Source organism: Burkholderia sp. KL41, from assembly GCF_057005415.2.
This window is the reverse complement of record NZ_CM174446.1, coordinates 3,452,838-3,678,476: the sequence shown is the minus strand read 5'-3', so window position 1 is coordinate 3,678,476 and position 225,639 is coordinate 3,452,838. Positions and strand designations below refer to the sequence as shown.

Genomic DNA, 225,639 nt, shown 5'->3' with positions numbered 1-225,639 from the left:
ACTCGGTGGCCGTCGGCACGAACGGCGCCGCGGCGATCGCTGACAGTTCGGTCGTCGTTGGCGATCGAGCGAAAGTATGGGCGGGCGCCGTCAACGGTATTGCGATCGGTTCGAATGCATCCGTCAACTTGGGCGTGACCGATGCAATCGCCCTTGGCGCCAACGCGAAGGCGCTGAAACCGGGCAGCATTGCCATCGGCGCCGGCTCGACGGCGGACCGTGCGAATGCGGTGTCGTTCGGTGCGCTCGGTGCGGAGCGGCAACTCGTCAACGTTGCGAAAGGCACCGTGAATACCGACGCGGTCAACGTCGGCCAGTTGAGGGACGCGATGGCGGCGTTCGGCGGCAACGCGGACATTGCCAAGGACGGTTCAGTCACGGCGCCGACCTACACGATCGGTGGTCAGACCTATCACGACGTCGAAGCGGCACTGAACGCGGCGGCGGAAAGTGGCGGCGCGGCCGATCCGAACGGTGTGGCTTACGACAGTGTCAAGAAGGACAAGGTGACGCTGGCTGGCCAGGATGGCACGACGCTGACGAACCTGAAGGCCGGCGACCTGACGGAGACGAGCAAGGACGCGGTGACGGGCGCTCAGTTGTTCGCGACGAACCAGAGCCTGGACGGCCTGCAACAGTCGCTGAAGGACGGCGGCGTGATCGATTCGAAGACGGGCGAGTCGCTGGCGGTGACGTACGAAAGCACGCTGAAGGACAAGGTGGCGCTGGCCGGCCAGGATGGCACGACGTTGTCGAACGTGAAGGCGGGTACGGCGGACATGGATGCCGTGAACGTTTCGCAACTGAAATCGTCGGGCCTGATCGGCGAGGGTGGCAAGTCGCTGTCGGCCGTGACCTACGACACCCGCGCCGACGGGACCACGGACTTCGCGTCCGTGACGTTCGGCGGCGTGAACGCCAATATCCCTGTCGCACTGCATAACATCGCCGCCGGCAAGGCATCGACGGATGCGGTCAATGTGTCCCAGTTGAAGGGCGTGACCGACGCGATCGGCGGCGGTGCGGGCATCGATACGGACGGCAAGGTCACCGCGCCGGTCTATACGGTCGACGGCACCGAATATGCATCGGTCGGCGATGCCATCAAGGCGCTGGAACAGCGGGAGGGCGGTTCCGGAAACGGTTCGGATCCGAACGCGGTTGCCTATGACGACGACGCCAAGGCAACGGTGACGCTGGCGGGCAAGAAGGGCACGGTGATCGGCAACGTGGCAGGCGGCTCGCTCGCCGTCGACAGCACCGAGGCTGTCAACGGGGGCCAGTTGAATACCGTCACGCAGAGCATCGCGGACAGCCTCGGCGGCGGCGCCAAGTTCGATCCGGTGACCGGCAAGATCGCGGCCCCGAAGTATGAGCTCACCGAACTCGACGGCTCGAAGTCATCGTTCGGCAACGTCGGCGATGCCTTCCAGCATCTCGACGACCTCACGTCGGAGAACGTGAAGCAGATCGAGGGGCTGTACAAGGACGTCGCGAATGCGGTTCAGTACGACGACGAGAAGCACACTTCCGTCACGCTCGGCAGCATCGATGTCAAACCCGTGACGCTGAAGAACGTCGCGGACGGCACCGACGAAACCGATGCGGTCAACGTGCGGCAACTGCGCTCGGCGGGCCTCGTCGATGACAAGGGCGTGATGCAATCGGCGGTCGTGTACGACAAGAACACGGACGGCACGACGAACTACGGTTCGGTGACGCTCGGCGGATTCGGGTCCGTCACGCCTGTTGGTCTGCACAACGTTGCGGCGGGCACGGCGGCGACGGATGCGGTGAACGTCAGCCAGTTGAGCGGTGTGGTCGGTGCGCTTGGTGGCGACGCGAAGATCGATGCGGAAACCGGCAAGGTGATTGCCCCGACGTACCACGTGGGGAACATCGATTTCGATAACGCTGGTGATGCGCTGAGCAACCTCGACGGCCGGGTCAAGCAGATCCAGAACAACATCACCAATCCGGTGGAACTCGCTGGCGCGGTCATGTACGGGAAGAACGGCGACGGCTCCGTGAACTACGGCATGGTGAAGCTGGGTAATGGCTCGGGGCCGGTGGTGTTGACGAACGTCAAGGCCGGCACGACTGAGTACGACGCCGTGAACTACGGCCAGTTCTCGGAACTGAAAGGGCGCGTCAGCGACATCGACGAACGTCTGAACGCGGCGACCACGCCAGGCAACGGCGGTGGTGCGGGCACGAACGGCAATGGCCTGATCGACGGCACGGGCGGCAGCGGCACGAACAGCGCTGAAATCCTCGCCGCGAAGCCGGGCAACGGCAACGGCAACGTCGCCGCAGGCTCCAGTTCGCAGGTCGCGGACGGTCAGCACAACGGCACGGCGGTTGGCGCCGGTTCGAAGGTGATGGCCGACAGCGGCACGGCGGTTGGCCATGGCGCAACGGTCTCGGCCGACGCGACCAACTCGGTCGCGCTGGGCCAGGGGTCGAAGGCGACCGAAGCCAACACGGTGTCGATCGGTTCGGAAGGCGCCGAACGCCGGATCGTCAATGTCGCGGATGGCGTGAAGGCTACGGATGCCGTCAGCAAGGGGCAGTTCGACCGTGCGATGGGCGGGATGCAAGGCCAGATCAACGATCTGTCGCGCAACGCTTACTCCGGTATCGCAGCCGCCACGGCGCTGGCGATGATCCCGAGCGTCGATCCGGGCAAGAACATCTCGTTCGGCATCGGCGGGGCTTCCTACAAGGGGTATCAGGCCGTATCGCTCGGCGGTGAAGCACGTATCACGGAGAACCTGAAGATGCGCGCCGGCGTTGGCATGAGCAGCGGCGGCAATACCTTCGGTGTGGGGGCTTCCTACCAGTGGTAACGCGGGAGGGCGGACCATCGGTCCGCCTTCCGTCCCGGTTCGCGACGGGCCGGCGAGGTCGTTTCTCGCCGGCCCGCAAGCCGATCGAGGCTCGTTCATCCCACCTTCTCAATTTTCCGCTGAAAGCGGGGAGCAGCATCATGCAAAAACTTCATTTCTTCCGCGCCGGCTTGGCCGGCGCGCTCGTCGCATTGCTGAGCGCGTGCGCGACACAATCCGGACCGACCTACAGCATGCGCGCAGTCAACGTGCCGAATCAGTCGCAGCCCCTGTTTCGCGTGACTTGCGACGGCTTGTTGTCGAGCGGCAAAGCCTGCCGTGCGGCGGCCGAAAGGCAGTGTGCCGGCAACGGCGTGACGGTGTTGGAGGCCGTCGACCGCATGCGCGGAAACGCCGCGCTGCAGGATCAGCGCGAACTCACCTTCATGTGCGGCAAGCCGGTGCCGCGGAGAGTCGAGCAGCCCGTTGCGCCGCGCCCGGCGCCCGCACCCGAACCTCGTCCCGAGCCTGTCGCGCAACGTCAGGTGCTGCTGCAAGGCAATGCCAATTTCGAGGTCGATCGCGCCACGCTGACACCGGAGGCGCGCCGCCAGCTCGACCGGTTCGTCGACGCGAACAGAGGAGTGGGGTTTCGTCGCGTGACGATCACCGGTTATACGGATTCGACAGGCTCGCTTTCGCATAACGGGCGCCTGTCGGAAGCGCGCGCGCGAGCAGTCACGACGTATCTGCGCACCAGCGGCTTGCAGGTCGGGCAATTCGTGTCGGAGGGCAAGGGGCCGGCCGATCCGGTGGCATCGAATGCGACGGCCGACGGACGCGCGCAGAACCGGCGCGTAGAGATCCAGGTCGTGCCGCAGTAACCGGGGGCGGTCTTCTTCGTCTTGCAGCCGTGCGGTGAGCGGCGCACTGGCCGCAAGGCGATTTCATACAGGAAAACTAAATTTTTTTGAGGCAGAAGTTATGGCAACGGTAAAGGCAGCGACGCGACCGTCGCGTCCGACGATCGATACGGTAATGGACAACATGCCGCCGTACACCGGCGTCATCGAGAAAGGCGGTCTGACGAACGATCCGCGTCCGACGGTAAGCGGGCGTGGCGATGCCGGATCGATCATTCACGTGCTGGTGGACGGCCGTGAAGTCGGCACGGCGGTGGTGAAGGCGAACGGCACGTGGAGCTTCGCGTTGCCGCAGTCGCTGAGCGACGGCGAATATCGGCTGACGGCTCGCGCGAGCAACGACGCGGGGTGGAGCGTGCCGTCGACGTCGTACGGGATCGTGGTGGACGTGACGCCGCCGTCGCGTCCGACGATCGAAGCGGCGACGGAAGGGACGCAGCCGACGCTGTCGGGGCGTGCGGAAGCGTATTCGACGGTCACGGTGTACGACGGCACGAAGGTGCTGGGGACGGCGACGACGGGCATCGATGGTGCGTGGACGTTCAAGCTGCCGTCCGGGTTGTCGAACGGGACACACTCGCTGACGGTGACGGCGATGGATCCGGCGGGCAACACGAGCGTCGGATCGGCGGGCTTCGACGTGACGATCGGGCCGGTGGCGCCGCCGACGCCGACCACGCAGGCGATCCTGGACGAGATGGGGCGCGACAGCGGGAGCTTCGATTTCGACCGGTTGACGAACAATGGAACGGCGGGGCGCTTGCTGAGCGGCCACGTGACGGCAGCCTTGGCGTCGGGCGAAAAGGTGCAGGTGTCGACGGACGACGGGAAGACGTGGGTGGACGCGGTGATGAAATCGGACGGCAAGTGGGTGGCCGTCGATTCGAACGCACACACAGGTAGCTGGACAGTGAAGACGCGTGTAGCGAACGACGATGGCGCGACGGGGCCGCAGAAGGCCTATGACGTCACGCTGGATGTGGCGGCGCCGGGCACTCCGGGCTCGGCCGTACGGTCGGGCAACGTGATCGACGTGTCGCTGTCCGGCACGGGTATCGTGGCGGGCGACGCGGTGAACGTGATGATCGGAGACCACCGGATTGCCTATACGCTCACGGCGGCGGACGTTGCAGCGGGACGCGTGAAAGTCACGATCCCGGCAGGAATCTCCGCGACGATGGACGAGCATGCGAGCTATGGTGTGGCACTGGTCGACATCAGTGGGAATGTTTCTGATTATCTGGTGACTCGATACGTCGAGGTCGCCGGTTCGGGGGGCGGATCGAGTGCCGGCATCGATTACAAGGTCGTCGATTTCAACGATCAAAAAGTTCGGGATTTCAACGGAAGCGCGCCGATCAACTTTGGCATTTTTACGGCGGAGTTCGCCAAGCCCATGTCAGTCAACGGCCGCGTCGTTGAACAGGGCATTCGTACTGGCAGCGGTGGCGGTTTCGGCCTGGGTACAAAACAGATCGTGCCGGAAACCGGGGCGACGGGGTTGCTGATCAACCTCACGGGCATGCCGAAGTTCCACCTCAACAACGGGGCGCGCGCGCATGCATTGACGGTTGATCTCGGGGCAAGCGTCGGAGCGACCTACGAGCGCATGACGGCCTATTTCTATGACGATGCCGGAAAGTTGGTTCATCGGCAAGACCTCTTGACCAATGGGAAAACGGCGAATGGCGAGATTCACACATATCAGGTCGTCCTGCCGGACGACTTGCTGTTCTCGTCTTTCGGCATCGGGTATTGGGCGAGCAATGGAGCATTGTCGGGCGTCGATGCGATCTGGGTCGACAATATCGGCTTCGCCGGTGGCGATTTTTCGACTATTTCTCCCGCGGTAATGCTCGATTTCAACGATCAAAAAGTTCGGGATTTCAACGGCAGCGCGCCGATCAACTTTGGCATTTTTACGGCGGAGCTCGCCAAGCCCGTGTCAGTCAACGGCCGCGTCGTCGAACAAGGCATTCGTACTGGCGGCGGTGGCGGTTTCGGCCTGGGTACAAAACCGATCGTGCCGGAAACCGGGGAGACGGGGTTGCTGATCAACCTCACCAGCATGCCAAAGTTCCACCTCAACAACGGGGCGCATGCGCATGCATTGACGGTTGATCTCGGGGCAAGTGTCGCATCGAGCTACGAGCGCATGACGGCCTATTTCTATGACGATGCCGGAAAGTTGATTCATCGGCAAGACCTCTTGGTCAATGGGAAAGCGGTGAGTGGCGAGATTCACACACATCAGGTCGTCCTGCCGGACGACTTGCTGTTCTCGTCTTTCGGCATCGGGTATTGGGCGAGCAATGGGGCATTGACGGGTGTCGATGCGATCTGGGTCGACAATATCGGCTTTTCTGGCGGCAGTTTTGCCAAATCGGACTGGGAGAAGATCGTGGAAGTCGTGCCACCGGCCGATATCCAGCACGTCATCGACACGTCCGATGCGGCTTATTACGGATCGTCGCACGGTACCGAGTTTCAGCTCGACCACGTGTCGTATTTCTCCGGCGCTTATACAGGCATCCACGGCGGCGCCGGCATCGATACGCTGAAACTGACCGGTGCGAACGAACTGCTGGACCTGTCGAAGCTGATTCACGTCGGCGGATCGAGCAAGCTTTCGTCGATCGAGATCATCGACATCACGGGTACCGGCGACAACGTGCTGAAGCTGTCGATGCGCGACGTGCTGGAATTGGGTCACGAAAACCTGTTCCGCACCGACGGCCACACGCAGATGATGGTGAAAGGCAATGCGGGCGACCGTGTCGAACTGTTGGGCATGAGCGGTCTCGATGACGGACACTGGGCGAATCAGGGGATGGTGGCCGTCGACGGCATGGCCTACGTCGTCTATGAAAATACGACGTTGAACGTCGAATTGCTGGTGCAATCTGCAGTGTCGACGCAACTCGTCTGATCATCCGCCGAGTCGGCAAGTCCCGCATCGCCGGGCCATCGCGCCGCCACCTTTTCGTGGCGGCGCGCTTGTTTCCGGCTTGCGTCAGGCCCGATCTCTCACGGCCCACTCAATGGGCGAAGCGTTTGTTTTCCGGGCACCGGTTTCACTGATTCGTTCTTGTCCTAATGGTTTCTATTTTGGTTTAGGACTTTTCATATGTTGCGTCGCGTACGTATTCCGTACAGTCGTTATCTTTCGATGACGCAACCGACGCAGCAATGCAGATCGATCGGGAGCGTTGTGCGGTCGAGCGGAGCAACGGATCGTCCCGGGTCTGCGATTCATCCCTGGTGACGCGGAAAGGCGATGCAAGCGGCAATGGGCGAGCAAGCCCCACGCGCGCTTTCCGCATGCCCTTCCAAAACGCTCTCGGCATCGACCCGGAAGCCATCGAGCCCCCTCTGACGACCTGGTCACATGGATACCCAAACCTTCAATAGCGAGAGCCCACCGGGCAGCAAAGCCGTTCTGCCCGAAATGCTCGAGCGCGACAGCCTGATGGACGCCGCGCTGTGGATCTGCGACTACTACGGTCGCGGCCGCACGCGTGAAGCATTGACGGCCGGGCTCGCGATGTCCGCGTCGTTGACGCCCTCGCTCGCGCTCGAATTGCTTGTGCAAGCCGGGTTGTCGGCGAGGCTGGTCGAGCGGAAGCTGCCGCAACTACCGGGCCATCTGATGCCCGTGCTGCTGCTGCGTCGCGACGGCGGCGCATGCGTACTGCTCGGGGAGGGCGTCGAGCGAGACGGTGCGGAAGGGGCGAGCATCGCTTACCGGGTCGTGATGCCCGAAATGGGCCGCGATCCCGTCGAATGCAGCGAAGCCGAGATCAACGACACGTACTCGGGCCATGCGATTCTCGTCAAGCCACGCGCGAAAGCCGATACCCGCGACGGCGAACCGCCGCCCGAGCCGGCCGGGCACTGGCTGCTGCGAACGCTGTGGCACTACCGAGGTTATTACGCGAGCGCCGCGCTCGGCGCGTTCCTGATCAACGTGCTCGGTCTGGCCAGCGTGTTCTTCACGATGAACGTGTACGACCGTGTCGTACCGAATCAGGCGTATGTGACGCTCTGGTCGCTCGCGATCGGAGTCGCGCTCGCGATGTCGATGGAAGCGATTTCGCGGCATGTGCGCGCGCACGTGCTCGACACGGCCGGCAAGAAGGCCGATCTCGTGCTCGGCAGCTTGCTGTTCCGCCAGGCGCTGTCGATCCGGATGGAGCGTCGTCCGGCGTCATCCGGTTCGTTCGCGCACCGGCTGCGCGAATTCGAGTCGGTACGCGATTTCGCGACGTCGGCGACGCTGTCCGCGGTATCGGATCTGCCGTTCGTCCTGCTGTTCGTCGCGGTGATTTTCGCGGTCGCCGGCCCGCTCGGCTGGGTTCCGTTGCTGATGATTCCGCTGCTCGTCGGCATCGGCGTGATCGTTCAGTGGCCGCTCGCGCGGGCGATGCGGGAGAACCTGCGCGAGGCGTCGCTGAAGCAGGGCGTGCTGATCGAGTCGGTGGAAGGGCTCGAGACGTTGAAGGCGGTCGGCGCGGAGGGCGCGATGCGGCATCGGTGGGACACGTTCAGTGCGAAGGCCGCCGCGTCGTCGATGAAATCGCGTCAATGGTCGAGCGTCGCGACGTGCATGGTGACGTGGCTGCAGCAGATGCAGACCGTCGTGATCGTGGTGGCTGGCGTCTATCTGATCGGCGCGGGCTCGCTCACGCAAGGCGCACTGATCGGTGCCGTGATGCTCGCCGGCCGCGTGACCGCGCCGCTCGGCCAGGTCATGGGGCTCGCATTGCGTTTCCAGCAGGCGAAGGCCGCGCTACGTTCGCTCAACGAGCTGATGGTCATGCCGGTCGATCACGATACCGAACGGGAATATCTCGCTCGCCCGCCGCTGACCGGTCACGTGAAGCTCGACGACGTTTCGTTTTCCTATCCGTCTGCGCCGATGCAACAGGGGGTGCCGGTTCTGCAGGCTGTCTCGATCGAGATTGCTCACGGCGAGCGGGTCGCGATATTGGGCCGGGTCGGCAGCGGGAAGTCGACGTTGCTGCGTCTGATCGCGCGTCTCTACCGGCCGACCGGCGGCAAGGTGCTGGCCGACGGGCTCGACGCCGAGCAGATCGCGCCGGCGGACTGGCGCAAGACCTTCGGTTACGTCGGTCAGGACAGTCGCCTGTTCTACGGATCGCTTCGCGACAACGTGACGCTCGGCCGCCCTCATGCGACGACGGACGAACTGCTGAAGGTGCTGAAGCTGACCGGACTCGACGAGCTTGTCGCGCGCCACCCGCTGGGCGTCGGCCTGCCGGTCGGCGAGAACGGCAGCGAGCTGTCGGGCGGCCAGCGGCAACTCGTCGCGCTTGCGCGCAGCCTGATCGCACAGCCGCGCGCATTGTTGCTGGACGAACCGACGAGCGCGATGGATACACAGACGGAAGCGGTGTTCATCGAGCATCTGCGACAAGCGACGGCCGGCCAGACGCTCGTCGTCGTCACGCATCGAACCTCGCTGCTGTCGCTCGTCGATCGGATCGTGATCGTCGATCAGGGCAAGGTCGTGATGGATGGCCCGAAGGCGCGCGTGCTCGCGGCGCTGTCGGGGCAATCCGTGCCGGGCGCGGGTGCGGCCGCGCACGATTCGCCGCGCGCGGCGATGCGTTCCGTCCGAGTCACGGAACGCGCCGAGGCCGCTGCCGACGCGCAGATCGGGGAGGCTGCGCGATGAGCGATCGATCGATATTCCGGCAGCGCCGGCGCGTGCCGCGGTTGTCCGCGCAAGACGCGGCGTTCATGGACGACGTGCGCGAAGCGCTGCTGGTGCGCTCGTCGGCCGGCGCGCAAGCCGTGCTGTACGTGGTGGTCGCCGTGCTGGTCGCGGGGCTCGTGTGGGCGCATTTCGCGCGCGTCGAAGAGGTCACGCGCGGTGAGGCCACCGTCGTGTCGCAGAGCCGCGAGCAGTCGATCCAGAGTCTCGAGGGTGGAATCGTGCGGCAGATCGCGGTGCGCGAGGGCGAACTGGTCGAGAAGGCGCAACTGCTGGCCAGGATCGATCCGACTCGCGCGGAGTCGAGTTATCGCGAATTGCGATCGAAGGCGCTCGGCCTGAAGGCGACGATCGCACGCTTGCGTGCGGAAGCGTACGGCGTGGCGCTGGCGTTTCCGGACGACGTGAAGCGCGAGCCCGCACTCGTCAGGCAGGAGACGGCGGCCTACGAGGCCCGCCGGCGCGTGATGGAGGAAGGCGTCGCCGCGCTGTCGCGCAGCCGGGCGCTGGTGTTGCGCGAGATTGCGATGTCGGAGCCGCTCGCGGCGAAGGGGCTGATTTCCGAGGTCGAGATCCTGCGCATGCGGCGACAAGCGGCCGATCTCGACGCGCAGATCGTCGAGCGCCGGAATCGCTACCGCGCCGAAGCAGGCGCGGAACTCACACGGCTCGAGCCGGAGCTGGCGCAGACGGACGAGTCGCTGGTCGGTCGCGCCGACGTGCTTGCGCGCACCGAAGTCGTTGCGCCGATGCGCGGTGTCGTGAAGAACGTTCGGGTCCACACGTCCGGTGCGGTCGTGCAGCCGGGCGAGCACATCATGGAAATTGCGCCTGTCGACGACACGCTGCTGGTCGAGGCGCGCATCAAGCCATCGGACGTCGCATTCCTGCGCCCCGGGCTGCCGGCGCTCGTTAAGGTGAGCGCATACGACTACGCGATATACGGCGGCCTGCACGGGCGCGTCGTCAGCGTCGGCCCCGACACGGTGAAGGACGAGCAGCGCGCGGCGTCGGGGCGGCCCGACGCGACGTATTACCGGCTGATGGTCGAGACCGATGCGAATGCGCTGGAGGTCGCGGGGCGGCGGCTGCCGATTCTTCCGGGCATGCAGGCGACGGTCGACGTCCGCACGGGCGAAAAGACGGTGCTCGACTATCTTCTGAAACCGATCTTCAAGGCCCGCGAGGCTTTCAGGGAGCGCTGACATGGGCCGTCGTCGACATTCCGCGCGCGACGCCGGGCGCGGGTATCTGCATGCGATGCTGGCAGCGGCGATCGCCGTCACGATGCCGATCGCCGCGTTCGCGGGGCAAGCGAATGAAAGCGGCCCCGGGGCCGACGGCATGTCGGAAGGCGTGCATGCCGCACCGGCTCGCGCGCCGGCGCAAATCGATTTCGCCGGGCGGCAGGCTCGGGAGGCACGTCAGGGTGCGGACGTCGATCCGGTCGCACCGACGCTCGCGACCGAGGCCGACGTGCGGCGCTTTCTGTACGCGGCGGCGGAGGCGGCCGTCGACATCAGCCCGCAAGTGCAACGGCTGTACGCCGAATATCAGGCCGCTCAATCGGACGTCGATCAGGCGAAGGGCGCGCGCTGGCCGCAACTGCAACTGAGTGGCCGGACGCGCTCGGCGCAGTTCGGCGCGAATGCCGGCATCGGCTACGATCCCGGCAATTCGGTCAGCGCGGATCTCACGACGACGCTGTTCGACTGGGGGCGCAACGAGAAGCTGATCGGGAGCCGCCGCGCGCTGGCGAGCGCGAACCAGGAGCGTTACGTCGCGCAAATGGAGGATTCGGCCTATCAGATGTCGACCACGCTCGTTGAGCTGGCCAAGCAACGCAATATCGCGGCGCTGAGCCAGCAATTCGTCGACCGGATGGCTCGGCTCGTGAGCATGCTCGACGAGATCGTCGCGGTCGACCGCGGGCGCGGAAGCGAACTGACGCAGGCGAAGGCACGCCTGTTGCAGGCTCAGGCCGGCCGCGACGCCGCGCTCGCGAAGTGCCGCGACGCGGAGCTGAATCTGCGCAAGCTGGCGGGCGAGCGGCCGGTGCGCGTTCCAGTGATGTCGAGCTGGCCGCTGCGGCCGGGCAACCTCGAGCGCCTGATGTCGGCGCTCGACGAGAATCCGCGTCTCCAGCAGGCGCGTGCGGAAGCGAATGCGGCCGACCTCAACCGGGACGCCGTGCGGGCGTCGTCAAAACCGCGCGTCGATTGGGTCGTCAGCACGAGTACCGGCCGCGATGCGCTTGGCCGCAGGACGCCGTGGCAGACGATGCTCACGCTGAGCTGGAATGCGTTCACGGGCGGCGCCGCGACGGCGGCGAGCGGCGCTGCCGCGTACCGGGCGCAGGCCGGCTGGCATCAGGTCGAGCAATCGCGTCTCGATCTCGAATACCAGGTGCGCAGCGCCGACCAGGACGCTCGGGAGTTCGGCGCGCGCGCCGACCAGTACCGCGATCTGACGGTGGAGTCGGATCGCGTGCGCAGCGCGTTCTTCGATCAGTGGTATCACCTCGGGCGACGCTCGTTGCTCGATGTGCTGATCGCGGAGAGCGACGACTACAACAATCGCGTCAACGAAGTCGCGTATCGCTTCGACGGATACGCAGCGACGCTGCGCGGCTACGCGTCGGCGGGAATGCTCGTTCGCTGGTTGCGCGAGGGGTGAGGCGCCGTCGCTTGTCGGCAGACTGTCGCGCGGCGTGTGCGCAACGGAGAAAGCTATGAAAGCCGAATCAATCGTAAGCCGGTTCGGGCAGGTGCAGTGCTTGCCGGCGTCCTATCTGCCGCCGCCGTACGGTTCCCGGCGCGGCGCAGTCGACGCGTTTGCACGGTCGCCGGGGCGCGCCGCGTACCCGATCGAGCGGCCTGTCGCGTGGCGCGTGGTCGAGCCGGGCAGCGCGAAGCAGCGGGCGATGCGCGCGGCCGATTTCGGCCACGACAATCTGGCATGGAGCCGTCCGTACGTGCGCCGCGGCCGGGGCCGGGCCGCGTGGGCCGCGGTGGGCGGCGCGCTATCCGGCGCGACGCTGGCGCTGTGGCTCGGTGCAATGCCGGTCGGCTCCGGTACGTTTTCGGGTGGTCCGGTCGATACGCAGGTACTGGCGACAGCGCATGCGCCGGAGCGAGCGTCCGTTGCAGGGTCTGGAGATCGTGGCGACGCGCCGCCAATGCGCGAGTTGAGTGTCGCGACTGCTCCGCTCGAACCGGACGAGCTGATCGGGCCGCACGATTTGAACGAGCGTCCCGCCGTAGTGACGCGGAGCACGCCTGACGACGGAGCGCCTCCGGGCGTATCGATCGAGCGTTCACGTATATCGGACGTGCAGGTTGCCGAGCGCGGCACTCGGCGAACGGGAACGGTGCGGATCAAGCACGCCCCGCCAGTGGTGCGCGCAACGCGCGATCCGCAGCCCGCTCTTCCTCCGCCGGCGCCCTCGCGGCATGAGGCATGCGGCGACGATTGGCCTTGCGGCGAGACGCTGCGGTCGATGCGGATCGAACTGGCGAACTGGGAAGCCGAATTGGCGCAGCGCGAGCAGGCAGATCCGCCTGACGTGCAGCCGGCCGCGTCAGGCTGGATGAGCGAACACACGCGGCTCAGTGACCGATGAGCCGCGTGGCGCCGGTCGTTGGCCGCGCGGACTGAAACTTTGCTGGCGACCTCGCCGCAAACAGGTCCGCCGGGGCGCGGCGGCCCGGGGTTTCGTTTCGACGCGGGAGCCGGATGACACCCGGACGATTTCGCGATCGGCCCGTTCCGGTGGCGAGTACGTGCGATCGGGCAGCACGTGCTGGCCGATCGCACGGGAGCATCAGCCGTTTCGCGGAAACCGGGCGCCGGGCGAACGGCCGCGGCGGCGTCATGTCATTGCAGGATCAGCCGCAGATGCGCATCGGCCTGCTCGCCGGGCGGCTTCTGGAACCCGCCCTTCGCGAAGCGGTGCCACCGGCCGATCACATAGCTGACGAGCAGGCTCGCGCGCGCGGCGGGATCGTAGTCGGCCGGCAGTACGAACGGCGTCGAGCCTTCCTGCGGCGCATTCGCCTCAGTGCGCGCGACCCGCAGGCATTGCTTGACGGTCGCCTCGATCCGGTCGAGCAGCTGGTTCACGCGCTCGGTCAGACGCTCGTCCTCGCCGACCAGCGCCTCGCCGGTCAGCACGCGGGTCATGCCCGGGTTCTTCGCGGCGAAATTGAGCATCGTCAGCGCGATCGTGCGCGCCTGTTGCACGCCGTTCGGCTCCTTCGCGACGATCTGGTTGACGAGCCCGAACAGCGCCTGCTCGATGAACTCGATCAGCCCTTCGTACATCTTCGCCTTGCTGGGGAAATGCCGGTACAGCGCGGCTTCCGACACGTCGAGCCGGGCCGCGAGCGAGGCGGTCGTGATTTTTTCGGGTTTCGGCGCCTCGAGCATCGCCGCGAGGGTCTGCAGGATCATCACGCGGCGCTCGCCCGGCTTCGGGCGCGGGCGAGCAGGTGTGGTCTGGCCTTCGGTTACGGCTTGGTCCTGCGGGTAAGTCGGCTGCATTTTTGTCGCCCCGATCGTGTGCCCAGTCGGAGCGATTTTAGCGAACGAATGCGCTGGTCGACATAAAGTGGGCGTCCGGTGCCTGGCAGGTGGCCGGGCAGGTGGCCGGTGATCCACACCGTGCCGATGCCGAGGCGCTTGTAGCGCTTCAGGTGGCCGAGCGTATCCTCGACGAGGATCGCGTCGGACGCACGGGCATGCACGGCGCGCAGCGTACGGCGCAGCATCGTGTGATCGGGCTTCGCGCGCCACGTGCGGCGGTCGCGCATGTGCTCGATCGCGATCACGCGTTCGAACAGCCGCTCGATGCGCAATTCGCGCAGCACCGCGCGCGCATAGTTCTCGGGCGCATTGGTCAGCACGAACTTGCGGCCCGGCAGCGCGGCGATGATGTGCGCGAGGCCGCGCTCGGCGCGCACCATCGCGGGAAGATCGGCGAACGTGTGGACCACGCGCAGGAAGTCGTGCGGATCGATCGGGTGATGGCGCGCGAGGCCGAGGAGCGCGGCGCCGTAGCGCTGCGTGTAGCCGGTGCGCAGGCGGTCGGCTTCGGCGCGCTCGACCTGCAGCGCGTCGATGATGTACTGCGTCATCGCGCGGTTGATCTCCGGAAAGATCGCGTGCGATGCGTGGTGCAGCGTGTTGTCGAGATCGAACAGCCAGACGGGCGAGCCGGCGTGCGGCCGGCTGCGGGAGATGCGCCGGCGTCGCAGCGACGCCGGCAGGTCGGGGCTGGATGGTTTGCGGCGCGCGCTCAATGCGAGCGGATCATCGTGCCGAACGGCTGCTCGGTCAGGATTTCCAGCAGCACCGAATGTTCGATCCGGCCGTCGACGATGTGCACCGACTTCACGCCGCTCTTTGCCGCGTCGAGCGCCGACGAGATCTTCGGCAGCATGCCGCCCGAGATCGTGCCGTCCTCGAACAGCGCGTCGATCTCGCGCGCCGACAGGTCGGTCAGCAGGTTGCCGTCCTTGTCCATCACGCCCGGGATGTTGGTCATCATCAGCAGCTTCTCGGCGTTCAGCACCGTCGCGAGCTTGCCCGCGACGAGGTCGGCATTGATGTTGTACGAGAGGCCGTCCTCGCCGAAGCCGATCGGCGAGATCACCGGGATGAACGCGTCGTCCTGCAGCGCCTTCACGACCGCCGGGTTGATTGCCTCGACTTCGCCGACCTGGCCGATGTCGATGTACTGGCCCGGGTTGTCGCGATCCGGCATCAGCAGCTTGCGTGCGTGGATCAGGCCGCCGTCCTTGCCCGTCAGGCCCACCGCGTGGCCGCCGAAGTGGTTGATCAGCATCACGATGTCCTGCTGCACTTCGCCGCCCAGCACCCATTCGACGACTTCCATCGTCTCTTCGTCGGTGACGCGCATGCCCTGGATGAAGGTGCCGGCCTTGCCGATCTTCTTCAGCGCGTGATCGATCTGCGGACCGCCGCCGTGGACGATCACCGGGTTGATGCCGACCAGTTTCAGCAGGATCACGTCGCGCGCGAAGCCTTGCTTGAGCCGCTCTTCCGTCATCGCGTTGCCGCCGTATTTGATGACCACGGTTTTCCCGTGGTAACGGCGGATATACGGCAGCGCCTCGGCGAGGATTTCTGCTTTCAGCGTGGGGGCGATCTGCGAGAGGTCGATGGGCTCGGACATGGCGGCGGCTCTGGCTGGGAACGGTTGAAACACGGCGAATTGTACAGGAGTGGCGCAGCGCAGCATCGGGTTTTTGGACGGGCCGGAACACGCGCGGCGCGGCTCGGGTACCGCGCGCGGCGGCCCGCCGGCTATGGCGCGGCGCGATGCGGGCGGCCATTCGGGCGGCGGTGCGCAGGTAGCGGCGCCGAGGTGGCTCGCGAGCGTTTACGACGGTCATCGGCCGGATGGCCGGCGTGCAAAATCCGTTCGCCGCGCTATGCTTGTCGCGTAGGGCGGTTTCACGCCCGCTTCCGCGTTTCCGCCATGACCGATCCCGCCGCCGACGCCCGTTCCGCCCCGCGCCGCGCGCGCTGCCCGCACTGCGGGCGCAGCTTCGACTGCGGCGCCCGCTCGCAGCCGTTCGAATGCTGGTGCGCGTCGATGCCGGTCTTGCCCGGCGGTACGCCGCCGGCAACCGGCGCGCGCTGCCTGTGCCCCGAATGCCTGGCCGACGAGATCGCGCAGCGGATGGCCGGTGCGGCCGGCTGACGGCACCGGCCGTGCACGCGGCGCATCCCGTTCACCAGGTTCCGATCCGGCCCCGCTAGAGGCGCTGCCCGCTAAACGGGTAAACTGCCCGGATGCAACGAATCACCACCACCGGGCGCGTCAACCTCAGTCACCTGTTCTGGCTCCGCAATCTCGCGATCATCGGCCAGCTCGTGACGATCGGCGTCGTGCAGACCTATTTCGGCGTGCATCTGCCGTTGCCGGCGATGCTGATGGTCATCGCGCTCGAAATCGTTTTCAACGCGCTGACCTGGGTGCGCGTGCTGCGCGCGCGGCCCGAGACCAATTTCGAGCTGCTCGGCCAGCTGTGGGTCGACCTCGGCGCGCTGTCCGCGCTGCTGTTCCTGTCGGGCGGCACGACCAACCCGTTCGTGTCGCTGTACCTGCCTTCGCTCGCGATCGCGGCGGCCGTGCTGCCGTGGCACCTGATGATCTGGCTCGCGGCGTTCGCGGTCGCGTGCTACGCGGCGCTCGGCTTCGACTCGGTGCCGCTCAACATGGATAATCCGGCCAACCTGTTCGACTACTACCGTACCGGGATGTGGGCGAACTTTATGGTCAGCGTCGGGCTGATTGCGTGGTTCGTCGCGCGCATGTCGAACGCGCTGCGCCAGCGCGACGCGGCGCTCGGCGAAGCGCAGGCGCACCTGCTGCGCGACGAGCGGGCGGTCGCGCTCGGCGTGCAGGCCGCCACCGTCGCGCACGAGATGGGTACGCCGCTGTCGACGATCGCGATGCTTGCCGAGGAACTGCGCGACGCGGCGCGCGCCGATCCGGGGCTGGCCCGCTACGAAGCCGACCTGAAGGTGCTCGAGGAGCAGATGACGCTCTGCACGTCGGCGCTCGCGCGCCTGCGCAGCCGCGCGAGCGCACCCGCAAGCCGCCAGCCGGTGGACGACTGGCTCGACACGTTCGTCGAGCACTGGCGCCTGCGGCATCCGCACGTGCAGTTCGAACTGCTCGGTGCGCGCCCGGCGGGCGTCGCGCTCGACGACACGGTCGCGGCCGGCCAGATCCTGACGATCCTGCTCGACAACGCCGCGCGCGCGAGCCCGCAGCGCGTGACGCTGGCCGCGAAGGTCGCGCACGCCGGCACGGCCGACGAGATCGAATTCGAGGTGTGCGACGACGGGCCCGGCATTCCGGCCGCGCTGCGCGAGTCGCTCGGCGCGATGCCGGTCGACAGCACGCAGGGCGGGCACGGGGTCGGCCTGTATCTCGCGTTCAGCGCGGCCGCGCGGCTCGGCGGCGAGATCGAACTGTCCGATGTCGTGCCGCGTGCGGCGGGCGGCAACGGGCGGGCCGGCGGGGCGGCGAATGGTCACGCCGCGGCCGGCTCGGGACAGCGTGCGGGCCAGCGCGCGTCCGAACGGACAACCGGCACGCCGGACAGCCGCGCGGCCGGCACATCCGCCGCGCGCGGCACGCGGGCCGTGCTGCGCCTGCCGGCGGTGCGCGTCGCAGCGCCGGCCGCCTCAACCAACACGTAGACGGAGAAACCACATGAGCGAGAACAATTTCCTGGTGATCGACGACAACGAGGTGTTCGCGGGCACGCTCGCGCGCGGCCTCGAGCGCCGCGGTTACGCGGTCCAGCAGGCGCACGACAAGGAGGCGGCGCTGCGGCTCGCCGCGGGCGGCAAGTTCCAGTTCATCACCGTCGACCTGCATCTCGGCGAGGATTCGGGCCTGAGCCTGATCGCGCCGCTGTGCGACCTGCAGCCCGATGCGCGGATCCTGGTGCTGACCGGCTACGCGAGCATCGCGACCGCCGTGCAGGCGGTGAAGGAAGGCGCCGACAACTATCTCGCGAAACCCGCGAACGTCGAGTCGATCCTGGCCGCACTGCAGACCAACGCAACCGAAGTGCAGGCCGACGAGGCGCTCGAGAATCCGGTCGTGCTGTCGGTCGACCGGCTCGAGTGGGAGCACATCCAGCGCGTGCTGGCCGAGAACAACAACAACATCTCGGCGACGGCGCGCGCGCTGAACATGCACCGCCGCACGCTGCAGCGCAAGCTCGCGAAGAAGCCGGTGCGGCAGTAAGCGGGCACTGGCGCCCGGCGCGTCAGCCGGGCGAGCCCGGGGTGCGCGGCAGGCTGGCGACGATCTCGCGTTTCAGCAGGAGCGTGAGCAGCGCCGAGTAGAAGACGTTGGCGAGCAGCGGCGCGCATCCGCCGACGACGATGGCGTTGGCCAGCGGCCACGGCGTTGCCGATACGCCACGCGCGACGGACTGGATGCCGAGGCTGATCGCCACGCTGGCGAGCGCGATACCCGCCAGCGTGCCCAGCCACGCGAGTACAAACGCGACGTTGTAGCGCCGCAGCGAATCCCGCCTGATCCGGCGCATGAGCGACAGGATGTCGGCGCGCGTGAGCGCGAGCAAGGCCGGCACGATTCGGCCGGCGACGGAAGGGTAGATGGTCATTCGAAGGCGGTGACGAATGCGTCGGTACTTGGCCGGAGGAGTCCAGATTATAGGGACGCACCAGCGTGCTTGCCATCAGCCGCATTCCAGGGGCAGGCACGGGCGCCGCATCGCCTGACCATGAAAAAACGGGCGACCCCGCAAGGGGCCGCCCGTTTTTCGTCGGACGCCGCGCGTGTTACAGCACGTAGCGCGACAGGTCTTCGTCCTGCGAGACTTCGCCGAGCGCACGGTCGACATACTTCGCGTCGATCGTCACGCGCTCGCCGGCATGGTTGCCGGCCGAGAACGACACTTCCTCGAGCAGTTTCTCGATCACCGTGTACAGCCGGCGCGCACCGATGTTCTCGGTCTTCTCGTTGACCGCATACGCGATCTCCGCGAGACGGCGGATGCCGTCGTCGGCGAATTCGAGCTGCACGTCTTCGGTCGCGAGCAGCGCCTGGTACTGCTTGACGAGGCTGGCGTCGGTGGCGACGAGGATCGCCTCGAAATCGTTCACCGACAGCGAGTCGAGCTCGACGCGGATCGGGAAACGGCCCTGCAGTTCGGGAATCAGGTCGCTCGGTTTCGCGAGGTGGAACGCGCCGCTCGCGATGAACAGGATGTGATCGGTCTTCACCATCCCGTACTTCGTGTTGACCGTCGTGCCTTCGACGAGCGGCAGCAGGTCGCGCTGCACGCCCTGGCGCGACACTTCGCCGCCGCTGCCTTCGTTGTTGCGCGACGTGATCTTGTCGATCTCGTCGAGGAACACGATGCCGTTCTGCTCGACGTTCTGCACGGCCTTCGTCTTCACTTCCTCGTCGTTCAGCATCTTCGCCGCTTCCTCGTCGGTGAGCAGCTTCAGCGCTTCCTTGATCTTCACCTTGCGACGCTGCTTCTTGCCGCTGCCGAGGTTCGAGAACATCGAGCGGATCTGCTCGGTCATCTCTTCCATCCCCGGCGGCGCCATGATGTCCATGCCGGCCGACGGCTGCTCGAGGTCGAGTTCGACTTCCTTGTCGTCGAGCTGGCCTTCGCGCAGGCGCTTGCGGAAGGTCTGTCGCGTCGCGTTGTTGTCGTCGTTCGCGTGGTCGGCATTGCCGCCGAAGCCCACTGCGCGCGGCTGCGGCAGCAGGATGTCGAGGATGCGGTCTTCCGCCTGGTCGGTGGCCTTGCTGCGCACCTTGCGCATCTCGGATTCGCGCGTCTGTTTGACCGAGATCTCGATCAGGTCGCGCACGATGCTGTCGACGTCGCGGCCGACGTAGCCGACCTCGGTGAACTTGGTCGCTTCGATCTTGATGAACGGCGCGTCGGCGAGCTTCGCGAGGCGGCGTGCGATTTCGGTCTTGCCGACGCCCGTCGGCCCGATCATCAGGATGTTCTTCGGCGTGATTTCCTGGCGCAGCGGGTCGGCGACCTGCTGACGGCGCCAGCGGTTGCGCAGCGCGACCGCGACGGCCTTCTTCGCCTTGGCCTGGCCGATGATGTGCTTGTCGAGTTCCGAGACGATCTCGGCAGGGGTCATGGTGCTCATGGTGCGGTCCTTACTCGATCGTTTCGATGATGCGGTTGTGGTTCGTGTAGATGCACATGTCGCCGGCAATCTTCAGCGACTTCTCGACGATCTCGCGCGGCGACAGCTCGGTGTTCTCCGCGAGCGCGCGGGCCGCGGCCTGCGCATATGCACCGCCCGAACCGATCGCGCAGATGCCTTCCTCGGGGTCGAGCACGTCGCCGTTGCCGGTGATCACGAGCGTGGTGGTGGCATCGGCCGTGATCAGCATCGCCTCGAGGCGGCGCAGCATCCGGTCGGTGCGCCAGTCCTTCGCGAGCTCGACGGCCGCGCGGGTCAGGTTGCCCTGGTGCTTCTCGAGCTTCGCCTCGAAGCGGTCGAGCAGCGAGAACGCATCGGCGGTGCCGCCCGCGAATCCGACCAGCACCTGGTTGTTGTAGATCCGCCGCACTTTCCGCGCGCCACCCTTCATGACGATGTTGCCGAGGGTTACCTGGCCGTCGCCGCCGAGCGCGACCTTGTCGCCGCGCCGGACCGAAACGATGGTCGTGCCGTGAAATTGCTCCATCTGCGTTCCTTGAGAAAAACGGGGAAGAGTCGGGCGGCGCGAGGCGCCGCCGCGTAACTCGCAGTGCGCCGGGAAGCGGCCCGGCGCGCGTCCGTTTCATTTTAGGGCGGGCGCGGGGATATCAAGAGGCGGGCGGCAAATCGGAAAACCGGCCAACCGCGAGCCGGTGCCGGAAAAACAAAAAGCGCGCGGCAGGCCGCGCGCTTTCGGGAAGCAGCGTGTTTGAGCGGAACGCCGCTCGATCAGTCGCCGAACAGCTTCTGGCGCAACTCGCGGCGCTCCTGCGCCTCGAGCGACAGCGTGGCGGTCGGACGGGCGAGCAGCCGCGGAATGCCGATCGGCTCGCCGGTTTCCTCGCACCAGCCGTAATCGCCGGAATCGATGCGGGCGAGCGACTGCTGAACCTTCTTGAGGAGCTTGCGTTCGCGATCGCGCGTGCGCAGCTCGAGCGCGTGCTCTTCCTCGATCGTCGCGCGATCGGCGGGATCGGGGACGATCACCGTCTCGCGCAGGTTCTCGGTCGTCTGGCCTGCATTCTTGAGGATGTCCGCCTGCAACTGTTCGAGCCGATTTTTGAAGAAGGCGAGCTGATCCTCATTCATGTAATCCTTGTCGCTCATCTTCAGGATTTCGGCTTCGGTCAAGAGTTTCTTCGTCATCTGCTTGCTTCTTCAATGTGCGGCAAATCGAGAGATATTGCCTGCACTTTGGGATTACCCGCAACCGCGCTTGCAATCATTTGCGATTTGCCGCCGCGGGGCCGAAAGCCTCTGGAAAACCGGTTCTCAAATACCAGGATAGGCCTGGCGCGGAGTTGCGCGCGCTGCGAACCGGTGTGCTGCGCGGCACATCGCATCGGCCGCGGCCGGGAGGCGGATTGGCGATCCGGCGCGGTTGCGATGCCCGGAAAACTGGTTCAGCAAGAACCGGGCCTGTTTGTTGCCGTACTCCAGCGGGCACGTATTGTAACTGAATCGCAAGCGGGCGCCGTATCGGGTCGATCCCCGTCGGCTGCGCCAATATCTAGAAAATATAACGCGCAAATCGCGAAAAAGCGATGACGGCGAAACCCTGCCCGAAACGGGCGCTCCGCGGCCGCCGCAACCGCCCGCGGGGCGGCCGTGCGGCGGCGTGTGCGGCGGTTGCCCGCGCGCGTCAGGCGAGACAGGCGTCGAGGCCGTCGGTGATCAGGTCCTGCGGCAGATCGACGCCGATGAACACCATCTTGTTCGTCTTCTTCTCGATCGGCAGCCACTTCGCGGCGAGGTCGCTGCCCATCATCTGATGCACGCCCTGGAACACGACCTTGCGGTCGACGCCCTTCATGTACAGCACGCCCTTGTAGCGCAGCATCCGTTCGCCATAGATCTGCAGGATGCCGCCGAGGAAGTCTTCCAGCTTGTTCGGGTCGAACGGGCGGTCGTTGCGGTACACGAACGACTTGATCTTGTCGTCGTGGTGCGCGTGGTGGTGATGGTGGTGGCCGTGATCGTGCGCGCATTGACCGTGATCGTGGTCGCAATTGGCGTGATCGTGATCATGGTCGTGATCGTGGTGGTGATGCGCGTGATCGTCCTCGGCGAGGAAGTCGGGGTCGATTTCGAGCTTCGCGTTCAGGTTGAAGCCGCGCAGGTCGAAGATTTCCTTGATGTCGGCTTCGCCAAAGTTCACGACCTTGATCGCGGCCTTCGGGTTCATGTGCATCAGGCGGTGCTTCAGGCCGGCCACGGTCTGGTCGTCGACCAGGTCCGACTTCGTGATGAACAGCCGGTCGGCGAAGCCGACCTGGCGCTGCACGACTTCGTGCTCGTCGAGCTGTGCGTTCGCGTGCTTCGCGTCGACCAGCGTGATGACCGCGTCGAGCAGGAAGTCGTCGGCGATTTCGCTGTCGATGAAGAAGGTTTGCGCGACGGGGCCCGGGTTCGCAAGGCCGGTGGTTTCGATCACGATGCGGTCGAAGTCGAGCTTGCCTTCGCGCTTCTTCGCGGCCAGGTCGCCGAGCGCGCGGGCGAGGTCGCCGCGGATCGTGCAGCAGATGCAGCCGTTGCTCATCTGGATGATCTGCTCGTTCGAATCCTGCACGAGGATTTCGTTGTCGATGTTCTCTTCGCCGAACTCGTTCTCGATCACGGCGATCTTCATGCCGTGCTGTTCGTTCAGGATGCGCTTGAGCAGCGTCGTCTTGCCGCTGCCGAGGAAGCCGGTGAGGATGGTGACGGGAGTGGCCATGTCAATCGCCTGTGGTTCGTGAATCGGGGTCAAAACCAGGATGTGCGTTTCGCCCGCTCGCACTGCCAGCCGGGGCGCACAACCATCCATTGAAACATACCTGTCAAGCCCCCGCCCGTCGTCCGAACGACAGGCGGGAATGCGAATCCGCCGGGCGCGAGGCCGCGGCCGGCGGAAGGTTACGCGCGTAGATCGGGGCGATCAGACGATTTGCAACAGCAGGCCCTTCAGATATTCGCCTTCCGGGAATGCCGCGAGCAGCGGGTGATCGACGCCCGCGCCGAGCCGCTTCAGGATGCGCGCGTCGACCTTCGCGTCGGCCGCCGCGCCCGCGACGATCTTCTGGAACAGGTCCATGTCGATCGCACCCGAGCACGAGTACGTGAACAGCAGGCCGCCCGGGCGCAGCAGCTTGAAGCCGCTCAGGTTGATGTCCTTGTACGCGCGGGCCGCGCGATCGACGCTGTCGCGGGTCGGCGCGAACTTCGGCGGATCGAGCACGATCAGGTCGAAGCGCTCGCCTTCGTCGACGAGGCGGCGCAGCGTCTTGAACGCGTCGGCGTCGAGCCAGGTCGCGCGTTCGGCGTCGAAACCGTTGGCGACGACGTTCTGCTGCGCGAGCGCGAGCGCATCGCCCGACGAGTCGATCGACACGACACGCTTCGCGCCGCCCTTGAGCGCCGCGAGCGAGAAGCCGCCGGTGTAGCAGAAGCAGTTCAGCACGTCGCGGTCGGCCGCGTACTGCGCAACCAGCGCGCGGTTGTCGCGCTGGTCGACGTAGAAGCCCGTCTTGTGGCCGTTCGGCACGTCGACGTGATAACGCACGCCGTTTTCGTTCGAGATCAGCGTCGCGGGCGGCGCGTCTCCTGCCAGCACGCCGGTCGTCTGCTCGAGCCCTTCCTTGTCGCGGATCGATACGTCCGAGCGCTCGTACACGTTCGGGCAGCCGGTCGCGCCGACGAGCGCCTTCACGATCGCGTCCTTCCATGCTTCGACGCCCGCGGCCATGAACTGGCAGACGAGCTGGCCGCGCGGCGCCGCGCCGGCTTCGGCGGTGTCAGCGACGTAGTAGTCGACGATCAGCCCCGGCAGCCCGTCGGCTTCGCCGAACACGAGCCGCACCGCGCCCGTGCCCGACACCATCGTCGTGCGGTGCGCAACGGCGCGCTGCACGCGGCGCTTGAAGAACGCGTGGTCGATCGGCTCGTTCTCGTCGAAGCTCCACACGCGCACGCGGATCTGCGACTGCGGGCTGTACGCGCCGCGCGCGAGAAAGCGGCCGTCGTGCGCGCGCACGATCACGGTCGCGCCGGGCGCGGGCTTGCCGTCGACGCGGTCGATCGCATTGGCGTAGATCCACGGATGGCGGCGCAGCAGCGATTTGTCCTTGGACGGCTTGAGGGTGACGGTTTGCATGATGAGATCGAAATGGGCCGCGCGCGAAGCCGACCGTGGCCGGTCGCCGCGCGCGGCGGGTAACACGGGACGCGCGTCAGTCGCGCTTCTTCGCGCGCGGATGCGCGCTGTCGTAAATCTTCGCGAGATGCTGGAAGTCGAGCGACGTATAGACCTGCGTGGCGGACACGCTCGCGTGGCCGAGCAGTTCCTGCACCGCGCGCAGGTCGCCGCTCGACTGCAGCACGTGCGTCGCGAACGAGTGACGCAGCACGTGCGGATGGACGTTGGCGGGGATGCCCGCGGCGAGCGCCGCGCGCTTCACGCGCTCGCGCACGACGCCCGGCGACATCCGGTTGCCGCGCACCGACACGAACAGCGGATGCGGATCGTGCTTCACGAATTCGCCGCGCACCGCGAGCCATGCGTTCAGCGCATCGATTGCCTTGCGGCCGACCGGCACCTTGCGCTCCTTGTTGCCCTTGCCGCGCACGGTGACTTCGGCTTCGGCGAGATCGAGCCAGCCGGCCGAGCGGTAGCCGTCGGCCTGCGTGTACATGACGTCGAGCCCGATCAGTTCCGCGAGGCGCAGCCCCGACGAATAGAACAGCTCGAGGATCGCGTGATCGCGGATGCCTTCGGTCGTGCCGGCGAGCGGTGCGTCCATCAGGGCCGATGCGTCGTCGACCGACAGCGCCTTCGGCAAGGTCTTCGGGCGTTTCGGCGCGCGCACCGCGGCGACCGGGTTCGCGGGCATGTCGATGCGCTGCGCGAGCCAGCGGTAGAACGCGCGCCACGCGGACAGCCGATGCGAGATCGACCGTGCGGACAGCCCGCCCGAATGTGCGCGCGCGACCGCGCCGCGCATGTCGGCGGCCGTCAGCACTTCGAGCGGCCGGCCGGCTGCAAGCTTCTTCAGTTCGTCGAGTTCGTGCGTGTAGGCGCGCAGCGTGTGCTCCGACAGCTGCCTGACGTGCTTCAGGTTCGACAGGTAGGCGGCGACCGGATCGTCTGTCATCGCGTGCGGCAGGCTCAGTGCGGCAGCAGGCGCGTGAGCGCGGCGCTCGCGAGCGTTGCGATCTGCGCGAGGAAGTCGGTGGCCATCCCGTCGTGGAAGCGGCGCGGGTCGGGCGAACCCAGTACGAGCAGGCCGAACGCGGGCGCATCGGTGCCGGCGAGCGGCGCGCGCAGCGCGAGCAGCGCGACCGATGCGGCCGAGCCGTCGCCGGCCGGCGGCGCGGCTTCCGCGCCTTCCGCCGCATTCGCGGCCGGGACGGCGACCGCGGGCGCGAGCCACTGCGCGGCCTCGAAGCCCGTGTTCGCACCGCAGTACGGCGTCGACAGGCCGTTCGTGAACAGGCGCACTTCCTCGCCGACCTGGCGCGCGAAGTCGGCCTGCGAATAGGTGTCGGCGACGTCCCACACGCGCAGTGCCGTCTGCGGCACGTCGAATACGTCGGCGATGCCGTCGGCGATCGTGCGCGGCAGCGCGTACGGATCGCGTTCCGCGATCACGCGGGCGGTCCAGCGGCTGAACTTCGCGGACAGGCTGTCGTTCTCGTGGCCGTAGCGCACGAGTTCGGCGAGCCGGCGCTCGAGATGCTTGTTCTTGTCGCGCAACATCTCCATCTGCCGCTCCTGCAGCGAGATCGCGGCCTTGCCGTGCGGGTTCGCGAGGCGGATCGTTGCGAGCAGTTCGGCGTGCTGCGCGAAGAATTCGGGATTGGCGAGCAGGTAGTCGGCGACTTCGCGATCGTTCATGTGGCTGGAGCGTTCAGTTATCAAGGACGTTGCAGGGTCAGGCGGGCAGGTCGATCTCGCCTTCGAACACGGTCGTGGCGGGCCCGGCCATCATCAGCGCGGCAGCTTCGTCGCGTGCACCGTCCCAGCTGATCGTCAGCGTGCCGCCGTGCGTGTGCACGGTCACGGGCGAATCGAGCAGGCCGCGCCGGATGCCGGCCGCGACCGCCGCGCACGCGCCGGTGCCGCACGCGAGCGTCTCGCCCGCCGCGCGTTCGTACACGCGCAGCCGCACTTCGCTGCGCGACACGATCTGCATGAAGCCGGCGTTCACGCGCTCCGGGAAGCGCGCGTGGTGCTCGATCAGCGGGCCTTCCTCGAGCACCGGATACGCTTCGGCGTCGTCGACGATCTGCACCGCGTGCGGGTTGCCCATCGACACCGTCGAGATCCAGCGCGTCGCGCCGCCGACGTCGAGCGGCCACAACGTGTCGCGGCCCTCGGTGCGGCCGTCGAGGCCCGCCGCATCGAATGGCACCTGCGCCGGCGCGAACACGGGCGCACCCATGTCGACGACGACTTCGCCGTTGTCCTGCATCGTCAGCGTGATCAGGCCCTTCATCACCTGCACGCGCACGCTGCGCTTGTCGGTCAGGCCGCGGTCGCTGACGAACTTCACGAAGCAGCGCGCGCCGTTGCCGCAGTGTTCGACCTCGCCGCCGTCGCAATTGAAGATCCGGTATTTGAAATCGACGCCGTCGACGGTCGGTTTTTCGACGAGCAGCAACTGATCGGCGCCGATGCCGAAGTGGCGGTTGGCGAGCGCGCGCACCTGCGCTTCGGTGAGCGGCGGCAATGCGCGCGAATAGCCGTCGAGCACGACGAAGTCGTTGCCCGCGCCGTGCATCTTGGTGAACGAGAGTTTCACTGGGTCCGGATTTCCATGGCGAACAAGGCGGTCAGCGCGGCTCGCGCGACGCCGCGCCATGCCGGGCGGCCTCGTTCGTCGTGCTGATCTCAACCGCAAATGATACATGCAGCCGACTGGGGCGTCCTGCGCGGGCGTTCCGGGCGTTTTCGTACTCGTTCAATTGATGAGGCCACCGGGAGATTCGTATTGTTTCGTCATACGCCCTGTCAACCTCCAGCGAGCTCATTTAAGCCATGAACCGCATCTTCAATCCGCCCCATCCGGGCGAGACGCTGCGCGACGACGTGCTGCCGGCGCTTGGCCTGACTGTCACCGAGGCCGCGTCGCAGCTGGGCGTGACGCGTGCCGCACTGTCGCGAATCCTGCACGGCCATGCCGGCATCTCGCCGGAAATGGCGCTGCGCCTCGAAGCGTGGCTCGGCGAGGAAAACGGGGGGCGGGCCGATCTGTGGCTCGCGCAGCAGTCGGCCCACGATCTGTGGCGCGCGCGCGCGAAGGGCGCGCCGAAGGTGGCGAGGGCGCAGGCGCGCACGTGACGGCCCGCCTGCGAACGTCTTCCGGCAGGGTCAGTACAGGCTCGGCTCGCCGGCCGGGCGCGTCTTGAAGCGCTTGTGGACCCAATAGTATTGCTCGGGCATCAGCGGGATCTGTTCCTCGAGGAATTCGTTCATCCGCCGTGCGTCGAGATCGTCGTCGCCCGTCGGGTAGTGATCCCACGGCTTGAATACCTTCAGGCGATAACCCTTGTAGTTCGGCAGCACTTCGCCGATGAACGGCACGACCTGCGCGCGGCCCGTCTTCGCGAGCCGGCCGACCGCCGTCAGCGTGCACGCGGGCACGCCGAAGAACGGGACGAACGTCGAATTGCGCAGCCCGTAATCCATGTCGGCGCCGAGCATTACCGGCTTGCGGTCGCGCAGCCAGCGCAGCACGACGCGCGCACTGTCCGCGCGGCCGACCATCTCGGCGTCGAAACGCCCGCGCGCCTTCTTCGCCTCTTCCTCGAGCACGGCGTTCGAGAACGGCTGGTAGAGCGACCCGCAGCGGCGGTGGAGGGAACGGTTCAGCCAGATCGAGCCGGCTTCGATGCCCACGAAGTGCAGGCCGAGGAACAGCGTCGGCGGCAGGTCCGGATCGTCGAGGTCGACCGCGCTGTCGACCTGGATCAGCTTCGCGAGCTTTTTCTCCGAGCCGAACCACTGCACGCTGCGCTCGACGTAGCTGCGGATCGCATGGCGGAAATGCTGGCCTGCCACTTCCTCGCGGCGTGCGTCGCTCCAATCCGGGAAGCAGAGTTTCAGATTGGTGTGTACGATGCGTTTTCGCCGGCTGGGGATCTTGTAGAGCAGCCAGCCGAGACCATCGCCGAACCGTGCGGTCAGGCCGTACGGCAACAGGGCGAGCAGTTTCAGCAAGCCAATGGCGAGGTGCGTGCCTAGACGACCTAGCATGCGAAACCTCCGTGGGACCGGCTGGCCGGCGCGTTGCGAACAGGTAGGTGAGACAGCGGAAGATGCAGCACGGGCGGGGCTCTGTGACAATTCAGGAAAGCCGCTATAATACGGGCTTCGCCGAGTTAACTGACAACTTGCGGGGCGAAGCCGGTTGGCGTCATACGCGCTGCCCGGTCCTGGTAATCCGCTAAAGCGTCGCCGCTTCAGGCCCAACGAAGCTGGCTACGTGAAACCAACCGTAACCACACAGGAGCCTGAAAAAGTGGCAAACGATTATCTCTTCACGTCCGAATCCGTCTCCGAAGGCCATCCGGACAAGGTCGCGGACCAAATCTCGGACGCGATCCTCGACGCCATCCTCGAGCAAGACAAGTATTCCCGCGTCGCGGCGGAAACGCTGTGCAACACGGGTCTCGTCGTCCTGGCCGGTGAAATCACCACGACGGCCAACATCGACTACATCCAGATCGCGCGCGACACGATCAAGCGCATCGGCTACGACAACACCGACTACGGCATCGACTACAAGGGTTGCGCGGTGCTCGTCGCGTACGACAAGCAGTCGCCGGACATCGCCCAGGGCGTCGATCGTGCACACGACGACAACCTCGATCAGGGTGCGGGCGACCAGGGTCTGATGTTCGGTTACGCGTGCGATGAAACGCCGGAACTGATGCCGCTGCCGATCTACCTGTCGCACCGTCTCGTCGAGCGCCAGGCCAGCCTGCGCCGCGACGGCCGCCTGCAATGGCTGCGCCCGGACGCGAAGTCGCAGGTCACCGTCCGCTACGTCGACGGCAAGCCGCATTCGATCGACACCGTCGTGCTGTCGACGCAGCACGCACCGGACATCGAACTGCCCGCGCTGCGCGAAGCCGTGATCGAGGAAATCATCAAGCCGACGCTGCCGGCCGACCTGATCAAGGGCGACATCAAGTTCCTGGTGAACCCGACCGGCCGGTTCGTGATCGGCGGCCCGCAGGGCGATTGCGGCCTGACCGGCCGCAAGATCATCGTCGACACGTACGGCGGTGCCGCACCGCACGGCGGCGGCGCGTTCTCGGGCAAGGATCCGTCGAAGGTCGACCGTTCGGCTGCGTACGCAGGCCGCTACGTCGCGAAGAACATCGTCGCCGCCGGCCTCGCGTCGCGCGCGCTGATCCAGGTGTCGTACGCGATCGGCGTCGCCGAGCCGACCTCGGTGATGGTCAACACGTTCGGCACGGGCCGCGTGTCGGATGCGGTGATCACGAAGCTCGTGCGCGAGCATTTCGACCTGCGTCCGAAGGGCATCATCAAGATGCTCGACCTGCTGCGCCCGATCTACGAGAAGACGGCCGCTTACGGCCACTTCGGCCGCGAAGAGCCGGAATTCTCGTGGGAAGCGACCGACAAGGCACTCGCACTGGCCGAAGCGGCCGGCGTCGAGCCGACGGCACGCGTCGCGTAAGCGTCGTTCGCCTGAAATGAAAAACCCCGGCTAGCCGGGGTTTTTTTATGGGTTCCGATCGTCGGGGCAATCGGACAAACGAACAAACGGACAATGGCGCGACGGCGATCGTCGCGCGCGGTGCCCGCCGGCGTGCGCTCAGCGCGCGCCGAACCCGAACCAGCCGTTGCTGGCCGCGAGGCGGCGCGGACGGTTGACGCGGCGTTGCGGCCCGAGCGTGCGGCGCAGCGCGAGCGCGCGCAGCGACGACGGTTTCTGCAGCAGGGAGCGCAGGCCGGCACGGCGCGAGAACGCCTGTGCACTCATCATCGAGAAAAATGCGTGGAACCACGCACGGATACCGTCCAGCCGGCTGTGTGCGGGCGTGCGCTCGGCCAGCGCCTGCGTGCGTGCGCGGTGATGGCGCAGCGAGCGGACAGGAGCGGTCGGCACGACGCGCTTCGCAGCGCGGCTGAGACGGGAAGTCAGACGGAATGGCATGTGAACGATGCTTCGCTTGTATGGATGGCGCCCTGGAGAGCGCACTGGTATGAACGGCCTCGGATGACGCAACGGATCTTACTGAAACTCGCTGCGCGCCGCGCCCGCCAGAATTGACAGGCCGCGACAGGCTACAGGGGATTCATGACGGGCAAAAGTCGCGATAAACCCTTGTGCCACAAGGCGTGTGCCGCATACCGCCTGTCGGTGAGGCAGGTGCCGCGACGAACAGTTCCCTTGAGCCGGATCAAATCCGCGATTGGCATGCCCCTGCGCACGACAATGGTGCTGTTCGCGGCATCCGGCGCCGATTTACAATCGTCACATTCACACAATAAACGTCTGGCATCCCATGTCGTCTCCATTGCAGTCGGAATCGATCCGCGCGCAAGTCGCGGAATTGCGCGAGCGCGGCTTTGTCGTCGCGCGTGGCCTCGTCGGCGAAGCGCAGTGCGCGGCGCTCAGGCAGATCGCGGAGCGCCAGTTGCGGGAGGCGGCCGAGCCGATCGAGTTCGAGGCGGATCTGCGCTATCCGGGCGCGCCCGAGTCCAAGCATGCGCCGGGCGGGCATACGGTGCGGCGGCTGCTCGATGCGTATTCACGCGATCCGGCGTTCGCCGAGCGCGCGATCGCACCCGAAATCGGGGCGTGGATGCGCGAGTATTTCGGCGAAGAACCCGTGCTGTCGCGCGCGCATCACAACTGCATGATGACGAAGCATCCCGCGTACGGCAGCCTGACCGGCTGGCATCGCGATTTCCGCTACTGGTCGTTCGAGCGCCCGGACATGGTGTCGGTGTGGCTCGCACTCGGGCCGGAAACGAACGAGAACGGCGCACTGTGGCTCGTGCCGGGGTCGCATACGGCCGAATTCGGGCCTGAAGCGTTCGACGATGCGAAGTTCTTCCGCAGCGACCTGCCGGCGAACCGGAAGATGATCGATGCGGCCACGTGCCCATCGCTGCAGACGGGCGACGTGGTGTTCTTCCACAGCAACACGCTGCATTCGGCCGGGCAGAACCGTTCCGACCAGGTGAAGTTCTCGCTCGTGTACACCTATCACGGCGCGAGCAACCGGCCGCTACCCGGCACGCGCTCGGCGTCGAAACCGGAAGTGCAGTTCTAGGTTCGGACCGGACGGGCGGTGACACCACCGCGGTCACGCGATGCGGTGCATCGCCGGCGGATGAAGCGACGGGCGGCCTGGCCGCCCGTTTCGTTTGGCGCGGCCCGGTCGCACGACGCGGGCCGTGTGTGCATCGCGCGGCTGCGCGATCAGCGTTTGTTGCCCGGCATCGCGAGGCCGATCAGGCCGATGAACGATGCGACGGCGCCGCCCGCGATCAGCAGGATCGTCTTCGTCGCGGGCGAACCGGTGAAGAAGCGCGACACGTTGTCGTTGATCGAATGGAACGACTGGCCGCCGAAATACAGCAGCACGACGCCGCCGACGAGCAGTGCAACCGAGATGACCCGGGACATACCAACCTCGCTGAAACGGTGATTCGAGACGCCGCAGTGTAGGCGACGACCGCGGCCGCGTCCATCGCCGTGCCGCCGTGCGCGATCCGGCTGCTTTCGCTACCATAGTCGTCGTATGACTCCTTCGCCGTCGCCGCGCCGTGTGCGCGGCAAGCGCGACCTTTCCCCGATGTCCTGACGGAACAGACTCATGGCCTACGAAGCAGCTTCCGAACGTTATGCCGACATGCAATACCGCACCTGTGGCAAATCCGGGCTCAAACTGCCCGCGCTGTCGCTCGGCCTGTGGCACAACTTCGGCGACTCGACGCCGATCTCGACGCAGCGCGAAATCCTGCGTACGGCGTTCGACCTCGGCATCAACCACTTCGATCTCGCGAACAACTACGGGCCGCCGTACGGCAGTGCCGAAACCAACTTCGGCCGGCTGCTGAAGGAGGATTTCCGGCCGTATCGCGACGAGTTGCTGATCTCGACGAAGGCCGGCTGGGACATGTGGCCGGGGCCGTACGGCAGCGGCGGCGGGTCGCGCAAGTACGTGCTCGCGAGCCTCGACCAGAGCCTGCAGCGGATGGGGCTCGACTACGTCGACATCTTCTATTCGCACCGCTTCGACGCGCACACGCCGCTCGAGGAAACGGCGGGCGCGCTCGCGTCGGCCGTGCAGCAGGGCAAGGCACTCTATATCGGCATTTCGTCGTATTCGGCGGCGAAGACGCGCGAGATGGCCGAGCTGCTCGCGCAGTACAAGGTGCCGCTGCTGATCCATCAGCCGTCGTACAACCTGCTGAATCGCTGGGTCGAAACCGAGCTGCTCGGCACGCTCGACGAGATCGGCACGGGCAGCATCGCGTTCACGCCGCTCGCGCAGGGGCTGCTCACGTCGAAGTACCTGAACGGCGTGCCGGCCGACGCGCGCGTGAACAAGCCGGGCGGTGGCTCGCTGAAGCAGGATCACCTGAGCACGGACAACCTCGAGCACGTGCGCAAGCTCAACGCGATCGCCGAGCGGCGCGGGCAGAGCCTTGCGCAGATGGCGCTCGCGTGGGTGCTGCGCAACGGCCGCGTGACGTCCGCGCTGATCGGCGCGAGCCGTGCGGAGCAGGTGCGTGAAAACGTCGGTGCGTTGAAGCACCTCGAATTCTCGGCGGAGGAACTCGCGGAGATCGATCGTTACGCGACGGAAGGCGGCATCAATCTGTGGGAAAAGCCGTCCACCGATCAGGCGATCTGACCGGCGGTCGATACGGCATGCGAAACATCGCGTGTCGTATCAATGGCTCGCGTGCGGCCTGTCGCATCGCTGCGGTGCAGCGATGCACGGCACGCACGGGTGGTGCGCCGCTAGATCAGCGCAGGCAGGCCTTCGACGAGCAATACCGCAACGCCGACGCCGAGGATGACGCCCAGTACGCGTAGCAGGTTGTGGCGGAATTCGGTTGCGCACGGCACCGCGCCGAGAAATAGCGCTCCGGCCAGCGCCATCGGAATCAACAGGATGAAGTCGCCGATCGTGAAGTAGGTTGTCATGCGTGTCTCCAGTGTCGGCCGGAGTTAGCGCTTCAGCGCTTACTCCGGCCCCATCCCTGTGGGATTTCGGCCGGAGTCGGCACCTCAGCGCTTACTCCGGCCCCATCCCTGTGGGATTTCGGCCGGAGTCGGCACGTCAGCGTTTGCTCCGGCTCCATGCCGGGTGTTTCTAGTGTTGGTCGCAACCCGATTGCGAGCGGGGCGGTCAATTCGAGTATAGGCAACCGGCAGCGCTTTTCGCTATCCGAACCATTAAAAATCAGCGGAATGCCCGGCGTATCACGCATTTTTCCCGCAAGTCAGACGAACACCTTGCGCGCATCTTTCCCGTGCCTTTCGATTTCTGCGGATTCGTCGCATGTGTCCGGTGCGTGCCGCCGCACCCGCGGGCGCGGCGGCACGCCCGCTCATGCGCGGTCGGGTTGCACGCGGGCGGCCGGCGCGCGGAATACGAGCGCGAGCCCCGCGATGATCGCGCCCATGCCGGCGAGCGCGAGCGGCTCGGGCCGGTTGCCGAGCCACACGGCATCCATCAGCGTGGTGACGACGGGCACGAGATAGAACAGGCTCGTCACGTTGACGAGGTCGCCGCGCTGCATCAACCGGTAGAACAGCAGTTGCGCGATCACCGAAATCACGATGCCGAGCCACAGCAGCGGGATCACGAACGCCCAGCTCATGTCGAACGACACCGGCCGGAACGGCACGATCGCCACGCACAGCGCGAGGCCGATCGCATTCTGCAACGGCAGCACGTCGGCGGGCGCCGCCCGAACGCGCTTTTGCAGCAGCGAGCCGGCGGTCAGCGCGACGAGCGCGGTGAGCGCGCACGCGATGCCCGCGAGCGACAGGCCGCCGTCGCCGACGCCGCGGCACACGACGAGCGCGAGGCCGGCGAGCGACAGCGCGAGCCCCGCGATGCGCACGGGCTGCCAGCGTCGCTCGACGAGCGCGAGCGTGAGGATCGGCTGCACGCCGAGGATCGTGGCGAGCACACCCGGCGCGATCCCGCGTTCGAGCGCGAGCAGGTAGAAGATCGAATAGCCGCCCATCATCAGCAAGCCGGTCAGCGCGGCCATGAGCCGTTCGCCGCGCGGCGGCAGCCAGCGTTTGCGCACGAAAGCCAGCCCGAGCAGCACGAGCGATGCCAGGGTGAAACGTGCGGTGAGAAAGACGAACGCGGATGCGTGACGCAGACCGAGTTCAGCGAAGATCGCGCCGCTGCTCCACAGCAGCACGAAGAGCGACGTCGCGCCATGCGCGGCGAGCGCGCGTTTGAACGAAACCATGTGAATCCACCTGTCGAACGGATCGGAACGTTCCATTCGCGCGCGCAGCAGCGCGCCGTGCGTCACGACGCACGAATGCAAGCCTGCGGGCGAATGGAAGACGAAACGGAAGCCGGCTGGTCAGCCGGCGCGTGCCGCCGGAGGGGGCGGCGCGGCGCCGACGAGCGGCGGTGCGACAGGAGGAGGAAGAACCGACGGATGCGCGCACGCCTGCGGCCGCGAGTCGAACTGCGGCCGGGATTTTGCAAGGGCGGACGTGAGCGGATGCATCGGATCGGAATGCGCTGGAACGCGAATGAGCATCAAAGGTACCGCAAGGCCGGCATCGGACGCAACCACTGTCGGTGGCATCGCATGACGCAGCGCGGCGTGCGGTGAAGCCCGCGGCGATGCGGGCGGTGCGTGCGCAACCGTCGTCGTGCCGGTTGCGTTCGAGGTACGGGGAAGGCGATGACGGCGAGGCGTCGATCGGCTACGGCGGTCGCGCGAAATTTCCCGGTGATGCGGCAGCGGGCCCGCGATGCGCGCGCGGCATGCGTCACGGGCGCGTCGCGGTGCCGACGCGGATTCGGCGGGCAGTCACATTCGACAGGGTATGATGGGGGTAACCGGGCGGGCAAGCGCCTGTCCGGCGCAGTGGTTGATTGGAGACATTCGACGAATTCGCGGCACTTCGCCTGCTTCTTCTTCTTTTCGCGCTTCGATAAACCGTGAACAATGGGATTACGCGCAACGCTCCGACGAGAGCGCGCGGATCGTGCATTTGCCGGCTCGTCACCGAGCCGGGTTTCAAGAGTCAAGAGTGGGGAACCATCATGCATGTCGGGTCGATTGTCTGCACTACCCATATCGCTGTGCCGAAGGGCGCACGCGGCATCGTCCAGCGCATCCTGGGCGACATGGCCATGGTGACCTGGTACGCGGGCGTACCGGGCGAGTCGAAGGAACTCAACACCGAGCCGTTCTTTCTCGAGGACCTGATCGACACCGGCGAATCCGTGCTGCCGGCCGGCGCGGCGCTTCACTGAGCGTACGCCGCACCGGGCGCTCGTCTTTCGGCCCGGCTGGCGGCACAATGCGGGGCATGAAAGACGTCACTTCCGCTCCCGCTTCTCCCGCCGGCCCGCCGTTCGCCGGACTCACGCCCGAGTGCGTGCTCGATGCGCTCGACAGCGTGCTGATGCCGGCCGGCCTGCGCACCGACGGGCGCCTGCTCGCGCTCAACAGCTACGAAAACCGCGTGTATCAGGTGGGCATCGAAGACGGCCCGCCGGTCGTCGCGAAGTTCTACCGTCCGGCCCGCTGGTCGGACGAAGCGATCCTCGAAGAGCACGCGTTCGTCGCCGAGCTCGCCGCGCGCGAGATTCCGGCGGTGCCCGCGCGCGCATTCGACGGCCGCACGCTGCATGCGTTCGACGGTTTCCGCTTCTCGATCTTCGAGCGGCGCGGCGGCCGCGCACCTGACCTCGACCGCAGCGACACGCTCGAATGGCTCGGCCGCTTCATCGGCCGGATCCATGCGGTCGGCGCGACGCAGCCGTATGTCGCGCGTCCCGTGCTCGATATCGGTACGTTCGGCTACGAGCCGCGCGACTACCTGCTCGCGCACGATTTCATTCCGGTCGATGTGCGGCCCGCGTATGAGACCGCCGTGACGCTCGCGCTCGAAGGCGTCGAGGCCGCGTTCGAGCGGGCGGGCGAGATCCGCCTGCTGCGCACGCACGGCGACTGTCATCCGAGCAACGTGCTGTGGACCGATGCCGGCCCGCACTTCGTCGACTTCGACGACAGCCGGATGGCGCCCGCGATCCAGGATCTGTGGCTGCTGTTGCCGGGCGATCGCGAAGGCGCGTCGCGGGCGCTCGCGGACCTGCTGGCCGGCTACGAGGATTTCTGCGAATTCGAGCCGCGCGAGTTGCATCTCGTCGAAGCGCTGCGCACGTTGCGGCTGATCCACTACGCGGCATGGCTCGCGCGGCGCTGGGACGATCCCGCCTTTCCCGCCGCGTTCCCGTGGTTCAACACGCACCGCTACTGGGAAGCACGCGTGCTCGAGTTGCGCGAGCAGATCGGCGCGATGCAGGAAGGGCCGCTCTGGCCCGTATGACGGCACGCGCGGCACCGGCGCCGCGCGGCCTGTCGGGGCGGGCCGCGGCGCGATGCGCGCGGCCCGTTCGATCCCGTCCGTTCAGAACTTCAGCATCAGCTTGATCAGCGCGGCGAAGCGCTTGCCGTACGGCGGCGCGAGCAGGTTGCGCGCGTTCAGGCGCGCCTGCGTGAGTACCGGCTTCATCTTCGAGAACGTCACGAAGCCGTCGTAGCCGTGATAGGCGCCCATGCCGCTCGCACCGACACCGCCGAACGGCAGGCTGCCGCACGCGATGTGCATCAGCGTTTCGTTGATCGACACGCCGCCCGAGATCGTTTCGCGCATCACGCGGTCGATCGTGCCGCCGTCCTCGTCGAACAGGTAGAGCGCGAGCGGACGCGGGCGCGCATTCACGTATGCGATCGCTTCGTCGAGCCGCTCATACGGCACGAGCGGCAGCAGCGGCCCGAAGATTTCCTCCTGCATCAGCTGCGACGCGGCCGGCACCTGCGTGACCGCGCACGGCACGAAGCGGCGCGATGCAGGATCGGATTGCGCGTCGGACAGCGGATGCAGCTGCGCGCCGGCCGCCTGCGCGTCGCTGGCCAGCTGCTGCAGCCGGGCGTAGTGGCGCGGCGACACGATCGTCGTGTAGTCGCCGTTGGCCGACAGGTCGGGGTACATCTTCGCGAACCGTGCCCGCGCGCGCTCGATGAACGCGGCCTCCATCCCGCGCGGCAGCAGCACGTAGTCGGGCGCAATGCAGGTCTGGCCCGCGTTCAGCGTCTTGCCCGCGACGATCGCGTCGACGGCCGCATCGAAGCGCGCGTTCGGCCCGACGATGGCCGGCGACTTGCCGCCGAGTTCGAGCGTGACGGGCGTGAGGTTGTCGGCGGCCGCGCGCATCACGTGGCGGCCGACGTGCGTCGAACCGGTGAACAGCAGATGATCGAACGGCAAGCCGCTGAACGCGGCGCCCACTTCAGCATCGCCGTTCACGACCGCGACGTGGTCGCGCGTGAAGGTCTTCGCAATGAGCTGCTCGAACAGCGCCGACGTGCGCGGCGTCAGTTCGGACATCTTGATGATCGCGCGGTTGCCGGCCGCGAGCGCGCAGATCAGCGGGCCGGCCGCGAGCAGCACCGGGTAGTTCCACGGTACGACGATGCCGACCACGCCGAGAGGCTGCGGAATCACCTTCGCGCGCGCCGGGCGCAGCCACTTGTTCATCGGCTTGCGGATCGGTTTCATCCAGCGCTTGCCGTGCTTGAGCGCGTCGTCGATCTCTTCCTTCGCCATCCAGATTTCCGACAGCAGCACTTCCTGCTTCGCGCGATGACCGAAATCGGCGCTGATTGCTTCGGCGAGTGCGTCCGCGTGGTCGATCAGCATCGTGCGCAGCGCGCGCAAGTGCTGCACGCGCGTTTCCCAAGCCGGGTACGGTGCGCGCAGGTAGGCCGCGCGCTGGTCGCGTAGCAGCGACGTCAGTGCATCGACCGACGGCAGTGCTTGCGGGGCCAGTTCGGGCAGGTCGTTCTTCATGTCGTCTCCTCCAGTTGGGCCTGGCTGGTCGGCCGGCCGTCACGCCGCACGCGCACGCTCGGCGAGCGCGGCGACGCGGATCGGGGTGGTGCGTGTCGCGCGGCGCGGGGCCGGATGCGACGTGTGCTCGAAAACCGGTTCATGCGTGCAGCGGGCGTCGCATCCACGCGACGGTGTGTGCATCCGGAAACCGTGTTGCGGCGCGTGGGCATGCAGTGCGATGCAACCGTTGCCGGGCGCGCGACGCCGCGGCGCGACTGCCCGCCTGCACACCGAAGCGGGGCGGCGCGACGGGGCCGTCAAATCATGCCGCGGCGCATCGTGCCGCCGTGGCGACAAACCGTCCAAACGGTCGGCGACGACAGGTGCCGTTCGATTTCGATCGACTGCGCGCATGACGCGGGGCATCTCCGCGCGGGCAGCCGTTTGAAATGAAATGCGGGCTGCGCGCATCGCATCCGGACAACCCGGTCGGCACGCGGCCTGCAGAACCTGGCGCTGCATCGTCGTCTCTCCCGTTTCGCGACGGATCGGCTTCTCGTGGCCGGCGCGTCGCGCAAAGCGAATCGATACATCTTAAATTTAGTTCACGCAGGCGTTTAGAGGAATCGCTCTTGAATCCGCGCGCCGCGCGCACGGTGGCGATTCCTACAATGCCCGAACACTACAAAGACGCGGTCGCGCGGCGGTGCCGGGCGCCTTCCATGAGACGACGGAGACGTGACATGCAATACGACTACATCATCGTAGGCGGCGGGTCGGGCGGGTCGAGCCTGGCAGGCCGTCTCGCCGATGCCTGCCCCGATGCGACGATCGCGCTGATCGAGGCCGGCTCGCATACGGAGCGCAACCTGCTGGTCAACATGCCGGTCGGCATCGCGGCGCTGGTACCGTTCAAGCTCGGCACGAACTACGGCTACGAGACGGTGCCGCAGCCGGGCCTCGGCGGGCGGCGCGGCTACCAGCCGCGCGGGCGCGGGATGGGCGGGTCGAGCGCGATCAACGCGATGATCTACACGCGCGGCCACCCGGGCGACTACGACGAATGGGCGCAGCTCGGCGCGACGGGCTGGGGCTGGCAGGACGTGCTGCCGTATTTCCGGCGCGCGGAAGGCAACGAACGTGGCGCCGATGCGTGGCACGGCGCGGACGGCCCGCTGTCGGTGTCGGATCTGCGCTTTCGCAATCCGTTCTCCGAACGATTCATCCAGGCCGCGCATGCGGCCGGCTATCCGCTGAACGACGACTTCAACGGCGCGACGCAGGAAGGCGTCGGCTTCTATCAGGTCACGCATCGCGACGGCTCGCGCTGCAGCGTCGCGCGTGCGTATATCTACGGCCGCAACCGGCCGAACCTGCACGTGATCACCGATGCGACGGTGCTGCGCGTCACGTTCGACGGCAAGCGCGCGGCCGGCGTCGCGGTCGCGCGCAACGGGCGCGTCGAGACGCTCGACGCGCGCGCGGAAGTGATCCTGTCGGCCGGCGCGTTCAATTCGCCGCAACTGCTGATGTGCTCGGGAATCGGCCCGGCCGAGCAACTGCGCCGGCACGGGATCGCCGTCGTGCAGGATGCGCCGGACGTCGGCACGAACCTGATCGACCACATCGACTTCATCATCAACACGCGCGTGAATTCGTCGGAGCTGGTCGGCGTGTGCCTGCGCGGGATCGCGAAGATGACGCCCGCGCTCGCGCGCTATTTCTCGAGCCGCACCGGGATGATGACGAGCAACGTCGCGGAGGCCGGCGGCTTCATCAAGAGCGATCCGTCGCTCGAGCGCCCCGACCTGCAGCTGCATTTCTGCACGGCGCTCGTGGACGACCACAACCGCAAGATGCACTGGGGCTTCGGCTATTCGCTGCACGTGTGCGCGCTGCGGCCGTTCAGCCGCGGCACGGTGACGCTCGCGACCGGCGATGCGCGTGACGCACCGCTGATCGATCCGCGCTTCTTCAGCGATTCGCGCGATCTCGACCTGCTCGTGCGGGGCACGCAGGCGATGCGCAGGATCCTGTCGCAGGCGCCGCTCGCGTCGCAGGGCGGGCGCGAGCTGTACACGCGGGCGGACCAGAGCGAAGCGGAGCTGCGCAAGACGATCGTCGAGCATGCCGACACGATCTACCACCCGGTCGGCACCTGCCGGATGGGGTCGGACGCGCACGCGGTCGTCGATCCGCAACTGCGCGTGCGCGGCGTCGAAGGATTGCGCGTGGTGGACGCGTCGGTGATGCCGACGCTGGTCGGCGGGAACACGAATGCGCCGTCGGTGATGATCGGCGAACGCGCGGCGGACTTCATCGTCGCGGCGCGCAAGGGCGGTGTGTCGCGCGGCGAGGCGGCTGCCGCGGTGCACGGCCGCTGAACGGCGCGCGCACGCGGGCAGTCATGCTCAGGCAAACGTATCGACGAGGCCGGCGCGGCTCACGCTCGCGGCGACCGGTGCGGATTGCGCAGCGTCGACCGGTGCATCGACGGCTGACGATCCGCCGCTCCCGCGCCGCGACGACTGCCCGCCGGCGAAGGACGATTGCGGGTTCTGCTGCTGCGAAGCGAAGCCGCCGTCGCTGACGGTCGCGCTGCCCAGGCCGAGCCCGCCCGATTCCATCGCTTCGCGCAGCTTCGGCAGCGCGGCTTCGACCGCGTCGCGCACCTGCGCGTGCTGCGACACGAACAGCGCGTGCGCGTGATTGTCCGCGACACGCAGCACGACCTGCAGCGGCCCGAGATCGGGCGGGTTGAGCGTCAGTTCGGCGCTCTGCTGGTGCGCATTCGACAGGAACACGACCTTCTGGCTCAGCGCGTCCGTCCAGTCCGGGGTGCCGACGTGCGGGGCGAGCACGTGCGCGTTCGCCGCGGCGATCGCCCCCGCGGCCGGCGACAACTGCAGGTTCGCCTGTGTCGCGGCCGCCGCCGTTGCGCCGGCCGCGAGCGTCGCGCTGGCGGCCGGATCCGTCGCGTCGCCGGCTGCCGCGAGCGCGTGCTGCTCGCCCGACTGCGCGTTCGCGTTGGCCTGCAGCGCCTGCGCGGTGGCCTGCGCCGGCGTTTGCTGGGTCGCGAGCGCCCCCTTCGCGTCGGCGAGGGTGCGGTCGAAGGTCGGGACCTTCGGTGTCAGCGGTGCGGCGGCGCCGGTCGATGCGGTCGATGCCGATGCCGACGCGGTCGCGCCGGCCGCGGGCATCGCGATCGCGCCCGAGCCGCCCGTCAGCCTGTCGAGCGCGGTCTGCAGCGCATCGCGGCCCGACGCGGGCGCGGCCGGCTGGGCGGCCGCGGCGGTGTCCGCGGCCGCGTGATCCGCCAGCGTGGCCGTGGCATCGGGCTGGCCGGACACGGCCGCCTTTTGTGCAGCGGCGGCGGCGGCAGCCGGATCGACCGGCGCCGCGTTGTCCATGCGCGCCTGCAGTTGCGCCTGCACGGCCGCGGCGGCCGCGAGCGCGGCGGCGTCGGGGTTGGCGGCGGCGTTCGTGGTCGTATCGTCGGTTGCGTCGTCGTCATCGGTCGCGGACGGCTTCGTGCCGGCGGCCGGCTTCGACGAAGCCTGTTTCGTCGAAGCATCCGGCACGCCGGCATTCGACGAATCGCGACGCGTGACGACGCTTTGCTTCAGCGTCTGCGCGAACGGCACGGCGGCCGTGGCATCGTTGCCGGCGGCGGCGCCGGACGAACCCGAGCCGCGGGCGGCCTGGAGTGCGGTGCCGGCGGTGTCGAGCAGCGCGCCGAGCAGGGGCAGGGGAGGCATGACGTTCTCTCGTTCGAATGCGGTGGTCGGTTACGACGAACGGGCCGCGTCGGCCCGCATGCGCAGGATCTTCGCGGCGTGTTCGTCGGCATCGCGCTGCTCGCGCCGGGCTTCGCGCTTCGCTTCCTGCGCGACGCCGCGCGCCTGCAGGATTTCATACGAGCCGACGGTGCGTTTCTTCTGTTGCCAGTTCGGGCGTGCTTCGTCGATACGGACTTCGGCCGCGGCCAGCACGCTGCGCTGCTGTGCGATCGCGGCGTCGAGCGTGTCGATGAACGCCTGGAAATTGCGCCAGTTGCCGGCCGGCATCCCGTGCTGGGCGGATTGCGAGAAGCGCGCGTGGTATTCGTCGCGGTAGCGCAGCAGCGCGTCGAGCTGCTCGGCGGCCGCGGTGCGGTCGCGCTGCGCGGTGCCGAGCTGCTTCGCGGCCGAGTCGAGGTCGTCCTGCGCGCGGTCGAGCAGCAACTGAAGGGGAAAGCCGTGAGCCATCTGGATCAGCCTCCGTAAGCGTCGAACAGTGCATCGAGCCCGGCGAGGCTCGACGCGAACGGCGCGCATTCGCGAAAGCCCTGCTGGAGGAACGCCTCGATGCGCGGATAGAGCGCGATCGCGCGGTCGAGCTGCGCGTCGCGGCCGGGCGCGTACGCGCCGACCGCGATCAGGTCGCGATTGCGCTGGTAGCGCGACAGCATCTGCTTGAACTGCCGGACGTGGTCGAGATGCGTTTCGTCGATCAGCGCGGTCATCGCGCGGCTGATCGACGCCTCGATGTCGATCGCCGGATAGTGGCCGGCCTCGGCAAGCGCACGCGACAGCACGACGTGGCCGTCGAGGATCGCGCGCGCCGAATCGGCGATCGGGTCCTGCTGGTCGTCGCCTTCGGTCAGCACCGTGTAGAACGCGGTGATCGAGCCGCCGCCCTCCGGCCCGTTGCCGGTGCGCTCGACGAGCGCCGGCAGCTTCGCGAACACCGACGGCGGGTAACCCTTGGTCGCGGGCGGCTCGCCGATCGCGAGCGCGATCTCGCGCTGCGCCATCGCGTAGCGCGTCAGCGAATCCATCAGCAGCAGCACGTGCTTGCCCTGGTCGCGGAAATACTCGGCGAGCGACGTCGCATAGGCCGCGCCCTGCATCCGCAGCAGCGGCGATACGTCGGCCGGCGCCGCGACGACGACCGAGCGTGCGAGCCCGTCCTCGCCGAGGATCTGTTCGATGAACTCCTTCACTTCGCGGCCGCGTTCTCCGATCAGCCCGATCACGATCACTTCCGCGCTCGTGTAGCGCGCCATCGTGCCGAGCAGCACCGACTTGCCGACGCCGGAGCCGGCGAACAGGCCCATCCGCTGGCCGCGGCCGACGGTGAGCAGCGCGTTGATCGCACGCACGCCGACGTCGAGCACGTGGTGGATCGGTTCGCGCTCGAGCGGGTTGATCGACGGCGCCGACAGCGGCGCGTCGACCTTCGACGTGAGCGGGCCGAGGCCGTCGAGCGGGCGGCCCGACGCGTCGACGACGCGCCCGAGCATCTCCCAGCCGACCGGCAAACGCTTCGCGCCCGCGAGCGGATCGGCCACCGGCGCGGTTTCGCGGGGCCAGACGCGCGCACCGGGCAGCACGCCGGCGACGTCGGTGGTCGGCATCAGGAACAGGCGGTCGCCGGCGAAGCCGACGACTTCCGCTTCCGCGTGCGGCAGCGTGCTGCCGGGCGGCAGTTCGATCGTGCATTCGGCGCCGACCGACAGGCGCAGCCCGATCGCCTCGAGCACGAGGCCGGCCGCGCGCGTCAGGCGGCCGCACGGGCGCAGCGGCAGCGCGCGATGGCTGCGCGCGGCGAGGCCGTTCAGGTGCGTGCGCCAGTGCGCGAGATGCGGGTTGTGCGGCGCGCGCGGCGCGTGCCCGGCGGGCGGCGTGGCGCCGGAAGCGTCGGCCGCTGCGGCGGCGCCGTGCGGGTGTGCGTCATGCGTGTCGTGTGCGGCGTCGGGGCCGAACGACGCGAGCGCGAGTTCGCGTTCGAGCGGCGTCAGGCCGTCGTGCGCGAGCGCTTCGGGCGGCCGCGTCACCACGTGCTCACCTTGCCGATCGCGGCGGCGACGCGCTGCCAGCGCGTGGGCAGCGTCGCGTCGACCTCGCCGGTCGCGGCGTGCGCGCGGCAGCCGCCGCGCTCGATCGACGCGTCGGTGCGTACGTTCCAGCCGAGCGTATCGAGATCGTCCTGCAGGTAGGCTTCGACGACGGGCAGGTCGGCTGGATTCACCGCGAGATGCGGTGCGCCGGACAGCGCGGGTTCGGCCGCGAGCACGTCGCGCACGGCCGCGACGAGCGCGGCCGGGTCGTGCTTCACGTGCTGACGCACGACCTGTTGCGCGATGTCGAGCGCGAGCTGCGCGATGTCGGCGGCCAGATCGTGCTCGACGCTCGACACGGCCTCGTGGAACGACGCGGCGAGCGCCGCGAGCTGCGCGGCCTGTTCGCGCGCGTCGGCCTGGCCGGCTTCGAACCCCTGTGCGCGGCCCTGCTCGAAACCGGCCTGGTAGCCGAGCGCCTGGCCTTCGACATGGCCGGCCGCATGGCCTTCGGCGTGCGCGGCGTCGCGCACGCGCTGCAGGTCCTCGGCGAGCGCGGCGGCGGCCGCTGCCGCGTCGTCGGGCGGCGGCGGGGGCGGCGGCGGGTCGAACGACGCCATCTCCCACCGCTGGTAGGCGGTGAGGGTGCCCGCGCGATCGCTCGCCGAATCAGACATACGCGTCTTCCGCCTTGCCGCCGATCGCGATCGCGCCGCTCTCGGCCAGGTTGCGCACGATCTGCAGGATGCGGCGCTGCTGCGTCTCGACTTCGGACACGCGTACCGGGCCGCGCGCGTCGAGATCCTCGGCGAGCAGTTCGGCCGCGCGCTGCGACATGTTCGCGAGGAACTTCTGGCGCAGCGCGGGCGGCGCGCCCTTCAGCGCGATGATCAGCGTTTCCGACTCGACTTCCTTGAGCACCATCTGGATCGCGCGGTCCTCGAGGTCGAGCAGGTTCTCGAACACGAACATCTGGTCGACGATCTTCTGCGCGAGATCCGCGTCGTACTGGCGCACGCTTTCGAGCACGCCTTCCTCATGCACGCTGGTCATGAAGTTCAGGATCTCGGCCGCGGTGCGGATGCCGCCCATCGGGCTGCGCTTCAGGTTGTCGCTGCCGGACAGCAGGCCCGTCAGCACGTCGTCGAGTTCGCGCAGCGCGGCCGGCTGGATGCCGTCGAGCGTCGCGATCCGCAGCATCACGTCGTTACGCAGGCGTTCGGTGAAGCACGACGCGATCTCGGATGCCTGGTCGCGGTCGAGGTGCACGAGGATCGTCGCGATGATCTGCGGATGCTCGTTCTTGATCAGTTCTGCCACCGCGCCCGAGTCCATCCACTTCAGGCCCTCGATGCCGCTCGTGTCGCTGCCCTGCAGGATGCGGTCGATCAGCACGCCGGCCTTGTCCTCGCCGAGCGCCTTGGTCAGCACCGAGCGGATGTAGTCGCTCGAATCGAGCGACAGCGCGGTGTGCTGCTCCGCTTCCTTCGCGAATTCCTGCAGCACGTCCTCGACCTGCTCGCGCGTGACGTTCTTCAGCGCGGCCATCGCGGCGCCGATCTTCTGGACCTCGCGCGGCGCGAGGAACTTGAATACCTGCGCGGCCTCTTCCTCGCCGATCGACATCAGCAGCAGCGCGCTCTTGGTCAAGCCTTCAGCGTTCATCGGACACCCAGTTCTTCACGACGGTGGCGACGATCTTCGGATCCTGGCGGGCGATCGAGCGCGCGTAGTCGAGGTTGCGTTCGTAACGGTTCTTTTCGCTTTCGAAACCGAGCAGCAGCGCGTCGGGTTCTTCGGCCTTCTCCGGCGCCGGCAGGCCGTCGAGCGCGACCGGATCTTCCGGCGCGGCGAGCGCCGCCGCGACCGGCTCGGGCGGCGGGAACGCGCGGCGCATCGCCGGGCGCACGAACATGAAGTAGAGCGCCGCCGCAGCCGCCGCGATGCCGAGCCACTTCGCGGCTTCCTTCGCCATCGCGATCATGTCGGGCTGGCGCCACCACGGCAGGTCGGCGTACGGGTCGCTCGCGGTCGAGAACGCGCTGTTCACGACGTTCACCGAGTCGCCGCGCTTCGCGTCGTAGCCCATCGCATCCTTCACGAGCTGTTCGACCTGCGCGAGCTTCGCCGGCGGCAGCGGCTGCATCGTCACGTGGCCCTTCGCGTCGGCGACCGGCTGGTAGTTGACGACGACCGCGACCGACAGCCGCTTCACGCTGCCCATCGGCTGCTCGAGGTGACGGATCGTCTTGTCGAGCTCGTAGTTGGTCGTCTGGTCCTTGCGGTCGCTCACGGGCGTCGTCTGCGGCGCGTTCTGGCCGTTGCCGGCGACGATCGGCGCGGACGCCGGCTGCGGCGGCGTGTTCGACAACGCGCCCGGCACGCCCGACGCGCCGCCCTGCGCGAGCTCGGTCGCGCTGCTGGTCTGCTGGCTGCGGATCGCGGATTGCTGCGGATTGCCGTTCGGGCCGTAGCTTTCCGACGTCTGCTCGACCTTCGAGAAATCGAGGTCCGCGCTGACCTGCGAGCGCGCGTTGCCCGTGCCGAAGATCGGCGCGAGGATCGCGTCGATGCGCTTCTGCGTGTTGTGCTCGACCTGCTGCACGTACTTGAGCTGGCTCGCGTCGAGGCCGGATGCCGAGGCGGTCTGGGTCAGCAGGTTGCCGTCCTGGTCGACGATCGTCACGTTCTTCGCGGGCATGTCGGGCACGCCGGACGACACCATCCGCGTGATCGCCTGCACCTGGCCCTCGTCGAGCACGCGGCCCGGGTAGAGGTCGACGAACACCGACGCGCTCGGCGCTTCCTTGTCGCGCACGAACACCGACGGCTTCGGGATCGCGAGATGCACGCGCGCGCCGCGCACGGCGTTGATCGATTCGATGGTGCGCTGCAGCTCGCCTTCGAGCGCGCGCTGGTAGTTGATCTGCTCGGCGAACTGGCTGATGCCGAACTTCTGGTTGTCCATCAGCTCGAAGCCGACCGAGCCGCCCTTCGGCAGCCCCATCGCGGCGAGCTTCAGGCGCGTTTCATGTACCTGGTTCGACGGCACGAGGATCGCGCCGCCGGCATCGGCGAACTTGTAGGGAACGTTTGCCTGCTGGAGCGCGGCGATGATCGCGCCGCCGTCGCGATCCGACAGGTTGCTGTACAGCACGCGATAGTCGGGCGCGCGGCTCCACAGCACGAGCGCGGTGATCACGGCGACCGCGAACGCGACGGCGATCAGGAACGGCAGCTTCGGGTTGCCCTTCATCCGCGAGATGCCGGGAATGCGTTCCGCGAAGCCGCCAAGCCCGAAGTCCGCGCCTGCGCCACCCGCGCCCGGCAACGCGGCGGCCGCGGCGGCGCCGGGCGCCGGGCTGGCGAGGCCCGCGCGGGCGTCTGGGTTGATCAGCGAGTTGGCCTGCGAATCCATGCGTCGAGTTTCTCCGGAGCGGGACGACTGAGCTCGCTCGGACGAGCGGGCGGACAATGACACGATGCGATTATCGTGACCCGGGCCCGGTTCCGATCGACTGAAAAGAGCGGGGTTTCCCCCGTACTTTCTCGGCTTTGACGCGCGGCGCGCTGCTATCCTTTTTCGCGATCCGGCATGGTGCGCGTGGTGCGGCGCCGGCGGAAACGCCCGGTGCGCCGGGTCTCTTCTCTCAGTTTTGGGGACAGCATGACTGCGAACGTCAGCGGAATCGGTTCGGTGTTGCAACAGATGCAGTCGATGGCCGCGCAGGCGTCCGGCGGCGTCGCGAGCCCGACGGCAGCGCTGGCCGGTTCGGGCGCGGCGACGGCCGGCACGTTCGCGAGCGCGATGAAGGCGTCGCTCGACAAGATCAGCGGCGACCAGCAGCACGCGCTCGGCGAGGCGCAGGCGTTCGAGGTCGGCGCGCCGAACGTCTCGCTGAACGACGTGATGGTCGACATGCAGAAAGCCAACATCGGCTTCCAGTTCGGGCTCCAGGTCCGCAACAAGCTGGTGAGCGCTTACAACGACATCATGCAGATGTCGGTGTGACGCGGCGGGCATCCGGGGACGGGTACCCGGCCACGGGCACCCGGGGGCGGCCATCCGGCGAAAGTTGTTCAGGGAAGGCCTCCGGGCCGGCGCCTTCGGCGCCCCGGCGGCAGGCCACGCCTGCCTAAAGCTTTTCAAATCCCTTCCGATAACTCCGGTGAAGGCCGCGTCGTGCGATGCACGGCGGCGGTTCCCGTATAGCCAAGGCATAACAAGGAGAAGCGCATGTTTTCCCCAGGACACGCTGGAGCCAGTGCATACGCGCGTGTCGGCGTCGAGACGGGGGTGATGGGCGCCTCCCCGCACCGTTTGATCGCGATGCTGTACCAGGGCGCGCGGCAGGCGGTTGCGCTGGCGCGCATGCATTTGCAGCAGGGCAATGTGTCCGCGCGCGGCGATGCGATCGGCAAGGCGATCCGGATCGTCGAGAGCGGGTTGAAGGCGTCGCTGAACCGCGACGCGGGCGGCGAGATCGCGGAGCGGCTGGACGCGCTGTATGCGTATATCGGCCGGCGTCTGCTGGAAGCGAACGCGCAGGCGAGCGACGCGATGCTGGTCGAGGTCGACGGGCTGCTCGCGACGCTCGAGGAAGCATGGACGGGGATCGCCCCGGAAGTCGCGCGGATGGCCGCGCAACAGGCAGTGGAAGCATCGAGATGAATCGCAAGGCCGAATACTTCGCACGTTACGAGGCGCTCGCCGCCGTGTCGGGCCGGATGCTGGGCGCCGCCCGCAGCGCCGACTGGAGCGCGTTGCCGGGGTTGCAGGCCGAATTCATGGCACTCGTCGACGGGCTGAAGGAAGCCGATCCGGGCGTCGTGCTCGACGAATCGGATCTCGGCCGCAAGCTCGACCTGATCCGCCGCATCCTGGCCGACGACGCCGCGATCCGCGACCTCGCGAGCCCGGACGTCGCGCGGCTGTCCGCGCTGTTCGAGGCGCGGCGCTCGACCAAGGTATTGACCGATCTCTACCGCGCGCGCGGGTAGGGCCCGTTTCCAGGGAAGCCGGGAAGCGGGGAGACGGGCGCGGGGCGCACGAACCCGTTGCGGGAGGCGCGCAGTTCCCGCGAGCGGCACCGGCGTGCCGTTCCCGGATTCGCAACGATGTGGCTGAGGTGAGCAGGCTCCGATCATGACCGGTATCGACTCCGTTGCGGCCGCGCTGCTGGCGAGCCGCCTCGACAGCCTGCTGACCGGCACCGTATCGGCGCCCGCCGGCGGCGGCGCGACCTCGCAGGTCGGCACGCCGGGCACCGGCACGGCGTCCACGCCTTCGGCCGGCAGCCCGCCGGCCGCGCCGCCGGCCTCTACCCAGACCGCACTGTCCGATGTCGGGCGCGTGCTCGACGCGATCTCGCGGGCCGGTGGCGACTCGACGCCGGCCATTGCCGGGCGCGTGCCGCTGCTGGCCGATCCCACCGTGCTGCTGACCGATACGGCCTTGCCGGCCCGCGCGCCGGCCGCCTCCGATCCGGCTGCGTCTTCCACGCCGGCCTCCGCCGCGGCATCTTCCGTTGCGGCGGCGCGCGAAGCGGCCGCGGCCCTGCCGGTCGCGGCGCTGCGCGCAGCGCTCGCGCAGGCCGTGAGCGAAAGCGGGCTTTTCTACGAATCCCATCTGGCGCAGTGGCTGGCCGGCCAGCGCCCGCTCGCGGCGCTGATGCGCGAGCCGCAGGCACGCCTCGCGGCCGCGCTCGCGCCGGTCGACCCGGATGCCGCGCAGCACGGCTCGACCGACGTGCTCGACGAACTGCTCGCGCAGCGGTCGCCGCTGCCCGCGACCGCGCGGGCGACGGCGCAGCCGGGTACACCGGCTGCACCGGCACGCGATCCTGCGCAGGGCTTGCCGGCGGGCGCGCGGCACGGCGCGTCGCTGCCGCCCGATACGTTCGATCTGCTCGGCGAACGCCCTGATGTGCGCGGGACGCCCGCGCAACTGGCCACCGCGTCGTCCGACTCCCAGGCGCAGACGCTGGCGCCCGTGCACCCGGCCGCCGTGCCGCTCGTCAGGCAGCAGCTCGACGCGCTCGCGACCGACCAGTTCCGCTGGACGGGCGAGGCGTGGCCCGGCGCGCGGCTCGACTGGACGATCGAGCCGGACGATCCGGGCAGCCGCGCGCCGCGCGGCGACGATGGCCCGGGCGACGGCATCGCATGGCGCACGCGCCTGACGCTGACGTTGCCGTCGCTCGGCACGGTCGACGCGGAGCTGGTGCTGAACGGCACGCAACTGGTCGCGCGATTGCGCGCGAACCAGACGGGCGCCGATCGCCTCACACGGCACGAGGCCGCGCTGCGGCAGCGGCTCGAGGTGTCGGGGCTGCGGGTGGGAGGATTGTCGATCCGCGCAGTCGACGACGGCCCGGACGGCTTCGACCTGTTTGCAGCCCAGGCGGCGGCCGCCGCGTATGCGCGCGGTTCGGCCGGCGGCCCGGCGACGCATGCGCCGGATACCGACGACGAGGCGCTGCCATGAGCATGACGTCCCGCAAGCGCGCGGCCGCGCTCGTCTACGATCCGAAGGGCGGCGATGCGGCGCCGCGCGTGGTCGCGAAGGGCTACGGCGTGCTCGCCGAGATGATCGTCGCGCGTGCGCACGATGCGGGCTTGTACGTGCATACGGCACCGGAGATGGTGTCGCTGCTGATGCAGGTCGACCTCGACGACCGGATTCCGCCGCAGCTCTACCAGGCGGTCGCGGATCTGCTCGCGTGGCTGTACGCGCTCGACCGCACCGAGCCCGCGCCGGACGACACCACACCGCGCTTTCCGCTGCCGCCGCTGCGCTGAATCGCCCGGCATCGCGCGACTTCTTACGAAATGCTGTCCTGGTCTTGCAAGGTCATTCGGGCGGTATTTTCCGGTTATCGGCCGGTATCGTGGCGCAACGCGCGCGCTTTGCCCGTCTTCTTGCTCTTGCCGGGCGTGCCGCGACGCCCCCGGATGGATTGAGCCGCCGGTTTGTTTGTGTAATGATATCCATTCTCATTTTCATGCTACCCGGGCGGCGCGCACGTTTTGCGCGCCGCCCGTTGTTTTGAACGAATGGAACCTTTCGCGTGAACGCGCCCGAAACGATCAATCCGCCCAAGACGGGTACTGCCCGCGCGGGCGTCACCGTGCTGCACCCGGCGGCCCGCCCGCTGAGCGACGACGAACTGGCCGCGCGCCGCCAGCGTTCGCGCCGCGCGACCTTCATCAAGTGGCTGCGCAAGGTGCACGGCTGGGTCGGGCTGTGGGGCGCGGTGCTCGGGCTGCTGTTCGGCGTGACGGGCGTGCTGCTCAACCACCGCGCGCCGCCGCTGAAGATTTCGACAGGCGAGCCGCAGGTCGAGGAGATGCAGATCGCGCTGCCGGATCCGGTGCCGAAGACGCCCGCCGCGATGACGAAGTGGCTGCAGCGCGAGCTGAATTTCGACGGCAAGCCGGGGCGCATGCGCAAGGAGGCCGCGCAGCCCGTTGCGTGGGGCGACAAGCGCGTGATGCAGCCGGAGCACTGGCAGTTCGGCCTGTTCGGCCCGCACCAGAACCTGCAGGCCGAATACTGGGTCGGCAACGGCTACGTCTCGGTGAAGCGCACGGGCAACACGTTCCTGACGACGCTGAACAACCTGCATCGCGGCGTCGGGATGAATCTCGGCTGGGTGCTGCTGATGGACACGATCGCGGGCTCGCTGATCCTGCTGTCGCTGACCGGCGTGCTGCTGTGGACCGAGCTGAACAAGCGCCGCACGGTCGGCGTCGTGCTGGTGGTCGGTTCGGTCGCCGCGGCGCTTGCCGCCGGCCTGACCTGACCGGCGGGCGCGCCGGCCGGGCGCCGGCGCGTGCGCTGTCGTCAGTTTCGTCGGCTTCGTCGGCTTCGTCGGCTTAGCCCGTCGCGGCCGCGTATCCCGCGCGACCGCCCGCCGATCACAGGCCGCACGCCGCGCCGCTGTTCGCCGCAATCTCCCGCGCGGCCTTTGCGCCCTCGACCTGCAGGATCGTCGGCAGCGACACATGGTTCTTCGCGGCGGTGATCTCGGCGAGGATCGAGATCGCGATTTCCGGCGGCGTCCGGCTGCCGATGTAGATGCCGGCCGGCCCGTGCAGCCGGGCCAGTTCCGCTTCGCTCAGGTCGAATTCGCGCAGCCGCTCGCGCCGTGCCGCGTTGTTGCGCCGCGAGCCGAGCGCGCCCACGTAGAACGCGGGCGTCTTCAGCGCCTCCATCAGCGCGAGATCGTCGAGCTTCGGATCGTGCGTCAGTGCAATCACGGCCGAACGCGCATCGAGGTTCATCTCGAGCACCGTATCGTCGGGCATCGTGTGCACGACGCGCGTGCCCGGCACGTCCCACGCATCGGTGTATTCCTCGCGCGGATCGCATACCGTCACCTGGTAGTCGAGCCCGACTGCGATCTGGCACAGATAGCGCGACAACTGGCCGGCGCCGATCACGAGCATCCGGTAGCGCGGCCCGTGGATCGTCACGAGCCGCTCGCCGTCGAACGCGAGCCCGTCGGCGGCCTGCGCGGGTGACAGCGATGCGCGGCCCGTCGCGAGCGTCATCGTGCGCGTGACGAGGCGCCCTGCCTCGACTTCCGCGCACAGCGCGGTTATCCCGCTGTCGCGCGTGAGCGGCTCGAGCACGAGCTGGATCGTGCCGCCGCAAGGCAGCCCGAAGCGATGTGCTTCCTCGGCCGTCACGCCGTACTTGAGCGCTTCCGGGCGCGCGTCGGCCGCGATGCCGCTCGCATGCACGCGGGCGATCAGGTCGTCCTCGATACACCCGCCGGACACCGAGCCGACCACGAGCCCGTCCTCGCGGACCGCGAGCATCGCGCCTTCGGGGCGGGGCGACGAGCCCCAGGTCTTCACGACCGTCACGAGCAGCACGCGGCGCCCTTCTTCGAGCCAGCGCGCGCTGGATTTCAATACATCGAGATCGACGCTTTCCATCATCTTCTTCCTGTTGCCGGGCGCACCCGTCGATGCGGGCCGCCGTTCGATGGCGCGATTATGAACCGGCCGCGACAAGCGTGCAGGGACGGGGGAAGGCGCAAAACGGGGAGGGGGAGGCGCGCAGCGGCAGGGAAGGCGAGCGGGACGGCCCGTGCCGGGCCGTCGGCAGGTTGCCGGGCGGACGCATCCGCCCGGCGGGGCGATGCGTCAGAGCGAGCCCAGGTACTGCGTCAGGTTGCGGATGTTGTTGTCATACGCGCTCGGCGAGCCGAGCTCGACGCCGCCGCTGCGCACGTAATACTCGAACGGCACGGAGCGGGTGCCGAAGAACGGCAGGAAATTGTCCGGCTGCAGCGTCGTGCCGTTCAGGCCGATTGCCCAGTTCCGCGACTTGTACAGCTCGAGCTCGCGGATCGTCGCCTGGACCTGGTTCGTCTCCGACGCGCGAATCGCGGCGATGTGCTGCGTCAGCGTCTCGATGTTCGCCTGGTATGCGCTCGGCTCGCCGACCGAGACGCCACGCGCGCGGACGTAGTAGCTGAACGGCAGATTGCGTTCGGTGAAGAACGTGAGGAAACCATCCGGCGCGAGCGTATCCCCGTTCAGCCCGATCGCCCAGTTCTTGCTTTGATAATCCCTGAGCCCCGCAATCGTCTGGTTGGTCGCGCTGATTTCGACCTTCGCCGTGACGTTGACCAATGTATTGCTCATGACAGACCTCTCTGGTTCTTGTTGAACTTCGGACAGGTGCAGCGACATGCCTCCCCTCGGAGGCAATTCAATACCAGCGACCGGATTATCCGGTTTTAAATGTCGTTAATTAAAAAGATGCTGAAAATTCGTTCGTGAACACGCAATGAGTTTCTGTTTGATGGAAATGTGATTCGATGAAGCCGATTGCATCGCGTTGCGCTCATGCTGCGGCGAATTCCCCGTCTGACGTAGGCTGGGCGGGTGCGTGCGGCCGGCCGACCTGAATACTAGTTTGGCGGATGAAAGAGTTCAATGTCGTTCGCGAGATTATTTTCTTCTATTCATATTCAATTCAATTGAATTACATTTTTCATCGATTAATTTGTCGATCCGAATCGAATATACCGGCATTCGAAAAACAGCCGATGAAAACGGGAACTGCCGCGCGAATCGTTGCGGGAAACGCAACGCGGCGGCGTGACGGGCGAGGGAGCGGAGAGGAGGGAGCGGGGCCGGATGGCGGCCCCGCGGGTGCGCACCGTGCCGCGTGCGGCACGGCGGCGCTCAGTGCGCGTCGTGGTGACCGTGCGCGAGCTTCGAGTGGTGACGCGAGTACAGGAAGTAGATCACGAGGCCGATCACGAGCCAGATGCCGAACGCGGCCCACGTGATGGGCTGCAGGTTCAGCATCAGGAACAGGCACGATGCGACCGCGAGGATCGGCACGACCGGTACGCCGGGGCAGCGGAACGCGCGTGGCAGGTCGGGGTGCGTGCGGCGCAGCACGAGCACCGCGATCGACACCATCGAGAACGCCGCGAGCGTGCCGATGTTGATCAGCTCGGCGAGCACGTTGAGCGGCACGAGCGCGGCGATCAGCCCGAAGAACAGGCCGACGAGCCAGGTCGTCAGGAACGGCGTCGCGTAGCGCGGGTGCACGCGCGACAGCGTTGCCGGCAGCAGCCCGTCGCGCGACATCGCGAAGATCACGCGCGTCTGGCCGTAGCTCATCACGAGGATCACGGTCAGCATGCCGAGCACGGCGCCGAGATCGATGAAGCCCGCCACCCACGTCTCGCCGGCGACCTGCAGTGCATACGAGATCGGGTGCGAGATGTTCGCGTACTGCGCCGACGGCACGATGCCGGTCGCGACCGCGGCGACCGTCACGTACAGCACCGCGCACACCGCGAGCGACGCGATGATGCCGATCGGCAAATCGCGTTTCGGATTCTTCACTTCCTCGGCCGCCGACGACACCGCGTCGAAGCCGATGAACGCGAAGAACATCACGGCCGCGGCGCCGAACACGCCGTTCCAGCCGTGCGGCATGAACGGCTTCCAGTTGGCGGGCGTCACATGGAACACGCCGACCGCGATCACGAGCAGCACGACCGACACCTTGATGAACACCATGATGTTGTTGATGCGGGTCGACTCGCGGATGCCGATCGACAGCAGCGTGGTGATCACGATCATCACGAGGAACGCGGGCAGGTTGAACCACGTGACGACACCCGGCACCGCGCCGGGCGCGGCCGTCAGCACGGTGGGCAGCGTCAGCCCGAAGCCCTGCAGCAGCGACTGCAGGTAGCCCGACCAGCCGACCGACACGGCCGACGACGCGAGGCCGTATTCGAGCATCAGGTCCCAGCCGATGATCCACGCGACGAGTTCGCCGAGCGTCGCGTACGAGTACGTGTAGATCGAGCCGGCGACGGGGATCGTCGACGCGAATTCCGCGTACGACAGCGCCGCGAGGCCGCATGCGATCGCGGCGATCACGAACGACAGCATCAGCGCGGGGCCGGCCTGCACGGCGCCGGTACCGGTCAGCACGAAGATGCCGGTGCCGATGATCGCGCCGATGCCGAGGAAGGTGAGGTCGATCGCGCCGAGCGCTTTCTTGAGCCCGGCGGCCTGCGCGCCGGCGATCATGCGATCGACGTTTTTCTTGCGGAAGAGAGACATTGCGGATGAATCGCCAGCGCGCGCGGGCGCGATAGCGCTGACTGAGTGAAAACCCGCAATTTTAGCCGATTTGGCGCGCAAGACTCGCTGCGGCGCAGTGGTGTGCCGCGAAATAGTCCGATAAAACAAGCGCTTGCGCGCCAAAAGGCGGGGCGGCGGACGGCACTCGGCGGCGGCGCGGCATGCGCCGCGTCGCCGGGTCGGGTCAGGTGAATCGGGCCGGGCGGGAAATCAGGCGCCGGCCGTGGGCGCCATGTCGACGAGCTGGTTGCTCATCACGTAGAACGTGAGTTCCGCATTGTTCGACAGTCGCATCTTCTCAAGCAGCCGCGACCGGTACACGCTCACCGTCTTCACGGACAGCGACAGCGTGTTCGCGATGTCGGTGAGCCGCTTGCCCGACGCGAGCATGCAGAGCGTCTGGTATTCACGGTCGGACAGCTTCTCGTGCGGCAGCGGCTCGTTCTCGAACGACACGTATTCGGCGAGCGCCTCGGCCATCGCGGGGCTCACGTACTTGCGGCCGGCCGCGACCTGCTGGATCGCGCCGATCATCTGCGCGGCGTTGACCGTCTTCGACAGGTAGCCGGCGGCACCGGCCTTCAGCGCGCGTACCGCGTACTGATCCTCGCGGTACATCGAGAACATCAGCACCGGCGTGCGCGGCAGCTTGCGCTTGAGGCGCTTGAGCACTTCGATGCCGTTCGTGTCCGGCAGCGAGATGTCGAGCAGGATCGCGTCGAATTCCTGTTTGTCGACGGCGGCCATGGCGTCGCCGCCGTTCTCGGCCTCGGTGACGTCGCGCGCGACGCCACGGTCGATCAGCAGCTGGCGGATCCCTTGCCGGACGATCGCGTGATCGTCCACGAGCAGGATGTTCAGGCTCATGACGACCTCACGAAAGCGACGCGCGGCGGGCCGTGACGGGCACCGCGAGCAGCGAATCCCAGGCGAAGCGCGCGGTGACGCGCGTGCCGTGGCCGGCTTCCGGCGTGGCCGTCTCGAAGCTGCCGCCGAACGCCTCGCAGCGGGCGCGCATGCCGGCGAGACCGTAGCCGCTGCGGCGGCTGCGGGAGAAACCGGTACCATCGTCGGAGACAATCAGTGACAGATGCGTGCCGTCGGTGACGATCCGCACGTCGACCGACGTCGCGCGGGCGTGCTTCGCGACGTTCGACAACGCTTCCTGCGCGACGCGGAACACCGCGAGTGCGCCGGCGCCGGCGACTTGCGTCAGGCGCGCATCGGCCGCGCACACGAAGCTGGTGCGCAGGCCCGTGCGTGCCGCATGGGTGTCGACCCACGACGACAACGCGCCGACCACGCCCGCGTCGAGCGCCGGCGTGTCGCGCTCGTCGATCAGCCGGCGATTCGCGTCGGTTGCGGCGTCGAGCGCCTGCTGCGCCAGCTCCAGCGCGCGCAGGCAACCGTCCGGCGCGTCGGCCGGCAGCCACGTTTGAACGTTTGCGAGCGCGAAACGCGCAGCGGTGAGTTCGGCGCCGAGTCCGTCATGCAACTCGCCGGCCAGGTGGCGGCGAGCGGCTTCGTCGGCGGCGAGCAATTGGGCAGACAGCGCTGCGATCCGCGCGGCGGAGGCGCCGCGTTTCGGCGCGGCGTCGGCAATGGGCGGAGTCGCGGCGCAGCCCGGCACGAGCTGTTGCGACGGGAACGGGGCGTGGGCGCCCAAAGGCGCGTTAAGCGACGTATCCATGACTCTCCCTGCTGTCAGAAAGCGGTTCAGACACCGGCTGGCTGCGTGGATCGGCTGCCGTTTCGAAGACGGTCGCCGCCAGAGAATCGCCCCCTGCCGAGGTAACAAAAGTTACGTCTTGTAACACTTGCATCCGACCCTTCCACTCTCATCCGAACGGCAACCACGCGCGGCGAATAATATCTCAAAATTTCCGAAAAGGTCATGTCGGGCGGACATTTAAGGGTAAATGTGAATAATCGGAATGAACGTGTTGTAGGAAAAACACTGACACCCGAGCACCGGACGATGACGTATCCAAATGTAACTATTTGAGATGGGATGATCCCAATTTGTTACGAATTCGCCAAGTAGGGACGAAAAAAAACCGGAGCTTTCGCTCCGGTTCTTGATGGCGCGCAAATCTGGGGATCGATCAGTCCACGAATGCGCGCTCGATCACGTAGTGGCCCGGCGCGCTGTTCTTGCCTTCGACGAGGCCGGCCTGCTTCAGCAGGTCGGTCGTGTCCTTCAGCATCGCGGTGCTGCCGCACAGCATCACGCGGTCGTTTTCCGGCGAGAACGGCGGGACGTCGAGATCCGTGAACAGCTTGCCCGTCGCGATCAGGTCGGTGATCCGGCCTTCGTTGTCGAACGCTTCGCGCGTGACCGTCGGGTAGTAGACGAGCTTTTCCTTGATGATGTCGCCGAGGTACTCGTGGCCCGGCAGGTCGTGCTTGATGTAGTCCATGTACGCGAGCTCGCCCTTCAGGCGGCACGTGTGCGTCAGGATCACCTTGTCGAAGCGATCGTAGATGTCCGGATCGCGGATGATCGACATGAACGGCGCGAGGCCCGTGCCCGTCGACAGCATCCACAGCGTCTTGCCCGGCAGCAGGTTGTCGGCAACCAGCGTGCCCGTCGGCTTCTTGCCGATCAGCACCGTGTCGCCCACCTTCAGATGCTGCAGGCGCGACGTCAGCGGGCCGTTCTGCACCTTGATGCTGAAGAATTCGAGATGCTCTTCGTAGTTCGGGCTGACGATCGAGTAGGCGCGCGCGAGCGGCTTGCCGTCGACTTCGAGGCCGACCATCGTGAATTCGCCGTTGTTGAAGCGCAGGCTCGCCTCACGGGTGCAGGTGAAGCTGAACAGCGTGTCGGTCCAGTGATGGACGGATTGGACGGTGGCGGTGTCGTATTTGCTCATGGCTTTGAAAACGGACGCGCGTAGCGAACGCGAGTAACGGGCCCAAAAACGGGCAAAAAAACCGAGTGCGACGGCCCGATCGAGGATCGGCCGGCCGGCGCGTCGGACACGCGCCTTCTCGATGACAGACGATTGAGGAACTCGTTATTTTACCCTGTTGGCGCGGATCGCGGGCTTGACCCCCGCGGCTGCGCGGATTTGGCGCAACGAATTATTTCAATCTGCTTTCAGTTTTCAGCGCTCGGCCGCGAGTTTCGCGCCGAGGCCGACGAGCGCCACGCCGCACAGCGCGTCGAGCGGGCGCCGCACGCGCCGGTAGCCGCGCTGCGCGCGCGGGCTCGCGAACAGGTACGCGACGCACGAATACCAGCCGGCCGACAGCACGCCGATCGTCACCAGCACCGCGCCGTTGAACCACAGCGGCACGTGCGCGGGCAGCATCGCGGCGAACACGCTGGTCCAGAACGCGCACGATTTCGGGTTCGTCAGGCAGGTGAACAGGCCGCTGCGATACGCGCGCAGGTAGTCGCGCGCGTGCGGCGCGGCCAGCGGTGCGCGTTCGTCGGGCGCGTCGGCCGGTGCCGCGTCGCGGCGCACGCCCGAGCGCAGCAGCTTGAAGCCGAAATACACGAGGTACACGGCACCGCCGATCCGGATCGCCTCGTACAGCCATTCGACCTGGTGCAGCACGGCCGCGAGGCCGAGCATCGCGAGCGAGGCCCAGGCGACCGACGCGGTGCCGACGCCGAGCGCCGACGCGGCGCCGAGGCTGCGCCGCCCCGCGAGCGACAGTTGCGAAATCATGAAGAAATTCGGGCCGGGGGTGATCGCGGCGACGAGATAGACGACGGCGATTTGCAGCAGGATCGGCAGGTAGGTCATGGCGGCGCGGCCCGGCGGCGGGCGCGGGAGGAACGGGCAAGCCGTTAATGTAGCGCGCGCCGCGCGGCCGCGCTTTGGCCGGGGGCGACCGGGGGCGTGATCGACTCGCGGTCGCGGTCGTTGTTGCGAGCGTTTTGCGGTCTTTTGCGGTCGTTTCGCGGCCGTATAGCCGTTATTGCGGATCGAGGCGCAGGCGTGCGATGTACGGCAGGTGGTCCGACAGCCACGCGGCCTCGCCGGACGGCGCGCGCCATTCGAGCGGCGTCAGCCCGCGCACGAACATCTTGTCGAGCGCGAGCGCCGGCGAGAACGCGGGGAACGTGCGGCCCGATTCACCGAGCAGCGTCGCGACCTCGGACAACCCGATCTCGCCGAACAGTGCGACCGAATCGTTGCGCCAGTCGTTGAAGTCGCCGGCCAGCATCAGCGGGCCGTCGCCCGCGTTGCGCACGATCCAGTGCGCGATCCAGTGCATCTGGCGCAGCCGCGCGGCGCGCGTGAGCGCGAGGTGCGCGCACAGCAGCGTGACCGGTCGCGCGCCCGCGAGCGTTGCGCGCGCGACCAGCAGCCCGCGCCGCTCGAAGCGGTGCGCGGAGATGTCCCAGCGGCCGCCGAGGTCGAGCGGATGCGGCGACAGGATCGCATTGCCGTGCCGCCACGACGGCTTGAACACGTTCGGCCCGAGCGCGATCTGCCAGTCGAGCGCCTGCGCGATCTCGGTGGCCTGGCAGTGCCACACGTCGTCGACCGCGTCGTCCATCGGCGCGCCGAAGCCGGGAGCGAGCATCGGGCGCGGCATGCGGCGCGCCATCGCTTCCTGCAGGAAATACACGTCGGCGTGCGTCGACTGCATCCAGTTGCGCATCGCGTTCCACGCGGTGAAGCCGAGCGGCGAGCGGCCCTTGTGCAGGTTCCAGCTCACCGCGGTGATTTCGTCGGGCGCGGCGTGCGGTTCGGCGAACGGCAGGGAGAGAGCGTCGGCGGACATGACGCTCAATCCTTCGCGACGTGCGCGCGCACGCGGTACACGAGGTGCGGACGCTGTTCGACGAGCGTCCAGTCGGTCCACGCGTCGGCGCCGACCGTCAGGCCGGGGTGGTTCGCGACGATTTGCCGCGGCGACACGGGTACGCACGGATCGCTGCGCGTCGCGTTTTCGTCGTCGAGCGTTTCCTGCACGTCGAGCGCGAGCGACACGGTGTTCGCGCCGGCGTCGACGGTGAGCGGCGCGACCGTCACCGAGCGCGAGCGCTCGGTCGGCACGACGCGCGCGGCATTGCCGCAGCCGACCGGCACGGCGGACGGATAGCGATGGGTATCGGTGCGGGTCTGACCCACGGTGGTGCGCTGCTGGAACGTGTCGATGGTCTGACCGTCGCGTACCACCTGGATCTCCCACGCGACGGAGGCCGGCGCGGGGCTCTGCGCATGGGCGGCGAGCGCGATGCTCGCGAGCAGGACGGCCAGGCCGTGTTTCAGCATGAAACGTCTCCGGGAACGCGCGATAGCGGGGAACGGACGCACATCTTACGCCCGATCGATTTCGGTCGTGATGTGACAGGACGCGTCGCGACAGGTTCGCCGCACGATGCGGTCCTGTTCGAAAGGTAGGGCCGCGTCATGCGTTTTCAACCGAAAAAACGCGCGAACTCCGCGACGCTCGCGCGCTCGGTGACGAGGCGGTTCTCGATCGCGTCGGGGTCAGCATGGCCGAGCGACATGCCGCAGACCAACTGTTCGTTGGCGGGAATGCCCAGGTGTTCGGTGATGATCCGGTGAAACGGCACGAACGCGGCCTGCGGGCAGGTATCGAGCCCGCGTGCGCGCGCGGCCGTCATCACGCCTTGCAGGAACATCCCGCAGTCGAGCCACGCACCGTGGGTCATCACGCGGTCGAGTGTGAAGAACAGCGCGACCGGCGCATCGAAGAAACGGAAGTTGCGCGCGTGCTGCGCATGCATGCGCGCCTTCTCGTCGCGGCCGATGTTCAACAGGCCGTACAGGTCCCAGCCGACCTTGCGGCGCCGGTCGATATACGGCGACACCCATTCGCGCGGGTAGTAGTCGTACTCGGCGACGTATTTCTCGTCGCGCGCGGGATCGTCGTGGGCCGCGGTGAGCGCGGCGGCGAGCGCGTCGCGCGTGGCGCCCGTCGCGACGTACACGCGCCACGGCTGGATGTTGGTGCCCGACGGCGCGCGGCTCGCGGCTTCGAGGATCGCTTCGAGCGTGTCGCGCGGCACGGGCGTCGGCAGGAACGCGCGGATCGCACGGCGCGACGTGAGCGCCGCGTCGACGGCGCCGGTCGCATCGGCATCGACGCGCGGGAAAGCAGTGGGGACGGACATCGGCATACCTTCGGAGCGAGATCCGACGCGCCGCGCGGGAGCGGTCGGCCGGGCCCGCGCGGCGGGTGGGTGAACCGACGATCATACGCCGCGGTGCGCCGGCGTGCAGCGCGCGCGGGTGTTAGCAGCACACGCGCGTGGCTGCTTGCTTGCGCGGGGATGCGGGATCGCTACACTGAAATCGTAAGGGTCTGATGATCGTGTGACAGCAAGCGGCAGCGAGGTTGGTATGACGACGGCGATGGTGAAACAGGAACTGGCGGTGGCGTCCTTCAGCACGGTGTACGACCTCGAGCAGGTCGAGACGGCGCTGAGCGACCTGAACGAGAGCGCGAGCGACGCACTGCGCGCCACCTACGAGAAGATGCTCAAGACGGGCAATCTGCGTTTTTGCGTGAAGCCGAACCGGATGCCGTCGTTCGACGCGCTCGGCGAGGCATTGCCCAATTTCGCCGAGCCGCTCGACGACGTGCGCAAGCAGATCGCGCTGTGCCTCGAAACGGACGACCGGCTCGAACTGATGCCGATCCTGCTGCTCGGGCCCCCGGGCATCGGCAAGACGCATTTCGCGAAGGCGCTCGCGCAGCTGCTCGGCACCGCGTACCACTACGTGCCGATGAGTTCGCTGACGGCCGGCTGGATCCTGTCGGGGGCGTCGTCGCAATGGAAGAACGCGAAGCCCGGCAAGGTGTTCGATGCGCTCGTGAACGGCAGCTACGCGAACCCGGTGATCGCGGTCGACGAGATCGACAAGGCCGGCAGCGACGCGCAATACGATCCGCTCGGCGCGCTGTACGCGTTGCTCGAGCACGACACCGCGCGCGCGTTCATCGACGAATTCGCGGAAGTGCCGATCGATGCGGGCAACGTGATCTGGATTGCGACCGCGAACGATGCGCATGCGATCCCGGAGCCGCTGCTCAACCGGATGAACGTGTACGAGATCGAGCCGCCCGATGCGGCCGGCGCGCGCCGGATCGCGCAGACGATCTACGACGAGATCCGCACGTCGCATGCGTGGGGGCGGCGCTTCCCGGATACCCTGGGCGACGACGCGCTCGACGTGCTGGCCGCGACACCGCCGCGCACGATGCGCCGCGCGCTGCTGCACGCATTCGGTGCCGCCCGGCTCGACGGGCGCGACGCGATCGGGCCGCGCGACATCCGGGCCGACGAGGGCGCCGCGAAGCGCCGGCCGATCGGCTTCTGAACCGGCGGCGCGTGCCCGGCGGCGGCACGCGCGCGCCGCGCCGTGCCGTGCGGCGTGCACCGTGTCGTCGCGACGCGGTGCACGACCTTCGGCAAGCGGGAGAACCGGGACGTACAATTCTCTTCTCTCCCCTCGACGCGCTAGCGGCGCGAAACGTCATGGAGCAGATGGATTGTGTCGTGATCGGCGCGGGCGTCGTCGGTCTTGCGATTGCGCGCGAACTGGCCGCGCGCGGGCGTGAAACGCTCGTGCTCGAGGCCGCCGATGCGATCGGCACGGGTACGAGCTCGCGCAACAGCGAAGTGATCCATGCGGGGCTCTACTATCCGCGCGGGTCGCTGAAGGCGATGTCGTGCGTGCACGGGCGCGACCTGCTGTACGAATTCTGCGAGACGCATCACGTGCCGCACCGGCGCACCGGCAAGCTGCTCGTCGCCACCAGCGTCGCGCAGGTGAAGCAGTTGAAGGCGATCGCCGCGCGCGCGGCCGAAAACGGCGTGCTCGACCTGATGCCGCTCACGCGTGCCGAGGCGCAGACGCTCGAGCCCGCGCTCGAATGCGTCGAGGCGTTGTTCTCGCCGTCCACCGGCATCGTCGACAGCCACCAGCTGATGCTCGCGCTGCTCGGCGACGCCGAGCGCGACGGCGCCGTGTGCGCGCTGAAATCCCCGGTCGAATCGATCGACGTGCTGCGCGGCGGGCGCTTCGTCGTGCGCACGGGCGGCGACGCGCCCGCCGAGATCGAGGCCGCGTGCGTGATCAACAGCGCGGGCCTCGGCGCGCAGGCGCTGGCGCGCCGCACGCGCGGCCTCGACCCGCGCTGGGTGCCGCCGCTCTATCTCGCGCGCGGCAATTACTTCAGCCTGTCGGGCCGCGCGCCGTTCTCGCACCTGATCTACCCGATGCCCGATCGCGCGGGGCTCGGCGTGCACCTGACGCTCGATCTCGGCGGGCAGGCGCGCTTCGGCCCGGATGTCGAGTGGTGCGATTCGCTGCGCTACGAAGTCGATCCGGCGCGTGCGACCGCGTTTTACGCGTCGATCCGCGCGTTCTGGCCGGGCTTGCCCGACGACGCGCTGCAGCCGGCCTATGCGGGCATCCGGCCGAAGCTCGCGGGGCCCGGCGAGCCGCCGGCCGATTTCATCGTGCAGGGCGCCGCGCAGCATGGCGTGCGCGGGCTCGTGAACCTGTTCGGCATCGAGTCGCCGGGGCTCACCGCGTCGCTCGCGCTCGCGCAGCGCGTGGGCGACATGGCGGCTTACCGCTGATGTGGCGGGCGTGTAGCGGGCATGTCGCGTGTGCGTGTCGGCCAGGTTGCGGCCACATGGCTAGCCGTGTGAAATTCCTTATCTCTGGAATTTCGGCGCGCACATTTATCGGCTTGAGCGTTATTCTGTCGAACGGCTGTCGCCAGAACAGCTTTCAAACCGATAACGTTGGAGCGAGTCCCCCATGAAAACATCCCGTCGGAGTTTCCTGATTACGAGCATTGGTGCCGTGTCCGCGCTGGCGCTGTCGCGCGAAGCGCTGGCCGATGCGCCGATGCTGTCGGAAACCGATCCGACCGCCGTGGCGCTCGGCTACAAGGCCGATGCCACGAAGGTCGACAAGACGAAGTACCCGAAATACGCAGCGGGCCAGGATTGTGCGGCCTGCATGCTGTACCAGGGCAAGAAGGGCTCGGCCTCGGGCCCGTGCGGCGCCTTCCCCGGCAAGCAGGTGTCGGCGAAGGGCTGGTGCAGCGCCTTCTCGAAGATGGGTTGAGGCCCGTGCGGCATCGTGCGATGCCGCATTGTGGCGAAAACCGCAAAACGCCCGCCGTCGAACGATGGCGGGCGTTTTTTATTGCTTGAAAACGGTTCCGTCGCTTTCTACACTCGCTGCAAACCAGCGCGCCGCGGGCACCCCGCGCACCGCGCCGCCCGACACGGCGTACTGACGAGGACGAGGCACGCATGGCGACGATTGCGAATTCAACGAAAACGATTCGGCCCGAGCGTGCGCTGAACCGCCGCGCGGTGTTCGCCGCCGTGATCGGCAACGCGCTCGAGTGGTACGACTTCACGGTGTTCGGCTTCATGACGGTCGTGATCGCCGAGCTGTTCTTCCCGACCTCCAGCGAATATTCGTCGCTGCTGCTGACAACGGCGACGTTCGGCGTCGCGTTCTTCATGCGCCCGATCGGCGGCATCGTGTTCGGGCTGTACGCGGATCGCGCCGGCCGCAAGGCCGCGCTGTCCCTCGTGATCCTGTTGATGACGGGCGGCATCTTCCTGCTCGCGGTCGCCCCGCCCTACGCGGCGATCGGCATCGGCGGGCCGATCCTGATCGTGCTGGGCCGCCTGCTGCAGGGCTTCTCCGCGGGCGGCGAATTCGGCAGCGCGACGGCGCTGCTGATCGAGGCCGCGCCGTTCTCGAAACGCGGCTTCTACGGCAGCTGGCAGATGGCGAGCCAGGCGGCCGCGCTGCTGATCGGCGCGCTCGTCGGCGCGGCCGTCACGCGCGGGCTGTCGCACGATGCACTGCGCAGCTGGGGCTGGCGCGTGCCGTTCATCCTCGGGCTCGTGATCGGCCCGATCGGCTTCTACATCCGCCGCCACCTCGCCGATTCCGAAGCGTTCCTGCATGCGCAGCAGAACGCGCGCCGCGCGACGCTCGGCGAAGTGTTCACGCGCCACCCGCGCGAGGTGCTGTGCGGGCTCGGCTCGGTGATCGCGCTGACGGTGACGATCTACGTGCTGATCAGCTATCTGCCGACCTTCGCGGTGAAGCAGCTGAAGCTGCCCTACGCGGAATCGTTCTACGCGGTGATCGCCGGCAACCTGCTGCTGATGGTGCTGTCGCCGGTCGCGGGCGCGTGGTCGGACCGCATCGGCCGCAAGGGGCTGTCGCTGTGGTCGCTGGTGCTGACGCTCGCGCTGATGTATCCGCTGTTCGCATGGCTCGACGCGGCGCCGAGCATCGCGCGGCTGATCGCGGTGCAGGTCGTGCTGTCGATCACGCTCGCAGGCTACTACGGGCCGTTCGGCGCGATGATCGCCGAACTGTTCCCGGCCAACGTGCGCTCGACCGGGCTGTCGATCGCGTACAACGTCGCGGTGATGCTGTTCGGCGGGTTCGGGCAGTTCATCGTCACGTGGCTGATCAAGGTCACGGGCACGCCGCTCGCGCCGACCTACTACGTGATGGCGGGGATCGCGCTGTCGATCGTCGCGGTCGCGTTCGTGCCCGCGCGCAGCGCCGACCTCGACGCACCCGCGTGACGACATGACGATTTGAAGACGATTATCGGATCGTTTCGCAAAACGCAATGATGTGCTGCGGAACACGCGGAAACGGCGCATCGAGCCTTCGTGTTCGCGCCCGAATTGTTTAGTCGTCGAACGAAACTTGCGCGAGATGAACGGAATTGTCGCTCGCGCGCGTTTTCGCATTTTTTACCCACACTAAACATCGGCACAAACCCGCGCGGGCAGATAGAGGAGTTTTTTCTCCAGCTTGTTGCCACATCGTTAGCTCAAGTAATATCCGCGTACGCCGGCCCCTGGCGGGCCGGTTCCGACCTGGAGACCTGGAGGAAACATGGAATACAACCGTCTGTTGCACACCCTGCGTGTTACCGCCATTGCAGGCGTGGCAGCGGCATCGCTCGGCGTCGCGGGTTCTGCATTCGCACAGATTCCGAACAAAACGCTCGTCTACTGCTCAGAAGGCAGCCCGGCGGGTTTCGATTCCGCGCAATTCACGACCGGCGTCGATTTCACCGCCGCCACGTTCACCGTCTACAACCGCCTCGTCGAATTCGAGCGCGGCGGCACGAAGGTCGAGCCGGGCCTCGCCGAGAAATGGGACGTATCGTCCGACGGCAAGGTGTACACGTTCCACCTGCGCCACGGCGTGAAGTTCCACACGACCGACTTCTTCAAGCCGACGCGTGAATTCAACGCGGACGACGTGCTGTTCACGTTCCAGCGCATGCTCGACCCGAACCAGGCGTTCCGCAAGGCGTACCCGGTGTCGTTCCCGTACTTCACCGACATGGGCCTCGACAAGCTGATCACGAAGGTCGAGAAGGTCGATCCGTACACCGTGAAGTTCACGCTGGCCGAGCCGAATGCGCCGTTCATCCAGAACATGGCGATGGAATTCGCGTCGATCCTGTCGGCCGAATACGGCGACCAACTGATGAAGGCCGGCAAGGCCGCCGACATCAACCAGAAGCCGGTCGGCACGGGCCCGTTCATCTTCCGCAGCTACACGAAGGATGCGACGATCCGGTTCGACGGCAATCCTGATTACTGGAAGAAGGGCGAAGTGAAGATCTCGAAGCTGATCTTCTCGATCACGCCCGACCCGGGCGTGCGCGTGCAGAAGATCAAGCGCAACGAATGCCAGGTGATGAGCTATCCGCGTCCGGCCGACATCGCGACGCTGAAGGCCGATTCGGGTGTCGACATGCCGTCGCAGGCAGGCTTCAACCTCGGTTACCTCGCGTACAACGTCGAGCACAAGCCGGTCGACAAGCTCGAGGTGCGTCAGGCGCTCGACATGGCGATCAACAAGAAGGCGATCCTCGAATCCGTCTACCAGGGTGCCGGCCAAGCGGCTTCCGCGCCGATGCCGCCGACCCAATGGTCGTACGACAAGAACCTGAAGATGGCCGCGTACGACACCGCGAAGGCGAAGGCGCTGCTGGCGAAGGCCGGTTATGCGAACGGCTTCGAGATCACGCTGTGGGCGATGCCCGTGCAGCGCGCGTACAACCCGAACGCCCGCCTGATGGCCGAGATGATCCAGGCCGACTGGGCGAAGATCGGCGTGAAGGCGAAGATCGTCACGTACGAGTGGGGCGAGTACATCAAGCGCGCGCACTCGGGCGAGCAGGACACGATGCTGATCGGCTGGACGGGCGACAACGGCGACCCGGACAACTGGCTCGGCACGCTGCTCGGCTGCGAAGCGATCAAGGGCAACAACTTCTCGCACTGGTGCTACAAGCCGTTCGACGAGCTGGTCCAGAAGGGCCGCACGACGACGGGCCAGGACGCGCGGACGAAGCTCTACACGCAGGCCCAGCAGATCTTCGCGCAACAGCTGCCGTTCTCGCCGATCGCGAACTCGACGGTCTACCAGCCGGTGCGCAAGAACGTGGTCGACATGCGTATCGAGCCGCTCGGCTATGCCCGCTTCGACGGTGTTGGCGTGAAGTAATACGCCTGTCGTAAGCTGTCGCGAAGACCGGCTAATTCATCCGGCGGCGGGAGGCCAAAAGCTTCCCGTCGCCGGTCGCACATTTCCCACAAGAAAATACGAGACGCATCATGTTCACATTCGTGTTGCGCCGCGTGGGGATGGTGATCCCGACCTTCATCGGCATCACCATCCTGGCGTTTGCGCTGATTCACCTGATACCGGGCGACCCCATCGAAGTGATGATGGGCGAGCGCGGCGTCGATCCCGCGATGCATGCGGAGGCGATGAAACGCCTCGGGCTCGACCAGCCGCTGCCCATGCAGTACCTCCACTACATCGGCCGGGCGCTGCATGGCGACCTCGGCACGTCGATCATCACCAACACGAGCGTCGCGGGCGAGTTCTTCGCGCGCTTCCCGGCGACCGTCGAACTGTCGCTGTGCGCGCTCGTGTTCGCGCTCGCGGTCGGCCTGCCGGCCGGCGTGATCGCCGCGCTGCGGCGCGGCTCGGTCGTCGATCACGGCGTGATGGGCACCGCGCTCACCGGCTACTCGATGCCGATCTTCTGGTGGGGGCTGATCCTCATCATGGTGTTTTCGTCATACCTCGGCTGGACGCCCGTGTCGGGGCGCATCGCCGTCGAATACGACTTCCCGCATCCGACGGGCTTCATGCTGATCGACGCGCTGCTCGCGCCGGACGAAGGCTCGTTCAAGTCGGCGGTCAGCCACCTGATCCTGCCCGCGATCGTGCTCGGCACGATCCCGCTCGCGGTGATCGCACGGATGACGCGCTCGTCGATGCTCGAAGTGCTGCGCGAGGACTACATCCGCACCGCACGCGCGAAGGGGCTGTCGCCCGCGCGCGTGGTCGTCGTGCATGCGCTGCGCAATGCGCTGATCCCGGTCGTCACCGTGATCGGCCTGCAGATCGGCACGCTGCTCGCGGGCGCCGTGCTGACCGAGACGCTCTTTTCGTGGCCCGGTGTCGGCAAGTGGCTGATCGATGCGATCGGCCGTCGCGACTATCCGGTCGTCCAGGGCGGCATCCTGCTGATCGCGACGCTCGTGATCGTCGTGAACCTGGTCGTCGACCTGCTGTACGGCGTGCTGAATCCGCGCATCCGCCACACGAGGTAATTCCATGAGCAATCTGCAAAACACCTTGCCGAGCGAATCCGCGCCGGCCGGCGGCCGTGCGCTCGCGCTGCGCGAGTTCTGGGCCAACTTCTCGCGCAACCGCGGCGCCGTCGGCGCCGGGATCGTCGTGATCGTGCTGATTCTGGTCGCGCTGCTCGCACCGCTGCTCGCGCCGCACAGCCCGGTCGAGCAATACCGTGACTACGTGAAGATTCCGCCCGCGTGGCTCGCGGGCGGCAACTGGCAATTCATCCTCGGCACCGACGAAGCGGGCCGCGACATCCTGTCGCGACTGATGTTCGGCGCACGGATGTCGTTCTGGATCGGCTTCGTGTCGGTCGTGCTCGCGCTGATCCCCGGCATCGTGCTCGGGCTCGTCGCCGCGTTCTTCCAGAAGTGGGCCGACACGCCCGTGATGCGCATCATGGACGTGCTGCTCGCGCTGCCGTCGCTGCTGCTCGCGGTCGCGGTCGTCGCGATCATCGGCCCGGGCCTCACCAACACGATGTTCGCGATCGCGATCGTCGCGCTGCCGGCCTATGTGCGTCTCACGCGTGCGTCGGCGCTCGGCGAGCTGCAGAAGGAGTACGTGACGGCGTCGCGCGTGGCCGGTGCCGGCACGCTGCGCCTGATGTTCTCGCAGGTGCTGCCGAACTGCACGGCGCCGCTGATCGTGCAGGCGACGCTCGGCTTCTCGTCGGCGATCCTCGACGCGGCCGCGCTCGGCTTCCTCGGCCTCGGCGTGCAGCCGCCGACCGCCGAGTGGGGCGCGATGCTGGCGTCCGCGCGCGACTACATCGACAACGCATGGTGGATCGTGACGATGCCCGGCCTGTCGATCCTGATTTCGGTGCTCGCGATCAACCTGCTCGGCGACGGGCTGCGCGACGCGCTCGATCCCAAACTGAAGCGGATGGCATGACATGAGCGAGAACCTACTGACCATCCGCAATCTCGCGGTGAACTTCAACGGCCTGCCCGCCGTCGACCGGATCAACCTGTCGATCGCGCCGGGCGAGGTGGTGGGCGTCGTCGGCGAATCGGGCTCGGGCAAGAGCGTGACGATGATGGCGCTGATGGGCCTGATCGACGCACCGGGCAAGGTGACGGCCGACGAGGTCACGTTCAACGGCGTCGACCTGCTGAAGGCATCGCCGAAAGCGCGCCGCAAGATCGTCGGCAAGGACATCGCGATGGTGTTCCAGGATGCGCTGACGAGCCTGAACCCGAGCTACACCGTCGGTTACCAGATCAAGGAAGTGCTGAAGCTGCACGAAGGGCTGCGCGGCGACGCGCTGCACCGGCGCGCGCTCGAACTGCTCGACCAGGTCGGCATTCCCGATGCGAAGAACCGCATCGCGTCGTTCCCGCACCAGATGTCGGGCGGGATGAACCAGCGCGTGATGATCGCGATGGCCGTCGCGTGCAACCCGAAGCTGCTGATCGCCGACGAGCCGACCACCGCGCTCGACGTGACGATCCAGGCGCAGATCATGGACCTGCTCGTGAAGCTGCAGAAGGAGCGCGGGATGGCACTCGTGCTGATCTCGCACGACCTGGCCGTGGTGTCGGAAGTCGCGCAGCGTGTCGCGGTGATGTATGCGGGCGAGGTCATCGAGACCAATCGCGTGCCCGACATCTTCCGCGCGCCGCATCATCCGTACACCGAAGCGCTGCTCGCCGCGATTCCCGAGCACAATAAGGGGGCGCGTCGCCTTGCCGCATTGCCGGGCATGGTGCCGGGCCGCGATGATCGCCCGTCCGGGTGCCTGTTCGCGCCGCGCTGCAAGTACGTCGTCGACGATTGCCGCAAGGCGCGGCCGGCGCTCGATACGCTGGTGCCGGCCAACGATGCGATGCGTGCGCGCTGCATCAAGCCGCTCAATGTTTCCAACCTCGACCTGACGGGAGGTGCACGATGAATGCAGTCAATCAGACGCGTGCCACGCCGCACGACGAGGAAGCCGTGCTGGTGGCCGACGGCCTCGCGAAACACTATTCGGTGAAACGCGGGATGTTCGGGCAGGGTACGGTGAAGGCGCTGAACGGCGTGTCGTTCTCGCTGAAGCGCGGCAAGACGCTCGCCGTCGTCGGCGAATCGGGCTGCGGAAAATCCACGCTCGCGCGCCAGCTCACGATGATCGAGACGCCCACCGCGGGCCACCTGACGATCGACGGCAAGGACGTCGCCGGCGCGAACCGCGAGACGGTCGCCGACCTGCGCCGCCGCGTGCAGATGGTGTTCCAGAACCCGTTCGCGTCGCTGAACCCGCGCAAGACCGTCGAGCAGACGCTCTCCGAGCCGCTCGAGATCAACGCGAACCTGACGGCCGCCGAGCGCGCGCAGCGTATCGCGCAGATCATGCGCACGGTCGGCCTGCGGCCCGAACACGCGAAGCGCTATCCGCACATGTTCTCGGGCGGCCAGCGCCAGCGTGTCGCGATCGCGCGCGCGATGATCCTCGATCCGCGCATCGTCGTCGCCGACGAGCCGGTGTCCGCGCTCGACGTGTCGATCCAGGCGCAGATCCTGAACCTGTTCATGGATCTGCAGGAGCAGTTCAAGACGAGCTACGTGTTCATCTCGCACAACCTGTCGGTGGTCGAGCACGTCGCGGACGACGTGATGGTGATGTACTTCGGCAGTGTCGCCGAGCTCGGTGACAAGGCGACGATCTACGCGCGGCCGCGCCATCCGTACACGCGCGCGCTGATGTCGGCGACGCCGGCGATCTTCGAGGAAGACCGCCGCGTGCAGATCAAGCTGCAGGGCGAACTGCCGTCGCCGCTCAATCCGCCGTCGGGCTGCGCGTTCCACCAGCGTTGCCCGTATGCGGTCGAGCGCTGCCGTGCGGAGGAGCCGCAGCTGCGCGAGGTCGACGGCCGGCGCGTGGCCTGCCATCGGGCCGAGGAGGTAGGGGAGGCGAATGCCTGAAGTGATGGCGGCGCGCGCGTCCGGCGTGCGCCGTGCGGGGGCAGGCGGCGCGCGCGTGATGCGCGCGTACCGCTACGCGCGGCGCTGGGGCGTGCGTACCGTCACGGGCGCGGCGCTGGCCGGCGCGTGCGTGGCGGCCAGCCTCGTGGTTCCCGTCGAATCCGCGCGCGCCGAAGGGCGCGCGCCGGCCACTTCACCGATCCATCCGTCGCAAGTCCCGCCGCCCGGCATGAGCCTGCCGGGCTTTCACGCACCCGCCGTGTCGAACGGCACGGTCGCGAGCGGCGCGGTGCGCGTGCAGCCCGCGCGCATGCCGTTCTACGTCGCGACCAAGGGGCGTGTCACGCTCTACGTGCTCGGCACGCTGCACACGGGCGACCCGTCCGATTACCCGAGCGCGCAGCCGTTCCGGCCGCGCATTCTCGCGGCGCTCGCCGCGTCGCCGACGCTCGCGCTCGAGCTGTCGCCCGACGACCTGCTCGAATCGCAGGACGACGTGTCGAAGTACGGCGTATGCCGCTACCCGTGCCTGCAGCGCCTGCTGCCGGAGCCGCTGTGGCAGCGGCTCGCGGCGCGCCTGCGCGGCAATCCGGCCGCGCTCGCCGAGATCCGCAAGATGCGGCCGTGGCTCGCGGCGCTCGTCGTCGAGACCTACGATTCGCTGTCAGCCGGCCTGCAGACCGAATACGGCACCGAGGCGCAGTTGCAGAACGTGTTCCTGAAGAAGAAGGGCGGCCGCGTGATCGGGCTGGAGACGCTCGCCGAACAGATGCGCGCGTTCACCGGGCTGACGCTCGCCGAGCAGCGCGAGATGCTCGCGCAGGACATGGTGCAGACGCCCGCGCAGAACGCCGACGACATCAAGGCGCTGCATCGACTGTGGCGAATTGGCGACGCCGATGCGATCTCGGCGTGGGCCGTCGCGAAGAGCGAACGGCTCGCGCGTTCGAAGGTGTTGTCGGCGTCGATCGACAACAAGATCGTGTACGAGCGCAACCGCCGCTTTGTTGCACGGATGACGGCAATCGCCGCACCGAACCGGCCGCTGTTCGTCGCGATCGGCGCGCTGCATCTGGGCGGCCCGCGCGGCGTGCTCGAATTGTTGCGCCAGCAAGGATACCGGGTCGACGCGAACTGATCGCGCCCGACGGCCCGCACCGATCTTCCCCTGTTTGATTGGCCTCGCGCACCCGCGGCGAAACGCGTGCGCGTGGGCGGCAATCGATAAGGAAAACCCTTGAATCGTCGGAAAATAGCGTTTAAAACGATTGACATCCCGTTCCGCCAATATCTATTCTTCACCCCACAAGTTGAAAAAATGAAAAGAATAGATAAGTTCTACGGGGTAGCAGAAATAAGCGCGGGGTTAGCGTTGCCGGCACGTGAAGCACGTGCCGGCCGCGGAGTGTCTGCATGCACGGCGGGGCCAATCATCGTCGGACAAAACATGCATGCAGGCCGACTTGCAGATAAGCAACGTTCCGTCGTCTGACCGGGGAATGCAGTGATCGGGCGGCGGCGGACGTTTTTTAATCCGGAAGATTTTTCCGGTCACCGTCGAAAGACGGTTTCGGGGGGCGAATCGACAGACGGCGAAGCCGCAGCGATTGCGCCAACGGAAAAGCGCCACGAGGGCGCTTTTTTCTTTTGTGCGACGGATCAGGCAGCCGGCCGGGTCATGTGCGTTCGTCGGCCTGCAGCATGCCGGGCGCGACGACGTCGACACCCACCGCCTCGAGCGCGGCGCGAATCCGTTTCGCGAATACCAGCGCATGCGGCCCGTCGCCGTGCAGGCAGACGGTCTGCGCATTGAGCATCACCCACTCGCCGCCGATCGCACGCACCTGACGGCTGCGCACCATGTCCAGCGTACGCGCGATCATCGTGTCTTCGTCGTCGATCAGCGCGCCGGGCTGGTTGCGCGGCACGAGCGAGCCGTCCGCGCGGTAGCCGCGATCGGCGAACACTTCCTCCACCGCGGCGAGCCCCGCGTGCCGCGCGGCCGCGACGAACACGCTGTTCGCGAGCCCGAAGACCGCGAGCGACGGATCGAAATCGCGGATCGCGGACACCACCGCATCGGCGATCATCGGGTCGCGTGCGGCCTGGTTGTACAGCGCGCCGTGCGGTTTCACGTGCGCGATGCGCCCGCCCTCGGCCTGCGCGATCGCCGACAGCGCGCCGAGCTGGTACAGCACGCCCGCGTAGATGTCGCCGGCCGGCAGCTGCATTTCCTTGCGGCCGAAATTCTCCGGATCGTGAAAGCTCGGATGCGCGCCGATCGCCACGCCTTTCTGCACGGCCCAGCGCACGCAGTCGCGCATCGCGTTCGCGCCGCCCGCATGCCACCCGCATGCGATGTTCGCGGACGTGACGAGGTCGAGCAGCGCCTCGTCCGAACCGCAGCCTTCGCCGAGATCGGCATTCAGATCGATTTCCATGGTGTTCCTCGTCCACTGATTGCGTGGCCCGTTCTTGCTGCTACTGCCTTCGGTACTGCTACCGCCATTGTCACGCCGCGCGCGACTGGGCGCGGCGGCGCGCTTCCTCGCGCAGGTCGATCGCCACGTCGATCTGCCGCAGATAGGCACGTTCTGCGGCCAGGGCGGCGCGCGCGGCGTCGGGTGTCGTGCGCACGAAGCGGATCGGCAGGTTGAGCCGCGCCTGCGCGAGTTTCCACAGGTCCGCACGGATCACCGTGCCGATCTTCGGGTAGCCGCCGGTGGTCTGCGCGTCGTGCATCAGCACGATCGGCTGGCCGTTCGGCGGCACCTGGATCGTGCCGGGCAGCACCGCATGCGACAGCAGCTCGGCCGGCCGCTCGCGCACGAGTTCGACGCCCGCAAGCCGATAACCCATGCGGTTGCTGTTCGCCGTGACGAGCCATTCCTCGTCCCAGAACGCCTGCTGCGCATCGGCGGCGAACGACGCGTAGTCGGGGCCCGGCAGCACGCGCACGGGCATCGCCCACGGCGCATGCGCGGGGCGGTGGCGGCGCGGCGGCTCGTCGACGCGCGCGAACGCGCACCACGCCGGCGCCTTTACCCCGAATTCGGGCGCATCGGCGGCGAGGCAGCCCATTCCGGCCGGAAGCACGCCGACCGGGAGGCGATCGCCGTCGCGCAGCGCGCGGCCGCCGAGGCCGCCGAAGCGTGACGCGAGATCGGTGCTGCGCGAGCCGAGCATCGGCAGCACGTCGATGCCGCCGGCGATGCACAGGTAGCCGCGCATCCCGCGTTTCGCGGCCGGCAGCACGAGCGTCTGCCCGGCCTCGACCGGCAGGCTCCACCACGAATATACGCGCCGGCCGTCGAGCGTGGCGCCGAACTCGGTGCCGGTGATCGCGATGCGGGTCGCGCGCGTGAAGCGGAAGGCGGCCGGGCCGATCGTGATTTCGACGGCCGCCGCGTCGGGACGGTTGCCGACCAGCCGGTTGCCGACCTCGAGCGCGAGGCTGTCGAGCGCGCCGCCCTGCGCGACGCCGAGATGGCGCGTGCCGCGGCGGCCGAGATCCTGCACGGTGGACAGCGGGCCGGCCCGCACCACCTCGATGGTGCCCGGTGCGTTGCTCTGGGTCATCGTGCGTCGACTCCCGCAATGGTGAAGCGCACGCGGTCGCCGGGCAGCAGCAGCGTCGGCTGCGGCCGCGCCGGATCGAACAGCACGTGCGACGTGCGGCCGATCAGTTGCCAGCCGCCGGGAGACGTGGCCGGGTAGATGCCTGTCTGTGCGCCGCCGATGCCGACCGAGCCAGCCGGCACCTCGAGGCGCGGCGCCGCGCGGCGCGGCGTGTGCAGCGCGGCATCGAGCCCGCCGAGATACGCGAAACCCGGCTGGAAGCCGACGAAGAACACGACGTAGGCGCCGGCTGCGTGGCGCGCGACGACCTCGTCGGCCGACAGGCCGGTATGGGCGGCGACGGCCGCCAGGTCGGGGCCGGCGGTGCCGCCGTACTCGACCGGGATTTCGACCTCGCGACCGTCCGCATGCTCGACGTCGGCCGTTTCCCATGCGTCGCGCAGCGCCGGCGTGAGCGCCCCGGCCGTCGTGGCGAGCGCGTCGAACACGATCGTCAGGTTGTTCATGCCGGGCACGACGTCGACCACGTCGGGCCACGCGCGCGCGACCTCGGCAACGGCCCAGACGCGGCGCTGGCAATCGAGCGTGGCGGGCGGCGGCACCTCGCAGACGAGGGCGGCATCGCCGAGCGGATAAATGCGGGGTTGCGTCATCGGACTGGCACGGTTCGGACGGCAATGTTAGCGCACATTGTCAATAAAATATCGACAACTTCCCAATAAGCGTTTTCGCCTAGCCCGGATGTCCGGGCTTCTGGCGTACACTCGGCACACCCTGTCATCCGGCTTGCTCCGTCTTTACATGAAGCGTCCTGCGACCAAGATCGTGTCATCCGAACACCTCGTTTCCGATTCGAGCGCGGAGCTGTCGGAGCTCGAATACGGGCTCATCATGGCAGGCAACGCGTTCAACCGGTGGATGGTGCGCTGCATGTCGGCGGCCGGCGCGAAGGACATGACGGCGGTCGAGGTGTCGCTGCTGCATCACGTGAGCCACCGTGAACGCAAGAAGAAGCTCGCCGACATCTGCTTCGTGCTCAATATCGAGGATACGCACGTCGCGACCTATGCGCTGAAAAAACTGATCGCCCGCGGCTATGTGAAGAGCGAGAAGAACGGCAAGGAAGTGTTCTTCTTCGCGACCGACGCGGGCCGCGACCTGTGCCTGAAGTACCGCGAGGTGCGCGAGCACTGCCTGATCGAGACGCTGAAGGACAGCGGGCTCACCAACGAGCAGATCGGCGACGCGGCGCAGTTGCTGCGCAACGCATCGGGCCTGTACGACACGGCCGCGCGCGCGGCGGCGTCGCTGTAAACGGTTGGGGCAGGGTCGGGCCGGGGTGGCGCCGGCCGTGGCGCGCGGCAGTGCGCCGGCGGGCGTGCGACGACGGACGCGGCGGCGCCCGCCGCATCATCAAGCGGCCGGGTAGAGCGCGCCGTCGGTCACGATCCAGCGCAGCGCGAGATCGTGCGCTTCGGCCGGCAGTGCGTCGACGCGGCACGCTTCATAGGCGATGCCGACCGTCACGGGCGGCTGGCTGCCCGGCCACGCGGCGAGCGTGCGGTCGTAATAGCCGCCGCCGTAGCCGAGCCGGTAGCGCTGCGGATCGAATCCCACACAGGGAATCAGCAACAGGTCGGGCACGACGACGATTCCCGACGCCGGTTCCGGAATCCGGTGATGGCCTTCGCGCATCGGCGTGTGCGTGTCCCATGCGTGGAACTCGAGCGGCGTGTGCCGCTCGCCGATCACGGGCAGCGCGGCGCGCCGGCCGGCACCGGCCGCGCACCAGGCGAGCACCGCATCGCGCGCATCGAATTCGCCCGGCAGCGGCCAGTAGAACCCGACCGTGCGCGGCGCGAGCCGTTCGAGCAGCGTGCGCAGCCGCGCGTCGAGCGCGGCGTTCGCGGCGGGTTGCGACGCGGCGTCGCGACGCGCGCCGGACAGCGTTTTGCGTAGCGCAACCTTCGGGTTCGGCACAGGGTTGCGTGCTATGCTTTCGCTCACTTCGTGCTCCATTCAAAACGATGTCGAACAGCCTTTTCCGAGTATATCGCGCGGTCGCGCTGACGCTTTCGGCCACCGCGCTCGTCGCTGGCACGGCCGCGTGCGCCGCACCGAACGACGATACGGTCTCCGGGGACGACCAGACCTTCGTGCAGCTTCGTGAAGCCGCGCGCCGCAACGACGCCGCGAAAGCCGCGCAGCTCGCGTCGATGATTCCGAACTATCCGGTACCGTCCTACGTCGAGTATTTCCAGATCAAGCCGCAGTTGTTCGATTCGACGGGCCGCGCGCGCGTGGATGCGCCGGACGCGCCCGTGCAGTCGTTCCTGCAGCGCTACGATGGCCAGGCGATCGCCGACCGCCTGCGCAACGACTACCTGCTCGTGCTCGGTGCGCGCCACGACTGGCGCAACTTCGACGATCAATACAAGCGCTTCGTGCTCGACGACGACACGCAGGTCAAGTGTTATGCGCTCGAATCGCGCGCGGCGCGCGGCGAGAACGTCGCCGATGCGGCACGCGCGCTGCTCGTCGAGCCGAAGAATTACGGCGACGCATGCGTCGACCTGATCACCGCGCTCACGGTCAACCAGCAGTTCACGAGCGACGACGTGTGGCAGCAGGCGCGCCTCGCGTACGAGCAGAACTACACGACGCTCGGCGGCAAGATCGTCGACGCGCTCGGCGCGCGTCCGGTCGGCTTCGACCAGGCGACGAGCGCGCCGCCGCTGTACCTCGCGCGCGGCGTCGGCCCCGACGCGGCGTCGCACCAGCTCGCGCTGATCGCGCTCGGCCGCATGGCGCGCAACGATCCGGACGCGGCCGCCGGCATGCTCACGACGGTCGCGCCTTCGCTGACCAAACAGGAGCAGGCGATCGCGTGGGGCGCGATCGGCTACCAGGGCGCGATCAAGCGCTCGCCGCTCGCGTCGGTCTGGTACGCGAAATCCGCGAATGCGCCGCTGTCGAACCCGGGCTACGAATGGCGCACGCGCGCCGCGCTGCTCGCCGGCAACTGGCCGATGGTGCGCTGGTCGATCGAGCAGATGCCGCCGTCGCTGCGCGACGATCCGGCGTGGATCTACTGGCATGCGCGCGCGCTCAAGCAGAGCGGCGACACGCTGCAGGCGAACCAGGAATTCGAGCAGGTCGCCGGGCAGTACAACTTCTACGGGCAGCTCGCCGGTGAAGAGCTTGGCCAGCGCACGACGATCCCGCCGCGCACGAAGGTGAGCGACGCCGAGATCGACGCGATGGGCAAGATTCCGGGCTTCGCGCTCGCGCAGCGTTTCTACGCGCTGAACCTGCGCCTCGAGGGCAACCGCGAATGGAACTGGCCGCTGCGCGGGATGACCGATCGCCAGCTGCTCGCGGCCGCCGAGTACGGCAAGCGCGTCGACCTGCTCGACCGCACGGTCAACACGGCCGACCGCACGAAAGCCGAGCACGATTTCACGCTGCGCTACCCGTCGCCGTACCGCAACATCGTCGAGCGCTACGCGCAGTCGACGGGCCTCGACACCGAATGGGCGTACGGGCTGATCCGCCAGGAGTCGCGCTTCATCACGAGCGCGCGTTCGTCGGTGGGCGCGGGCGGCCTGATGCAGCTGATGCCGGCCACCGCGCAGATGGTCGCGAAGAAGCTCGGCCTCGGCACGATCTCGCGCACGCAGATGCACGACATCGATACCAACATCCAGCTCGGCACCTGGTATCTGGCTGACATCTACAACAACTTCGACAGCTCGCCGGTGCTCGCCACGGCCGGCTACAACGCGGGCCCGGGCCGGCCGCGCCAGTGGCGCCAGGTGTTGACGCAGCCGGTCGAAGGCGCGATCTTCGCAGAAACGATTCCGTTCAACGAGACGCGCGACTACGTGAAGAACGTGCTGTCGAACACCGTCTATTACGCGGCGCTCTTCGAGGGCAAACCACAGTCGCTGAAGAAACGTCTGGGCATGATCTCGCCCTGATCCGCAATCTTCACACTGCCGCGCGAGACGCGGCAGTGTTCTTTTGAGGCCCACATCATGGATCGCCAGACCGTCGCGCTGCTGGGCGGCACCGGCTTCATCGGCAGCCGGCTCGTCAATGCGCTGATCGAAGCCGGCAAGCAGGTACGGATCGGCACGCGCCGGCGCGACCACGCGCGCCACCTGCAGATGCTGCCGGTCGAAATCGTCGAGCTCGAAGCGCTCGACACGCGCACGCTCGCGCGCTTCGTCGCCGGTGCGCACGCGGCGATCAACCTCGTCGGCGTGCTGCACGGCGGCCGCGGTACGCCCTACGGGCCCGGCTTCGAGCGCGCGCACGTCACGCTGCCGGCCGCGCTCGCGACCGCCTGCACCGAGGTGGGCGTGCAGCGCGTGCTGCACATGAGCGCGCTCGGCGCCGATTCGCATGGCGCGAGCATGTACCAGCGCTCGAAGGGCGACGGCGAGGCCGCGCTGCATGCGATCGCGGCGACCGATTCGCTCGCGCTGACGATCTTCCGCCCGTCGGTCGTGTTCGGCCCCGGCGATGCGTTCCTCAACACGTTCGCGAACCTGCAGCGCACGGTGCCCGTGCTGCCGCTCGCGATGCCCGACGCGCGCTTCCAGCCCGTGTTCGTCGGCGATGTCGTGCGTGCGTTCGTCAACACGCTCGATCTCGCGGCCGCGCACGGCAAGACCTACGAACTCGGCGGCCCGACCGTCTACACGCTCGAGCAGCTGGTGCGCTATTGCGGCACGCTGGTCGGCCGGCAGGCACGCATCGTGCGGCTGCCCGACGCGCTCGCGCGGCTGCAGGCGAGCGTGTTCGAATGCCTGCCCGGCGAGCCCGTGCTCACGCGCGACAATCTCGCGACGATGTCGGTGCCGAACGTGCTGTCGGGGCCGCTCGCGCCGGAGCTCGGGATCTCGCCCGCGAGTCTCGAAAGCATCGCGCCCGCGTATCTCGGCCAGGCCGCGCAGCGGTCCCGGTTCGACTGGTTCCGCTCGCGCCGCTAGGCCGGCCCGGGGGTCGTCGTTCAGCTTCGTCCTTTTCACCTTCTCGTTTTCCGGAACACCGTCATGAAACTCGTCATTGGAGACAAGAACTACTCGTCGTGGTCGATGCGTCCGTGGCTGCTGCTCGCGCATTTCGGCATCCCGTTCGACGAGATCGCGATCGAGCTGCGCCACGACGACACGGCCGCACGCATCCTCGAGTATTCGCCGTCCGGCAAGGTGCCGTGCCTGATCGACGACCACGGCGTCGCGATCTGGGATTCGCTCGCGATTGCCGAGACGCTCGCCGAACGCTATCCGCAGTTTCCGATGTGGCCGGCCGATCCGCTCGAGCGCGCGCATGCGCGCTGCGTCGCGGCCGAGATGCATGCGGGCTTCGCGGCGCTGCGCACGCAGATGGGCATGAACGTGCGCGCGTCGATGCCGGGGCGCGGCGCGACGCCCGATGCGCTCGCCGACGTCGCGCGCATCGACGCGTTGTGGAGCGCGTGCCTCGAGGCGTCGGGCGGGCCGTTCCTGTTCGGCGAATTCGGGATTGCCGATGCGATGTACGCGCCCGTCGTGATGCGCTTCAACACGTACGCGCCGGGCCTGTCGCCGGAAGCGGCCGGTTATGCGGCCCGCGTGACGGCGCTGCCGGCCGTCCAGCGCTGGATCGACGCCGCGCGCCGTGAAACGAACGTGATCGCCGAATTCGAGCCGCAGCCATGAACATCTACGCAGTAGGCGGTGCGATCCGCGACGAATTGCTCGGCGTGCCCGTGCAGGACCGCGACTACGTGGTGGTGGGCGCGACCCCCGAGCAGATGGCCGCGCAGGGTTTCCGGCCGGTGGGCAAGGATTTCCCGGTCTTCCTGCATCCGCGGACGCAGGAGGAGTACGCGCTCGCACGCACCGAGCGCAAGACGGCGGCCGGTTATCACGGCTTCCAGTTTCATTACGCGCCGGACGTGACGCTCGACGAGGATCTCGCGCGGCGCGACCTGACGATCAACGCGATGGCGCGCGAAGTGAGCCCGGAGGGCGAGCTGGTCGGGCCCGTGATCGACCCGTTCGACGGGCAGGCCGACCTGCGCGCGCGCGTGTTCCGCCATGTGAGCGATGCGTTCGTCGAGGATCCGGTGCGGATCCTGCGCATCGCGCGCTTTGCCGCGCGGTTCGCGGATTTCACGGTCGCGGACGAAACGCTCGCGCTGATGCGGCGGATGGTCGACGCGGGCGAGGTCGACGCGCTCGTGCCCGAACGCGTCTGGCAGGAAATCGCGCGCGGGCTCATGGAGGTGAAACCGTCGCGGATGTTCGCGGTGCTGCGCGAGTGCGGCGCGCTCGCGCGCATCCTGCCCGAAGTCGATGCGCTGTGGGGCGTGCCGCAGCGCGCCGACTACCACCCGGAGGTCGACACCGGCGTGCACGTGATGATGGTCGTCGACTATGCGGCGAAGCAGGGTTATTCGCTACCGGTGCGCTTCGCGGCGCTCACGCACGATCTCGGCAAGGCGACGACGCCTGCCGACGTGCTGCCGCGCCATATCGGCCACGAGGGACGCAGCGTCGACCTGCTCAAGCCGTTGTGCGAACGGCTGCGCGTGCCGAACGAATGCCGCGATCTCGCGCTCGTGGTCGCGCGCGAGCACGGCAACCTGCATCGCGTGATGGAGATGGGCGCGGCCGCGCTGGTGCGGCTGTTCGAGCGCAGCGACGCGCTGCGCAAGCCGGCGCGTTTCGCCGAGATGCTGCAGGCGTGTGAATCGGATGCGCGCGGGCGGCTCGGGCTCGATACGCAGCCGTATCCGCAGGCCGAGCGGCTGCGCGTCGCGCTCGCGGCCGCGCGCAGCGTCGATGCCGGCGCGATCGCGCGCGGCATCGGCAACGACACGGAGAAGATCCGGGAGGCCGTGCATCGCGCGCGGATCGAGGCTGTCGCGCAGGCGCTCGAGATCGGCGAATAGGGCGGCAGGAAGGGCGGCAGGAAGGGCGCGCGTCGCGCGCCTGCAAAGCCGTTACGGCTTCTTCTTGCGTGCCGGCTTGGCGGCCGCCACGCGTTTGCCGGCGGCCGCGCGCGGCTTGGCTGCCGCCTTCTGGTCTTTTTTCACGGTGCCGGCGGCACGATCGCGATCCGCCCGTTTGGGCGCCGGCGCGCGGCGGCTCGTGCGCGGTTCGCCCGCCGTGGCGCGCACGACGGGGGCCGGTTTCGTGGTGTCCATCGTCGCGGACACGAATCCGGCGCGACGGTCGTCGAACAGCGGCAGCGTGCCGACCGCGATCACCTCGGCCGGCCCGTCGCCCACGTTGGCGACCCGATGCCGCTTGCGCGCGTCGAAGTGCAGCGAGTCGCCGGGCGACAGCGGGTAATGCTTCTTGCCGACCGTGAAGCAGATCCGGCCGGCCAGCACGTACACGAATTCGTCGCCGCCGTGCGCCACCCATTCCGAGCGGTAGCCTTCCATCATCCGCACCTTGAGCGCGTTGATCTGGCTGCCGTCGAACGTGGTGGACAGGCGTTCGTACCATTGCGACGTGGCGTCGAGCGCGTACGCCTTGCGGCTGCCCGCGTGCGAATCGGGCTGCGCCTGGCGCGGCTGCTCGATCAGCGCGCCGAGCGGCACGTCGAGCGCCTTCGCGACGTTGACGAGCGACGACAGCGAGATGCCCGTGAGATGGCGCTCGACCTGGGACAGGAACCCGACCGACAGTTTCGCTTCGGTCGCGACTTCCAGCAGCGTCTTCTTCGCTTCCCGGCGCAGGCGGCGAATGCGCTGGCCGATACGCATGATGTCTGAATCCATGAATCTCTTTCGCGGCAACGAATCGGGAGGCGGGCGGACGGGCGGTGCAGTCGCCGGACAGGGAATTCCGCGCACCGCACGAAGCACGGCCGTCGGGGCGGCGATGCCGGCGCATTGTACCGCGCGGTACCGCCGGACGAACGCCCGTTGTGCAGGGATCCGCAAGCGTCATGCCGATTTTAGCCCTACGAAAATTTCAGCTTGACCTCAATTTCAGCGTGCTCTAGATTCTGTCGCGCGCATCAAAAAAAGTTAAGTGAGACGAAAATTTTTTTAAGGCCTGCCGCCGGGACGGTACGGCGGCCCGGCGCCGTGCCGCGCCGGGTCGAGCGTCGACCGTGCAGCGGCGCCGGGCCGCGTCAGGCCTGCTTCAAGCCTGCTTTGGGCCTGCTTTGGGCCTGCACCCCGCCGCGTCACCGCCGGCCGCCGACAACAATGCATAACGGGCTTCCGATGATCGATCGACTGAAATACAGCTTCTCCGGCCTTCCCCCGTACGACGCGTCCGTCGTCGACACGCAGGCGGGCCTGTCGCGCCTGCTCGACGCCGCGCGGCTCGACGCGGTACTGGTCACGTCGCAGGACGAATACGTGACCGAGTACCTGCCGCGCAGCAACAACCCGCGTTATGCGCTGTCGGGCTTCGACGGTTCGGCCGGCTGCGGGATCTTCCTGAGCGCGGCGACCGCGCAGGCGCTCGGCGTGCCGCCGTTCGTGCTGTTCGTCGACGGTCGTTATCACCTGCAGGCCGAGCAGCAGTGCGATCCGGCACGCGTGCGCATCGAGAAGCTCGGGATGAACGTGACGATCTGGCAGGCGATGGCCGACTGGCTGGTCGCGCACGGGAGCCGGCTCGCACGGGTCGGCTACGACGCGCGGCGGATCAGCGTCGCGCAGCGCGATCGCCTGTTCGAGCGGACGCAGGCCGCGTCGCTCGACTGGACGAGTCTCGCCGAGCGCGAGATCGATCGCGCGATCGCGTTGCCGGGCTGGGTCGTCGAGCGGCCGATCTTCGAGGTGCCGGAAGCGATGACCGGCCTGAGCGTCGCGCAGAACCTCGACGCGCTGAACCGCAAGCTCGCCGCGCATACCGGCGCGCCGGACGGCAGGACCGCCTTCTTCACCTGCGCATCGGACGACCTCGCGTATCTGCTGAACAGCCGCGGTTATCACATCCCGAATGCGTCGTCGCACCTCGGCTTCCTGTTCGCGGTGGGCGGGCAGGTGGCGTTGTTCCTGCCGGAAGGCTGCGACCGCTGCGAGGTCACGCTCGAGTCGTATCCGGCGCTGCACGTGATCCGGCGCGATGTCGCGGCGCTCGAGCGCTTTCTCGCGCCGTTCGCGGTCGAGCATGTGTGCTACGGCTTCGAATCGGTGAACTGCGCGCTCGTCGACGCGGTGAAGCGGGTGTGGCCGCAGGCGCGGCATACCGACTTCAACCCGGTCGAGGCGATGCGGGCCGGCAAGACGCCGGCGGTGCTCGACCGGTTCCGCGACGCGTTTGCGCGCAGTTCCGCGGCGATCGCCGAGACGATGCGCTGGGCGAAGACGGGCGAGCCGGGCGTGCGCCATACCGAATACGACCTGGCGCGCGCGATCAACGATGCATACGCCGCGCGCTCCGCGGTTGCGCTGACGTTTCCGTCGATCGCCGCGAACGGCGCGAACAGCGCGTTCGCGCATTACACGGCGGCGAGCGCCGACGTCGAGCTGACGGAAGGCGAACTCGTGCTGCTCGACAGCGGCGCGTATTACGAAGCCGGCTTCGCGACGGACTGCACGCGCGTGGTGCTGCGCCGGACGCACCCGGATACGGTCGCGCAGCCGTGGCAGCGCGAGATCTACACGGTTGCGCTGAAGGCCTGCATCAAGGGGCTCGTCACGCGCTTCCCGAGCACGGCAAAGGGCGGCGACGTCGATGCGCTCGTGCGGCAGGTGTGCCGCGATCACGGCCACGATTTCGGCCACGGCACCGGGCACGGCGTCGGGATTCACGTGCACGAGGGCGGCGTGCGGTTCGCGCCGGGCGCGCAGTACGGGCTCGTGCCGAATGCGGTGATTTCGGTCGAGCCGGGCATCTACCTGCCGGGCAAGGGCGGCGTGCGGATCGAGAACATCGTGATCATCCGTCAGGACGACGCGCAGCCGGATACCGTGACGTTCGAGAACATCGTGACGGTCGGCTACGACTGGGACCTGATCGATCTCGACCTGCTGGACGACGACGAGCGCGCATACCTGCGCGACTACGAGCGGCTGTGCGTCGAGCGCGGCACGCAGGTCACCGCGTGTCCGCTGCTGTAGGCACCGCCGCCCGCGCCGGTCAGTTCAGCAGGCGCGCCCGCGCGAACGGCGCGATCCGCTCGGCGAGCCACGCGTGCGTGCGTGTCGTCGGGTGCAGCGTGTCCCAGAACACGAAGCGCGCCGGGTCGCGGCAGTCCGCACGCGGCGTCTGCGCGCTCAGGTAGGTGAGCGACGACGGTTTCGGGATGTCGAGGCATGCGCGCTTCGCGTCGTCGAAGCCGTATTGGGCCGGATGGCTCAGCAGGTCGTCGAACAGCGCGTACGCGTCGAACACCTCGAGCCGCAGCGTCGCGCCGTAACGGGCGCGCAGCGCGGCGGCCGCGTCGGCGAGGCGCCGGTTGTAGTCCTTCACCTGCGCGGCGACGCTCGCCGTGTCGGTGCGCGTCGCGAACACCGGTGCGCGCGACACGTCCGGCAGCGTGACGAGCATGATCCGCGTCGCGCCGGCCGCGGCGAGCCGCTCGAGGCTGTCGCGCACCGCATTCGCCGCCTGCTCGGGCGAGCGTCCGTAGTTCACCAGGTCGTTGCCGCCCGCGAACACCGCGAACAGCGTGTTGGCGGGCCGGTAGTCCGGCGCGCGATCCATGTATTCGCGCCACGAGTCGATCTGCTGCACGAGGCCCGGCACGACGAGGTACTGGTCGGTCGCCGCGCCGCCGATCGCCCAGTTGTAGAACGGCAGCCGCAGCGCGTTCGCGAGATATTCGGCCCACACCGGGCCGTTGCTGAAGCGCCCCGCCTGCCAGCTCGTGCCGTTCGGCAGCTTCCACTGGCTCGCGTTGAACATGTTCTGCGTGTCGGACAGGCTGTCGCCGAACACGATCAGCTTGTTGACGCGTGCGTCCTGTTGCGCGGCGTCGAGGGTCCATACCGTGTAGTTGAACGACAGCGCGTTGTTTGCCGCGACCGCCTGCACGAGGTCGGACCCGATGCCTTTCGCGGCCAGCGTCTTGCGGCACACGTCGGCGAGCGTGTCCTGCGTCGTCGTGCTGTAGAACATGTTCTTCCACTGCGTGATGCCGTCCGCCCACCAGTAGCCGGACACGCGATACCAGTCGCCGCCGGCGGGGTCGCGCGCCCATTCGTAGGTCGCGGCCGGCTTCAACGGATCCGCGTCGATCCGGTACCAGCAGCGCAGGTACGTGTAGGTGTCGGACCCGCGGCGCGACGTGCGCGGCGTCGCGCCGGGCGTGCCCGGGGCGGCCGGCGGCACGATGTCGGGGCCGGCCGGCGACAGCGACATGTCGCCCGTCGGCACGGGCAGCGGCGCGGCGCCGGCGGCCTGCGCGGCGGAAAGCGTCAACGCGGTGCCCAGCGTCGCGGCGGCGGAAACGGCGGCGGTGCGGTACGAAAACGGAATGCGGAAATATGGCATGCGGCCCTCTTCTGATTGTTGTGACGGGACGGCGGCGCGGTTGCGCAGCCGTGTATCGGAAGGGACCGTGAGTGCCGGGTTCGAGCCCGGTCTGTCGAAACGCGGGAGGCCGCGAATGGCGGCGAGGTGCTGCGAGGTACTACGAGATGCTGCGAGGTGCGGCAGGGAAGGCAGCGGCGCCGCTGCCGGTCAGTCAGTTGGTCAGTCCGTGCTTCAGCGCATGAGCGCCGATACGCGCCCGTCGGGGCCATAGACGCCGGCCGGCGCGGGCGCCGAGCGCAGTACCGCGAGCGCGCGCTCGTTGTAGTCCATCCGGATCCGGATCAGCATCCCGTTGTTCGCATTGGCCTGGCGCGCGCGTTCGGCGGCCTGTTGCAGCAGCTGCCAGCGGCCGGCGAGGCGCGCATCGCGCTCGGCGGCCTGGTCCATCCCCTTCTTGCCGGCCGGAAAGCCGAGCGCGGAAAGCTGGGTGTCGCGCGTGCGTTCGAGCTGCGCGAGCCGGTCGATCAGCTCGCTCTTCTTCTCGACGATCCCGGGCAGCATCTCGAGCGGCTGGGCCATCGTCAGCGCCTTTTCCTCGTAGGCGAGCAGGGACGCGAACGCCTCGACCGTCGCGTGTTCGTCGTTGACCGTGGCCAGCAGCTCTTCTCTCATCGCGTCATGCTCGTCGCGCCGGCGCGGGTTGGGCGCGCCGGCAAACCGGGAGACCGGGGGACCGGCCGCGAGGCCGGCTTCAGTTGCCCGGACGCTGCTGCTGCAGCAGCTCGCGGGCGGTATTCAATACGCCGTCGGCGATCTTGTTCGCATCGATCGTCAACGTGCCGTTGTTCAGCGCGTCCTTGATCGACTGGACGAGGCCCGTGTCGATATCGGCGTTGCCGGACGCGGAGACCGAACGCAACTGGCCGGACAGACCCGACAGGTTCACGGTCGTGTCGCCGCCGGTCGACCCTGCGTCGGCCGCCTGCGCGGACGAAGACGAGGCCGTGCCGGATGGCGCACGGGTCGCGCCGTTGCCGGTCGGCGCCAGGGGGCTCGGGTTCGGAGTGGAATCGATCTTCACGATGGGTTTCCTGTTCGGTTTGACCCAGATAACGGCCGGGTCGGCCCGAACTTTAGCATCGCGAGCCCGAAATGCTCCGAATAAACAATTCTTTACATTCTTGCCGCAGGATCCGTCCCTACAGCGGAATCTCCACGGTGCCGGCGTCCTTGACGATCGCCGTGACGATCTGGCCCGCCGCCATCCGCACCCTGACCGACTGGCCGGGCGCGGCATTCGCCAGCGCGCTGCCCTCGGCCGAAATCGTGAAACCGGGCCCTGCCGCGACCACCCGCACCGTCTGGCCGGCCGACACCGACGCCGCGCTCTTGAGCAGGTCCTGCCGCAGCGGCAGCCCGGCCGAGATGCGCGCGAGCGCGGTCGAGCCGATCGCCTGCGCCGGATCGGTGATCACCGCGAGCGGCAGCACCGTCAGGTCGCCGTCGCGGGCGACCAGGTCGGCCGCGGAGAGCGGCTCGCCGGGCGCGATCTGGCGCGCGGCGACGTAATAGGTGGCCTGCACGGTGACTTTCGCCTGCAGGTAGACGGTCCACGGCCGCTCGCCCGCGCAGCGCACGCCGACCGTCGTGCGGCCCCACAGGCGCGCGCCGGTCGGCATGAACGGCTCGAGCGTCGTGCACGCGGCGAGCCCGCGCGGAAACGCGGTCGTGACCGTCGCGGTGGTCTTGCCGGGCAGGCCCGCGATCTGCTGCTGCAGGAACGCGAGGGCCGCGCGGCGGATCGACTCGGGATCCTGCTGGCCGGGCGGCGTCGCGGGCTGGGCGGCATTGGCGGCATTGGTGGTATTGGCCGCCGGGGCCCGGTTGGCGGAACCCGGTGTCGCGCGCGGCGCCGGCAACGCCGACGCGGCGCGGGCGGCCGCCATGCGTGCGGCGAAGGCCGGCTGCGGGGCCGGCCGCACGGGATTCGACGCGGGTTCGGCCGTGCCGGCGACGACCATCGCGATCGCAGTCGGATCGGCGGCACGCGGCGCGCCGTATCCGGCGTTCGCGCGGGCGGCTGCGTAGGTGGGGCGGGGCGCGGGCGCCGGTGCCGCAGCAGCCGGCGGCGGGACGGTCGTCACGACCATCGTGCCGGCCGGTTGCGGCGCGTAGCCGGTGCCGGCGGCACCCGTGCCGCTCGTCGCGCGACCCGCGTCCGGCGCGAGGCCCGCACCCGGCGCCATCGCCGCATTCCCGCCGAACTGCCCGCCGCTTGCCGCATTGGCGTGCGCGAGCGCGGTTTCGGCCGTCTCGCCGCGCCCGGGAATCACGATCATCCCGTCGTCCGCGTGCGCGGCCGGGGCGGCGATCCACAGCGCCGCGGCGAGCGCAAAGGCACGCGCAAAGGCACGCGCAAAGGCACGCACAAACGCACGCCGGACGTGCGTGAGCCGCCCGTTCCTTCCGCGAAGTGCGCTGCCAGTCATCGCCTGATCCCCGATCCGTTGCTCCGCTTCGCATTCTAGGGAGCGGGGCCGTCGCGCAAACGATGAATAGAGGGGGCCTTTGCCGCGTTATTCGCCCGATTGCCGGTTGCGTCCGGCGCCTACCATCGCTGTCATGGAAAAAAGCCTCTCGGGTCGCCATCCGGCGCGAGGGGCGTGCAGCGCTTCATACGGAGAGACGCACACATGCTGGACAAACTCGATGCGGAATTCGCGTTCGGCCGACAGGCGCTCGACGTGCGCGCCTATCGGCAGGAACTGCTGTCGTCGAACATCGCGAACTCCGACACGCCCGGCTACCAGGCCCGCGACGTCGATTTCGCGTCGACGCTCGCGCGCTCGCTGAAGCAGGCCAATGGCGGCCTCGCGCCGAGCAACGCCGCGCAACTGCCGATGACGCAGCCGGCCGGCGTGACGAGCGGCATGTCGATGGTGTCGACGGCGGCGGGCCACATGGCCGGCACCGCGAAGCTGATCCCGACGGGCGGCCCGGCGGACGACTACGGCCGCGCGCAGTACCGGATGCCGCTGCAGCCGTCGCTCGACGGCAACACGGTCGATCTCGACGTCGAGCGCGTGCAGTTCGCGAACAACGCGCTGCACTACCAGACCGGGATGACCGTGATGACCCAGCAGATCAAGGCGATGATCGCCGCGATCACGACGAACCAGTGACGGCGCGCGCCGCCTCCGAATCCGAGCAAAAGGAGCTTCCATGCCTTCGTTGATGAACATCTTCGGCGTCGCCGGCTCGGCGCTGTCCGCGCAGTCGCAGCGCCTGAACGTCACCGCGTCGAACCTTGCGAACGCCGACAGCGCGACCGGCCCCGACGGCAAGCCGTACAAGGCCAAGCAGGTCGTGTTCGCGACCGACCCGATCGGCGGCGCGCGCACCGCGTCCGGCCAGGGCGTGGGCGGCGTGCGCGTGACGAAGGTGATGGACGACCCGTCGCCGATGAAGTCGACCTACGACCCGTCGAACCCGGCCGCCGACGCGAACGGCTACGTGCAGATGCCGAACGTCGATCCGGTGCAGGAGATGGTGAACATGATCTCGGCGTCGCGCTCGTACCAGGCCAACGTCGAGACGCTGAACACCGCGAAGACGCTGATGCTCAAGACGCTGACGATCGGCTCGTAAGCCGCGCGCCGACCGACCTTACAGACCCGACAGTTCCGAAAGTCCAGACAGAAGGCCACCCAGGATGACTTCCTCCAGCACGACGATCGGCAGCAGCGGCACGAACGTGTCGAACCTGCCGACCGACACGATGAACACCAACAACGTGTCGTCGACCAACGGCACGTCGGCGAGCGACCTGCAGGCGACGTTCCTGAAGCTGCTCGTCACGCAGCTGCAGAACCAGGACCCGACCAGCCCGGTCGACAGCTCGCAGATGACTTCGCAGCTCGCGCAGATCAACACGGTGAGCGGCATCGCGCAGTTGAATACGTCGCTCACGTCGCTGTCGTCGCAGCTCACGGCCGGCCAGCAGACGCAGGCCGCGCTGCTGATCGGCACGAACGTGCTCGCGCCGGGCAACGCGGTCGCGGTGAAGGGCGGCGCGGCGTCGCCGTTCGGCGTGTCGCTGTCGAGCTCGGTGTCGAACCTGACGATCACCGTGAAGAACGCGGCGGGCACCGTGGTGAACACGATCAAGGCGGGCGCGCAGTCGGCCGGCACCGTGCCGTTCAACTGGACGCCGACCGACTCGGCGGGCAACGCGCTGCCGGACGGCAAGTACACGGTCAGCGCGTCGTACACCGACAGCAACGGCACGCCGCAGCCGGCCACGACGCTCGCGGCCTCGACGGTGCAGAGCGTGATCAAGCAGGCGGACGGCACGGCGGGGCTCGTGCTGTCGAACGGCACGACGGTGGGGCTGACCCAGGTCGCGTCGATCTTCCCGAACACCGCATCGTCCTCGCCCTCGTCGGGCGGCACCACCACCAACTGATACTGATCGAGCATTCTCGAAACGGAGACCGAAATGGGTTATCAACAGGGTCTGAGCGGCCTCTCGGGTGCATCGAACGCGCTCGACGTGATCGGCAACAACATCGCCAACGCGAACACGGTCGGCTTCAAGTCGAGCACCGCGCAGTTCGCCGACATGTACGCGAACTCGGTCGCGACGTCGACCAACACGCAGATCGGCATCGGGACGCGGCTGAACTCGGTCGAGCAGAACTTCGGCCAGGGCGGGATCACCACGACGAACTCGTCGCTCGACGTCGCGATCAACGGCAACGGCTTCTTCCAGATGTCGAACAACGGCGTGACGACGTACTCGCGCGACGGCACGTTCCAGCGCGACAAGAACGGCTTCATCGTCGACTCGCAGGGCCGCAACCTGATGGGCTACGCAGCCAACACGGGCGGCGTGATCAACACCGCGCAGACCGTGCCGCTGCAGGCGCCGACGACCAACCTCGCGCCGACCGCGACGACCAAGATCTCCGCGCAGTTCAACCTGAACTCGCAGGACACGGTGCCGACCAAGACGCCGTTCAGCGCGACCGACAACACGACGTACAACTACTCGACGTCGATCCAGGTATACGACTCGCTCGGCGGCTCGCAAGCGGTCAACATGTATTTCGTGAAGTCGGCGGCCGGCACGTGGGAAGCATACGCGGGCGTGCAGGGCGGCGCGACGAACGACCTCGGGACGGTCACGTTCAACTCGTCGGGCGCGATCCAGAGCACGACGACGGGCACGCCGGCCACGCCGACCACGTCGCTCGGCCAGTTCCAGTTCACGGTGCCGAACACCGACGGCTCGGCGACGCCGCAGAACCTCACGCTCGACCTGACCGGCACGACGCAGTACGGCGGCAAGGACGGCGTGAACAACCTCGCGCAGGACGGCTTCGCGAGCGGCACGCTGACGACCTACACGATCGGCACCGACGGCAAGCTGACCGGCAACTACTCGAACGGCCAGACGTCCGTGCTCGGCCAGATCGCGCTCGCGAACTTCAACAACCCGAACGGGCTGGTGAACCTCGGCGGCAACCAGTACGCGGAAAGCTCCGCGTCGGGCGTGCCGCAGATCTCGGCGCCGGGCAGCACGAACCACGGCACGCTGCAGGGCAGCGCGCTCGAGAGCTCGAACGTCGACCTCACGTCGCAGCTCGTCAATCTGATCACCGCGCAGCGCAACTACCAGGCGAACGCGCAGACGATCAAGACGCAGCAGACCGTCGACCAGACGCTCATCAACCTGTAAGCGCGGATAACGGGCAGCCATGGACCGACTGATCTACACGGCGATGACGGGCGCGTCGCAGTCGCTCGACCAGCAGGCGATCGTCGCGAACAACCTCGCGAACGCGTCGACGACGGGCTTTCGCGCGCAGCTCGCGACGTATCGCGCGGTGCCGATGAATTTCGGCGACGGCAGCAACATCGACCCGACGACGACACGCACCTACGTGCTCGCGTCGACGCCCGGCGCCGATTACGCGCCGGGCCCGATCACGCGCACCGGCAACCCGCTCGACGTCGCCGTGCAGGGCGCCGGCTGGCTGGCGGTGCAGGCGGCCGACGGCAGCGAGGCGTACACGCGCGCCGGCAACCTGCATGTCGACGAGAACGGCCAGCTCGTCACCGCGAGCAACCTGCCGGTGGTCGGCAACGGCGGCCCGATCTCGGTGCCGCCGAACGCGGAAGTGACGATCGGCAAGGACGGCACGGTGTCCGCGCTGATGCCGGGCGACCCGCCGACGGCGGTCGCGATCGTCGACCAGATGAAGCTCGTCAATCCCGATCCGGCCACGCTCACGCGCGGCAACGACGGGTTGTTCCGCACCGCCGACGGCAATCCGGCCGACGCCGACCCGAACGTGGTCGTCACGCCGAATTCGCTCGAGGGCAGCAACGTCAACCCGGTGACCGCGATGGTCGCGATGATCGACAACGCGCGCGCGTTCCAGCTTCAGTCGAAGCTGATCCAGACGGCCGACCAGAACGAGCAGTCGGCGAACCAGCTGCTCAACTTCAGCTGAGCGCCCGCGCCAGCCCACGCAGGAGAATTGACAAGTGAACCGTTCGCTCTACATCGCCGCCACCGGCATGAATGCGCAGCAGGCGCAGATGGACGTGATTTCGAACAACCTCGCGAACACCAGCACGAACGGCTTCAAGGCGTCGCGCGCGGTGTTCGAGGATCTGCTGTACCAGACCATCCGCCAGCCGGGCGCGAACTCGACGCAGCAGACCGAGCTGCCGTCGGGCCTGCAGCTCGGCACCGGCGTGCAGCAGGTCGCGACCGAGCGCCTGTACACGCAGGGCGGCCTCACGCAGACCGGCAACTCGAAGGACGTCGCGATCAACGGCGCGGGCTTCTTCCAGGTGCTGATGCCGGACGGCACGAACGCGTACACGCGCGACGGCTCGTTCCAGACCAACGCGCAGGGCCAGCTCGTCACGTCGAGCGGCTACCAGATCCTGCCGGCGATCACGATCCCTCAGAACGCGACGTCGCTGACGATCGGCAAGGACGGCGTCGTGTCGGTCACGCAGGCGGGCTCGACCAACTCGGTGCAGATCGGCTCGCTGCAGATCGCGACCTTCATCAACCCGGCCGGCCTCGAGGCGCGCGGCGAGAACCTGTTCTCCGAGACCACGTCGTCGGGCGCGCCGAACGTGTCGCAGCCGGGCCTGAACGGCGCGGGCGTGCTCAACCAGAACTACGTCGAAGCGTCGAACGTGAACGTCGTGCAGGAGCTCGTCAACATGATCCAGACGCAGCGTGCCTACGAGATCAACAGCAAGGCCGTGACGACGTCCGACCAGATGCTGCAGACCGTCACGCAGATGAAGAGCTAACCGGAAAGTCCCGTCGTCGCCATGAAGCAGGTTCGCCTCCTCCCGTCAGCCACCGTCCGCGCCGCATGCGCGGTCGCGGTGGCGGCGCTCGCCGCCGGTTGCGCGCAGATTCCGCGCGATCCGATCATCCAGCAGCCGATGACGGCGCAGCCGCCGGCGCCGATGTCGATGCAGGCGCCCGGCTCGATCTACAACCCCGGTTACGCGGGGCGGCCGCTGTTCGAGGATCAGCGGCCGCGCAACGTCGGCGACATCCTGACGATCATGATCGCGGAGAACATCAACGCGACCAAGTCGTCGGGCGCGAACACGAACCGGCAGGGCAACACCGACTTCAACGTGCCGACGGCCGGCTTCCTCGGCGGGCTGTTCGCGAAGGCGAACCTGTCGGCCGCCGGCAACAACAAGTTCGCGGCGACCGGCGGCGCGAGCGCGGCGAACACGTTCAACGGCACGATCACGGTGACCGTCACCAACGTGCTGCCGAACGGCAACCTGGTGGTCAGCGGCGAGAAGCAGATGCTGATCAACCAGGGCAACGAATTCGTGCGCTTCTCGGGCGTCGTGAACCCGAACACGATCTCGGGCGCGAACTCGGTCTACTCGACGCAGGTCGCCGACGCGAAGATCGAATACTCGTCGAAGGGCTACATCAACGAAGCCGAGACGATGGGCTGGCTGCAGCGCTTCTTCCTCAACATCGCGCCGTGGTGATGACGATGCAGAAGACCCTGTTCAACCGGCTGTCGGCCCGCGCGCATGCCGCTGCGCGGCTCGCCCTCGTGTTCGCGGCGGTGGCCGCGACGTGCGTGATCGGCGCGGCGCCCGCGCACGCGGAACGCCTGAAGGATCTCGCGCAGATCCAGGGCGTGCGGGACAACCCGCTGATCGGCTATGGCCTCGTCGTCGGTCTCGACGGCACGGGCGACCAGACGATGCAGACGCCGTTCACGACGCAGACGCTCGCGAACATGCTCGCGAACCTCGGCATCTCGATCAACAACGGTTCGGCCAACGGCGGCCCGTCGTCGCTGAGCAACATGCAGCTGAAGAACGTCGCGGCCGTGATGGTGACCGCCACGCTGCCGCCGTTCGCGCGGCCGGGCGAGGCGCTCGACGTCACCGTGTCGTCGCTCGGCAACGCGAAAAGCCTGCGCGGCGGCACGCTGCTGCTCACGCCGCTGAAGGGCGCGGACGGCCAGGTCTATGCGCTCGCGCAGGGCAACATGGCGGTCGGCGGCGCGGGCGCCAGCGCGAACGGCAGCCGCGTGCAGGTGAACCAGCTCGCGGCCGGCCGGATCGTCGGCGGCGCGATCGTCGAGCGTGCGGTGCCGAACGCGATCGCGCAGATGAACGGCGTGCTGCAGCTGCAGCTGAACGACATGGACTACGGCACCGCGCAGCGGATCGTGTCCGCGGTCAATTCGAGCTTCGGCCCGGGCACCGCGACGGCGCTCGACGGCCGCACGATCCAGCTCGCCGCGCCGGCCGATTCGGCGCAGCAGGTCGCGTTCATGGCGCGCCTGCAGAACCTCGACGTGAGCCCGGACAAGGCGGCGGCGAAGGTGATCCTGAACGCGCGCACCGGCTCGATCGTGATGAACCAGATGGTCACGCTGCAGAGCTGCGCGGTCGCGCACGGCAACCTGTCGGTCGTGGTCAACACGCAGCCGGTGGTATCGCAGCCGGGGCCGTTCTCGAACGGGCAGACGGTGGTGGCGCAGCAGTCGCAGATCCAGCTCAAGCAGGACAACGGCGCGCTGAAGATGGTGACGGCCGGCGCGAATCTCGCCGACGTCGTGAAGGCGCTGAACACGCTCGGCGCGACGCCCGCGGACCTGATGTCGATCCTGCAGGCGATGAAGGCCGCCGGCGCGCTGCGCGCCGACCTGGAGATCATCTAAATGGCAGCCTCTCTTCCGAACGCGAACGACCTCACGCAGCGCTTCGCGCTCGACGTGCAGGGTTTCGACGCGCTGCGCGCGCAGGCGAAACAGTCGCCGCAGGCCGGCGCGAAGGCGGTCGCCGGCCAGTTCGACGCGATGTTCACGCAGATGATGCTCAAGAGCATGCGCGACGCGTCGCCGGACGGCGGGCTGTTCGATTCGCATACGTCCAAGCTGTACACGTCGATGCTCGACCAGCAGCTCGCGCAGCAGATGTCGACGCGCGGGATCGGCGTCGCCGATGCGCTGATGAAGCAGCTGCTGCGCAATGCGGGGCAGGGCGCGGGCAGCGACACGGCGGCCGACGTCGGCGCGGGCGGCCTGGGCGCGGGCGGCCTCGGCACGTCGGGTAACGAAGGCGGCCTCGCCGCGATGAACGCGATGGCGAAGGCCTACGCGAACGCGGCGAACAACGGCGGGCTCGCCGGCACGCGCGGCTACTCGGCCGGCAGCGCGCTGACGCCGCCGCTGAAGGGCGCGAGCGGCGTGCAGGACGCCGACGCGTTCGTCGACCGGCTCGCGGGCCCCGCGCAGGCGGCGAGCGCGTCGACCGGCATCCCGGCGCGCTTCATCGTCGGCCAGGCCGCGCTCGAGTCGGGCTGGGGCAAGCGCGAGATCCGCGCGAGCGACGGCTCGACCAGCTACAACGTGTTCGGCATCAAGGCGACCAAGGGCTGGACCGGCCGCACGGTGTCGGCGCTGACGACCGAATACGTGAACGGCACGCCGCGCCGCGTGGTCGCGAAGTTCCGCGCGTACGACTCGTACGAGCACGCGATGACCGATTACGCGACCCTGCTGAAGAACAATCCGCGCTACTCGGGCGTGCTGAGCGCGAGCCGCAGCGTCGAAGGCTTCGCGCACGGGATGCAGAAGGCCGGCTACGCGACCGACCCGAACTACGCGAAGAAGCTGATCTCGATCATGCAGCAGATCGGCTGACGGCCCGTCGGCCAGCGCCGTTGCCCCTTTCGGACCGCGCCCGGCAGCCCGCCGCGCGCGGTTTCAACGTTTGCGCGAAAAAAATCCCCGTTTCGATCTAAACTTTCGGTCAGCACTGCCGCTAAGTGTGAGAGACCTGCGACCGGGCCCCCGTTCTGGCCCGGTTTTATCGCGCACCGGTTGCCCGGGCGCCCATGACAAGAAAGACCGGCTAGCCATGAATATCGAAACGTCGACGGACCCCAGCCTGGATGCAGGCCACTCCGGGCCCGACTATGCCCGCCGCAATCCGCTGGAAATCGGCGTGCAGCTGCGCAACCTCGTCAATCGCGGCGATTTCCTGACCGTCCAGTATCCGGGCGGCCAGCTCGTCACGCGCCTGCTCGAGGTGGATGTCGGCGCACGGACGTTCACGTTCGACTGGGGCGCGCTGTCCGAGCAGAACGCCGGCATCCTGGGCGCGTCGCACTGCACGTTCGCGGCCGCGCCGGAGGGCGTGCGCGTCGAATTCTCCACGGGCACGCCGCGCGAGACGCGCTACGAGGGGCTGCCCGCGTTCGTCGCCGATTTCCCCGAAGTCCTGATGTGCATCCAGCGCCGCGAGTATTTCCGCGTCGATGCGCCGGTCGTCGATCCGTACGTGTGCCGCGGCAAGCTGCCGGACGGCGAGAGCTTCCTGTTCGAGGTGCACAACCTGTCGCTCGGCGGCGTGGGGCTGCGCACGGCCGACGAACGCGTCGAGGCGCTCGAGGTCGGCACGCTGCTGCCCGACGTCGAGCTCGAGCTGACCGGCCACGGCAAGCTGTCGCTCGACCTGCAGCTCGTGTCGCAACGTTCGACGCAGATGCCGAACGGATCGCGGCGCTACCAGCTCGGCTTTCGCTACATGTCGCTGCCGGGCAGCGCGGAGAACACGCTGCAGCGGCTGATCACGCAGCTCGAGATGAAGCGCCGCTCGCTCGCGCGGGCCTGACGCGCACGCGGCCGCCGGCCCCGCCCGGGGCCGCTTGAGGCCGCCCGAGGCTGCCCACGCACCGCCGCCGGCCCGGGCCGCCGGGCGTTTCGACCCGCCACGCGCAAGCGCGCGTCGCGCGTGCATTTTTTCCTCAATTTTTTCGATCCGCGGCCGTTATACCGGGAGTCACGCAACCCGGCGGCCGCAGCGCGGCCGGCTCATCAGGATCGCGCATGTCCAACACACTCATGAACCTCGGCGTCAGCGGCCTGAATGCCGCACTCTGGGGCCTCACGACGACCGGCCAGAACATCAGCAACGCGGCGACGCCGGGTTATTCGGTCGAACGCCCCGTCTATGCCGAGGCAAGCGGCCAGTACACGAGCAGCGGTTACATGCCGCAGGGCGTGAACACCGTCACCGTGCAGCGGCAGTACAGCCAGTACCTGAGCGACCAGCTGAACGGTGCGCAGACGCAGAGCGGCGCGCTGTCGACGTGGTATTCGCTCGTCACGCAGCTGAACAACTACATCGGCAGCCCGACGTCCGGCATCTCGACCGCGATCACGAGCTACTTCACCGGGATGCAGAACGTCGCGAACAGCGCGTCCGACGCGTCGGTGCGGCAGACTGCGATGAGCAATGCGCAGACGCTCGCGAACCAGATCACGGCGGCCGGCCAGCAGTACGACGCGCTGCGCCAGAGCGTGAACACGCAGCTCACGAGCACCGTGACGCAGATCAACGCGTACACCGCGCAGATCGCGCAGCTGAACCAGCAGATCGCGTCCGCGAGCAGCCAGGGCCAGCCGCCGAACCAGCTGATGGACCAGCGCGACCTCGCGGTGTCGAACCTGTCGAACCTCGCGGGCGTGCAGGTGGTGCGCAACAGCGACGGCTACAGTGTGTTTCTCGCGGGCGGCACGCCGCTCGTCGTCGCGAACAAGAGCTACCAGCTCGCGGCCGTCACGTCGCCGTCCGATCCGAGCGAGCTGACCGTCGTGTCGCAGGGCATCGCCGGTGCGAACCCGCAGGGGCCGAACCAGGCGCTGTCCGACGCGTCGCTGTCGGGCGGCACGCTCGGCGGCCTGCTCGCGTTCCGCAGCCAGACGCTCGACCCGGCCGAAGCGCAGCTCGGCGCGATCGCGACCAGCTTCGCCGCGCAGGTCAACGCGCAGAACGCGCTCGGCATCGACCTGTCGGGCAACGTCGGCGGCAACCTGTTCACCACCGGCACGCCGATCACGTACGCGAACCAGGGCAATACCGGCAACGCGGCGCTGTCCGTGTCGTTCGCGAACGCGTCGCAGCCGACCACGAGCGACTACACGCTGTCGTACGACGGCACGAACTACACGCTGACCGACCGCGCGAGCGGTGCGGTGGTCGGCCAGTCGGCCAGCATGCCGGCCTCGATCGGCGGGCTGAACTTCTCGTTCTCGTCCGGCGCGATGAACGCCGGCGACAAGTTCACCGTGCAGCCGACGCGCGGCGCGCTGAACGGCTTCGGCCTCGCGACGTCGAACGGCTCCGCGATCGCGGCGGCGTCGCCGTACGTGCCGTCGGCCACCAAGACGAACACGGGCACCGGCACGATCGGCGGGCTGTCGGTCACCAGCGCGACGGCCGCGGCCAACCCGCACAACTACACGATCACGATGGGCGGCACGACCGCCAGCCCGACCTACACGGTCACCGACAACACGGCCGTGCCGCCGACGACCAGCGCGGCGCAGCCGTACCAGTCCGGCACGCCGATCACGCTGACGGCCGGCGTCACGGTCACGGTGTCGGGCGCGCCCACGGCCGGCGACACGTTCACGGTCGCGCCGAACACGGGCGGCACGAACGACGGCAGCAACGCACTTGCGCTGTCGAAGCTCGTCAGCGCGAAATCGTTCGGCAACGGCTCGACCACGCTGACGGGCGCGTACGCGAGCTACGTGAACAGCATCGGCAACACGACGAGCCAGCTGAAGTCGTCGAGCGCTGCGCAGACTTCGCTGATCGGCCAGATCACGCAGGCGCAGCAGTCGGTGTCGGGCGTGAACCAGAACGAAGAGGCGGCCAACCTGATGCAGTACCAGCAGCTCTACCAGGCGAACGCGAAGGTGATCCAGACCGCGTCGACGCTGTTCCAGACCGTGCTCGGCCTGTTCAATTGATTAGGGTCTGTTCGCGTATGAAACGCACATGCGAATGCCCGAAATCGCTCGCAGGGCAAGAAGTGAGGAGCGCCGTTTGGCCGAGCCAAACAAGCGACGAGCGACGCCGCCATGCGGGCGATTTCGGGCATTCCCGTGGAATGAATCTTTTAATTTGGGGTTGCCACGAGAAGGGCCGCTCGCCGCGTTGCGCTCCTTGCGAATACGTCCAGTATTCGCAGCGTCGCGCGCCTCGCGAGCGGCCCTTCTCGTGGCAACGCATGCGCGTTTCATACGCGAACAGACCCTAGGGATCAAAGCGATGCGGATTTCCACCACGCAGTTCTACCAGATGAACGTCGCGCAGATGAACGATCAGCAGGCGCAGCTCTCGCAGCTGTACCAGCAGATCTCGAGCGGCGTGAGCCTCTCGACGCCTGCCGACAACCCGCTCGGCGCCGCGCAGGCGGTGCAGCTGTCGATGACGTCGGCGACGCTGTCGCAGTATGCGTCGAACCAGAGCGCCGCGCTGTCGTCGCTGCAGAAGGAAGACCAGACGCTCATCAGCGTCAACAACCTGCTGAACAACATCCATACGGTCGTGATCCAGGCCGGCGACGGCTCGCTGTCCGACAGCGACCGCGCGGCGCAAGCGACGCAGCTGCAGGGCTATCGCGACCAGTTGCTGACGCTCGCGAACTCGACCGACGGCTCGGGCAACTACCTGTTTTCGGGCTTTCAGTCGACCACGGCGCCGTTCTCGAACGCGCCGGGCGGCGGCGTGACCTACAGCGGCGACACGGGCACGCGGCAGGTGCAGATCGCCGATACGCGCGCGATCTCGCAGGGCGACAACGGCGCGAACGTGTTCCTGTCGGTGCCGATGCTCGGCAGCCAGCCGGTGCCGCTCGCCGGCGCGGGCAACACGGGCACGGGCACGATCGGCGCGGTGTCGATCACGAGCCCGTCGGCCGCGACCAACACGCACCAGTTCACGATCACGTTCGGCGGCACGGCCGCCGCGCCGACCTATACGGTCACCGACAACACCGTGGTGCCGCCGACCACGAACCCCGCGCAGCCGTATTCGGCCGGCGCCGGGATCGCGCTCGGCAACGGCCTGTCGGTGCCGGTGTCGGGAACGCCGGCTCCTGGCGACACGTTCACCGTCACGCCCGCGCCGAAGGCCGGCACCGACGTGTTCGCGGCGCTCGACTCGATGATCGCCGCGCTGAAGGTGCCGATCAGCAGCAACACGTCCGCCGCGGCCTCGCTCGCGAACGCGATGACCACCGGCACGACGAAGCTGAACAACATGATGACGAACGTCCTCACCGTGCAGGCGTCGGTCGGCGGCCGCGAGCAGGAAATCAAGGCGATGCAGACCGTGAACCAGACCAACACGCTGCAGGTCACCAGCAACCTGTCCGACCTGACGAGCACCGACATGGTGTCGACGATCAGCCAGTTCCTGCAGATGCAGAACGCGCTGACGGGCTCGCAGAAGGCTTACGCGCAGCTGCAGAACCTGTCGCTGTTCCAGTACATCAACCCCTGATGCACGCTGCGCCGGCCGCGATGTGAGCGCACGCTTGCGTCGCGGCCGGTGTCGACCGCCGCCCGCCCGCTCGCCTGCCCGCTTGCCCCCGATGCGCGGCCGGCCGGCGGCCGGGCCGCGCGATCGCGCCCCGTTTCGCCTGCGCCCGGCCGCGCCCCGCGCCTGCCGGCGCCGCCCGCCGGCCCGCGTGTCAGTCTGCTTGCCAGCCCCATTTCCGCTCCGTAAACTCGCGCCAGATTCCAGACCGGCGCATCCTCCGCAGCCGGCGACCGACCGACAGGAGCCCTTTTCCCCATGTCCGATTCCTACTTCCCGCGCTGGCGGGTGCAATCGACCGGCGCGGCATCGCGCGTGGTCGGCCCCGACGAGCGCCTGCCGTGGCCGCAGATGGTCGCGATGGGCGTGCAGCACGTCGTCGCGATGTTCGGCTCGACCGTGCTCGCGCCGCTGCTGATGGGCTTCGACCCGAACCTGTGCATCTTCATGTCGGGCATCGGCACGCTGCTGTTCTTCGTGCTGGTCGGCGGCCGCGTGCCGAGCTACCTCGGCTCGAGCTTCGCGTTCATCGGCCTCGTGATCGCGGTGACGGGTTACGGCGGCAGCGGCCCGAACCCGAACATCCCGGTCGCGCTCGGCGGGATCGTCGCTTGCGGCGTCGTGTACGTCGCGCTCGGCGCGCTGGTGCAGGCGATCGGCACGCGCTGGATCGAGACGCTGATGCCGCCGGTCGTGACCGGCGCGGTGGTCGCGGTGATCGGGCTCAACCTCGCGCCGATCGCGGTCAAGGGCGTGTCCGCATCGACCTTCGAATCGGTGATGGCGCTCGTTACGGTGCTGTGCGTCGGCGGCGTCGCGGTGTTCTCGCGCGGCATGGTGCAGCGCCTGCTGATCCTCGTCGGGCTCGTGATCGCCTACGCGATCTACGCGGTCGCGACCAACGGGATGGGGCTCGGCAAGCCGATCGATTTCTCGATCGTCGGGCACGCGGCCTGGTTCGGGGTGCCGAGCTTCCGCGCGCCGGTGTTCGATCCGCACGCGATGCTGATGCTCGCGCCGATCGCGGTGATCCTGGTCGCGGAGAACCTCGGCCACATCAAGGCCGTCAGCGCGATGACGGGCACCAGCCTCGATCGCTACGTGGGCCGCGCGTTCATCGGTGACGGGCTCGCGACGATCGTGTCGGGCAGCGTCGGCGGCACGGGCGTGACGACCTACGCGGAGAACATCGGCGTGATGGCCGTCACGCGGATCTACTCGACGCTCGTGTTCGCGATCGCCGCGCTGATCGCGATCGTGCTCGGCTTCTCGCCGAAGTTCGGCGCGGTGATCCAGACCATTCCGGGCCCCGTGCTCGGCGGCGTGTCGATCGTCGTGTTCGGGCTGATCGCGGTGACGGGCGCGCGGATCTGGGTCGTCAACAAGGTCGACTTCTCCGACAACCGCAACCTGATCGTCGCGGCCGTCACGCTCGTGCTCGGCGCCGGCGACTTCTCGCTGAAGATCGGCGGCTTCGGGCTCGGCGGGATCGGCACCGCGACGTTCGGCGCGATCATCCTGTACGCGATCCTGCGCAAGGAAAAGGAACCGGGCCCGGTGGTCTGACCGGGAACGGGCGGCGCCATGCCGCCCGCCGGCGCGGCCTCACGCGCCGGTGTTCGACTGCGCCTGCAGCCACGCGCAGAACTGCGCGACGAGCGGATCGTCGGCCGGCGCGCGCGGCGCGATCCACCAGTAGCTGCGCGTCGCGATGCGCGGCCCCGCCAGCGGCATCACGAGCCGGCCGCTCGCGAGCTCGTCGTCGATCAGCGGCAACGGGCCGAGCGCGACGCCGAGCCCGTCGACGGCCGCCTGCAGCGCCAGGTAGAAGTGGTCGAACGACTGCCGCTTGCGCCCCTTCATCGTCACGCCGGCCGCCGCGAACCAGTCGCGCCAGCCTTCCGGCCGCGTATCCGAATGCAGCAGCACGTGGCGCGCGAGATCGTCCGCGCGCGCGATCGGCGCGCGTTTGAGCAGCGCGGGGCTGCAGACCGGAATCACGCTTTCGTCGAGGAAGTGGCCGCTCGTGCAGTTCGACCAGTGGCCGGGGCCGCGGCGGATCGCGACGTCGAAACCGTCGAGCGCGTCGAGCGGCGCGTTCGACGTCGACAGCTTCAGCTCGACGTTCGGCACGTCGCGCTGGAACCGCGACAGGCGCGGCAATAGCCATTTCATCGCGAAGGTCGGCAGCGCGTTGATGCGCAGCACGCGCGCCGCGCCGGTGTTGCGCAGCTGCTCGGTCGCGTGCGCGATGCTGTCGAACGCCGCGCGCACGGTGTCCAGGTAGCGGCGGCCTTCGTCGGTGAGCTTCACGCGCTTGCCGTAGCGGTGGAACACCGGCTTGCCGAGCCATGCCTCGAACCCGGCGATCTGGCGGCTGATGGCACCGTGAGTCACATGCAGCTCGTCGCCGGCGGCGCTGAAGCTTTCATGTCGTGCCGCGGCTTCAAAGGCCCGAAGCGCGGAAAAGGGCGGGAGATCGCGTGCCATGCTTGTGATTCTAGATCACAAGGGCGCGTCGATAAAATCGTTTTGCAGGCCTGCCGAACGGCGGTAACCTCGGTTCACCGTTTGATGAGGAGCCCCATGCAATCCGCCTTTCCGCCCGCCGCCCCGCCGCCGGCCGCGTCACCCCGCCGCATCGGCTTCGCCGAGTTGTTCACCGGCTTCCTGTCGCTTGGCCTCATGTCGTTCGGCGGCGCGCTGCCGTTCGCGCGGCGCACCATCGTCGACGAGCGCAAGTGGCTTTCCGCCGACGAATTCACCGACCTGCTCGGGCTGTGCCAGTTCCTGCCGGGCGGCAACGTGATCAACCTGTCGGTGGCCATCGGCATGCGCTTTCGCGGCGTGGCCGGCGCGTTCGCCGCCATTCTCGGGCTGATCGCGGGCCCGACGCTCGTCGTCGTCGCGCTCGGCGTGCTGTATGCGAAGACGCAGAACGATCCGCGCGTGCAGCACCTGTTCGCGGGGCTCGCCGCGGCGGCGGCCGGGCTGCTCGTCGCGATGGCCGTGAAGGTCGCGAAGCCGCTGCGGCACGCGCGCGCGGCGGGCGGCATCGCGGCGCTCGCGTTCGTCGCGATCGCGGTGCTGCGCATCCCGCTGCTGACCGCGATGCTCGTGCTGACGCCCGTCAGCATCTGGCTCGCATCGCGCCGCCGCGACGCGAACACGCCGCAGCCGGCGCCGGCCGCGGCGCGCGACACGCAGCCGGGAGGCCGGCCATGAACGACACGCTGATCGCCATCGCGACGATCTTCAGCCAGTTGTCGCTGCTCGCATTCGGCGGCGGCAACACGATCCTGCCGGAGATGCAGCGGCAGGTCGTCGACGTCCATCACTGGATGAGCGCGCACGAGTTCACCGCGCTGTTCGCGCTGGCCCAGGCGGCGCCCGGGCCGAACATGATGATCGTGTCGCTGGTCGGCTGGCACGTGGCCGGCTGGAGCGGGCTGCTGGTCGCGTCGCTCGCGAAGTTCGGGCCGTCGTCGATCGTCACCGTGCTCGCGCTGCATGCGTGGGAGCGCTTTCGCGACCGGCCGTGGCGCCGCTACGTGCAGCAGGGGATGATGCCCGTCACGGCCGGGCTCGTCGCGGCGAGCGCGATGCTGATCTCCGAGGCGTCGAACCGCACGGCGATCCAGTGGGGCATCACGGCCGCGTGCGCGGTGCTCGCGTGGCGCACGCGCATCCATCCGCTGTGGCTGCTCGCGGGCGGCGCGCTGATCGGGCTCACGGGTATCGGGCAATGACCGTCGCACGGTAACGTCCCGTGCGCCATACTGGCGCGAATCTTCACGGGAGGCTCGATGGATCTCGACGGCGCCAGCCGCAATCTCACTGTCGCCGCGTTGCTGACGCTGTCCGGCGGCTACCTCGATGCGTACACGTACGTGGGCCACGGCCACGTGTTCGCGAACACGATGACGGGCAACGTCGCGCTGCTGGGCATCAACGTGTCGGCCGGCGAATGGGCGGCCGCGCTGCACCACGTGCCGCCGCTCGGCGGCTTCGTGGTCGCGGTGTTCGTCGCGCACCTGCTCGGCCTCGCCGCGCAGCGCGGCTGGATGCGGCATACCGCATTCGCGAGCCTGCTCGTCGAGATCGCCTTTCTCGGCGTCGCGGCGAGCGGGCTCGTCGGCGCGTCGAGCGCATGGCTGATTCCGGGCATTTCGTTCGTCGCGACGCTGCAGACGCTGTCGTTCACCCATCTCGAGGAACTGTCGTACACGTCGGTGATGACGACCGGCAACCTGCGCCGCGCCGCGCAGAAGCTGTTCGTCGGGCTGATCCCGCGCTACGACGCGGGCGCGCTGCACGACTCGGCGCTGCTCGCGACGATCAGCTTCTGCTTCCTGGCCGGCGCGGTGATCGGCGGCCTCGTCACGCGGCTCGTGCCGGAGTTCGCGCTGTGGGGTGCCGTGCTGCTGCTCGCCGGTGCGTTCGCGGAGATCCTCCGGCGTGCCTGGCGCCGGCGCGAGACGCCAGGCGAGCCGTCGTCGGCGGCGTGACGGAACCGCCCGCCGGCACTTCCGGCCGCCTGCCCGTTCCCCCGCGCCTGCGGGGCGATGCTTACAGACCCGACATCCCGTAAGCCACATGGCCGAAGGATGCCTTGCGGCATCCGACGCCCGCCCGGCGCGCCTCGCGCGCGCAGCGTTGTGCGCGGGCGACAGTTCCGCCGTTACCGCGCATTTCAATTTCTTTCAGCGATTGCAGTCGTCATATGATTCAGCCCACATCGCGCGCGCCAAGAACGCGAGCGATCGCCACCCGGCTGCGCACGCGGCCGGCCATGAACGGAGACACCTACAACCAGGAAAGCTCATGAAGCAGACCACCCGACTCGCAGCCATCGCAGGGGGCGCCGCGCTCGCATTTGCCAGCCAGTACGCGGCCGCACAAAGCTCGGTCACGCTCTGGGGCGTCGCCGACGCCAGCATTCGCTACCTCACCAACGCCAACGCCAAGAACGACGGCCTGCTGTCGATGACCAACGGCGCGATCACGAACAGCCGCTTCGGCATCTACGGCACGGAAGATCTCGGCGGCGGCCTGAAGGCCGTGTTCAACCTCGAAAGCGGCGTGAACCTGCAGAACGGCGCATTCGCCGACAGCGGCCGCCTGTTCAACCGCGCGGCGTACGTCGGCCTGCAGAGCCCGTACGGCACGGTGACCCTCGGCCGCCAGAAGACGCCGCTGTTCGACCTGCTGTCGGACACCTACGATCCGCTGACGGTCGGCAACTACCTCGAAAACGCGTGGCTGCCGGTCGCACTCGGCGGCGGCCTGTATGCGGACAACCAGATCAAGTACACGGGCAAGTTCGAAGGCCTGACCGCGAAGGCGATGTACTCGACCGGCACCAACTACGAATCGACCGGCGCCGGCGGCTTCTCGGGCCAGATCCCGGGTTCGCTCGGCAAGGGCAATGCGTGGGGCGTGTCGCTGTCGTACGTGATGGGCCCGCTCAGCATCGCGGCCGGTGCGCAGCAGAACAGCGACAACTCGGCGCGCAAGCAGACGATCTACCACGCGAACGTCGTGTATGCGTTCAGCAAGGCGAAGATCTACGCGGGCTACCTGCGCTCGAAGGACGACACGGGCTTCGTCGACAGCCTGCTCGCCCAGCAGTCGATTCCGGTCGCGAAGGGCACCGGCCGGATCGACGACGGTCCGTTCGCGGGCGTGAGCTGGCAGGTCAGCGCGCCGCTGACGCTGACGGGCGCGTTCTACTACGACCACATGCGCAATGCGATGACCACGAACGGCACGCTCGCGAGCGGCAACCGCTACGCGATCGTCGGCATCGCCGAGTACGCGCTCAGCAAGCGCACGGAAGTCTACGGCACCGTCGACTTCAACAAGACGAACGGCGCGGCGAACGTCGAGCTGCCCGGCCGCAGCAACCAGACCGGCATCGCGATCGGCCTGCGCAATATCTTCTGACGAACGTCGGAACGCATGCGCCGGCAGTCGTCCGGCATGCATCGAAGGGGCGCCGCGAGGCGCCTCTTTTTTTTCGTCATGCGACCTTCATACGCGCGCACGACTATTCGGCGAATGCTCCATCACGAGACCCCCGCGCCGTAAGGGAACCGTCGGCAATCCAGAACATACTTTTACAGTGCGCGCGAAGCCTTTCCGCTACGCTGCGTGCATCGCCCGTTGCGTGCCGCCAGGCTCGCGCGTGCGTCGTTCCGGTCACGCTCGGCGAGCGCGGCCGGCCTGGTGCGTAACTTGTGTATCCGGTGATGACAATCGCGGTTCGCCGGTTTTTTTTCGTGGGACGATGCGCTCACGATTTTCTTGAAAGGGGATGACGATGGGTATCCTGAACACCGTGGGTGAAATCGCTGGCGCAATCGCAGCCGTCGAAGGCGCGGAAAAGCTGGATCCGGATGCGGGCCTGCTGACCAAGGCGGCAGCCGCCGTCGCCGGCTTCAAGGGCGCGGAAGCGATCGAAGGCATGCTCGAGAAGAAGGAAGAGCAGCCGCAGCAGGCAGACGACACGCAGGCGACGGACGGCAGCGACACGTCGCAGGCATGAGCATGGCGGCTGGTCCGGCCGTGGGCGCGCCCTTCGCGCGCCCGGCCGGGCCGGTGCCGCGCAGCCGGCAGGTCGGGCATGCGGTCGATCGGTGACGCATGGCACACCCGGCAGCCGGTTTGACCGGCGAGAGGCAACGTCTCTCGCCGTTTTTTATTGGGCGTGCGCGTGGCGGCACCATGTGCCGCAAGAATTCCGGAATCTTGCTATCGTGCCTGCATCCGAACTGCGATGAGGCAATGTGATGGATTTCGACTACGACCTGTTCGTCATCGGGGCCGGCTCGGGCGGCGTGCGGCTTGCGCGCATGTCCGCGTCGTACGGTGCCCGCGTCGGCATAGCGGAAGAAGAGCAGATCGGCGGCACCTGCGTGCTGCGCGGCTGCATCCCGAAGAAGCTGCTCGTCTACGCATCGCACTACCCGCACGAAGTCGAGGACGCGAAGGGCTTCGGCTGGACCTTCGGCGCCGGCACGCTCGACTGGCCCGCGCTGATCGCCGCGAAGGATCGCGAGATCAACCGGCTCAGCGACATCTACATCAACCTGCTGCGGCAATCGGGCGTCGAGATGCACGCCGGGCGCGCGACGCTCGTCGATGCGCACACGGTCGCAATCGGCGAACGCACGATCCGCGCGCGCCACATCGCGATCGCGACCGGCTCGCGCCCGTCGATGCCGGCGCGGCCCGGCATCGAACATGCGATCACGTCGCGCGAGGCGTTGTCGCTCGCCGCGCGGCCCGCACGCATCGCGGTGGTCGGCGGCGGTTATATCGCGGTCGAGTTCGCGGGCATCTTCAACGGCTTCGGCAGCCACGTTGACCTGTTCTATCGCGGCGAAAAGGTCCTGCGCGGCTTCGACGACGACGTGCGCCAGTTCCTCACCGACGAGATGACGAAGCAGGGCGTCACGATCCACGCGCGTGCGGTGGTCGAGTCGATCGAACGCGCGGACGACGGCACGCTGAGCGTGCGCGTCGGAGATGCGCGGCACGGGCCGTACGATCAAGTACTGTATGCGACCGGCCGCGTGCCGAACGTCGACGGGCTCGGGCTCGAACAGGCGGGCGTGATGCTCGACGCACGTGGCGCGATTGCCGTCGATGCGTATTCGGCGACGTCGGTGCCGTCGATCCATGCGATCGGCGACGTCACGTCGCGGCCGCAGCTCACGCCGGTGGCGACGCGCGACGGCGCGTTGCTTGCCCGCACGCTGTTCGGCGGGTCGCGTGTCGCGACCGATCACGAATGGGTGCCGTCGGCGGTGTTCAGCCAGCCCGAGGTCGCGACGGTCGGTCTCACCGAGGCGACCGCGCGCGATCTTTACGACGGCGACGTCGACATCTACCGCACGTCGTTCAAGGCACTGCGCCACACGCTGTCGGGCCGCGACGAGCGCACGCTGATGAAGCTCGTCGTCGCGCGCGACAGCCAGCGCGTGGTCGGCGCGCACATGGTCGGCCGCGATGCGGGCGAGATCATCCAGGGGATTGCGATCGCGATTCGCGCGGGCGCGACGAAGGCGCAGTTCGACGACACGATCGGCATTCACCCGACCGCGGCCGAGGAGTTCGTGACGATGCGGCAGAAGGTGGCCGACTAGCGGGCGCGGATGCGCGCGCGTTCGTACGCGCGCGCGGCAGGGTTGCCGGAATGCATCGTGACAGGCGAACCGGCCGGGTGCGGTAAAGGCAGCCGGATTGCGGCGATTATTCTCGGGATAGGGGTCATGCGGATGGGCGGTACGGAAAATATATATTGATATTGCCGGATTCGAGATCGATCGTCGGCGACATCAAAGGAAAATCGGCACGCTGCGCCCATATGCCTGCAGAGCCTCTGTCGGCGAGGAATTGCGCCGATTCGACCGCGCGCGTCGGATAAGTAAGAAAATCGTCAACTATTATCAAGACTCCTCATCTCGATAAACAGGCTTGATATGATCGCGAAAAATCATATACGGGGCCGATCATGCGCGATCAACAGCGCAGTAACCAGAATAACGGTGTAGCCGGCGCGCGCGAGCCAGTCGCGTACCGCGCCGCGCATCCGCATGTCGTCGCAACGCACGGGTTGCGCGCTCCTTTCACTCATCCACTGCCACCGCCGGTGCGGCGATGAACGCGCGCGCGTCCATCGCGCCGATGCACGCATCCCCGTTCGCACCGCAACCGTTTCGACCGCCGGGTCGTTCGCGAGCCGGCGTGCCCGTTCCGGGCCATCTTTCCACACAAGGAGACCAACAGTGAACATTCAGACACGACGCACCGTCCTCGTGGCGGCGGCGCTCGTTGCGGCGCTGTCCGGCTGCGCGACCGAATCGTCGCGCACGCTCGACGTGCCGGCCGTGAGCAGCGCGCAGAAGCCTTATGCGGGCAAGCCCGTCGCGATCGCGGTCGGCAAGTTCGACAACCGCTCGAGCTACATGCGCGGCATCTTCTCGGACGGCATCGACCGCCTCGGCGGACAGGCGAAGACGATCCTCGTCACGCGCCTGCAGCAGAGCCGCCGCTTCAACGTGCTCGATCGCGAGAACCTCGACGAGATCAAGCAGGAAGCCGGCTTCATGAAGAAGGCGCAGGCCGTGAAGGGCGCGAACTACGTGGTGACCGGCGACGTGACCGAGTTCGGCCGCAAGGACGTCGGCGATCACCAGCTGTTCGGCATCCTCGGCCGCGGCAAGACGCAGGTCGCATACGCGAAGGTCAACCTGAACATCGTCGATACGACGACGTCGGAAGTCGTCGCATCGAGCCAGGGCGCGGGCGAGTTCAGCCTGTCGAACCGCGAGGTGATCGGCTTCGGCGGCACCGCCGGTTATGACTCGACGCTCAACGGCAAGGTGCTGGATCTCGCGATCCAGGAGGCCGTGAACCATCTCGTCGACCAGGTCGACGCCGGCACGCTGAAGGTGCCGCAGTAAGCGCCGTGCGCGACACGCGCTCGACGAATCACTCACTCATCGGAAGAGACAAGACCATGAAACGGGGAATCTGGCTGCCGGCGACGGTGGCCGCCATGCTGCTCGCGGGCTGCGCGGCACCGACCACGCCGCCGCTCTATCAGTGGAACGGCTATCAGCCGCAGGTGTACGAATACTTCAAGGGGCAAAGCTCGCCGCAACAGCAGATCGACGCGCTCGAGAAGGCGCTGCAGGAGATTCGCGCGAAGGGTAACAAGCCGCCGCCCGGCTTCCATGCGCATCTCGGGATGCTCTACGCGAGCGTCGGCAACGGGCAACAGGCCACGCAGTCGTTCGAGGCCGAGAAGGCGCTCTTTCCGGAATCCGCGTCGTACATGGATTTCCTGATGAAGAAGAAAGCCGGCGATGCCAGGGCCGCGAACCCGAAGGCCGTGAATCCGCAGGCCGCGAACCCGAAGGCCGCCGACCAGACGATCGCCGGCCGGAAGCAAGCCGATCCGACTCCCGCCCAACAGTAACGTGCGTGCCATGATCAAGACACTTTCATTCAAGCTGCTGTCCGTGCTGTCGCTCGTCGCGCTGCTGAGCGCATGCGCGCAACCCGTCAAGCGTCCCGACTACACGGCCTTCAAGAAGAGCCAGCCGCGCTCGATCCTCGTGCTGCCGCCGGTCAACGAGACCACCGATGTCGGCGCGACCTACGGGGTGCTGTCGCAGATGACGCAGCCGCTCGCCGAGTCGGGCTACTACGTGGTGCCGGTCGCGGTGATGGACGAGACCTTCAAGCAGAACGGCCTCGCGAACGCGGCCGAGATCCAGAACACGTCGCCGGCGAAGCTGCGCGAGATCTTCGGCGCGGATGCCGCGCTCTATTCGAAGATCACGCAATACGGCTCCGTCTACCAGGTGGTGGACAGCACGACGGTGGTCGCGGCGTCGGCGAAGCTCGTCGACCTGAAGAGCGGCGACGTGCTGTGGCAGGGCGAGGGCCGTGCGACCGGCAAGGAGGTCGGCAACTCCATGAGCGTCAATGCGTTCGGTGTCGTCGGGATGCTGGTGCAGGCGGCCGTCAAGCAGGTCGCGCATTCGCTGACCGACGAAGCGCACGATGTGGCCGGGCTGACCAGCAGCAGGTTGTTGTCGGCCGGGCCGCCGAACGGGCTGCTGTACGGGCCGCACTCGCCGAAGTACGGGACCGACTGACCCGCGCGGATGCAGCGGCTTCGGTCGGTCGGGCAGGCGAGGTCGCCTGCCTGCCGTGCCGGCGCCGCGACATCCGGCACCAGGCGGCCGCGTTCGCGCGGCCGTTTTGCATGGCGGGCGGCGGCGCTCGTCGCCCGCGCCGCCGCTCAATGCACGCCGAACGCGTCGAGCAGCCGGTACCAGCTCATCGCGAGCACGAGCGCCGGCGTGCGCAATGCCTCGCCGCCGGGGAAGTCGCGATGGCGGATCTTGTCGAACAGGTCGAAGCGGCTCGCCTGTCCGTCGATCGCCTCGGCAATCAGCTTGCCCGCGAGCGCGGTCGTGTTCACGCCGTGCCCCGAGAACCCCTGCGCGAAATACATCGTCGGCGCGATGCGGCCGAAGTGCGGCGCGCGGTTCATCGTGATGTCGACGAAGCCGCCCCACGCGTAGTCGACCTTCACGTCCGCGAGCTGCGGGAACGTCTTCAGCATGTCCGCGCGCATCGCCGCGGCGAGATCGCGCGGCTCCCGCGTCGAATAGCTGACCTTGCCGCCCCACACGAGCCGCGTGTCGGGTGCCGGCCGGAAATAGTCGAGCACGAAGCGGCTGTCGCAGATCGCCGCGCGCGCGGGCATCAGTGCGGCGGCGCGCGCTTCGCCGAGCGGCTCGGTCGCGATCACGTAGGTGCCGACCGGCATGATCTTCTTCGACAGCGCGGGCGCGAGCGTGCCGACGAAGGTGTTGCACGCGAGCACGACGAAGCGTGCGCGCACGTTGCCGCCGCTCGTCTCGACGACATGGCCGCCCGCGACGTCGCGCACGCGCGTCACGCAGCTGTCCTCGTGGATGCGCACGCCCGCACCGGTGGCGGCGCGCGCGAGGCCGAGCGTGTAGTTCAGCGGATGCAGGTGGCCGCTGTCCGGGTCGTACAGGCCGCCGCAATAGCGGTCGGACTGCACGTAGTCGCCGAGTGCGTCGGCTTCGACGAAGTGGAAGCGGTCGTAGCCGAAGCGCTTCGCGGCTTCGTCGCGCCAGCGCTTGAGCGAATCGGCATCGCGTTCGGTGTTCGCGGCGGTCAGGTAGCCGGGCACCAGCGCGCAGTCGATGTCGTGCTGTGCGATGCGCGACTTCACGAGCGACAGCGTTTCGAGCCCCATGTCCCAGATGCGCTTCACGTCGCCTTCCGGCATGAACTGCGCAAACGTATCGATATCGCACGCGAAGCCGCCGATCAGCTGGCCGCCGTTGCGGCCGCTCGCCGCCCATCCGACCCGCGACGCTTCGAGCACGGTCACCGAATGGCCGCGCTCGGCGAGGTTGAGCGCGGCGGACAGGCCCGTGAGGCCCGCGCCGATCACGCACACGTCGGCATCGGTCGTGCCGGCGAGCGGCGCGTGGCGGGTCGTATCGTTGGCGGTCGCCGCGTAGTAGGACGCGACGTGCGGCTGGTTGGCGAATGTCTGCATGGTCAGGAGGACGGATAAATGGGCTTAGAACAGCTCGCGCACGCGGTGGTACAGCATCCCGAGCTCGAGCGCGGGTTGCCGCCACGCGTCGCCGCCGGGGAAACGCCGGTGGCGCATGCGTGCGAACAGGTCGAACGCGCGCGTGTCGCCCGCGATCGCGCCGGCAACCGCGCGTCCGGCGATGCCGGTGAGCGCGACGCCGTGCCCGCTGAAGCCCTGGACGTAGAAGAAGTTCGGATCGAGCGCGCCGAAATCCGGCGCGCGGTTGCGTGTGACGTCGACGAAGCCGCCCCACGCGTGGTCGACGCGCACGTCGCCGAGCTGCGGGAACACGCCGACCATGCGCCGCCGGATCGTTTCGGCGAGCGCGGCGGGTGACGCGCCGGCCGAATTCGCGCGGCCGCCGAACAGCATCCGGTGGTCGGCCGACAGCCGGAAGTAGTCGAGGAAGAAGTTGTTGTCGCACACGGCCTCGCGCTGCGCGATCAGTGCATCGGCGCGTGCCTGGCCGAGCGGCTCGGTCGCGATGATGTACGACGCGATGGGCGCGATGCGGGCAGCCGTCGCGGCCGGCAGCACGCCGCCCGGGCCCGCGTTGCAGCACGACACGACGAAGCGGCAGCGCACCTCGCCCGACGGCGTGCGCACGACGGGCCGTGCCCCGCGCACGACGTCGAGCGCGGGCGTGTGCGCGTACAGCGCGACGCCTTCGCGCCGCGCGGCTTCGGCGAGGCCGAGGCAGTACTTGAGCGGATGCAGGTGGCCCGACAGCGGATCGTAGACACCCGCGAGATAGCGTGTCGACGCGATGCGCGCGCGGATCGCGCCGGTGTCGAGCCACGACAGCGACGGATGGCCCCAGCGCGCGGTTGCGGCGTCCATCCACGCGCGCAGGTCGTCGATGCGGCGCGGCTTCGTCGCGACCGTCAGGTAGCCGCGCGTGAAGTCGCAGTCGATCCCGTAGCGCGCGATCCGCTCGGCGATCAGCGCGACGCCGTCGAGCGACAGCGACCACGCGGCGCGTGCGCCGTCGGCGCCGAGCTGCCGCTCGATTTCCTCGTCCTTCGCGAAGCCGGTGATCGCCTGCCCGCCGTTGCGGCCCGACGCGCCCCAGCCGGGCCGGTGCGCATCGATGACCGCGACCGACAGCCCGCGCGCGCGGCAGTCGAGCGCCGTCGACAGGCCGGCGAAACCGGCGCCGATCACGCAGACGTCGACGTCGATCGTGTCTTCGAGCACCGGGTCGTCGGCGGCCGGCCGCACGGCCGTCGCCTCGTAGTACGAGTCGCGCGCGAGCGCATCGGCGCGGCGGGTGAAAGACTGCGTCATCAGACCGACTCCCTCGTTGCGGCCGGCACGCGATGCGCGATGCATCGTGCCGCGGCCGGTAAAAACGGCGCGGGACGCCGTGCGCGCGGCACGGCGTCCCGCGTGTGCTGCGTCAGAACGAATAGATGAACTGCGTCGCGAGCAGGTCGTTGGACTTGCCGTACGACCCGTCGTTGCGCAGGAACACCTTGTTGTTCGCCCAGTCGTGCCGGTATTCGACCTTCACGGTGATCTGCTGGGTCGGGTAGAACAGCAGGTCGAGCGCGACGTCCTGGCGTACCGCCCCCTTGCACTCGAAGCCCAGGCCGCCGCCGGCCTTCGATTGCGCGAGGCAGTCCGCGTCGACGCCGAAGCCGTTGCTCGGATCCATCCCGTTCCCGTTCAGCGCGATGCCGCCGCCGCCGCCGCCGTTCTTCGAGTTGGCGAGCAGGTCGTAGCGCAGCGTCACGCCCATGCGGCCGACCACCGGCGCGTTGAACTTGCGGTGCGCGAGCAGCGACAGGCCGTACCACTGAGCGAGCCCGCCGTTGAACGCCGCATGCTGCTGACGGCCGTAGTCGACTTCCGCGTTGTACTGAATGTCGGCGAGCGTGTAGGTCGCGTCGAGTTCACCGAAGAAGAACGAACCGTACGCGCTCGGTGCCGCACCGCCCGGGCCGTAGTTGGCGCCGATCTGCTGGCCGGTCACCGGATCAGTTACCGCGGCTGACGACAGCGTCTGCCGCCCGATGTTGAACGACCCGCCGATGTCGAGCGCGCTCGACCACGTGTAGTCCGCGCGCGCGGTGAAGGTCGGCACCTTGTTGCTGGTCGTGATCGGGTCGCCGAGTGCGTTGGTGCCCTTCTGCGTGACCGAACCGTACGTGCGGTACTGCTCGTTGCCGAGGAAGAACTTCCACGCCCAGTTGCCCTTCGTGTAGTTCGCGCCGATCCCGACATAGCTGCCCGGATCCGAGAAATCGTACAGCAGGTTGTGCGTGAGCGTGAGCATCTGGTTCGACTGCTGCACCTCGTAGCCGCCGAAGCTCGGGATCAAGCCGGCGACGAGTGTCGTCTCGGCGGTGATCGGCACGTTGATGACCGCCGTGTTCAGCAGGTTGTCGGTGATCGAGCCGCGCGAGTTCTGCAGCAGCGTGATGCCGTTGCCGCGGTTCGGCATCAGCGTGATTTCCGCCGACGGTGCCATCGGGCCGACGCCGAAGGTCTTCTTGATGTCGAGGTAGAGATCGCCGAACGTGCTGTTGAAGTAGTTGTACGCGTTCTCGTGGTTCGCGAACAGGAACGACGACGTGCCGGCCGCGCGGTTGTAGATGTAGGTCGGGTCGATGTAGCCCGTGACCGACAGGCCGGCCAGCGGGCCCGTGTTGGCCGCGTCCGTCAGCGAATCGACCTTCAGCTGCTGGTTCGCGATCTGCTGCTTCATTTCGCCGACTTCGTCGTTGGTCAGCGTCGCCTGCGCCTTGCCGTAGTCCGGCGAGCCCGGATCGACGGCCACGGCGACCGGCGCGGCCTTCGTGCCGGCCTGGGCGGTCGCGGTGCCGCCCTTCGCCGAAAGCTGCGCCTGCATCGCCTTCATCTGCTTCTGCAGCGCCGCGACCTGCGCCTGCAGCGCCTTGATCTCGGCGGATGTCGAGTCGGCCAGCGCGATGCCCGGCAACGCGCCGGCCACCAGCAGGCAGATCAGTTTCTTCTTCATTGCGGATTCTCCTTGTCGTGCGCCTGTCAAATCGGGATCGAATCGCGCGCCCCCCCTGGGGCAGCGCGCCTTGCTTGTCTGCACTGCTTGTTATCTTCGAAGCCGGAGGTACGTCGTCACGCCACCGCGAACGCCGCCTTCATGTCGGCCACGCGGCGCCGCTCGCGCGCGATCATCATCCGGTTCACGACGATCACGCCGATCGTCACGGCCGTGATGAACAGCGTCGCCAGCGCGTTCATCTCCGGGTTCAGCCCCAGCCGCACGCGCGAGAACACCACCAGCGGCAGCGTCGTCGACCCCGGCCCAGACAGGAACGCCGACAGCACCAGGTCGTCGATCGACAGCGTGAACGACAGCAGCCACCCCGACAGCAGCGCCTGCGAGATCAGCGGCAGCGTCACCACGAAGAACACCTTCAGCGGCGTCGCGCCCAGATCGAGCGCCGCCTCCTCCAGCGACTTGTTCATCTCCTTCACGCGCGACTGCACGATGATCGCCACGTACGACACGCACAGCATCACGTGGCCGATCCAGATCGTCACCATCCCGCGCCCCTTCGGCCAGCCGAACATCTGCTCCAGCGCAACGAACAGCAACAACAGCGAGATGCCCTGGATCACTTCCGGAATCACCAGCGGCGCGTTGATCATCCCCGTGTACAGCGTGAAGCCCTTGAAGCGGCCGAAGCGCGCGAGCACGAAACCCGCCCACGTGCCGATCACGACCGACGCGGTGGCCGTCAACAGGCCGATCTTCAGCGACAGCCACGCGGCGCTCAGCAGCTCGTCGTCGTCCAGCAGCGCGCTGTACCACTTCAGCGAGAAGCCCGACCACACCGTCACCAGCTTCGACTCGTTGAACGAGTACACCACCAGGCTGATGATCGGGATGTACAGGAACAGGAAGCCGAAGGCGAGGACGCCCGTCGACAGCGGTTTGCTCGGCTTGATCATTTCGCGTCCTCCAGTTCCTTGACCTGGTAGTACTGGAACAGCGCCATCGGCACCAGCAGCAGCATCACCATCGCGACCGTCACCGCGGACGCCATCGGCCAGTCCATGTTGTTGAAGAATTCATCCCACATCACGCGCCCGATCATCAGCGTGTCGGCGCCGCCCAGCAGTTCCGGAATCACGTACTCGCCCACCGCCGGGATGAACACCAGCAGGCTGCCGGCGATGATCCCGTTCTTCGACAGCGGCAGCGTGATGCGCGTGAACGCGACCCACGGCTTCGCGCCCAGGTCGTATGCGGCCTCGAGCAGCGTGAGGTCCATCTTCACGAGGTGCGCGTACAGCGGCATCACCATGAACGGCAGGTACGAATAGACCATCCCGATGTAGACGCCCGCGTCGCTGTGATAGAGGCGCAGCGGCGTGTGGATGATGCCCAGCGCGATCAGCGTGTGGTTCAGGAGGCCGTCGTCCTTCAGGATGCCGATCCATGCGTACACGCGAATCAGGAACGACGTCCAGAACGGCAGCATCACGGCCATCATCAGCACGTTGCGGCGGTTCGGTTCCGAGCGCGCGATGTAGTACGCCATCGGATAACCGATCAGCAGGCACAGCACGGTCGACACGGCGGCCATCTTCAGCGAGCTGAGGTAGGTCGCGATGTACAGGTCGTCCTGCAGCAGGAACGCGTAGTGCGACAGCTGCAGCGCGAAGTGCACGACGCCGTCCTTGATCTCGACGAGCGACGTGTACGGCGGGATGCCCATCACCTGGTCGGCGAAGCTGATCTTCAGCACCAGCACGAACGGCAGCGCGAAGAAGACCGCGAGCCACACGAACGGCACGCCGATCGCGACGCTGCGGCCCGACGGCAGGAAGCGCGACAGCATGGAGAAACGGCCCGGGCGCGCGCGGCCGGCGCCGGTGCTCGCGGCGCCGGCAGACACCGGCGCGGACGGAGTGGAAGCGGAGGTTCTCATCGTGGCCTCCTCACTGCGTCAGCACGACGCCGCTGGCCGGCGACCACGACACGAACACGTCGTCGTTCCACGCCGGCGCGTTGTCGTTCATCAGGTGCGAGCTCGACAGGTTCGACACGACCGTCTTGCCGCTCGGCAGGCGCACGTGGTACAGCGAGTAGCTGCCCATGTACGCGATGTCGGTCACGACGCCGCGCGCCCAGTTGTGTTTCGAACCCGGTTTCTCGCGCGACACGTGCACGCGTTCCGGGCGCACCGAGATGCCGACCGGCATCCCGAGCGGGCCCGTCACGCCGTGGCTCACGTACATGCGTGCCTCGAGGTCGTCGCTCTCGACGAAGATGTGGTCGGGTTCGTCCTCGACCACGCGCCCTTCGAACAGGTTGGTCGAGCCGATGAATTCGGCCGAGAAACGGCTGTTCGGATATTCGTAGACTTCGCCGGGCGAGCCGATCTGCACGATCTTGCCTTCGCTCATCACCGCGAGGCGGCTCGCCATCGTCATCGCTTCTTCCTGGTCGTGCGTGACCATCACGCAGGTCACGTCGACCTTCTCGATGATGTTCACGAGTTCGAGCTGGGTCTTCTGGCGGATCTTCTTGTCGAGCGCGGACATCGGCTCGTCGAGCAGCAGCAGCTTCGGGCGCTTGACCAGCGAACGCGCGAGCGCGACGCGCTGCTGCTGGCCGCCTGAAAGCTGATGCGGCTTGCGCTTCGCGTACTTGCTCATCTGCACGAGCGCGAGCGCGTCGGCCACGCGTTCCTTGATTTCATTCTTCGGCGTGCCTTCCTGCTTCAGGCCGAACGCGACGTTCGATTCGACCGTCATGTGCGGGAACAGCGCGTACGACTGGAACATCATGTTGACCGGGCGGCGGTACGGCGGCAGCGACGCGAGGTCCTCGCCGTCGACGAAGATCTTGCCGGAAGTGGCCGTTTCCAGCCCGGCGAGCGTGCGCAGTAACGTCGACTTGCCGCAGCCCGAGCTGCCGAGCAGCGCGAACAGCTCGTTCTTCGCGATCGTCAGGTTCACGTTGTCGACGGCCGTGCTGTCGCCGAATTTCTTCACGACGTTTTCGATGCGGACGAAGGCGTCGTTTTGCGTACGGGCCGCGGGGGCCGGTTGGGTCTGTCGTGCAGCAGCGGAAGAGGGTATCGATTGCATGGGATTCACCATTCGTTCTTCACGGATTGCAGGCGTGAGCGTCCCCGCGCGAGGCGCGTCATGCGACTCACGGGCAACGGCTCGTGCCGGATGGAACAGTGCGCGCGGCGCGCGCGGGCGGATGGAGGTCCGCGGATCTCAGGCGGGCAGGCGTGAAGCGATGCCTGCGCCGCCGGAATGCTTCGCGATCAGTGGCCCGTCTTCAGCTGGGCCCACAGACGGTTCTCGAGGCGCAGGATGTCGGCCGGCATCGGCTTCATCAGCACCATCTTCTTCAGCACGTCTTCGGGCGGGTAGACGGTCGGGTCCTGCGCGACGGCCGGCGTGACGAACTGGTGCGCGGCCTTGTTCGCGGTCGGGTAGAACACCGTGTTGGTGATCGCCGCGTTGACCTTCGGATCGGACACGTAGTTGATCCACTTCAGGGCGGCCTCGGGGTGCGGTGCATCCTTCGGGATCACCATCACGTCGAACCACAGCAGGCCGCCTTCCTTCGGATTCGAGAACTTGATGTCGTACGAGCGCTTCGCTTCGGCCGAGCGGCGATGCGCGATGCCGACGTCGCCCGACCAGCCGAGCACGACGCACACGTCGTTGTTCGCGAGGTCGTTGATGTAGCCGGACGAGTTGAACTGGGTGATGTACGGGCGGACTTTCTTCAGGACTTCGAACGCAGCCTGGTAGTCGCCGGGGTTGGTGCTGTTCGGATCCTTGCCCATGTATTGCAGCGTCGCGGCGAACACGTCGACGGCCTGGTCGAGGAACGACACGCCGCAGCTCTTGAGCTTCTCCATGTTGGCCGGGTCGAACACCAGCGCCCAGCTGTCGACCGGCGCCTTGTCGCCGAGTGCCTTCTTCACCGCCTGCGCGTTGTAGCCGATGCCGTCCGTGCCGTAGGCCCAGGGCACGCCGTACTGGTTGCCCGGATCGGCGTCCGAGATCATCTTCATCAGCAGCGGGTCGAGGTTCGCGAGGTTGGGCAGCTTCGACTTGTCGAGTTTCTGGTACACGCCGGCCTGGATCTGCTTGGCCATGTAGTTCGACGTCGGCACGACGATGTCGTAGCCCGAACTGCCGGCAAGCAGCTTCGCCTGAAGCGTGTCGTCACTGTCGTAGTTGTCGTACTTGACGTGGATACCCGTCTGCTTCTGGAAGTTCGGGATCGTGTCCGGTGCGATGTAGTCGGACCAGTTGTAGACGTTCAGGTCCTCGGCATGTGCCGACGGGCTGGCGACTGACGTGAACGCGGCCGCGGCGGCAAGGGCGGCAACGGAACAGGCTTGGCGAAGAAAGCAGGCACGCATGGTGGAATTCCCCTGGTTATGGCGGCGTGCGGCGCCCGCCGCACGCCTGTAGGCAAAACCGTTACGAAATACCCAGTTGCTGGGCGGTTGCATCGACTGCTTTTTTCGCCTTCGATACGAGTTCATCGATTTCCTGACGCGAGATCACGAGCGGCGGCGACAGCAGCATCCGGTCGCCGGTCGCACGCATGATCAGATTGCCGTTGAAGCAGAAGTCGCGGCAGATCGTGCCGACGTCGCCGCCGTTCGCGAAGCGACGGCGTTCGGCCGGTGCCTCGGCGAGCTGAAGGCTCGCGACGAGGCCGTGGCCGTGCACTTCGCCGACGATCGGGTGACGCGCGAAGGTCTCGCGCATCAGCGCCTGGAAGTACGGGCCCGTGTCGTTCTTCACGCGCTCGACGATCCCTTCGTCGCGCAGCAGCTTCAGGTTCGCGACCGCGACGGCCGCCGCCACCGGGTGGCCCGAGTACGTGAGGCCGTGGTTGAATTCGCCGTTGTCGATGATCGGCCGCGCCACGCGCTCGTGAATGCCGACGGCACCCATCGGCACGTAGCCCGACGTGAGGCCCTTGGCCATCGTGATCAGGTCCGGCTCGAAGCCGAAGTGCTGGTGCGCGAACCATTCGCCGGTGCGCCCGAACCCGCCGATCACTTCGTCGGCCACCAGCAGGATGTCGTACTTGCGGCAGATCCGCTGGATTTCCGGCCAGTACGTCGACGGCGGGAAGATCACGCCGCCCGCGCCCTGGAACGGCTCGCCGATGAACGCCGCGACGTTTTCCGCGCCGAGTTCGAGGATCTTCGCCTCGAGCTGCTGCGCGCGGGCCAGGCCGAACGCTTCCGGCGTTTCGCCGGCCGCCGCCTCGCCGAAGAAATATGGCTGGTCGATGTGCACGATGTTCTCGACCTTCGACGGCATCTGCTCGTGCATGTAGCCCATCCCGCCGAGCGTGCCGCCCGCGATCGTCGAGCCGTGGTAACCGTTCTTGCGCGAGATCACGAACTTCTTCTGCGGCTGGCCCTGCACGCGCCAGTACTGGTGCACGAGGCGCAGCACGGTGTCGTTGCCTTCCGAGCCGCTGTTGCAATAGAAGAAGTGGTTGAAACCCTTCGGCGTGACTTCCGCGAGCATCGCGGAGAGTTCGATCACCGGCGGGTGCGTGGTCTTGAAGAAGGTGTTGTAGAACGGCAGTTCCTGGATCTGGCGATACGCGGCGTCGGCGAGTTCCTTGCGGCCGTAGCCGACGTTCACGCACCACAGGCCGGCCATCCCGTCGATGACCTTGTTGCCGTCCGAGTCCCACAGGTAGACGCCGTCGGCCTTCACGATCACGCGGCTGCCCGCGCGGTTCAGCGCACCCATGTCCGAGAACGGGTGGATGTGGTGCGCGGCGTCGAGCGCGCGGTATTCGGCGGTCGAGCGCGCCTGCGTCGTGCGCGGTGCGGCGGCCGGCGCGGCGGGCTGGATCCAGGCAGATTCGTTGCGGTACGTCATGTTTCCTCCGTGTTTCCGTATTCGGTTGTGTGCACGCTCAGACGTGCAGCAGCAGATGGCGGCGTTCCCACGAGCTGATCACGCGGAAGAACGCTTCGTATTCGGTTTCCTTCAGCGCGAAATACGCCTTCAGGAACTTGTGGCCGAGGATCTCGCCGAGCGGCTCGCACGCGGCCATCAGCGTCAGCCCTTCCTCGAGGTTGCGCGGCAGTTGGTACGGCAGGTCGTAGCCGTCGCTGACGAGCGGCTCGGTCGGTTCCAGGCGCTGCGTCATGCCGAGATAGCCGGCCGCGAGCGTCGCGGCGAGCGCGAGGTACGGGTTGCAGTCGACGCCCGGGATGCGGTTCTCGATGCGGCGTGCCGACGGGCCCGAGTGCGGGATGCGGAAGCCGACCGTGCGGTTGTCGTAGCCCCACTGCACGTTGATCGGCGCGGCCATGAAGCGCGACAGGCGGCGATACGAGTTGATGTACGGCGCGAAGATCGGCATCAGTGCGGGCGTGTATTTCTGCAGCCCCGCGAGGTAGTTGTAGAACATCGACGTCGCGCCGCCGGTTTCGGGCGACGTGAACAGGTTCTGGCCCGTTTCCTCGTCGACGATGCTCTGGTGCACGTGCATCGCCGAACCCGGTTCGTCTTCCATCGGCTTGGCCATGAACGTCGCGTACATGTTGTGACGCAGCGCGGCCTCGCGCACCGTGCGCTTGAACAGGAACACCTGGTCGGCCAGCGACAGCGCGTCGCCGTGCATGAAGTTGATCTCCATCTGCGCGGCGCCGACTTCGTGGATCAGCGTGTCGATGTCGAGGTTCTGCGATTCGCAGTACTCGTAGATGTCCTCGAACAGCGGGTCGAACTCGTTGACGGCCTCGATCGAATACGACTGGCGGCCCGTTTCCGGGCGGCCCGTGCGGCCGACCGGCGGACGCAGCGGCAGGTCGGGGTCCTTGTTCATGTCGACCAGGTAGAACTCGAGCTCGGGCGCGACGACGGGCTTCCAGCCCTTCGCCTTGTACAGGTCGAGCACGCGGCGCAGCACGTAGCGCGGCGAGATCTCGACCGGCGAGCCGTCGAAGTGCACGCAGTCGTGGATCACCTGCGCGGTCGGGTCGACGGCCCACGGGATCAGGCGGATCGTCGACGTGTCGGGCACGCACACCATGTCGGGGTCGGTCACGCCGGTCAGCGAACCGTCTTCCGGATATTCGCCGGTGACGGTCTGCACCATCACGGCTTGCGGCAGGCGCATCGATTCACCGGACGTGAACTTGTTGCGGGGCGTGATCTTGCCGCGCGCGATGCCGGCCATGTCGGGAATGATCGCTTCGATCTCGGTGATCCGGTACTGCTTCAGGAAATCTTCGATGTCTTGCATGTCTGTTCTCGTTGGTTGGGTCGGCGCGCTCAGGCGAGTGCGGCGGCGGCCGTGGCGCGCGTGCGGGCGGCACGGCGCGCGCGGCAGGCATCGCCGAAGGCGCGGAAGATCGCGCTCGACAGCGGGTCCTGCGCATGCCGCCATTCCGGGTGCCACTGCACGGCGAGGGCGAAAGCCGGTGCATCGACGACGCTCACGGCTTCGACCAGGCCGTCCGGCGCGACGGCTTCGACGGCGAGGCCGGAGCCGAGCTGCGCGATGCCCTGCTTGTGCAGCGAGTTCACGTGCACTTCGTCGCGGCCGCCGGCGAGCGCGTGCAGCTTGCCGCCGGGCGTCAGTCGCACGACGTGCGCGGGGCCGTATTGCGTGTCCATCGGCGCATCGTCGTCCTCGCGGTGATCGGCGAAGCCCGGCACTTCATGCACGCGCTGGTGCAGCGTGCCGCCGCAGACGACGTTCAGCTCCTGGAAGCCGCGGCAGACTGCGAGCACCGGCACGCCCGCGGCGATCGCCGCGCGCAGCAGCGGCAGCGTCGTCGCATCGCGGGCCGGGTCGTGCTTCGTGCCGGGTGCGCTCGGTTCGCCGCCGTACAGGTGCGGCTCGACGTTCGAGTAGCTGCCGGTGAACAGCAGGCCATCGACCGTGTCGAGGATGTCGTCGGTCGACTGGCGCTCGCCGAGCGCGGGCAGCACCATCGCGAGCGCCTGCGCGCCGTCGACGATCGCGGCGACGTATTTGTCGCCGACCGTATGCGACGCGTGTGCGCCGATCTGCGTGTGGTCGGCGGTGATGCCGACGAGTGGTTTCCTTCTTTCCATGACGTCAATCAGTTATCCGGAGGGTTGTTGCGTATGTCTTGCCGGATGTGGCGAAACGCCGGCATGCAACAGCCCCGCAGCCTGGCGCAAAGCGCAAGGCCGCTGGTGAATGGGCGCAACGGGATGGCGTGGCGATCCGCGCTGCGCGCGACGATCAGGCCGTCGTTCGTTTCATTGCGATACGCGACGCGGCAACGAATGCGCGAACGCGTTCCGTCACCGCACGGACCATGCGGTTGGCGAATCAGCAGACGAAACGAACGACGTAAAGAAAGGAGAGGCGCTACGGCAGCAGCGACGCCACTTCGTCGGTATCAACGGCGACGAATGCGCGTGCGGAAACGGCGTTGTGGCGCCGAACGGAACGACGGGACAGGATGGTGTAGATCGACAGATGCTGCAGGCGAGGACTATGCCAGCCGCAACTGCCATCGGAAGGGGATGCCGCGCTGCGCGAACTTCGCGCCACGCTTCGATCCCACCTCACCAGAGGGCCACGGACTCTCACGATTACACTCGACTGGGTTGTTGAAAGTATTGAACACCCGACCGTTTCGACGCACTGGGCGTTTAAAATAATCAAGGCGCCGGTTACGCGTCATTTACATCGAAGGGCATCAATTTTTGCGTTGCAATAACGCTTTTTGCTGCCGATGAACGCTTGATGACGCGAACCTGAGAGCCAGCATATACGAGCCAAAAACGGCGTCAAATGTTTTTTAACGGTGTTGCATCAGGGCTTTCCCGAGCAGTGCAAACAAAAGATTCGCAAACGGAATAATCGACGGGGTGTTCATTATTTCGAACGCCTTTCAGGGTTTTCCCCGCTGATGTGCGGCATAAAGTGATTAGAATATTCAACGGCTGTCCACTGCGTCGTTTCACTTTGTCATCGCACCTATCGTGTCCGAAACCGAATCGATGTCCACCGAAGTCGCCGAGCGCCTGCGTTTCGTGCGCAACAAGCATGGCCTGTCGCAGCGCGAACTCGCGAAGCGGGCCGGCGTGACCAACGGCACGATCTCGCTGATCGAACAGGGCCGCGTGAGCCCGTCGGTCGGCTCGCTGAAGAAGCTGCTGGAATGTATCCCGATGAGTCTCGCGGAGTTCTTCACGTTCGAGCTCGTCGAATCGCGTTCGGTCGTGTCGCGTCGCGACGAGATGCCGAACCTCGGCAACGACACGCTCGCGTTTCATCTGGTCGGCGCGAGCGTGAAGGACCGCAACATGTGCATCCTGCGCGAGATCTACCAGCCGCACGCCGATACGGGGCCCGAGATGCTCGTGCACGCGGGGCACGAGGGCGGCGTGGTCGTGTCGGGCCGGCTCGAGCTGACCGTCGACGGCGCGACGTGGCTGCTCGACCCCGGAGACGGCTATTACTTCGAAAGCCGTTTGCCGCACCGTTTTCGCAATCCCAGCGCGGACCTGATCTGCGAGGTCGTCTCGGCCAATTCGCCGGCGACCTTCTGACCTCCCGACCGCGCATCACCGCATTCGCTGCCGGCCGGCTGCGCGTCACGCGCAGCGGCGCGTCGCATCGCGAATGCCAAAAAACTGAGGCATCCTGATGAACAAGTTGACTTTGGCTGACTGGCAGGACAAGGCGGCGTCGCTCGAGATCGAAGGGCGCGCATTCATCGACGGCGCGTCGCGCGACGCGCACGGCGGCAAGACGTTCGACTGCGTGAGCCCGATCGACGGCCGCGTGCTCGCGAAGGTCGCCGATTGCGGCGAAGCCGACGTGAACGCGGCCGTCGCGGCGGCGCGTCGCGCGTTCGACGCGGGCGTGTGGGCCGGGCTGAACCCGCGTGCGCGCAAGGCCGTGCTGCTGCGCTGGGCCGCGCTGATGCGCGAGCACCTCGACGAGCTGTCGCTGCTCGAGACGCTCGACGCGGGCAAGCCGATCGGCGACACGACGACGGTCGACGTGCCGGGCGCCGCGTATTGCGTCGAATGGTTCGCGGAAGCGATCGACAAGGTGGGCGGCGAGGTTGCGCCGGCCGATCATCATCTCGTCGGTCTCGTCACGCGCGAGCCGGTCGGCGTGGTGGCCGCCGTCGTGCCGTGGAACTTCCCGATCCTGATGGCCGCATGGAAATTCGGCCCCGCGCTCGCGGCCGGCAACAGCGTCGTGCTGAAGCCGTCGGAGAAATCGCCGCTGACCGCGATCCGCGTCGCACAGCTCGCATACGAGGCCGGCATTCCGGCGGGCGTGTTCAACGTCGTACCGGGGGCCGGCGAGCCCGGCAAGCTGCTCGCGCTGCATCGCGACGTCGACTGCATCGCATTCACCGGCTCGACGGCGGTGGGCAAGCTGATCATGCAGTACGCCGCGCAGTCGAACCTGAAGCGCGCGTGGCTCGAACTCGGCGGCAAGTCGCCGAACATCGTGCTGCCCGATTGTCCCGATCTCGACCGCGCGGCGCAGGCGGCCGCCGGCGCGATCTTCTACAACATGGGCGAGATGTGCACGGCCGGCTCGCGGCTGCTCGTGCATCGCGACATCAAGGATGCGTTCATCGAGAAGCTCGTCGCGGCCGCGCGTGCGTACGTGCCCGGCAATCCGCTCGATCCGTCGGTGTCGATGGGCGCGATCGTCGACGGCATCCAGCTCGAGCGTGTGCTCGGCTATATCGAGGCCGGGCGCAGCGAGGGCCGGCTCGTCACCGGCGGTGCGCGCGTGAAGGCGGAAACGGGCGGCTTCTACGTGGAGCCGACGGTATTCGAGGTGAAGCCGGATGCGAGGATCGCACGCGAGGAGATCTTCGGGCCCGTGCTGTCGGTGATCGTGTTCGACGACGTCGACGAGGCCGTGCGGATCGCGAACGATACCGAGTACGGGCTGGCCGCGGCCGTGTGGACCTCGAACCTGACGACCGCGCACGACGTGTCGCGCCGGCTGCGTGCGGGCACCGTCTGGGTGAACTGCTATGACGAAGGCGGCGACATGAACTTCCCGTTCGGCGGCTACAAGCAGTCGGGCAACGGCCGCGACAAGTCGCTGCACGCGCTCGAGAAGTACACCGAACTGAAGTCGACGCTGATCCGGCTGCGCTGATGCACTGCGGGGCGCGGGCGCAGCGCCGCATGGCGGTGTGCCCGCGCCCGTGTGCGTTGCGTCTGCGTTACGTTATGCGGTGCGCAGCGCGGGGTGGAAGCCGGCGGCTTCGATGATCGACTTCACGCGCTCGGCGCCTTGCGCCGACTCGACCTTGACGATCTTCGCCGCGACGTCGATGTCGAGCTTCGCGGCGGGATCGGCGGCCGTCACCGCGCGCGTGATTGCATTGGCACAGCCGCCGCAGGTCATGTCCTGGACTTCGAATTCCATCGTGTTCTCCTGAGTTGACGATTGACAAGCATCGACAGCATGAAGCTTGCCACGGTGGGAAGGTCAAGCGTACGCGTGTCGACGAAGATCCGTGTCGCGGCTCCGGTGTGACGACGGTAGTGCGGCGACAGCACGTTGTAAAGGTGATGTCTGATGAATGGCGGGCGGGCCTTTGACGTCATTCGGCACTTGTCCCGATTGACGGCGAAGCGTTCCGGGCGAAGCGGGGCGGATGCCTTGCCGGGCAAGGCGTGGCGGCACTCCATGAAGCACGATCACCATGTCGCCAGTAAGGGTACGCGAGTTGGAAATGCGAATCGATCTTAGTATCAGCTCCCTTCGATATTTCAATTCGTTACCCCCATGAACCGTTTTGCTTTCGGCTTTTCGCTGGCGCTGCTGGGCGCATCGGCAACGTCCGCATTCGCGGCCGACGATGTCGTCAACCTGACCCTGAAGGATCACAAGTTTTCGCCGGACGGCGTGACGATCCCGGCCGGCAAGAAGGTGAAGTTCGTCGTGAAGAACCTCGACGCGACGCCCGCCGAATTCGAGAGCGACGATTTCAAGGCGGAGAAGGTCGTGCCTGCCGGCAAGTCGGTGGAGATCCTGGTCGGGCCGCTGAAGGCCGGGACCTACGAGTTCCACGACGAGTATCACGAAGCGCAGTCGAAGACGCACCTGACCGTCAAGTAAGCGGATACGGACATGCTGTCGACTGCCCTGATCGTCTTTCGTGAAGTGCTCGAGGCCGCGCTGGTGGTGTCGATCGTGATGGCCGCGACGAAAGGCGTGCCGCGGCGCGGCTGGTGGGTCGGCGGCGGGCTGGCGGGCGGCGTGATCGGCGCCGGCCTGATCGCGGCGTTCGCCGACGTGATCTCGCAATGGGCGTCCGGCATGGGTCAGGAGGTCTTCAACGCGGGCGTGATGTTCGTCGCGACGCTGATGCTCGCATGGCACAGCATCTGGATGAGCCGGCACGGTCGTGAGATGGCGATGCAGATGACCGAGGTCGGGCGTGCCGTCGCGGCCGGCAGCAAGCCGCTGACGGGGCTCGCGATCGTCGTCGGCGTCGCGGTGCTGCGTGAAGGCTCCGAGGCCGTGCTGTTCCTGTACGGCATCGCGGCGGGCGATCCGGGACAGACGCCGCAGATGATCGTCGGCGGGCTGCTCGGCGTGCTCGGCGGCGCCGGGCTCGGCTACGGGATGTATGCGGGCCTGCTGCAGATTCCGCTGAAGCGCCTGTTTTCCGTCACCAACTGGCTGATCGTGCTGCTCGCGGCGGGGATGGCCAGCCAGTGCGTCGGCTTCCTGCTCGCGGCAGGCCTCGTGCCGTCGTGGGGCGATGCGGTCTGGGATACGTCGTGGCTGCTCAAGGAATCGAGCATCGTCGGCAAGGCGCTGCATACGCTGATCGGCTATACCGCGCGCCCGGCGGGCATCCAGATCGTCGCGTACCTCGCGACGCTGGCCGCGATTGTCGGGCTGGCACGGTTCGTCGGCCGGCCGCAGGCGGCGGTGCGGCCGCCACGGGCCGCGGCTTGAGTTGTCCTGGTTCGAATGACAAAGGGGCGTCCATGATGCCCCTTTTTTCATTGTCGGCTCGCGGCCGACTCGTGCCCGGCGTCGACCACGGCGCGCAGGTTGCGCACGCTCAGCGGTGGCTGTCGATCCAGGCGCGGGCCCATTCGAGCCCGGCTTCGCGCGCGTCGTCCTCGGTGTCGAACACGCCGAGCACGCCGGACGCCTCCACCAGCTTGTTGTTCTGCGTGATCGTGCCGCTCGCCGCGAAGCGCTCGGGCTGCAGGATCTCGTCCTGCTGCAGGATCGCGTGGCCCCAGATCTGGTAGCCGTGGTAGGTTTGCGCTTCCATTATCGAGTCACCTCCGCGGAGCGGTTGTGCGTGCCGACGCGCAGCACGTTGCCGTCCGGTGTGTATTGCCGCGGGATGTCGGAGTAATTCAGTGCGTGCTGCGCATCGGGCGCAGCCGGCTGCATGACCGTCAGGCGTCCCGGCGCGGGCTGCGCGACGGGGCGCGGTGCGGCCGGCGTCTCGGCCGCGGTGGCGGGCGGACGATGCGAGCCGGCTTTCACCGCCTGCGCGACACGGCGCTTGTGCGGTTTCACCGCGGCTTTCGGTGTGGCATTCGCGTGCTTCTCCACGCTCTTGCCGGCGCGTGCATCGGCGCCGGTGTGCGCGGCCGGCGTGCGGGCGGCCGGCTGCCGCGCCTCGGGCGGGTTCCAGACTTCGACGTAGTGCTCGGCGGCCCAGCCCGTCGACGCGAACGTCAGCGCGAGCAATCCGCATCCAAAGAGTCTTACTGCCATTGTGTCTCCGTCATATTCGTTGCGGGGCGCGTCGCGGTATCCGGTGCGGGGGCGGCCGTGCAGGGGGATTCGGGGGGGCGGTTCAGGAGAACACCTCGAGCCCGTGTTTCTCGACGATCTGGAGCATCCGTGCGGCGATGCCGCCCGGCCGCTTGTCGCCCTGTTCCCATTGGCGGATCGTCGACGTCGTCGTGTTCAGGTAGAGCGCGAACACGCTCTGGCTGACATTGACGGATTTGCGGATGCGGGCGATGGCTTCCGGATCGAACTGCGGGGCGGCTTCGATGCGGAGATCGTCGTATTCGCGCATCGTCTTCTTGTCGATCAACGCGGCACGATAGAGGCCCGACGCGGCGCTGTGGATCGCCTCCGTTGCGTCGCTCTTGAATCGACTCCTGGCCATTGCAAATCTCCACCCGCTCTTTCAGTGTGACCAGCGTCGCGATATCGGCGCCGGTGCGGCGCCCGACATCCGCGGCGAGCTTTCTGACGGCACGCCGTTCGCGTGCGTCGATGTCGTCCCGGCCGGGTTTGGCGAACAGGAATACGCAAACCCGCGCCTGCCCGACCTTGTCCGGCACGATCCCGCGCCGCCGATTACCGGCATGTCGGGCCGATCAGGTCAGCACAGGATTATATGCCACTACGTGGTACATATTTCGACCTGGCCGAATGGCCTGCCCGAATGGCCGGCTTCGAGCCGATACGGGGTCGGGACGGCTTCGCGGGGCCGTCCCGGTCGTCCCGCCTTACTCCACCGTCACCGATTTCGCGAGGTTCCGCGGCTTGTCGACGTCGGTGCCGCGCGCGCACGCGGTGTGATACGCGAGCAGCTGCAGCGGCACGACGTGCAGGATCGGCGACAGTTGCCCGTAATGCTCCGGCATCCGGATCACGTGCAGGCCGTCGTCGTTGACGATCTGCGTGTCGGCATCGGCGAACACGTACAGCTCGCCGCCGCGCGCACGCACTTCCTGCATGTTCGACTTCAGCTTCTCGAGCAGCGTGTCGTTCGGTGCGACCGTGACGACCGGCATCGCTTCCGTGACGAGCGCGAGCGGCCCGTGCTTCAGTTCGCCGGCCGGATAGGCCTCGGCGTGGATGTACGAGATTTCCTTCAGCTTCAGCGCGCCCTCGAGCGCGATCGGGTAGTGCAGCCCGCGGCCGAGGAACAGCGCGTTTTCCTTGCGCGCGAATTCCTCCGACCACGCGATGATCTGCGGCTCCAGTGCCAGCACGCTGTTCAGCGCGGCCGGCAGGTGGCGCAACTGCTTCAGGAACTCGGCTTCCTGCGCGGCATCGACGTGACCGCGCAGCTTGCCGAGCGTCGCGGCCAGCACGAACAGCGCGACGAGCTGCGTCGTGAACGCCTTCGTCGACGCAACACCGATCTCGGTGCCCGCGTGCGTCAGGAACTGCATCTCGGTGAGGCGCACCATCGCGCTCGTCGCGACGTTGCACACGGCGAGCGTGTGCGTGTGGCCGAGCGACTGCGCGTGCTTGAGCGCCGCGAGCGTGTCGGCCGTCTCGCCCGACTGCGAGATCACGAGCACGAGCTGGCGCGGGTTCGGCACCGATTCGCGGTAGCGGTATTCGCTCGCGATCTCGACCTGGGTCGGGATCTTCGCGATCGATTCGAGCCAGTACTTGGCGGTGAGGCCCGAGTAGTAGCTCGTGCCGCATGCGAGGATCAGCAGGCTGTCGATCTCCGCGAACGCGGCGGGCGCGGCGTCGCCGAACAGCGTCGCGTCGAAGGCTTCGGTTTGCGGCACGGTATCGCTGATCGCGCGCGGTTGCTCGAAGATTTCCTTCTGCATGAAGTGGCGATACGGGCCCAGCTCGACCGCGCCGCCGTATGCGCTGACCACGCGGATCTCGCGCTGCGCGAGCGCGCCGTCCCGGTCGACGATCTTCACGCCGTCGAGCGACAGCTCGCACACGTCGCCTTCCTCGAGGAACGTGAAGTGGTCGGTGCTGCCCGCGAGCGCGAGTGCGTCGGACGCGAGGAAGTTCTCGCCGTCGCCATGGCCGACCACGAGCGGCGAGCCCTGGCGCGCGCCGACGACGGTGTGCGGCTGGTCCTTGTGGATCACGGCGATCGCATACGCGCCGTGCAGCTGCTGCACGGCTTCGCGCACCGCGTCGAACAGGTTGCCGCGATACAGGCTGTGCACGAGGTGGGCGATCACTTCGGTGTCGGTTTGCGACACGAATTCGTAGCCCTTCGCGCGCAGCGCTTCGCGCAGCGGCTCGAAGTTCTCGATGATGCCGTTGTGGACGAGCGCGAGCGCGTTCGACGAGAAGATCGGGTGCGCGTTGTGCGTGACGGGTGCGCCGTGCGTGGCCCAGCGCGTGTGCGCGACGCCCGTCGTGCCTTCGAGGTGCGATTCGCGCACCTGCGCGTCGAGATCGGCGACGCGTTCGACGCTGCGCGCGCGCTTCGGCGCATCCGGCTCGAGCACGGCGACGCCGCACGAGTCGTAGCCACGGTATTCGAGGCGCCGCAGACCTTCGATCAGCACCGGAACGATATTACGTTGCGCAACTGCGCCGACAATGCCACACATGAGGATCAGTCCTGTAAGTCGACGCGGGCGCCGCCGGGGCGCCCGCAAAAGGTTCAGCTTTTCTTCTTGACCGGGCGGACGTAGCCGCTCTTCGCGGTCTGGGTCTTCTCGTTCAACGCGAGCAGGCCTTCGGCCACGTCCTTCCAGATCGTCGTGCCGGCGGCGATCGTCACGCCGCGGCCGACGCGCACGGGCGCGACCAGCTGCGTGTCGGAGCCGACGAACACGTCGTCCTCGATCACGGTGCGGAACTTGTTCGCGCCGTCGTAGTTGCAGGTGATCGTGCCCGCGCCGATGTTCACGCGCGCGCCGATGTCGGCGTCGCCGATGTACGTGAGGTGGTTCGCCTTCGAGCCGTGGCCGATCACCGCGTTCTTCACCTCGACGAAGTTGCCGACGTGCGCTTCGTCCGCGAGCTGCGCGCCGGGGCGCAGCCGCGCGTACGGGCCGATCACGGTGTGCGCGCCGAGCTCGGCGCCGTCGATGTGCGTGAACGCGTCGATGCGCGTGCCCGCGCCGACCGACGCGTTGCGGATCACGCAGTTCGCGCCGATCGTCACGTTGTCCGCGAGCGTCACGTTGCCCTCGAACACGCAGTTCACGTCGATCGACACGTCGCGGCCGCAGCGCAGCGTGCCGCGCACGTCGACGCGTGCCGGATCGGCGAGCGTGACGCCGTCGACGAGCAGCGTTTCCGCGATATTGCGCTGATGAATGCGTTCGAGCTCGGCAAGCTGCGCCTTGCTGTTCACGCCGAGCGTTTCCCATTCCTCGTCGGGCTGCGCGGTGACGACCTCGAAACCGGCCTCGATCGCGAGTTCGACGACGTCGGTCAGGTAGTACTCGCCCTGCGCGTTCTCGTTCTTCAGCGCGCCGAGCCACATCGACAGCTGGGCCGTGGGCGTGACGATGATGCCCGTGTTGATCTCGGCGATCTTCAGCTGGTCGGGCGACGCGTCCTTCTGCTCGACGATGCGCGTGACGAAGCCGGCCGCGTCGCGCACGATGCGGCCGTAGCCGGTCGGATCGTCGAGCGTGACGGTGAGAATCCCGTAGCGGCCTTCGCGCGCGGCATCGACGAGGCGCTGCAGCGTCGACGCGCGCGTGAGCGGCACGTCGCCGTACAGCACGAGCGTCGGTTGCGCGGGATCGAGGAGCGGCAGCGCCTGACGCACCGCGTGGCCGGTGCCGAGCTGCTCGGCCTGCACCGCGAACTGGACGTCGGGCGCGGCGACGGCGGCCTGGACCTGCTCGGCACCGTGACCGACGACGACGACGAGCCGGGACGGCTGCAGCGTGCGCGCGGTGTCGATGACGTGGGAGAGGAGCGGCCTGCCGGCCAGGGGGTGAAGCACTTTCGGCAGCGCGGAACGCATGCGCTTGCCGGTGCCTGCCGCCAAAATCACGATATTCATGGCGCCAGCTTGTCAGAGGAGTTCGAAGCCGACCATTTTAGCATGCGGCCCCCGCCGTTCCGGGCCTGTCGCGGCGGGGCGACGGCGCCGGAAAAGGGCCGCGCGGCCCCGTTCCGGCGGGTGTTCGGGCCCTGCTTACAGGTCGTCGAACTGGACGATCGAGATCGGCCGGGCCGCGATCGGCTCACCCGGCGCCGCTGCGTCGTCGCCCGACGCGCATGGTTCCTCGTCGAACGCGATGTCGCCTTGCGGATCGGCCTCGCCGGTCGCACGCAGCGACTGGAACGGGTACAGCGTCGTGTCCATCAGGTGCGACGGCACGACCTTCGCGAGCGCGTTGAACATGTTGTCGACGCGGCCCGGGAAGCGCTTGTCCCATTCGCGGATCAGCGCCTTCATTTCCGCGCGCTTCAGGTTCGGCTGGCTGCCGCACAGGTTGCACGGGATGATCGGGAATTCGCGAAGCTCCGCGTATTTCTCGAGATCGGTTTCCTTCACGTACGCGAGCGGGCGGATCACGATGTTCTTGCCGTCGTCCGACTGCAGCTTCGGCGGCATCCCCTTCAGCTTGCCGCCGTAGAACATGTTGAGCAGCAGCGTCTGCACGATGTCGTCGCGGTGATGGCCGAGCGCGATCTTGGTCGCGCCGAGCTCGCCGGCCACGCGGTACAGGATCCCGCGGCGCAGCCGCGAGCACAGCGAGCAGGTCGTCTTGCCTTCGGGCACGAGCCGCTTGACAATGCTGTAGGTGTCCTGGTTCTCGATGTGGAACGGCACGCCGACCTGCTTCAGGTACTCGGGCAGCACGTGCTCGGGGAAGCCCGGCTGCTTCTGGTCGAGGTTTACCGCGACGATGTCGAAATCGATCGGCGCGCGCTCGCGCAGGCGCAGCAGCACGTCGAGCATCGCGTAGCTGTCCTTGCCGCCCGACAGGCACACCATCACCTTGTCGCCCTGCTCGATCATGTTGAAGTCGCCGATTGCCTGGCCGACCTGGCGCACGATCCGCTTGAACAGCTTGTTGTTCTCGTACGCTTCCTTCTGTTCGCGGCGCGTCAGCGCCTGGCGGCCGGCCGGGGCGGCGGCTGCGTCGTGGGTGGCGGCATCGGCCGCCGCGTCATTCATGTGGGGGGCGTTCATGCGCGCTCCTCGTCCTTGATGCGAAAGACTTCGACGCCGACGGCGTCGCAGTCCGGATAAGCGTCCGGTTTCTCGGTACAGACGCGTACCGCGCGCACGGCGTCGTGCGCCAGCAGGTGCGCGGCGATCGCGTCGCACAGCGTTTCCTGCAGGTGGATGTGGCCGCGCGCCACGCATTGCGCGACGCTCTGCTTCATCAGGTCGTAGTCGACGACTTCATGCAGCCGGTCGTCCACGGGAGTGGACAGCGCGAGCGGCACGAACAGGTCGACGTTGATGACGACGCGCTGCTCGCCGCGCTTCTCGTGTTCGAAGGCACCGATGTTGATGTGCACTTCGTAGTCGCGCAGGTAGAGCCTGCGGCAGTCCGCGAGGCGGGGGTGCAGGAGAGCGGAAAACATGGTCGTCCCAGTCAAATTGGCGTGCGCACACGCAAAGCGGCGCGGGCGGCGGCAGTCAGGCCGCGCGATCCGCGCAGTTCATTCATTCGGGCCGGCGGCCGGCGGCACGAGGTGCTCGCCGCCGTCGACGGTCAGCGTCGCGCCCGTGACGCCGGGCGCGCTCGCGAGATAGCAGGCGGCCGCGGCGATGTCGTCCGCGTGCGCCGCGTGGCCGCGCACGAGCGCCGCGACCCGCACCTTCGGCGCGAGCGCCAGCGCCAGCGCCGACGTCGCGCGGTTCAGCGCGGCCTGCATCAACGCGTGCGACAACTGCGCAGGCGCAGGGTGAAACAGCGCCTGGTCCAGCACGTGGATCGCGCATGCGCGCAGCGCTTCGTGCTCGCGCGCGGCGTCGGGCGTCGCATCGGCGAGCGCGCGGGCCAGCGCGAGCGGCGCCGTCACGTTGCGCGCGAGTGCGCCGGCGAGCGACGCGCCGTCTACCGTGTGCGCGTCGTCGGCGCCTGCGCTGGCGCTCACGAACACCGCGCACGCGGGCCGGCCGAGCGCCGCGCCGCACGCGGCGACGAGTGCGGCGGCTTCGGCTTCCAGGGCCAGATCGGCGTCGAGCACGACCGCGCGGCGGCCGAGCGCCGCGACTTCGGCGACGAGCGCGTCGGCGGCCGCATGCGGCGTGCCGGGGCTGCGCTGCAACGCGACGTCCCAGCCGTGCCGGGCGAATCCCGTCGCGAGCGCACGACCGATCGACGCGGCGTCGGCCGCGCTGCCCAGGGCACCGGTGACGAGCGCCACGCGCAGGGTCGACGTATCGGCTGAAACGGTCATTTACAATGCCGGGATGAACCCGAAAGCTCACGAACCCGCTAGTTTACCTGCTCCCGGCCCTGACGCGCTTGCGCAGTCCGAAACCCTTGCTGCGCAACTGCGCGACGAGATCGCGGCGGCCGGCGGCTGGCTGCCGTTCGACCGCTTCATGGAGCGTGCGCTGTACGCGCCCGGCCTCGGCTATTACAGCGGCGGCGCGCGCAAGTTCGGGCGCCGCGCCGACGACGGCAGCGACTTCGTCACCGCCCCCGAGCTGTCGCCGCTGTTCGCACAGACGCTCGCGCGGCCGGTCGCGGAAGCGCTCGCGGCGAGCGGCACGCGTTGCGTGATGGAATTCGGCGCCGGCACGGGCAAGCTCGCGGCCGGTCTGCTCGCGGCGCTCGACGCGCTGGGCGCCGGACTCGACGAATACCTGATCGTCGACCTGTCCGGCGAGCTGCGCGAACGGCAGCGCGACACGATCACGGCCGCCGCGCCGGCGCTCGCCGCGAAGGTGCGCTGGCTCGACGCGCTGCCCGAGCGGTTCGACGGCGTCGTGGTCGGCAACGAGGTGCTCGATGCGATGCCCGTGCGCCTGTTCGCGAAGGCGGGCGGCGCATGGCAGGAGCGCGGTGTCGCGCTCGATGCGCGGCAGGCGTTCGTGTTCGAGGACCGTCCTGCTGCGCCGGCCGGCCTGCCGGCGGTGCTCGCGGGGCTCGACGAGGCGGGCGACGGTTACGTGACCGAGACGCACGAGGCCGCGCTGGCGTTCACGCGCACCGTCTGCACGATGCTCGGGCGCGGCGCGGTGCTGCTGGTCGACTACGGCTTTCCCGCGCACGAGTACTACCACCCGCAGCGCGGCCGCGGCACGCTGATGTGCCACTACCGGCACCATGCGCACGACGATCCGTTCCTGTACCCGGGGCTGCAGGACATCACCGCGCACGTCGAATTCACCGGCATCTACGACGCGGCCATCGCGACCGGCGCCGACCTGCTCGGTTACACGTCGCAGGCGCGCTTCCTGCTGAACGCGGGCATCACCGACGCGCTGGCCGCGATCGATCCGTCGGACATCCGTGAATTCCTGCCGGCCGCGAACGCGGTGCAGAAGCTGATTTCCGAGGCCGAGATGGGCGAGCTGTTCAAGGTGATCGCGTTCTCGCGCGGCATCGACGGCACGCTCGACGCGTTCGCGCGCGGCGATCGCTCGCACGCACTCTGACAGGCCCTAGCATGCTGCGCTGGCTGTTGACGACGTTCGTCGCGGTGATGATCCTGACGCGCTGCTGGCCGTGGCTCGGCAAGCTCGGCATCGGGCGGATGCCGGGCGACGTCACGCTGACGCTCGGCGGGCGGCGCTACCCGTTCCCGTTCATGTCGACGCTGGTGCTGACGATGCTGGTATCGATGGTGGCGCGGCTGCTCTGAGTCGCGCCTGAAGGTCGGTGGGCGTTACAGCTCGATCTCGCCGAGAATCCGGTGCGCGAGCGCTTTCGCCTCGTCGAACGCCTCTTCCTCGCTGGGGCTCGTCGAGTGGACGTCGTAACGCGTGTTCTCGGTGTCGTCCCCGTCGTCGCGCGAGAGGATCACGTAACCCTGGAACTGCCCGTTGCCCGCGTGCTGGGTATGCGCCTTGGCCGTGTAGATGCCTTTCGTGAACGTGTTCGTGTCCATGGTGCTCTCCCGCAAAAGGACACTTCATCGTAGCACTGCGGCGCAGCATGTACAGCGCCGCTTATCGGTGACCGAACAGCGTCCGGTCACCGTTCGTGCCATCGGCGTGCCGTCAGCGTTCGATCAGTGCGACGACCTCGTCGAGCGTCGGCGCGTGCGCACCTGTATGCCGGCACGCCGCTGCGCCCGCGGCCAGCGCGAACACGAGATGCTCGCGCCACGTGCGCTGCGGTGCGGCCATCAGGCTGAACAGCATGCCGCCGATCGACGCGTCGCCCGCACCGACGGTGTCGGCCACCTCGACGCGCGGCGGGCTGGCTTCATGCACGTCGCCGTCCGCGTAGAGCGTCGCCGCCTGCGCACCGCGCGTGACGAGCACGGCCGCGCGCGGGTTCAGCGTGCGCACCGCGGCAATCGCGTCGGGGCCGTCGCCGCCGAACAGGTGCCGCAGGTCCTCGTCGGACACCTTGATCAGGTCGGCGAGCGCGGCCATCTTTTCCAGCGTCGGCCGGTACGCGGCCGTCATCAGGTTCCGGACGTTCGGGTCGAAGCTGATCTTCACGCCGCGCGCGTGCAGGTCGGCCGCGAGCGCGGCCAGCGTGCCGGCGAGCGGCTCGCGCACGAGGCTGATGCAGCCGAAATGTGCCCATTTCACGTGGTCGGTCCAGCCGGCCGGCAGCCGCGCCGGATCGAACGAGAGATCGGCGCTCGCTTCGCCGATGAAGAAATACGCGGGCGGGCGTGTCTCGTGAACGATCGCGAGCAGCGGCGGCCGTGCGACGCGCTGCAGGAAGCGCAGGTCGAGCCCGGCCGCGTCGCTCGTGCGCCACAGCACGTCGGAGAAGCAGTCTTCGCCGATCGATCCCGCGAGCGCGCTCGGCACGCCGAGCCGCGCAACCGCGCGCGCGACGTTCCAGCCGGCGCCGCCCGGTACCGACGTCCATTGCGCATCGCCCGCGCGCACCATGTCGGTCAGGATGTCACCTGCCGACACGAAAGCCGGAAACGTGCCGCCGCTCATTGCGTCGGCTCGCTGCGCTGCGCGCGCGCGAGGGTTGTCAGCACGTCGTAGCACGCGCCCATCGTGTGATAGTCGGTCTTGCCGGCCGGACTCTTCTCGTCGCTGTACTTGCGGTTGTCGCAGGTGAGGATGCGGTACCACGCGCCGTAGCGGTGATCGACGAAGTGCGCCCAGCTATAGCGCCAGATCTCGTCGTACCAGTCCCAGAAGCGCTCGCTGCCGGTGCGCGCGCCGAGCATCGCGGCCGCCGCGAAGGTCTCCGCCTGCACCCAGAAATACTTGTTGTGGTCGCAGATCGTGAAGTCGGGGCCGAAGCCGTAGTACAGGCCGCCGTGGTCGGCGTCCCATGCGTGCGTGAGCGCGGCGTCGAACAGCTCGGCCGCGCGCGGCACGAGCCAGTCGAGCGGGCGGTGCCGTTCGAGGATCAGCAGCAGCTTTGCCCATTCGGTCTGGTGCCCGGGCTGGAAGCCCCACGGGCGGAAGATGTTCGAGCTGTCTTCCTTGTTGTAGTCCCAGTTGACCGACCAGTCCGCATGGTAGTGCTCCCACACGAGCCCGCCCGACAGCGCGGCCTGGCGCTGCGTGATGTGGGACGCGAGCTTTTCCGCGCGATCGAGGTACGTGAGGTGGCCGGTCGCCTCGTGGGCCGCGAGCAGCGCCTCGGTCATGTGCATGTTCGCGTTCTGGCCGCGGTACGACGACACGATCCAGTTCGGCGTCGCGTCGTCCGCGTAGAGGCCCGCAGCCGCGTCCCAGAAGCGGTGCTCGGCGAGCTCGTAGGTGGCCGCGATCAGCGGGCGTGCCTCGTCGATGCCGGCCATCGTCGCGTGCGCGGCCGCGAGCAGCACGAACGCGAGCCCGTAGCAGTGGCGCGTGCCGTCGAGCGTCGCGCGCTTCGCACCGTCGCGCCAGTCGAGTTCCCAGTCGTAGCCCTGCAGTTCGTCGTCCCAGTGCGCGTCGCGCAGGAAGCGCAGCCCGTGGCGCGCGTATTCCAGGTGGCGCGGATCGCCGAAATGCCGGTATGCCATCGCGTAGTTGAAGACGAACCGGCAACTGCTGACGAGGTGGCGCGACGTGCGGTTGTAGATGCTGCCGTCGTCGCGGAAGTAGTGGTAGAAGCCGCCCGTCGGGTCGAACGCGTTGGTTGCGTAGAAGCGCAGCGTGTCCTCGATGTGCGACAGCAGGAACGACGGATCGCGGAAACTCGCGACGAACGGCGCGGCTTGCGTGTGGGCGGCCGGCGCGGCCGTGCAGGGTTGGACCGGGGGCATGTTCATGATTCGGTGACCGTGGCGGTATCGAGTGCCGGGGAGCCGGCGGGCTGACTGCTGGCCCGCACGATCAGCTCGACGGGCAGGGAAATCTCGGTGCGTTCGGGCGAGTCGGCGAGCAGCAACTCGACGCCGCGGCGGCCGAGCGCTTCCTTGTCGACCGCGAGCGTCGTGAGCGGCGGGCTCGCGTGCGCGGCGGCCGGGATGTTGTCGAAGCCGACGATCGCGATGTCGTCCGGAATCCGCAGGCCGCGCGCGGTGCACACGCGCTGCGCGGCGAGCGCGGCCGCGTCGTTGTACGCGAACACGGCTTCGGGGCGCGGGCCCGGCGCGTCGAGCAGCTGCTCCATCGCGCGCGCGGCGCCCGTGTCGGGATCGAGCCCCGCGTCGATCGTCACTTCGTAGGCGGGATCGAACAGCCGCCCGGCTTCGAAGAACGCGCGCCGGTAGCCGATCGCGCGCTGCGCGATGCTGTAGTGCGCGGGCGAGCCGCCGATGAACGCAATCCGCGTGCGGCCGGTGGCGAGCAGGTGGCGCATCGCGAGCGCCGCACCCGTTGCGTTGTCGATGTTCACCGAGCGCAGGCCGGGCGCCCACAGGTCGATCAGCACGAGCGGCCGGCCGGTCGCGGCGAGCGCCTCGATCGTCTCCGGCTCGATGAAGCCGGCCACCGCGATCGCGTCGGGCGCGTGCGGGCGCATCTGGCGCAGCACGTCGTCGTTCGGCCCGACCGTGAGCAGCGTCGGCACGATGCCGCGCTCGCGGCAGGCGTCCTCGACGCCGTGCAGCACGTGCGAGAAGAACGGGCTGGCCGGAAAGCGGTTGTGCTGGCGATGCAGCAGGAAGGTGAGCCGGCGGATGCGCGGCCGCAGCTGCGCGGGATCGTAGCCGAGCCGCTGCGCGATCTGGACGATGCGCGCACGCGTGGCTTCGGACAGGCCCGGCTGGTTTTTCAGCGCGCGGGAGACGGTGCCGATCGAGACCTCTGCCGCCCGCGCCACATCGCGAATGGTGGTACCCATCGTTCGGGGTCCGGTTTGTTTAGGGTGGAAGCGATTGTATAGTAAAACGTATCGCGGAATTCGGGCCGGATAACCGGGGAATACCCGAAAATTACCGGTTTTTAAGCGCTAATCTGCGAAAACGACGTTACTAAAAATACTAAACAAAACACGAAAAAGGCAAGGCGGACGTGCGGGTGCCCGGCGAGCGGGAAGTGGCGGCCAGCGTGCCGGCTTCGCGCGTGCGCGCACGCGTGCCCGGCGGCTTGCTCGGGCCGGCGGGAAGGCCGGGCGCAACGAGCGGCCCGGCAGTGCGGCGGGCGTCCGGGCGCGACGGACGACGGCGCATCGCCGCCGTATCGCCGCCGCAGCCGGCCTCCCGCGTCCGCGAACGAGGGAGGCCGGCTGCCCGCCGGTCAGCGTATTGCCATGGCCGGCGGTTCGCCGCGATCGCGCAGCGCGGCGCGGCCCGCATCGAGGTCGACGACCGCGAGCCCGTCCGGCTGCTGCTTCGCGCGCCGCTTCGCGAGCGCGGCGACCGATGCGATCTCGTCGCTGCCGTAGCGCTTCGCGCCGTGCGCGCCGGCCGGCACGCCGACCGCGCCGATCGCCATCGTCACGAAACCGAAGAACGCCGGGTTGCCGTGGCGGTCCTCGCCGCGCAGCCCGCCCGCCTGCCGGTCGGCCTGCGTGTAGAAGCGCTGCGCGCCGTCGTTGAAGCGCGCGATCGCGTCGGCGGCGCGTTTGCGCCAGTCGTCGCGCTGGAACAGCACGAGGAAATCGTCGCCGCCGACGTGCCCGAGAAAGTCGCGCTGCGGATCGCACACGCCGGCCAGCACCGTCGCGGCGAACTTCAGCACCTCGTCGCCCTGCCAGTAGCCGTACTGGTCGTTGAACGGCTTGAACTGGTTCAGGTCGACGTAGCACGCATGAAAGCCGGCGTCGCGCTGGAGCAGGCGGTCGATGTGCGCGCTGATCGGGATGTTGCCGGGCAGGAACGTCAGCGGGTTCGCATAGCGCGCGGCCTCGATGCGCATCTCGGTCACCGCGCGCACGAGGCTCTCGCCGGTGCCGAGCCCGACGTAGCGGCCGTGTTCGGTGATCACGAAGCCGTCCGCGAGGTAGCGCTGGTCGTGGCTTGCGAGCAGCATCGCGAGCTGCTCGAACGTCGTCGCGTTGTCGATCATCAGCGGCGCGTCGTTCGCGAACTGCAGGCACGGCTTCTTCCCGAACACTTCGCGGTGGTACGGCAGCGCGAAGCGGTCGATGAAGCCGCGGCGATTCACGAGCGCGACGGGCCGCCCGCGTTCGACGAGTGCGACCGCGTGCAGGTCGGGCATCCGGTTGAACAGGTCGAGCACGTCGTTGCTGGTCGCGTCGCGCGGCAGGGCCGGCGCCGGAACCAGCATCTTCCCGGCGATCGTGCCGGCCGGCCGCACCGGGCGCGTCGCGCCGGGAAACACCGCGATGTGCGGCGCGCGGATCGCGTCGCGCGCGGCCGGTGCGACGACCCGCGACGGCCGCGCGTTCGGCCGGCCGAGCAGGAAACCCTGCACGCAGCAGATGCCCATGTCGCGCACGACGATCAGGTCGCTTTCGTTCTCGATGCCTTCCGCGATCAGTTGCGCGCCGCTCGCCTGCGCGAAGTGCTGCATCGCCTTCACGGCTTCGAACTTCAGCGGGTCGCGCGCGATGTCGTGGATGAAGAAGCGGTCGATCTTCACGACGTCCGGATGCAGGCGCAGCCACAGGTTCATGCTCGCGTTCGCGGTGCCGTAGTCGTCGAGCGCGAACTGGATGCCGGCGTCGCGCAGCGACGCGACGGCCGGCCCGATATGGGCGATGTCCGTCGTCGCGTTCTGCTCGGTCAGTTCGATCACGATGCGCTCGGCGCCGACCCGCGCACGGTCGAGCCGTTGGCGGGCGCGCTCGCGTTCGCGCGCGAGCTGCAGGATCGTGCCCGCGCTGAAATTGAGGAACAGCTTGCCGTCGCAGCCGAGCGCCGCGAACGCGTCGAGGCAGGTGAGCGCGGCGGCCTGTTCGAGCGCGATGGTCTCGCCGTCGCGCGCGGCCTGCGCGAACAGCGCGGCGGGCGTTTCGAGGTCGGTGCCGCGCGGGCCGCGTATCAGGCCCTCGTAGCCGACGACCGTCCCCGACCCGAGATCGACGATCGGCTGGAAGACGGCGGCCAGCGCACGCTCCGCGATCAGGCGGGTGGTGCGGGCGGCGGCGGAGTCGGGGTGGGGCGCGGGCATGGGCGAGGGCAGCCGAATCGACGGGACGCCCGACTTAACGGCACCGCTCGTGGAGAATTGAATGAAGATTTCGTGACGCGACGGGCGTTGCTGGTGCATCGCGTGGGGGCGTGTCGGTGCGTGGGTGGGAGGGCGTTGCGGTGGGAAGACGGGAAGGCGGGAAGGCGGGAAGGCGGAAGGCGGAAGGCAGAAGGCAGAAGGCAGAAGGCAGAAGGCAGAAGGCGGAAGGCGGAAGGCGGAAGGCAGAAGGCGGAAGGCGGAAGGCGGAAGGCGGAAGGCGGAAGGCGGAAGGCGGAAGGCAGAAGGCAGAAGGCAGAAGGCAGAAGGCAGAAGGAACGGCCCCGGGACGGCACCACCCGGCGGCCGTCCCGCCGCCCCGATCGTCAGCGCTTGCCCGCGCTCAGCGCGCCGGGCGCCGATGCCGCGTCGCCCTCGTCGTGCTCGCCGCTCATGTCGCGCGCGCCCCAGCGCTGCGCGAGCGCCGCGCACGCCATCAGCTGGATCTGGTGGAACAGCATCAGCGGCAGCACGATCGCCCCGACCGCGTTCGCCGAGAAGATCACCTTCGCCATCGGCACGCCGGCCGCGAGGCTCTTCTTCGAGCCGCAGAAGATGATCGTGATCTGGTCGGCGCGGTTGAAGCCGAGCCGCTTGCTGACGAACGCGGTCAGCAGCAGCGCGATCGCGAGCAGCACGAGGTTGACGACGAGCAGGCCGCCGAGCGCGCGCGGCGGGATCTGGTGCCAGAGGCCTTCGTTGACGGCCTCGCTGAACGCGACGTAGACGACGAGCAGGATCGAGCCCTGGTCGACGAAGCGCAGCACGCCGCGGTTGCGGTCGATCCAGCCGCCGATCACGGGCCGCAGCAACTGGCCGGCGATGAACGGCACGAGCAGCTGCATCACGATGCTGCCGACGGTGCTCCACGGCGACGCGGCGGCGGCCGATTGCGACGTGATCATCAGCCCGACGAGCGCCGGCGTGACGAAGATCCCGAGCAGGCTCGACGCGGATGCCGCGCACACGGCGGCCGGCACGTTGCCCTTCGCGATCGACGTGAACGCGATCGACGACTGGACCGTCGACGGCAGCGTGCACAGGAACAGCACGCCCGCATACAGCGTCGGCGTGACGAGCGGCTGCAGTACCGGCTTCAGCGCGAGGCCGAGCAGCGGGAACAGCGCGAACGTGCTGAGCAGCACGACCGCGTGCAGCCGCCAGTGGGTCGCGCCCGCGACGACGGCTTCGCGCGACAGCTTCGCGCCGTGCAGGAAGAACAGCAGGCCGACGGCGATGTTGGTCGCCCAGTTGAACGCATGGGCGGCCGGGCCGCGGCAGGGCAGCAGGCTCGCGAGCACGACGGTGCCGACGAGCGCGAGCGTGAAGTTGTCGGGAAGAAAACGGGGACGGGCCATCGGGAACTCGATTCGGAAACGACGGGGGCGCGCGTCGCGCGCGCGGATGGCGCCATTGTCCCGGTTGATGATTCACTACACAAATTCATTGTGAGAATCGATTGATGAATCGATCTCATGCGATAGTGTTCGCGGCACCTGCCCGACCATGCGCAAAACGGCAGAAGAATGTTCTGTCCCGGTCGCGTGCCGAAGTGAAAAAACCTAGCAGTAACATGGTGTTACACCGATGCCGGCGACATAACACTTTTTGGCTCGACACGCTTTCGGCGCGCTCATAAATTACTGCTGAAAGCCTTGGGTCGGCCGAAAGGAGCCGGCGGCGGGCATGGACAGGCATTGCACGATGACGGAACGGGTGAAACGGAAGATCGGACGATGGGTGGCGGGCGTGCTCGGCGCATTGCTGATGCCGTTCGCGCTCGCGCAGCCGCCGCACGGCGGTCATGCATTCGGCGGCCACGGTTTCGGTGGCGGCGACATGCGCGCGTACGGTCAGCCGGCCGGCGGTGCTCCCGTCTGGCGCCACGTTACGCCCCCCGGCGGTGCACGCGCCGGCGGCGTGAGCGGCTACGGTTCCCGCTGGGGGCTGCGGCCGACGCCGTCGTATGGTCATTACGCCGCGCAAAGCCCGTATCGCCCGATCAGCGCCGACGTGCGCCAGATGCCGCGCCCGCCGGGCGGCGGCAACGTGCCGTTGCGCGCCGGTTCGATCCGCGCCGACGTCGCGCGCTACAACGAGGAGCGCGGCGGCCGTCCGATGCCGCCGCCCCGCTCGCAGGAAGAGCCTGCGCACTCGCCGTATTTCTCCCCGTTCTACCGAAACTGAGCGCCCGCGCGCTCGTCCCTCCGGCGGCTGATGCGAATTCGCCACAGTCGCGCACAGATTTCCGCTGATTTTCCCGTCGCATTGCGCTATCTTTCGCGCCCGGCTCGCATGTGCCACGCGGCTGTCCGGCCGTGCGACCGCGTCCACGCCGGGCCGCCGGCGGGTACCCGGCCATGTATCAATTCCGCGAAGTTAATGCTGCCGCTATACCCGCAATAAGTGTGCGCAATTTTGACCGGACGAATGATCCGTAAAGATGGCTGCGCCCCATACGACGCAAGCACTCGGCTCCAAAAAACAACGCTCGCGCCACTTATCGACAATTCGACAAAATCTGGAGATCCAATGAAAGCATTCGCTCGCCGTGCGTCGCGCACGTCCGTCAAGCTGATCGCCGCGGCTGCCTGCGTGGCGGCTACCGCTCCCGTCCATGCACAGTCGAGCGTGTCGCTCTACGGTCAGGTCGACGAATGGGTCGGCGCCACCAAGTTCCCGGGCGGCGACCGCGCGTGGAACGTGAGCGGCGGCGGGATGTCGACGTCGTACTGGGGCATGCACGGCGCCGAGGATCTCGGCAACGGCTACAAGGCGATCTTCACGCTGGAAAGCTTCTTCCGCGCGCAGAACGGCCAGTTCGGCCGCTTCCAGGGCGACACGTTCTTCGCACGCAACGCGTACGTCGGCATCGATTCGCCGTACGGCACGGTGACGGCCGGCCGCCTGACGACGCACCTGTTCCTGTCGACGATCCTGTTCAACCCGTTCTACGACTCGTACACGTTCTCGCCGATGGTGTACCACGTGTTCCTCGGCCTCGGCACGTTCCCGACCTACCCGAGCGACCAGGGTGCCGTCGGCGATTCGGGCTGGAACAACGCGCTGTCGTACACGTCGCCTTCGTTCGGTGGCCTGAATTTCGGCGCGATGTACGCGCTCGGCAACCAGGCCGGCGACAACGGCTCGAAGAAGTGGAGCGCGCAGTTCAACTACGCGAACGGCCCGTTCGCGGCGACCGCGGTCTATCAGTACGTGAACTTCAACAACGGCCCGCGTGACCTGAGCGCGCTGGTGGCCGGCATGAAGAGCCAGGGCATCGCGCAAGTCGGCGCGACCTACGACCTGAAGTACGTGAAGCTGTTCGGCCAGTACATGTATACGAAGAACGACCAGGTCGCGGGCAGCTGGCACGTGAATACCGCGCAGGGCGGCGTGTCGGTGCCGCTCGGCGTGGGCAACGCGATGGCGTCGTACGCATACTCGCGCGACGCGGGCGGCCTCGACCAGACGCGCCAGACCTGGGCCGTCGGCTACGACTATCCGCTGTCCAAGCGCACGGACGTCTACGCTGCTTACATGAACGACCACATCAGCGGCCTGTCGACCGGCAACACGTTCGGCGCCGGCATCCGCGCGAAGTTCTGACGCGCACGCGCGACCGCCGCGCCGGACGCGCGCGAAAAGCGCGTTCGGGCTGCATGTTTTCCCGCCGGAACGGCGCCGCGACCCGCGGCGCCGTTTTGCCTTTCTTGACCTTTCTGTTTCCCCGCCTTTGTTACCCTATCTCGTAATTGGATCATTCCCCCGTCATTACGAGCGAGTTCGATGGATACCCTCGTCAGCATGAATGTGTTTCGCTACGTCGTCGAAGTGGGCAGCTTCGTCGGCGCGGCCGAGCGCATGCAGATGTCGGCTGCGATGGCGAGCAAGCACGTGATGCATCTCGAGCAGCAGCTCGGTGCGCGGCTGCTGCATCGCACGACACGACGCGTCGCGCCTACCGAGGCCGGACGCGAATACTACGAGCGCCTCGTGCAGGCGCTGTCGGAACTCGACGAAGCCGGGCAGGCCGTCGGCGCCGCGAGCGTGGTGCCGCAAGGCAGGCTGCGCGTCACGTCGCTGTCCGCGTTCGGGCTGCGGCACGTGATGCAGGCCGTCACCGATTATGCGGGCCGGTTCCCGGACGTGACCGTCGACATGACGCTGTCCGATCGCGTGGTCGACCTGATCGAGGAAGGCTACGACGTCGCGGTGCGCGCGGCGCCGAACGGATTGAAATCGTCGTCGCTGGTCGCGCGGCAGATCGCGACCGCGCACATCCTGCTGGTCGCGTCGCCCGAGTATCTCGAGAAGCACGGCACGCCCCAGACGATCGCCGATCTCGCGCACCACAACTACCTGCGGCGCGATTCGAATTCGACGATGCTCGACGCGCTGGTGATCGACGCGGCCGCCGCGTCGCGCGTGAACCTGAACGGCAACCTGATCGTGAACCATCTCGAAGGGCTGCGTGCGGCCGTGCTCGCGGGCGCGGGCATCGCGCTGCTCGGCACCGAGGTGGTCGGCGACGACATCGAGTCCGGCCGGCTCGTGCCGGTGCTGATCGATGCGGTGCCGCCGCACGAGGCGCCGATCTATGCGGTCTACGCGAGCCGTCGTCACGTGTCCGCGAAGGTGCGTTCGTTCGTCGATTTCCTGGCGGCGCGTTTCGAAGGGCAGTCGCTGTGCCCGTCGATCGAATCGCGCCTGCGCGTGCTGCCGATCACGCGGATGAAGCGCGCGGTGTGAGCCGTGCATCCCGCCGCGGCGGGGCGATGAAAACAAAAAGCGCGAGCCGTTGCAGCTCGCGCTTTTTTGTTTGGTCCGACGGGATGCGCGCCGGCGGCGGCCGTCATGGCCGCCGCATCCGTCAGCGCGGGATGCCGAGCCGCGCCTTCGCGTCGTCGTACTCGCGCTTCAGGCGCTCGACGAGCGCGCCCACGCTCGGCAGGTCGTCCATCAGGCCGACGCCCTGGCCGGCGCCCCAGATGTCCTTCCACGCCTTCGTCTTGTCGCTGCCGAAATTCATCTTGGTCTTGTCGGATTCCGGCAGCGCGTCCGGATCGAGGCCGGCCTTCTCGATGCTCTCGCGGATGTAGTTGCCGTGCACGCCCGTGAAGAGGTTCGTGTAGATGATGTCCGACGATTTCGCGTTCAGGATCGCGTGCTTGTAGTCGTCGATCGCGTGCGCTTCCTGCGTCGCGATGAAGCGCGTGCCCATGTACGCGAAATCGGCGCCCATTGCCTGCGCGGCGAGGATCGAGCCGCCGTTCGCGATCGAGCCGGACAGCACGATCGGGCCGTCGAAGATCTTGCGGACTTCGCCGACGAGCGCGAACGGCGACGTCGTGCCCGCGTGGCCGCCTGCGCCGGCCGCGACGAGGATCAACCCGTCGACACCGGCTTCGAGCGCCTTCTGCGCGTGACGCAGGTTGATCACGTCGTGCAGCACGATGCCGCCGTAGCTGTGCACCGCGTCGACGATCTCGCGCGCCGGCGCGCGCAGGCTCGTGATGAAGATCGGCACCTTGTGCTCGACGCACACGCGCACGTCGTGCTCGAGCCGCGCATTCGACTGATGGACGATCTGGTTGACCGCGATCGGGCCGATCACTGCGTCGGGGTGCTTCGCCTTGTGGTCGGCGAGCTCGGACTGGATCTGCGTGAGCCACTCGTCGAGCAGTTCGGCCGGACGGGCGTTGAGCGCGGGGAACGAACCGACGATGCCCGCCTTGCATTGCGCGAGCACGAGTTCGGGGTAGCTGACGATGAACATCGGCGACGCGATGACGGGCAGCGTCAGGTTCTGCAGGACGGTGGGCAATGCCATGTAATGTCTCCAGTCTCCAGGGGCGGCCGCGCGGTCGCGCCGCCGCCATGCTTTGCGGTCGAACGGTCGTTCGAGTGTAGCTGCGGAACGACGCTGTAAAAACGAAGCTGTAAAACGAAGCTGTAAAACGAAGCTGCAAAAACGAGGTCGTCCTTATTAATACGAACGATCGTGCGATTCTACGCGAGCTTAACAAATCGCGCGGTGTGGCGGCAATCGAGTGAGTGTTCTCTTTCTAGGGATTCTGGTGTTTACCGCGCTGTGAAGACGCGCCGGCGCTCCTAAAATAAACGCCATAACAAACCAACGAGAAACAAACCATGTCGTTTGAGGCGTTTGCACCGTTTCGCGTGACGGTGCAGGACACCGACATTTTCGGTGTCAAAGGAGGCGCGGGTCCGCCGCTCCTGTTGCTGCACGGACATCCGCAAACCCACATGATCTGGCATCGCGTTGCCGCGACGCTCGCGAATCATTTCACGGTGATCGCCACCGACCTGCGCGGTTACGGCGCGTCGGGCAAGCCGCCGAGCGACGCGCAGCACGCGCCGTATTCGAAACGTGCGATGGCGGCCGACCAGGTCGCCGTGATGCGGCATTTCGGCTTCGAGCAATTCCATGTGTGCGCGCACGATCGCGGCGCGCGGGTCGCGCACCGGCTCGCGCTCGATCATGCGGACGCCGTCGAGCGGATGATGCTGCTCGACATCGCGCCGACGCTCGCGATGTACGAGAAAACCGATCGCGCGTTCGCGACCGCGTATTTCCACTGGTTCTTCCTGATTCAGCCGGAGCCGCTGCCCGAGACGCTGGTCGGCGCGCATACCGATGCCTACATCGAGCGCGTGATGGGCAACCGGTCGGCCGGGCTCGCGCCGTTCGCGCCCGAGGCGCTTGCCGCGTACCGGGCCGCGCTCGCGCAGCCGGGCGCCGTGCATGCGATGTGCGAGGACTACCGCGCGTCCGCGACGATCGACCTCGAGCACGACCGTGCGGATCTCGAGCGCGGCAACAAGGTCGCGTGCCCGCTGCGCGTGCTGTGGGGCGAGCACGGGATCGTCGGCCGCTGCTTCGATCCGCTCGACGAATGGCGCCGCGTCGCGCGCGACGTCAGCGGCCGCGCGCTCGACTGCGGGCACTACATTCCGGAAGAGGCGCCCGTCGCGCTGATCGACGAACTGCTCGCGTTCTTCGAGGCGCGCGACGCGGCCGCCTGACGGCACGCGGGCGGCGCGTGCCGGTGCTCAGCGGTGCGCGCCGTCGTCCTCGACGAGCGGCGGCAGCCGGCGCGGCACCGGCGTCGATTTCACGATCGCGGTGCTCGTCTCGGCGCGCTCCGTCACTTTCGACAGGATGTCGTCGAGGTGCGCGATCGTGCGCAGGTAGAGCCGGCAGATGAAGCAGTCGTCGCCGGTGACCTTGTCGCACTCCACGAATTCGGGAATCCGGCGCAGCATCTCTTCGACGAGATGCAACTGGCCGGGCAGCGGCTTCACGCGGACGATCGCCTGCAGCGTGTAGCCGAGCGCGCGCGGGTCGAGCTCGACGGTGAACGCGGCGATCACGCCTTGCGCCTCGAGCCGCCGCACGCGATCGGCGGTTGCGGGGGCCGACAGCCCGATCTGCCGGGCGAGTTCACTGGTTGCGATACGCGCGTCGTCGGCCAGCGCCGCGAGGATCGCGCGGTCGGTCGCGTCGAGCGACGCGACGGCGGGCGGGGAAAGGCGTTTCGGCATGATCGCTTTGCTTTCGAAGGTCAATCGGCTGATTCGCTTCAGTTTAGCCGTGGTTGCGGCGAAAGCAAGTTTCTAGAATCGAGGTCATCCACTCTCTTTCAATGGAGTTCATGATGGCCTCGAATGAAATTCGCCGCGGTGCCGCCGAGATGGTCGTCGCGATGCTGATGTCCGGCACGATCGGCTGGCTCGTGATGTCGTCGCAGCAGCCGCTGACGAACGTCGTGTTCTTCCGCTGCCTGTTCGGCGCCGCGACGCTCGCGATCGTCTGCGCGGCATTCGGCTTCCTGCGCCGCGCGCTGTTCTCGCCGCGGATGCTCGCGCTCGCGACGCTCGGCAGCATCGCGATCGTCGCGAACTGGCTGCTGCTGTTCGCCGCCTATTCGCGTGCATCGATCTCGATGGCGACCGCCGTCTACAACACGCAGCCGTTCATGCTCGTCGCGCTCGGCGCGATCGTGTTCCGCGAGCGGATCACCGCGTCGACGCTCGCGTGGCTCGCGCTCGCGTTCGTGGGGCTCGTCGCCGTCGTGCGCGTCGAGCCGGCCGTGCTCGCGGTGCCGGGCGAATATCTGGAGGGCGTCGCGCTGTCGCTCGGCGCGGCGTTCCTGTATGCGATTTCGTCGATCGTCACGAAGCACCTGAAGGGGACGCCGCCGCACCTGCTCGCGTTGCTGCAGGCCGGTATCGGCATCGTGCTGCTCGCGCCGTTCGCCCACTTCGGCACGCTGCCCGCGACGGCCGGGCAGTGGCTCGACCTGATCGTGCTCGGCGTCGTCAACACGGGCCTGATGTACGTGCTGCTGTACGGCGCGATCCAGAAGCTGCCGACCGCGATGACCGGCGCGCTGTCGTTCGTCTATCCGGTCGTCGCGATCGTCGTCGATCACTTCGCGTTCGGGCAGACGCTCGCGTGGACGCAGGTGCTCGGCGCGCTGCTGATCCTGCTCGCGGCGGCCGGCGTGAATCTCGGCTGGCGCATCGTGCCCGCGCGTCGCGCGGCAGTCGGCAACTGAAACGGTCGTACGATTCGGCGTCGCGGCGGGCGTCGCGGCGGCGCGTCGAATGCGAATTTCAGGAACGGGTATTGCACGCGGATGGCGTGCACATGGCAAGCAAAAGCGGGGCCCGCGCACGCGTGGAAGACGCTGTAAGAAGTTGTAGGGAAACACCCGATGCGAGCGGTGCGCGTCGCTCGTATGATGCGGGCTGTGACGTTGATCACGTTCACAGGATTCCGATCTCGATGCCGTTCGCCCGTCAGGCTGAACGGCTTTTTTTTATGCGCCGCTCCTCGCAATCAGGCGCCGCCGCGCGTCGAGCCGCGCGAGCAGCACGCGCCTCGCGTCGTCATCCGACGTGCGCCATCCCTTGATCTCGTCGCGCGTACGGAGGCAACCCGCGCACCAGTCGGTGCGCGGATCGATCCGGCATACGTCGGTGCACGGCGAGGCCACCGTGCCGATCGGTGCCACGACGTCGCTCATGCGGATTCCCGCAATGCGACGTCCGCGACCGGCGCGCCCGTCAGCGACACCAGTTCGTTCGGCGACAGGTTGAACACCGCGTGCGGATGGCCGGCGGCCGCCCACAGGCTGTCGAGCTCGAGCAGGTCGGCGTCGATCAGCGTGACGGGTTCGACGAGATGGCCGATCGGGCAGACGCCGCCGATCGCGTAGCCGGTGTTGTCGCGCACGAACTTCGCGTCCGCGCGGCCGACCGCGCCGACCTGCGCGGCGACCTTCTTCTCGTCGACACGATTGACGCCGCTCGCGACCACGAGCACCGGCGCGCCGTCCGACTGGCGGCGAAACAGGATCGACTTCGCGATCTGCGCGACCGAGCAGCCGAGCCCGGCCGCGGCCTCGGCCGACGTCTTGCCGGTTTCGGCGAGCATCACGATGCCTTTCGCATGGCCGCGCTCGCGCAGCAGCAGCGCGACGCGTCGCGCGGAATCGGGGAGGGAATCGAATGAAGCGGGTGTCGTCATGTTGAGGAATCCATCGAATACCGGGGTCATACGCAGTTCGCGGCATCGGCCGCGCTCTGCGCCTTGGCGAGCAGTGCGCGACCGGCGCGCGACACGTTCGCGCGGCCGATCGCGTTCGAGATGAAGTCGCCGGCAGCGACGACCTGCGCGAGATCGATGCCGGTGTCGATGCCGAGGCCCTGCATCAGGTACAGCACGTCCTCGGTCGCGACGTTGCCGGTCGCGCCCTTCGCGTACGGGCAGCCGCCGAGGCCCGCGACCGACGCGTGGAAGATCTCGATCCCTTCGAACAGCGCCGCGTAGATGTTCGCGAGTGCCTGGCCGTAGGTGTCGTGGAAGTGGCCCGACAGGCGTTCGCGCGGGAACACGCGCGTGACGGCCGACAGCACTTCGCGCGTGCGCTTCGGCGTGCCGACGCCGATCGTGTCGGCGATGTCGATCTCGTCGCAGCCGAGCGCCGCGAAGCGCTCGACGACGTCGACGACCGATGCGACCGGCACTTCGCCCTGGTACGGGCAGCCGAGCGTGCACGACACGCTGCCGCGCAGCCGCACGCCGGCATCCTTCGCCGCCTTCGCGACGGGCTCGAAGCGCGCGATGCTCTCGGCGATGCTGCAGTTGATGTTCCGCTGCGAGAACGCCTCGCTGGCCGCGCCGAAGATCACGACTTCGTCGGCGCGCGCGGCGAGCGCATTCTCGAAGCCTTTCAGGTTCGGGGTGAGCACCGAGTACACGGTGCCCGCGCGGCGCTCGATGCCGGCCATCACGTCGGCGCCGTCGGCCATCTGCGGCACCCATTTCGGCGATACGAACGACGCGGCCTCGACGTTGCGGAAGCCGGCGCGCGACAGCCGGTCGACGAGCGCGATCTTCACGTCGGTCGGCACGAAGGTCTTCTCGTTCTGCAGCCCGTCGCGCGGGCCGACTTCGACGATCTTGACGGCGGTGGGGAACGTCATGGTTGTCTCCAGGTTTGCTTGCAGGTTCAGTAGCCGCGCGTGTAGTCGACGATGCCGCCGATGCGCTCGCCGCGCTCGAGCGCGCGGATCTTGCCGGCGATCTGCTCGACGGCCTCCGCGCGCAGCGTCTCGGCCGAGCTGTGCGGCGTGATCGTGATGCGCGGCGCGCGCCAGAACGGGTGATCGTCGGGCAGCGGCTCCTGGTGGAACACGTCGAGCGTCGCGGCGGCGATCCGGCCGCTCGCGAGCGCATCGAGCAGGTCGGCCTCGACGAGATGCGCGCCGCGCGCGACGTTGACGACATACGCACCGGGCGCGAGCCGCGCGAATGTGCGGGACGACAGGATGCCGTCGGTGTCGGGCGTGCTCGGCAGCAGGTTGACGAGCACCTTCGCGCCGTCGATGCACGCATCGAACGCACCGTCGCCGGCGAAGGTCGTGACGCCGTCGAGCTGCTTCGCGCTGCGGCTGTAGCCGCGCACGGGCAGGCCGAGTGCGGCGAGCGCGAGCGCGACCTGCGCGCCGAGCACGCCGAGGCCGAGCACGGCGACGGTGAAGCTGGCGCGCGCATGCGGCTCGAGCGGCTGCCAGCGGCGCTCGCGCTGCTGCGCGTCGTATTCGTCGAAGCGGCGCAGGTAGCGCAGCACCGCGTGCGTCACGTATTCGACCATCTGCTGCGCCATGCCCGAATCTTCCAGCCGCACGAGCGGCACGTGCGGCGGCAGCGTGCCCGGTTGCGCGCGGTCGAGCGCGAGCAGCGCGTCGACGCCGGCGCCGAGGTTGAAGATCGCGCGCAGGCCGTCGCGCGGGGTGAAGAATTCGCGCGGCGCGCGCCAGACGAGCGCGTAATCGGCGGCGGCCGTGTCGCCCGGCTGCCACGCGCGCAGTTCGGCTTCCGGCAGCGCATGCGCGATCTCGTCGCGCCACGCGCCTGCTTCCTGGTGCGGGGAATGGAACAGGATCTTCATTGGACGACTGCGCGCGCGCCGGCGAGGCGCGTCACGGGAACGGCGAGCGGAGCCGGGCGCGGCGCGCCGGCGGGCGTAGCGGACATCGGGCGTCTCCTGACGACCGGGCGCCCGGCGCGCATCGGCGCCCGGCCCCGGTTCCGTGTGAAGCTGACGGGAAGCCCACATTCTACGGTTTCGCGGCGCATCGCGCGCCGGTGCGCGGGGCGGGCGACCGGCGTGGGCGACCGGCGTGGGCGCCCCGCGGATGGCCGCCCCGCGGATGGCCGCCCCGCGCAAAAGCAAAGCACAAAATATTGGTTCGGCCGCCGGGCGCGCCGCGCCACAATCGAATCCCGTCTTCAAGCAAGCGAGGGCAATCATGCGCGCATGCAGCAAATCGGCGTGGCCGCCGCGCCTCGTTACCGTTCCGGGCCTGCACGGCAGCGAAGGCGCGCACTGGCAGACCTGGCTCGAACGGCAGTTCCCGCGCTCGCTGCGCGTCGAGCAGGACGACTGGGACGCGCCCGACCTCGCGCGCTGGGCGCAATCGGTGCGCACCTTGCTCGACCGCGAACGCGGCCCGTTCGTGCTGGCCGCGCACAGCTTCGGCTGCCTCGCGACCGCGCATGCGCTTGCGCAGTGGCCGCGTACGGGCGATGTCGCGGGCGTGCTGCTCGTCGCGCCCGCCAGTCCGAAGAAATTCACGTTTGCCGGGCCGTTCGACGCGCGTCGGCTCGCCGTGCCGTCGATCGTGATCGGCAGCGAGACCGATCCGTGGATGCCGCTTGCCGATGCGCGCACGCTCGCGCAGCACCTGGGCAGCGCGTTCGTGAACCTCGGCGACGCCGGACACATCAACACCGCGGCCGGCTTCGGGCCGTGGCCGCGCGCGAAGTACTTCATCGACACGCTCGTCCACTGCGCGGCACCGCTGCGCTTTCGCGACGCGGACGACGGCTTCGAGGCCGCGCTCGTCGATCGCGCGCTCGCGCACGCGATCTGATTCCGCCGGGCCGGGCGGGCGACCCGTGCGGCGCGGCGGGTGCCGCGCCACGCCGTGCCGTCGCGCTTATGCCGCGGACACGGGCCGCACCGCCGCCGGATCCGAATAGCTCGGCCGGCCGTTTTCGACGTGGCCAGCGAGACGGCGCGAGAACGCGCCGGCCGCGCCGTCGATCGCCGCGTGCGTCTTGTACCACGAGTGGTCGAGATCGCCGACGCACTGCGCACTCGTCGTCAGCGTGTTCAGCCGGAACGGCAGCACCGGCTTGCCCGGGTCGGCCTTCGACGGCTGGTACCACACCGGCTTGCCGTTGGGCAGCGGGATCGGGAAGCGGTCGTTGTCGCCGCGCACACCGCGCAGGTATCCGAAGTAATGATCGAACGAGCGGTTTTCCTGCATGAACACGACGATGTGCTCGACATCGCGGATCGTGCCGGTACCGTGCGCGGCGGGAATCGCGAGCGCGCGGCGGATCGATTCGGGGAAGGCGTTGAGCGCGACGGCGGCGCCCGCGGATTGTGCGACCGTATGCAGGAAACGGCGGCGGCTCGATGACGTCGTGCTATTTCACCTCGGTTCTGCGGTCGGGGAACGGAAGCGGCGGGATCAGCCCGGCGACGACGCGGCGGCACTCGACGCGGCCGCATTCGCCGCGGGTTTCGCGTCGTCGTCGTCATCGGGCGGGTAGTGCACGACGGGCGGCGCGAGCGGCGCGGCATCGGACGCGGCGGCGTTCGCGGTTGCATCGTGGTTGAATGCGCTGGCGGAGCCGGCCGATGCGCCGGCCTGTTGGGACGCGTCGGTCGTGTGTGCGTCGTGCGGCGCGTCGTCGCTGCAGGCGGCGACGAAAGCGGCGGCACAAAAAACGACGACGGCGGAAACGCGACGCATGACTTCTCTCCTGGCAGGCTGATCGGGAAACGTTTTCGAGTATGCCGGTGCGATGCGACGTTTCGGTGAATCGTTTGCGACCGGCGCGTGATCGCGGAATGCTTTCGATATCCCGACCATCCGCTTGCACGGCGTGGCGGGCGCGCAATCTTTCCCGGTGGACGTTGCGAGCCGGGCACTTTTACCCGGGCGCGCGATGCGATGCGTGAGCGCGCCCAAGGCAGCCTGACCGTTGACGATGAACGCGAGCAACCGATCGCGTTGCGTCAGTGCCGCGGCGTGCGCCGCCGCACTTCGCTGCGCAGCCAGTCGAGCCAGGTTCGGATCGCCGATTCGTGCGGATGGCCGGGGCGCCACACGACGTAGTGCGCATACACGTCGGTCACGCGTATCGACGATACGCGCACGAGCGTGCCGTCCGCGAGTTCGGGCTCGATCAGCGAGCGGCGCGCGAGGGCGACGCCGCGTCCTTTCAAGGTTGCGTCGATCAGCGCGTTCGCATCGGTGAAACGCGGCGCACGCGCGGATTCGGTGAGGTCGAGCCGCGCGGCCTGGAGCCACGGTTCCCACGGCTGCGCGGGATGGCGCAGCAGCGTGGCGCGCACGAGATCGGCCGGCGCGCGCGGTGCGACGCCGTCGCGATTGCGGTACGCGGGGCTCGCGACCGGGAAGATCGTCTCGTTCATCAGCTTCTCGGCGACCACGCCGGGCCACGTGCCGGGCCCGTAGCGCAGCGCGACGTCGATGCGGTCGCGCTTGCGCAGCGGCGCGAGCGCCACGTCCGGGTGCAGCGCGATCGCGATGTGCGGATGCGCGGCCGAGAAGCGCGGCAGGCGCGGCGCGAGCCAGCGTTCGGCGACGCTCGGCAGCACGCTGACGTTCAGCGTGACGTCGCAGGTGCGCGGGCGGCTGCGCGCGGCGAGGGCCGGCTCGAACGCGCGCTCGAGCACGCTGAGGCCCTGGCGCACCTGCAGCGCGAGCGCGTGCGCGGCGTGCGTCGGTGTCGCGCCGTTGCGCTCGCGCGTGAAGAGCGGGTAGCCGAGCTGCGCCTCGAGCGCGCGGATGTGCTGGCTGACGGCGCCTTGCGTGAGCGCGAGCGCGTCGGCCGCGCGCGTGAAGCTCTGCAGCCGCACGGCGGTCTCGAACGCGCGCAGCGTCTGCAGCGGAGGAAGGTGGATGCGTTTCATGCGGGTATTAGTAGCACTAATGCCCGAGCACGACAATTCATCGTTTGCGGCGGGCATGCACGCGTTCCTACACTCGGTTCCGTCTTCCACAGTCCCGTCGGGCCACGCCACCATGAACGCATATCGACTCTATCTTTCGCCGGGCGCCTGCTCGCTCGCCGCTCACATCGCGCTGGAGGAAACCGGCGCGCCGTTCGACGTCGAGATCGTCTCCGTGCAGAAGCAGCAGAACCTCGAAGCGCGTTATCTCGCGATCAACGCGAAGGCACGCGTGCCCGTGCTCGAGATTCCGGGCGAGCCGCGCGTGCTGACCGAAACGCCCGCGATCCTCACGTATCTCGCGCGCCGTTATCCGGACGCGCAACTGCTGCCGCTCGGCGATCCGCTGCGCGAGGCGCGATGCCACGAATGGCTCGCCTGGCTGGTCGGCTGGGTGCATGGCGTCGGCTACGGTGCGCTGTGGCGGCCGGGCCGCTTCATCGTCGATCCCGCGCTGCACGGGGCAGTCAGCACGCACGGGCGCGGCGTGATCGAAGCCGCGAACGAGACGATCGAAGCCGCGCTCGCCGACGGCCGCAGGTGGGCCGAGCCGGGCGCGCATTCGATCGTCGATCCGTTCCTGTTCGTGCTGTATCGCTGGGGTGTCGCGATCGGGCTCGACATGGCGCGGCATCCCGCATGGACCGCGCACGCGCAGCGCGAGGCCGACCGGCCGGCCGTGCGCCGCGCGCTGGCGCGCGAAGCGGCCTGACCGAGGTGCGGGCGTCGTGCGGGGGCCGCGGTGCCCGCGTGCCGTGCGCGGCCGCTAGCGCGTGGCGAACAGCGGATAGGTCGCGCCGGCGACCAGCGCGGCCGCGAGCCAGACCACGCTCCACGAGCTGACGGCGAGCAGCGGCGGGATCGCGAGCGGCGTTGCGAACAGTCCGAGGTAGACGACCGTGTTCGCCATCCCGAGCGCGGTGCCCGCGTGGTTCGCACCTGCGAGCGTCGCGAGCTCCGTGTACGCGACGCCATGCCACGCCGATACGCACACGCCCGCGAACACCAGAATCGCGACGATCGCGGCGAGCGGCACGTGCGGGCTGCCGGCCGTCGCGGCGGCAAGCAGCGTGAACGAGCCGGCCGCGACGAGCACCGAGCCGCGCAGGTACGCGCGCCGGTTGCCGTGCCGGTCGGTATGGCGGCCGCTCCAGACGCGCATCACCATCGCGCCGAGCTGCAACACGACCATCGCCGCGCTGATGCCGGCGAGGCCGAGCCGGCCGAAGTCGTGCAGGAACACCGTCGCGAACGTGAGCACCGCGAACTGCGGCGCGCACAGCAGGCCGATGCCGAGCACGATGCGCCACACGCGGGCGCTCGCGAGCGGGCCGTGCGCGAGCCGCATGGGTTGCGTGGGTTGCGGCCGAGCGGCCGGTCGATGCGCGGCACCGTGTGCGACAGCCGGTTCGGCGGGCGGTTCGTGCAGCCAGCGCCAGGTCAGCACGGCCGACCCGGCGCACAGCAGCATCAGCGCACCGAATACCGCCGCGAAGCCCAGGTGCGACGCGAGCGACGGCAGCAGCGCCGCGCCGACGCCGCCGCCGAGCGGCACGGCCGTCTGGCGGATGCTCATCGCGAGCCCGCGTTCGCGCTCGCCGAACCAGCGCATCACCGCGCGTCCGCTCGATCCGTTCACGCTGCCGCCGAGCAGGCCGACGCAGCACATCGCCACGACGACGCGCGCCAGCGGCGGCACCGCGTGCGCGCCCGGGACGATCGTGCACACCATCAGCGCGAGCATCGCGGCCGTCGCGACGAGCCCGGTCAGCAGCACGCGGCGATCGCCGAAGCGGTCGGCGGCGATCCCCCACGGCAGCTCGGACAGCGCGACGCCGAAGCCGAGCGCGCCGAGCACGAGGCCGAGTGCGCCGTTGTCGAGGTGGTAGGCCGAGCGCATCCACACGGCGGTGGTCGGGATGCCGGCCGCCGCGGCCGAAAAGCTCATGTTCGCGGCCACGCCGGCGGCCAGTACGCGCCAGCGATGGGCCGGACCGCGCACGTCGCGGGCGGGCGAGGAGGGGGAGGCGATGCAGGTGGTATCCATGGCGGCGGGCCCGGTTGGAAATTGACATCCACAGTCTGGCGACCTACATTCATCCTGAAAATCGGAAAGTTCTTGATGAATCGTTCGATAAAACAGGATGGTTGAGATGCCCGGACAAGACATTCCACGCGGCGGCGAGTCGCTCGCGCTGGCCGATGCCGCGCTGGCCCGGCCCAACTTCGACGTGGCGGCGCTGCGCAGCCTCGTCGCGGGCGTGGATCTCGGCAGTTTCGCGAAGGCGGCCGACCGCGTCGCGCGCTCGTCGTCGGCGGTGAGCGCGCAGATCCGCAAGCTCGAGGAGCAGGCCGGCACGCCGTTGTTCGTGAAATCCGGGCGCGGGCTTGCGCTGACCGATGCCGGCGACGCGATGCTGCGTTATGCGCGGCGGATGATCGAGCTGAACGACGAGGCGGCCGCGGCCGTGCGCGGCGTCAATCTCGACGGCTGGGTGCGCGTCGGGTTGCAGGAGGATTTCGGCGAGGCGATTTTGCCCGACGTGCTCGGGCGGTTTGCGCGCGCGCATCCGAAGGTGAGGATCGAGGCGCGCGTGGCGCGCAATGCCGACCTGCTCGACCGGCTCGACGCGAACCAGCTCGATCTCGCGCTGGTGTGGGGCGATCCGGTGTCGGCTGCGCTGCTGTCGCGGCCGGGTATCGACAGCGACGTGATCGCGCAGGTGCCGATGCAGTGGGTCGGGGCGGCGGGGGCGGGCGGGTTCGGCGGGCCGGGTGGGGCCGACGAAGGGGCGGAAGTCGGGGTGGCCGCCGCGCACGCCTCAACGGGCGGCCGTGCCGCGGGCGAGGCGCTGCCGCTCGTCGTGTTCGACCGGCCGTGCCGGTTCTTCGGCGCCGCGACCGATGCGCTCGACCGCGCGGGCGTGCCGTGGCGCGTTGCATTCACGACGCCGAGTCTCGCCGGGTTATGGGCCGCGGCGGCGGCCGGCCTCGGGTTGACGGTGCGTTCGCATTACGGACTGCCCGCGTCGGTGCGCGTGCTCGATGCGGCTTCGCTCGGATTGCCGGCGTTGCCGAGCCTGCCGTTGATCCTGCTGCGGCGCACGTCGTCGGCGACGCCGACCGTCGACCGGCTCGCGTGGATCGTGACGCAGGCGGTGCGGGATGCGACGGAGGGGGCGGTGGCGGCGCTGGCGGCGTGACGATACGTTCGATTGCCGCCCGGGTTGCGGTTCGGCAGTCCCTCTGCCGATTGGCCGAATGGATCGATCGGGTGAACCTGACTACAGTGATGATCACTTGAAACGGAGGTCATCATGCAAAACGCGAATACGCCCGGAGCCGGTGCGGTCGATCCGGCCCAACGGGCAGATACCACGATCCGCGGCGACGGGGCGTCAGCAGACCGCCCCGCGTCTGCCAATCCGCCCGTTCGGTTCGGTGTCCTGCAAGGGCAGGCCCGGATTGCGGACGATTTCGATGCGCCGCTGCCCGATTACCTGCTGGATGCGTTCGAAGGGCGCTGATGCGGCTGTTGCTCGATACGCACGTCTTTTTGTGGATCGTGACCGATGACCCCAAGCTCAGCGCACGGGCGCGCAGACTGATTTCGGCCGCCGACGAGCGTTTCGTCAGCAGCGCGAGTATCTGGGAGGCCGCCATCAAGGCCGGCTTGGGGAAGCTCGATATCGACGTCGGCAAGCTGATCCGCGCGATCGGCTCGAGCGGGATTCGCGAGCTACCGGTTCGGGCCGTGCATGGTGCGGCAGTGCGCGACTTGCCGCACCACCATCGCGATCCGTTCGATCGCTTGCTGGTCGCGCAGGCACGGCTCGAGCCGCTTCGGCTCGTGACGGCCGATACCCATCTTGCACGGTACGGCCTGTCTCTCGTTCTGACAGTTTGAAGCAATTTGTCGGCACGAAAGCCGTCGGTCGCCGGCGCCTCACGGGGCGTCGCGGGTCATGCCGCTGCGGCGTCCGGTGCGGTTTCGTCCAGTTCCGCGCAGAGCGCGGCCAGCCGCTCCCGCAATCCTTCGCTCGCCGGCACGAACGGCAGCCGCAACCCGTCCTCGCACCACCCTTGCGCGGCCAGCACGGCCTTCACCGGTGCCGGATTCGGCTCAGCGAACAGCGCCGCGACGAGCGGCTGCAACGCGACCGACAGGCGCCGCGCATCGGCGAGCCGGCCGTCGCGCAGCAGCGCATGGATGCGCACATGCCATTCGGGCAGCACGTGCGCGCTGCTCGCGATCGCGCCGTGCGCACCGGCGCACATCGCCGCGAAGTTCTGGTTGTCGTCGCCGGACAGGATCGCGAGCGGCGTGTCGTGCACGAGCCGGTTCATCCGGTCGAGCGTGCCGCCGCATTCCTTGATGCCTGCGACGCGCGGGTCGCGCGCAAGCGCCTGCAGCGTGTCCAGTTCGACGTTCACGCCGGTGCGGTACGGGATGTTGTAGACGAGCACCGGCAGGTCGGCCGCGTCGACGATCGCCTCGACGTGGCGGCGGATGCCGTCCTGCGTCGGCCGCACGTACACGGGCGGCGTGACGAGCAGCCCGTCCGGCCGCAACTCCGCGAGTTCGCGCGCACGCGCGGCCGCGAAATGCGTCGCGCTCGCGGTCAGCCCGACGACGATCGGCAGTCCGGGCGCCGCGTCGCGCAGCGTCGCGAACACGGCGTCCTGTTCGCGTGCGTCGAGCAGCACGCCTTCACCCGTCGTCGCGCCCGCGACGAAGCCCGCGATGCCCGCGCCCGCATAGTGGCGCGCGAGTCGCGCGAGCGCGGCATGGTCGACTTCGCCGTGGTGGAACGGCGTGATGATCGGCAGCCAGATACCTTCGAAACGTGTGTTCATGCAAAGCCTCATGGTGGAAACGGAGTGGGAAGGAACCGTTCCGCCGGCGGAGGGCCGGAGCGAGGCATGCGTGCAAGGAGAATGAAACGACCCGCGGGCATCCCGTCCGGCATTCGCCTGACGGGACGCGACGTCCCCGTCAGTCGAGGAGTCGTTTTTTCAGTTTCAGCCCGGCCGCGCGCGTACCTGCCGCGACGGCGGCGAGGATCGGAAGCGAGCGCAGGGCAGCGGACATTGAGGAACCGTGAATGGGCTGAGCGGCGATCTTAACACCGGAATCGATGCGCACGCGAGTGTCCGCCGCCGTTTAGCAGGAATCGAGATTTGCTTTCCACGACTGATTGGAAAGCGCGCCGCGCCCGGCCGCTAGAATGCCCGCTTACGTTTCGATGACAGCGCGTACGCGTGCCGTCACGCACATTCACCACCACTGGAAGCGGGGCATATCACGATGGCAAGCATGAAGGGGATCGGCCGCTGGCTGCACACGGGCGCGGCGGCGGCGCTGGTCGTGGCGGCGTCGGCCGCGCACGCGGACACGTCGATCCTGAACGAGTCGTACGACGTGACGCGCGAGCTGTACAAGGACATCAACACGGGTTTTGCCGCCGCGTACAAGCAGAAGACCGGCGAGACGGTCGCGATCAAGCAGTCGCACGGCGCGTCGAGCGCGCAGGCGCTGTCGGTGCTGCAGGGGCTGCAGGCCGACGTCGTGACGATGAACCAGCCGAACGACATCGACCTGCTCGCCGAGCGCGGCCAGTTGCTGCCGAAGGACTGGCGTGCGCGTTTCCCGGACAACAGCTCGCCGTACTCGACCACGATGGTGTTCCTGGTGCGCAAGGGCAACCCGAAGGCGATCAAGGACTGGAGCGATCTCGCGAAGCCGGGTGTCCAGGTGATCATCGCGAACCCGAAGACGTCGGGCAACGGTCGTTATGCGTATCTCGCCGCATGGGGCTTCCAGAAGCAGAAGGGCGCGACCGACCAGCAGGCGATCGACTTCGAGAAGGCGATCTTCCGCAACGTGCCGGTGCTCGACTCCGGCGGCCGGGGCGCGACGACGACGTTCACGCAGCGCGGCATCGGCGACGTGCTGGTCACGTTCGAGAACGAAGTCGCGCTGATGGACACCGGTGCGTCGGGCGCGCAGTTCGACGCCGTGTATCCGTCGGCGAGCATCCTCGCGGAGCCGCCCGTCGCCGTCGTCGACAAGGTCGTCGACAAGAAGGGCACGCGCAAGGTCGCGCAGGCGTATCTCGACTACCTGTACACGCCGGAAGCGCAGGAGATCATCGCGCAGCACCATCTGCGCCCGCGCGACGCGAACGTGCTGAAGAAGCATGCTGCCGAGTTCAAGCCGCTGAAGACGTTCAGCGTCGAGCAGGTCTTCGGCAGCTGGGCGAACGCGCAGAAGACGCATTTCGCGGACGGCGGCACGTTCGACCAGGTGATCGTCGACCGGAAGTGAGCGCCGCGCACACCGCGCGCCTGTCCGCACGCTGACGACGCAGCCGGCCGCTACCGCGGCCGGCTTTTTTGTGCCTGGCGGCCGGCGGCGCGGCGGACGTCCATTCCGAACCGGCACGCATACCCGGCCGCGGCCGCGCGTGCTACGCTCATCGCCTTCCTGCTTCCGGCCCCGCGCGATGAATGTCGATTCGTCCTCCCCAGCCTCCCGCGGCCGTGGCCGCAAGATCTGGTCGGGCACACGCCCGGTCATCGCGTACGGGATGCCGCCGCTCGGCTGGCGCGACCTCTATCACCGCGCGCTGACGGTGAGCTGGCCCGTTTTCTTCCTGTCGCTCGCCGTGCTGTTCCTGCTGCTCAACGGCGGCTTTGCAACGCTCTACCTGCTCGGCCACGCGTCGATCGCGAACCAGTCGCCGGCCGGGTTCGGCGGCGCGTTCTTCTTCAGCGTCGAGACGCTCGCGACCGTCGGCTACGGCGACATGCATCCGCAGACCGTCTATGCGCACCTGGTCGCGACGTTCGAGATCTTCATCGGGATGTCGGGCATCGCGCTGGCCACGGGGCTCGTGTTCGCGCGGTTTTCGCGGCCGCAGGCGAAGATCCTGTTCGCGCGCTACGCGATCGTCCGGCCGCTGAACGGCAGGATGACGCTGATGGTGCGCGCCGCGAACGCGCGCCAGAACGTGATTGCCGAGGCGCAGGCGAAATTGCGGCTGATGCGGATCGAGGGCACGCACGAGGGCTACACGCTGCGCAAGATCCACGACCTGCCGCTCGTGCGCAGCGAGCACCCGATTTTCCTGCTCGGCTGGAACCTGATGCACGTGATCGACGAATCGAGCGCGCTGTTCGGCGAGACGCCCGAATCGCTCGCCGCGCGCGACGCGTCGTTGCTGATCACGATCGAAGGCTCGGACGAGACGACCGCGCAGGTGATGCAGGCGCGTCACACGTGGGTGCATGGCGAAATCCGCTGGCGTCACCGCTATGTCGACCTGATGCACGACGAAGACGGCATCACGCACATCGACTACACGCATTTTCATGAAGTCGTGCCGGTCGACACCGATACCGACGAGCGCGGCTCGCCGGGCGCGGTGGTCGATGCCGACGCGGCGGCGCCGGGCCCGGCCGCGTAGGTGCGCCCGCGGGCGGCTGGCGGCACCGCCCGCGCGCTACGCGTCACGCATGCAGCAGGCGCGCCGCTTCGCGCTGTTCGATCGCGACCGCGCGGCGGAATGCGTCGCGGTCCTCGGCGCGCGCGACGTAGTCGCCGAGCACGCCTTCGTGCGGCAGCAGATGCGCGTCGAATGCGATCTTCAGCGTGCTGGCGAGCAGCAGGTCGGCCGCGGTGAAGCGGTCGCCGACGAGCCATGGATGATGGGCGAGCGCTTGCGCGAGTGCGCGTTGCACGCGCGTGATGTTGCCCCAGCCGAATGCGACCGGATTGCCCGACGCGCCGGTGAATTTTTCGGCCATCGCCGGTTCGAGGCAGGTCGGCGTGAAGAACATCCATTGGAGAAAGCGGCCGCGCAGCGGATCGTCGGGCGCGATGCCGAGCCCGGCACCCGGGCAGCGGTCGGCAAGATAGAGCAGCACGGCGCCCGATTCGGCGAACGGCACGCTGCCGTCGTCGAGCGCGGGCAGCTTGGCCATCGGGTTGACCTGCACGAACGCGTCGCTGCCCTGTTCGTGCGAGCGCAGGTCGATCGGCACGAGTTCGTACACCACGCCGAGTTCCTCGAGCATCCACAATGCCCGGAATGCCCGGGTCTTCGGCCAGTAGTAGAGCTTCATCGTGCCTCCGTGATTGGGTGCAGCTGTCGGTCCGGTGGATGCTCAAGCGTACCCGAGCGCAAGAGGTTCGGACAGGGGCGCCCGGCTAGGGGCGTCCGGCAAGGGGTGCCTATCGGCGAGTGATGGCCGGACGCGCGGCGTTTCGAGTAGAAAGCCGGGCAGAGTCCCATGGGACAAGGAGGTTCATGAATAACTAGTCATATTGATACTAGTTATGAACAGGGTGAAAATTTCCGGCGCAAGCCGGCGTCACTTGCCCGGCATCGCGGCGCCCGCAGTGCTCCCGCGCACGGCAAGACTCGCATCCGGCCGCGTTCGCCGATGCGACACGAAACAGGGAAATCAGGGGAGACAACTCACGCATGGCAAACGACGATCGCACCACGATCATTCCACGCAGAACACCGGAATCGGCGGCCATGGTGGCCGAGGTCAAACGCGCGATGGCGATCACCGCGCGGATCAACCGCCTGACGTTCGACGATGCAGGCGAGGTTCGCGCATTGTTCGGCAAACTGATCGGCACGCAGGTGGACGACGGCTTCGTGCTGATCCCGCCGTTTCATGCGACGGGCGGCACCGGCATGAAGCTCGGGCGCAACGTGTTCGTCAACCAGAACTGCACGTTCTACGATCTCGGTGGGCTCGCGATCGGCGACGACGTGATGATCGGGCCGAACGTCAGCCTGATCACGTCCGGCCATCCGGTCGAGCCTTCGCGGCGGCGCGATTTCGTCGTCGCGAAGCCGATCGTGATCGAGCGGAATGTGTGGATCGGCGCCGGCGCGACGATCATCGGCGGTGTGACCGTGGGCGAGAACTCGGTGGTCGCGGCGGGGGCCGTCGTCACGCGGGATGTTGCGCCGAATGTGCTGGTTGGCGGTAATCCGGCAGCGGTCATCCGGTCGATTGCCGAATGACGCGGCACGAGGGCGCGCGCCCGTTCGAAGCAGCCTGGCCGGAAGGATGTGGACAACTGCCCCCGAGGCGACTCGAAACGCTGTGCATTTGAATGGTGAGGGTGCCGTCGAAGCCGTCCGGATGGGGCTTTCCGGTGTCTGCCCGATAGTCGCCGGTGGAGGCTCGGGCCGTGCCTGCCGATGTTTCGACGAAGGTCGCGCAGTGCGATCGGATGTGGATATCCTCGCGCCGAAACGACTCGGCGCCCTGTGCATTTCACAGGTGAGGGCACCGGATGATGCGAAGTGCATGAAGCGGGTTGTGGACAACTCGCCCACGGAACGAGGCGAAATGCTGTGGAATTCGACGGTGAGGGGCGCCGCGCGATCCCGCTGCGCGCCTTTCCCGGCGGGGTTTCCTGACTTTTGTCGAGGTTCGGCGCGCCGCGCATTCTAGCCGAACGCGCGCATCGTGGCCGAACCGCGGATGCGCCGCGACGTGGATATCCCGCCATCGGCTGCCACCCGAAGGGCCGTGCATTCTAACGGTGAGTGCGGTGGAGTGGTCTGCAATGCGCCGATTTTGCTGCGCATCGCAGCGTTCGCGAGCGACTCGACGTGCCCGGCGATGCAAAGGTGCGCATCAATACGCGATGAGTGGTCAGTGCGCCAGAATGCGATCATTCGGCCGCCCAAGCCCAAGCCCAAGCCCAAGCCCAAGCCCAAGCCCAAGCCCAAGCCCAAGCCCAAGCCCAAGCCCAAGCCCAAGCCAACACCACCTGAAGCGCCGTGCATGTCCGGTTCGCACGCGAGCGTGAGGGCGAAGACAACTGGGGCTCCCGTGTGGATATCCGGCAGCCGAAACGACTCGCGGCACTGTGCATTTCCACGGTGAGCATCAGCGCTCGACCGGCCGATGAGCCACTTCCAGCACGGAATGCCGGCGCGGTAGCGCTTCCGGGGCGCGCATCCGCTGTCGCTCGGCGGATTCTCGCCCATGTGGATATCCTGCGCGCCGGATCACTCGAAGCGCTGTGGTTTTCAACGGTGAGGGTGCCCGCGTGGCTGGGCGGTTCTGCCGGATCGGACGTGGATAACCGCCATGGCAGCCACTCGAAGCCCTGTGTATTGCAACGGTGAGCGCGAGCCCGCGATTGTGCAGCATGCGGGTTCCGGCCGACCTGTCCGGGCCGGATACCGGCCGACAAACCCAGTCGCGTCCCTGTGTATTCGATCGGTGAGGGTGAACGCAGGATCGACGCCATGCGCCATTTCCAGTGTGGATATCCATCGCCGAAACCCACTCGCCGCGCTGTGAATATCAACGGTGAGCGCCGGCACTCGAGCGTGCCGCATGCCGATAACGGTGTGGATATCCCGGCCCCTGCGCCACTCGAAACCCTGTGCAATCGAATGGTGAGCGCGCGAGCGGGATTGTGGACATCCCGCTCCGCCACCGAATCGGGACGCTGTGCATTTCAACGGTGAGCGTGACCGCCTCCGCCCGCCGAAACCCTTGTCACACGGGGCGCGAGCGTCGGCCGACGCATACCTGAACCGTCGTCGGGCAATCGTGCGCGTTCCCGGCAAACAGCCTGTCTGCCCCGACACGTCGCCCATCCCGCCCGGCCACCGCGCGCGAGAACTATCTCAAATTCGGCCAAAAACCTGCGCAGTTTTTCTCGCTACAGCGCCGTCCGAGCAAGATGAGAAAAAACATTCTCGGCTGCGCGCGAAAAAATAGAGCCATTCGCTGCCGTCCCCCAAGCGTCGTCCGGCGCCTGCCGCGCAGCCCAGAACAGCACAATCAGGAGACTTCCCCCATGACCGCCCGCTTGCCCGTCGATGGCACGCCCGCCCTGTCCGACTACCGCCTGACCGACAACCTGACCGCGACGCGCGGCCGGATCTTCCTGACCGGCACGCAGGCGCTGGTCCGCCTGCTGCTGATGCAGCGCACGGTCGACGCCGAACAGGGGCTCAACACGGCCGGCTTCGTCAGCGGTTATCGCGGTTCGCCGCTCGGCATGGTCGACCAGCAGCTGTGGAAGGCGAAGAAACTGCTCGACGCCGGCGGCGTGCGCTTCCTGCCCGCGATCAACGAGGAACTCGGCGGCACGGCCGTGCTCGGCACGCAGCGCGTCGAGGCCGATCCCGAGCGCACGGTCGAGGGCGTGTATGCGATGTGGTACGGCAAGGGCCCGGGCGTCGATCGCGCGGGCGACGCGCTGAAGCACGGCAACGCGTACGGTTCGTCGCCGCATGGCGGCGTGCTGGTCGTCGCGGGCGACGACCACGGCTGCGTGTCGTCGTCGATGCCGCACCAGAGCGACTTCGCGATGATCGCGTGGCACATGCCGGTCGTGAACCCGGCGAACATCGCCGACATGCTCGAATTCGGCCTGTACGGCTGGGCGCTGTCGCGCTACTCGGGCGCGTGGGTCGGTTTCAAGGCGATCTCCGAAACGGTCGAGTCGGGCTCGACCGTCGACCTCGACGCGCTGCAGACGCACTGGCCGGCGCCTGAAGGCTTCACGCCGCCGGCGGGCGGCCTGCACAACCGCTGGCCGGACCTGCCGAGCCTGACGATCGAAGCGCGCCTCGCCGCGAAGCTCGACGCGGTGCGCCATTTCGCGCGCACCCACAGCATCGACAAGTGGATCGCGCCGAGCGCGCAGGCGAACGTCGGCATCGTCACGTGCGGCAAGGCGCACCTCGACCTGATGGAAGCACTGCGCCGCCTCGACCTGACGGTGGCCGACCTCGACGCGGCCGGCGTGCGGATCTACAAGGTCGGCCTGTCGTATCCGCTCGAGATGACGCGCATCGAGACCTTCGTCGACGGGCTCGCCGAAGTGCTCGTGATCGAGGAGAAGGGCCCGGTCATCGAGCAGCAGATCAAGGACTATCTGTACAACCGCACCGAGGGCGCGCGCCCGCGCGTGCTCGGCAAGCACGATGCCGAAGGCGCCTGCCTGCTGTCCGAGCTCGGCGAGCTGCGCCCGTCGCGCATCCTGCCCGTGTTCGCCGAATGGCTCGCGCGCCACAAGCCGGCGCTCGACCGCCGCGAGCGCGTCGTCGATCTCGTCGCGCCGCAGATCCTGTCGAACGAAGCGGATGCCGTGAAGCGCACGCCGTACTTCTGCTCGGGCTGCCCGCACAACACGTCGACGAAGGTGCCGGAAGGCTCGATCGCGCAGGCCGGCATCGGCTGCCACTTCATGGCGTCGTGGATGGAGCGCGACACGACGGGCCTGATCCAGATGGGCGGCGAGGGCGTCGACTGGGCCGCGCACGCGATGTTCACCAACACGAAGCACGTGTTCCAGAACCTCGGCGACGGCACCTACTTTCACTCGGGCATCCTCGCGATCCGCCAGGCCGTGGCCGCGAAGGCGAACATCACGTACAAGATCCTCTACAACGACGCGGTCGCGATGACGGGCGGCCAGCCGGTCGACGGCAGCATCTCGGTGCCGCAGATCGCGCGGCAGGTCGAGGCGGAAGGCGTGTCGCGCTTCGTCGTCGTGTCCGACGAACCGGAGAAGTACGACGGTCACCACGGGCTGTTCCCGAAAGGCACGACGTTCCATCACCGCAGCGAGCTCGACACGGTGCAGCGCGAGCTGCGCGAGACGCCGGGCGTCACCGTGCTGATCTACGACCAGACCTGCGCGGCCGAGAAGCGCCGCCGCCGCAAGAAGGGCGAATTCCCCGACCCGGACAAGCGCCTGTTCATCAACGACGCGGTGTGCGAAGGCTGCGGCGATTGCGGCGTGCAGTCGAACTGCCTGTCGGTCGAGCCGCTCGAAACGCCGCTCGGCCGCAAGCGCCGCATCGACCAGTCGTCGTGCAACAAGGACTATTCGTGCGTGAACGGCTTCTGCCCGAGCTTCGTGACGGTCGAAGGCGCGGCGCTGAAGAAGGCCGCCGGTGCCGCATTCGACGAAGCCGCGCTCGCCGCGCGCGTCGATGCGCTGCCGGTGCCCGCGACGCATCTCGACGCGGCGCCGTTCGACATGCTCGTGACGGGCGTGGGCGGCACGGGCGTCGTGACGGTCGGCGCGCTGATCAGCATGGCCGCGCACCTCGAAGGCAAGAGCGCGTCGGTGCTCGACTTCATGGGCTTCGCGCAGAAGGGCGGCTCGGTGCTGTCGTTCGTGCGGATCGCGTCGAGCGACCGGTGGCTGAACCAGGTGCGCATCGACACGCAGCAGGCCGACGTGCTGCTCGCGTGCGACATGGTCGTCGGCGCGAGCGCCGAGGCGTTGCAGACGGTGCGTCACGAACGTTCGCGGATCGTCGTCAACACGCACCGGATCCCGAATGCATCGTTCGTGCAGAACCCCGACGCGAACCTGCATGCGGACGCGCTGCTCGAGAAGATGCGTCACGCGGCCGGCGACGGCTACCTGTCGAGCTGCGACGCGCAGGCGCTCGCCGCGAAGTTCCTCGGCGACTCGATCGGCGCGAACATCCTGATGCTCGGTTATGCATGGCAGCTCGGCCTCGTGCCGGTGTCGCTCGCGGCGATGATGCGCGCGATCGAGCTGAACAACGTCGCGGTGCCGATGAACAAGCTCGCGTTTTCGATCGGCCGGATGGCCGCTGGCGACGCGGCGGGCCTCGATGCGTTGTGGAACGCGCGCCACACGGTGGCCGCGCATGCCGCGCCGGAGACGCTCGCCGAGCTGATCGCCGATCGCGAAGCGCGTCTCGAGGCGTACGGCGGCGCCCGTTATGTCGAGCGCTACCGTGCGCTCGTGAGCGCGGCGCGCGCGAAGGGCGACGACGTGCTCACGCGCGCGGTCGCGACGACGTTCTACCGGCTGCTCGCGGTGAAGGACGAATACGAGGTCGCGCGGCTGTACACGGACGACGCGTTCCGCACGGCGCTCGAAGCGCAGTTCGAAGGCGTGCCGGGGCAGGCCTATCGCGTGAAGTTCAACCTCGCGCCGCCGACGGTCGCGAAGGCCGGCAGCGACGGCAGCGTGCCGAAGAAGCGCGTGTTCGGCCAGTGGATGTGGCCGGTGTTCGGCGTGCTGGCGCGCGTGCGCAGCCTGCGCGGCACGTGGCTCGATCCGTTCGGCCGCACCGTCGAGCGCAAGATGGAACGCGCGCTTGCCGACGACTACGAGACGACGCTCGCACGGGCGCTCGCCGCGATGACGGCCGGCAATGCGGCGCAAGTCGCGCAACTGGCCGACCTGCACGCCCGCGTGCGCGGCTTCGGTCACGTGAAGGTGCGCAACCTGGCCGGCGTGAAGCGCGCGGAGCGCGAGCTCGCGCTGCAGCTCGGCATCGAAGCGGCGACGAGCGCGGCCGTGCAGCACGCGCTCGACGAGATGAAGGGCGCGGGGATGCTGAAGGGGATTCCGGTCGTGGTCGCGAAGTAACGCGCGCCCGGGCGGAGGTGGGCGGATGTGAAAACGGCGACGCGGGTGCGTCGCCGTTTTTTTCATGAGCGGCGGCTGCGCACCGGCAGCGGCGGCCGTCCGTCAGAGAATGCCTTTCTTGCGCGTCGACAGCGCCGTTTCCGACAGGTCGATCTCGCGCAGCAGTTTCGTCAGCGTCTCGTCGGAAATCTTGCTGTCGCTGCGCAGCCGGTACAGCGCGGTGCGTTCCGCGCGCACGGCCGCGATCCGCATCTGCAGTTCCATCGTTTCGGCCTGCTTCGCTTCGGCGCGCGGCGTGGGGCCGTCCTCGGCGAGCGTCGCGAGGCGGCGGCGGTACTGGTCCATCACGCGTGCGGAGATATCCGCGCAGCGCGCGGCGCCCGATTCGTCGAGATCGGCCGAGATCGCGTCGTGCGACGAGTCGATCGCGCGGATCGCGGCCTGCGCGGCGGCCGCGCGCGCGGCGCGTTCCTCGTCGCCGAGCGGGCTGCGCGACGAACGCACGCCGCGCAGCAGCAGCGGCAGGCCGATCACCGCGACGACGAGCGAGCCGAGGATCACCGCCGACGCGACGAAGATCGCGGTGTCGCGGCCCGGCAGCGGCACGCCGTCGGACAGCGCGACCGGAATCGACAGCACGCCGGCGAGCGTGACCGCGCCGCGCACGCCGCCGACCGTCATCACCGCGATCGTGCGGATGCCGGCCATCGTGCCGGCGAGGCCCTGCCGCGCGGCGCGACGGCTCGCGAACCAGCGCAGCAGCCAGACCCACAGGAAGCGGATCGCATACAGCGCGAGCATCATCGCGCAGACGTTGAAGATCATCCGGCCGACGAGCGCGTCGCTCGTGTGGTGCGCGTCGACGAGCGTGCGGCCGATGATGTGCGGCAGCTGCAGCCCGAGCATGATGAACACCATGCCGTTGAACACGAACTCGATCATCGCCCACGTGCTTTCGGCGCGCACGCGCGATGCGACGGTGCTTTTGCGCGAGAAGCTCGTGTAATTCATCATCATCCCGGCCGACACGGCCGCCAGCACGCCCGACAGCTCGAGGTGCTCGGCGAACAGGTAGGCCGCGAACGGCACGAGCAGCGTCATCACGATGCCGGGGGCCGGATCGCCTTCCTGCTCGGCGTTCAGGAAGCGCGTCGACAGCGCGCTGAACACCCACGACACGATCGCGCCCGTCGCGAGCCCGCCGGCCGCGACGATCACGAACGTGACCGACGCGTCGCGCAGCGAGAACATGCCCGTCAGCGCGGCCGCGATCGCGAATTTCAGCGCGACGAGGCCCGACGCGTCGTTCATCAGCGCCTCGCCTTCGAGGATGTGCATCAGCTGCGGCGGAATCCGGCCCTTTCCTGCGATGCCCGACAGCGCGACCGCGTCGGTGGGCGACAGCACGGCCGCGAGCGCGAACGCGATCGGCAGCGGCAACTCGGGTATCAGCCAGTGCGCGAAATAGCCCACTGCGAGTACCGTCATGAACACGAGCCCGAATGCGAGCATCAGGATCGCGCGGCGCTGCAGGTACAGCTCGCGCTTCGGAATCCGCCAGCCGTCCGCGAACAGCAGCGGCGGAATGAACAGCAGCATGAAGATTTCGGGATCGAACGTGACATGCAGGTTCAGCTTCGGCCACGCGAGCATCGCGCCGAAGGCGATCTGCATCAGCGGCAACGGCAGCTGGAACGGCAGGATGCGCGTGACGGCGCCGGACAGCGCGACGGTCAGCAGCAGGATCAGGACGGTGAAGACGATTTCCATCGATACGGCGAATACGGGGAATGAAACGATCGTACGGAGTGTAGCGTGACAGCGTGACCGGTGCGTTCGAGCGGCCGGTGCGTGCGCACGAAACTGGTGCGTCGCGCGTGTGCCACGGTGGTGCGGCGGCCCGGTGAGCCCGCGCGGCGCATGGGTTCTACGCGCCTTGCACGGAGCTTGCTTGATGCTGGTCAACCGTCCGGCGTCGACCGGGCAACCGAGGGTCCAACCATGACATTGCACGCGCCGTTCGCCTTGCCGGGCGCCGCGTTCGAAGGCATTACCAGGAGGAAGGCATGACGATCGTGCAACAGGAGCGTCCGGCCGCTGCGTCGCCGTACCGGTTCGAGCGGGAGGTGAGTTCCGGCCTCGAACGTCTGGCGACGCAGCACCGCGACCTGACGCTCACGACCGTGTTCCAGCCGATTTTCAGCCTGTCGCACCAGCGTGCGGTGGGTTACGAGGCGCTGCTGCGCGCGCACGATGCGCTCGACCGCGCGGTGTCGCCGCTCGACGTGTTCGGCGAAGCCGCGCGCCAGGGCGAACTGCTGCAGCTCGACCGGCTCGCGCAGGCGCTGCATCTCGAGAACTTCGCGCTGCTCGGCGCCGAGCGCGAGTGGCTGTTCCTCAACGTGCATCCGGGGGTGCTCACCGACCCGTTCCAGGCGGCCGCGCTGCTCGCGAACCTGAAGCGGCTCGGCATGCCGCCGCGCCGCATCGTGCTCGAAGTGCTCGAACAGCGCGCGGAGGACGTCGAGCGGCTGGCCGAGGCCGTGCGCGAATTCCGCACGCACGGTTTCCTGATCGCGCTCGACGATTTCGGCGCGGGCCACTCGAATCTCGAGCGGATCTGGCAACTGAACCCGGACATCGTGAAGCTCGACCGGATCATGCTGTCGCACGCGGCGCACCGCACCGGGCTCACCGCGATCCTGCACGGGCTCGTGACGCTGCTGCACGAGGCCGGCAAGCTGGTGCTCGTCGAGGGGATCGAGACCGAGCACGAGGCGCAGATCGCGCTGTCGTGCGAGGCCGATTTCGTGCAGGGCTACTACTTCGGCCGGCCGGCGCCGGGGCTGCCCGACAGCGCGGCCGCGACGGGCTGCATCGGCGAGCTGACCGAGCGTTTTCGCCAGCAGACCGAGGCGCGCGAGCGGCGCGATGCGCAGCGGCTCGCGCCGTACCTGCGCGCGTTCGAACGCGCGGCCGAGCGCCTCGCGGCCGGCGAGCCGCTCGACGAGGTGTGCTGGAACTTCCTCGCGCTCGACGCGGCCGCGCGCTGCTTCCTGCTCGACGCGCACGGCCGCCAGTCGGGCCGCAACGTCGTGCTGCGCGCCGACCGCGCGCTCGCCGAGGCACGCTTTTCGCCGCTGGCGGACGCACAGGGCGCGAACTGGCTGCGCCGGCCGTATTTCCGCTCGGCGATCGCCGAGCCGGGGCGGGTGCAGGTCACGCGGCCGTACCTGTCGATCAACGAGGCGCAGCCGTGCGTGACGCTGTCGGTGGCCGTGCGCGTCGGCGATACGCAGCGCGTGCTGTGCGGCGATATCGACTGGGTCGACGACGAAGCGGACGCCGGCTAGCGATGCGCGCACCGCAGGCGGCGAGCAGGGCGATCCGGGCGATCCGGGCCGGCGCGGGCGGCCCGTTGCGCTCGCCCCGCGCTTCCCCGACAATGGCGCGACCGCGGCCATCGTGACCGCGGGCGCGCCGTCCCGGGGGCCACCATGGCGGCGAATAACAAGGAAAACACAATGAAAAGACCGATTTCGCTGACCATTCTCGCGTGGATCATCATCGTGACCAACGCGATCACGTGCATCTATACGCCATTCACGATCGGCATGCCGACCACCCAGGCGCTGCTGTCGCACTACCTGCTGCCCGTCTGGGCGACGCTCGGCATCAGCGTGCTCATCGAAGCCGTGAACGTCGTGATCGGCATCGCGATCCTCAAGGGCCGCGAATGGTCGCGCAAGGCCTACATCGTGACGGCCGTGTTCGGTTTCGCGTTCTCGTTCGTCAACATGCCGGCGTCGATGTTCGCGGTGCTGATCCCCGGCTTCCTGCTGTTCGCCCTGTTCGTCTACCTGCTGTTCCGGCGCCCCGCGACCGCGTATTTCCGTCAGGCGAGCGCATGAGCGTCGTGCGCAACGCGCTCGCGATCGTGCTGTTCGCGATCGCGGGCATGTGCGTGATCACCGCGCAGATGATGGCGTTCATGAAGCTCGGCCATACGCGCGCGATGCTCGTGTTCGTTGCCGTGTTGTTCGTGCTGTCGGCCGTGTTCCTGGCCGTGGGCGCGTTCGCCGGCGCGTTCCGGCCGCGCGCGCGTGGCGCGGGCATCGCACTGCTCGTCGCGACCGCGACCACCGCGTTCGGGATGATCGGCTGGGTGACGCTCCTGCTGGCGCCGGGGATCGTCGACGTGATGCAGCAGCAGGGCGTCGACGTGAACGCGCGGATGTTCCGGTTCGCGCCCGGCGCCGTGGTGACCGGCCTGTCCGCGCTCGTCGGCGTGTGGCTCGCGCGGCGCGGCTGACGGTGGCACTCGCGATGGGACCGACCGGGCGCCGCTGACGGCGGGGCGCCCCGTCACGCTGGCGCCCGTCGCACGGCTCGGCTAGGATGCGCGAATTGTCCTGACGATTCGCGGGCCGCCCATGAGCCGAAACGCCGCTTCTTCCATCCTCCTTGAAGTGATCGCCACGACCGTCGGCGACGCGAAGGCCGCCGCCCGCGCGGGCGCCGACCGCCTCGAACTCGTGACCGCGATCACCGAAGGCGGGCTGACGCCGAGCGTCGGCCTGATCGAAGCCGTCGTGGCCGCCGTGCCGATTCCCGTCAACGTGATCGTGCGGCCGCACAGCCGGTCGTTCGTCTACGACGCCGACGACCTGCGCGTGATCGAGCGCGACGTGCGCGCGGCCGTCGCGGCCGGTGCGAACGGCGTCGTGTTCGGCGCGCTCGACGCGCGCGGCGACGTCGATCTGGGCGCGCTGGCCCGCATCGCGGCCGCGGCGGACGGCCGCGCGCTGACGTTCCACCGCGCGTTCGACGTGTCGCGCGATCTCAACGCCGCGTTCGACGCGCTGCTGCGCGTGCCGGCCGTCACGTCGGTGCTGACGTCGGGCGGCCATCCGTCGGTACTCGACGCGGTCGCGACGATCACGCGGCTGGTGCGGCAGACGGCAGGCTCGACCTGCACGGTGCTGGCCGGCTCGGGGCTCACGGTCGATGCGGTCGGCGATTTCGTCCGCGCGACCGGCGTGCGCGCGGTGCATTTCGGCTCGGGCGTGCGGCCGCGCGGCGAGGTGCTGGCACCGGTCGACGAACTGCTCGTCGCGAAGGTGCGCGCGACCATCGACGGAGCCGCATCGCACGTGTGACGCGCGGCGGCCCGCGGCGGCCACGGCGCGACGAATCACGCCAGCGCGCGGCAGACGATCGCGCGGCCCGCGGCGGCACGCGTACCCCGTCACGTATTGCGCACGAACCAGGTACGTTTTGCGGTGCCCAGCAGCGCGCGATAGACGACCCACGACACGACGAACGTCGCGGGCGCCGACAGCGACGCGGCGAACCCCGTCGCCTGGTTCAGCGCGAGTCCCGTGAACGCGCCGGCGAACCATGCGGTCAGCCCGCCCGGATTGAAGGTCGGCACATGGGCGTCGCGGCATTCGACGTCGTCGCCGACGAGTTGCCCGTACCGGCCGGACAGGATGTGCGCGAGCGCGACGCCGACCCACGCGACGACGAAGATGCCCTGATACGCGAGCGCCTGCAGGATTCGCGAGAAGATGTCGGCCATCATCAGCGCATAGACGACCGCACCGACCACGAGTGCCCACACGAACTTCGGCGCACGCACGCCGGCCACCTTCAGGAAGAACGCCTGCATGTTGACGGTCGCGAGGTAGTAGTTCGCGGTGTTGATGCGGGATTGCGTGACCCACACGAACAGCAATCCCCACACCCCCATCAGCTTCAGCAGCGCGAGCACGACCGATACTTCGGAGAGCGTACCGAGCCCCGGAATCGTGCTGACGAGATAGATGCCGGCCGCGCCGTTGACGAGAAACGTGACGAGGTAAAACGGCATCCCGAAGTTGAAGCGGCCGTGATAACCCGCGTCTTCCTTGCGGCCGAAGCGCGCGTAGTCGAACGTGAACATCATCAGCACCCACACGCCCATGTAGTAGACGAAGCAGTGCCACCAGCCGCCGGCCGGCGCGTTGCCGGCCGGCCCGAAATCGAGCCACGCCGCGTTGTAGCCGTATTCGGCCGTCGCGAGCCCGACCGCCGCGAGGAGCCCGAGCAGGTAGAACGGCAGCAGTACGCCGTTGAACTTGTCGAGCCAGTGCTGCACGCTGCCGAACACGAGCGGCACGCTGTAGCAGACGACGATCAGCGCGGCCCATTTGTAGTCGAGCGCCGGAAACTGGTGGTGCGCGGCAACCGCGATCACCGAGCCCTCGAACACCGCGTAGTAGATCGCGGTCGCGAAGAAGATCAGTGTCGCGAGCGCCGCGCCGGCGCTGCCGAACAGCACGCGCGAGAACAGCGCGACCGAGAGTCCGGTGCGGATCGCATAGCGGCTGATGATCGTGTTGACGAGGCCGTACGACACGACCGACAGCGCCATCCCGATCAGCGCGTTGCGCGCGCCGTAGGTGAGCGCGAGCGTGGCGCCCACGACGATGTAGAACACCGCGCTGCACACGGCCCACCACGCCATCGTCAGCGAGAAGGGCGGCATGCGCGCGTGGTCGGGGACGGCGAGCGTCGACAGGTCGAGATCCTCGTCGGTACGGGCCTGAGCCAGGTTGGCCATGATCGTGCTCCTTGATGCGCAGAAGTTGCGAACGACGTCTCGGCCGCGGCACAGGCGATCCGCAGGGTTGCCCCGACGTCGGGCGGGCAACCGGTTCGGCAGGAACAGCGCGCAGGCGTCCCCGCCGCGCGGCGCTCGGCCGGGCGGGCGGAAGACGGACAGCGAAAAGGGGGCGGCGACGAACGGCGCCCGGCACGCGAACCGGGCGCCCGGTGCTCAGTCCCGCAGCACGGCGCGCAGCAGCGCGAGGCGCCGCTGGTACTCGCGGCGCGCGGCGAGCGCGTCGGCCATCGTCACGCGCACGAAGCGCGCGCGGTGGTTGGGCTGCATCTGGCCGATCAGGTCCATGTCGGCGCTGATGACCGTGCCGATCGTCGCGTAGCCGCCGCCCGACACCGCGTCGCGGTGCAGGATGATCGGCTCGAGCCCGGCCGGCACCTGGATCGAGCCGATCGGGTAACACGCGTCGACGATGTTCGACGGATCGGCGCCCGCGCCGAATGGCTGCTCGCGCGGCCGGAACTGCAGCGCGCGGCCGTTCTTGTAGCGGTAGCCGATGCGATCGGCTTCGGGCGCGACCGTCCATTCGTCGTCGAAGAAGGTGCGCGCCGAATCGTCGGTGAGCCGGTAGTGGTACAGGCCCGTCAGGACCCGCAGCTCCACCTGGTTGTCGAGCGGCCGGCTCACGGCCGCCGGCAGCTCGCGCCCTTCGCGGGGTGTGCCGACGGGGGCGCCCAGCGGCAACCGGTCGCCTTTCTGCAGGCGCCGGCCCGCGTGGCCGCCGATCGCGCCGAGCGCGTAGGTCGAGCGGCTGCCGAGCACGACCGGCACGTCGATACCGCCCGCGACGGCGAGATACGCGCGAGCGCCCGCCTTCACGTAATTGAACGACAGCACGCTGCCTGCGCCGATCCGCAGCGCGACGTTGCAGCGCTGGCCGATGCCGTCGATCTTCGGCGTCATCTCGGCGCCGGTGACGGCGATCAGCGCATCCGTATGGAACAGCAGCTCGGGGCCGAGCAGCGTGCATTCGAGTACGGCGGCTTCTTCGGGATTGCCGACCAGCAGATTCGCCGCGCGCGATGCGTACTGGTCGAGCGAGCCCGACGGCGGGATGCCGACGTGGTAGTAGCCTTGCCGGCCCATGTCCTGGACCGACGTCGCGAGGCCGGGTTTCACGACCTCGATCAGGTTGTGCGCGTCAGCTTGCATGCAGCACCTCGACGAGAGAGCGGTTGTACGCATCGGGATCGCGCAGGAATGCGTCGAGCGAGAATTTCACCGGGCGCACGCGCAGGGAAAAGGTGCCGGCCTCGACGTCGGCCACCGCGGCGTCGTAGGTCGCGCGATCGATCGGCTGGAATTTCACGATGTCGCCGGGCCGGAAGAACACCATGAACTCGCGCAGGTAGTCGAGCCGCTGCGCGGGGTCGAAGATCGGCGCCGGCGTCACGCCGAACATCTGGTAGCCGCCCGCGCCGCGCACCGAGTAGATGCAGCCGAAACAGCCGCCGTGGCCCACGGTGAGCTTCGGCGTGTCGGTGCGCGGCCGCAGGTATTTCGGCACTTCGAGCTGGCGTTCGCGCTCGACCATCTGGTACATGAACGGCAGGCCCGCGACGAAGCCGACCATCGACACGAACCACGGCGACCCCGAGTGGGCGGCGATGAAGGCATCGACGTCGCGCTTGCCGTTGATGCGCGCCGCGTATTCGAGATCGGTCGACGACGGATCCTGGTGGCGTTCGCGAAACCGCATCAGCGTCTCGTGCGTCCATGGGTCGTTGTACAGCACCGGCACCTCGACGATGCGCGTATCGAGTTCGAGTGGCGCGTCGCCGACTTCGGCCTCGATCGTCTTCAACAGCGCGACGAGCGCATCGGGCTCGATCACGTCCGGGTCGTAGCGTACCTGGTAGGACGCATTCGCCGGACAGATCTCGGTGATGCCCGGCACCGCGCGGCGCTGCAGTTCGCGCGTGATCGCCGTGCCCTTGAAAAATGCGTCGAGCGACATCGATTCGCTGATTTCGACGAACACGAATTCGTCGCCGCCGAAGGTGTAACGGGTCGTCACATCGCCTCCCCGACGCGCACGGCGTCTGCATGTTCGGCTGCGTGTTGCTGCGTGGCGGCTGTTGCGGCCTCACGCCATTGCGGCATCCACGCTTCGAGGAAATTCGTGTGATAGCGCCCGGCGCGCACGTCTTCGTCGGCGAGCAGCGCGACGTGCAGCGGCGCGGTCGTCTTCAGCCCGCCGACGTGCAGCTCGCCCAGCGCGCGGGCCAGGCGCTGCAGCGCGGCCGCACGGCTCTCGTCGTGCACGATCAGCTTCGCGAGCAGCGAATCGTAGAACGGCGGCACGACGTAGCCCGGATAGAGCAGCGAATCGACGCGCACGCCGGGGCCGGTCGGCCACACCAGTGCGTCGATCCGGCCGGGGTTCGGGCGGAAGTCCTGCAATGGATCTTCCGCGTTGATCCGGCATTCGAGCGCCGCGCCGCGCATCGCGATGTCCGGCTGCGCGAAGCGCAGCGGCTCGCCGTCGGCGATGCGCAGCGTCTCGCGCACGAGATCGATGCCGGTGATCGCCTCGGTCACCGGATGCTCGACCTGGATGCGTGTGTTCATCTCGATGAAGTAGAACTCGCCGCGCGCGTCGTCGAACAGGTATTCGAGCGTGCCCGCGCTGCGATAGCCGACCACCTGCGCGAGCCGCGTGGCCGACGCGCACAGCGCGTCGCGCTGCGCGGGCGTGAGCGAAGGCGACGGCGCTTCCTCGAGGATTTTCTGGCGGCGCCGCTGCAGCGAGCATTCGCGCTCGAACAGGTGGACGACGTGACGGCCGTCGCCGAGCACCTGCACCTCGATGTGGCGCGCCCGTGCGATGAAGCGTTCGAGGTACACGCCGCCGTCGCCGAACGCCGCCTGCGCCTCGCGCTGCGCGAGCGGCAGCTCGGCGTCGAGCTGCGCGGCGTTATGCGCGACGCGGATGCCGCGCCCGCCTCCGCCGGCGGCCGCCTTGATCATGATCGGATAGCCGATGCGCGCGGCGACGTCCCGCGCCTCGTCGAGTGACTGCACGACGCCGTCGCTGCCGGGCACGGTCGGCACGTTGGCGCGCCGCGCGGTTTCGCGTGCGCGGGCCTTGTCGCCCATCGTGGCGATCACCTGCGAGTCCGGGCCGACGAAGATCAGGCCGGCCGCCTCGACCTGCGCGGCAAAGGCGGCATTTTCGGACAGGAAGCCGTAGCCGGGATGGATCGCGTCCGCGCCGCACTGCCGCGCGGCGTCGAGGATCGCGGCGGGATTCAGGTAACTCTTCGCCGCGTGCGACGAGCCGATGTGGACGGCTTCGTCGGCCATGCGCGCGGCGAGGCTGTCGCGGTCCGCGTCGCTGACCACGGCGACCGCGCGCATGCCGAGCTCGCGCGCGGCACGGATCACGCGCACCGCGATCTCGCCGCGGTTCGCGACCAGCACGGTGCGGATGCGTGACGGCCGGTAGAACGCGCTGGAGGAGGTTGCCGGATTCATCGCATCACCCCTCGATCCGCATCAGCACCTGGCCCGCGTCGACCGGCTCGCCGTCCTCGACGAGCAGCTCGACCACGCGCCCTGCCGCATCGGTTTCGATCTCGGTGAACTGCTTCATCACCTCGACGAGGCCGACCACCGCGCCGGCGGCGACCGTCGCGTCGACCGCGACGTAGTAGTCCGCATCGGGCGACGGGCGCCGGTAGAAGGTGCCCGGCAGCGGGCTGACGATATCGTGCAATGCCATCGTGTGTCTCCTCGAATCAGTGATGGGCGGCGAGCGGTTGCGGCCCGGCGGTCCGGATGCCTTCGCGGATCAGCGCGTGGCGCGTTTCGCGCACGAGGTCGAGCGCGCCCGGCGTGTCGCTGTGGATGCAGACCGAATCGAAATCGATGTCGATGTCGTCGCCGTCGATCGTCCGCACCTTGCCGTCGATGCACGCGCGCAGCACCTTGTCGGCGACCTGGCGCGGATCGAGCCGGCCGACGCGGCGCGTGAACACGATCGAGCCGCTGCGGTCGTAGTCGCGATCCGCGTAGAACTCGCGGATGACCGGCTGTCCGTACTCGACGGCGACGCGGTACGTGACCGACGCCTCCATGCAGTACAGCCACAGGCCCGGATCGACGCGTTGCAGCGTTTCGATCAGCATCCGCGAGAACGCTTCGTTGCCTGCCGCATGCATGTAGAGCGCGCCGTGCGGCTTCACGTGCTGCAGGCTGACGCCGTTCAGGCGCGCGAACTCGCGCAGTGCGCCGAGCTGGTACAGGATGTCGTTGACGAGCGCCTGCGGCGTTTCGGCGATCGTGCGGCGGCCGAAGCCGACGAGATCGCGAAAGCCCGGGTGCGCGCCGATGCCGACGCCGGCGTCGCGCGCGAGCTGCACCGTGCGCGCCATGATGTTCGGATCGCCGGCGTGAAAACCGGTGGCGATGTTTGCCGAGCTGATCAGCGGCATGATCTGCTCGTCGACGCCGTCGCCGATCGTCCACGGGCCGAAGCCTTCTCCCATGTCGGAGTTCAGGTCGACGCTGTGCTTCCTCATACGATGTGCTCCTCCAGGTTCTCCGGTTCGCGTGCGTCGTGGCGCATGCCGAAACCGTGTTGAACGCAGGTTAGCCGCGTGGGGTGCGTCAAAAAAGTTCTATTTTTATATGCGACTGTATCGATTTTTTCGATACCGTGGAAAACGGCTGCCAGGTGCCGTCGGAGCTGGGGCGGCAGGGTTTCCACGAGGTCGGGTTCATGGGCGTGGCGCGGTTGTTATGATGTTTGTCGCGTGCCCATCTGTTTTCTCATCGACCATGGCCCTGACTCTCAGACAGCTCAAGTATTTCGTCGCGACCGCCGAGCTCGGCCAGATCTCGCAGGCCGCGATCCAGCTCACGATTTCGCAGTCGGCCGTGACGAGCGCGATCAGGGAACTGGAGGACAGCCTCGGCACGCAACTGTTCCTGCGCACGCCGTCGGGTGTGACGCTCACCGACACGGGGCGGCGCTTCCTGAATCACGCGTACACGATCCTGTCGTCGGTCGACGAGGCGATGCGGATTCCGAACCTCGAAAGCACGCTGACCGGCACGCTCGCGATCGCCGCGAGCTACACGGTGCTCGGCTATTTCCTGCCGCACCACGTGCTGCGCCTGAACACGCTGTATCCGCGGCTGACGATCCACCTGCACGAGCTGAACCGCGAGTCGATCGAGGAAGGGCTGATCGCGGGCCGCTACGACATGGCCGTGCTGCTCACGTCGAACGTGTCGAATCCGGCGCTCGTGCTGGAGCCGGTGATTCACTCGGTGCGGCGGCTGTGGGTCGGCGCGCATCATCCGCTGCTCAGGCACGAGAGCGTCACGTTCGCGGAAGTCGCGCGCGAGCCGTTCGTGATGCTGACGGTCGACGAGGCGGGGCAGACGGCGCTGCGTTACTGGAACGAGACGCCGTACCGGCCGAACGTGATCCTGCGCACGTCGTCGGTCGAGGCGGTCCGCAGCATGGTCGCGAACGGCAGCGGCGTCGCGATCCTGTCCGACATGGTGTATCGGCCGTGGTCGCTCGAAGGGCGGCGCATCGAGACGATCGTGCTGCGCGATGCGGTGCCGCCGATGAGCGTCGGTCTTGCGTGGCGCAAGGACATCGAGTTGAGCCCCGCGATGCATGCGGTGCGCGATTATTTCCGGCACACGTTCATGGAGCCGCGCGCGCTCGGCGGCGCGGCCTGAACGACGGGGCCGGATACGAAAAAGCCGGGGCGTGCCCCGGCTTTTCCGTTTGCAGATCCGGCCCGACGGCCGCTCCGCTTACGCGTTCGCCGACATCGCGTCCGCGTCGCTCGCGCGGATGCCGAGGCGCTCGAACAGCGCGCGATCCTTCTGCGACTGCGGGTTGCTCGTCGTCAGCAGCTGGTCGCCGTAGAACATCGAGTTCGCGCCGGCGAGGAAGCACATCGCCTGCAGCCCGTCGTCGAGCTGTTCGCGGCCGGCCGACAGGCGCACGACGGCCTTCGGCATCGTGATCCGCGCGACCGCGATCGTGCGCACGAATTCGAACGGGTCGAGCGGCGCGGTGCCTTCGAGCGGCGTGCCTTCGATCGCGACGAGGTTGTTGATCGGCACCGAATCCGGATACGGGTTCAGGTTCGCGAGCTGCGAGATCAGGCCCGCGCGTTCGCGGCGCGATTCGCCCATCCCGATGATGCCGCCGCAGCACACGTTGATGCCGGCGTCGCGCACGCGGTCGAGCGTGTCGAGGCGATCCTGGTAGGTACGCGTCGAGATCACCTGGCCGTAGAACTCCGGCGACGTGTCGAGGTTGTGGTTGTAGTAGTCGAGGCCCGCATTCGCGAGTTCCTGCGCCTGCTCGTCTTCCAGCATGCCGAGCGTCATGCAGGTCTCGAGGCCGAGTTCCTTCACACCGCGCACCATCTCGGTCAGCGCCGGCATGTGGCGCTCCTTCGGGTTGCGCCATGCGGCGCCCATGCAGAAGCGGCTCGCGCCGTTCGCCTTCGCCGCCCGTGCGGCATCCAGCACGGCGTCGACGTCCATCAGCTTCTCGGCCTTCAGGCCCGTGTCGTGGTGCGACGACTGCGAGCAGTAGCCGCAATCTTCCTCGCAGCCGCCCGTCTTGATCGACAGCAGCGTCGACAGCTGCACCGCGTTCGCGTCGAAGTGCTCGCGGTGCACCTGCTGCGCGCGGAAGATCAGGTCGTTGAACGGCAGCTCGAACAGCGCGACGACGTCGGCGACGCGCCAGCGTTGCGAGGCCGGAGCGGCCACGGGAATCGCGTCGGGTTGCACGGTGGCGGCGGTCTGGGCTTGGGTCATATCGTTTTCCTGTCCTGGTCGGGGATGAGGGATCGGGGGATCGGGGATCTGTTTCTGTCGGGTCAATGCCGCGCGGTGCGCAGCGTATCGACGAGCGCGGCGATGTCGAGCATCGCCGCGGCGGATTCGGGGGCGGCCGGGCTCATGTGCGGAATGCGGCCGAGCAGCGGCGCGCCGTGCTCGCGGGCGAGCCAGTCGCGCATCGTCGCGACGTTCTCGTCGGGGAACGACATCGCCGGGTCGACGTGGTTCGCGACCCAGCCGGCGAGCTTGAGGCCGCGTTGGCGAATCGCGTCGGCGGTGAGCAGCGCATGGCTGATGCAGCCGAGCCGCACGCCGACGACGAGCACGACCGGCACGCCGAGCGCTACCGCGAGATCGGCCATGTCCTGCGTGTCGTTCATCGGCACGCGGAAGCCGCCGGCGCCTTCGACGACGACGATATCCGCGCGCGTCAGCGCTTCGCGATGGCACGCGACGATCGTGTCGATGTCGAGCGTCACGCCTTCCCGCGCGGCGACGATATGCGGCGCGGCCGGCGCCTTCAGCAGGAACGGCGTGCGCAGCTCGGGCGGCAGCATGACGTTCGCGGCCGCGTCGAGCTGGTCGGCGTCCTCGTTGCGCCACACGCCGTCGCGTTCATATGCGCCGGCCGCGACGGGTTTCAGCGCGGCTGCACGCAGGCCGTGCCGCGCGAAGCCGTGCAGCATCGCGGCCGACACGAAGGTCTTGCCGATTTCGGTGTCGGTGCCCGTGACGAAAAGCGAGAGCGGGGCGGTCATGCCGCAGTCTCCCGCCGGGCCGCCCCAAGGGAGGCTGCAGCCCCCTCGGGGGGCAGCTCACGAAGTGAGCGTGGGGGCGGTTCCGTCTCCCGCGGGGCCGCGTGAGCGGAGGCTGCGGCCCCGTCGCTGGCTTCGACCAGCGCGGCTTCGAGCCGCGCGAGATCGTCGAACGAATGCGCGGCCGACAGCGACACGCGCAGCCGCGACGTGCCGACGGGCACCGTCGGCGGCCGGATCGCGGGCACCCACAGGCCGTGCGCGTCGAGCGCGCGCATCGCCGCGAGCGTCGCGTCGTTGCTGCCGATCACGAGCGGCTGCACGGCCGTGTGCGAATCGACCGGCTCCCAGCGCGTATTGCGCAGCAGTGCGCGCGTGCGTTCGATCAGTGCGGCGAGATGCGCGCGCCGCGCATCGCCTTCGTCGCCCGCGATCACCTTCAGGCTTGCCGATACCGCATGCGCGACGGCCGGCGGCGCGGCCGTCGTGAAGATGTAGCTGCGCGCGCGCTGGATCATCCATTCGATCACGGTCTCGTGCGCGATCACGAATGCGCCCGCGACGCCGGCGGCCTTGCCGAGCGTGCCGACGTACACGAGATGCGGCGAACGCAGCGCGGCGGCCGCGAGCGCGCCGCGGCCCTGCGGGCCGAGCACGCCGAAGCCGTGTGCGTCGTCGACGACGAGCCACGCGCCATGGCGCTCGGCCAGCGCGACGAGTTCGGCGAGCGGCGCGATGTCGCCGTCCATGCTGAACACGGTGTCGCTGACGATCAGCTTCGTTTCGGCATCCGATGCGTCGAGCAGCGCGGCGAGCGCGGCCGTGTCGGCATGCGGATAGACCTGTACGTTCGCGCGCGACAGCCGCATGCCGTCGATCAGCGATGCGTGGTTCAGCGCGTCGGAGAAGAGGGTTGCGCGCTTGCCGGTGAGCGCCGTCATCGCGGCGAGGTTCGCCATGTAGCCGGTGCTGAAGTAGAGCGCGCGCGGCGCGTCGGAGAAGCCGCCCGAGAAGGCCGCGAGCTCCTCTTCGAGCGTCGCGTGCGCACGCGAGTGGCCGCCGAGCAGGTGCGAGCCGCCGCTGCCGGCGCCGTAGCGCTGCGCGCCTTCGGCGAATGCGGCGACGAGCGCCGGATGCGCGGCGAGGCCGAGATAGTCGTTGCTGGCGAAGCCGACGATCTCGCGGCCGTCGACGGTCATGCGCGCATCGCACGCGGTGTCGGCGGTGCGGCGCACGCGGCGCAGCCCCTGGGCGTCGAGATCGGCGAGGCCGCGTTGCAGCGCGTCGAGCAGCGGGTGTGTCATCGTGCGATCTCCGCGAGCGTGGCGTCGAGCGTGTCGCGCGTGCGTTGCGCGAGCCACGCGATGTCGTCGTCGGTCATCACGTACGGCGGCATCAGGTACACGGTCGTGCCGATCGGGCGCAGCAGCAGCTCGCGTTCCAGCGCGCGTTCGAAGAAGCGTCGCGAGAAGCCGCGCGCCGCGTCGCCGTCGAGCGCGACGTCGAACGCGAACAGCGTGCCGCGCTCGCGCAGGTGGCGTACCTGCGGATGTGCGTCGAGCGGCGCGAGCGCGGCACGCAGCGTGGCCGACTTGCGCGCGTTCGCCGCGAGCACGTCGTCGCGTGCGAAGAGGTCGAGCGTCGCGACCGCCGCGCGGCACGCGAGCGGGTTGCCCGTGTACGAATGCGAGTGCAGGAAGCCGCGCGTCGTGTCGTCGTCGTAGAACGCGGCGAACACGTCGTCGCGCGTGAGCACGAGCGACAGCGGCAGGTAGCCGCCGCTGATGCCTTTCGACAGGCACAGGAAGTCGGGCCAGACGCCGGCCTGCTCGCACGCGAAGAAGGTGCCGGTGCGGCCGCAGCCGACCGCGATCTCGTCGGCGATCAGGTGCACGCCGAATTCGTCGCACAGCGCGCGCAGCCCGCGCACGTACGACGGATCGTGCATCGCCATGCCGGCCGCGCACTGCACGAGCGGCTCGACGATCAGCGCGGCGATCCGGTCGCCGCGTTCGACGAACAGGCGCCGCACGTCCGCGAGCGCGCGGCCCGCGACGTCGGCGGCCGTTTCGCCCGGCAGCGCGCCGCGCGCGTCGGGCGACGCGACGACGTGCGCATGGCGGATCAGCGGATCGTACGCGTCCTTGAACAGCGCGACGTCGGTCACGCCGAGCGCGCCGATCGTTTCGCCGTGATAGCTGTTCGCTACGCAGACGAATTCCTGCTTGTTCGCGCGGCCGCGGTTGCGCCACGCGTGGAAGCTCATCTTCAGCGCGATCTCGACGGCCGACGCGCCGTCCGACGCGAAGAACGCATGGCCGAGCGTGCGCGCGGTCAGCGCGTGCAGCCGCTCCGCGAGCTCGATCGCGGGTTCGTGCGTGCAGCCGGCGAGCATCGCGTGCTCGAGCGTGTCGAGCTGGTCCTTCAGCGCCGCGTTGATGTCCGGGTTCGCATGGCCGAACAGGTTGACCCACCACGAGCTGATCGCGTCGAAATAGCGGCGGCCGTCACGGTCGTACAGCCACACGCCCGCGCCACGCGCGACGGGGATGAGCGGCAGGCGCTCGTGGTGCTTCATCTGGGTGCAGGGATGCCAGACCGCGCGCAGGCTGCGCGCGACCCAGTCGTCGGTGGCTGGCGTACTCAAGGCGGCTCCGGGGGATAAAACGGCCGCGCGGCATCGATGGGATGCCGCGCGGCGGGACAACGGGACAACGAAACGCGCTGAGATTAGCGTGTTCCGCGACGGGTTGCACTACCGGTTACAAAGGCCGCGAAGCCTTGCTGGACGGGAGTTCGGCGCAGATCGGAGCGGCTCGGGACGGTACGGTTCAGAAGTCCGGAAATGACCGCAGATGACGACGTTCGAGTGAGACCCCCCAACCGAAAAAAATCGGGGGGCGGGGCGGTGCGGCAGGGTGAGAAATCGGGGAGCGAAGGGGCGAAAGGGCGAATCGGGCGGGGTGTTGTGGCCCCAACGCGACCGGAAGGCGAATGACTGCAAGCGGTGACGAGGGCGCGCGCGGGCATCGCGCGAGGAGGCGGCGCGCTCGGGCCGGCACACGATGCGAACGGCGTACGCGGCATCCGATGCACAAACGCGGCATGCAGCGCGTGCGCGAAGCGATGAAAAACGGGGAGAAGGAAAAGCGAAACGGGGGGCAGCGAAGGCCGCCGCCCGTCAGCGCGAAGCCAGCGCGCGCGTATCGATATCGTGCGTGGTATTGGTGTCGCCGTTGTCGGCCGTCTGCGTGTTCGTGTTCCACACGACCCGGTCGTTGACCGCATACAGCCGGCACGCGCCCGCGCCCTGCTTCGCGCAGTTGTCGAGCGCGAGCGCCATCGGGTCGTCGCCGCCTTCGGCCCACGACCACGCGCCTTCCGACGACACCGCGAACGCGCGGCTCGGATGCTGGTTCAGGAAGCGGCGATAGCCTTCACGGCCGGCTTCGTCGACATACGGCACCGCGTTGACCGCGTCGATCGACGCGTAGCCGGTGGCTTTCGGCTCGTGCGGGTTCGCGACCGCGTAGCGCACCGAGGTCGGCAGGTTCAGCTGCGCGAGGAACGCGTTGACGGCCGGCCACCACACGGGCACGCCGTCGCGATCGACGATCAGCCGGTGCGCGTCGTCCTTGTAGCGGCCGAAATCGATGAACTGGGCCTGCGTGCCGTGCGACACGTACGCGTCGTGCATCTGCGCGACGAGCCCGGGCGTCCACACCGAATCGTTGTCGCCGTACAGCCACAGCGACCGCACGGCCGTGTGCGCGCCGTACTGGTCGAACGCGTCGACGAGGTTGCGCTGCCAGCCGTCGCAGAGGTCCTGGCGCAGCCCGCCGGAGAAGTTGATGATGCCGCGCACGCCCGGTGCGGCTTCGGTGCCGTACGCGACCGATACGAGGCCGCCGTGCGACGTGCCGGCGACGACGATGCGCGACGCATCGACATACGGCTGGCGCGACATGTAGCGCACCGTCGCGTCGACGTCGGCCGCTTGCGCGAGGCCGTTCTTGCCGACGTTGCAGCCTTCCTGCTGGTAGGTGCCGTCCGAGCCCGCGAAGCCCTGGCGGTTCGGCGCGATCACCGCATAACCGCGGCGCACGAATTCGCGCGCGAACGCAAGCGGCCGGCTGCGCGGCTGCAGATGGAGATCGCCGGTGTTCTTGCCGTGGTTGAAGACGACGAGCGGGAACGGGCCGGAGCCGTTCGGCTTGAAGAGCGTCGCCTCGAGCGTGACGGTGCCCGATGCGTCGGCCGGAATGCGGAGGATCTGTTCGTTCAGGTCGGCGGCGACCTGCGGCAGGTTCGAATCGCCGTAGTCGAAGCGTTCGGCATGGGCGAGCGACCCGCTGGCGCCGGCGCCCGTCCCCGTATTGGCGTTCGACAGCGTACCGGCCTGAGCGGCCGACAGCGCGCAGGCCGCCATCCATCCCACCAATACCTTGCTGAACGCCATTCGTAAGCCCTGCCATGCAACATGACTGATCTGAGGGCCATCCTAGCCCGACAAATTCAGGTTGTGCAATGCGGGAATTACCCGGCGTCTGACACAGCAACTATTTGTCAACGTTCACTTACTTCGCCGTCGACGTAACGCCAGAAACCGTGCTCGTCGCGCTCGAAACGGCTCGTCTCGTGGAGCCGGTAAGCGCGTCCGCCGATCTTGTAGCGGGCCACGAATTCGACCTCCGCGTGCCGTTCGTCGAGCGGCGCGTGGCGTTTGACCGTGAGGCCGAGCCAGCGCGGTGCGTCGGGTGCCTCGGGGTCGGTGTCGAGATCGGGCGGGCAGGTGCGCGCGGCCCACGTCGCGCGCAGGTAGCCGGTCGCTCCGAGCACGTACGCGCTGTACCGCGAACGCATCAACTCGAGTGCGTTCGGCGCGGCTTCGCCGCCGTCGATGAAGCGGCCGCAGCAGGCCGCGTAGCGAGGCGCCGGCGCTTTGCCGGCGGGAGCGGGGGACGCGCCGCCGCACGGGCACGCGTCAGGTCGGTTCAAAATCATGCGAAACGGGAATTAACGACGTCTGGTTGTCGGTTGACCACCGGCTGACTACCAGCTCAGCTCGATGCCGTCGTACTGGAAGAAACGGCCGTTTGCCTGCGACACGTCCGCGCCGGATTCGGCGATCACGCGGCGCATGCCGGTCACGCTGGTTTCCGGATCGATCGCGGCCTGCGCGCCGCCCATGTCGGTGCGCACCCAGCCGGGATGGAGCGAGATGCACGCGGCGTGGCGCGTCTGCAGCGACGCGATGCGCAGCACGTCGTTCAGCGCGGCCTTGCTCGCGCGGTACAGCCAGCCGGTCGTGCCGGTCGCCTCGGCGATGCTGCCCATCCGGCTCGACACGACGGCGAGCACGCCGCGTGCGTCCTCGACGAGCGGCAGCAGGATCGGCAGCAGCTGCATCGGCCCGCGCACGTTCGTATGCATCACCGCGTCGAAATCCTCGGCGGTGATCGTCTCGACGCCCTCGGTGCGCGGCCCGTAGACGCCCGACACCATCACGGCCGCATCGAGCCGCTCGCCGTCGAGCTTCCAGCCGAGCGCCGCGATCTGCTCGGGCTGCGTGATGTCGAGCGCATGTGCTTGCGCGCCGAGCGCGCGCAGCGCGTCGAGCGAGGCGTCGTCGCGCGCGGTGGCGATCACGTTCCAGCCGTCGCGCCGGTATTGCCGGACGAATTCGCGGCCGAGGCCGCGCGATGCACCGACGATCAATGCGGTTTTCATGCCCGTCGCTCCTTTGCTTGGCGCCGCCCTGGCGGTACCGGTGTCAGATCCGTTCGATGCGCATCGCGGCCGCGCGGCGTCGGCCGCCCGGCGGCTTGCGCGTTACTTCGCGTCGTCGCACGGCTTCAGCGTGTCGGCGACCGCCTGCGCGACGCCTTCGAGCCGCCGCGCGGCGTCCGCCGCGATCATGTCGTTGTCCGGCGCATGGTTGCCGCCGGCGGTGAGCGCGGCCACGCAGCGCTTGTAGGTCTCGTCGAGCGCGTCGAAGTTCGACACGGCCATCCCGAGGTTGCGCATCCGGCCGTCGTGCACGCCGTACACGAGCCCGTGCACGGTGAGCGACTGGCCGCGGGCCCACGCGTCGTTGACGATCGTCGTGCGGCAGACGTTGACGACCTGCTCGATCGCGTTCAGCTCGATCAGGCGGCGATAACGCGCTTCGCCGACCGGCCAGTCCTCGAGCAGCGCCGCGTGGCGCTCGCGCACGTCCTGCACGTGATGCAGCCAGTTGTCGGCGAGGCCGACGCGGCGGTTGAGCAGCGCGGCATTCACGCCCGAGCAGCCGTAGTGGCCGACGACCATGATGTGCTTCACGCGCAGGATGTCGACCGCGAACTGGATCACCGACAGGCAGTTCAGGTCGCTGTGCACGACCACGTTCGCGATGTTGCGATGGACGAACACTTCGCCCGGCGGCAGGCCGATGATCTGGTTCGCGGGCACGCGCGAATCCGAGCAGCCGATCCACAGGTATTCCGGCGCCTGCTGGTCGGCGAGACGCGCGAAGAACTGCGGATCGTCCTCGAGCTTGCGTTTGACCCACGCATCGTTGTTGTCGAACAGGTGGGAAAGCGGATTGTCTTGGGTGTTCATCGGTGTGGCTTCCGTTGACGGAAATCGGGTCGGTACGGTATCGGGTTCGGTGTAACCGGCGTCAGGCGGCGCGCTGCGCGTCGCCTTCGCCGTCGTTCTGGTCCGTCGCGCCGAAGCGGTCGGGGTAGCGCACGCTGAAGCGCAGCGATGCGTCGTAGGGATAAAAATCGGGCAATTCACCCTGCAGCAGCTTGTCCTTGCTGGCCTGCCACAGCGCGGGATCGAAAAAGTCCGCGTGATGCTTCATGAAGACGTCGCGCACGCGCGGATCGCCGAGCAGGAACGGCCCGTAGGTCTCCGGGAAGATGTCGTGCGGGCCGACGGTATACCACGGTTCGCCGGACAGCTCGTCTTCCTCGTTGCGCGGCGGCGGCACGCGGCGCACGTTGCAGTCGGTCAGGTACTCGATCTCGTCGTAGTCGTAGAACACGACGCGGCCATGGCGCGTGACGCCGAAGTTCTTGTACAGCATGTCGCCGGGGAAGATGTTCGCCTTCATCAGCTCCTTCACCGCGTTGCCGTACTCCTTCACGCCGTGCTCGACGTCGGTATCGGTGCCGTTCTGCAGGTACAGGTTAAGCGGCGTCATCCGGCGCTCGATGTACAGGTGCTTGATCACGAGATTGTCGTCCTCGTATTCGAGCAGCGACGGCACTTCCTTTTCCAGCTCGCGCACGAGCGCGTGGTCGAGCCGCGCGAGCGGCAGCGCGACGCTCGAATACTCGAGCGTATCGGCCATCCGCCCGAGGCGGTCGTGGCGCTTCACGAGCTGGTACTTCTCCATGATCTGCGCACGCGTCGTTTCCTTCGGCGGCGGGAAGTGATCCTTGATGATCTTGAACACGTACGGGAACGACGGCAGCGTGAACACGAGCATCACGAGGCCCTTGATCCCGGGCGCGATGATGAAGCGGTCGCTCGAATGCGACAGGTGGTGCAGCAGGTCGCGATAGAACAGGTTCTTGCCCTGCTTCTGCAGGCCGACCGACGTGTAGATCTCGGCCTTCGGCTTGCCGGGCATGATCGTGCACAGGAAGTCGACGTACGCGGACGGCACGCCCATGTCGACGAGGAAATACGAGTGCGAGAAGCCGAAGATGATCATCAGCTGGTCGCGGCGCAGCAGCACGGTGTCGAGCGAGAGCACGCCCGGACGCACGTGGCGGATCGGCACCGCGAACGGCAGCACGCGGTCGGCGTTGATGATGCGGCCGACGATGTACGCGCTCTTGTTGCGGAAGAACAGCGACGACAGCACGTGGATCTGGAAATTCGGCGCTTCGTCGAAGTGGCCGAATTCGTCGTGGATCGCCTGCATCACGCAGCCGATGTCGCGCGGGAGATCGTCGAACGCCGGCTCGAGCTGGAAGTTCGTGACGATGCGCTCGAGGGTGGCCGCGAGCCCGTCGGTGCCCGGATAGTACGCGCGGTAGGTCGGCTTCGCGGCCGGCTCGTCGTTCTCGAGATACTCGGTCGAGATCGCCGGGCGCACGAAGATGAAATCGTTGCTGAAGTACGAGCGGTGCAGGATCTTGCAGCACACCGAATTGAAAAACGTCTCCGCGCACTCGGGCTGGCGGTGCGACGTGAGCAGGCCGATGTAGTGCAGCTTGATCTGCTGCCACACTTCGTCGTCGATGTTTTCCGCGTCGTATTCGTCTTCCAGCACCTCGACGCATTCCTTCACGCGATCGTCGTACGACGTGATCCGCTCCCGCGCGAGCCGCTGCAGCCCGTGCCAGTCGCCGTGCTCGAACAGCGTCTTCGCTTCGACGGCCGCGTCGCGGAAGATCCGGTAGTGGCGGTCGAAGTTTTCGAGCATCGTCTGCGCGACGTCGAAACCGATCTGCGAAGACAGCAGTTTGGGGAAGTGATTCATTGCGTGCAGGCTCGTTCGGGAGGGGCTGTAAGCACTCGCCATTTTAGCGCCCAAGTCGGCGTTTCAATGACTTTCGGGGTGACGCGCCCACGGCCTTCAATCGGCGCGTTGTTCGCCGTTGCGTGCCGTTCGGTGCATCTTCGCGTAAAGATACGGGTACGGAACCGATTCTGGCACGAACTTTTTTTGACGGGGCGGCGGCCGCCGGGCACGCGTTGAGCGCGACGGCGATAGAATCGACGCGACGCCCGCCGCGGCCTGCCGCCGGCGCGCATTCGCACCGATAACGACGAGACGCCCCACCGATGAACGCACTGGAACACCAACTCGACTACCCCTTCGCCGACACGCTGCCCGCCGCGGGCGACACGTTCGAGGTCGCGCCCGGCGTGCGCTGGCTGCGCATGCCGCTGCCGTTCTCGCTCGATCACATCAACCTCTGGCTGCTGCGCGACGAGATCGACGGGCAGGCCGGCTGGACGATCGTCGATTGCGGGATCTCGTCGGAGGCGATCCGCACGCACTGGGAGCAGATCTTCGACACGCATCTCGACGGCCTGCCCGTGCTGCGGGTGCTCGTCACGCACTGCCACCCCGATCACTTCGGCCTCGCGAACTGGCTGTGCGAAGGCGGCGACAAGGGCCGCTGGAACGTGCGGCTGTGGATGACGCTGGGCGAGTACATGTTCGGCTGCCTGATGGCGGCCGGCAACGGCTCGAACGCGGGCGGCGCGGCGGCCGCCGATCACTTCGCGCGCCACGGGCTCACCGATCCGGCCGCGCTCGACAAGCTGCGCAACCGTCGCAACTATTACTCGGATCTCGTGCCGGCCGTGCCGCCGCGCTACCGGCGCCTGCGTGAAGGCGATGCGGTGACGATCGGCGCGCGCACGTGGCGCGTCGTGACCGGCTTCGGCCATTCGCCTGAACATTGCGCGCTGCATAGCGAAGCGGACGGCGTGCTGATCTCCGGCGACATGGTGCTGCCGCGCATCTCGACGAACGTGTCCGTGTTCGACCTCGAGCCGGAGGCGAATCCGCTCGCGCTGTACCTGCAGTCGCTCGGCCGTTACGAGACGATGGCGCCCGATACGCTGGTGCTGCCGTCGCACGGCAAGCCGTTCCGCGGCGTGCGCACGCGCATCGCGCAACTGCGCGAACACCATGACGCGCGCCTGGCCGAAGTGCGCGTCGCATGCGCGGAAAAGCCGATGAGCGCGGCCGACATCGTGCCGATCATGTTCCGCCGCCGCGAACTCGACATCCACCAGATGACGTTCGCGCTCGGCGAGGCGCTCGCGCACCTGAACCTGCTGTGGCTCGCGGGCGAGCTCGTGCGCGAGCAGGGCGACGACGGCGTGCTGCGGTTCCGCATCGCCGGCTGACACCGCTTCGTTCTCCTCATGCGACGGGTTCGTAGCGCCACCCGTCGCGATGCCACTGCATCGTGTGCGTCGGGTCGAGCGCCGCGAGAAACGCGGTGTCGTGCGAGGCGACGACGATCGCACCGGGGAAGCCGGCCAGTGCGGCTTCGATCGCGCGCACCGATTCGAGATCGAGGTGGTTGGTCGGCTCGTCGAGCAGCAGCAGTTGCGCGGGCGTGCCGCGCCACAACGCGCATGCGAGCGCGGCCTTCAGCCGTTCGCCGCCGCTCAGCTGACGCGCCGGCTGCGTCGCGCGCGCCGCATCGAGCTGCAGCAGCGCGAGCCGGCTGCGCAGTTCGCCCTCGGCGAGCGGCGTATCGAGCAGCCCAAGTTGTTCGACGATCGAGCGCTCCGGATCGAGCAGCGCGAGCCGCTGGTCGAGATACGCGGCGCTCACGTGCGTCGTGCAGGTGCCCGAGCACGGCGCGAGGTCGCCCGCGAGCATCCGCAGCAGCGTCGATTTCCCGCAGCCGTTGGGGCCCGTCAGCGCGATGCGCACGGGGCCGCTCGCCGACCACGTGATCGCATCGGCGGTGCCGGCGATGCCCCACGGCAGTCGCGCGCGTTCGAGCGTGAACAGCTGGCGGCGTGCGCTGACCTCGGTGCCCGGCAGCGACACCAGCACGGGCGCATCGGCTTCGACGCGCGCGGCCGCCTGCTGCACGCGTTCGTCGAGTGTCGCCTTGAAGTCGTTCTGGTGGCGCCGCACCTGCCCCATGATGTTGCGCGCCGCGCCCTTGCGGCTTTGTTTCGCCCCCGACGACAGGTTGGCCGTCTTCGCATCGCGCAGCGACGCGGCCGCGTGGCGCTGGATCGTGTCGTGTTCCTGTTCGAGCCTGCGCCTCGCGCGCCCGCGCTCGGCACGCGCGTTGTCGAGCGCCGCTTGCGCGGCCTCCTGATCCGCGTCGCGCTGCGCGCGGTAGAACGCGTAGTTGCCGCCGTACGAACGCGCGCCTTGTGGCGTCAGCTCGACGATGCGCTGCACGTCGGCGAGCAGCGCACGGTCGTGGCTCACGATGACGAGGCCGCCGCGCCAGCCGTCGAGTGCCGCGCGCAGCCACGCGCGGCCCGGCGCGTCGAGGTGGTTGGTCGGTTCGTCGAGCACGAGCAGGCCGGCACCGGACAGCAACGCGCCGATCAGCGCGACGCGCGCGCGCTGCCCGCCGCTGAGCGCCTGCGCGGGTGTGCCGGCGCACACGTCGTGCAGGCCGGCCGCGTCGAGCGCCGTGCGCAGCCGTTCCGCGAGATCCCAGCGATCGCCGACCCGGTCGAAGTCGTGCGGCTCCGCGCGGCCATCGGCGAGGCGCGCGAGTGCACCGAGCGGCGCATCGAGTGCGGCGAGCTGCGCGACGGTTCGCGGGCCGGCGGCGGCATCGTCATGCTGCTGCGCGACGTAGACGACGGGCGTGTGCCGCTCGATCGTGCCCGCGCTCGCTGCGCGGCGACCGGCGATCAGTTGCGCGAGCAGGCTCTTGCCGATGCCGTTGCGGCCGACGATGCCGGTCGGCGTGCGGTCGATGGACAGGTCGAGCGAATCGAACAGCGTGATGCCGTCGTCGAAGCGGAAGGAAACGTGATGAAGCGCGACAAGCGCGCCGGTGGGCGTGGCAACAGCCATAAGCACCTCCAAAAATGCGTGAAGACCTTCGCGCGCGGCGTGCGTGGCACGGCGGCGAAAACATTTTGGGAAGGCTTAGTTGTTCACTTTGGCTGGCGTCCGGTATGAGGAATGAGCGCGCAGTGTAGCAAGCGCGGCGCGCGGGCCGCAAGCGACGGCCCGACGCACCGTCGCTTGCGTGCCACGCGCGAGGGTCGCGTTACTGCACGGCGACCGTCGTGAAGTTCTGCCGCCCGAACGGGCTCACGTGGTAGCCGCTTACGCTCGTACGCGTGAGCGCGGCCGCGGTCGGGTAGCCGAGCGGAATCCACAGTGCCTGGTCGTGGATGATCTTCTGCGCGGCTTCGTACAGCTTCGCGCGCCTCGCCTGGTCGGCGGTCGACTTGCCGTCGGCGATCAGCTTGTCGAGCTGCGCGTCGCAGAAACGTGCGAAGTTGATGCCCGACTTCACCGCGTTGCAGCTGAACAGCGGCGACAGGTAGTTGTCCGGATCGCCGTTGTCGCCGGCCCAGCCCATGAACAGCATGTCATGCTGGCCGAGCTTCGCCTGCTTGATCAGTTCGCCCCATTCGATCACCTTGACCTCGGCCTTCACGCCGATCTTCGCGAGATCGGCCTGCAGCAGCTCCGCGCCGACCTTCGGGTTCGGGTTCAGCACGCTGCCGGTCGGGCGCGTCCAGATCGTCGTCGAGAAGCCGTTCGGGAAGCCGGCCTGCGCGAGCAGCTGCTTCGCCTTCGCGGGATCGTACGCATACGGCGCGACGTCCTTCGCGTAGCTCCACGTATTCGGCGGATACGGGTTGTTCGCGGCCGTCGCGGTGTTGTCGAACACGACCTTCAGGTAGGTCGCGCGGTCGAACGCGAGGTTCAGCGCTTCACGCACCTTGTCGTTGTCGAGCGGTTTCTTCTGCGTGTTCAGCGCGACGAACGCGGTCATGAACGCGGGCGTCTGCACGACCTTCAGCGCGTTGTCGCCCTTCGCGGCGAGCACGTCCTGCGGCTTCGGCGACAGCGCGATCTGGCATTCGCCGGCCTTCACTTTCTGCAGGCGCACCGACGGGTCGGGCGTGATCGCGTAGATCAGCCGGTCGACCTTCGGTTTCGTGCCCCAGTACGTCGGGTTCGCGTCGTAACGGATCAGCGCGTCCTTCGTATAGCTCTTCAGCACGAACGGGCCGGTGCCGACCGGCTTCGCGTTCAGGTCGGCCTGCTTGCCGGCCTTCAGCAGCTGGTCCGCGTATTCGGCCGAGTAGATCGACGCGAAGCCCATCGTCAGGATCGGCACGAACGTCGCGTTCGGTTCGTTCAGCACGAACTTCACGGTGCTGTCGTCGACCTTCGTGACCGATTTCACGAGCTTCACCAGGCCCATCGACTGCGCGTGCGGGAAGCCGCTCGCGCCGGCCACCTTGTGCCACGGGTTCGAATCGTCGAGCATCCGCGAGAACGTGAACACGACGTCGTCCGCGTTCAGCGCGCGGCCCGGCTTGAAATAGTCGGTGGTCTGGAACGCGACGTTCGGGCGCAGGTGGAACGTGTACGTGAGGCCGTCGGCGCTCGCTTCCCATTTGTCGGCGAGCGCGGGCACGACCTTCTTCGCGGCTTCGTCGTACGACACGAGCGTGTTGAAGATCACGTCGGCCGACGCGTTGGTCGTGACGAGCGAGTTGTACTGCACGACGTCGAAGCCGTCCGGGCTCGATTCCGTGCAGACGGTGAGCGGCTTGGCGGCGGCGAGGCCGGGGGCGGCGAGGGCGGCGGCGAGTGCGGCCGCGGCGAACAGCTTGACCTGCATAGGATCTCCCACGTGGCTTGTGTTTTTTGCTGGGTGACGGGATGCGGGCGCGGCCCGGAAGCGGGCAGGGCCGGCGCGGCTGGCGAATAGCATACCGTCAAAGCGCGCGACGCGTGGAAAAAGGCGCCTGAACGCGGTGAATTGACCGAAAAACGGCTGCGTTCGCGACGGAACGGGTGTTGGGGCGGCGAGCGGCGGAGCGCTGGCGCCGGGGAGGCCGGGCAGCGGCACGGCGAGGACGGCGCGGAAGCGTTGCGGGCCGGCCCCGCGAATCAAAGTGTCGAAGCCGTCAGGCGTCGGTGCGGAGAAGCGGAGAAGCGGCCCGCGATGCGTCACGCGGGCCGCTTGGCCGATCAGTGCGCGCCGGCCTTCGGCTTGCGCGGCGCCTTCTCGAACAGGCGGTCGTAGAGCCAGCGCGGCAGCACGTGCAGCACCTTCGCGACGACACCCATCTGCCACGGAATCACGCGGAACGCGTGCTGCCGCGCGATCGCCCGGGCCGCACGCGCGGCGAAGCGGTCGGCATCCATCAGGAACGGCATCCGGTACGGATTGTGCGCGGTCATCGGCGTGCGGATGTAGCCGGGCGCGATCGTCACGACGCCGACACCGGCCGGCCGCAGCTCGACGCGCAGCGCTTCGAGGTACTTGATCGCGGCCGATTTCGACGCGCTGTACGCGCCGGAGCCCGGCAGCCCGCGCACGCCGGCGACGCTCGCGACACCGACCAGCGTGCCGTGGCGCGCGGCCGTCATCGGGCCGACGAACGGCTCGAACGTCGCGACCATCCCGTAGTAGTTGATGTCCATCACGTCGCGGAACGTCGCGAGATCGCCCTGGCCCGTGACGGCGCCCTGGCTGATGCCTGCGTTCGCGATCACGACGTCGGGGCAGCCGTGCGTCGCGATGAACGACGCGGCGGCCGTCGCGAGCGCGTCGGCGTCGCGCACGTCGGCGGAGTAGACGGAGATGGACAGCTTCGGGAAGCGTCGCGCGAACGCGTCGAGGGCATCGGTGCGTCGCGCGACGAGTGCGAGTGTGGCGCCCTGGCGGGCGTATTCCTCGGCCATCGCGAGGCCGAGGCCGCTCGATGCGCCGGTGATGAAGACCTTCAGCGGAGTAGTCATGCCGGCGCGCGGGCGGGGATCAGAGCTTCTTGTCCTGAACCTGCTTCACGAGGAAGTCGAGCACCTGGGCGGTACCCGGGATGCTGTTCGCGTAAGCGGGGCCCGTCTTGTACTTGCCCTGGACGACGACCGTCGGCACGCCGTCGATCGCGTAGTCCTTCAGCAGCTTGGCCGACTGGTTCACTTCGCCCTGCACGCTGAACGAGTTGTACGCGTCCATGAACTGCTTCTTGTCGACGCCCTGCGTGGCCAGGAAGTCGGCCTGCGCCTGCGGCGTCAGCAGGTAGTTCTTCTGCTTGTGGATCGCGTTGAAGATCGCCGGCGTGACCTTCTCGGAGATGCCGAGCGCGGACACCGCGTAGAACAGCTTCGAGTGCGGGACGAAATCGTCACGGAATGCGACCGGGACGCGCTTGAAGTCGATGTTGCTGCCCTGCTTCTTCACCCAGGCCTCGATCGTCGGCTCGAATTCGTAGCAGTGCGGGCAGCCGTACCAGAAGAACTCGATCACCTCGACCTTGCCGGCGGGCGCGGACACCGGCTGCGGCGACTTCATCACCTCGAAGTCCTTGCCGGCGACCGGCGCGGCGGGCGAAGCCTGCGCGAGGCCGGCGGCCAGGCCCAGGGAAAGAAGGAGCGTGCTAAGCAGTTTTTTCATGTTGTGAACGTCGAATCAGTTGCTCGGGTTACGGAACGTAACGGGTTCTGAGTGGGCTCGGCCGGTTGCTTACTGCTTCGTGAAACGGATCACCGCCGTGTCGACACCTGCATCGGACAGGCGCTGGCGGGCCGAGTTCATATCCTCGAACTTCGAGAACGGGCCGACGCGCACGCGGAAGTACGTCACACCGCTGACATCGCGCTTCGACACCTTCGACTCGAAGCCCTGGAAGCCGAGGCGCGCGCGCTGCTGCTCGGCGTCGCCTTCCGTCTTGTACGCGCCCACCTGCAGGAAGTAGCCGGTATTCGCGTCGTTCGCGGTCGGCGGCTTCGCTGCCGCGGCGGCCGTGGCCGACGAGGTCGGCTTCGGCGTGTTCGCGGCCAGTTGCTGCTGTTGCTGCTTTTGTGCGGCGGCTTGCTGCGCCTGCTTCTGCGCGGCGAAGCGTGCGAGGTCGTCCTCGCCGCCTTGCTGCTGCTGTTGCGCCTGCTGCGTCTTCTTCGGCGGCGGCGTGGTGTCGGCCGGCTTCGGCGCGACGGCGACGCCGTTGCCCGACGACGCATTGTTCGACGACGTGTTGTTCGACGCGGTCGTGCCGTTCGAGCTGCCCGTATTGTTCGAGCCGTTCGACCCGTTGGCCGACGGCGGCACTTCGACGATCTGCGGTTCGGGCAGCAGGCCGCCCTGGGTCTGGTTCGCGGCCTGGCCCGGCGCGGTGTTCGGCGGTGCCGACTGGGCGGCCTGCGGCACCGGCTGGCCGGGCGTCTTGCCCTGCAGCGCGCGGTTCGGATCGAACTGCTGCGGCTGGCTCGCGCCGTTGTCGGCCGGCGGCGGCGCGACCTTCGACACGAACGGCGACGGGGAACGCGTAATGTAGAGCGCCACCACCACCGCGATCGCGAGGCCGACGATCAGGCCCAGCACGATTCCAAGAAATGTCCCTCCGGCTTGTTTCGATTGTTTCGAAGTGCGGCGTGGTTGTGCCATTGCTTGAGTCACCTGCAAAAAGAATCGTGAAAAGGCTGCGGCGGGCGTCCGACGGCGGGCATCCGACGGCGGGCGCTGCCACGGCCATTCGCTGCCCGGTTCGGGCCGCTTGCGTCGTTACATCTTGGCGGGCGCGGACACGCCGAGCACCGCCAGGCCGTTCTCGAGCACCTGCCGGGTCGCGGCGAGCAGCGCGGCGCGCGCATTGCGCGGCGCTTCGTCGTCCACCAGCACGCGCTCCGCATTGTAGAACGAGTGGAATTCACCAGCGAGGTCGCGCAGGTAGAACGCGACCGCGTGCGGCGCCAGCTCGTTCGCCGCGTGCGTGAGCATGTCCGGGTACTCGGCCAGCTTCTGCATCAGCGACGCCGCCTGCGCGCTCGTCAGCTGCGACAGGTCGGCACCCGGCAGCTGCGCGGCGTCGACGTTGTAGCGCGCCTTCAGTTCGTTGAGCACCGAGCAGATCCGCGCATGCGCGTACTGGACGTAATAGACCGGGTTCTCGTCGTTCTGTTTCAGCGCGAGGTCGATGTCGAACACGAACTCGGTATCGGCCTTGCGCGAGATCAGGAAGAACCGCACCGCGTCGCGGCCGCGCGTGATGGTCGCTTCGTCGATCAGGTCCGGCGCCGCTTCCTGGCCCGCCGCCGCGCCGCCCGACCATTCGATCAGGTCGCGCACCGTCACGTAGCTGCCTGCGCGCTTCGAGATCTTCACTTCCTGGCCGTCGCGCATCACGGTGACCATCTTGTGCAGCACGTAGTCGGGGTAGCCCTTCGGGATCCCGATGTGCAGGCCCTGCAGGCCGGCCCGCACGCGCGCGATCGTGCCGTGGTGGTCCGAACCCTGGATGTTGATCACCTTCGTGAAGCCGCGCTCCCACTTCGTCACGTGGTACGCGACGTCCGGCACGAAGTACGTGTACGTGCCGTCCGACTTGCGCATCACGCGATCCTTGTCGTCGCCTTCGTCGGTCGTGCGCAGCCACAGCGCGCCGTCCTGTTCGTAGGTCATGCCGGCCTTGATCAGCGCGTCGACCGTCTTCTCGACGCGGCCTTCGCTGTACAGCGACGACTCGAGGTAGTACTGGTCGAACTTCACGCCGAACGCCTGCAGGTCCATGTCCTGCTCGCGACGCAGGTACGTGACCGCGAACTTGCGGATCGCGTCGAGATCCTCGACGTCGCCCGTGCCCTTGACCGGCTCGCCGTCCGACGCGGCGACCGTTTCGCCTGCCAGGAAGTCGCGTGCGATGTCGGCGATGTATTCGCCGTTGTACGCGGCTTCCGGCCAGCCCGCGTCGCCCGGCTTCAGCCCGCGTGCGCGCGCCTGCGTCGAGATCGCGAGGTTGCCGATCTGCACGCCCGCGTCGTTGTAGTAGAACTCGCGGTGCACCGCGTAGCCCTGGCTCGCGATCACGTTCGCGAGCACGTCGCCGAGCGCGGCCTGGCGCCCGTGGCCGACGTGCAGCGGGCCGGTCGGGTTCGCCGACACGAATTCGAGCAGCACCTGCTTGCCTTTCTCGCGATCCGACGTGCCGAACGCGCGGCCCTGGTCGAACACGGCGGCGATCACCGCCTGCTTCGCGGCGGCCGACAGGCGCAGGTTGATGAAGCCGGGGCCGGCGATCTCGGCGGCTTCGACGAGGCCTTGCGCGCCCGGCTGGGCGGTCAGGGCGGCGACGATCTGCTCGGCGAGCTGGCGCGGGTTCGTGCCGAGCGGCTTGGCGAGCTGCATCGCGACGTTGCACGCGACGTCGCCGTGCGCGGCGACCTTCGGGCGCTCCAGCGTGATGGTCGGGGCGACGAACGCCGCGTCGGCGCCTTTCAGCGCGTGTGCGACCTGCTTGACGCTATCCGCGAGCAGGGCTTCGAGGGTCTGTTTGTGTGCTGGCAGCATGCTGGTAGAAGGCTTCGTTGGTGGCGGCCGGAAACGCCGGCCCGCCGGCGCGCTTTTCAAGCGCGCGTTTCAGGGATCGCAGAATTTTAACAGGTGCTAATATGCCGCTCAGGCGGCCCGCGTCCGCGAGGCCGGACGCCGGTCTGCCGGCGTTCCCCAACCTCGCCGCGCAGGCACAACAAGATGAAAAGGGAATTGTCATGATTACGTTCAAGAGCAAGGCGGCACAGGATCTCGACGTGCTGAAGGATTTCGCCGTGTATGTGCTGGGTCTCGTCGGCAAGCAGCTGGGCGAGCGCGGCGTGATTACGCACGACGAGCTGGACCACGCGATCGCCAAGCTGGAAGGCGCCGTTGCGCAGGCGAAGCAGGAGCGCGCCGAGCATGCCGGCCATTTCCACGAGGACGAAGCCGACCACGCGCACCACGAAGTGCCGCCGAGCCTGGCCCAGCGCGTCGCGCCGTTCCTCACGATGCTGCGCGAAGCGAAAGCCGGCGAAGCCGACGTGCACTGGGGCTTCTGAGCGTCCTTGCCCGGCGGTCCGAAAGGATCGAAAGGCAGAAAAAAGCCCGCTTCCGAGCGGGCTTTTTCTTTTGTCTGACGATAGCGGGCGACGGTGCGTCCGCCGAAGGGCCGGTCAGAGCTGCGGCGCAAGCGCGCGGCGCGCGTCGTCGAGCGACAGCGCCATGCGCTGCGCGTAGTCCTCGAGCTGATCCTGTCCGATTTTCCCGACCGAGAAATACGTGCTGTCCGGATGCGCGAGATAGAAGCCCGACACGCTCGCGGCCGGCAGCATCGCCAGCGAGTCGGTCACGCTCATGCCGATCTCGTCCGCGTGCAGCACGTCGAACATGTCGCGCTTCACGAGGTGGTCGGGGCAGGCCGGGTAGCCGGGTGCCGGGCGGATGCCCGCGTACTTTTCCGCGATCAGCGCATCGTTGTCGAGCGTCTCGCCGCTCGCATAACCCCACAGCTCGCGCCGCACGCGCGCGTGCATCGCTTCCGCGAACGCTTCCGCGAAGCGGTCGGCGAGCGCCTTCAGCATGATCGCGCTGTAGTCGTCGTGGTCGGCTTCGAACTGCTTTTCCTTCACGTCGACGCCGAGGCCGGCCGTCACCGCGAACATCCCGATGTAGTCGGCAACGCCCGATTCCTTCGGCGCGATGAAGTCGGCGAGCGAGCGGTTCGGCCGCATCACGCCGTCGACCACCGGACGCACGCTCTGCTGGCGCAGGTTGCGCCACGTGAGCAGCACCTCGCTGCGCGACTCGTCGCTGTAGATCTCGATGTCGTCGTCGTTGACGGTATTCGCCGGCAGCAGCGAGATCACGCCGCTCGCGGTCAGCCAGCGGCCCTGGATCAGGCGCGCGAGCATCGATTTCGCGTCGGAGAACACGCGGCGGGCCGATTCGCCGACGATCTCGTCGTTCAGGATCGCCGGGTACGGGCCCGCGAGATCCCAGGTCTGGAAGAACGGGCCCCAGTCGATATAGTTCGCGAGCTCGTTCAGGTCGTAGTTCTTGAACACGCGGCGGCCGATGAACTTCGGCTTCACCGGCTGGTAGCTCGCCCAGTCGACCCGGGTCTTGTTCGCGCGCGCCTCGGCGAGCGTGACCATCGGCTGCGCCTTGCGGTTCGCGTGCTGGTCGCGGATGCGTTCGTAGTCGGACTTCAGTTCGTCGAGGTACTTCGCCGCGCCTTCGTCGGACAGCAGGCTCGATGCGACCGATACCGAGCGCGACGCGTCGGGCACGTAGACCACCGGGCCTTCGTAGTGCGGCGCGATCTTGACCGCCGTGTGCACGCGCGAGGTCGTCGCGCCGCCGATCAGCAGCGGGATCTTCTTCACGCGGAAGTAGTCGTCGCGCTGCATTTCCGACGCGACGTATGCCATTTCCTCGAGGCTCGGCGTGATGAGGCCCGACAGCCCGATGATGTCCGCGCCCTCGACCTTCGCCTTTGCGAGAATCTCGTTGCACGGGACCATCACGCCCATGTTGACGACTTCGAAGTTGTTGCACTGGAGCACGACCGACACGATGTTCTTGCCGATGTCGTGCACGTCGCCCTTCACGGTCGCGATGACGATCTTGCCCTTCGCGCGCACGTCGCCGCCCGCTTCCGCGAGCAGGCGCTTTTCTTCCTCGATGAACGGGATCAGGTGCGCGACCGCCTGCTTCATCACGCGCGCCGATTTCACGACCTGCGGCAGGAACATCTTGCCCTGGCCGAACAGGTCGCCGACGATGTTCATCCCGTCCATCAGCGGGCCTTCGATCACGTTGATCGGACGGCCGCCGGCCGCGGCGATCTTCGCGCGGACTTCTTCGGTATCCTCGACGATGAAGTTCGTGATGCCGTGCACGAGCGCATGCGAGAGCCGCTTCTCGACCGGCTGGTTGCGCCACTCGAGGTTCTCTTCCTTCTTCGCGCCGCCCGCCTTGAACTTGTCGGCGATTTCGAGCAGGCGGTCGGTCGAATCGTCGCGGCGGTTCAGGATCACGTCCTCGACGCGCTCGCGCAGTTCCGCGTCGAGCTCGGCGTACACGCCGAGCTGGCCCGCGTTCACGATGCCCATGTCCATCCCCGCCTGGATTGCGTGGTACAGGAACACGGTGTGGATCGCCTCGCGCACCGGGTCGTTGCCGCGGAACGAGAACGACACGTTCGACACGCCGCCGCTCACCTTCGCGTACGGCAGGTTCTGCTTGATCCAGCGGGTCGCCTCGATGAAGTCGACCGCGTAGTTGTTGTGCTCCTCGATGCCGGTGGCGACCGCGAAGATGTTCGGGTCGAAGATGATGTCTTCCGGCGGGAAGCCGCACTGGTTCACGAGCACGTCGTACGAGCGCTTGCAGATCTCGGTCTTGCGCGCGAACGTGTCGGCCTGGCCCTGCTCGTCGAACGCCATCACGACGGCCGCGGCGCCGTAGCGGCGGATCAGCTTCGCATGATGGACGAACGCCTCCTCGCCTTCCTTCAGCGAGATCGAGTTCACGATCGCCTTGCCCTGCACGCACTTCAGGCCGGCCTCGATCACTTCCCACTTCGACGAGTCGATCATGATCGGCACGCGCGCGATGTCCGGTTCCGATGCGATCAGGTTCAGGAAGCGCACCATCGCCGCCTTCGAATCGAGCATCGCCTCGTCCATGTTGATGTCGATCACCTGCGCGCCGTTCTCGACCTGCTGGCGCGCGACGGCGAGCGCCTCGTCGAACTGGCCGTTGAGGATCATGCGTGCGAACGCCTTCGAGCCGGTGACGTTGGTGCGCTCACCGACGTTGATGAAGAGCGTTCCGGACGTGACGTTGAACGGCTCGAGGCCGGCGAGGCGCATCATGTGATCGGTCATGGCGGTGCGAATTCTGGTGATGAAGGGCGTGGGGCGGTCGGGTCAGGCGTTGTCGCTGTACTGGTTCGGCCAGCGGCGCGGCTTCACGTCGGCGAGCGCCTTCGCGATCTCGGCGATGTGTTCGGGCGTCGTGCCGCAGCAGCCGCCCGCGAGGTTCACGAGCCCGGCTTGCGCGAATTCCTTCAGGAGCCCCGACGTGACGTCCGGCGTCTCGTCGAAGCCGGTCTCGGCCATCGGGTTCGGCAGGCCCGCGTTCGGGTAGCACGACACGTAGGTGTCGCACAGCTTCGCGAGCTCGGCGATGTACGGGCGCATCAGCGCCGCGCCGAGCGCGCAGTTCAGGCCGAACGTGAGCGGCTTCGCGTGACGCAGCGAGTTCCAGAACGCCTCGACGGTCTGGCCCGACAGGATCCGGCCCGACGCATCGGTGACGGTGCCCGAGACCATGATCGGCAGGCGCTCGCCGGTGTCCTCGAACAGTTCGTCGAGCGCGAACAGTGCGGCCTTCGCGTTCAGCGTGTCGAAGATCGTCTCGACGAGGAACAGGTCGACGCCGCCGTCGAGCAGCGCTTTCGCCTGCTGGTAGTACGACGCGCGCAGCTCGTCGAACGTGACGTTGCGGGCGCCCGGGTCGTTGACGTCCGGCGAGATGCTGGCCGTTTTCGGCGTCGGCCCGATCGCGCCCGCGACGAAGCGCGGCTTGGCCGGCGTCGCGTATTTCGCGGCCGATTCGCGTGCGAGCTTCGCCGATTCGACGTTCATCTCGACGACGAGATCTTCCATCTCGTAATCGGCCTGCGCGACGGTCGTCGCGCCGAACGTGTTGGTCTCGACGATGTCGGCGCCGGCCGCGAAGTACTGGTCGTGGATCTCGCGGATGATCTGCGGCTGCGTGATCGACAGCAGCTCGTTGTTGCCCTTGATGTCGCGCGGGAAATCCTTGAACCGCTCGCCGCGATACGCGGCTTCGTCGAGTTTGTAGCGCTGGATCATCGTGCCCATCGCGCCGTCGAGGATCAGGATGCGCGATTTCAGCAGCGCAGGCAGAGCGGCGCCGCGCGTGTAGTGCGCGTCGAGCGGGACGGAAGCGGCGAGAGGAGTCGCAGACATGGGCGAAAGACCGGCGAAGACGGGAAAACCGTCATTGTAGCCGGTGCGCATGGGCGCCGCCCGGCCTTGCGCGGCGCCGGCCGGGCCGCCAAATGAAAACCCCCGCCCGGCGAACCGGGCAGGGGCATGATCGGAGTGCTCGCGGCGCCGCGTCGATGCGCGGCGAATGGCCCGGCCGCGCGAGGCGCCGGGCCGCGGGTCGTCAGTGCAGTACGACGGGCATCATCATCAGGCTGTCGAATTGTCCGAGGAATTCGTCGACTTCATCGAGCGACGGTTCATCTTCGATCAGCTGCTTCACGTGTGCGCGGAATCGTTCGGCAAGTTCGCCGTCGATGAAGATCTCGCGCTGTGCGTTCTTGTCGACGATTTCGTATCCGCCGGCATTCATCAGGTGGTGGCCGGCCTGCGGCGCGAATTCGACGACGCAGTAGTTGGGGCTGTTGTAGATCATTTGCATGGCGGCACTCCTCTTCGCAGTGGCATCTGGCCTTGTTGTCCCCTAGGTGGGGCGAGCCTTGCCGGTTTCAAGGGGCTTGCGCTGCACACCCCGTACCCGTTTGCGTGGGGTGTATCGGTTAGAAGCCGATGTCTATGAAACGTTTCCCATTGTCGACCGGTGGACTGAAATAGTTGTTAAAGAGTGTCATCGGCGATTTCACGGAAATCTGTAATCGGTCGAAATTGCCGAATCACGCGCATTCGCGTGCGAGTTCACTGTGTGACAGGTGATGTGACAGGCGAAGACGCGGGCGGTGCAGCCGGTTGTGCAGCCGGCGGTTGCACGGCGGCGGGCGGCGCGGGTTGTGCCGGTTCGGCGGCCGGTGCGGCCGACGGTTCGGGCGCCGGTGCAGCGGCGGGCGCAGGCGTGGCGCCGCCTGCCGGTGTCTCGTCGGACGGCGCGCCCGGCGCCGCGAGCGGCCCGTGCCACAACAGTTCGATCTGCGCGCCGTTCGGTTCGGTCTGCACGAGCCGCGCGGGCAGCCAGCCGAGCGACGGTGCGAGCCACATGTCGATGCGGCGCGTGTCGCCGTCGCGCCGCGGCAGGCGCATGAAGTGCCGCGCGCCGATGATGCCGGCCTGCGTCTGCACCTGCTCGTCGCCGATCACGGTGATCGGCCAGGTCTCGCCGCTGTTGTTGTCGATCACGAAGAACTGCTGCGTGACGCCCGGCCTGTAAGCAGACGGATTGCCGCGCACGAGCCCCGACAGCTGCATCAGCATGCTGAAGCGGTCCTGTATGCCGTCGGGCAACGGTGCGTTGTTCGGCGTGCGCGTGAACACGACCTGCCGGATCTCGCGATTGAAGATCGCGATGTCTTCGGGACGCTTGCCGCGCTTCTCGACGTAACGGTCGGGCGCGACGCCGAACGCGTCGATGCGGCCTTCGCTGCGATAGGAGAACGGGCCGACGAACGGCACGGGCATCGACACCGACAGGTCGTAGGTGCGCCCGTCGGTACGCCAGTGGATCGTGCCGATCATGTTCTGCATGCCGTTGTAGAACGTGTCGTACTGCAGGTCGCCGGAGGGCGGCGCGGTGAACTTCACGCCGTTCGTCGCGGGGCCCGGTGTCGTGGCGCCGGCGGCGCTGGCGGCACCTGCTGCCGACGCGGCGTGCGCGCCCGACGCGCCCGGTACGCCACTTGCTGCGGACGCGGCGGCCGGCGGCTCGCCGTGTTCGGCCGTTTGCGTCGACGTGAGGATCGGCTCCGGCGCGGGTTTCGGCGCGGCGGCCCTGGGAGCCGCCGGTGCGGGCGCGGCCGGATGCTCGACCGGCTTCGGCGCAGGTGGCGCGGGCTGGCGCTCGATCGGCTGCGGTTTCAGCAGCTCGATCTGCACGGGGACTTCGGCGGGCGCGGGCGGGGTGAACGCGTCGCGGTTGCGCATCAGCCAGAACGCGGCGAGCGTGTGCAGCACCAGCACGACGACGAGCGCAATGCCCACGCGCAGCCAGCGGCGGGGCAAGGCGTGACTCGGGCGGATGTCGGCAGGCTGCATGGGCATCGGAACAGGATCGGGGCGCTCGCGTGATGTCGGGCGCGCGGCGCGCGCCACAGGAATCGGACTGTCGAATGCGCCGCGCGTTCGCGCGCGTGCCGTGACGGGGGCGGAATGCGTCAGGCGTCGCGCGCGTCGGGACTATAGCCGAGTTCGTAAGACAGTTTCTGCGCGCATGCGCGCAGCGCCGTGTCGATCTCGCCGCCCCATGCAATGTCGAACGAGCCTTCCTGGCCCAGCGCGACGATGGCGAGTGCGAGTTCGCCGACCGCATCGAACACGGGCATGCAGAACGCGTGGATCGTCGGCAGCAGCATCCCCTCGACGCGCGCGGCCTCGTGCTTGCGCACGTCGGCGAGCACCGCGTCGACCTCGTCGAGCGTGCGCGGGCCACCGTGGTGCGGCGAGCGGCGCGTATCGGCGAGTTCTCGCTCGAGCATCGCGGCGGTCTTGCTGCGCGGCAGGTACGCGGCGAACAGCAGGCCCGTCGCGGAGCCGAGCAGCGGCATCACGTCGCCGAGCTTCAGCGACGCCTTCGCCGGGTGGCTCGATTCCATCCAGTGCACGATCGTCGGCCCCTGGTTGCCCCATACCGCGATGCCGACCGTCTGGTCGAGGCGGTCGCGGAATTCGGTCAGCGCGATCCGCGCGAGCTTCACGCCGTCGACGCGCGCGAGCCGCGCGAGCCCCATCTGCAGCGCGAAGCCGCCGAGCTCGTAGCGGCCCGAGACGGGGTCCTGCGACACCACGCCGAGACGCGAGAAGCTGACCAGGTAGCGGTGCGCCTTCGCGGGACTCATGCCCGCGCGCTGCGCGAGGTCGCGCAGCATCATCGCGCGCGGCTCGCTCGTCAGCACGTCGAGCAGGCGGAAGCCGACCTCGATCGACTGGATGCCGGAACGGACTTTCTCGCTGTTTTCGCCGTGCTCGCCGGAAGCGGCGTCGTCGGGGTCGGAGTCGGCGAGATCGTCGTCGGGAAGCGGGTTGGCGGGCATGGGCGGCAGGTGCGCGAAAATGCGGCAGGAATGGGGGTGAAAATTCGGGGCGAAAAATCGGGACGAAAGCGGCGTGCACGATCGTGGCGCGCCGCCGGGATTCACCATCGTAAAATAGATTCCCTCCATCGTCACTACAACGGCAGAGTCCCCCTTATGAAACTTGCTTCGCTGAAGGACGGCACGCGCGACGGCCAGCTGATCGTCGTGTCGCGCGACCTGCACACTGCGGCGATCGCCGACGCGATCGCGCCGACGTTGCAGCGTGTCCTCGACGACTGGGCGTTCTACGCGCCGCAGCTGCGCGACCTGTACGACGCGCTGAATCACGGCCGCGCGCGCAATGCGTTCGCATTCGATCCGGCCAACTGCATGGCGCCGCTGCCGCGCGCGTTCCAGTGGGCCGACGGCTCCGCTTACGTGAACCACGTCGAGCTCGTGCGCCGCGCGCGAGGCGCCGAGATGCCGCCCGAATTCTGGACCGACCCGCTGATGTACCAGGGCGGCAGCGACGATTTCCTGGGCGCGCGCGACGACGTCGTGTGCCCGTCCGAGGAATGGGGCATCGATTTCGAGGCGGAAGTCGCGGTGATCACCGGCGACGTGCGGATGAGCGCGTCGCCCGACGAAGCGCTGAAGGCCGTCCGGCTCGTCACGCTGGTGAACGACGTGTCGCTGCGCAACCTGATTCCGGCCGAGCTCGCGAAGGGCTTCGGCTTCTTCCAGAGCAAGCCGGCCACCGCATTCGCGCCGGTCGCCGTGACGCCCGACGAGCTCGGTGACGAATGGCGCGAAGGCCGCGTGCACCGGCCGATGATCGTCCACTGGAACGGCAGGAAGGTCGGCCAGCCCGATGCGGGCACCGACATGGTGTTTCACTTCGGCCAGCTGGTCGCGCACGCGGCGAAGACGCGCAACCTGCGCGCCGGGTCGATCGTCGGCTCGGGCACGGTGTCGAACAAGGACGCGAAGCGCGGCTACTGCTGCATCGCCGAGAAGCGCTGCCTCGAGACGATCGAGCACGGCGCGCCGCAGACCGAATTCATGCGCTATGGCGACACCGTGCGCATCGAGATGTTCGACGCGGCCGGCAAGTCGATCTTCGGTGCGATCGAGCAGTCGGTCGCCCCGCCCGACGGCGCGGCGTAAGTCGCGCGGCGCTTGCGCGAAACCCGGCTTCGGCCTGCGCGCCGGGTTTCGCCTGATGTTTGCCCGCGCGGGCTTGGCTACACTCGATTCAAGAGCCTCGACTCGAAGGAGCGGCACATGGCGGATCTCTCCGCATACGGCGGTTACGAAGCACTGAAGGTGACGCGCCGCGACCATGGCGTGCTCGACATCGTGATGAGCGGCGAGGGCGCGAACCGCAGCGGCCTCGCGACCGCGAACGCGCGCATGCATCGCGAGCTCGCCGACATCTGGCGCGACGTCGACCGCGATCCCGACACGCGCGTCGCGGTGATCCGCGGCGAAGGCAAGGGCTTCTCGGCGGGCGGCGATCTCGCGCTCGTCGAGGACATGGCGAACGACTTCGACGTGCGCTCCCGCGTGTGGCGCGAGGCGCGTGACCTCGTCTACAACGTGATCAACTGCAGCAAGCCGATCGTATCGGCGATGCATGGCCCGGCCGTCGGCGCGGGGCTCGTCGCCGGGCTGCTCGCCGACATCTCGATCGCCGCGAAGGACGCACGCATCATCGACGGCCACACGCGCCTCGGCGTCGCGGCCGGCGACCACGCGGCGATCGTGTGGCCGCTGCTGTGCGGGATGGCGAAGGCGAAGTACTACCTGCTGCTGTGCGAACCGGTGAGCGGCGAGGAGGCCGAGCGGATCGGGCTGGTGTCGCTCGCGGTCGAGCCGGCCGACCTGCTGCCGAAGGCGTACGAAGTGGCCGAACGGCTCGCGCACGGTTCGCAGTCGGCGATCCGCTGGACCAAGTACGCATTGAACAACTGGCTGCGCACGGCCGGGCCGACCTTCGATACGTCGCTTGCGCTCGAATTCATGGGGTTCGCCGGGCCCGACGTGCAGGAAGGCCTCCGGTCGTTGCGCGAGCGGCGCCCGCCCGAGTTCCCCGGCGACGCCCCGTTCTGACACGCGCCGGCGCTATGATCGATCCAGGCGCGGCTCGCGCGACCCATGGCGGCCGCCTCGCCCTCACCCAGTCAACCAGGATGCCCGTATGACGACCGATGCCTCCGGCTCCAATCCTTTCGCCGGCTTTGCCGGCTTCAAGCCCGCCGACATGATGGACCGGATGTGGGACATGATGCGGATGTCGCCGTTCGGCGCGATGACGCCGTTTCCGGGCGGCGCGCATGGGCTGCCGCCGTCGCTGTCGAGCATGTCCGACATGATGGCGCCGCTCACGAGCGTCGAGGAACTCGACAAGCGCATCACCGACCTGCGCGCGGTCGAGCAGTGGCTGAAGCTCAATCTCGGGATGCTGCAGTCGGCAATCCAGGCGCTCGAGGTCCAGCGCGCGACGCTCGCGACGCTGCGTGCGTTCGGCGCGTTCGCGCAGAGCTCGATGTCGGCGGCCGAGGAAGCGGCCGTCGCGGCGGCGCAGGCGGCGAAATCCGCGTCGGCCGCGCCGGGCGATGCGCCGGCGGCGGCGGATGCCGATGCTTCCGCCGCGGATGCAGCCGCGGGCGACGCCGCGCAGGCCTTCGATCCCGCCGGCTGGTGGAACCTGCTGCAGTCGCAGTTCAACCAGCTCGCGAGCCTCGCGATGGCGCAGCCGGGCATGCAGCCCGCCGCGCCGGGCGATGCGCCGCCGGACGCGGCCGCTGCGCCGGAGCAGGCCGCGAAGCCGGCACCGGCCGCCGCCGCACCGCGCAAGCCCGCCGCGAAGCGTGCCAAATCGACCGGCGCGACCGGTTCGGCCGCGGCGCGCGCGGCGGCCGCATCGTCGCCCGAAACCCGTCCGCCGAAGCGTTCGACGTGACGCGGCGCAGATAACAGGTCGATCATGCGGCTCGCGCTCGTTCTGATGGGAGGCGGCGCGCGTGCCGCCTATCAGGTCGGCGTGCTCAAGGCGCTGGCCGAGATCGCGCGCGAGGCCGATCCGCAGCGGCATACGCTGCCGTTCGCGGTCGTGTGCGGCTCGTCGGCCGGCGCGATCAACGCAACGTCGATCGCGAGCCACGCGGACGACTTTTCCCACGGCGTGCGGCGCCTGCTCGAATTCTGGGAGCCGTTGCGTGCCGACTACGTGTATCGCACCGACTGGCTCGGCATCGCGGCCGCCGGTGCGCGCTGGCTCGCAACGATGACGTTCGGCTGGGCGGCCCGCCGCTCGCCGCGCGGGCTGCTCGACAACGCGCCGCTCGCGCACCTGCTGCAGCGCGAGCTGAGCTTCCACCGGATCGAGCAGATGCTCGAGGCGCGCCTGCTGCACGCGCTGTCGATCACGGCGCTCAGCTATTCGAGCGGCCGGCACCTCACGTTCTACCAGGCGGCCGAGCCGATCCAGGCGTGGCGGCGCGCGCAGCGCACCGCGCGGCTCGTCGACCTGTCGGCGTCGCACCTGCTCGCGTCGTCGGCGATTCCGTTCGTGTTCCCGGCCGTGCCGCTCGTGCTCGACGGGCAGATCGAGTACTTCGGCGACGGGTCGATCCGGCAGATCGCGCCGCTGTCGCCGGCGATCCACTTCGGCGCGCACCGGATCGTCGTGGTCGGTGCGGCCGACCCGCGGCCCGAGATTCCGGCCGCGAACGGCACGGGGCTGGTACGCGGCTACCCGACGCTCGCGCAGATCGGCCAGCAGGTGCTCGCGAGCGTATTCCTCGACTCGATCGGCTCGGACATCGAGCGCATCGAGCACATCAACCGGATGATCGAGCACCTGCCGCACCAGGTCGAGGTGGACAGCGGCTGGCGGCACGTCGACGTGCTCGCGATCGCGCCGTCCGAGCGTATCGAGCTGATCGCCGCGAAACACCTGAAGCAGATGCCGGCGACGATGCGCGGGCTGCTCGGCGCGATCGGCGGCAGCCAGCCGGCCGGCGCGTCGTTTGCGAGCTACCTGCTGTTCGAGGAGGCGTTCACGCGCGAACTGATCGAGCTCGGCTACCGCGACGGGCGCGCGCAGCGCGACACGCTGGCCGGCTGGATCGCGCTGGCGGACGGCGGCAGCGCGCCGGCCGTCGGCATGCCGCCGGAAGACGGTTTCGCGACCGGCGAAATACGGGTCTGATGCGCCGGGAGGGTGGCGGGGTTGCATTTTCGCGACGCCCGGCCGCGACCGATCGCCGCACCGCGATTGGCGGCGCGCGACCGGGCAGGCGTCTCGGAACCGTCATGCACGCGTGCTATCATGGCCGCCGCCGTATACACCATATCGAACAGCCCGCCGATCCGGCATCCGCACGGGGCCCTACGGGGAACCCGCCTGGGGCAGGGGACGGGCTCGTCAGCGAGCCGGCCAGCGCCGGCCCCCACTCAGGCAAGCGCGTAGCCGGTTCCGTTCGCACGGAGCGCGGCTGCGGCATGCCGCAACGGCGGCGGCGCGGCCGCCCGGCTGCCGGACGAGCAATCGGCGTCCGGCCGGTCGGTTTCACGCGTAAAATTACAGTCTTGGCCGCAAAAAGCGCGCTTGGCGCGCCTTTGCGGCAACAGTCACGTTTAGAGAAGTCGCATTGCGCAGAACAGGGGTGGGACCATCATGAACACCATGCTTTATCCGGAACTTTACAGGTCGCTCGAAGCTGTCCGCTGGGACATGGAGAAGGACATTCCGTGGGACAAGTTCGACGCTTCGCTGCTCACCGACGAGCAGGCGAAGACGATCAAGATGAACGCGATCACCGAATGGTCGGCGCTGCCCGCGACGGAAATGTTCCTGCGCGACAACCAGCACGACAGCGACTTTTCCGCGTTCATGAGCGTGTGGTTCTTCGAGGAGCAGAAGCATTCGCTCGTGCTGATGGAATACCTGCGCCGCTTCCGGCCGGAGATGGTGCCGACCGAAGAGGAACTGCACGCGGTGCGCTTCGAATTCGACCCGGCGCCGCCGCTCGAGACGCTGATGCTGCACTTCTGCGGCGAGATTCGCCTGAACCACTGGTACCGCTGCGCGGCCGACTGGCACACCGAGCCGGTCATCAAGCAGATCTACGAAACGATTTCGCGCGATGAAGCGCGCCATGGCGGCGCCTACCTGCGCTACATGAAGAAGGCGCTGAACAACTGCGGCGACGTCGCGCGCGCGGCGTTCGCGAAGATCGGCGTGCTGATGGCGTCGGCGCGCCGCACCGAGAAGCCGCTGCACCCGACCAACCTGCACGTGAACCAGGCGCTGTTCCCGCGCGATACCGTGCAGTCGCGCCTGCCCGATCCGGAATGGCTCGAGCGCTGGCTCGACGAGCAGATCCGGTTCGACGGCGAGTGGGAAAAGAAGGTCGTCGAGCGGATCCTGCACAACCTGTCGATCCTGTTCGAGCGCACGTTCGCGACCGCGCAGGAGCTGAACCGCTACCGCAAGGAAGTCACCGGCCGCCTGCAGGCCGAAAGCGGCCCGTCGTCGGCCGCGCAGCCGGCCTGAGGCCGGCAGGCGCCGCCGCCGGCGTGAATCGCGCCGGCCGGGTGGTGCCGCCGTGCCGTATCCGTTGCATGAAGCCCGCCTGGCCAGCCCGGCGGGCTTTTTATCTGGCGCCGCCGTCGCGCGCGCCGTTGCTCATTCCATCCGACCTTCACCATGTCCGCCACCTTCGAACGCAAGCTGATCACCCGTGATGCCCTCGTCGCGCTGCGCGCGTCGCTGCCGTCGCCCGTCGTGTTCACCAACGGCGTATTCGACATCCTGCACCGCGGCCACGTCACGTATCTCGCCGACGCGAAAGCGCTCGGCGCGTGCCTGATCGTCGGCGTGAACAGCGATGCGTCGGTGCGCATGCTCGGCAAGGGCGACGACCGGCCGATCAATCGCGAGGAAGACCGCGCGGCACTGCTCGCGGCGCTGGAAAGCGTCGACTGGGTCGTGACGTTCGGGGAAAAGACGCCGGTGTCGCTGATCGAGGCCGTCCGTCCGGACATCCTCGTGAAGGGCGGTGACTATGACATGGATGCGCTGCCGGAATCGGCGCTCGTGCGCGGCTGGGGCGGCCGTGCGCTGGCGATTCCGTTCGAGCACGACCGCTCGACCACCGCGTTGCTGAAGAAGGTGCGCGCGCAGCAGTCCTGAGTACGGCCCGGCGCCGTCAGGGCGCGGACGCCGCGAGCGGGGCGGTCGTGACGGCCGGCGGCGCGATCGGGCCACCGACGACGGGTTGGTCGGTCGCCTGCGCGAGCGGCGTCACGCGCAGCGCATCGGGCCGGACCTGCCGCGACAGCACGCCGGGTTCGCGCGGGCCGGCCGACGGCAGCGGCCCGAACACGCCGCGCGCCACCACGAACGCGAGCATGTTGGCGAGAAAGAGAACAGCGATCAGCCAGCGCAGCATCGTCGAACCTCCTTGTCGTCATCGACGTCGTTCACGTCATTCAGTCGAGCCGGCCGCATGGCCGGCTTTTTCATGGCTTCCGCCGGTCGATTGCACGGGCTGTTGCAGCTGCCCCGCGCGTACCGCTTCGTCAGCGTGCCGCATGTCCGTCCGGACCCGCGTCGCCATACGCCGGCGCGATGCCGGCGCCGGTTCCGTCAATCCTGCGCGGCGTCGGCCGCAATCAGCGCGAGCCCGGACAGGATCAGTGCATCGTGCCGCGTATGCGGCACCGTCAGCGCGCGCGCGACGTCGTCCGCCGCGCCGCCGGCCAGCACGAGCCGCACGGGTGCGTGCCACGCGTCGGCAAGGTCGCGCCACGCGCGTTCGATCAGCCCGGCCTGCGCGTACAGGCAGCCGGCCGACAGCGAGCGCGGCGTATCGACCTGGAACGGATCGGCCTGCGCACCCGCGAGCAGGCCGCTCGCGATGTCGGTGGTCAGCGTCGGCAACTGCGCGGTGTGCGTGCCGAGCGCGCGCATCATCAGCGCCCAGCCCGGCGCGATCAGCCCGCCGGTGAAGCGGCCGTCCGCGCGCAATGCCTCGAGTGTCGTCGCGGTGCCGAACGTCGCGATCAGCAGGTGCTCGCCCGGAAACGCCGCGTGCGCGCCGATCAGGCCGGCCCAGCGGTCGCTGCCGAGCTGTTCGGGCGTCGTATAGCCGTTCGTCACGCCGCATTGCGTGAGACGCGAGCGTATCGTCGTGCGCGGCAGGCCCGGCCAGCGCGCGTCGAGCAGCGCGTCGAGCCGGGTGGCCACGTCGGCGCCCGCGACGTTCGAGATCCACGCGCCGCGCGGATGCGGCAGGTTCGACCAGTCGGGATCGGAGCCGCCGTCGCGCGTGTGGCCGAAGGCGCCCGTCTCGACGAGCGTGCGCTGCGCATCGGCGAGCGCCCACTTGATCCGGCTGTTGCCGGCGTCGATCAGCAGGTGCGGTTCGTTCATTGCGCTTCGCGCAGCGACACGTCGCCGGCCGCGATCGCCTGGATGCCGTCCGGCGTGTCGAGCAGCAGCTGGCCGGTCGCGTCGATGCCCGTCGCGATGCCGCGCGCGCGTTCGATGCCCTGTTCGAGCAGGACGACTTCGCGCCCCGCATACGCGTGCAACGCATGCCAGCGCGGCACGAACGGCGCGAGCCCTTCGGCGCCGAACTGCGCGAGCGCGGGCGTGAGCGCGTTCAGCGACGCGGCGAGCGTATCGGTGAGGTTGGCCGATGCGCACGCGATCGACAGTGCAGCGGGCGGCAGCCCGCTCGCGAGCGTCGCTTCGCGCGCGCGCAGCGCGTCGACCTGCGCGGCGACGGCTTCCGCGCCGCGGACGTTGATGCCGAAGCCGATCACGACGGCGGTCGCGTCGGCGCTGGCCCAGGCGGTTTCGATCAGGATCCCGGCGAGCTTGCCGACGATGCGCGGCGTGCCGTCGTCGGTGGCCGTCAGCAGCAGGTCGTTCGGCCATTTGAGCGCGACGCGCGAGCGGGCGTCGAGCGGCAGCGTGGCCAGCCCTTCCGCAAGCGCGACGCCGATCGCGATGCTGAGGCCGCCGAGCGCGTCGACGGGGCGCGGCACGATGCAGCCGACCGAGCACAGCAGCGCGTTGCCGGGCTGTGCGAACCACGGGCGGCCCTGCCGGCCGCGGCCGGCCGTCTGCTCGAACGCCACGCGCACGAGCGGCGCGGGCAGCGCGTTCGCGTGGCGCGGCAGCGCCTTGAGCCGGGTGGCGACGTCGGCGTTGGTCGAGCCGGTTGCGGCGACGATGTCGAGCGGCCACGCACGCGGCGCGGCGTCCAGGTGCGCCTCGAGCCGGTTGCGCGCGATGTGCGCGTCACCGGAATCGGGCGTGTCGGAGGAGGTGGGGGCGTTCATGGCGCCTATTGTAGCGACAGGGGGCGGTGGCGCGCGTCGAGCGGCGCGCGCCACCGGCAGTGATCGACTGGCAGTGATCGACCGGCAGAGACCAACCGGCAGTGATCGACCGGCAGTGATCGACCGGCAGTGATCGATCGGCAGTGACTGACCGGCAGCGACCAACCGGCCGCGACTGACCGGCGGTGACCGATCGGCAATGACCAACCGGCAGAGACCGACCGGCAGAGACCGATCGGCAGCGACCAATCGGCAATGACCGACCAGCATCTACCGCCAGGGCGGCGCGCGGCCGCCCGCATGCGCGCGGCGCCGGCGCGCCGCCGCTCGACTCAATGCTTTTCCATCTGCTCCAGCGCCTTGATGTCTTCTTCGGACGTCATTTCGCACGCGAGCAGCGTCTTGCCCTTCAGCGCCGGGCCCTGGCGGGCCGACACGAGGATCAGCGCGCCGCCCGGGCCGCGCACCGTCAGGCGGCGTGAATAGCCTGCCGACGACGCGCCCAGCAGGTGCCCCATTTCAGGCGCGAGCTTGTAGCGTTGCGCGAGCTGGCCGGCGACTTCGCCGTCCACGAGCACGCCGATCCCGGTGCTGGTGAACACGACGTGCTGCGTCGTGAAGCCGTCCCGGTGGATCGGCTCCGGCAGACGGAAGACCGCGGCGCCCAGCATCGATTCGTCCGGCTTCGGATCGGTGGCCTTGACGGTGTTGTAGATCGAGTCCATCAGGTCCGACGTGAACGGCGGATTGCAGATCGCGGCGTTGAAGATGTCGGGTTGGGCGGGCGGCGCGGCGAATGCAGCAAGTGGCGCGGCGGAGAGGGCAATGGCAATGGCGGCGGCGCCGACGGCAGCGGCGCGACGCCCGGACAGGCGAAGGGACATGAATGCAGTTCTCTCAGGTTTTATTGTGAGGCTGCATGTTAATGCATCGCCGCACGCCGGCCGATCGACGGGGAGCGGCCGGGTGGCGGCAATGCAACAGGCTCGCGCCCGCACCCGCGCGCCGCGATCGATTCCGTTGCCGGATGATCGATGCGCGGGGCGTCGGGGCTTGCGCGTCAGGCAGCCGATGCGATGCGGGTTCGCGTTACGGCGCGACGACCGGATGCTTCAGCGCATGCGCGGTCTCGATCCACTGCGCGTGGAATTCGTCCGCGTCGGGCTTGAGCCCGAGCTCGCCGTTGCGATAGGCCATCGCGAGCGTCTGCACGGCTTCCGGCAACTCGTGCTCGGCGGCCCGGCGATACAGCGCGAGCGCGCGTGCGTCGTCGCGCGGCACGCCGCTGCCGTCGCGGTACGCGTTCGCGAGCATGAAGTCCGCGGCCGGGATGTCCGCGCGCGACGCGACCTCGAACCAGTGCGCGGCCTGCACGGGATCGGCGGCGATCCCGTAGCCGCTGCGATAGATCAGCCCGAGGTAATACGCGGCGGCCGGGTCGCCCTGCGCGGCCGCTTCGCCGAGCAGCGTGCGGGCGCGTGCATAGTCCTTCGGCATGTCGCTGCTGCCGAGCAGCAACGCCTTGCCGAGCGCGAGCTGCGCCCGCCGGGCGGCCGGCGCGTCGGCCTTGCCGTCCGCCGTCGCGGCCGTTTCCAGCCAGCCGCGCCCCTCGTCGCGCAGCCCCGGTTCGCGCGCGTCGACGAGCGCGATGCCGAGCGCCGCCTGCGCGTCGCCCGAGCCGCGGCGCGCGAGCGTGCGCAACTGCGCGAGCGCGTGCGGCTCGGTGGCCTGCGTGACCATTGCCTGCCACTCGTCGAGCTGCGCGGCGCTCGGCGTGGAGCCGGCGCCGCGCAGGCCGGTCGCCGCGACGACGGCCGCGACGGTCACGGCCGCCGCCGCGAGCAGCGCGGCCGGCGGAAGTTTCGCGCGCAGCACGCGCCGCGCGGCAGCGGCGAGGCCGGATTCGGCCGGCCGCATCGTCCGGATCGGTTGCATCGCGTGTCTCATTGCGTGAGGTCGATCTCGTAGGTGGCGAGGTTCTTGCCCGAGCCGTCGTCGGCCGCGACCTGCGTGATGCCGGTCAGGCCGGCCGCCGCCGCGTCGCCGAGGCGGTTCGGCGCGGACGCGAACTGCACGTGCGCGACCGAGCTCGCGAGCTTCGTGAAGCGCCAGCTGCGCTGCGCGCCGTCCGCCGTGCGCGTGATCGCGCCGCGCTTCTTGATGAACGCGATCAGCACGTCGCGGTTCGCATCGGGCGACGCGAAGATCGTCTTGCTGCCGTCGAGGCCCGGGAAGTTGCCGCCGCCGCTCGCGCGGTAGTTGTTGGTCGCGACGATGAGCTGCGCGTTCGGGTCGATCGGCGCGCCCTTGTACGTCAGGTTCCTGATCCGGCTGCCGACCGGCTGCGTGACGTCGATTTCATACGCGAGATCGGCCGACGTGAACATGTCGAAGTTGTAGCCGGGGAAGGTGCTGACGAGCGGCTGCACGGTCGCCTTGGTCGGGTCGATCCGGTTGAAGCGCTTCGCAGCGGTTTCGAGCCAGTTCTTCACGTCGGCGCCGCTGACCTTCACCGCATACACGGTGTTCGGATACAGGTACAGGTCGGCCGCGTTGTTGATCGCGAGCGCGCCCGGTGCGACGTCGGTGTAGTCGGTGCCGCCGCCGAAGCCGCTCTTGAACGGCGCGCTGACCGACAGCACCGGCAGCGACGCGTATTGCGGCAGGTTCGCCTGCACGTAGGTCTTCACGTAGTCGGCCTGCGCCTCGTTGACGATCTGGATCGCACCCGGATCGCCGACATCGGCGAAGTACGAGTTCATCCGGTAGTCGGTCGAGCCGATCGGCGTCTTCACATAGTCGATCGTCGCCTGGTGCTCGGCGGCGATCGCGGCGGAAACCGACGGATCGGCCGCCACGTAGCTCTTGTCGGCGTTCTGGATCGGCCGCGCCTCGACGGTCGTCTGCGACTTGTCGACGCTCCACGTCTTGCCGTCGAACTTCAGGCCGAGCTTGATCACGCCGAGGTGCTTGCCCCAGTAGTTGGCCATCACGGTCGGCACGCCGTTGACGGTGCCCTTGACCTTGTCGACGCCCGGCAGGTTGAACTGCGACACGGTGCTGTTCGCGTCCGGGAACACCTGGTGCGAGTGGCCGATCAGCATCGCGTCGATGCCGGTCACCTTCGACAGCCACCAGCTGCCGTTCTCCATCGTCGGCGAATACGCGGAATTGTCGAGGCCGCCGTGCGAGATCGCGACGACGAGATCGGCGCCCTTCGCGCGCATCTCCGGAATGTATTTTTCGGCCGCTTCCTTCAGGCCGGTCGTGTAGACCTTGCCGTCGAGCCAGCGCTTGTCCCAGTTCATGATCGCGGGCGGCGTGAAGCCGATGATGCCGATCTTCACGGGCGCGCTGACCGTCTTGCCGTCCGGCGTGGTCGCGGTCACGGTGCGGGTCAGGATCGTGTACGGCGTGAACAGCGGCGCGTTGGTCTTCGCGCTGATCACGTTCGCGAGCACCTGCGGGAAGTTCGGGCCCGCGCATTTCTTCTGCTGGGCCGGCGCCGGCAGGCCGTCGACCTCGAACGTGTTGCCGGTCACCTGCGACAGGTACGGCAGCCCGTAGTTGAATTCGTGGTTGCCGATCCCGCCGCCGTCGAATTTCGCGGCGTTCATCACCTTGTAGATGGCGAGCGTCTGGTCGCAGCCGACCGGCTTCACGAGCGCCTGGTAGTCGGACAGCGCGGTGCCCTGGATCGTGTCGCCGTTGTCGAGCAGCAGCGTGTTCGGGTACTGCTTGCGCGCCTGCGCGATCAGCGTCGAC

Annotated in this window: 210 protein-coding genes and 1 pseudogene (2 of these 211 running past the window's edge); 95 read left to right on the top strand and 116 right to left on the bottom strand. The window is 68.1% G+C overall.

Annotated features, from left to right (window positions below; all coding sequences use genetic code 11):
• From PQB87_RS17290 to PQB87_RS17260, 7 genes are all read left to right on the top strand, one after another.
• Positions 1-2,849 carry the end of a YadA-like family protein gene (locus tag PQB87_RS17290; protein ID WP_489242419.1) on the top strand. The gene continues 8,341 nt to the left of window position 1, outside the view, so 2,849 of the gene's 11,190 nt are visible here — the last part of the coding sequence; its start codon lies beyond the left edge, outside the window; the stop codon is at positions 2,847-2,849.
• A 140-nt stretch (positions 2,850-2,989) separates the two neighbouring features.
• Positions 2,990-3,712, top strand: coding sequence for an OmpA family protein (locus PQB87_RS17285; protein ID WP_111942219.1), 723 nt, complete (start codon positions 2,990-2,992; stop codon positions 3,710-3,712).
• A 154-nt stretch (positions 3,713-3,866) separates the two neighbouring features.
• The gene (locus tag PQB87_RS17280) at positions 3,867-6,680 is read left to right on the top strand and encodes an Ig-like domain-containing protein (RefSeq protein WP_489242418.1); all 2,814 of its coding nucleotides are present in this window, start codon (positions 3,867-3,869) and stop codon (positions 6,678-6,680) included.
• A gap of 459 nt (positions 6,681-7,139) precedes the next feature.
• Positions 7,140-9,449 carry a type I secretion system permease/ATPase gene (locus PQB87_RS17275; protein WP_489242417.1) on the top strand — a complete coding sequence of 770 codons (2,310 nt, stop codon included), beginning with the start codon at positions 7,140-7,142 and terminating at the stop codon, positions 9,447-9,449.
• Positions 9,446-10,693, top strand: coding sequence for an HlyD family type I secretion periplasmic adaptor subunit (locus PQB87_RS17270; RefSeq protein ID WP_489242416.1), 1,248 nt, complete (start codon positions 9,446-9,448; stop codon positions 10,691-10,693). Before PQB87_RS17275 ends, PQB87_RS17270 begins: the two co-directional genes overlap by 4 nt.
• A gap of 1 nt (position 10,694) precedes the next feature.
• The gene (locus PQB87_RS17265) at positions 10,695-12,164 is read left to right on the top strand and encodes a TolC family protein (RefSeq protein WP_228395616.1); all 1,470 of its coding nucleotides are present in this window, start codon (positions 10,695-10,697) and stop codon (positions 12,162-12,164) included.
• Positions 12,165-12,219: 55 nt separating this feature from the next.
• Complete coding sequence (locus PQB87_RS17260) at positions 12,220-13,110, top strand: hypothetical protein (protein WP_489242415.1); 891 nt, start codon at positions 12,220-12,222, stop codon at positions 13,108-13,110.
• Positions 13,111-13,364: 254 nt separating this feature from the next.
• On the opposite strand, the gene slmA is transcribed toward PQB87_RS17260, so the two are convergent.
• From slmA to argB, 3 genes are read right to left on the bottom strand one after another with little or no spacing between them, the layout of a single operon-like run.
• Positions 13,365-14,030: a nucleoid occlusion factor SlmA gene (slmA, locus tag PQB87_RS17255; protein ID WP_059688334.1), complete on the bottom strand. Its 666-nt coding sequence runs from the start codon at positions 14,028-14,030 to the stop codon at positions 13,365-13,367.
• A complete protein-coding gene (locus PQB87_RS17250) occupies positions 13,997-14,788 on the bottom strand; it encodes a pyrimidine 5'-nucleotidase (RefSeq protein ID WP_175831700.1) in 792 nt (263 codons plus the stop codon). The genes slmA and PQB87_RS17250 overlap by 34 nt, the downstream gene beginning before the upstream one ends.
• The gene (gene argB, locus PQB87_RS17245; RefSeq protein WP_006490510.1) at positions 14,785-15,684 is read right to left on the bottom strand and encodes an acetylglutamate kinase; all 900 of its coding nucleotides are present in this window, start codon (positions 15,682-15,684) and stop codon (positions 14,785-14,787) included. The genes PQB87_RS17250 and argB overlap by 4 nt, the downstream gene beginning before the upstream one ends.
• A 306-nt stretch (positions 15,685-15,990) precedes the next feature.
• On the opposite strand from argB, the gene PQB87_RS17240 reads away from it, so the two are divergent.
• From PQB87_RS17240 to PQB87_RS17230, 3 genes are all read left to right on the top strand, one after another.
• Positions 15,991-16,215, top strand: a complete 225-nt coding sequence (locus tag PQB87_RS17240; protein WP_059688332.1) for a cysteine-rich CWC family protein — start codon at positions 15,991-15,993, stop codon at positions 16,213-16,215.
• Positions 16,216-16,307: 92 nt separating this feature from the next.
• Positions 16,308-17,726, top strand: a complete 1,419-nt coding sequence (locus tag PQB87_RS17235) for an ATP-binding protein (protein ID WP_059586853.1) — start codon at positions 16,308-16,310, stop codon at positions 17,724-17,726.
• 13 nt (positions 17,727-17,739) lie between these two features.
• Positions 17,740-18,282 (top strand): response regulator transcription factor, encoded by a 543-nt coding sequence (locus PQB87_RS17230; RefSeq protein WP_021156278.1) that lies wholly within the window; start codon positions 17,740-17,742, stop codon positions 18,280-18,282.
• A 22-nt stretch (positions 18,283-18,304) separates the two neighbouring features.
• Here PQB87_RS17230 and PQB87_RS17225 read toward each other — a convergent pair whose 3' ends face one another.
• The 9 genes from PQB87_RS17225 to dapF all read right to left on the bottom strand — a co-directional run bounded on the left by PQB87_RS17225 (position 18,305) and on the right by dapF (position 27,028).
• On the bottom strand, positions 18,305-18,667 hold the full coding sequence (locus PQB87_RS17225; RefSeq protein WP_502291547.1) for a hypothetical protein: 363 nt from the start codon (positions 18,665-18,667) through the stop codon (positions 18,305-18,307).
• A gap of 178 nt (positions 18,668-18,845) precedes the next feature.
• The gene (gene hslU / locus PQB87_RS17220) at positions 18,846-20,189 is read right to left on the bottom strand and encodes an ATP-dependent protease ATPase subunit HslU (RefSeq protein ID WP_042972634.1); all 1,344 of its coding nucleotides are present in this window, start codon (positions 20,187-20,189) and stop codon (positions 18,846-18,848) included.
• A gap of 10 nt (positions 20,190-20,199) precedes the next feature.
• Positions 20,200-20,736, bottom strand: coding sequence for an ATP-dependent protease subunit HslV (gene hslV / locus PQB87_RS17215; RefSeq protein ID WP_021156275.1), 537 nt, complete (start codon positions 20,734-20,736; stop codon positions 20,200-20,202).
• A gap of 242 nt (positions 20,737-20,978) precedes the next feature.
• Complete coding sequence (gene dksA, locus PQB87_RS17210) at positions 20,979-21,395, bottom strand: RNA polymerase-binding protein DksA (protein WP_006477498.1); 417 nt, start codon at positions 21,393-21,395, stop codon at positions 20,979-20,981.
• A 496-nt stretch (positions 21,396-21,891) separates the two neighbouring features.
• A complete protein-coding gene (locus tag PQB87_RS17205) occupies positions 21,892-22,965 on the bottom strand; it encodes a CobW family GTP-binding protein (RefSeq protein ID WP_059812415.1) in 1,074 nt (357 codons plus the stop codon).
• A 201-nt stretch (positions 22,966-23,166) separates the two neighbouring features.
• A complete protein-coding gene (locus tag PQB87_RS17200; RefSeq protein ID WP_027788873.1) occupies positions 23,167-24,381 on the bottom strand; it encodes a class I SAM-dependent rRNA methyltransferase in 1,215 nt (404 codons plus the stop codon).
• 76 nt (positions 24,382-24,457) lie between these two features.
• Complete coding sequence (gene xerC, locus PQB87_RS17195) at positions 24,458-25,378, bottom strand: tyrosine recombinase XerC (RefSeq protein ID WP_042972630.1); 921 nt, start codon at positions 25,376-25,378, stop codon at positions 24,458-24,460.
• A 14-nt stretch (positions 25,379-25,392) separates the two neighbouring features.
• The gene (locus tag PQB87_RS17190; RefSeq protein WP_059619551.1) at positions 25,393-26,121 is read right to left on the bottom strand and encodes a DUF484 family protein; all 729 of its coding nucleotides are present in this window, start codon (positions 26,119-26,121) and stop codon (positions 25,393-25,395) included.
• Positions 26,122-26,158: 37 nt separating this feature from the next.
• Positions 26,159-27,028 (bottom strand): diaminopimelate epimerase, encoded by an 870-nt coding sequence (dapF, locus tag PQB87_RS17185; RefSeq protein ID WP_027788876.1) that lies wholly within the window; start codon positions 27,026-27,028, stop codon positions 26,159-26,161.
• A gap of 236 nt (positions 27,029-27,264) precedes the next feature.
• Here dapF and PQB87_RS17180 point away from each other — a divergent pair, with 236 nt between their 5' ends.
• Positions 27,265-27,567 (top strand): HigA family addiction module antitoxin, encoded by a 303-nt coding sequence (locus PQB87_RS17180; protein WP_060064514.1) that lies wholly within the window; start codon positions 27,265-27,267, stop codon positions 27,565-27,567.
• Between the two features lie 30 nt (positions 27,568-27,597).
• On the opposite strand, the gene lpxL is transcribed toward PQB87_RS17180, so the two are convergent.
• Positions 27,598-28,482, bottom strand: coding sequence for a lauroyl acyltransferase LpxL (gene lpxL, locus PQB87_RS17175; RefSeq protein WP_021163506.1), 885 nt, complete (start codon positions 28,480-28,482; stop codon positions 27,598-27,600).
• A 265-nt stretch (positions 28,483-28,747) separates the two neighbouring features.
• Between lpxL and metK the strand changes: the two genes are divergently transcribed.
• A complete protein-coding gene (gene metK / locus PQB87_RS17170) occupies positions 28,748-29,935 on the top strand; it encodes a methionine adenosyltransferase (protein ID WP_011353531.1) in 1,188 nt (395 codons plus the stop codon).
• 138 nt (positions 29,936-30,073) lie between these two features.
• Here the strand turns inward: metK and PQB87_RS17165 are convergent, their stop codons facing one another.
• Positions 30,074-30,415, bottom strand: a complete 342-nt coding sequence (locus tag PQB87_RS17165; RefSeq protein WP_111942197.1) for a hypothetical protein — start codon at positions 30,413-30,415, stop codon at positions 30,074-30,076.
• A 352-nt stretch (positions 30,416-30,767) separates the two neighbouring features.
• On the opposite strand from PQB87_RS17165, the gene PQB87_RS17160 reads away from it, so the two are divergent.
• Positions 30,768-31,541: a phytanoyl-CoA dioxygenase family protein gene (locus tag PQB87_RS17160; protein WP_027788879.1), complete on the top strand. Its 774-nt coding sequence runs from the start codon at positions 30,768-30,770 to the stop codon at positions 31,539-31,541.
• Between the two features lie 149 nt (positions 31,542-31,690).
• Here PQB87_RS17160 and PQB87_RS17155 read toward each other — a convergent pair whose 3' ends face one another.
• Entirely contained in the window at positions 31,691-31,897 is a 207-nt protein-coding gene (locus PQB87_RS17155; protein ID WP_021163509.1) for a DUF3185 family protein, read from the bottom strand.
• Between the two features lie 190 nt (positions 31,898-32,087).
• Between PQB87_RS17155 and mgrA the strand changes: the two genes are divergently transcribed.
• The gene (gene mgrA, locus PQB87_RS17150) at positions 32,088-33,131 is read left to right on the top strand and encodes an L-glyceraldehyde 3-phosphate reductase (protein WP_060064511.1); all 1,044 of its coding nucleotides are present in this window, start codon (positions 32,088-32,090) and stop codon (positions 33,129-33,131) included.
• 110 nt (positions 33,132-33,241) lie between these two features.
• On the opposite strand, the gene PQB87_RS17145 is transcribed toward mgrA, so the two are convergent.
• Both PQB87_RS17145 and PQB87_RS17140 read right to left on the bottom strand, forming a co-directional pair.
• On the bottom strand, positions 33,242-33,427 hold the full coding sequence (locus PQB87_RS17145; protein WP_011353526.1) for a hypothetical protein: 186 nt from the start codon (positions 33,425-33,427) through the stop codon (positions 33,242-33,244).
• A gap of 407 nt (positions 33,428-33,834) precedes the next feature.
• Positions 33,835-34,716 carry a DMT family transporter gene (locus tag PQB87_RS17140; RefSeq protein ID WP_489242414.1) on the bottom strand — a complete coding sequence of 294 codons (882 nt, stop codon included), beginning with the start codon at positions 34,714-34,716 and terminating at the stop codon, positions 33,835-33,837.
• A gap of 815 nt (positions 34,717-35,531) precedes the next feature.
• Between PQB87_RS17140 and PQB87_RS17135 the strand changes: the two genes are divergently transcribed.
• Together PQB87_RS17135 and PQB87_RS17130 are read left to right on the top strand one after the other, a co-directional pair.
• Complete coding sequence (locus tag PQB87_RS17135; protein ID WP_004198969.1) at positions 35,532-35,744, top strand: hypothetical protein; 213 nt, start codon at positions 35,532-35,534, stop codon at positions 35,742-35,744.
• Positions 35,745-35,800: 56 nt separating this feature from the next.
• The gene (locus PQB87_RS17130; protein ID WP_404824643.1) at positions 35,801-36,823 is read left to right on the top strand and encodes a serine/threonine protein kinase; all 1,023 of its coding nucleotides are present in this window, start codon (positions 35,801-35,803) and stop codon (positions 36,821-36,823) included.
• A gap of 81 nt (positions 36,824-36,904) precedes the next feature.
• On the opposite strand, the gene PQB87_RS17125 is transcribed toward PQB87_RS17130, so the two are convergent.
• Entirely contained in the window at positions 36,905-38,347 is a 1,443-nt protein-coding gene (locus PQB87_RS17125; protein WP_059853221.1) for a coniferyl aldehyde dehydrogenase, read from the bottom strand.
• A gap of 725 nt (positions 38,348-39,072) precedes the next feature.
• On the opposite strand from PQB87_RS17125, the gene PQB87_RS17120 reads away from it, so the two are divergent.
• On the top strand, positions 39,073-40,713 hold the full coding sequence (locus PQB87_RS17120) for a GMC family oxidoreductase (RefSeq protein ID WP_027788884.1): 1,641 nt from the start codon (positions 39,073-39,075) through the stop codon (positions 40,711-40,713).
• A 27-nt stretch (positions 40,714-40,740) separates the two neighbouring features.
• On the opposite strand, the gene PQB87_RS17115 is transcribed toward PQB87_RS17120, so the two are convergent.
• The 6 genes from PQB87_RS17115 to fliF are packed head-to-tail and all read right to left on the bottom strand — an operon-like array spanning position 40,741 to position 47,568.
• The gene (locus tag PQB87_RS17115; protein WP_489242413.1) at positions 40,741-42,087 is read right to left on the bottom strand and encodes a flagellar hook-length control protein FliK; all 1,347 of its coding nucleotides are present in this window, start codon (positions 42,085-42,087) and stop codon (positions 40,741-40,743) included.
• Between the two features lie 30 nt (positions 42,088-42,117).
• Entirely contained in the window at positions 42,118-42,576 is a 459-nt protein-coding gene (fliJ, locus tag PQB87_RS17110; RefSeq protein ID WP_021163734.1) for a flagellar export protein FliJ, read from the bottom strand.
• Between the two features lie 5 nt (positions 42,577-42,581).
• Positions 42,582-44,150: a flagellar protein export ATPase FliI gene (gene fliI / locus PQB87_RS17105; RefSeq protein ID WP_175831682.1), complete on the bottom strand. Its 1,569-nt coding sequence runs from the start codon at positions 44,148-44,150 to the stop codon at positions 42,582-42,584.
• Positions 44,144-44,827 carry a flagellar assembly protein FliH gene (fliH, locus tag PQB87_RS17100; protein ID WP_489242412.1) on the bottom strand — a complete coding sequence of 228 codons (684 nt, stop codon included), beginning with the start codon at positions 44,825-44,827 and terminating at the stop codon, positions 44,144-44,146. Before fliH ends, fliI begins: the two co-directional genes overlap by 7 nt.
• Positions 44,820-45,815: a flagellar motor switch protein FliG gene (gene fliG, locus PQB87_RS17095; RefSeq protein ID WP_027788887.1), complete on the bottom strand. Its 996-nt coding sequence runs from the start codon at positions 45,813-45,815 to the stop codon at positions 44,820-44,822. Before fliG ends, fliH begins: the two co-directional genes overlap by 8 nt.
• On the bottom strand, positions 45,805-47,568 hold the full coding sequence (gene fliF / locus PQB87_RS17090) for a flagellar basal-body MS-ring/collar protein FliF (RefSeq protein WP_048026708.1): 1,764 nt from the start codon (positions 47,566-47,568) through the stop codon (positions 45,805-45,807). The genes fliG and fliF overlap by 11 nt, the downstream gene beginning before the upstream one ends.
• 249 nt (positions 47,569-47,817) lie before the next feature.
• On the opposite strand from fliF, the gene fliE reads away from it, so the two are divergent.
• The 6 genes from fliE (at position 47,818) to PQB87_RS17060 (ending at position 51,955) form a co-directional block, all read left to right on the top strand.
• On the top strand, positions 47,818-48,162 hold the full coding sequence (gene fliE / locus PQB87_RS17085; RefSeq protein ID WP_021164033.1) for a flagellar hook-basal body complex protein FliE: 345 nt from the start codon (positions 47,818-47,820) through the stop codon (positions 48,160-48,162).
• Positions 48,163-48,387: 225 nt separating this feature from the next.
• Positions 48,388-48,822 carry a flagellar export chaperone FliS gene (fliS, locus tag PQB87_RS17080; protein ID WP_021164034.1) on the top strand — a complete coding sequence of 145 codons (435 nt, stop codon included), beginning with the start codon at positions 48,388-48,390 and terminating at the stop codon, positions 48,820-48,822.
• Positions 48,819-49,151, top strand: a complete 333-nt coding sequence (locus tag PQB87_RS17075; RefSeq protein WP_021164035.1) for a flagellar protein FliT — start codon at positions 48,819-48,821, stop codon at positions 49,149-49,151. Before fliS ends, PQB87_RS17075 begins: the two co-directional genes overlap by 4 nt.
• A gap of 145 nt (positions 49,152-49,296) precedes the next feature.
• On the top strand, positions 49,297-50,637 hold the full coding sequence (gene fliK, locus PQB87_RS17070; protein WP_489242411.1) for a flagellar hook-length control protein FliK: 1,341 nt from the start codon (positions 49,297-49,299) through the stop codon (positions 50,635-50,637).
• Positions 50,634-50,951: an EscU/YscU/HrcU family type III secretion system export apparatus switch protein gene (locus PQB87_RS17065; protein ID WP_021157023.1), complete on the top strand. Its 318-nt coding sequence runs from the start codon at positions 50,634-50,636 to the stop codon at positions 50,949-50,951. Before fliK ends, PQB87_RS17065 begins: the two co-directional genes overlap by 4 nt.
• Positions 50,952-51,220: 269 nt before the next feature.
• Positions 51,221-51,955, top strand: a complete 735-nt coding sequence (locus tag PQB87_RS17060; protein WP_060064485.1) for a PepSY-associated TM helix domain-containing protein — start codon at positions 51,221-51,223, stop codon at positions 51,953-51,955.
• Between the two features lie 115 nt (positions 51,956-52,070).
• Here the strand turns inward: PQB87_RS17060 and PQB87_RS17055 are convergent, their stop codons facing one another.
• The 10 genes from PQB87_RS17055 to PQB87_RS17010 all read right to left on the bottom strand — a co-directional run bounded on the left by PQB87_RS17055 (position 52,071) and on the right by PQB87_RS17010 (position 61,890).
• A complete protein-coding gene (locus PQB87_RS17055; RefSeq protein WP_027788892.1) occupies positions 52,071-53,096 on the bottom strand; it encodes an XdhC family protein in 1,026 nt (341 codons plus the stop codon).
• Between the two features lie 210 nt (positions 53,097-53,306).
• A complete protein-coding gene (locus tag PQB87_RS17050) occupies positions 53,307-53,810 on the bottom strand; it encodes a hypothetical protein (RefSeq protein ID WP_027788893.1) in 504 nt (167 codons plus the stop codon).
• Between the two features lie 546 nt (positions 53,811-54,356).
• Positions 54,357-55,763: a branched-chain amino acid transporter BcaP gene (gene bcaP, locus PQB87_RS17045; protein WP_060064482.1), complete on the bottom strand. Its 1,407-nt coding sequence runs from the start codon at positions 55,761-55,763 to the stop codon at positions 54,357-54,359.
• 231 nt (positions 55,764-55,994) lie between these two features.
• On the bottom strand, positions 55,995-56,651 hold the full coding sequence (rqpR, locus tag PQB87_RS17040; protein WP_021157028.1) for a response regulator transcription factor RqpR: 657 nt from the start codon (positions 56,649-56,651) through the stop codon (positions 55,995-55,997).
• A 7-nt stretch (positions 56,652-56,658) separates the two neighbouring features.
• The gene (gene rqpS / locus PQB87_RS17035; RefSeq protein ID WP_060064479.1) at positions 56,659-57,474 is read right to left on the bottom strand and encodes a quorum system sensor histidine kinase RqpS; all 816 of its coding nucleotides are present in this window, start codon (positions 57,472-57,474) and stop codon (positions 56,659-56,661) included.
• Positions 57,475-57,889: 415 nt separating this feature from the next.
• Positions 57,890-58,660: a ferredoxin--NADP reductase gene (locus tag PQB87_RS17030; RefSeq protein ID WP_034179295.1), complete on the bottom strand. Its 771-nt coding sequence runs from the start codon at positions 58,658-58,660 to the stop codon at positions 57,890-57,892.
• A 234-nt stretch (positions 58,661-58,894) separates the two neighbouring features.
• Positions 58,895-59,542: a LysE family translocator gene (locus PQB87_RS17025; protein WP_059483939.1), complete on the bottom strand. Its 648-nt coding sequence runs from the start codon at positions 59,540-59,542 to the stop codon at positions 58,895-58,897.
• 172 nt (positions 59,543-59,714) lie between these two features.
• Positions 59,715-60,530, bottom strand: coding sequence for an endonuclease/exonuclease/phosphatase family protein (locus PQB87_RS17020; protein ID WP_021163082.1), 816 nt, complete (start codon positions 60,528-60,530; stop codon positions 59,715-59,717).
• A gap of 5 nt (positions 60,531-60,535) precedes the next feature.
• A complete protein-coding gene (locus PQB87_RS17015; protein WP_489242410.1) occupies positions 60,536-61,024 on the bottom strand; it encodes a hypothetical protein in 489 nt (162 codons plus the stop codon).
• Positions 61,025-61,170: 146 nt separating this feature from the next.
• Positions 61,171-61,890: a nitroreductase gene (locus PQB87_RS17010; RefSeq protein ID WP_027788899.1), complete on the bottom strand. Its 720-nt coding sequence runs from the start codon at positions 61,888-61,890 to the stop codon at positions 61,171-61,173.
• A gap of 229 nt (positions 61,891-62,119) precedes the next feature.
• On the opposite strand from PQB87_RS17010, the gene PQB87_RS17005 reads away from it, so the two are divergent.
• From PQB87_RS17005 to PQB87_RS16955, 11 genes are all read left to right on the top strand, one after another.
• The gene (locus PQB87_RS17005; RefSeq protein ID WP_111943286.1) at positions 62,120-63,100 is read left to right on the top strand and encodes an AAA family ATPase; all 981 of its coding nucleotides are present in this window, start codon (positions 62,120-62,122) and stop codon (positions 63,098-63,100) included.
• Between the two features lie 158 nt (positions 63,101-63,258).
• On the top strand, positions 63,259-64,368 hold the full coding sequence (locus PQB87_RS17000) for an NAD(P)/FAD-dependent oxidoreductase (protein WP_059688317.1): 1,110 nt from the start codon (positions 63,259-63,261) through the stop codon (positions 64,366-64,368).
• Between the two features lie 184 nt (positions 64,369-64,552).
• On the top strand, positions 64,553-64,864 hold the full coding sequence (locus PQB87_RS16995) for a high-potential iron-sulfur protein (protein WP_021163765.1): 312 nt from the start codon (positions 64,553-64,555) through the stop codon (positions 64,862-64,864).
• Positions 64,865-65,055: 191 nt separating this feature from the next.
• A complete protein-coding gene (locus PQB87_RS16990; protein WP_021163766.1) occupies positions 65,056-66,363 on the top strand; it encodes an MFS transporter in 1,308 nt (435 codons plus the stop codon).
• 319 nt (positions 66,364-66,682) lie between these two features.
• Positions 66,683-68,311: an ABC transporter substrate-binding protein gene (locus PQB87_RS16985; RefSeq protein ID WP_021163767.1), complete on the top strand. Its 1,629-nt coding sequence runs from the start codon at positions 66,683-66,685 to the stop codon at positions 68,309-68,311.
• Positions 68,312-68,421: 110 nt separating this feature from the next.
• Positions 68,422-69,432 (top strand): ABC transporter permease subunit, encoded by a 1,011-nt coding sequence (locus PQB87_RS16980; protein WP_011353491.1) that lies wholly within the window; start codon positions 68,422-68,424, stop codon positions 69,430-69,432.
• Positions 69,433-69,436: 4 nt separating this feature from the next.
• Positions 69,437-70,354 carry an ABC transporter permease subunit gene (locus PQB87_RS16975; RefSeq protein ID WP_021163768.1) on the top strand — a complete coding sequence of 306 codons (918 nt, stop codon included), beginning with the start codon at positions 69,437-69,439 and terminating at the stop codon, positions 70,352-70,354.
• A gap of 1 nt (position 70,355) precedes the next feature.
• Complete coding sequence (locus PQB87_RS16970) at positions 70,356-71,354, top strand: ABC transporter ATP-binding protein (protein ID WP_021163769.1); 999 nt, start codon at positions 70,356-70,358, stop codon at positions 71,352-71,354.
• On the top strand, positions 71,351-72,367 hold the full coding sequence (locus tag PQB87_RS16965) for a peptide ABC transporter ATP-binding protein (protein ID WP_021163770.1): 1,017 nt from the start codon (positions 71,351-71,353) through the stop codon (positions 72,365-72,367). Before PQB87_RS16970 ends, PQB87_RS16965 begins: the two co-directional genes overlap by 4 nt.
• Positions 72,360-73,505 carry a TraB/GumN family protein gene (locus PQB87_RS16960; RefSeq protein ID WP_021163771.1) on the top strand — a complete coding sequence of 382 codons (1,146 nt, stop codon included), beginning with the start codon at positions 72,360-72,362 and terminating at the stop codon, positions 73,503-73,505. The genes PQB87_RS16965 and PQB87_RS16960 overlap by 8 nt, the downstream gene beginning before the upstream one ends.
• Positions 73,506-73,604: 99 nt before the next feature.
• Positions 73,605-73,859 (top strand): hypothetical protein, encoded by a 255-nt coding sequence (locus PQB87_RS16955; RefSeq protein WP_124469190.1) that lies wholly within the window; start codon positions 73,605-73,607, stop codon positions 73,857-73,859.
• Positions 73,860-74,043: 184 nt separating this feature from the next.
• Here PQB87_RS16955 and pxpA read toward each other — a convergent pair whose 3' ends face one another.
• From pxpA to pxpB, 3 genes are all read right to left on the bottom strand, one after another.
• Complete coding sequence (pxpA, locus tag PQB87_RS16950) at positions 74,044-74,808, bottom strand: 5-oxoprolinase subunit PxpA (protein ID WP_027788905.1); 765 nt, start codon at positions 74,806-74,808, stop codon at positions 74,044-74,046.
• A 70-nt stretch (positions 74,809-74,878) separates the two neighbouring features.
• The gene (locus tag PQB87_RS16945; RefSeq protein ID WP_059688314.1) at positions 74,879-75,946 is read right to left on the bottom strand and encodes a 5-oxoprolinase subunit C family protein; all 1,068 of its coding nucleotides are present in this window, start codon (positions 75,944-75,946) and stop codon (positions 74,879-74,881) included.
• A complete protein-coding gene (pxpB, locus tag PQB87_RS16940; RefSeq protein ID WP_059688313.1) occupies positions 75,943-76,599 on the bottom strand; it encodes a 5-oxoprolinase subunit PxpB in 657 nt (218 codons plus the stop codon). Before pxpB ends, PQB87_RS16945 begins: the two co-directional genes overlap by 4 nt.
• Before the next feature lie 148 nt (positions 76,600-76,747).
• Here pxpB and PQB87_RS16935 point away from each other — a divergent pair, with 148 nt between their 5' ends.
• Positions 76,748-77,260 (top strand): winged helix DNA-binding protein, encoded by a 513-nt coding sequence (locus PQB87_RS16935; RefSeq protein ID WP_027788908.1) that lies wholly within the window; start codon positions 76,748-76,750, stop codon positions 77,258-77,260.
• Positions 77,261-77,359: 99 nt separating this feature from the next.
• Here the strand turns inward: PQB87_RS16935 and PQB87_RS16930 are convergent, their stop codons facing one another.
• A complete protein-coding gene (locus PQB87_RS16930; protein ID WP_059688312.1) occupies positions 77,360-77,965 on the bottom strand; it encodes a 5-formyltetrahydrofolate cyclo-ligase in 606 nt (201 codons plus the stop codon).
• An 8-nt stretch (positions 77,966-77,973) separates the two neighbouring features.
• Between PQB87_RS16930 and PQB87_RS16925 the strand changes: the two genes are divergently transcribed.
• The 4 genes from PQB87_RS16925 (at position 77,974) to PQB87_RS16910 (ending at position 82,892) form a co-directional block, all read left to right on the top strand.
• Entirely contained in the window at positions 77,974-79,926 is a 1,953-nt protein-coding gene (locus PQB87_RS16925; protein ID WP_489242409.1) for a lytic transglycosylase domain-containing protein, read from the top strand.
• Positions 79,927-79,983: 57 nt separating this feature from the next.
• Positions 79,984-80,943 (top strand): complex I NDUFA9 subunit family protein, encoded by a 960-nt coding sequence (locus PQB87_RS16920; RefSeq protein ID WP_059496543.1) that lies wholly within the window; start codon positions 79,984-79,986, stop codon positions 80,941-80,943.
• 63 nt (positions 80,944-81,006) lie between these two features.
• Positions 81,007-81,654 (top strand): glutathione S-transferase family protein, encoded by a 648-nt coding sequence (locus tag PQB87_RS16915; protein WP_059688310.1) that lies wholly within the window; start codon positions 81,007-81,009, stop codon positions 81,652-81,654.
• Positions 81,651-82,892 (top strand): multifunctional CCA addition/repair protein, encoded by a 1,242-nt coding sequence (locus PQB87_RS16910; protein ID WP_059483924.1) that lies wholly within the window; start codon positions 81,651-81,653, stop codon positions 82,890-82,892. Before PQB87_RS16915 ends, PQB87_RS16910 begins: the two co-directional genes overlap by 4 nt.
• Positions 82,893-82,943: 51 nt before the next feature.
• On the opposite strand, the gene PQB87_RS16905 is transcribed toward PQB87_RS16910, so the two are convergent.
• Positions 82,944-83,729: a helix-turn-helix domain-containing protein gene (locus PQB87_RS16905; RefSeq protein WP_174415847.1), complete on the bottom strand. Its 786-nt coding sequence runs from the start codon at positions 83,727-83,729 to the stop codon at positions 82,944-82,946.
• A 453-nt stretch (positions 83,730-84,182) separates the two neighbouring features.
• Here PQB87_RS16905 and PQB87_RS16900 point away from each other — a divergent pair, with 453 nt between their 5' ends.
• Positions 84,183-86,033 carry a M24 family metallopeptidase gene (locus PQB87_RS16900; RefSeq protein WP_489242408.1) on the top strand — a complete coding sequence of 617 codons (1,851 nt, stop codon included), beginning with the start codon at positions 84,183-84,185 and terminating at the stop codon, positions 86,031-86,033.
• Positions 86,034-86,052: 19 nt separating this feature from the next.
• On the opposite strand, the gene PQB87_RS16895 is transcribed toward PQB87_RS16900, so the two are convergent.
• From PQB87_RS16895 to flgA, 4 genes are all read right to left on the bottom strand, one after another.
• Entirely contained in the window at positions 86,053-87,408 is a 1,356-nt protein-coding gene (locus PQB87_RS16895; protein WP_489242407.1) for an SGNH/GDSL hydrolase family protein, read from the bottom strand.
• A gap of 213 nt (positions 87,409-87,621) precedes the next feature.
• Positions 87,622-88,062, bottom strand: a complete 441-nt coding sequence (locus tag PQB87_RS16890) for a flagella synthesis protein FlgN (protein ID WP_021163144.1) — start codon at positions 88,060-88,062, stop codon at positions 87,622-87,624.
• Between the two features lie 79 nt (positions 88,063-88,141).
• On the bottom strand, positions 88,142-88,471 hold the full coding sequence (flgM, locus tag PQB87_RS16885; RefSeq protein WP_027788917.1) for a flagellar biosynthesis anti-sigma factor FlgM: 330 nt from the start codon (positions 88,469-88,471) through the stop codon (positions 88,142-88,144).
• A gap of 118 nt (positions 88,472-88,589) precedes the next feature.
• Positions 88,590-89,879 (bottom strand): flagellar basal body P-ring formation chaperone FlgA, encoded by a 1,290-nt coding sequence (gene flgA / locus PQB87_RS16880; protein ID WP_489242406.1) that lies wholly within the window; start codon positions 89,877-89,879, stop codon positions 88,590-88,592.
• Between the two features lie 204 nt (positions 89,880-90,083).
• Between flgA and flgB the strand changes: the two genes are divergently transcribed.
• The 13 genes from flgB to PQB87_RS16815 all read left to right on the top strand — a co-directional run bounded on the left by flgB (position 90,084) and on the right by PQB87_RS16815 (position 103,878).
• Entirely contained in the window at positions 90,084-90,572 is a 489-nt protein-coding gene (flgB, locus tag PQB87_RS16875; protein WP_021164155.1) for a flagellar basal body rod protein FlgB, read from the top strand.
• A 40-nt stretch (positions 90,573-90,612) separates the two neighbouring features.
• A complete protein-coding gene (flgC, locus tag PQB87_RS16870) occupies positions 90,613-91,038 on the top strand; it encodes a flagellar basal body rod protein FlgC (protein ID WP_021164156.1) in 426 nt (141 codons plus the stop codon).
• A 64-nt stretch (positions 91,039-91,102) separates the two neighbouring features.
• Positions 91,103-91,855: a flagellar hook assembly protein FlgD gene (locus PQB87_RS16865; protein ID WP_489242405.1), complete on the top strand. Its 753-nt coding sequence runs from the start codon at positions 91,103-91,105 to the stop codon at positions 91,853-91,855.
• 33 nt (positions 91,856-91,888) lie between these two features.
• Positions 91,889-93,130 carry a flagellar hook protein FlgE gene (gene flgE / locus PQB87_RS16860; RefSeq protein WP_174415851.1) on the top strand — a complete coding sequence of 414 codons (1,242 nt, stop codon included), beginning with the start codon at positions 91,889-91,891 and terminating at the stop codon, positions 93,128-93,130.
• A 19-nt stretch (positions 93,131-93,149) separates the two neighbouring features.
• Complete coding sequence (gene flgF / locus PQB87_RS16855; RefSeq protein WP_027788921.1) at positions 93,150-93,908, top strand: flagellar basal-body rod protein FlgF; 759 nt, start codon at positions 93,150-93,152, stop codon at positions 93,906-93,908.
• A gap of 34 nt (positions 93,909-93,942) precedes the next feature.
• Positions 93,943-94,731: a flagellar basal-body rod protein FlgG gene (gene flgG, locus PQB87_RS16850; RefSeq protein ID WP_021164160.1), complete on the top strand. Its 789-nt coding sequence runs from the start codon at positions 93,943-93,945 to the stop codon at positions 94,729-94,731.
• Between the two features lie 21 nt (positions 94,732-94,752).
• Positions 94,753-95,445, top strand: coding sequence for a flagellar basal body L-ring protein FlgH (flgH, locus tag PQB87_RS16845; RefSeq protein ID WP_021164161.1), 693 nt, complete (start codon positions 94,753-94,755; stop codon positions 95,443-95,445).
• A 5-nt stretch (positions 95,446-95,450) separates the two neighbouring features.
• Positions 95,451-96,635: a flagellar basal body P-ring protein FlgI gene (locus tag PQB87_RS16840; protein WP_489242404.1), complete on the top strand. Its 1,185-nt coding sequence runs from the start codon at positions 95,451-95,453 to the stop codon at positions 96,633-96,635.
• Positions 96,636-97,619: a flagellar assembly peptidoglycan hydrolase FlgJ gene (flgJ, locus tag PQB87_RS16835; RefSeq protein ID WP_059688302.1), complete on the top strand. Its 984-nt coding sequence runs from the start codon at positions 96,636-96,638 to the stop codon at positions 97,617-97,619.
• Between the two features lie 217 nt (positions 97,620-97,836).
• Complete coding sequence (locus tag PQB87_RS16830; RefSeq protein ID WP_059688301.1) at positions 97,837-98,592, top strand: flagellar brake protein; 756 nt, start codon at positions 97,837-97,839, stop codon at positions 98,590-98,592.
• A 215-nt stretch (positions 98,593-98,807) separates the two neighbouring features.
• On the top strand, positions 98,808-100,739 hold the full coding sequence (gene flgK / locus PQB87_RS16825; RefSeq protein ID WP_059688300.1) for a flagellar hook-associated protein FlgK: 1,932 nt from the start codon (positions 98,808-98,810) through the stop codon (positions 100,737-100,739).
• 301 nt (positions 100,740-101,040) lie between these two features.
• On the top strand, positions 101,041-102,276 hold the full coding sequence (flgL, locus tag PQB87_RS16820) for a flagellar hook-associated protein FlgL (RefSeq protein ID WP_489242403.1): 1,236 nt from the start codon (positions 101,041-101,043) through the stop codon (positions 102,274-102,276).
• Positions 102,277-102,570: 294 nt separating this feature from the next.
• The gene (locus tag PQB87_RS16815) at positions 102,571-103,878 is read left to right on the top strand and encodes a solute carrier family 23 protein (protein WP_233345396.1); all 1,308 of its coding nucleotides are present in this window, start codon (positions 102,571-102,573) and stop codon (positions 103,876-103,878) included.
• Positions 103,879-103,917: 39 nt separating this feature from the next.
• On the opposite strand, the gene PQB87_RS16810 is transcribed toward PQB87_RS16815, so the two are convergent.
• The gene (locus tag PQB87_RS16810; RefSeq protein WP_021163478.1) at positions 103,918-104,802 is read right to left on the bottom strand and encodes a transcriptional regulator GcvA; all 885 of its coding nucleotides are present in this window, start codon (positions 104,800-104,802) and stop codon (positions 103,918-103,920) included.
• Between the two features lie 96 nt (positions 104,803-104,898).
• On the opposite strand from PQB87_RS16810, the gene PQB87_RS16805 reads away from it, so the two are divergent.
• From PQB87_RS16805 to PQB87_RS16765, 9 genes are all read left to right on the top strand, one after another.
• Entirely contained in the window at positions 104,899-105,537 is a 639-nt protein-coding gene (locus tag PQB87_RS16805) for a chromate transporter (protein WP_489242402.1), read from the top strand.
• Entirely contained in the window at positions 105,534-106,061 is a 528-nt protein-coding gene (locus PQB87_RS16800; protein ID WP_059688296.1) for a chromate transporter, read from the top strand. The genes PQB87_RS16805 and PQB87_RS16800 overlap by 4 nt, the downstream gene beginning before the upstream one ends.
• A gap of 57 nt (positions 106,062-106,118) precedes the next feature.
• Positions 106,119-106,820: a YoaK family protein gene (locus tag PQB87_RS16795; protein WP_060218308.1), complete on the top strand. Its 702-nt coding sequence runs from the start codon at positions 106,119-106,121 to the stop codon at positions 106,818-106,820.
• 316 nt (positions 106,821-107,136) lie between these two features.
• On the top strand, positions 107,137-108,258 hold the full coding sequence (locus PQB87_RS16790) for a porin (RefSeq protein WP_011353454.1): 1,122 nt from the start codon (positions 107,137-107,139) through the stop codon (positions 108,256-108,258).
• A 376-nt stretch (positions 108,259-108,634) separates the two neighbouring features.
• Positions 108,635-108,859: a hypothetical protein gene (locus PQB87_RS16785; RefSeq protein ID WP_027788932.1), complete on the top strand. Its 225-nt coding sequence runs from the start codon at positions 108,635-108,637 to the stop codon at positions 108,857-108,859.
• A gap of 244 nt (positions 108,860-109,103) precedes the next feature.
• Positions 109,104-110,462, top strand: coding sequence for a glutathione-disulfide reductase (gor, locus tag PQB87_RS16780; protein WP_489242401.1), 1,359 nt, complete (start codon positions 109,104-109,106; stop codon positions 110,460-110,462).
• A gap of 648 nt (positions 110,463-111,110) precedes the next feature.
• The gene (locus tag PQB87_RS16775) at positions 111,111-111,782 is read left to right on the top strand and encodes a CsgG/HfaB family protein (RefSeq protein ID WP_182670311.1); all 672 of its coding nucleotides are present in this window, start codon (positions 111,111-111,113) and stop codon (positions 111,780-111,782) included.
• Between the two features lie 56 nt (positions 111,783-111,838).
• Positions 111,839-112,300 (top strand): DUF4810 domain-containing protein, encoded by a 462-nt coding sequence (locus PQB87_RS16770; RefSeq protein ID WP_111943262.1) that lies wholly within the window; start codon positions 111,839-111,841, stop codon positions 112,298-112,300.
• A gap of 10 nt (positions 112,301-112,310) precedes the next feature.
• The gene (locus PQB87_RS16765) at positions 112,311-112,985 is read left to right on the top strand and encodes a DUF799 domain-containing protein (protein ID WP_027788935.1); all 675 of its coding nucleotides are present in this window, start codon (positions 112,311-112,313) and stop codon (positions 112,983-112,985) included.
• A 146-nt stretch (positions 112,986-113,131) separates the two neighbouring features.
• Here the strand turns inward: PQB87_RS16765 and PQB87_RS16760 are convergent, their stop codons facing one another.
• From PQB87_RS16760 to PQB87_RS16710, 11 genes are all read right to left on the bottom strand, one after another.
• Entirely contained in the window at positions 113,132-114,433 is a 1,302-nt protein-coding gene (locus PQB87_RS16760; RefSeq protein ID WP_226147250.1) for an NAD(P)/FAD-dependent oxidoreductase, read from the bottom strand.
• A gap of 24 nt (positions 114,434-114,457) precedes the next feature.
• Positions 114,458-115,762 carry an NAD(P)/FAD-dependent oxidoreductase gene (locus PQB87_RS16755; protein ID WP_060373192.1) on the bottom strand — a complete coding sequence of 435 codons (1,305 nt, stop codon included), beginning with the start codon at positions 115,760-115,762 and terminating at the stop codon, positions 114,458-114,460.
• A gap of 112 nt (positions 115,763-115,874) precedes the next feature.
• Positions 115,875-117,458 (bottom strand): DUF3138 family protein, encoded by a 1,584-nt coding sequence (locus PQB87_RS16750; RefSeq protein ID WP_489242400.1) that lies wholly within the window; start codon positions 117,456-117,458, stop codon positions 115,875-115,877.
• Positions 117,459-117,574: 116 nt separating this feature from the next.
• Entirely contained in the window at positions 117,575-118,414 is an 840-nt protein-coding gene (locus PQB87_RS16745; protein ID WP_059688517.1) for an ABC transporter permease subunit, read from the bottom strand.
• Positions 118,411-119,397, bottom strand: a complete 987-nt coding sequence (locus PQB87_RS16740; RefSeq protein ID WP_060180725.1) for an ABC transporter permease subunit — start codon at positions 119,395-119,397, stop codon at positions 118,411-118,413. The genes PQB87_RS16745 and PQB87_RS16740 overlap by 4 nt, the downstream gene beginning before the upstream one ends.
• Before the next feature lie 10 nt (positions 119,398-119,407).
• On the bottom strand, positions 119,408-120,562 hold the full coding sequence (locus PQB87_RS16735) for an ABC transporter ATP-binding protein (RefSeq protein WP_489242399.1): 1,155 nt from the start codon (positions 120,560-120,562) through the stop codon (positions 119,408-119,410).
• Positions 120,563-120,750: 188 nt separating this feature from the next.
• A complete protein-coding gene (locus PQB87_RS16730; protein ID WP_489242398.1) occupies positions 120,751-121,866 on the bottom strand; it encodes a polyamine ABC transporter substrate-binding protein in 1,116 nt (371 codons plus the stop codon).
• Between the two features lie 61 nt (positions 121,867-121,927).
• Positions 121,928-123,361, bottom strand: a complete 1,434-nt coding sequence (locus tag PQB87_RS16725) for an aspartate aminotransferase family protein (RefSeq protein WP_175926430.1) — start codon at positions 123,359-123,361, stop codon at positions 121,928-121,930.
• 37 nt (positions 123,362-123,398) lie between these two features.
• On the bottom strand, positions 123,399-124,736 hold the full coding sequence (locus PQB87_RS16720; protein ID WP_027788944.1) for a glutamine synthetase family protein: 1,338 nt from the start codon (positions 124,734-124,736) through the stop codon (positions 123,399-123,401).
• Positions 124,737-124,765: 29 nt separating this feature from the next.
• Complete coding sequence (locus PQB87_RS16715; RefSeq protein ID WP_060062591.1) at positions 124,766-125,554, bottom strand: gamma-glutamyl-gamma-aminobutyrate hydrolase family protein; 789 nt, start codon at positions 125,552-125,554, stop codon at positions 124,766-124,768.
• Positions 125,555-125,837: 283 nt separating this feature from the next.
• Positions 125,838-126,062 carry a hypothetical protein gene (locus PQB87_RS16710; RefSeq protein ID WP_072437498.1) on the bottom strand — a complete coding sequence of 75 codons (225 nt, stop codon included), beginning with the start codon at positions 126,060-126,062 and terminating at the stop codon, positions 125,838-125,840.
• Positions 126,063-126,475: 413 nt separating this feature from the next.
• Here PQB87_RS16710 and PQB87_RS16705 point away from each other — a divergent pair, with 413 nt between their 5' ends.
• A complete protein-coding gene (locus PQB87_RS16705) occupies positions 126,476-127,027 on the top strand; it encodes a cupin domain-containing protein (RefSeq protein ID WP_042976781.1) in 552 nt (183 codons plus the stop codon).
• Positions 127,028-127,124: 97 nt separating this feature from the next.
• A complete protein-coding gene (locus PQB87_RS16700; RefSeq protein ID WP_021162114.1) occupies positions 127,125-128,615 on the top strand; it encodes an aldehyde dehydrogenase in 1,491 nt (496 codons plus the stop codon).
• A 72-nt stretch (positions 128,616-128,687) separates the two neighbouring features.
• Here the strand turns inward: PQB87_RS16700 and PQB87_RS16695 are convergent, their stop codons facing one another.
• Positions 128,688-128,888 (bottom strand): heavy-metal-associated domain-containing protein, encoded by a 201-nt coding sequence (locus tag PQB87_RS16695; protein WP_489242397.1) that lies wholly within the window; start codon positions 128,886-128,888, stop codon positions 128,688-128,690.
• A gap of 363 nt (positions 128,889-129,251) precedes the next feature.
• Here PQB87_RS16695 and PQB87_RS16690 point away from each other — a divergent pair, with 363 nt between their 5' ends.
• Both PQB87_RS16690 and PQB87_RS16685 read left to right on the top strand, forming a co-directional pair.
• Positions 129,252-129,584, top strand: a complete 333-nt coding sequence (locus PQB87_RS16690) for a cupredoxin domain-containing protein (RefSeq protein WP_021162111.1) — start codon at positions 129,252-129,254, stop codon at positions 129,582-129,584.
• Positions 129,585-129,596: 12 nt separating this feature from the next.
• Entirely contained in the window at positions 129,597-130,433 is an 837-nt protein-coding gene (locus tag PQB87_RS16685) for an FTR1 family iron permease (RefSeq protein WP_059685399.1), read from the top strand.
• Between the two features lie 109 nt (positions 130,434-130,542).
• Here PQB87_RS16685 and PQB87_RS16680 read toward each other — a convergent pair whose 3' ends face one another.
• The 8 genes from PQB87_RS16680 to PQB87_RS16645 all read right to left on the bottom strand — a co-directional run bounded on the left by PQB87_RS16680 (position 130,543) and on the right by PQB87_RS16645 (position 137,561).
• Positions 130,543-130,761: a DUF6566 family protein gene (locus PQB87_RS16680; RefSeq protein ID WP_021162109.1), complete on the bottom strand. Its 219-nt coding sequence runs from the start codon at positions 130,759-130,761 to the stop codon at positions 130,543-130,545.
• Entirely contained in the window at positions 130,761-131,216 is a 456-nt protein-coding gene (locus PQB87_RS16675; RefSeq protein ID WP_048025392.1) for a hypothetical protein, read from the bottom strand. Before PQB87_RS16675 ends, PQB87_RS16680 begins: the two co-directional genes overlap by 1 nt.
• A gap of 82 nt (positions 131,217-131,298) precedes the next feature.
• Positions 131,299-131,619 carry a helix-turn-helix domain-containing protein gene (locus PQB87_RS16670; RefSeq protein ID WP_059685400.1) on the bottom strand — a complete coding sequence of 107 codons (321 nt, stop codon included), beginning with the start codon at positions 131,617-131,619 and terminating at the stop codon, positions 131,299-131,301.
• 346 nt (positions 131,620-131,965) lie between these two features.
• On the bottom strand, positions 131,966-133,783 hold the full coding sequence (glmS, locus tag PQB87_RS16665) for a glutamine--fructose-6-phosphate transaminase (isomerizing) (RefSeq protein ID WP_059619694.1): 1,818 nt from the start codon (positions 133,781-133,783) through the stop codon (positions 131,966-131,968).
• 53 nt (positions 133,784-133,836) lie between these two features.
• Entirely contained in the window at positions 133,837-135,198 is a 1,362-nt protein-coding gene (glmU, locus tag PQB87_RS16660) for a bifunctional UDP-N-acetylglucosamine diphosphorylase/glucosamine-1-phosphate N-acetyltransferase GlmU (protein ID WP_027788953.1), read from the bottom strand.
• 135 nt (positions 135,199-135,333) lie between these two features.
• A complete protein-coding gene (gene ttcA / locus PQB87_RS16655) occupies positions 135,334-136,338 on the bottom strand; it encodes a tRNA 2-thiocytidine(32) synthetase TtcA (protein ID WP_060062585.1) in 1,005 nt (334 codons plus the stop codon).
• On the bottom strand, positions 136,335-136,739 hold the full coding sequence (locus PQB87_RS16650) for a dihydroneopterin aldolase (protein ID WP_059521150.1): 405 nt from the start codon (positions 136,737-136,739) through the stop codon (positions 136,335-136,337). Before PQB87_RS16650 ends, ttcA begins: the two co-directional genes overlap by 4 nt.
• 78 nt (positions 136,740-136,817) lie before the next feature.
• Positions 136,818-137,561, bottom strand: coding sequence for an SDR family oxidoreductase (locus PQB87_RS16645; RefSeq protein ID WP_060208709.1), 744 nt, complete (start codon positions 137,559-137,561; stop codon positions 136,818-136,820).
• A 13-nt stretch (positions 137,562-137,574) separates the two neighbouring features.
• Between PQB87_RS16645 and PQB87_RS16640 the strand changes: the two genes are divergently transcribed.
• Positions 137,575-138,768: a class I SAM-dependent methyltransferase gene (locus PQB87_RS16640; RefSeq protein WP_489242396.1), complete on the top strand. Its 1,194-nt coding sequence runs from the start codon at positions 137,575-137,577 to the stop codon at positions 138,766-138,768.
• An 11-nt stretch (positions 138,769-138,779) separates the two neighbouring features.
• Positions 138,780-138,974, top strand: a complete 195-nt coding sequence (locus PQB87_RS16635) for a DUF2905 domain-containing protein (protein ID WP_021163761.1) — start codon at positions 138,780-138,782, stop codon at positions 138,972-138,974.
• A 24-nt stretch (positions 138,975-138,998) separates the two neighbouring features.
• On the opposite strand, the gene PQB87_RS16630 is transcribed toward PQB87_RS16635, so the two are convergent.
• From PQB87_RS16630 to PQB87_RS16605, 6 genes are all read right to left on the bottom strand, one after another.
• Complete coding sequence (locus tag PQB87_RS16630; protein WP_021163760.1) at positions 138,999-139,220, bottom strand: hypothetical protein; 222 nt, start codon at positions 139,218-139,220, stop codon at positions 138,999-139,001.
• 112 nt (positions 139,221-139,332) lie between these two features.
• Positions 139,333-140,241, bottom strand: coding sequence for a carbohydrate kinase family protein (locus PQB87_RS16625; protein WP_489242395.1), 909 nt, complete (start codon positions 140,239-140,241; stop codon positions 139,333-139,335).
• Positions 140,238-141,518 carry an AGE family epimerase/isomerase gene (locus PQB87_RS16620; RefSeq protein WP_489242394.1) on the bottom strand — a complete coding sequence of 427 codons (1,281 nt, stop codon included), beginning with the start codon at positions 141,516-141,518 and terminating at the stop codon, positions 140,238-140,240. Before PQB87_RS16620 ends, PQB87_RS16625 begins: the two co-directional genes overlap by 4 nt.
• Positions 141,515-142,534 carry a LacI family DNA-binding transcriptional regulator gene (locus PQB87_RS16615; protein WP_059685410.1) on the bottom strand — a complete coding sequence of 340 codons (1,020 nt, stop codon included), beginning with the start codon at positions 142,532-142,534 and terminating at the stop codon, positions 141,515-141,517. Before PQB87_RS16615 ends, PQB87_RS16620 begins: the two co-directional genes overlap by 4 nt.
• Positions 142,535-142,929: 395 nt before the next feature.
• Positions 142,930-144,768 carry an EAL domain-containing protein gene (locus PQB87_RS16610; protein WP_226219229.1) on the bottom strand — a complete coding sequence of 613 codons (1,839 nt, stop codon included), beginning with the start codon at positions 144,766-144,768 and terminating at the stop codon, positions 142,930-142,932.
• Between the two features lie 383 nt (positions 144,769-145,151).
• Positions 145,152-146,183, bottom strand: coding sequence for a bile acid:sodium symporter family protein (locus PQB87_RS16605; protein ID WP_059492026.1), 1,032 nt, complete (start codon positions 146,181-146,183; stop codon positions 145,152-145,154).
• A gap of 346 nt (positions 146,184-146,529) precedes the next feature.
• On the opposite strand from PQB87_RS16605, the gene PQB87_RS16600 reads away from it, so the two are divergent.
• From PQB87_RS16600 to PQB87_RS16590, 3 genes are all read left to right on the top strand, one after another.
• Complete coding sequence (locus tag PQB87_RS16600) at positions 146,530-147,012, top strand: hypothetical protein (protein ID WP_059683882.1); 483 nt, start codon at positions 146,530-146,532, stop codon at positions 147,010-147,012.
• A 345-nt stretch (positions 147,013-147,357) separates the two neighbouring features.
• Positions 147,358-148,434 (top strand): porin, encoded by a 1,077-nt coding sequence (locus PQB87_RS16595; RefSeq protein ID WP_021157443.1) that lies wholly within the window; start codon positions 147,358-147,360, stop codon positions 148,432-148,434.
• A 180-nt stretch (positions 148,435-148,614) separates the two neighbouring features.
• The gene (locus tag PQB87_RS16590; RefSeq protein ID WP_021157442.1) at positions 148,615-149,577 is read left to right on the top strand and encodes a LysR family transcriptional regulator; all 963 of its coding nucleotides are present in this window, start codon (positions 148,615-148,617) and stop codon (positions 149,575-149,577) included.
• A 121-nt stretch (positions 149,578-149,698) separates the two neighbouring features.
• On the opposite strand, the gene PQB87_RS16585 is transcribed toward PQB87_RS16590, so the two are convergent.
• Positions 149,699-150,658, bottom strand: coding sequence for an NAD(P)H-dependent flavin oxidoreductase (locus PQB87_RS16585; protein WP_006488640.1), 960 nt, complete (start codon positions 150,656-150,658; stop codon positions 149,699-149,701).
• Between the two features lie 320 nt (positions 150,659-150,978).
• Here PQB87_RS16585 and PQB87_RS16580 point away from each other — a divergent pair, with 320 nt between their 5' ends.
• On the top strand, positions 150,979-151,875 hold the full coding sequence (locus PQB87_RS16580; RefSeq protein ID WP_021157441.1) for an alpha/beta fold hydrolase: 897 nt from the start codon (positions 150,979-150,981) through the stop codon (positions 151,873-151,875).
• A gap of 27 nt (positions 151,876-151,902) precedes the next feature.
• On the opposite strand, the gene PQB87_RS16575 is transcribed toward PQB87_RS16580, so the two are convergent.
• The gene (locus PQB87_RS16575; protein WP_011353413.1) at positions 151,903-152,394 is read right to left on the bottom strand and encodes an Lrp/AsnC family transcriptional regulator; all 492 of its coding nucleotides are present in this window, start codon (positions 152,392-152,394) and stop codon (positions 151,903-151,905) included.
• A 113-nt stretch (positions 152,395-152,507) separates the two neighbouring features.
• Here PQB87_RS16575 and PQB87_RS16570 point away from each other — a divergent pair, with 113 nt between their 5' ends.
• Positions 152,508-153,410, top strand: coding sequence for a DMT family transporter (locus PQB87_RS16570; RefSeq protein WP_027788967.1), 903 nt, complete (start codon positions 152,508-152,510; stop codon positions 153,408-153,410).
• A 264-nt stretch (positions 153,411-153,674) separates the two neighbouring features.
• Here the strand turns inward: PQB87_RS16570 and PQB87_RS16565 are convergent, their stop codons facing one another.
• The 4 genes from PQB87_RS16565 to PQB87_RS16550 are packed head-to-tail and all read right to left on the bottom strand — an operon-like array spanning position 153,675 to position 156,311.
• Positions 153,675-153,881, bottom strand: coding sequence for a DUF1289 domain-containing protein (locus PQB87_RS16565; RefSeq protein WP_059683889.1), 207 nt, complete (start codon positions 153,879-153,881; stop codon positions 153,675-153,677).
• Positions 153,878-154,384 carry a YbaK/EbsC family protein gene (locus tag PQB87_RS16560; RefSeq protein WP_027788969.1) on the bottom strand — a complete coding sequence of 169 codons (507 nt, stop codon included), beginning with the start codon at positions 154,382-154,384 and terminating at the stop codon, positions 153,878-153,880. Before PQB87_RS16560 ends, PQB87_RS16565 begins: the two co-directional genes overlap by 4 nt.
• A 26-nt stretch (positions 154,385-154,410) precedes the next feature.
• A complete protein-coding gene (locus PQB87_RS16555) occupies positions 154,411-155,343 on the bottom strand; it encodes a hydroxymethylglutaryl-CoA lyase (RefSeq protein ID WP_027788970.1) in 933 nt (310 codons plus the stop codon).
• A gap of 26 nt (positions 155,344-155,369) precedes the next feature.
• Positions 155,370-156,311, bottom strand: a complete 942-nt coding sequence (locus PQB87_RS16550) for a 2-hydroxyacid dehydrogenase (RefSeq protein WP_027788971.1) — start codon at positions 156,309-156,311, stop codon at positions 155,370-155,372.
• A 361-nt stretch (positions 156,312-156,672) separates the two neighbouring features.
• Here PQB87_RS16550 and PQB87_RS16545 point away from each other — a divergent pair, with 361 nt between their 5' ends.
• Positions 156,673-157,296 carry an RBBP9/YdeN family alpha/beta hydrolase gene (locus PQB87_RS16545; RefSeq protein WP_027788972.1) on the top strand — a complete coding sequence of 208 codons (624 nt, stop codon included), beginning with the start codon at positions 156,673-156,675 and terminating at the stop codon, positions 157,294-157,296.
• 165 nt (positions 157,297-157,461) lie between these two features.
• Here the strand turns inward: PQB87_RS16545 and PQB87_RS16540 are convergent.
• From PQB87_RS16540 to PQB87_RS16530, 3 genes and pseudogenes are all read right to left on the bottom strand, one after another.
• Positions 157,462-157,830, bottom strand: a pseudogene (locus PQB87_RS16540) (alkaline phosphatase family protein); the annotation flags it as partial.
• A 72-nt stretch (positions 157,831-157,902) separates the two neighbouring features.
• Positions 157,903-158,187 (bottom strand): hypothetical protein, encoded by a 285-nt coding sequence (locus PQB87_RS16535; RefSeq protein ID WP_048026537.1) that lies wholly within the window; start codon positions 158,185-158,187, stop codon positions 157,903-157,905.
• 266 nt (positions 158,188-158,453) lie between these two features.
• Positions 158,454-159,374, bottom strand: coding sequence for a LysR substrate-binding domain-containing protein (locus tag PQB87_RS16530; RefSeq protein ID WP_233345205.1), 921 nt, complete (start codon positions 159,372-159,374; stop codon positions 158,454-158,456).
• A gap of 112 nt (positions 159,375-159,486) precedes the next feature.
• On the opposite strand from PQB87_RS16530, the gene PQB87_RS16525 reads away from it, so the two are divergent.
• Complete coding sequence (locus PQB87_RS16525) at positions 159,487-160,125, top strand: glutathione S-transferase family protein (protein WP_489242393.1); 639 nt, start codon at positions 159,487-159,489, stop codon at positions 160,123-160,125.
• 54 nt (positions 160,126-160,179) lie between these two features.
• On the opposite strand, the gene PQB87_RS16520 is transcribed toward PQB87_RS16525, so the two are convergent.
• Positions 160,180-161,460 carry an MFS transporter gene (locus PQB87_RS16520; RefSeq protein ID WP_489242392.1) on the bottom strand — a complete coding sequence of 427 codons (1,281 nt, stop codon included), beginning with the start codon at positions 161,458-161,460 and terminating at the stop codon, positions 160,180-160,182.
• Between the two features lie 106 nt (positions 161,461-161,566).
• On the opposite strand from PQB87_RS16520, the gene PQB87_RS16515 reads away from it, so the two are divergent.
• The 3 genes from PQB87_RS16515 (at position 161,567) to PQB87_RS16505 (ending at position 163,320) form a co-directional block, all read left to right on the top strand.
• Positions 161,567-162,616: a LysR substrate-binding domain-containing protein gene (locus PQB87_RS16515; RefSeq protein WP_489242391.1), complete on the top strand. Its 1,050-nt coding sequence runs from the start codon at positions 161,567-161,569 to the stop codon at positions 162,614-162,616.
• A 114-nt stretch (positions 162,617-162,730) separates the two neighbouring features.
• The gene (locus PQB87_RS16510) at positions 162,731-162,940 is read left to right on the top strand and encodes a hypothetical protein (RefSeq protein ID WP_060062561.1); all 210 of its coding nucleotides are present in this window, start codon (positions 162,731-162,733) and stop codon (positions 162,938-162,940) included.
• On the top strand, positions 162,940-163,320 hold the full coding sequence (locus tag PQB87_RS16505; RefSeq protein WP_301863603.1) for a type II toxin-antitoxin system VapC family toxin: 381 nt from the start codon (positions 162,940-162,942) through the stop codon (positions 163,318-163,320). The genes PQB87_RS16510 and PQB87_RS16505 overlap by 1 nt, the downstream gene beginning before the upstream one ends.
• 56 nt (positions 163,321-163,376) lie before the next feature.
• Here the strand turns inward: PQB87_RS16505 and dapA are convergent, their stop codons facing one another.
• Both dapA and PQB87_RS16495 read right to left on the bottom strand, forming a co-directional pair.
• Complete coding sequence (gene dapA / locus PQB87_RS16500; protein WP_059492020.1) at positions 163,377-164,270, bottom strand: 4-hydroxy-tetrahydrodipicolinate synthase; 894 nt, start codon at positions 164,268-164,270, stop codon at positions 163,377-163,379.
• Positions 164,271-164,409: 139 nt separating this feature from the next.
• Entirely contained in the window at positions 164,410-164,559 is a 150-nt protein-coding gene (locus tag PQB87_RS16495; RefSeq protein WP_196487731.1) for a hypothetical protein, read from the bottom strand.
• A gap of 162 nt (positions 164,560-164,721) precedes the next feature.
• Here PQB87_RS16495 and PQB87_RS16490 point away from each other — a divergent pair, with 162 nt between their 5' ends.
• The gene (locus tag PQB87_RS16490) at positions 164,722-165,741 is read left to right on the top strand and encodes a sulfate ABC transporter substrate-binding protein (RefSeq protein ID WP_489242390.1); all 1,020 of its coding nucleotides are present in this window, start codon (positions 164,722-164,724) and stop codon (positions 165,739-165,741) included.
• A gap of 178 nt (positions 165,742-165,919) precedes the next feature.
• A complete protein-coding gene (locus tag PQB87_RS16485) occupies positions 165,920-166,882 on the top strand; it encodes an ion channel (RefSeq protein ID WP_059683905.1) in 963 nt (320 codons plus the stop codon).
• Between the two features lie 43 nt (positions 166,883-166,925).
• Here the strand turns inward: PQB87_RS16485 and PQB87_RS16480 are convergent, their stop codons facing one another.
• Positions 166,926-167,540 carry a glutathione S-transferase family protein gene (locus PQB87_RS16480; protein ID WP_027788983.1) on the bottom strand — a complete coding sequence of 205 codons (615 nt, stop codon included), beginning with the start codon at positions 167,538-167,540 and terminating at the stop codon, positions 166,926-166,928.
• A 362-nt stretch (positions 167,541-167,902) separates the two neighbouring features.
• Here PQB87_RS16480 and PQB87_RS16475 point away from each other — a divergent pair, with 362 nt between their 5' ends.
• Positions 167,903-168,460: a sugar O-acetyltransferase gene (locus tag PQB87_RS16475; RefSeq protein WP_489242389.1), complete on the top strand. Its 558-nt coding sequence runs from the start codon at positions 167,903-167,905 to the stop codon at positions 168,458-168,460.
• A 1,802-nt stretch (positions 168,461-170,262) separates the two neighbouring features.
• Complete coding sequence (locus PQB87_RS16470; RefSeq protein WP_489242388.1) at positions 170,263-173,835, top strand: indolepyruvate ferredoxin oxidoreductase family protein; 3,573 nt, start codon at positions 170,263-170,265, stop codon at positions 173,833-173,835.
• Between the two features lie 102 nt (positions 173,836-173,937).
• On the opposite strand, the gene PQB87_RS16465 is transcribed toward PQB87_RS16470, so the two are convergent.
• Positions 173,938-175,605: a Na+/H+ antiporter gene (locus PQB87_RS16465; RefSeq protein ID WP_021157418.1), complete on the bottom strand. Its 1,668-nt coding sequence runs from the start codon at positions 175,603-175,605 to the stop codon at positions 173,938-173,940.
• A 296-nt stretch (positions 175,606-175,901) separates the two neighbouring features.
• On the opposite strand from PQB87_RS16465, the gene PQB87_RS16460 reads away from it, so the two are divergent.
• The 4 genes from PQB87_RS16460 (at position 175,902) to PQB87_RS16445 (ending at position 178,994) form a co-directional block, all read left to right on the top strand.
• Positions 175,902-177,188 (top strand): sensor domain-containing phosphodiesterase, encoded by a 1,287-nt coding sequence (locus PQB87_RS16460; RefSeq protein ID WP_060062535.1) that lies wholly within the window; start codon positions 175,902-175,904, stop codon positions 177,186-177,188.
• Positions 177,189-177,359: 171 nt separating this feature from the next.
• Complete coding sequence (locus PQB87_RS16455; protein WP_027788988.1) at positions 177,360-177,746, top strand: hypothetical protein; 387 nt, start codon at positions 177,360-177,362, stop codon at positions 177,744-177,746.
• Positions 177,743-178,147 carry a hypothetical protein gene (locus PQB87_RS16450; protein WP_059683912.1) on the top strand — a complete coding sequence of 135 codons (405 nt, stop codon included), beginning with the start codon at positions 177,743-177,745 and terminating at the stop codon, positions 178,145-178,147. The genes PQB87_RS16455 and PQB87_RS16450 overlap by 4 nt, the downstream gene beginning before the upstream one ends.
• Before the next feature lie 121 nt (positions 178,148-178,268).
• Positions 178,269-178,994, top strand: a complete 726-nt coding sequence (locus PQB87_RS16445; RefSeq protein ID WP_021157415.1) for a copper homeostasis protein CutC — start codon at positions 178,269-178,271, stop codon at positions 178,992-178,994.
• 89 nt (positions 178,995-179,083) lie between these two features.
• On the opposite strand, the gene PQB87_RS16440 is transcribed toward PQB87_RS16445, so the two are convergent.
• The 6 genes from PQB87_RS16440 to PQB87_RS16415 all read right to left on the bottom strand — a co-directional run bounded on the left by PQB87_RS16440 (position 179,084) and on the right by PQB87_RS16415 (position 185,022).
• Entirely contained in the window at positions 179,084-180,439 is a 1,356-nt protein-coding gene (locus PQB87_RS16440) for a purine-cytosine permease family protein (protein WP_111938928.1), read from the bottom strand.
• A gap of 216 nt (positions 180,440-180,655) precedes the next feature.
• Positions 180,656-181,651, bottom strand: coding sequence for a 5-oxoprolinase subunit C family protein (locus tag PQB87_RS16435; RefSeq protein WP_021157413.1), 996 nt, complete (start codon positions 181,649-181,651; stop codon positions 180,656-180,658).
• Complete coding sequence (locus PQB87_RS16430; protein WP_059586330.1) at positions 181,641-182,516, bottom strand: 5-oxoprolinase subunit B family protein; 876 nt, start codon at positions 182,514-182,516, stop codon at positions 181,641-181,643. Before PQB87_RS16430 ends, PQB87_RS16435 begins: the two co-directional genes overlap by 11 nt.
• On the bottom strand, positions 182,513-183,976 hold the full coding sequence (locus PQB87_RS16425; protein ID WP_489242387.1) for an acetyl-CoA carboxylase biotin carboxylase subunit: 1,464 nt from the start codon (positions 183,974-183,976) through the stop codon (positions 182,513-182,515). Before PQB87_RS16425 ends, PQB87_RS16430 begins: the two co-directional genes overlap by 4 nt.
• Positions 183,977-183,980: 4 nt before the next feature.
• Entirely contained in the window at positions 183,981-184,223 is a 243-nt protein-coding gene (locus tag PQB87_RS16420; RefSeq protein WP_021157410.1) for an acetyl-CoA carboxylase, read from the bottom strand.
• Between the two features lie 16 nt (positions 184,224-184,239).
• Complete coding sequence (locus tag PQB87_RS16415) at positions 184,240-185,022, bottom strand: 5-oxoprolinase subunit PxpA (protein WP_059651137.1); 783 nt, start codon at positions 185,020-185,022, stop codon at positions 184,240-184,242.
• A gap of 259 nt (positions 185,023-185,281) precedes the next feature.
• Here PQB87_RS16415 and PQB87_RS16410 point away from each other — a divergent pair, with 259 nt between their 5' ends.
• A complete protein-coding gene (locus tag PQB87_RS16410) occupies positions 185,282-186,199 on the top strand; it encodes a LysR family transcriptional regulator (RefSeq protein ID WP_048026260.1) in 918 nt (305 codons plus the stop codon).
• A 78-nt stretch (positions 186,200-186,277) separates the two neighbouring features.
• Here PQB87_RS16410 and bioB read toward each other — a convergent pair whose 3' ends face one another.
• The 9 genes from bioB to aceK form a co-directional block, all read right to left on the bottom strand.
• The gene (gene bioB / locus PQB87_RS16405; protein WP_021157406.1) at positions 186,278-187,300 is read right to left on the bottom strand and encodes a biotin synthase BioB; all 1,023 of its coding nucleotides are present in this window, start codon (positions 187,298-187,300) and stop codon (positions 186,278-186,280) included.
• Between the two features lie 62 nt (positions 187,301-187,362).
• A complete protein-coding gene (bioD, locus tag PQB87_RS16400; protein ID WP_489242386.1) occupies positions 187,363-188,082 on the bottom strand; it encodes a dethiobiotin synthase in 720 nt (239 codons plus the stop codon).
• Positions 188,079-189,383: an 8-amino-7-oxononanoate synthase gene (bioF, locus tag PQB87_RS16395; protein ID WP_059554317.1), complete on the bottom strand. Its 1,305-nt coding sequence runs from the start codon at positions 189,381-189,383 to the stop codon at positions 188,079-188,081. Before bioF ends, bioD begins: the two co-directional genes overlap by 4 nt.
• A complete protein-coding gene (gene bioA, locus PQB87_RS16390) occupies positions 189,380-190,726 on the bottom strand; it encodes an adenosylmethionine--8-amino-7-oxononanoate transaminase (RefSeq protein ID WP_111938923.1) in 1,347 nt (448 codons plus the stop codon). The genes bioF and bioA overlap by 4 nt, the downstream gene beginning before the upstream one ends.
• A 534-nt stretch (positions 190,727-191,260) precedes the next feature.
• Complete coding sequence (locus tag PQB87_RS16385) at positions 191,261-192,538, bottom strand: dienelactone hydrolase family protein (protein ID WP_489242385.1); 1,278 nt, start codon at positions 192,536-192,538, stop codon at positions 191,261-191,263.
• Positions 192,539-192,645: 107 nt separating this feature from the next.
• Positions 192,646-193,083, bottom strand: a complete 438-nt coding sequence (locus PQB87_RS16380) for a YchJ family protein (protein WP_059677244.1) — start codon at positions 193,081-193,083, stop codon at positions 192,646-192,648.
• A 48-nt stretch (positions 193,084-193,131) separates the two neighbouring features.
• Positions 193,132-193,809, bottom strand: a complete 678-nt coding sequence (locus PQB87_RS16375; protein WP_021157400.1) for an SDR family oxidoreductase — start codon at positions 193,807-193,809, stop codon at positions 193,132-193,134.
• A gap of 102 nt (positions 193,810-193,911) precedes the next feature.
• On the bottom strand, positions 193,912-194,682 hold the full coding sequence (can, locus tag PQB87_RS16370; RefSeq protein WP_021157399.1) for a carbonate dehydratase: 771 nt from the start codon (positions 194,680-194,682) through the stop codon (positions 193,912-193,914).
• A 61-nt stretch (positions 194,683-194,743) separates the two neighbouring features.
• Entirely contained in the window at positions 194,744-196,561 is a 1,818-nt protein-coding gene (gene aceK / locus PQB87_RS16365; RefSeq protein WP_489242384.1) for a bifunctional isocitrate dehydrogenase kinase/phosphatase, read from the bottom strand.
• Positions 196,562-196,866: 305 nt separating this feature from the next.
• Here aceK and PQB87_RS16360 point away from each other — a divergent pair, with 305 nt between their 5' ends.
• Complete coding sequence (locus PQB87_RS16360) at positions 196,867-197,946, top strand: MBL fold metallo-hydrolase (protein ID WP_060062513.1); 1,080 nt, start codon at positions 196,867-196,869, stop codon at positions 197,944-197,946.
• A 16-nt stretch (positions 197,947-197,962) separates the two neighbouring features.
• Here PQB87_RS16360 and PQB87_RS16355 read toward each other — a convergent pair whose 3' ends face one another.
• The 6 genes from PQB87_RS16355 to argS form a co-directional block, all read right to left on the bottom strand.
• Complete coding sequence (locus tag PQB87_RS16355; protein WP_489242383.1) at positions 197,963-199,603, bottom strand: ABC-F family ATP-binding cassette domain-containing protein; 1,641 nt, start codon at positions 199,601-199,603, stop codon at positions 197,963-197,965.
• Positions 199,604-199,802: 199 nt separating this feature from the next.
• Complete coding sequence (locus PQB87_RS16350; RefSeq protein WP_060082786.1) at positions 199,803-201,398, bottom strand: ABC transporter substrate-binding protein; 1,596 nt, start codon at positions 201,396-201,398, stop codon at positions 199,803-199,805.
• Positions 201,399-201,751: 353 nt separating this feature from the next.
• Positions 201,752-202,525 (bottom strand): SDR family oxidoreductase, encoded by a 774-nt coding sequence (locus PQB87_RS16345; RefSeq protein WP_021162605.1) that lies wholly within the window; start codon positions 202,523-202,525, stop codon positions 201,752-201,754.
• Between the two features lie 19 nt (positions 202,526-202,544).
• Positions 202,545-203,183 (bottom strand): thiol:disulfide interchange protein DsbA/DsbL, encoded by a 639-nt coding sequence (locus tag PQB87_RS16340; protein ID WP_021162606.1) that lies wholly within the window; start codon positions 203,181-203,183, stop codon positions 202,545-202,547.
• 69 nt (positions 203,184-203,252) lie between these two features.
• Entirely contained in the window at positions 203,253-204,170 is a 918-nt protein-coding gene (locus tag PQB87_RS16335) for an SPOR domain-containing protein (RefSeq protein WP_059554305.1), read from the bottom strand.
• Positions 204,171-204,287: 117 nt separating this feature from the next.
• A complete protein-coding gene (gene argS, locus PQB87_RS16330; RefSeq protein WP_060062505.1) occupies positions 204,288-206,069 on the bottom strand; it encodes an arginine--tRNA ligase in 1,782 nt (593 codons plus the stop codon).
• 200 nt (positions 206,070-206,269) lie between these two features.
• Here argS and PQB87_RS16325 point away from each other — a divergent pair, with 200 nt between their 5' ends.
• Positions 206,270-206,593, top strand: a complete 324-nt coding sequence (locus PQB87_RS16325) for a DUF1840 domain-containing protein (RefSeq protein ID WP_011353361.1) — start codon at positions 206,270-206,272, stop codon at positions 206,591-206,593.
• A gap of 114 nt (positions 206,594-206,707) precedes the next feature.
• Here PQB87_RS16325 and metH read toward each other — a convergent pair whose 3' ends face one another.
• The 5 genes from metH to PQB87_RS16300 all read right to left on the bottom strand — a co-directional run bounded on the left by metH (position 206,708) and on the right by PQB87_RS16300 (position 213,531).
• A complete protein-coding gene (metH, locus tag PQB87_RS16320; RefSeq protein ID WP_059683933.1) occupies positions 206,708-209,425 on the bottom strand; it encodes a methionine synthase in 2,718 nt (905 codons plus the stop codon).
• 42 nt (positions 209,426-209,467) lie between these two features.
• The gene (locus PQB87_RS16315) at positions 209,468-210,535 is read right to left on the bottom strand and encodes a homocysteine S-methyltransferase family protein (protein WP_153488890.1); all 1,068 of its coding nucleotides are present in this window, start codon (positions 210,533-210,535) and stop codon (positions 209,468-209,470) included.
• A 202-nt stretch (positions 210,536-210,737) separates the two neighbouring features.
• Complete coding sequence (locus PQB87_RS16310; RefSeq protein WP_006477667.1) at positions 210,738-210,995, bottom strand: BTH_I0359 family protein; 258 nt, start codon at positions 210,993-210,995, stop codon at positions 210,738-210,740.
• Between the two features lie 254 nt (positions 210,996-211,249).
• The gene (locus PQB87_RS16305) at positions 211,250-212,542 is read right to left on the bottom strand and encodes a DUF3108 domain-containing protein (protein WP_489242382.1); all 1,293 of its coding nucleotides are present in this window, start codon (positions 212,540-212,542) and stop codon (positions 211,250-211,252) included.
• A 113-nt stretch (positions 212,543-212,655) separates the two neighbouring features.
• On the bottom strand, positions 212,656-213,531 hold the full coding sequence (locus PQB87_RS16300) for an IclR family transcriptional regulator (protein WP_489242381.1): 876 nt from the start codon (positions 213,529-213,531) through the stop codon (positions 212,656-212,658).
• Between the two features lie 156 nt (positions 213,532-213,687).
• Here PQB87_RS16300 and PQB87_RS16295 point away from each other — a divergent pair, with 156 nt between their 5' ends.
• The 6 genes from PQB87_RS16295 to rfaE2 all read left to right on the top strand — a co-directional run bounded on the left by PQB87_RS16295 (position 213,688) and on the right by rfaE2 (position 219,715).
• Positions 213,688-214,680: a fumarylacetoacetate hydrolase family protein gene (locus PQB87_RS16295; protein WP_027789012.1), complete on the top strand. Its 993-nt coding sequence runs from the start codon at positions 213,688-213,690 to the stop codon at positions 214,678-214,680.
• A 117-nt stretch (positions 214,681-214,797) separates the two neighbouring features.
• Positions 214,798-215,625, top strand: a complete 828-nt coding sequence (locus PQB87_RS16290) for an enoyl-CoA hydratase/isomerase family protein (protein ID WP_060057591.1) — start codon at positions 214,798-214,800, stop codon at positions 215,623-215,625.
• An 88-nt stretch (positions 215,626-215,713) separates the two neighbouring features.
• Positions 215,714-216,478: a PhaM family polyhydroxyalkanoate granule multifunctional regulatory protein gene (locus PQB87_RS16285; RefSeq protein WP_489242380.1), complete on the top strand. Its 765-nt coding sequence runs from the start codon at positions 215,714-215,716 to the stop codon at positions 216,476-216,478.
• A 24-nt stretch (positions 216,479-216,502) separates the two neighbouring features.
• The gene (locus PQB87_RS16280) at positions 216,503-217,729 is read left to right on the top strand and encodes a patatin-like phospholipase family protein (RefSeq protein ID WP_059683941.1); all 1,227 of its coding nucleotides are present in this window, start codon (positions 216,503-216,505) and stop codon (positions 217,727-217,729) included.
• A 468-nt stretch (positions 217,730-218,197) separates the two neighbouring features.
• Positions 218,198-219,076 carry a ferritin family protein gene (locus PQB87_RS16275; RefSeq protein WP_034195849.1) on the top strand — a complete coding sequence of 293 codons (879 nt, stop codon included), beginning with the start codon at positions 218,198-218,200 and terminating at the stop codon, positions 219,074-219,076.
• Positions 219,077-219,229: 153 nt separating this feature from the next.
• Positions 219,230-219,715 (top strand): D-glycero-beta-D-manno-heptose 1-phosphate adenylyltransferase, encoded by a 486-nt coding sequence (gene rfaE2 / locus PQB87_RS16270; protein ID WP_012329309.1) that lies wholly within the window; start codon positions 219,230-219,232, stop codon positions 219,713-219,715.
• Between the two features lie 16 nt (positions 219,716-219,731).
• Here rfaE2 and PQB87_RS16265 read toward each other — a convergent pair whose 3' ends face one another.
• The 6 genes from PQB87_RS16265 to PQB87_RS16240 all read right to left on the bottom strand — a co-directional run.
• On the bottom strand, positions 219,732-219,974 hold the full coding sequence (locus tag PQB87_RS16265) for a hypothetical protein (RefSeq protein ID WP_027789017.1): 243 nt from the start codon (positions 219,972-219,974) through the stop codon (positions 219,732-219,734).
• A 197-nt stretch (positions 219,975-220,171) separates the two neighbouring features.
• Positions 220,172-220,957, bottom strand: a complete 786-nt coding sequence (locus PQB87_RS16260) for a type III pantothenate kinase (RefSeq protein WP_489242379.1) — start codon at positions 220,955-220,957, stop codon at positions 220,172-220,174.
• Entirely contained in the window at positions 220,954-221,874 is a 921-nt protein-coding gene (locus tag PQB87_RS16255; RefSeq protein WP_060218604.1) for a biotin--[acetyl-CoA-carboxylase] ligase, read from the bottom strand. Before PQB87_RS16255 ends, PQB87_RS16260 begins: the two co-directional genes overlap by 4 nt.
• Before the next feature lie 332 nt (positions 221,875-222,206).
• Positions 222,207-222,758, bottom strand: a complete 552-nt coding sequence (locus PQB87_RS16250; protein WP_233345221.1) for a hypothetical protein — start codon at positions 222,756-222,758, stop codon at positions 222,207-222,209.
• Between the two features lie 205 nt (positions 222,759-222,963).
• Complete coding sequence (locus tag PQB87_RS16245; RefSeq protein WP_060062961.1) at positions 222,964-223,809, bottom strand: tetratricopeptide repeat protein; 846 nt, start codon at positions 223,807-223,809, stop codon at positions 222,964-222,966.
• A gap of 8 nt (positions 223,810-223,817) precedes the next feature.
• Positions 223,818-225,639, bottom strand: the 3' portion of a protein-coding gene (locus PQB87_RS16240) for a bifunctional 2',3'-cyclic-nucleotide 2'-phosphodiesterase/3'-nucleotidase (RefSeq protein WP_489242378.1). The gene runs 248 nt beyond the window's last position; the window shows 1,822 of its 2,070 coding nt (coding positions 249-2,070); the start codon falls outside the window, past its right edge — the gene reads right to left on this strand; it ends in the stop codon at positions 223,818-223,820.

Coding starts and splice junctions, on each gene's coding strand:
- PQB87_RS16975 (WP_021163768.1), top strand. CDS start 69,437: ATGAGCAATCTGCAAAACACCTTGCCGAGCGAATCCGCGCCGGCCGGC.
- slmA (WP_059688334.1), bottom strand. CDS start 14,030: ATGCAGCCGACTTACCCGCAGGACCAAGCCGTAACCGAAGGCCAGACC.
- PQB87_RS16510 (WP_060062561.1), top strand. CDS start 162,731: ATGCAAAACGCGAATACGCCCGGAGCCGGTGCGGTCGATCCGGCCCAA.
- PQB87_RS16725 (WP_175926430.1), bottom strand. CDS start 123,361: ATGACGTACCGCAACGAATCTGCCTGGATCCAGCCCGCCGCGCCGGCC.
- PQB87_RS16805 (WP_489242402.1), top strand. CDS start 104,899: ATGCAATCCGCCTTTCCGCCCGCCGCCCCGCCGCCGGCCGCGTCACCC.
- PQB87_RS16315 (WP_153488890.1), bottom strand. CDS start 210,535: ATGTCTGCGACTCCTCTCGCCGCTTCCGTCCCGCTCGACGCGCACTAC.
- hslV (WP_021156275.1), bottom strand. CDS start 20,736: ATGGAGCAATTTCACGGCACGACCATCGTTTCGGTCCGGCGCGGCGAC.
- PQB87_RS16935 (WP_027788908.1), top strand. CDS start 76,748: ATGAAGCGTCCTGCGACCAAGATCGTGTCATCCGAACACCTCGTTTCC.
- flgL (WP_489242403.1), top strand. CDS start 101,041: ATGCGGATTTCCACCACGCAGTTCTACCAGATGAACGTCGCGCAGATG.
- rqpS (WP_060064479.1), bottom strand. CDS start 57,474: ATGGATACGTCGCTTAACGCGCCTTTGGGCGCCCACGCCCCGTTCCCG.
- PQB87_RS17120 (WP_027788884.1), top strand. CDS start 39,073: ATGCAATACGACTACATCATCGTAGGCGGCGGGTCGGGCGGGTCGAGC.
- ttcA (WP_060062585.1), bottom strand. CDS start 136,338: ATGAACGCCCCCCACATGAATGACGCGGCGGCCGATGCCGCCACCCAC.
- PQB87_RS16925 (WP_489242409.1), top strand. CDS start 77,974: ATGTCGAACAGCCTTTTCCGAGTATATCGCGCGGTCGCGCTGACGCTT.
- PQB87_RS17165 (WP_111942197.1), bottom strand. CDS start 30,415: ATGCCATTCCGTCTGACTTCCCGTCTCAGCCGCGCTGCGAAGCGCGTC.
- PQB87_RS16690 (WP_021162111.1), top strand. CDS start 129,252: ATGAACCGTTTTGCTTTCGGCTTTTCGCTGGCGCTGCTGGGCGCATCG.
- PQB87_RS16300 (WP_489242381.1), bottom strand. CDS start 213,531: ATGCCCGCCAACCCGCTTCCCGACGACGATCTCGCCGACTCCGACCCC.
- PQB87_RS16525 (WP_489242393.1), top strand. CDS start 159,487: ATGAACGCATATCGACTCTATCTTTCGCCGGGCGCCTGCTCGCTCGCC.
- PQB87_RS16915 (WP_059688310.1), top strand. CDS start 81,007: ATGAAACTCGTCATTGGAGACAAGAACTACTCGTCGTGGTCGATGCGT.
- flgC (WP_021164156.1), top strand. CDS start 90,613: ATGCCTTCGTTGATGAACATCTTCGGCGTCGCCGGCTCGGCGCTGTCC.
- PQB87_RS16675 (WP_048025392.1), bottom strand. CDS start 131,216: ATGGCAGTAAGACTCTTTGGATGCGGATTGCTCGCGCTGACGTTCGCG.
- PQB87_RS17235 (WP_059586853.1), top strand. CDS start 16,308: ATGCAACGAATCACCACCACCGGGCGCGTCAACCTCAGTCACCTGTTC.
- dksA (WP_006477498.1), bottom strand. CDS start 21,395: ATGACGAAGAAACTCTTGACCGAAGCCGAAATCCTGAAGATGAGCGAC.
- PQB87_RS16810 (WP_021163478.1), bottom strand. CDS start 104,802: ATGGCACGCGATCTCCCGCCCTTTTCCGCGCTTCGGGCCTTTGAAGCC.
- flgF (WP_027788921.1), top strand. CDS start 93,150: ATGGACCGACTGATCTACACGGCGATGACGGGCGCGTCGCAGTCGCTC.
- PQB87_RS16375 (WP_021157400.1), bottom strand. CDS start 193,809: ATGAAAACCGCATTGATCGTCGGTGCATCGCGCGGCCTCGGCCGCGAA.
- PQB87_RS17030 (WP_034179295.1), bottom strand. CDS start 58,660: ATGAGCAAATACGACACCGCCACCGTCCAATCCGTCCATCACTGGACC.
- PQB87_RS17225 (WP_502291547.1), bottom strand. CDS start 18,667: ATGACCATCTACCCTTCCGTCGCCGGCCGAATCGTGCCGGCCTTGCTC.
- PQB87_RS16930 (WP_059688312.1), bottom strand. CDS start 77,965: ATGGAGCACGAAGTGAGCGAAAGCATAGCACGCAACCCTGTGCCGAAC.
- PQB87_RS17200 (WP_027788873.1), bottom strand. CDS start 24,381: ATGCAAACCGTCACCCTCAAGCCGTCCAAGGACAAATCGCTGCTGCGC.
- PQB87_RS16795 (WP_060218308.1), top strand. CDS start 106,119: ATGGATCTCGACGGCGCCAGCCGCAATCTCACTGTCGCCGCGTTGCTG.
- PQB87_RS17275 (WP_489242417.1), top strand. CDS start 7,140: ATGGATACCCAAACCTTCAATAGCGAGAGCCCACCGGGCAGCAAAGCC.
- PQB87_RS17260 (WP_489242415.1), top strand. CDS start 12,220: ATGAAAGCCGAATCAATCGTAAGCCGGTTCGGGCAGGTGCAGTGCTTG.
- PQB87_RS16245 (WP_060062961.1), bottom strand. CDS start 223,809: ATGCAACCGATCCGGACGATGCGGCCGGCCGAATCCGGCCTCGCCGCT.
- PQB87_RS16595 (WP_021157443.1), top strand. CDS start 147,358: ATGAAAGCATTCGCTCGCCGTGCGTCGCGCACGTCCGTCAAGCTGATC.
- PQB87_RS16460 (WP_060062535.1), top strand. CDS start 175,902: ATGACGATCGTGCAACAGGAGCGTCCGGCCGCTGCGTCGCCGTACCGG.
- PQB87_RS16750 (WP_489242400.1), bottom strand. CDS start 117,458: ATGAAGAAGAAACTGATCTGCCTGCTGGTGGCCGGCGCGTTGCCGGGC.
- PQB87_RS17130 (WP_404824643.1), top strand. CDS start 35,801: ATGAAAGACGTCACTTCCGCTCCCGCTTCTCCCGCCGGCCCGCCGTTC.
- PQB87_RS16790 (WP_011353454.1), top strand. CDS start 107,137: ATGAAGCAGACCACCCGACTCGCAGCCATCGCAGGGGGCGCCGCGCTC.
- PQB87_RS17075 (WP_021164035.1), top strand. CDS start 48,819: ATGAATCGCAAGGCCGAATACTTCGCACGTTACGAGGCGCTCGCCGCC.
- aceK (WP_489242384.1), bottom strand. CDS start 196,561: ATGAATCACTTCCCCAAACTGCTGTCTTCGCAGATCGGTTTCGACGTC.
- xerC (WP_042972630.1), bottom strand. CDS start 25,378: ATGACAGACGATCCGGTCGCCGCCTACCTGTCGAACCTGAAGCACGTC.
- PQB87_RS16450 (WP_059683912.1), top strand. CDS start 177,743: ATGAGCGTCGTGCGCAACGCGCTCGCGATCGTGCTGTTCGCGATCGCG.
- gor (WP_489242401.1), top strand. CDS start 109,104: ATGGATTTCGACTACGACCTGTTCGTCATCGGGGCCGGCTCGGGCGGC.
- fliK (WP_489242411.1), top strand. CDS start 49,297: ATGACCGGTATCGACTCCGTTGCGGCCGCGCTGCTGGCGAGCCGCCTC.
- PQB87_RS17010 (WP_027788899.1), bottom strand. CDS start 61,890: ATGTCCGTCCCCACTGCTTTCCCGCGCGTCGATGCCGATGCGACCGGC.
- PQB87_RS17285 (WP_111942219.1), top strand. CDS start 2,990: ATGCAAAAACTTCATTTCTTCCGCGCCGGCTTGGCCGGCGCGCTCGTC.
- rfaE2 (WP_012329309.1), top strand. CDS start 219,230: ATGTCCGCCACCTTCGAACGCAAGCTGATCACCCGTGATGCCCTCGTC.
- PQB87_RS16895 (WP_489242407.1), bottom strand. CDS start 87,408: ATGCCATATTTCCGCATTCCGTTTTCGTACCGCACCGCCGCCGTTTCC.
- argS (WP_060062505.1), bottom strand. CDS start 206,069: ATGCTGCCAGCACACAAACAGACCCTCGAAGCCCTGCTCGCGGATAGC.
- bioB (WP_021157406.1), bottom strand. CDS start 187,300: ATGACCCAAGCCCAGACCGCCGCCACCGTGCAACCCGACGCGATTCCC.
- rqpR (WP_021157028.1), bottom strand. CDS start 56,651: ATGAGCCTGAACATCCTGCTCGTGGACGATCACGCGATCGTCCGGCAA.
- PQB87_RS16415 (WP_059651137.1), bottom strand. CDS start 185,022: ATGAGGAAGCACAGCGTCGACCTGAACTCCGACATGGGAGAAGGCTTC.
- flgB (WP_021164155.1), top strand. CDS start 90,084: ATGCTGGACAAACTCGATGCGGAATTCGCGTTCGGCCGACAGGCGCTC.
- PQB87_RS16910 (WP_059483924.1), top strand. CDS start 81,651: ATGAACATCTACGCAGTAGGCGGTGCGATCCGCGACGAATTGCTCGGC.
- PQB87_RS16785 (WP_027788932.1), top strand. CDS start 108,635: ATGGGTATCCTGAACACCGTGGGTGAAATCGCTGGCGCAATCGCAGCC.
- PQB87_RS16310 (WP_006477667.1), bottom strand. CDS start 210,995: ATGCAAATGATCTACAACAGCCCCAACTACTGCGTCGTCGAATTCGCG.
- PQB87_RS16755 (WP_060373192.1), bottom strand. CDS start 115,762: ATGACGCAGTCTTTCACCCGCCGCGCCGATGCGCTCGCGCGCGACTCG.
- PQB87_RS16530 (WP_233345205.1), bottom strand. CDS start 159,374: ATGAAACGCATCCACCTTCCTCCGCTGCAGACGCTGCGCGCGTTCGAG.
- flgA (WP_489242406.1), bottom strand. CDS start 89,879: ATGACTGGCAGCGCACTTCGCGGAAGGAACGGGCGGCTCACGCACGTC.
- PQB87_RS17140 (WP_489242414.1), bottom strand. CDS start 34,716: ATGGTTTCGTTCAAACGCGCGCTCGCCGCGCATGGCGCGACGTCGCTC.
- PQB87_RS16890 (WP_021163144.1), bottom strand. CDS start 88,062: ATGAGAGAAGAGCTGCTGGCCACGGTCAACGACGAACACGCGACGGTC.
- PQB87_RS16480 (WP_027788983.1), bottom strand. CDS start 167,540: ATGAAGCTCTACTACTGGCCGAAGACCCGGGCATTCCGGGCATTGTGG.
- PQB87_RS16800 (WP_059688296.1), top strand. CDS start 105,534: ATGAACGACACGCTGATCGCCATCGCGACGATCTTCAGCCAGTTGTCG.
- PQB87_RS16645 (WP_060208709.1), bottom strand. CDS start 137,561: ATGACCGTTTCAGCCGATACGTCGACCCTGCGCGTGGCGCTCGTCACC.
- PQB87_RS16730 (WP_489242398.1), bottom strand. CDS start 121,866: ATGCGTGCCTGCTTTCTTCGCCAAGCCTGTTCCGTTGCCGCCCTTGCC.
- PQB87_RS16770 (WP_111943262.1), top strand. CDS start 111,839: ATGAAACGGGGAATCTGGCTGCCGGCGACGGTGGCCGCCATGCTGCTC.
- fliH (WP_489242412.1), bottom strand. CDS start 44,827: ATGTCTGATTCGGCGAGCGATCGCGCGGGCACCCTCACCGCCTACCAG.
- PQB87_RS16635 (WP_021163761.1), top strand. CDS start 138,780: ATGCTGCGCTGGCTGTTGACGACGTTCGTCGCGGTGATGATCCTGACG.
- PQB87_RS16580 (WP_021157441.1), top strand. CDS start 150,979: ATGTCGTTTGAGGCGTTTGCACCGTTTCGCGTGACGGTGCAGGACACC.
- fliE (WP_021164033.1), top strand. CDS start 47,818: ATGACTGCGAACGTCAGCGGAATCGGTTCGGTGTTGCAACAGATGCAG.
- PQB87_RS16250 (WP_233345221.1), bottom strand. CDS start 222,758: ATGTCCCTTCGCCTGTCCGGGCGTCGCGCCGCTGCCGTCGGCGCCGCC.
- PQB87_RS16440 (WP_111938928.1), bottom strand. CDS start 180,439: ATGGCCAACCTGGCTCAGGCCCGTACCGACGAGGATCTCGACCTGTCG.
- metH (WP_059683933.1), bottom strand. CDS start 209,425: ATGACCGATCACATGATGCGCCTCGCCGGCCTCGAGCCGTTCAACGTC.
- PQB87_RS16355 (WP_489242383.1), bottom strand. CDS start 199,603: ATGGCTGTTGCCACGCCCACCGGCGCGCTTGTCGCGCTTCATCACGTT.
- PQB87_RS16970 (WP_021163769.1), top strand. CDS start 70,356: ATGAGCGAGAACCTACTGACCATCCGCAATCTCGCGGTGAACTTCAAC.
- PQB87_RS17155 (WP_021163509.1), bottom strand. CDS start 31,897: ATGTCCCGGGTCATCTCGGTTGCACTGCTCGTCGGCGGCGTCGTGCTG.
- PQB87_RS17180 (WP_060064514.1), top strand. CDS start 27,265: ATGAACCGCATCTTCAATCCGCCCCATCCGGGCGAGACGCTGCGCGAC.
- PQB87_RS17190 (WP_059619551.1), bottom strand. CDS start 26,121: ATGAACGATCGCGAAGTCGCCGACTACCTGCTCGCCAATCCCGAATTC.
- PQB87_RS16715 (WP_060062591.1), bottom strand. CDS start 125,554: ATGGAAAGAAGGAAACCACTCGTCGGCATCACCGCCGACCACACGCAG.
- PQB87_RS16560 (WP_027788969.1), bottom strand. CDS start 154,384: ATGACGACACCCGCTTCATTCGATTCCCTCCCCGATTCCGCGCGACGC.
- PQB87_RS16425 (WP_489242387.1), bottom strand. CDS start 183,976: ATGAATCCGGCAACCTCCTCCAGCGCGTTCTACCGGCCGTCACGCATC.
- hslU (WP_042972634.1), bottom strand. CDS start 20,189: ATGAGCACCATGACCCCTGCCGAGATCGTCTCGGAACTCGACAAGCAC.
- PQB87_RS16740 (WP_060180725.1), bottom strand. CDS start 119,397: ATGAGAACCTCCGCTTCCACTCCGTCCGCGCCGGTGTCTGCCGGCGCC.
- PQB87_RS16760 (WP_226147250.1), bottom strand. CDS start 114,433: ATGCAGACATTCGCCAACCAGCCGCACGTCGCGTCCTACTACGCGGCG.
- PQB87_RS16435 (WP_021157413.1), bottom strand. CDS start 181,651: ATGCAAGCTGACGCGCACAACCTGATCGAGGTCGTGAAACCCGGCCTC.
- PQB87_RS16600 (WP_059683882.1), top strand. CDS start 146,530: ATGACGGAACGGGTGAAACGGAAGATCGGACGATGGGTGGCGGGCGTG.
- PQB87_RS16700 (WP_021162114.1), top strand. CDS start 127,125: ATGAACAAGTTGACTTTGGCTGACTGGCAGGACAAGGCGGCGTCGCTC.
- PQB87_RS17005 (WP_111943286.1), top strand. CDS start 62,120: ATGACGACGGCGATGGTGAAACAGGAACTGGCGGTGGCGTCCTTCAGC.
- PQB87_RS16360 (WP_060062513.1), top strand. CDS start 196,867: ATGAACGCACTGGAACACCAACTCGACTACCCCTTCGCCGACACGCTG.
- PQB87_RS16475 (WP_489242389.1), top strand. CDS start 167,903: ATGGCAAACGACGATCGCACCACGATCATTCCACGCAGAACACCGGAA.
- PQB87_RS17065 (WP_021157023.1), top strand. CDS start 50,634: ATGAGCATGACGTCCCGCAAGCGCGCGGCCGCGCTCGTCTACGATCCG.
- glmU (WP_027788953.1), bottom strand. CDS start 135,198: ATGAATATCGTGATTTTGGCGGCAGGCACCGGCAAGCGCATGCGTTCC.
- PQB87_RS16610 (WP_226219229.1), bottom strand. CDS start 144,768: ATGCCCGCGCCCCACCCCGACTCCGCCGCCGCCCGCACCACCCGCCTG.
- PQB87_RS16570 (WP_027788967.1), top strand. CDS start 152,508: ATGGCCTCGAATGAAATTCGCCGCGGTGCCGCCGAGATGGTCGTCGCG.
- pxpA (WP_027788905.1), bottom strand. CDS start 74,808: ATGGAAATCGATCTGAATGCCGATCTCGGCGAAGGCTGCGGTTCGGAC.
- PQB87_RS16735 (WP_489242399.1), bottom strand. CDS start 120,562: ATGCAATCGATACCCTCTTCCGCTGCTGCACGACAGACCCAACCGGCC.
- PQB87_RS16490 (WP_489242390.1), top strand. CDS start 164,722: ATGGCAAGCATGAAGGGGATCGGCCGCTGGCTGCACACGGGCGCGGCG.
- PQB87_RS16420 (WP_021157410.1), bottom strand. CDS start 184,223: ATGGCATTGCACGATATCGTCAGCCCGCTGCCGGGCACCTTCTACCGG.
- PQB87_RS16335 (WP_059554305.1), bottom strand. CDS start 204,170: ATGGCACAACCACGCCGCACTTCGAAACAATCGAAACAAGCCGGAGGG.
- PQB87_RS16695 (WP_489242397.1), bottom strand. CDS start 128,888: ATGGAATTCGAAGTCCAGGACATGACCTGCGGCGGCTGTGCCAATGCA.
- PQB87_RS16900 (WP_489242408.1), top strand. CDS start 84,183: ATGATCGATCGACTGAAATACAGCTTCTCCGGCCTTCCCCCGTACGAC.
- PQB87_RS16985 (WP_021163767.1), top strand. CDS start 66,683: ATGGAATACAACCGTCTGTTGCACACCCTGCGTGTTACCGCCATTGCA.
- PQB87_RS16290 (WP_060057591.1), top strand. CDS start 214,798: ATGGCGGATCTCTCCGCATACGGCGGTTACGAAGCACTGAAGGTGACG.
- argB (WP_006490510.1), bottom strand. CDS start 15,684: ATGTCCGAGCCCATCGACCTCTCGCAGATCGCCCCCACGCTGAAAGCA.
- PQB87_RS16385 (WP_489242385.1), bottom strand. CDS start 192,538: ATGGCGTTCAGCAAGGTATTGGTGGGATGGATGGCGGCCTGCGCGCTG.
- PQB87_RS16515 (WP_489242391.1), top strand. CDS start 161,567: ATGCCCGGACAAGACATTCCACGCGGCGGCGAGTCGCTCGCGCTGGCC.
- PQB87_RS17240 (WP_059688332.1), top strand. CDS start 15,991: ATGACCGATCCCGCCGCCGACGCCCGTTCCGCCCCGCGCCGCGCGCGC.
- PQB87_RS16455 (WP_027788988.1), top strand. CDS start 177,360: ATGAAAAGACCGATTTCGCTGACCATTCTCGCGTGGATCATCATCGTG.
- flgH (WP_021164161.1), top strand. CDS start 94,753: ATGAAGCAGGTTCGCCTCCTCCCGTCAGCCACCGTCCGCGCCGCATGC.
- PQB87_RS16640 (WP_489242396.1), top strand. CDS start 137,575: ATGAACCCGAAAGCTCACGAACCCGCTAGTTTACCTGCTCCCGGCCCT.
- fliJ (WP_021163734.1), bottom strand. CDS start 42,576: ATGGCTCACGGCTTTCCCCTTCAGTTGCTGCTCGACCGCGCGCAGGAC.
- PQB87_RS16265 (WP_027789017.1), bottom strand. CDS start 219,974: ATGCTGCGCTGGCTGATCGCTGTTCTCTTTCTCGCCAACATGCTCGCG.
- PQB87_RS16830 (WP_059688301.1), top strand. CDS start 97,837: ATGAATATCGAAACGTCGACGGACCCCAGCCTGGATGCAGGCCACTCC.
- PQB87_RS16905 (WP_174415847.1), bottom strand. CDS start 83,729: ATGGATTCAGACATCATGCGTATCGGCCAGCGCATTCGCCGCCTGCGC.
- PQB87_RS17145 (WP_011353526.1), bottom strand. CDS start 33,427: ATGACAACCTACTTCACGATCGGCGACTTCATCCTGTTGATTCCGATG.
- PQB87_RS16505 (WP_301863603.1), top strand. CDS start 162,940: ATGCGGCTGTTGCTCGATACGCACGTCTTTTTGTGGATCGTGACCGAT.
- flgK (WP_059688300.1), top strand. CDS start 98,808: ATGTCCAACACACTCATGAACCTCGGCGTCAGCGGCCTGAATGCCGCA.
- PQB87_RS16445 (WP_021157415.1), top strand. CDS start 178,269: ATGAGCCGAAACGCCGCTTCTTCCATCCTCCTTGAAGTGATCGCCACG.
- bcaP (WP_060064482.1), bottom strand. CDS start 55,763: ATGTCTCTCTTCCGCAAGAAAAACGTCGATCGCATGATCGCCGGCGCG.
- PQB87_RS16605 (WP_059492026.1), bottom strand. CDS start 146,183: ATGGCCCGTCCCCGTTTTCTTCCCGACAACTTCACGCTCGCGCTCGTC.
- PQB87_RS16840 (WP_489242404.1), top strand. CDS start 95,451: ATGCAGAAGACCCTGTTCAACCGGCTGTCGGCCCGCGCGCATGCCGCT.
- PQB87_RS16285 (WP_489242380.1), top strand. CDS start 215,714: ATGACGACCGATGCCTCCGGCTCCAATCCTTTCGCCGGCTTTGCCGGC.
- flgE (WP_174415851.1), top strand. CDS start 91,889: ATGGGTTATCAACAGGGTCTGAGCGGCCTCTCGGGTGCATCGAACGCG.
- PQB87_RS16650 (WP_059521150.1), bottom strand. CDS start 136,739: ATGTTTTCCGCTCTCCTGCACCCCCGCCTCGCGGACTGCCGCAGGCTC.
- PQB87_RS17025 (WP_059483939.1), bottom strand. CDS start 59,542: ATGACCTACCTGCCGATCCTGCTGCAAATCGCCGTCGTCTATCTCGTC.
- PQB87_RS16990 (WP_021163766.1), top strand. CDS start 65,056: ATGGCGACGATTGCGAATTCAACGAAAACGATTCGGCCCGAGCGTGCG.
- glmS (WP_059619694.1), bottom strand. CDS start 133,783: ATGTGTGGCATTGTCGGCGCAGTTGCGCAACGTAATATCGTTCCGGTG.
- PQB87_RS17160 (WP_027788879.1), top strand. CDS start 30,768: ATGTCGTCTCCATTGCAGTCGGAATCGATCCGCGCGCAAGTCGCGGAA.
- PQB87_RS16620 (WP_489242394.1), bottom strand. CDS start 141,518: ATGAACATGCCCCCGGTCCAACCCTGCACGGCCGCGCCGGCCGCCCAC.
- mgrA (WP_060064511.1), top strand. CDS start 32,088: ATGGCCTACGAAGCAGCTTCCGAACGTTATGCCGACATGCAATACCGC.
- PQB87_RS16255 (WP_060218604.1), bottom strand. CDS start 221,874: ATGAACGCCCCCACCTCCTCCGACACGCCCGATTCCGGTGACGCGCAC.
- PQB87_RS16345 (WP_021162605.1), bottom strand. CDS start 202,525: ATGACTACTCCGCTGAAGGTCTTCATCACCGGCGCATCGAGCGGCCTC.
- PQB87_RS17135 (WP_004198969.1), top strand. CDS start 35,532: ATGCATGTCGGGTCGATTGTCTGCACTACCCATATCGCTGTGCCGAAG.
- PQB87_RS16555 (WP_027788970.1), bottom strand. CDS start 155,343: ATGACGTTCCCCACCGCCGTCAAGATCGTCGAAGTCGGCCCGCGCGAC.
- PQB87_RS16960 (WP_021163771.1), top strand. CDS start 72,360: ATGCCTGAAGTGATGGCGGCGCGCGCGTCCGGCGTGCGCCGTGCGGGG.
- PQB87_RS16945 (WP_059688314.1), bottom strand. CDS start 75,946: ATGACCCAGAGCAACGCACCGGGCACCATCGAGGTGGTGCGGGCCGGC.
- bioD (WP_489242386.1), bottom strand. CDS start 188,082: ATGACCGCCCCGCTCTCGCTTTTCGTCACGGGCACCGACACCGAAATC.
- PQB87_RS16590 (WP_021157442.1), top strand. CDS start 148,615: ATGGATACCCTCGTCAGCATGAATGTGTTTCGCTACGTCGTCGAAGTG.
- PQB87_RS16485 (WP_059683905.1), top strand. CDS start 165,920: ATGAATGTCGATTCGTCCTCCCCAGCCTCCCGCGGCCGTGGCCGCAAG.
- PQB87_RS16670 (WP_059685400.1), bottom strand. CDS start 131,619: ATGGCCAGGAGTCGATTCAAGAGCGACGCAACGGAGGCGATCCACAGC.
- fliG (WP_027788887.1), bottom strand. CDS start 45,815: ATGAACGCTGAAGGCTTGACCAAGAGCGCGCTGCTGCTGATGTCGATC.
- lpxL (WP_021163506.1), bottom strand. CDS start 28,482: ATGCTAGGTCGTCTAGGCACGCACCTCGCCATTGGCTTGCTGAAACTG.
- PQB87_RS17270 (WP_489242416.1), top strand. CDS start 9,446: ATGAGCGATCGATCGATATTCCGGCAGCGCCGGCGCGTGCCGCGGTTG.
- PQB87_RS16280 (WP_059683941.1), top strand. CDS start 216,503: ATGCGGCTCGCGCTCGTTCTGATGGGAGGCGGCGCGCGTGCCGCCTAT.
- PQB87_RS16305 (WP_489242382.1), bottom strand. CDS start 212,542: ATGCCCATGCAGCCTGCCGACATCCGCCCGAGTCACGCCTTGCCCCGC.
- flgJ (WP_059688302.1), top strand. CDS start 96,636: ATGGCAGCCTCTCTTCCGAACGCGAACGACCTCACGCAGCGCTTCGCG.
- PQB87_RS16535 (WP_048026537.1), bottom strand. CDS start 158,187: ATGCGTCGCGTTTCCGCCGTCGTCGTTTTTTGTGCCGCCGCTTTCGTC.
- PQB87_RS16625 (WP_489242395.1), bottom strand. CDS start 140,241: ATGAGCGGCGGCACGTTTCCGGCTTTCGTGTCGGCAGGTGACATCCTG.
- PQB87_RS17000 (WP_059688317.1), top strand. CDS start 63,259: ATGGAGCAGATGGATTGTGTCGTGATCGGCGCGGGCGTCGTCGGTCTT.
- PQB87_RS17205 (WP_059812415.1), bottom strand. CDS start 22,965: ATGGCCACTCCCGTCACCATCCTCACCGGCTTCCTCGGCAGCGGCAAG.
- PQB87_RS17055 (WP_027788892.1), bottom strand. CDS start 53,096: ATGGAAAGCGTCGATCTCGATGTATTGAAATCCAGCGCGCGCTGGCTC.
- PQB87_RS17265 (WP_228395616.1), top strand. CDS start 10,695: ATGGGCCGTCGTCGACATTCCGCGCGCGACGCCGGGCGCGGGTATCTG.
- pxpB (WP_059688313.1), bottom strand. CDS start 76,599: ATGACGCAACCCCGCATTTATCCGCTCGGCGATGCCGCCCTCGTCTGC.
- fliF (WP_048026708.1), bottom strand. CDS start 47,568: ATGGATTCGCAGGCCAACTCGCTGATCAACCCAGACGCCCGCGCGGGC.
- PQB87_RS17230 (WP_021156278.1), top strand. CDS start 17,740: ATGAGCGAGAACAATTTCCTGGTGATCGACGACAACGAGGTGTTCGCG.
- PQB87_RS16260 (WP_489242379.1), bottom strand. CDS start 220,957: ATGAACGAACCGCACCTGCTGATCGACGCCGGCAACAGCCGGATCAAG.
- PQB87_RS16815 (WP_233345396.1), top strand. CDS start 102,571: ATGTCCGATTCCTACTTCCCGCGCTGGCGGGTGCAATCGACCGGCGCG.
- PQB87_RS16545 (WP_027788972.1), top strand. CDS start 156,673: ATGCGCGCATGCAGCAAATCGGCGTGGCCGCCGCGCCTCGTTACCGTT.
- PQB87_RS17125 (WP_059853221.1), bottom strand. CDS start 38,347: ATGAAGAACGACCTGCCCGAACTGGCCCCGCAAGCACTGCCGTCGGTC.
- PQB87_RS16705 (WP_042976781.1), top strand. CDS start 126,476: ATGTCCACCGAAGTCGCCGAGCGCCTGCGTTTCGTGCGCAACAAGCAT.
- PQB87_RS16470 (WP_489242388.1), top strand. CDS start 170,263: ATGACCGCCCGCTTGCCCGTCGATGGCACGCCCGCCCTGTCCGACTAC.
- PQB87_RS16615 (WP_059685410.1), bottom strand. CDS start 142,534: ATGGGTACCACCATTCGCGATGTGGCGCGGGCGGCAGAGGTCTCGATC.
- PQB87_RS16295 (WP_027789012.1), top strand. CDS start 213,688: ATGAAACTTGCTTCGCTGAAGGACGGCACGCGCGACGGCCAGCTGATC.
- PQB87_RS16565 (WP_059683889.1), bottom strand. CDS start 153,881: ATGAGCGACGTCGTGGCACCGATCGGCACGGTGGCCTCGCCGTGCACC.
- bioF (WP_059554317.1), bottom strand. CDS start 189,383: ATGACACACCCGCTGCTCGACGCGCTGCAACGCGGCCTCGCCGATCTC.
- PQB87_RS16680 (WP_021162109.1), bottom strand. CDS start 130,761: ATGGAAGCGCAAACCTACCACGGCTACCAGATCTGGGGCCACGCGATC.
- fliS (WP_021164034.1), top strand. CDS start 48,388: ATGTTTTCCCCAGGACACGCTGGAGCCAGTGCATACGCGCGTGTCGGC.
- PQB87_RS16575 (WP_011353413.1), bottom strand. CDS start 152,394: ATGCCGAAACGCCTTTCCCCGCCCGCCGTCGCGTCGCTCGACGCGACC.
- PQB87_RS16585 (WP_006488640.1), bottom strand. CDS start 150,658: ATGGCATTGCCCACCGTCCTGCAGAACCTGACGCTGCCCGTCATCGCG.
- PQB87_RS16550 (WP_027788971.1), bottom strand. CDS start 156,311: ATGAAGATCCTGTTCCATTCCCCGCACCAGGAAGCAGGCGCGTGGCGC.
- PQB87_RS16630 (WP_021163760.1), bottom strand. CDS start 139,220: ATGGACACGAACACGTTCACGAAAGGCATCTACACGGCCAAGGCGCAT.
- PQB87_RS16720 (WP_027788944.1), bottom strand. CDS start 124,736: ATGCAAGACATCGAAGATTTCCTGAAGCAGTACCGGATCACCGAGATC.
- dapA (WP_059492020.1), bottom strand. CDS start 164,270: ATGAACACACGTTTCGAAGGTATCTGGCTGCCGATCATCACGCCGTTC.
- PQB87_RS16380 (WP_059677244.1), bottom strand. CDS start 193,083: ATGATTTTGAACCGACCTGACGCGTGCCCGTGCGGCGGCGCGTCCCCC.
- PQB87_RS16685 (WP_059685399.1), top strand. CDS start 129,597: ATGCTGTCGACTGCCCTGATCGTCTTTCGTGAAGTGCTCGAGGCCGCG.
- PQB87_RS16965 (WP_021163770.1), top strand. CDS start 71,351: ATGAATGCAGTCAATCAGACGCGTGCCACGCCGCACGACGAGGAAGCC.
- PQB87_RS16410 (WP_048026260.1), top strand. CDS start 185,282: ATGGCCCTGACTCTCAGACAGCTCAAGTATTTCGTCGCGACCGCCGAG.
- PQB87_RS16275 (WP_034195849.1), top strand. CDS start 218,198: ATGAACACCATGCTTTATCCGGAACTTTACAGGTCGCTCGAAGCTGTC.
- PQB87_RS16350 (WP_060082786.1), bottom strand. CDS start 201,398: ATGCAGGTCAAGCTGTTCGCCGCGGCCGCACTCGCCGCCGCCCTCGCC.
- PQB87_RS17115 (WP_489242413.1), bottom strand. CDS start 42,087: ATGCCTCCCCTGCCCCTGCTCGGCGCGCTGCTCGACACCGCCGGCACC.
- PQB87_RS16465 (WP_021157418.1), bottom strand. CDS start 175,605: ATGGAAATCGTCTTCACCGTCCTGATCCTGCTGCTGACCGTCGCGCTG.
- PQB87_RS16745 (WP_059688517.1), bottom strand. CDS start 118,414: ATGATCAAGCCGAGCAAACCGCTGTCGACGGGCGTCCTCGCCTTCGGC.
- PQB87_RS16325 (WP_011353361.1), top strand. CDS start 206,270: ATGATTACGTTCAAGAGCAAGGCGGCACAGGATCTCGACGTGCTGAAG.
- PQB87_RS16995 (WP_021163765.1), top strand. CDS start 64,553: ATGAAAACATCCCGTCGGAGTTTCCTGATTACGAGCATTGGTGCCGTG.
- can (WP_021157399.1), bottom strand. CDS start 194,682: ATGAACACCCAAGACAATCCGCTTTCCCACCTGTTCGACAACAACGAT.
- PQB87_RS17280 (WP_489242418.1), top strand. CDS start 3,867: ATGGACAACATGCCGCCGTACACCGGCGTCATCGAGAAAGGCGGTCTG.
- PQB87_RS16520 (WP_489242392.1), bottom strand. CDS start 161,460: ATGGATACCACCTGCATCGCCTCCCCCTCCTCGCCCGCCCGCGACGTG.
- PQB87_RS17020 (WP_021163082.1), bottom strand. CDS start 60,530: ATGTCCGCCGACGCTCTCTCCCTGCCGTTCGCCGAACCGCACGCCGCG.
- PQB87_RS16920 (WP_059496543.1), top strand. CDS start 79,984: ATGGATCGCCAGACCGTCGCGCTGCTGGGCGGCACCGGCTTCATCGGC.
- PQB87_RS17015 (WP_489242410.1), bottom strand. CDS start 61,024: ATGCTGAAACACGGCCTGGCCGTCCTGCTCGCGAGCATCGCGCTCGCC.
- PQB87_RS16340 (WP_021162606.1), bottom strand. CDS start 203,183: ATGAAAAAACTGCTTAGCACGCTCCTTCTTTCCCTGGGCCTGGCCGCC.
- PQB87_RS16765 (WP_027788935.1), top strand. CDS start 112,311: ATGATCAAGACACTTTCATTCAAGCTGCTGTCCGTGCTGTCGCTCGTC.
- PQB87_RS16865 (WP_489242405.1), top strand. CDS start 91,103: ATGACTTCCTCCAGCACGACGATCGGCAGCAGCGGCACGAACGTGTCG.
- PQB87_RS17050 (WP_027788893.1), bottom strand. CDS start 53,810: ATGAGCAATACATTGGTCAACGTCACGGCGAAGGTCGAAATCAGCGCG.
- PQB87_RS16980 (WP_011353491.1), top strand. CDS start 68,422: ATGTTCACATTCGTGTTGCGCCGCGTGGGGATGGTGATCCCGACCTTC.